The following is a 230,686-nucleotide window of genomic DNA, read 5'->3' on the forward strand; positions in this document are numbered from 1 at the left end:
CACCGGTGAAGTAGCCGAACAGCGCCAGGTTGCGGAAGAAGTCGGGGTAGTGGCGGGTTCCCCCGACCCGGTCCTGGATCCGGCTGCCGTTGCCGGAGGCGTCGACGACGAACCGGCTGCTCACCTCCCGTACGACCCCCTCGGCATCCCGGTAGCGGACACCGCCGACCCGGTTACCGTTGGTCAGCACGTCGACGGCCGAGCACTGCTCCCGAACGTCCACGCCGTGCTTGCGAGCGTTGTCCAGCAGGATCTGATCGAACTTCATCCGTTCGACCTGGTACGCAAGAGAGGTGGGGCCGGAAAAGGTGTCCGACACCGAGAACGAGAAGGTCCATGGCTCGGGGCTCCGGCCCCAGCGGAAGGTGCCACCACGCTTGGGCATGAAGTTGGCCTCGCGCAAGTCGTTGGTGACCCCGAGCAGGGCACAGATGCCGTGCACCGTGGACGGCAACAGGGATTCACCGATCTGGTAGCGGGGAAAAGCCTCCTTCTCCAGCAGCAGAACCCGGTGCCCCTGCATCGCGACGAGCGTGGATACGGTGGAACCGCCCGGCCCGCCACCAACGACGATCACATCGGAATCGAGCTCGTTTTCCATGTCACGCTCTCCTGGTCAGGTCAGGGGGAGATGTTCCCGGCTGGATCGAGGGAGAAGGAACAACCTGTGCCCGTTCAGCCGTGCCCGCTCCTCGCCCGTCTGCTCCAGACGTCGCTGGCCATTCCCAGCACCGGCGGCGCCGGCATCATGGTGCCGGCGCCACGAAACCGACGACGGTGAACAGCTCCGGTGTGAGGATGCCGAGCCGAAGGCCGGCCATCGCGACGACCAGACCCACTGCGCCCGCGCGTTTTTTCCGGCACCGAGCACGGGCCCTTCCCACCGGTTCAGCCGGCTCATCCGGGCCCCACCAGGTGGGCGCCGACGATCGCCGCGGTGGTGGCCGCCGCGGACAGCAACAACAGGATGGCCAGGGACAGCAACACCCAGCCGACGATGTCGTCGATCATGGCGGCGCGGAGAGCCGGCTGACTTGGGTCGCGGTGCAACAGGTCGAGGTCGGCCAGGGTCTTGGCGACCATCGGGATGGCGCTCGCGATGACCGTCACGATCCCCGCCCCCCGCCACCGGCGTCCTCGGCGGCACCGCGGGCCCGGCCACCGGCGCCCGTGTCACTGGGCCCGTGCAACCGCGCGCCGACATCGTCTCCCACGACGATCGGCTGCCCCTGCTCCGCTGTGGCACGTCGGGTCGCCCGGGCCGCCTGCCGGGCGAGCCGGATTCGGTCGACCTCCGAAAGCTGCGCCTCCCGGGCCGGGCCGGCCTGGCCGAGCGGCAGCGGTGCGGACCGCGGCGCGGGCCGGACCGCCAGCGCCGCCGCGAGGGTGCGCAGCGTCGGGTAGCGGAACAGCTCGACCAGTGTCAGCTCCGGGGCGACCTGGTCCGTCAGCCGGCGGTGCAGCCGCAGCAGGGCCGCCGAGGTGCCGCCGAGTTCGAAGAAGGTCCGGTCGGGGTCGAGCTCGGTCTTCCCCAGGGTGGCCCGCCAGGCATCGGTCAGGGCGGTGAGCAGCTGGCCCGCCGGCGGCGGCTCGGCCGCTGTGGAACGCTCCCCCAGCTGCCGCGTCAACGCCGGCCGGTCGACCTTCCCGTTCGGGGTGAGCGGCAGTCGGTCGACGACGACGATGTCTGTGACGAGCAGGGCTGGCGGCACCCGCTCGGCGAGGTGCCGGTGCAGCTGCCCGACCGGCACCGCGGGATCGCGGAGGCGGACCGCGGCGGTGGGCCTGCCCCGTACTGAGGTCACGCAGCAGTCGAGCACCTCAAGATGCCCGGTCAGCGCTGCCTCGATCTCCGCAGGCTCTACCCGGTGCCCGTCCACCGCGAGCTGGTCATCCAGCCGGCCCAGAAACTCCACCGAGCCGTCGGGGCGCAGGCGTCCCCAGTCACCCGTCCGGTAGAGCCGCGATCCCGACCCGGCGTTCCAGGGGTCGTCGACGAACCGCGCCGCGGTGAGTTCCTCGTCTCCGGCGTAGCCGAGGGCGAGGTACGGGCTCCGGACGTATACCTCGCCGACCTCGTTGGTCGCCGCGCGCCGCAGCGTGCCGGCGCGCAGGACGCCCAGTTCGGCGCTCGGGCTGCCCCCGCCCAGGGGAGGATGCCCCGGCGCACCTGCCGCGAACTCGACGTCGAGATCGGTCAGGCTGACGCCCTGCGGCGTCTCGGTCGTGCCGTAGAAACTGATGCGCCGAGCCCGGGGGAACAGCGCGCGGGCGGCCCGGTGGTCGGCCGCGGTCACGGCGGCGCCGCCGAGGGCGACCAGTCGGACGTCGGGTGCGGTGTGGCCGTCCGCGGCCGCGGCCAGCAGCCGCAGCATGCCCGGCGTCAGATGCACGACGGTGACCCGCTGCCGCACGAGCCACCGTAGCTGGGCCGCCGGCCCCGGCAACGTGGCGGGTGGCAGACAGGCCGTGGCCCCGAGCCAGAGCGGCAGCAGGGTCTCCCGGAGCAGCGGATCATGCGAGAGCCCGGCCAGCACCGAGAAACGGTCGGACGGGCCGAGCCCGAAGGCCGCCGAGTACCACTCGAAGAACACGACGAGCGGGGCCTCGGCGCCCACCACGTACAGCGGACGTCCGGTGCTGCCGGAGGTCTGGAGCACGTATGCGGCCTCCAGGCCGACCTGCCGGACGGGGCCGTCGAAGCCGGTCGGCGAGGGGTCGACGACCGAGCCGCCGACCGGAACACCCCCGTGCCGTCGGGGCCGGTCAATCCAGGCCGACGATGTGTCGGTGCCGCCGTCGAGGACTGCGCGGGGCCGCAGCGCGGTGATCGTGGCGTCCACCCAATGTTCCGGATGTCCGGGATCCAGCGTGGTGAAGGCAGCGCCGACAGACCGGGCGGCGACCATGCCGACCAGCAGCTCGGGGGTGCGCCCGGTGGCCAACGCCACGATGTCACCGGCGGCGACACCGTACCGGGTGAGGTGTGCCGCCGACCGCCGGGCCGCGCCCAACAGCTCGTCGTAGCTGACGACGCGACCGTCCTGTTCCACGGCGGTGCGGTGGCCGGGCTGTCCGGCCGCCCGGTCGAGCAGGCCGGCCCGGGGCGCCTCCGCCACGGCAGCCGGGCCAGGTGGGTCGACGCCGAGCGGCACATCGTCAACGGTTCGGCTCGGGTCCCGGCCAATCTGGTCGAAGACCGTGACAGTCTGCGCCAGCATGACGGCGACCCGGTCGGCCAGCAACACGTCCGGGTTGAACACGAACCGGACGTCGATCCCGTCCGGACCGTCGTCAACGTACGCGGTCAGATCGAACAGCGCCCCGGCGAGCGGAGGGGGCAGCTGCCGCACCCGGGCGGCGCCGAGGGTCAGCGGGTGGCTCTGGTACGACAGCATGTTGAACCAGACGTCGAAGAGAGGATTCTTGCCCGGCTCCCGGTCCGGCACCAGTTCCGCCACGAGCGACTCGAACGGCACGTGCCGGTGCGCTAGAGCCTCCACCACCATTCGATGCGTCCGCTTGGCCAGCGCGACGAACGACTCGTCCGGGTCCACGGCGCACGGCAGCACCATGGTGTTGTTGAAGAATCCGACGACATCCTTGGTACTGGAGTCGTCCCGGACGGCCAGCGGGGAGCCGACCGTGAACCGGCGCTGACCACCGACCCGCGACAGCATCAGCGCGAACCCGGAGAAGAGGACGCTGAACAGAGACACGCCCTGTGCCCTGGCGAGGCTACGCAACGCCGCGGTGGTTTCCGGCCGCAGTCGTATCGCGACCTCATCCGCGGTGAAGGTGGCGTGGTCCGGTCGGTCGACCCGGGTGGGCAGTTGCAACGGCATGCGGACTCCGGCGAGCTGCCCCAGCCAGAAGGACTTCTCTCGCTCCGCGCGGGCCCGGCCCTCGGCGGCGGCCTCCCATTCGGCCACGTCGGCGAACTGGAGACTGAGCTGCGGCCAGCTCGGAGCCACGCCGGCGACGTCGGCCTGGTACGCCGCGGACAGGTCGCGCTTGAGTAGTTCCATCGACCAGCCGTCGGTCACCAGGTGGTGCACGACCAGGAGGAGTGCGTGCCGTGCCGCGCCGTCGGAGTAGAGGGTCATCCGCCACAGCGGACCGGCGGTCAGGTCGATCGGCTGGCGTACCGCCTCCGCCATGCGGCGTCGCAGCGCGTCCTCGCCGTCCGTTCCGGGAGACGGGAGAGCCGCCCGTTCGATCCTGACGTCGAGCCGGGCGGAGATGCGCTGCACCGGCTCGCCGTCCACGACGGTGATGGTGGTACGCAGCGCGTCGTGCCGGGCCACCACGGCGGCCAGTGCCCGCTCCAGCGCGGGGACGTCCAGCGCGCCCGCGATCTCGAAGGCCATCGGCACGTGGTAGGCGGTGGTGCCCGGGTAAAGCTGATGGAAGATCCACAAACCGTGCTGGAACGGCGACAGCGGCGCCGAGTCCCGGCCCGGGCGGTGCCGAACCCCTTCCCCGTCCCGTACCGGGAGGCTGTCCAGCAGCGCGCCGAGGCTGCGAAGCGTGGTGTGGGCGAAGAACTTCGCCAACGACACCCGCTTGCCCAGGTCGTGGCGCAGCCGTGAGGTGAACCGCATGGCGGTGAGCGAATGGCCGCCGGCCGCGAAGAAGTCCTCATCGGAGTGCGTGGGCCCCCGGCCCAGCAGGTCCTGCCAGAGTGTCGCCAGGTACTTCTCGGTGGGCGTGAGCTCGCCGGCCTGGGTACCCGTTTCTGGTGCGCGGTCGCTCGGCTCGGGCAGGGCGGAATAGTCGACCTTGCCGTTGCGACTCAGTGGCAGCTCGTCGAGCAGCTCGACGAACGCGGGCCGCAGGTATGGCGGCAGCCGGGCGTCTACGTATGCCCGGATGTCCTCGACGCGGACGCCGTCGCTCACCACGTAGGCCACCAGTTCCGATTCGCCGTCGGCGGCCCGTCGGGCCACACAGCACACGTCGCGCACCCCGGAGAGGGTCGCCAGGACGTGTTCGACCTCGCCCGGTTCCACCCTGTGGCCGCGGATCTTGACCTGGTTGTCGACCCGACCGACGAACATCAGCGAACCGTCCGGTCGCCGGCGCACCAGGTCGCCCGTGCGGTACATCCGGTCCGCGCCGGGCGGCGGGTCGAACGGGTCCGGCAGGAAGCGTTCCGCGGTCAGCGCCGGATCGGTGTAACCGCGGGCCACGCCGGGTCCACCCACGTACAGCTCGCCCACCTCGCCGGCCGACACCGGCCGCTGCGCGGCATCGAGCACGTGGATCCGCGCCCCGGTGACCGGCAGCCCGATGGGCACCGGCCCGTCGGTGTCCGACACTAGGATCCTGCGGTGCAGGGTGGTGAAGGTGGTCGTCTCGGTCGGCCCGTAGCAGTTGCTGATGCGGGTGTCGGGCAGCAGGTCGACCGCCTGCCGAGCGTGCACTGGGGAGATCTTGTCCCCGCCGGTGAAGAGCAGGCGTATGCCGCGCAGCCCGGGCGCCCCGGCCTCCATCACCACGTTGAACAAGCCCTTGGTCAGGTGCAACACGGTCACCGCGTGCCGCTGGACCATCGTGCCGATCTGGTCGGGTCCGAGCAGGCCGGCCGGTGGCACCACCAGTCGGTGGCCGTTGCAGAGGCAGGTCCAGATCTCGAAGGTCGAGGCGTCGAAGGCCAGCGGGGCGACCAGGCAGAAGGTCAGCTCCTCGGCATGGTCGACGTGGTCACCGCTGACGAAGTGCACGACATTACCGTGCTCGGCCTGCACGCCCTTGGGGCGGCCCGTGGAGCCCGAGGTGTAGGAGATGTAGGCCAGGTCCCGCGCCCCACCGGGGACGCGTGGCGGCGTACGGGGAAAGCCCGAGAGTTCGTCGCCGACCCGGTCCAGGTCGATCACCCGCACTCCAGGCAGGTCGTCCGTCACCACGTAGTGCCCACCTGCCGTCAACAGCAACCGGACCCCGGCGTCGGCCAGCACCATCCGTTGCCGGGCCGGCGCGTCGTCGTGGTCGACGGGTACGTATGCGGCACCGGTCTGGAGGATCGCGACCAGGGCGACGATCATCCCGGGGCTCCGCGGCAGCAGCAGGCCCACCAGGCCGCCCGGTCCCGCCCCCGCCGCGGACAGCAGGTGTGCGAGCGCGGCGGCCTCGGCCACCAGCTCGGCGTACGTCAACCGGCCGGAGTCCCACTCGACCGCGATTCGGTCGGGGTGCCGGGCCGCCTGCTGGGCCACCAGTTCGTGCACTCGGGGGGTGTCGTTCAAGTTAGGTCACCGTCCTCGGATCTGTCGCCGGGCAGTGCTTGCTGGGGGCGGATCGACGGCGAGCACGCGGAGTTCGGACGTGTACGCCTGGCCGTCGGCGTCGGCAAGCCGCTCCGCGAAGGTCCGTCGGTGACAGGTGCTGCCGTCACAGAGAGCCGCCGGATGGGCAACCGCAGCAGCGTCTGCTGGCCCCCTGTTCGCTGGTCTGACAGGAAGCGCTCGTACCGGCCGCGCATGCGGCTCGATTGCCGCACTCCGGCACTCAGCCGGACTCCTTCGGCGCGGACCTGCTGGATGCGCAGGGCCGCAACATGCGACAAGAACACCCTCAGCCCGTGATCACCGCACGGCGACCCCGGCCGTGTCTCGTCGTGATGTGGATGCCGGCAGTCCGGCGCCTGACCGACGGCCGAGCCACGAGGATCGCCGTGGGGAGGCAGGGCGTGCGCGACGGGTTCGGGGTCTTTGTAGGACTCGACCTCGGTAAGGAAGGGCATCACGCGGTCGCGCCCCCAGCGGCGGTGCCGGCCCCGAGGACCAGGAGCCCCAGGGAGCCCGCCCGGACCGTGCTTCGCCGGGACAGCGACCGCTCGGGTATTTCTCCGGCATACGTCGTCGAGGAGTTGTTTGATTCCGGGTGTGCGCACGTGTTCCCGCAACGATGGCGGCAGGTCATCGGATCGCGTCCGACGCGCCGAAAGGAAAACTCACCACAGGAAGAGGAAAATGCTCCCTGGCCATGTTCTCTCCCGTCAGGGATTCGTTGAGACCATGCGAATACCGTCGGGCGGCGCAGGTCAACCGATTCGGTTGCCGCCGGCGACGACTGATCTGAAAAGAACAGCCATTTATAGGGGCGGCGCGGTTTCCGTCGCGGTGAGGACGGCGGCCAGCGGCTGCGGACCGGCAGAGGTTACAGCGCCAGGCGCCTGAGAATGGGCCTACGAGGTGCCCAGCGCCCGTTCCTGAGGCGCGATCGGTACCAGGTGACAGGACGATGGCACGATGTCCTCGTCCGATTCTTCGACTGACATGTCGCCCCCGTTTCCGCGACCCCGCAAGCAGTCGGTGCCGACCAAGTCCACTACGGACATCGGCAGTCATCATGCCCGAGGTTGGGCGACATGGCAATACCCGGCCAATGCACGCCCTTTCCCACCGACTGATGGCCCCCGGAATACGGCCTCGGTGGTAGCATTCCGCTGGGCCGGTAAGGCCAACCACCCGGTCCTCATTCGGGCAAATCGATGGATCGTCCGCCGACGACACCGCGTGCAGGAGTAGGAACTCCTGCAACGACACCCGCCGAAGGCCCTGGACTTCCCGCATGCCAGTCAGGCCCTGCAGGTCACCGCCGCGGCAACCCGACCAGCGGCCGCTGGTCCACCCTCACCGCCCACGGGACCACCAGCCTCACTGCCGCCCAGGCCAGCCCAGCAAACCTGGCCGACTGGCTACGCGGGCACCGGGCCATCGCGGCCCTGCACCACATCCGCGACACCACCCAGCACCGCCACCAGCCTGCTCCGCCTCGGCGGATATGTCCCAACCTTGGAACGCCTGCACGGACTGGTGCCGCAGCCTGCGGAAATAATTCGGGGCGGCGGCGCGATTATGCGCCGGCACCACAACAGAGATATCGGTCGCGTCAGTCCACGCACCGGTCGACGGCCCAAAGGGGCCACGCCTGGCGTGTCCACGCCGGCGAAGAAACGGCGGAGCCGGAGCCCGTCGAAAGCGATCGCGACGACCACAGGAGGCCGGGTCGCCGACACGGATGAGCTGCCATTCGATGTATGCCACGAGTCTCGCCATTCTGACGGGAACGGAATCGATCAGCGGCCGGGAACGGGACCACACCGACCACTGTTGATCGGAAACGGCCGAGCGGCGCGGGAATCGGTACTCGATCGCTCCCACAGCAGCCGAACTTCGGTCAGAACGCGCCACTCGGACATTAAGGATAGCAACTGGCCGCGTTTCCCTGCGCCCGTGGACGACGGGCTTCGTTCGTCGTGCGGCCACGAAAGAGGTGTCCGCGACCCGGACGCCGATGGCTGCGGCGACATCGGACGAAACCGCCAGGGACACCGCCGGCCGATACATAAGGAGCCGGACGGCCTAGCGCATTGATCGTCCGACAGCTATGGTCCCAGTGTGCGGTACAGGGCACACTGCCCGGCCCGGGGTTGACCTCGGACTATGTCCGAACCCACCTCCCCGCGCCGCGCTGATCCGCTGCCTTGTGCACAACGGGGATGAGGTTGGCGGCGATGGACAATCGCACTGAGATCGTTCGTGGCAACGAAATCGGCGAACCCTGCCGACGAGGGGCGGTCGATAGGTCGCCTCCCGCGAGGCCCACGCGCTCGTGGGGTTGACCCGGCACGCCACCGACGCCACCGGGCGGGTTAGGGCGCTCCGGCGCGGGCGGCTCGTTCGTCGTCACCGCCCGGCGTGCCAGAAGCCGGGCCTGACCACCGTTCCGGGTGCCCGAGCACGCCCCGGCCACAGCAGCGCCGGTCCGTCCGACGGGCGGGCCCAGTCGGCTGCCCTGCCCGGGTCATGCCCGGAGCTGCCCTTCCTGCTCCGACGGCCGACGGCACTTCCCTGCACGACGCGGGAATCCCCACCGGCTGCCGCGAGACCACGAAGAGATGGTGAGGATGGACACGAACATCGACTCCGTCGCGATCATCGGGCTGGCGGCGCGGGTGCCGGGTGCCGCCGACGCGGAGCAGTTCTGGCAGAACCTGAACGAGGGCCGCAACTGTGTCCGGATCGTCGACGAGGCCGAACTGGTCGCGGCCGGCGTCCCCCGCGAGACGCTCGCGGACCCCCGGTACGTCAGGGCGGTGGCCCAGGCCCCCGACATCGATCTGTTCGACGCCGAGTTCTTCGGCATGACTCCGCGTGAGGCGCAGGTCTGCGATCCACAGATCCGCCTGTTCCTGGAGGCGGCACACGCCGCGGTCGAGGACGCCGGATATCGCCCGAGCCAGCTCAGCGACGTGGGCGTCTTCGGGGCTGCGGGTAGCAACCGGTACCTCGATCTGTACCTACGGCCCGACGCCCGCTCCCACCGCAGCCTGACCGGCATCTCGCTGGGCACCTGGAACAATGCCGACTCGCTGGCGACGCTGGTGTCGTACAAGCTCAACTTTCGCGGGCCGAGCATGACCGTGCAGACCGCCTGTTCCAGTTCGCTCACCGCAGTGCACCAGGCCGTCAACTCGATCCGCATGGGCGAGTGCGACATGGCGCTGGCCGGTGGCGCGGAGGTGGAGCTGCCGCTCAGCCAGGGCTACTGGTGGACCCCCGACGGGCCGTTGAGCCGGGACGGGCTGTGCCGGCCGTTCGCCGCGGCGGCCACCGGTACGGTGTTCGGGAGCGGTGTGGGCGTCGTCTTCCTCAAACGGCTCTCGCAGGCCCTCGCTGACGGCGACCAGATCCGGGCGATCATCCGGGGTACCGCCGTGAACAACGACGGCGCTGGCAAGATGAGCTTCACCGCTCCCGGGGTCGACGGGCAGTCAGACGTGGTCGTCGAAGCACTCACGGTGGCCGGCGTCGAGCCGCGCGACCTTTCCCTGGTCGAGGCGCACGGCACCGGCACGGCGCTCGGCGACCCGATCGAGGTGTCGGCGCTGAAACAGGCCTTCGCCCGGCTCGGCGCCGCCCGTAGCGACGCGCCATGGTGCCGACTCGGCTCCGTGAAGGCCAACATCGGCCACCTTGGGCACGCGGCCGGCGTCGCCTCGCTCATCAAGACGGTGCTCTGCCTGGAGCACGAGCGGGTGCCGGGTCTGATCAACGTAGACCGGCCCAACCCGGAACTCGGTCTTGAGGGCTCCCCGCTGCTGATCGATCAGAACCCCGCGGAGTGGCCTCGCACGATGGGGCGCCCCCGACTGGCCGGGGTCAGCTCACTCGGCGTGGGCGGCACCAACGTGCACGTACTGGTCGAGGAGGGCCAGGTCCCGCAACCGCCGCGTATCGACGGCGACCCGAAGATCATTGTCTGGTCGGCGAGGTCCGCCGAGGCGGCGGACGCGTACCGGGGCCGGCTGGCTGAGTTCTTTGCGCGGCCCGGCGAGCCGGACCTCGCTGCCACGGCGAGCACGCTCCAACACGGCCGCACCGCCTATCCGTACCGGAGCGCAGTGGTCGCTTCCAGCTCGGCCGAGGCCGCCGCCTGCCTCACCGCCGTGGACGCCTCGGCGGTGCGCCGCGCGGCCGACCGCTCCGCGGACGTGGCGTTCCTCCTGCCTGGCCAAGGCGCCCAGCATTCGGGGATGGCTGCCGACCTCTACCCGCACGAGCCGGCCTTCGCCACTGCCCTCGACGAACTCTTCGACCTGTTCGCCGCGGAAGGCCTACCGGTGGCGGACGCCTGGCGTTCCGGCACGGATCGCGACCTCGCCGACACTCTCGTCGCGCAGCCGGTGCTGTTCGCGGTGGAGATCGCGCTGTACCGGATGTGGCAGTCCTACGGCGTCCGACCCGCGTACCTGCTGGGCCACAGTGTCGGGGAGCTGGCCGCGGCGGCCATGGCGGGGGTGTTCGATCTCCCCGACGCCGTCCGCGTCGTCGCCGCCCGCGCTCACGCGATGGCTCGTACGCCGGCAGGCGCGATGCTCGCCGTCGCCGCTCCGGCCGACGAGATCATCCCGCTGCTGCCCGACGAGTTGACCCTCGCGGTGGACAACGGCCCCCGGCAGTGCGTGGTCGCCGGAAAGCCGGAGCACGTCGATGCCTTCGCGCGCCACCAGCGGGCGCTCGGACAGCGGGTGCGACCGCTGCCCGGGCCCTACGCGTTCCACACCGCCGTCATGGAGCCGGCCGCAGCCGAGTTCGAGAAGACTCTCCGCACGGTCACCGCACGGCCACCGTCGCTGCCGCTGATCAGTGCCCGCACTGGTCGCCCGATGACCCCGGAAGAGGCCGTTGATCCGCGCTTCTGGGCGGCCCAGCTGGTGCAGCCGGTCCGCTTCGGGCCGGCGCTGGCGCACCTGCTGAGTCTGTCGCCGCGGGTACTGCTCGAGGTGGGCCCCGGCCGTACCCTGGCCTCGCTCGCCCGGTCCCGTTCGGACGGCGATCCCGACGGGTACCTGGTGCTCGGCACGCTGCCCCCGCGACGGGCGGAACCACCGGCGGACCGACGCGCGGTCCGGCACGCCGTGTCTGCCCTGTGGAGCGAAGGGCTCGACGTGAACTGGTCGGCCGTGTCTGGTGCTGGCATCCGCCGGGCCGCCGTGCCCGGTTATCCGTACCAGCGTGTCCGCCATTGGTGCGACGCGCCGACGGCCGGCCGGGACACCCCGAAGGCGCAGTCCTCGCCGGTCGGTCCCGGCTTTTCCGCGCCCGCCGTCGCCTCGACGAGCGTGGACGGCACGGTGTCGCCATTCACCACGATCGAGTGGGCCCGCGAGCCGGAGCTGCCGCCCGCGCCGACGACCGGCAGCCCCGGCCCGGTCGATGCCTTGGCGCTGCTGCCCGCCGACGACAGCCGCGCCCGTGACCTGGTGGTCGCGCTCAACCGGGCCGGGCTGCGGGTCACCGGCGTACCCCAGGGCCCGGACGACGGCGGCTTCCACCTCACGCCGGGCCGGCTGACGGACCTGGCCGAGGTTCTTCGCCGCCTCGCCGGAGAAGACCGGTACCCCCAGGTGATCGTCCACGGGTGGACCCTGGACCACGACCCGGACGATCCGGTCGCCGAGCGGGTGGAGAGCGCCTACCACAGCCTCGCGGAGGTGGTCCGCCAGGGCGTCCGTTCGGCCCCCTCCGGTCGTCCCGGGCTACTCGTGCTGACCCGGCGGTCGGTCGACGTCAGCGGCTCGGAAGCGATCGACCCGGCGACCGCGGCGCTGCATCCGCTGCTGCGGACCGTCGTGGACGAGGAGCCGGGAATGAGCGTCAGGCTCGTGGACGTCGGCGACGGCACGCCCGAGGACGCCCTCGTCGCCGAGCTGGCACGCTGGCGCGAACCGGGTTTCGTCGCGCTGCGCGGACACCGACGCTGGTGCGGCTTCGAGGCACCGTACCGGCCGGCGACGCAGGACGGCCCCGCGCTCCGGCGGGGCGGCGTCTACCTACTCACCGGCGGGACCGGCGGGCTCGGCCTCGCCGTGGCCAAGGCGATGGCCGCGACCGGCCAGCGCCCGTACCTCGCCCTGCTCAGCCGCAGCGGGACAGCCCCGGCGGCGGAGCTGGCCGCGATCCGTGCGTTGGGCGCCGACGTACGCGTCCACGCCTGCGACGTCAGCGACCGGGAGTCCCTGCGGGCCCTGGTTGACGAGATCACCGAAGAACGCGGCCCGGTGGCCGGGGTACTCCACCTCGCCGGGGTACCCGGCTCCGGTCTGGTGCAGTTCGGCAGGCCCGACCGCGTGGCCGACACCCTCCGGCCCAAGGTCCTCGGGGCGCTCGCCATCGAGGACGTCTTCCGGACCAGGCCGCCGCTGGACTTCCTCGTCTTCTTCTCCAGCCGAGCCGCCCTGGAGGGTCAGCCCGGCGGGGCGGACTATGCAGTGGCGAATGCCTTCCTGGATGCCTTCAGCCGTACGTGCGCCGTGCCGGCCGTCAGGACGCTGAGCATCAACTGGCCCGCGTGGAGCGGGGTGGGCATGGCGGTGGCGCCGGCGCTGCCGGCGGCGGCCGGCTCGATCCGCTGGCACCGGGTGGTCCGCCCACCGGACGAGCCCGTCATCGACGAGCACCGGCTGGACGACGTGCCGGTGGCCCCAGGCACCAGCCATCTCGACTTCGTTGTGACCGCGTTCCGCGAGGCGGTTCTCGACGGGGAGCGGGCCACGATCCATCTCGAGGATGTGGTGCTCCAGCAGATGATGACGCTGTCCGACGACCGTCGACTCGAGGTTCTCTTCGAGCCGGGCCGGGACGGCGGGTACCGGTTCACCGTCGCGTCCGCCCCGCTGGCCGACTCCGCCGGAACAGCGTTGCGGACCCACGCCCGTGGGCTCGTCCGTCGGGCGGCCACCCAGCCGCGATCCATCGACCTGGCAGCCCTGCGGCAACGGCTGGCGGTCGTGGTACCGGCCCCCCGTGAACCGGAGGGAACCCAGGCGTTCACACTCGGCCCACGGTTCCGGACCATCACGGCGGTGCATGGCGGCGTACCCGGCGAGAAACTCCTGACGCTGGCGCTACCGGAGTCGTACGCGCCGGAGGTGGCACGGCACAGCCTGCATCCCAGCCTCCTCGATGCTGCGACGACCTCGGCCCGGGACAGGGCCCGGGACGCCATCCATCTCCCGTTCATGTACCGGAAGATCCTGGTACACGACACGCTCCCGGCGGAACTGGTCAGCCACATCCGGCGTCGCTCCGGCAGCCCGGACACCATCGTGGCCGACCTGGACGTCGTCACACCCGACGGCCGGCTGCTGGTCGAGGTCGAGGGTTTCACCATGCGGCGCCCCCCGGAGCACCAGAGTCTTGCCAACCTCGTCCGGCCGGACGGGCGAGCACCGCTGGTGCCGCGTCCCGCCGCCGGGGGCAACGGCCTCCCGCCGAACCTCGGCGCGGATTTGTTCCTCACGCTGCTGGGCTCCCGTACCCCGCACCAGGTGGGCGTTCTCCGCTATCAAGGAGGCGGGTTCGTCGCCGGCGCAAGCAGCCCGACGGCCCAGGCGACGCTCCCGTCACCGCCGTTCGGCGCCGAGGCGCCCGTGCCGTCCCCCGGGCCCGGCGCCGGGCCGGCGGTCACCGCGTCCGCCCCGGAGGGACCGCCGAAGTCGGTGGTCGACGGGATCACCGAGCAGCTACGTGCCATGTGGGCCGACGCGCTCGGCATACCCGAGGTCGGCCTGACCGAGGACTTCTTCGAGCTCGGCGGAAACTCCCTGACCGCCATCGAGCTGATGTCGGTGATCCGTGAACGGCTCGGGGTGGACCTCAGTGTCGCGGCGGTCTTCGATCACTCCACCCTCTCCAGCCTGGCTGCCGAAGTCGAACGCCGGCTGGCCGAGACACGCGCGGGAGGATGACGTGAGCCCGACGACCGAAACCGGGCCGAGCCATCTCGTCCGACTAGGCGCGACCAGCTGGCAACTGTGGCGGGAGGCGGTGCTGCGCAGCGCCGGATTCCCCGCCGCGGGCGTACGGCTGCTCGCCGACCCGGAACTGGCGGCGGCCGCGGACCGAGCCGACCGGACGGTCGACGGTGGAGCCGCCTACCAGGACGCGTACTGCGCGGCCACCCGACGGCTGACGGCACGGATCCGCCAGATCGCGAGCGATCCCCGCTTCCGGGAGGCGGTCGCCTGGCAGAACCGCCAGCTCGTGGGCGACTGCGTGGACAAAGCGGCGGCCGGGGAACCCCGCAACGTCCGGGGGCGCAACCACGAGCTCGCGATCGCCGGGTACTGGCAGCGGTACTGCATGAAGAACGACACCATCGGCTTCTTCGGGCCGGTGGCCTGGGCGAGCTGGTCGCAGTCCCCGGAGCCGCTGCGGGTCGTGCCGGGCGCGGCCATCCTCGACCGACGCACCACCTACTTCGAGGTGTGGGCGATCGACGCACTCGGCGAGGCGTTGGCCGGCGATCCGGAGCTGCTGCCATGGTTGTCTCCCCGCCAGGCGGCCGACTGCCAACTGGACGGCGCCGTCCTGCACCGCCCGTCGCGCGGCCCGGTGCTGCTGACCGAAGCCGAGGCGGAGACGCTGCAACTCGTCGACGGCCATCGGGTGATCCGGGAGATCGGCGATGAGCTGCTCTGGAGCGGCGCTCCCGGGTTGGCCACCGAGCAGGACGTGATCGACCTGGTGCTGTCGATGCGGGACCGGGGACTGCTCCGCCTCGACCTGGAGGTCCCGGTCTCTGCCCGCCCCGAGCAGGATCTGCGGCGGATGCTGGAGCGCGTCGGCAGCCCGGAGCTGCGCCGGCGGGTCGTGGGCGCGCTCGACGAACTCGTCGCGGCACGCGACCAGGTGGCGACGGCCGCCGGGGATGTCACTCGGTTGCTGCCAGCACTGGACGCAGCCAACGAGACCTTCCGCCGGCACACCGGCCGGGCGCCGGTCCGGCGTCCCGGGGTCACGTACGGCGGCCGGACGATCCTCTACGAGGACACCACCCGAGACGTGACGGTCGAGATCGGCCGACCGCTCCTGGAAGCCCTGTCGGCGCCGCTGGGCCTGCTGCTCGACAGTGCCCGATGGTTCGTCGCCGAGGCCGCCGAGCGCTACCGGGAGGTGTTCGACGACGCCTACGCCCGCGCGAGCCGCCGTAGCGGCGAGACCCTGGTTCCCCTCGCCTCGGTCCTGGCCATCGCCACCCCCTCGCTGTTCTTCTCCCTGCGGGAGCTACCCGAACCGGTCCGGAAGACCACGGCCGAGTTGCAGCACCGGTGGGAGGAGATCCTCAAGCCGCCGGCCGAGGGGCAGCGACACCAGGTCAGCTCAGCGGAGATCGCACCCCTGGTCCGGCGGTTCTTCCCCGAGACGGCGCCCGCCTGGTCGGAGGCGATCCACCACTCGCCCGACGTCATGCTGGCCACGACCGGGCCCCAGGCGGTAGACCGCGGGGACTACCTGTTCGTGCTGGGCGAACTGCACCTCGCGTCCAACACCGTGGAGAGCCGCCTGTTCGTCGAACAGCACCCCGACCCTGACCGGCTGCGAGCGATGGACGCGGCGGATCACGGCGACCGCCGGGTGTATCTGATACCGCCGAAGCACTGGCAGGCGGTCAACTCGCGTACCTATCCGCCGTCGGCCCTGCTGTCCCCACGCTACGCGTACTGGTCTCTGCACGCCGACGCCGGCGGCGCGCCGGGACGCTCGATACCCGCCGCCGCGCTCCTGGTCGAACCGGTCGACGATCGCCTGGTCGTGCGCACCCGCGACGGCGGGCTACGGTACGACCTGCTGGAGACGACGGGCGAGCTGCTGTCCGCAGCGGTGGTGAACGGTTTCCGTCCGTTGGCTCCCCGCCGGCACCGCCCCCGGGTCACCGTCGATCGGCTGGTGATGGCTCGCGAGTCGTGGACGATACCCGCCGCAGAGGCCGAGTGGGCGAGCCTCCGGGACGAGAGCCGCAGGTTCCGGGAAGCCCGCGCCTGGCGCCGAGCGCTGCGGTTACCGGAGCGGGCCTTCTACAAGCTGCCCACCGAGGACAAGCCGGCATACGTCGACTTCTCGAGCCTGGTGCTGGTGAACATGCTGGCCAAGGGGTTCCGCAAGGCGATGGAGACCACCGGGGCCACCGTCTCCCTCACGGAGCTGCTGCCCGACCACGACTCGTTGTGGCTGCGGGACCACGCGGGTGAGCGGTACACCTCGGAGCTGAGGCTCGTCGCCGTCGACCCCTCCGGCGCGAGCACCGGTCGGCCGGCGGGAGGCGTGGGGTGACCGGCCCCCGAGGCACCACCGCCGCAGCGGGCGCGAGTGGCGCGATGGCCGTACGCCGCGGACCCGCCGGACGTGCCGCCGAAATGGTTAGGAACTGCGATGGCCGGGAGGCCCAGGATGTCCGCTGACGAGCTTCTCACCTATTTGCGCCAGTTCCTGCCGGAGTACATGGTGCCGTCCGCCGTCGTCGTACTCGACGAGCTGCCCAGGACGCCGAATCACAAGGTGGACCTCAATGCCCTGCCCGCGCCACGCCCCGCTCCCGACGGCGAGCTGGGCCCGCCGAGCGCTCCGTCCGACGAGCTGGAGCGGGCGCTGGCCGCTCACTGGGGTGAGCTGCTCCGTCGCGACCAGGTGGGAACCGACAGCGACTTCTTCCGGCTCGGTGGCAACTCACTGCTGGTGATGCGGGTTCTCGCGTTCGTGCAGAAGACTTACGGGGTGCAGGTTCCCGCCCGGCACCTCTTCGAGAACCCGACCATCTCGGCGTTGGCGTGCTACATCCGCGAACACACGGCCTGCCCGGTCGACGGGCCGAGTGCGCTTGTCGAGCCGGCTCCAGGCACCGGCGCTCGGATCTGACCGGACGGAGGGGGAGCACCGTGGAACTCAGGAATCCGCTGTCCTTCGGGCAGGAACGGATCTGGTTTCTTGAGAGGCTCATGCCGGGCCTGCCGATACACAACATCTCCATCTCGTACGAGATCACCGGTCCGCTGGATCCCGTGGCACTCGACGCGGCGTTCCGGCATGTCGTGGCGCGCCACTCGCCGTTGCGCACCAGCTTTCACGAGGCCGACGGCCGTCCGTACTGCGTGGTACACGAGGACGCGCCGGCGGTGCTCGACGTGGTCGACGTCAACGAGGCGGACCTGCTCGACCGGGTCCGCGCGGTCACCGACGGGATCTTCGACCTCAGCACGTGGCCGCTCCTGCGGGTCGAGCTCTGTCGGACGGGTGAGGACATTTGGGTGCTGACCGTCGTGGTGCACCACATCGTGGCCGACGGATGGAGCCTCTCCGTCCTCTTCGACGACCTCTGCGCGGCCTACAACGCCCTACGGGCCGATACGGCATGGCGCCCGCCGATGCTGCCCCTGACGTACGAACGACACGTGGTCCAGGAACGGCAGGCCGCCCGCAACGGCAGCTGGGACCGGGACATCGCGTACTGGCGCGGACTGCTCCGGGACGCACCTCCGCTGTTCAGCATGCCGGGAAGTCGGCCGCGGCCGACCGCGCCGACCCAGGTGGCCCACCAGACGGACGTTCTGCTGGAGCAGGCCGACGCCCTTGCCGTGCACGCTTTCGCGAAGCAGCGGCGGGCCAGCTCCGCCATGGTGTTGGCGGCGGCGTGGGCGGTCGCCCTGCACCGGCAGAGCGGCGCCACGGACATCGTGCTGGGGATGCCGGTCTCCGGTCGCGACCGGGCGGAGCTCAACGGTCTGATCGGCCTGTTCATGAACCCGGTTCCGCTCCGGGTCCGGGTGGCGCCCGGCATGTCGTTCGACGATCTTGTCGATCATGTCCGGGACCAGATGCTCGGTGCCCTGGCGCACCGGCGCCCACCCTTCGCGGCCCTCGTCGCCGAGCTGGACGTGGAACGCAGCCTGGCGTACCTGCCCATCTTCCAGGTCCTGTTCAACCACGCCACGGTGTCCCCGCAGCCCTTCGCCGCCTCGCCGGAACTGGGCTGCCGGCGGCTGCCGGCGCCACCCGGTCTGACCCAAGCCGACATCGGGCTGGTCGTGGTCGACGCGACTGACGCCGACGGGGCGCTGCGCCTGGCGGTGGAGTGCAGCGGCGACATCTACGACGATCAGACGCCGAAGCTCCTACTGGGCCACCTGGTCACGGTGCTCCGCCACGCGCTGAACAACTCGCGGGCCCCGCTTGACCTGTTCCGCACGGTCACCGCCTCCGAGCGCGACCAGCTCACCGCCTGGTGCGCGCCGCCCGAGACGCCCGTCCCGGCAGCGGCGAGCGCCCTCGAACTGGTGGTCGGCCAGATCGCCCGGACCCCCGACGCGCCAGCGGTGACCGGAGCGCTGGGCTCACTGACCTACGCCGAGCTCGGTCGGGCCGCTGCGGCGCTCGCAGAGCGGTTACGCAGACACGGCGCGGGGCGCGGAACGGTGGTGGCCGTGAACCTCGACCGGTCGGTGGAGGCCCTGACCGCGATGCTGGCGGCGTGGCACCTCGGTGCGGCGTACCTGCCGGTGGACCCCGGCTATCCGGAACAGCGCCTCAGGTTCATCCTCGACGACGCGGGTGCCGGGTTGATTGTCAGTCGGGGGGTGGTCCGGTCGACACGGTCTCCGCGTCGGGAACGCCCGTCGTCTTCGTCGACGACCCGGACGAGACAGCGGCCGACGACCCGGCCGCGCTGTCGGTGCCGCCCGGGGCCGGGCCCGCCGATCTGGCCTATCTCATCTACACCTCGGGATCGACCGGGACACCGAAGGGGGTGGAGATCCCGCATCGCGCCGTGGTGAACTTCCTGGCCGCGATGGCCCGGACGCCCGGTGTCGTGGCGACGGATGTGGTGCTGGCCCTGACCAGCCCGTCCTTCGACATCTCGGTGCTCGAACTCATCGTGCCGTTGACGGTGGGAGCCCGGACGGTCGTCGCCTCCACCACCGACGCCCGCGACCCGCAGCGGCTCATCAACCTGATCAGGAGAAACCAGGTGACGGTGGTCCAGGCGACCCCGGTGGCCTGGGGTCAGCTCGTGGACTTCGCCCCGCAGGATCTTCGGCTACGGCTCGCCCTCTCCGGGGGCGAGGCTCTCAACCGGTCGTTGGCCAACCGGTTGTGTGCCCTGGCCGACGAGGTGTGGAACATGTACGGGCCGACCGAGACGACGGTCTGGTCCCTCGCCGGCCGGGTGCGGCCGGACCAGGAGGGGGCGCCGGTGCCGATCGGGCGGCCCATCGACAACACCTCGGCCTGGGTGCTGGACCGGGCCGGTGAGGTGCTGCCGGCCGGGGTCGTCGGGGAACTCCACATCGGCGGCGCCGGGCTGGCCCTCGGCTACCGTGGCCGTCCGGAACTCACCGGACAGCGGTTCGTCCCTGGCTCCACCGCGACCGGCGGGGCACGGCTGTACCGGACGGGTGACCTGGTGCGCCTACGCGGCGACGGCGAGTTCGAATTCCACGGGCGGACGGACACCCAGATCAAGATCCGGGGCCACCGCGTCGAGCCGGACGAGGTGGCCGCGTTGCTGCGGCGGCACCCGCAGGTGCGGGACGCGGTGGTCGTGGCCCGGTGGGACGACGACCAGGAACCCCGGCTCGTCGCGTACGTGGTGCCCCGCGACGCTGAGGCCGCACCGCCCGGCTGATCGGCGGGCCGGCGGTAGGGTGGCGTCCAGCCGCGACCGGGCCTGCTGTTCGTACTCGGCGAGGCTCAGTGCGGCCACCAGTGCCCGACAGTGACCATCGTCGTTCACTGCGCGGCCAAACGGTCGTGTTCGACCGCCTCGTAGAGCGCCCGGATGTTCAAGCTGCCGAAACCGCGCGAGCCTCGGCGCTGGATGAGCTCGTAGAACAGCGTGTTCCGCTCGTGCGGCGAACGGGTGAACAGTTGCAGCAGGTATCCCCACTCGTCACGGTCGGCCAGCACATTGGTGGCGCGCAGCTGGGCGATCTCCTCGGCCATCCCGTCGAACCGGCCGGCGAGCAGTTGGTAATACGAGCTCGGGGTGCTGAGGAAACGTACACCGCGTCCGGCGTACTCCTGCACGGCCGGGACGATCTCGTCGACCAGGAATGCGAGGTGCTGCACGCCGGGTCCACCGTTGCGGCTGAGGAAGGCGTCGAGCTGGCCCGCTGCCTTCCCCGGGTCGGGAGCGACCAGGGTGAAGGTGACCTGGCCGGATTCGCTGCGTACGACGATGGAGTCCATGGCCTGGTCACCGACCGCGACGTACTCGCTGGAGTAGCGCTCGAAGCCAAGGGTGTCACGGTAGAAGTCGGCCTGCTGCTGCAACGTTCCGCCGGCGAGACAGACCGCCACGTGGTCGAGCAGCACCAGCCGGCCGGCCGCTCCGCCCGGGGCGGGCGCCGCAGGGGTCCACGGTGCGGTGCCGGGCAGCCCGGGGGTGTCCGCCCGCTGCGGCACCAGCGAGTGCGTGACGTCGCCGAACCCGGCGATCACCGGGTCCCCGCGGAACGACCGGGTCACCTCGGCGCCGGCGCCGGACGCCCGTCGCCGGGTGGCGGCGACGTCGTCGCAACTCAGTGCGATGTCGGCGATCCCGTCACCGTGGGCATCGAGGAACTTCCAGGTCGCGGGACCGGAGGTGACGACGAGCTTCACCTCGCCCTGTTGTAGCAGCACCGATCTCGTGTCGTCGATCGAGGACTCCGCCATCCGGACGAACCCGAAAGACGAGACGAAGTAATCGACCACCGCTTCTTGATCAGTTGCGTAGAGCTCGACGTACTCGATGGTACGGACAGCCACGACGGCATCCTTTCGCTGACGGATGGCGGAAGGGCGCGGAATGAGAACAGGACCCGGCATCGGCGACGCATCCCTCGATCGGTGCCCGATCACTCCGGCGCGATGACTGCTGGCCACTGCCGAGCACGAGCATCACCCTCACACCGACCACTATGGACCAGCTCGACATCGTGCATCAATGCCACTAAGGCATGAAGTTAAGGCGTTGGGGCTGCTGTCAAGGGCTGTCCGAGCATGATGGAGAGTGCTGGCAACGAGGTGACGGAATTCCGGTAGAACGGCTTGTCGACCAAGACCAGCCATCTACGAGGAAATCCCGCCGTCTGAGTATCCCGTCATACTCGCTACGCCGACAGAGCCTCGGCGTCGACCGCCGCAGCTACCTCGCCACACTTCGCTGGGGACGGCGTTGATCGATGCCGGCTGCGGTGCCACAGTCAAGGTGCCGCAACGACCGAGGGGGCGACGATGACCACGTTGCACGAGGCAGGCAGGACCGGCCGCACCGCTGCCTTGCTTCACACGGACGACCTGCACGGGAGTCTGTCCGACCCGCTGCTGGACACCATGAACTTCCTCAACGAGGTGACAGCACGCTACCCCGAGGCCATTTCCTTCGCACCAGGGCGTCCGTTCGACGGCTTGTTCGACATCGAGCAGATCTTCAGCAGCATTCGCGGATACCTCGACCACCTCGCTACCGAGGGCCGTTCCCCGGCCGAGATCAAGGACGCCGTCTTCCAGTACGGCCCGGCGGGCGGCCGCATCCGCAAGGTGATCGCGCAGTGGCTGCGGCGTGAGGTCGGCATCGACGTGGCACCGGAGTCCATCGTGGTCACGGTGGGCGCCCAGGAGGCGATCGTACTCGCGCTGCGGGCCCTGATCCGCGACAGCGGTGACGCGCTCTTCGTCTCCAGCCCATGCTACGTGGGCATCACCGGCGCCGCCCGACTGCTGGACATCGAACCGGTCCCGGTGGCAGAGCACGCTGACGGATTCCACCCCGAGGACCTGACCCGAGCGGTACGGGCGGAGCAGCGCCGAGGACGCCGTCCCCGTGCGTTCTACGTCGTACCCGACCACACCAACCCGTCAGGCGCCACTATGTCCGAGGCCGCCCGGCACGCCCTGCTCGACCTCGCCGACGAACTCGACCTGCTGGTACTCGAGGACAGCCCTTACCGTCTGGTCAGCCCGGGCCGCCAGCTACCCACTCTCAAGGCGCTCGATCGGCGACACCGCGTGGTGCACCTCGGCTCGTTCTCCAAGACGCTGTTCCCTGGCGCGCGGGTCGGGTTCGCCATCGCCGACCAGCCGGTCGCGGACACCGCGGGCCGCACCGGCTTGCTCGCCGACGAGCTGTCGAAGATCAAGAGCATGATCACGGTGAACACCTCGCCGCTGAGCCAAGCGGCGGTGGCCGGAATGCTGCTGGCCGCCGAGGAGACCGCGACACCCGCCGCCGGGGAAAGCCCCGCGCACTACGGCGCGAGCATGCGGCGCACCCTCGACCGGCTCGACGAGTTCCTGCCGGCCCGCCTGCGTGATGCCACAGGCGTGCGCTGGAACAAGCCGGCCGGAGGCTTCTTCCTTGCGATGACCGTGCCGTTCGAGGCCGGCAACGCCGCCCTGAAGCGCAGCGCCGAGGAGTACGGCGTGATCTGGACGCCGATGTCGTACTTCTATCCGGCCGGTGGCGGCGAGCACGGCATCCGGCTGTCGATCAGCTATCTGACGCCGGAGCAGATCGACGAGGGCGTGGCACGGCTCGCGCGCTTCGTCACCGCCGAGGCGTCCAAGCCATGACCTCCGCCGGGGTCGCTCCGGTCCTCCCCCGGCCGGGCGATCGTCCGCGGTCACTGTGATCCCACCCCTCGACACCTGGCGAGGGTGACGGAGGCTCTGGCTTCCGCGCGCACGATCGGCGGCATGGGATACCGGGCCGGGGAGGTTCGAACCCGTCGGATACGCACGCCGGAGGGCCCCACACCGACGAGGAGTCGTCGAGCGTGTGGGGGCGCCTTCGCCGGTGTCGCTACAGGTCGTCAGTGCGCACCACTGGGGGGCGGGACGGGATGCTCGGCGGCTCGGCTGACCTGCTCCCAGCCTGCCCAGGTGTCCATTCGCCAGCGTGCGATGTCGAACGCTAGGTCGTACACCATGCTGCCGAGCAGGAGGCGCAGCGGCGGGTCGTCGCTGTCGACCAGTTTCAGCAGCGCCTCGGCAGCCAGTCGCGGCTCACTGTCGATCGAGCCGTCCGCCCACTGCCGCTCCAGTTCAGCCCGCAGCGGGCCATAGGCCTCCATCGGCGTGGTGGTGGCCATGTTGCTGTATAGGTCGGTCCAGTAGCCGCCGGGCTGCACGATGCTGACCTTGATGCCGAAGACTGCGGCTTCCATCGCCAGGGCCTCGCTCATGCCTTCCAGTGCGAACTTGCTCGCGCTGTACATCCCGGTGCTCGGGAAGCCGCCAAGTGCGGCGACGCTGGAGATCTGCACGATGTGGCCGGCCCGCTGGGCGCGTAGGTGCGGCAGCACGGCCTGGCTGGTCCAGAGCGCGCCGAAGAGGTTGACCTCGAACTGGGACCGCGCCTCGGCCTCGGTGAACTCTTCGATCATGCCCATGGACATGGTGCCGGCGTTGTTGACGACGATGTCGAGCCGCCCGAAGTGTTCGACTGCGGTGGCCACGGCGGCGAAGACCGCCGCCCGGTCGGTCACGTCGAGTGTCAGGGTCAGCAGCCTGTCCCGGTGACGCTCGTCGAAGTCGTCGGCGACGATGGTCCGGGCGGCAGCGACCACCCGGTCGCCGCGCTCAAGCGCGGCGACCGTGAACGCGCGGCCCAGACCGCGGCTGGCGCCGGTGATGAACCAGGTACGCGGAGCGGTGCTGGATGAGGTGCGCATTGTGGATCTCCATCCTCCGGCCATGAGACGAGACGGTCCGTCTCGCTGTTCGATGACGGTAGGTCATCTCGCCTCGCCAGTCAAGACGAGACGGTCCGTCTCGCTTTCGGTATGCTGGGCACATGACGACGCAACACCGAGCCACGCCCAACGCGGCCCGCCGGAAAGAAGCCTCGCGGCGGGCAATCCTCACTGCGGCGTTCGACCTGCTGCAGGAAATCGGATACGCCAAACTCAGCATCGAGGGCATCGCCGCGCGCGCCGGCGTCGGCAAACAGACCATTTACCGCTGGTGGCCATCCAAGGGTGCGGTCATCTTCGACGCCTTCCTCATGCTCAGCGAGGGCAGCGAGGGCGAGCCTCCGGCGCTGCCCGACACCGGCGACCTGGAAGCCGACCTGACAGCGGTGCTGCGCGCCACGGTCGCGGAGTTGAACGATCCCCAGTACGACCAGCCGATGCGCGCGCTGGCCACCGAGATCGCGCACGACCCCGAGCTGGCAGCCGCCTACGTCGAACGGCTGGATGGACCGTTGAAGGAGGCCAAGCAGCGACGGTTACGCAGTGCTCAGCGGGCCGGGCAACTCGCCGAGGACCTCAACCTCGACGTGGCCGTGGAAATGATCTGGGGCCCCCTGCTCAACCGTTGGCTGCAACGCAGTGGGCCGCTCACCGCCGAGTACGCCGACGACGTCGTCACCACCGCACTCAACGGCTTGCGCCCACGCCCGTCCGGCCGTTGACCAGATACGACGCGATGGCCTCCCGCGATGCCGCCGTCCTACGCTGACCCGCATTGAGAACGCACTGACATCGGCTAGAAGCGGATGCGGATTGGCTCGCCGAAGCGAGGGCCTCCGTTACGCAGTGTGACAGTGGGGGCTGCAATCGTAGGGCCTCAGAGCAACGGCCCCCTCCGCTGTCCGCGCACTACCCGGCGTCTACCTCTCGGGTGTGGCCGTGACGGTGGCGAGCGGGTGGGTTCGCCCGTCATGGCGTGCCCCGCGGGAGCCGACGGTGTGCATCCCGTCGGCCATAATGGTGATGAGCAGCAGGCTGTCGGTAACGTCGATGTAAAGACGGTGACCGGGCGGCCAGGACAACGCCTGCAGCAGATCCCGGGCAGCGAGCGACCTCCGGGTAGGGCCACGCCAGCTCGGGGAACTCAGGCTCCAGCGGGTGCCGTTTCCATCGTTACTGCGGCTCAGTGGGTGGCGGTATCGGTCAGCCGAGCAAGTTCCGTATCGGCGATCCGGCGCACGGTCGGGTCGGCGTCGCTGGTGAACTGGTGGAGGATGTCGGGGGCGGCGTCGGGGGCGAGGCGGCGTACGGCAACGGCGACGCGCTGGCGGACCACCGGGTCTGGGTCGTTCGCCAGCCCGACCACAAGCGACGCCCAGCGCGATCGCACGCTGTCGGTGCTGACGAGTCCACTGATGGTGGCGGCGCGCACCGCCGGCTCGTCGTCTTGCGCCAACGTCGTGAGCTGCTGCGGTATGCGCGGATCCGAGTCCACCGCCCTGCCGAGCGCCCGAGCGGCCTGGGCTCGCAGCAGCGGATCCGCGTCAGCGGCGATCAGCAGCAGCACGTCGACCGCAGCCGCCCCGCCGACTGAGCCAAGGGCTTCGAGGGCGTTCTCGCGGACGTGCCGATCGGGGTCGTGTCGCAACCGAAGCAACACCGGGGTCGCCTCCGCCCTGCCCAACTGGCCGAGGGCGTACGCGACCATGGACCGTACCCGCGGCGCGGGGTCGGCGGCGAGGGCGGTCAGTGGCGCAACCGCGTCGGCCAGGCCGGTGTAGCCGAGCCTGCTGACGGCCGAGATGCGTACCTGATCGTCGAGGTCACGCAGCGCCATGACGAGCACCTGGAACGCTCGGTCATCGCCAGCAGGGTCGGGAATCGAGCCGATCGCCACGGACCTGACCCGCGGGTCGGCGTCGGTCGCGGCTGCGGCCAGCAGTTCGACATCCTGCGCTTCGACCACGAATCCCAACGCCCACAGCCCTGCCCGGCGCAGTTCGGGGATGCCACCCGTAGCCAGGTCCAGCACCGTGCGGCGCGCGACTGCCTTGTTCGTGTGCAACAGGTCGATGATCTCGCCAGTCAAGCTGTCCTGGTCGTCACCGAGATCGCGAGCCGATGCGCGCAGCAGCGCCGGGAGCGCAGCCACGCCCTGGATACCGGCCAGAATCCCGGCGATCAGGTCCCGACCGTAGAAGTTCTGCTCATCGAGGAACCGGTCGAGCGCCTCGTGTAACCGGGGCACCAAGGTGATGTCCCCGCACGCCGCCAGAGCGGTGAGGATCGGCGCGATGTCGTCGTAGTCGTCCTCAAGCTCCATAGCATGCCGGACCACGGCCTCCAACGCTGCACTGTCGATCATCCGCGTCACCATGCCACACGCCGCCGTCTATTCCAGCGCACGCTCCCCCGAGACGGCGCTGAACCCCTCGGTCGAAGCCCCCACCGCCGGCGCTGACGCACACCCTCTAAACCGTCCTAGGACATCGACTGCAGGCAGAGTAGGGCCCACTGGCGCCCGACCACGAGCGGCACCCAGCCGATCCGGGCCATCACCCGCAGGTGCGGACGGCATCAGTACGCCCGCCAGTCTTGTTGCCGTCACATCGGTACGGGCGCGGCCACGCCCGCTTCTACACTGGGGCCGGATCGCGATCAGCGGTGAATGGGCGGGGTGTATGGCGGACGTCCGCGTGCTCGGGCCGCTTCAGGCCATCGGCCCCGCCGGGTCGGCGGCACTGAGCAGTTCCCGGCAACGCGCTCTTGTCGGCCTGCTCGCCCTGACGCCGAAATATCCGATCCCAGTATCAAAGCTGGTGGACGGCATCTGGGGCGACGATGCTCCGCGAACCGCGGTTCGGACGCTGCAGAGCCACCTCACTCGGGCGAAGCAGGAGCTGGCCGCCTGTGGGCTGCCAGACCTCCTGGTCGCCACCCGGGTTGGCTACATGATGGTCGTCGATCCGCCAGCCGTTGACGCACACCGGTTCGAGGGGCAGGTACGCGCCGCTCGACGCCTGCTAGCGGAGGGTGATTCGGCGGGCGCCGAGGGTGCCCTGAGCTCGGCTCTCAAACTCTGGTACGGCGAGCCGCTGCAGGGTACAGAGCTGTACGGCTGGGGCGCGGCCGAAGTCGCCCGGTTGCAGGAGGCGCGGCTGGGCGCCGTCGAGGACCTCTGCGACACCCAGTTGCGGCTGGGCGCTTACGCGAAGGCCGCGGACGAGTTGGAGCGCCTGCTCGCGGCGTACCCGGCGCGCGAACGCCTCGTCGGCCTGCTCATGCTCGCGCGCTACCGGTCCGGGCGGCACGCGGAGGCGCTCACCTCTTACGCGCGGCTGCGCGCGCATCTGGCCGAGGCGCTCGGCGTCGACCCGGGGCCCCAGCTGCAACGGCTGCACACGGCGATGCTGCGCCGGGACCCGGCGCTGGACGTCGCCGAAGCCGCCGGGCCGGTGTCTGTCGCCGCTCCCGCAAAACGGCTGATCCCACACGAGCTTCCGTCCCCGGTCGGCCACTTCACCGGCCGGGGCGACGAGATCGCAGCGTTGGACGACCTCCTGGGCGATCCCACCGCCCCCGGCGGTTCGGCCGCTGACAAAGCACGCGTGGCACTGCTGTGCGGGCCGGCCGGGATGGGCAAGACCGCGATGGCGGTGGAGTGGGCGCACCGGGTGGCTGATCAGTTCCCGGATGGCCAGATCTTCGTCGACCTCCACGGCCACGGCCCGGCCGCCGCGGCAACCGCGCCGGACGTCGTCTGCCACACCCTGCGGGGGCTCGGCGTGCCTCCGGGCCGGGTACCGGCCGACCCGTCAGACCAGGTACGCCTGTTCCGCTCGCTGCTGCGCGACCGCCGAGTCCTGCTGGTGTGCGATAACGCCGGATCCGCCGAGCAGGTCCTGCCACTGGTACCTCCGACGTCCGGCTGCCTGTTGCTGGTGACCAGCCGCAACGCGCTGCCGGCGCTGGGCGTCCGGAACGCCCTGCGCCGGGTGGAGTTGGATGTGCTCGACCATCCCGATGCGATCAGCCTGTTGGAGCGGGTGCTCGGTGTCGAGCGGGTGCGCCAGGAGGTCGAGGCAGCCGAACAACTCGTGACGGCGTGTGGCGGGATGCCGCTGGCACTGCGGACCGCCGCGGCGAAGCTGGCGTCCCGCCCTCGGCTACGCATCGCCGATCTCGTCGCCGATCTCGCCACGGAGCATCGCCTCGATGCGCTGTCGGTGCCGGGCGACTCGCGTGGGATCCGGACCGTCTTCGCCAGCGCCTACGACACGGTCAGCGAGCTGGCGGCGACCGCCTTTCGGGCGATCGGCCTGCACCCCGGCCCGAGCTTCGCGGCCCCGCTGGTCGCCGCGGCGACCGGTACGTCGCCGGCGGTCGGGCGACAGGTCACCGACGAACTGGCCACCGTGCACCTAACCAGCGAGCAGGCCAGCGGGCGGTTCGCGTGCCACGACCTGATCCGGTTGTACGCCCGGGAGTGCGCGCTCGCCGTTGACCCACCGGATCGGCGTACCGAGACGGTCGAGCGCATCCTCGACTGGTACCTGGCCATCGCCGACGCGGCCAACACGATCCTGACCCCGGCGCGCACCCGGGCCACCGTTACGCTCCGCCACGGACCGATCGAGCTGCCGTTCGCCAGTCGGCATCGAGACGCGCTGGTGTTTTTGGACGCCGAGCGGGAGAACCTCGTGCCGGTGTCGCGGTACGCGGTCGGCCATGGGTACGACACCGCCGCGTGGCAGTTGGCGTACCTGTTGATGGGCTTTTTCAACTCGCGCGGCCACTGGGTCGACATGCTGGAGATCTGCCGAGGCGGACTGGCTGCCGCCCAGCGGCAGGGTGACCGGCATGTCGAGGCCCTGATGCGGGGCCAGTTGGGTGTCGCCTGCATCCAGGTACAGCGCTACGAGGAGGCGCTGCGCGAGCTGCGCTCGGCGCTGCCGTTGATGCAGGCGGCAGGTGACGCCTGGGGGGAGGGCAGTGTCCACAACAACACGGCGGTGGCGCTGACCATGCTCCGGCGCTTCGACGAGGCCATCGCGGAGTACGAATACGCGCTCGCTGTGCACACCGCCCGCGGCGTCAGTTCGGACGTGGCGTACGCGCTGCACAACCTGGGCGACGCCCACACCCGGTGCGGACGTCCCGACGTGGCCCTGCACCACCTCGCCCGGGCCCACGACCTGGCCGTCGCCCTCGACGACCAACGCCTGCACGCGGTGATCTGGCAGGCCTCCGGCGCGGCGCACCTGCGGCGCGGCGCGTACCAGGTGGCGCTGCAGTTGCTGCACAGCGCGCTGGCCCTGCACCGGGAGATCGGTGATCAGAGCCGTGAGCTCGACACGCTGCGGGACATCGGGTCCGCCCTGCTCGACGTGGGTTCGGTGTCGGCGGCACTGGATATCGGCGCGCACGCGCTGCGGCTGAGCCGCCAGATCGGAGATCCTCATCGGGAGGCCGTGGCGCTGCAAAGCCTCGGATTGGCGCATCTGAGGGCTGGTTCCTTCCCGGAAGCCGAACAGCATTTCCAGTTCGCGCTGGAGCTTCGATTGCGCATCCCGGATGCGTACGAGGAGGCGGAGATACACCGCGCGTTCAGCGAACTCGAAGCCCGTCGGGGCAGCCCGGCCGCGGCCCACCGCCACCACGGCACCGCCGTCGACCGGTACCGCAGCGCGAACGCGACCGTTGAGGCGCACGAGCTGGCCTCGGCGGGCTGGGCGGGGCAGCCGCACGACGGGGTAGCCGCCGCGCCCGTCCGCTCGTGACGGCACGGATGAGACGACCGGTGGTTGTCCCATCCGTGCCGAACAGTGTGGTCAGGAGTTGTATCGGAACGAGGTGATCCAGTTGGTCGTGCCGTTCGCCACGTACGGCGTGACGAACAGTGGCCGATCCGGCGGGCTGGCCACCGCGTAGTTCACCAGGGCTTGCGGCGAGGTGAACGAGTGAACCCGGCCGTCGCCGTCAAGGGCGACCGAGGCGACGTTGAACGTGCCGTCGGGGTTGGCGCTGATGTCCAGCACCGACTGCCCGTTGCAGACGTTGTTCAACGCGGCCCGGCTGATCCCCGCGTACCAGCACCAGCCGTAGCCCGGGGAGTTGTTCACGAAGATCACGACGAACCGGTTCTGCGCGTACGACACGATGTTGGTCAGCCGCATGGTGGTGCCCAGGCACGAGCCGATGCCGGCGAAATCGGTGTCGCACCAACCCCACGCCTTGGCGTTGGCGCCGATGTTGGGCACCATCACCACCGCATAGACGCTGCCGTACCGCACGGCGCTGATCAGCCGGGCGTTGTTGGTGGACAGGAGGTTGCTGACCTGCGTCATGGTGACGCCGTAGTACCACCAGTATCCGCTGGCGTAGGCGCCGGTGTTGCGGACCATCGTCACCGAGAACCGCAGCGGCGACGCGCTGAGCACCCGCAAGTCGGTCGGCCGGGCATCGTTGCTGCTGAGCAGGGCCGAGACCGTGTCCGGGTCCACGTTCTGGTACGTCCACCAGCCCGTCGGCGTCGAGTTCATCCGGTCGTCCGTGGTCGGCACCGAAGAGGACGTCCCGGTCCCGCCTCCCGTGATCGGCTCCGGGCAGCTGGCGCCCGCGCCCAGGCCCGGGTAGCGGATGAACATGCACTCGGGTCCCGCGGACGCGGCGGTGTGCGGCAGCATCATCGCGGAGACGGCCAGCAGGCACGCGGCCGCACCGGTGACGAGGCGTTGCATTGCACGTTTCATGATCCATTCCTTTGTTTGTGGTCTCCGGCACGGGCTGGTCGCCCGGCCACCGTCAGCATCCGCAGTCCCTGTTGTGCCGACGTTGTGGCGGGACGGCACGGTCGCCTGCCGTCCCGATTCGCGCAGCTCGTGCGCTTACCTCGGGGGCGGCGAGACCAGCGCGATCTTTGCCACGTTCGAGGACGCCTGGATGCTCGCCGGCGGGAGGTTGGTGTCCAGCGCGCTGATGAAGGCGACCAGGTGGTTGCCCTCCGGGCTGGTGGGCGTGTACGTGCCGGAGCAGGTTGTGCTGCTCGGGCAGGCGGCGATGCGGGTGCCGCTCTCCTGGTCGAAGATCTCAATCCAGTACGCGGTGGTGCCGACGTCGAGCGACGCGGTGGCCGTGACGATCACCGCACGGTAGGCGGTGGCCGGCGCGCTGAGGCCGAGTTGCCAGATGGTGGGGCCGGTGGTCCAGGTGACGTAGCTGGTGCCCGAGGTCGCCACCGTTCCGGACGGTGGAAAGGCGGTGCTGGAGTAGGAGACGAAGGCGCGATAGGCGTGCGTGGTCGCCACCGCCTGGCTCACCTGCACCGAGCACACGGTCCCGGACGCGCAATTCGTCAGGTAGGTCCCGGTGGTCACGTCAAAGATCTCGATCCAGTACGGCGAGGCCCAGACGTCGTCGAAGGTGGACGCGGTCAGGGTCACGGGCTTGCCCATCGTTATCGAGGTGTAGTTGGCGGTCAGGTCGATCGTGGTGGACGCGTGCCAGGTCACCTGATAGCCGAACGGACTGTCCGCGTCGGGATCGTTTGCCACCACGTCCGAACGGGTGAAGTTGGAGATTTCCGCCCGGAACGAGTCGGTCATCTCGGTGTTTTCGGTCCAGGAGAGCGAGCAGGTCGTACCGGTCGCACACGACGCGATCTGGCTGCCGTTGCGGAAGATGCGGATGTAGTAGGCCGTCGGACCGACATCAGCGCTGGCGGTGGCGGTCAGCGTGGTGGACCGGCCGACCCAGGGCCGCCGCACGGTGATCGCCAGGCTCACCGTCCACGCGGCCAGGGTGCTGGCCGTGGCCGTCTGATGGCCGGCCTTGGCCGGCAAGTCGGCGCCCAGGTGGACGTTGGGACCGACAAAGTCCTTGGCGGGCGCCGGCTTGGCGGCTGCGCTCCGCTGCGCCGCGGCGTCCGTACCATGGCCGCCTGCGGTCACGGCGTGTGCGCTCCGGGCCGTAGCCGCCTGCGTCGGCCCGGCCATGCCGAGCAGGAGCGCAATGGCAGCCACGCTGCTGGCCAGCACTCCGGTTGCGGTCGTTCGTAGCCGCATGAGTCCTCCACTGTGATCAGAGTCGGTCGGCCTCCCACGGGCCGGTCCGATGCAGCTGGGAGCGGCGCGGGTGCGCCGTCACATCCACGGTGCGAGGCTCCTGTTGTCGACCGGTTGTGGCGGCGCTGTGGGCGCGACGGCCACTGCCCAGAGGAAGCGAGAAGTGGTTTGTCGTCGGCAATCCCGGCGAGTTCGCCCGACGTCAGCGAATGCTGGGCCGCCTTCCGGCGGGCGCATCACGACCTCGGCTTCGATCCGCCCGCCAAGCCGGTCGCCGTCAGCCGGCAGCAGGGCCGACGGGGTGCTCGCCGCCGAATAACTGGTGGGCGGTGCCAACCCAGGCCCGCCGGCGTAGTGTGCGCTTCGGTGCGCCCGGGACGGCGCAGGGTTCATGGGTATCTGCGGGAGGCGCGTGAGGCGCTGCTCGGAAAGCTCGACGGGCTGTCGGAGTACGACGTACGGCGCCCGCCCGTGTGGACCGGGACGAAACTGCTCGGGCTGGTCAAGCACGTGGCCTTGGTGGCCGCCGGGTATTTCGGCGAGGTGTTCGACCGCCCCTTTCCGAACCCGTCGCAGGCCTGGACGAGCACGCCGAGTCGAACGCAAACATGTGGGCCGCAGCCGACGAGTCCCGCGACGACGTCATCGGCCTTTGGCACCGAGTCTGGGCACACGCGGACGCGACAATCGAGGCGCTCCCGATCGACGCGCCCGGCTCGGTGCGGTGGTGGCAACACACGCCGGTGACGCTGCACCTCATCCTCGTGCACGTGCCTGCTGCGTCAGTGCTGCTCATCCGCCGCACCGCAGCACCGGCGAGCCGGCCTTCTACCTGTGCTGGTCACCCCGCCCGGTGCCCCTGCACACCCTCGGCAGGGTGGCCGGATCCCGCTGGAGCATCGAGGAGTTGTTCCAGGCCGGCAAAGGCCAGGTCGGCCTGGACCTCTACCAGGTCCGCAGCTGGAGCGGCTGGCACCGCTTCGTCACCCTGGCCATGCTCGCCCTGGCCGTCCTGACCATCCTCGCCGCCCAGCAACCCGACACCGACCCGGAACTCATCGCACTGACCGTCGCCGAGATCCGCCGATTCCTCAACGCCCTCGTCCTCACCGCATCGCTACCCCCAGGGCACATCCTGCACCGGTCGATCTGGCGACGAACATCCCAAGCCCGAGCCCGCCGATCCCGCTACCAGCGCAGGCAGGCCAAGTGACGTTGGAGTGTTAGAAGCTACTGACCAACTTGACGAATGCGTCGTCGATTTTCGTCGGGTCCCGGGCGTCAAACGCCTTGCCCGCGGACGCTTTGGCGATCCGGTCCAGGGTCGCGAAATCGGACTGCTCGTCGAAGGCGATGCAAAAAATCTTGACCGGCCGTTCCGGATCCAGCGCGACATCCTGAAGTAGTCGGTCGAGCTTGTTGTCCTTGTTGTACTCGTTTTTGCCGTCTGTCAGTACGACCACCGCGTTGATTCGGGACTGGTCATAGTGGTCGAGCATGTGCCGGTGTGCCGCTCGTACGGTGGCGTACAAAGCGGTGTTGCCTCCGACATGAAGGTTGTTGATCTTGCCGGTGAGGGCCTTCTGGTCGAACGCCGACAGTCGGACCTCCTCGCTGTAGGGCGAACGCGGCCGTTGTGGCGTCTCGGAGGAAAACGACCAGAGTGCGACCTGGTCCTCGGAGTTCAACAGGCCGAAGCCTTTGGCGGCGGCCGTGGTCGCTACCTGGAACCTGCTCCGGCCACCGATCTTGGCGTTCATGGAGCCGGACGTGTCAACGGCGACGAGGATGTTCGCCTTCTTGCGCAGCGTGCCCCAGTTGGCGAGGATCGCCTTGACCACGGTCGGGTCTGGCGGGTCGAAGTAGGTGAGATCCGGGCCTGCCCCGCGCCCGCCGACGGAGGCGACCAGCGGGCCGGACGCGTTCCGCTCGTGGTCGCGGAACCCGAGCCGGCTGAAGCTCCGCTGTTGTGGCGGCTCCTGAAGGAACGCCAGAAAGTCGGCGGCGCCGGCACGTTGCTCCTGGCTGGCCGAAGGGAGGACCACGTACGGGTGGTCGAGGTTGAACGTGCCCTCCTTCGGATACACCGCGACCAGCGGGACCTTGGGCTTTTCGCCCGGGGTCGGACTCAGCTTCCCCTCGTTGTACTGGTAGACCAATTCCTCCTGTGTCACGATCGCGCTCATATCGGTCAGAACCTGCGTCCCGGCGCCGGACAGATCCGCTTCGGCGAGGTTTTTCAGCAGGTCCACCACGTCGTCGCTGTAGTGGGACACGTTGGCCTCGATGCGGCGGACGAACTGGGTCACCCTCGGATTTGCCAGGTCGCTCTCGGTGAGGTCGCTGGCCCGGTTGATGGCCGCGTAGTACGTCGCGATGATGGCCGCCAGCCCGGAGGTGGACAGATTCGGGTTGACCTTGCCGAACGCGAACCGCCCCCACTCGGGGCGACCGAAGGTGGCCCAGCCCGTCTGCCCGGACAAGCCCAGGATCTCGCCCCAGCCGAGCTGACCCTGTTGTTGGAGCAGCTCTCCCTTTGGCCGCGGCATGGCGATGACCAGCGGGCTGTTCGCCACCGACGGGTACGGGCCGGAGGTCTGCGCCGGGCGCCCCGCGGCCTCGTCCAGCAACTTCAACTGCCCGGTCCACAGGGTCGACGTCGGCATCCACACCTGCGGTCGTGGGAGATTGGGCTGCTTGGCAGTCCAATCGCCGGCCAGCGCGTCCGTCGCCGCACCGGAGGTGAGGCCGTGCACGGTCACGGCGGCGCAGCGGCCACCAAAACGCCGATTACTCTTGTTGTACCGCTCGGCCAGCTCACCAAGCAGCACGTCCTTCTCAACCGACGAGCTGACCTCCAGCGGCGTGCACCCGGCGTCTGCCGCTGGCCGGACGATCAGGTAGGCCGCCACGACGACCGCGGCTCCGGCCACGATGGCTGCGGCGTACGGCAACCACGGCCGGGCAGCGGATCGACCTGAAACCATTGGTCCTCCAGGGTATCGGCTGACGGTACCGGCATCAGCCATAGTGCAGCACCGTACCGGTGTAACTCGACTCGCTGGCACAACGCCACGAGCCTGACGATCTGCGCCCTGCATGCACGGCTGGCCGATCGGCGCCGGAGGTGACGACACATGTGCATCGCAGACGACCTGGAACGTGCCGTCGACACCTGCCTCAGCCCCGCTCGGCCGGACGGGACTGCGGCGAGGTGTGGTCTCGCCCCGTCCGGCCGACGGGATGGCTGTACCACAGCTGCCCTTGTGAATCAGGCCCGTGGGCAGTCAGAAGCTGCTGACCAGCTTCACAAACGCCTCGTCGATCCTCGCGGGATCGGTGGCGTCGAACGCCTTGCCTGAAGACGCCTTGGCAATGCGGTCCAAGGTGGCGAAGTCTGATTCCCGGTCGAAGGCGATGCAGAACACCTTGACCGGGCGCCGGGGGTCTAGCTCGACATCGGCAAGCAACCGGGCCAGGTCGTTGTCTCGGCTGTACTCGTTCTTGCCGTCGGTCAACACGACCACAGCGTTGATCCGTTGCGGGTCATACCGGTCGAGTACGTACTGATGGGCGGCCCGGACCGTCGCGTAGAGTGCGGTACCCCCTCCGGCACGCAAGGCGGCGGTTCGACTGTTGATCCGCTTCTGGTCGAAGTCGCCGAGCCGGACCTCCTCACGGTACGGGCCGGTGGGCCGCTGCGGGGTCTCCGAGGAGAACGACCAGAGCCCGACCCGGTCCTCCGCGTTGAGCAACGCGAGCCCCTTGCCCGCCGCCGCGGAGGCGACCTGGAGGCGGGTACGGTTGCCAACCGCCGCTTCCATCGAACCCGAGGTGTCCAGCACGATCAGGATGTTGGCCTTCTTGCGCAGCGTGCTCCACCCGCCGAGCATCGCCTCGACCACCTGCGGGTCCGGCGGCTCGAAGTAGGTCAGCCCACCGGTGGGCTCGGTGCCGACGCTGGCGAGCAGCTGCGCGGAGGCCCGGCGCTCGTGGTTCCGGAACCCGAGGCGGGCAAAACTCTCCTGCTGCACATCATCGGTCAGGAACGCCAGGAAGTCGGCTGCCGCCGCACGCTGACGCTCATCGGCGGACGGCAGCACCACGAACGGGTGATCCAGGTTGAAGGTGCCTTCCCTCGGGTGGACCGCGACCAGTGGCACGCTCGGCCGCCGGCCCTGCTCCTGGCCGTCCTGCCGCGGGCTCAGCCTGCCCTCGTTGTACAGGTAAACCAGTTCCTCCTGCATGACGATGGCACTCATGTCGTCCCTGCTGCTGCCCCTACCGACCAGATCGGCTTCGGCGAGGTCTCGTAACAGGTCCACCACATCGTCGCTGTAGTGCGACACGTTGGCCTCGATCCGCCGTACGAACTGGGTCACCGCCGGGTTGGCCAGGTCGGACCGTGTCAGATCGCTGGACCGGTTAACGGCGGCGTAGTAGGTGGCAATGGTCGCCGCCAGCCCGGAGGTGGACAGGTTCGGATTGTCCTTGCCGAAGGTGAAGCGGCCCCACTCCGGCTTGCCGAAGTCCGCCCAACCCGCCCGCCCTGAGAGGCCCAGGATCTCCCCCCACCCCAGCGGCCCGCGCTGGCGCACCAGGTCGCCCTTGGGCTGCGGCATCGCGATCACCAACGGGCTGTTGGCGATCGACGGGTAGCGGTCCGGGGTCTGCGGTGCCCGCCCAGCGGCCTGGTCCAGCCGCCGAAGCTGGCCGGTCCACAGGCTCGACGTCGGCAACCAGACCTGCGGCTTCGGCAGGCCGGTACCGCCCCAGCCGGCGGCCAGTTCCTCGGCTGCCTTACCCGAGGTCAGCGCGCTGACGTGCACCCGGGCGCAGCCGCCACCATCGAGCGACCTGCCACTGCCGTTATACCGCTCGGCCAGCTCGACCAGCAGCGCTGCCTTTTCCGTCGAGGAATTGACCTCCAGGCTGATGGTGCAGTCGGCGCGGGGACGGCCGCCCGCGTCCCGCTGCCGCACGAACGCGAACGTCCCGGCGATGACCAGCAGCCCGGCGGTGACGGCGGCGGTGTATGGCAACCACTGTCGGGTACGCGTTGGGGCTGGGGCCATGGGGACCTCCTCCTTGGCGATCAACTGATGGCAGTCAACCTATCGACTCAGCCCACGCGCGCGAGACCCGCGTGCGGTCGTCACGGGCGGTCGGACCGGCCGGCGAGTGCTGCCGCGACCAGCAGCCGAACCACATAGACCACGACGAAGGTGGCCGCGCCGGCCGCCGCGGCCTTACCCACCGCGCTCGACGCGACGTAGCCGGCGGCGGCGCCGACAGAGCCGAGGAAGATCGCGATCGAAATGCCTCCGGCGTCGACGGACTCGCGGCGGAGACGCCACCCCCAGCCACCATCGACCTCAGCCGATGCACCGAATGCCGACACCGAGGAGCGACCCCGCGGCACCGGTTGGATCTGGGTAGATGCCGGCCAGTTCTGCGGCAACGTCGGCGCGGGCAGCGGCTGATTCGGCGTCGGCGCGCTGGCGGTCTCATTACCCATCTTGAGCACGGTCTCCCGGCGAAGCGGGCCGGTGACTCTGGCGTCCTGCCTGAGCAGCCGCATCAGTACATGCTCGGCCTCCGGCCGGTCCGCCGGTTCCTTGGCCAGGCATTGCCGGATCAGTTCGTCGAGACCCGGAGGCAGCGGCGACAGGTCAGGCGGCTCGTTCAGCACCCGGTGCATCACCGCGAAGAGCGAGTCGTTGCCGAACGGTGGCCGACCACCGGCGGCGAAGGCGATCGTGGCGGCCCAGGCGAAGATGTCGCAGGGCGGGCCGACGGAATCGTTGCGGAACCGCTCCGGCGCCATGTACGCGGTGGTACCCATCACCCGGCTGGTCACCGTCTCGGTTACGCCCAACGCACGCGCGATGCCGAAGTCGATCACCCGCGGGCCGTCGCGGCCGAGTACCACATTGTCCGGCTTCAGGTCGCAGTGAACGACATCGGAGCGGTGGATCGCCGCGAGCGCCGTGGCGGTGCCGACGGCGAGCCGGTGCAACTCGTTGCCGGCGACCGGGCCGTGCTCGCGTACGTGCCGGTGCAAGGTCGGACCCTCGATGAACTCACTGACCACGTAGGGCCGTTCACCGTCCACCTCAGCGAAGAGCACCTGCGCAGTGCAGAAGGGGGCAACGCGCCGCGCCGCCGCGATTTCCTTCATGAACTGCGATCGTGCCCGGGGGTCACTCAGGTCGATGTTGATCATCTTGACCGCCACCCTGGTACCCTGGCCGTCATCGCCGAGGTACACCACTCCCTGGCCGCCCGCGCCCAGCCGACCGACCAGTCGATAGGGACCGGCAGTGACCGGATCGTGCGTCCACAGTGGGGTTAGCCCCGGCACTGGCGCGCCGGCCAGTCCTGTCATCCCGACTCCATCACCATCATGTCCCGGCCCACCGGGCGGCGGAGGACACCGGTCATGGTGCCATGCCCCCGCCGCCTGGACGATGGCGTCCGACCGACCGTTCCTGGTCGACCATCACAAGGGCGGCATGACCCTCGACAACAGCCGAGGGAACGGGCCATTCTCCTGAACTCGGCGGGCGCCAGGACATCCGGCGGTGAGCCACAAGAACGCGGTCTGGAAGGCCGCTTCTATTCCCTCGGCGAACTCGCGGCTGGAGTACCAATACTCCAGTCGTAGCTGGTTGATTCGGTGTCTTCGCTGGTAGTGGGCTTGTTTGGCGCGGTACTGGTGTCGGCGTCGCCATCGTGACCATCGATAGATGGCACGCCGAGTTACGCCTGGGCACCGGGGTCAGAAGCGGGCGCAAACGCGCCGCCAGGCTGATGCGCCAGGCCGGGCTGCAGGGCTTCTGCCGGCGCTGCCGTCACGACTGCAAGGTGCGCGAGTTGAATGCGTGAGTGGATGCCGAGCTTCCGGTAGACGCGGGTGAGGTTTGCTTCGACTGCTTTGACACTGATGGTGAGGGCGGTGGCGATGTCGCGGTTGCTCGCTCCGCTGGCGGCGAGCTCGGCGCAACGCTGTTCGGCGGAGGTGAGGCGGCGGAGCGTACTGCTGTGTGCGGGAACGGGCTCCAGTTGGTGGAGGGTGCGGGTGGCGGCTTCGATCCAGGGGTGTGCCTGGTGCGTGCTGAAGAGGTCGGCGGCGCTCTGCGCGGCGGTGCGGGCGCTGGCGCGTCGGCGTCCGCGTCGTTCGGTGTGGCTGAGGGCCAGCAGGGTTCGGCCGCGTTCGATGGGCAGGTGGCGGAGGCGGTCGGCTGCGGCGGTGAGGCGGTCGGCGGCCGCATCGTAGTTGCCCAGGGTGGCTTCTAGGAGTGCCTGGGAGCGGTCGAGCGCGGGGAGGACACAGCTTCTACCTAGATCAGTCGCGGTTTCACGGGTGTCGGTCAGCAGTTCGCGGGCTTGGTCGAGGTAGCCGAGGGAGATGAGGGCTTGGGCAAGGTCGGCGTGCCAGCGCAGGACGGACGGGTCGCGGACCTGCTGGCGATTTTCAAGTGCACGGACCTCTTCCAGCGCCTCCAGGGCTTCTTTCGAACGCCCGGTGACCAGGAGAAAATGTCCGAGGGCGAAGAGGTTTCGGGAGAGGAAGATTTTGTTGTCCTCCCGCCGGGAAATGTCCGCCCCGCGGCGTGCGTGAGCGAGGGCGGAGTCGGTGCACGAGGCGGTGCCCTCGACCAGGGCGGAGGTGTAGCACGCCGGGGCGGGGTCCAAGGCGGCTCTGTCGGTAAGTGACAGGGCGCGGCCGGCGTAGTCGAGGGCCAGTCCGCACCGTCCGGCGCGGATCTCAACTTCGGCGAGGCTGCGCAGGACATCCACGGTGCCTTCGGCGTCTCCGGTCCGCTCGGCTTCGACGAGCAGGGGCAGCAGTGCGCTGCGGGCTTCGTTCAGACGGTCGTCGAAGATGGCGTGCCGGGCGGAGAGCTGTTCGGGTGTGGCGTTGACGGGGATGTGAGTGCTGCGTGGCAGGGACAGGGCGTGGCCGAGCGTGGTCTCGGCTTGGGGGCGGCCGAGGATGCGTTGGATGCGGGCCTGCATCGTGAGGGCCATGGCGGTGGTGGCGGTGTCGCCAGCGTTCCGGGCGAGGCTGGCGGCCCGGGCGGCCTGGGCACATGCCCGGTCGGGATTGCCGTTGACGTTGGCCCAGATCGCCTGGCGGATGAGGATCTGCGCGGTCAGGTCCGGATGTCCGGCTGCTTCGTGCAGTGCGTCGGCGAACAGCTTGTCGCCGTTGTACAGGTGTTGTCCGCCTGAGTCGATCAGGGCGATGAGAGCGTTGACGCGGTTGGCGGGGCTGCTGTCGTGGTGCAGGACGAGGCGGACGGCAGCCTGGCCGCGGGGCAGGTCGCCGTTGTGGGCGGCGTCGCGGACGGCGGTCAGCGCCCGTTCGGTGAGCAGGTCGGCGTCGGCCTTCGGGGTGCGTTCGGCGGCGAGCAGAGAGAGCTCGGCCGCTAGTGCGGGTTCTCCGCGCAGCCGGGCGCGGGCGGCGGCACGGTCGGCGCGGTCGGCCGACTGCGGGTCGTTGGTGTCGGCCGCCAGCGTGGTGTGACGGTCGCGGCGGATGCTGTCGCGGCTGGCTTCGGCCAGGCGGGCGTGCAGGAGCCTGCGTGTGGCGACTGGCGGTCGGGCCGCGAGTTCGGCGCCGATCGCGGAGGCGGCGAACCGGATCTTCCCGTCGGCCTGCCCGATGTTGATCAGTCCGGCTGCCTCGGCCTCGGCTAGGAGGTTCTCGGCGGGCGGGCCGGCGAGGCGGCTCAGCAGTTCGCGGTCGGGTCGGTCGTCGAGTGCGGCGACCGTCAACAGTTCCTGAACTTCGGCCGACACAGTGCCCAGCCATTCGTTCACCAGTCGGCGGGCGGCCGGCGGCAGGACTAGGTCGTCTACGGCAAGGGGTCACTTGTGTGACTGCTCCGAACTCACAGCGGGCAGCGGAAGCGGCGTGTCCGCCACCGGTAACCGACGGGCGGGCATCGACGACACGTGGACCGCCCGGGAACGGCGGAGTAGACGGGTCCGACCCAGGGCTTTGAGGTGGTGATCGGTCGAGGAAGGTGAGACGAGGTCAACCCCGACGCCAACTGCCCACGCCCTACCGAGGCCGCCAGGTCAGACGGACCGAGGGGCGTGGCGACACCGCCCGACGCAGCCCGCCGGCGGGGGCACTTCCCGACCGAGCAGGCCGCGATGAAGGCCCTATACCTCGTCGTTCAGCAGAAATGCCGGGGCGGCGGGAGTATCACCGGCCGGGTCTACGGTTGGACCAAGGCCCTCAACGCCCTGATCCTCGCCTACGGCGACCGGATCACCATCTAACAACCTCGATCACACCACAGGCCCAAACACGGAAACCGACATACTCCCTCGCCCGAACCTTCTCACGCGTTGACCCAGTTACCCAACGTCGCGTCATGGATCCCCGGATCACGGGCCACGGCCGCGATCGGCTTACCAGTCTCGATCACCATCTGCACAGCCTCGACCTTGAACTGCGGGCTGAACCGACGACGCTGCTCGGGCATGGACTCATCCTCTCAACTCGGAGGACATGTCCAGGATCCTTGGTACACCTCAATCTGATCAGGACGGGTCCGGGAGGACACGTGGGGGCGGCTCTGCAATCCAGCGCGGCCGACCCGAACCCCGAGATCGACACTTCGGAAAAGTTACTTCCCGGACCCGCCAACCCCCAGCCTAGAACAACCCTCGCCGCAGCCTCTCCGCCTCCACGATTGCCACGGCCAGTCCGGCCTCGGCCAGCCGGCCCGGCCGCCACCTCGCCGCCCGGGCCGGCGCCGATCACCACCACGTCAAAATTCTGCATGCCTGGATGCTCGTCACGGCAGGCACCCGATCGCCCCGGGGTGCCCCTGGTCCTGCACCCTGGGGTGCCCGGTGAGCCCGGGCGGGGCGGCCCCGGGCGTGCGGAGGGCCGGAATGTCCTGCCCAGGGTCTCTCCCAGGGGCGGTCGGCCGGTACGGGCGATCAGAGTGACTCCGGTAGCCGGAAAGCTGAAAGAAAGTGGGCGTGCATGAAGCGGTGTGTGAATAGTTCCCAGCGAAGGAACAGGCAGGCCAGCCGAAACCGCGGCCCGGCTGCTCATCGACACCTTGTCGCGCGCGATCCAAGACCGTCAGATGTTCAGGTTTCGGCGTTGATGCATGCGCCCGTCCCTGTCGAGTTCGATGACCGTGTCGACGCCGATCCGCTCGAGGAACGCGAAGTCGTGGCTGACGATGAGGAGCGCTCCGCGGTACGCGTCGAGAGCTTCCGCGAGCTGTTCGACGCTGGCGATGTCGAGGTTGTTCGTCGGCTCGTCCAAGACCAGCAGTTGAGCCGGCGGCTCAGCCAGGAGGAGCCGTGCGAGGGAGACGCGGAACCGCTCGCCGCCGGAGAGCGTGCGAAGCGGCCGATCGACGCTGTCGCCACGTAGGAGTAGGCGGGCGAGTTGGTTGCGGATCGTACCCGCCGGTGTCCCCGGCGCTACCGCTTGCACGTTCGACATAGCGCTGGCGTCGTCATCGAGCCCGTCGAGACGCTGCGGAAGGTAGCCGACCAGCTCTGTCACCAGGCGCCCGTGCGGTCGATCGGGGGTAGGAGCCGTGCCGTGCACGAGCTGTTCGATCAGAGTCGACTTTCCGGTGCCGTTGGCGCCGACGAGCGCGACTCGCTCCGGCCCCTGGATCACGATGGTGCGGTCCTGGTCCTCCAGCTCCGCGAGGCGCCGTCCGCGCGGGACGTCGGGATCGGGCAGGACGAGATGGATGTGTTCCTCTTCGCGGACGCGGGCATCCGCAGCGTCGACGGCGGCTTGGGCCGCCTGAACCTTGTCGTCGAGCGTGGAGCGCAACGAGCCCGCCGATGCCTGAGCCTTGCTGGCGCGGTTGCCGGCCAGGATCTTCGGGATGCCACCGTCCCTCTGGGTCTTCTTCGCGGTGCGCTCCCTGCGCGCTAGTTTCGTCTCGGCCTCGACACGCTGCCGCTTTTCCACCTTGAGCGCCTGCTGAGCCGACCGCGCAGCCTGGACCGCCGCCGCTTGCTCCTGCTCCTGATGTTCCTTCCACGCGCTGTAGGGGCCGCCGAAGGTGTCGAGCGTGCCACCGTAGAGCTCGGTGGTGTTGTCCATGTGCTCCAGCAGCTCGAGGTCGTGGCTGACCACCACGAGCGTTCCGGGCCACTGGTCGACGAGCTCGGCGAGCTTGGCGCGCGTGGGCCGGTCGAGGTTGTTGGTGGGCTCGTCGAGGAGGGTGATCGGGGTACGGCGGATGCGCAAGCCGGTGATCGCGATGAGCATCGCCTCCCCGCCGGAGACCTCGGCCACGCGACGGTCGAGGTCTGCGGCGGCGAATCCGATCTGGTGGAGAGCCTCGTCGGCGCGGGATTCGATGTCCCAGGCGTCTCCGATGGTGTCGAAGTGTCGCTCGTCGACGTCGCCGGTCTCGATGGCCCTCATCGCGGCGATGATCCCGTCGATTCCGAGGAGTTCGGCGATCGTCGTCTCGTGCCGGAGCGTGAGCGTCTGCGGTAGGTATCCGACCTCACCGATGGTGTCGATCTGCCCGGCGGTCGGCCGCAGGACGCCTGCAATGAGCCGAAGCAGGGTCGACTTCCCGGCGCCGTTGCGGCCGATCAGGCTGGTACGGCCAATGTCAAACGTGCCGTTGGCGTCGGAGAGCGCAACGGCCCCGTCCGGCCATTCGAAAGTCAGATCGCGGAGTGTGATCGCGGACTTCGTAGACATGGTTGGTGTTTCTCTTCTTTCGTCCCGTCAGCTGTGGACAGGTGTGACTGGGATCAGTTCGGTGTCGATGGGAGCGGCGACCGAAGGGGTCGCGGCGAGGTACTTGCCGTGGAGCTGCCCGCAGGCAGCGTCGATGCCGGTGCCGAACTGGCGGCGCCTGGTCGCGTGCACACCCCGCACGGTGAGCCCGCGCACGAAGTCGTCCACTCGGTTGGAGGAGGGGGTGCGGTATTCCGGCGCCGCACCGACCGCCTCGTTGTAGCGGATGACGCTGACATGGAACAGCTCGGGTCGGGACCGCGCGTGGACCAGTTCGGCGAGAACGGCGAGGTGCTCGTCGCTTTCGTTGACGTCGGCGATGAGCAGATAGGCGAGGTAGACCTTTCGGCGGTTCGTGGCGGCATGCCGGTCGAGGATGTCGAGGTTCCACGTGAGCGGGAACCGTTCCTCGAGGGGAATGATGCGTGCCCGCTCCTGCGTGAACGGCGAGTGCACGGACAGGGTGATCGTCACCTGCGGGTGCTCGTCGACCAGGCGTGCCAGGTTCGGCGCGAACCCCACGGTCGACACGGTGACCCGACGTGCGGACATCCCCGCGTATCCGGCGTCGGTCAGCAGGGTGAGCGCGTCGAACACGTAGGGGTTGGCGAGCGGCTCTCCCATTCCCATGAACGCGACGCTCGCGGGCCTTGGCAGCCCTTCGCGGGTCCAGTGCGGGTGCATCACCTGCGCGACGATCTCGTCGGCGGTGAGATTGCGGACCAGGCCCACCGCGCCGGTCGCGCAGAAGGTGCAGCCCAGGCCGCACCCGGCCTGCGATGAGATGCACATGGAGTCCCATCCGGCTCGATAGTGCGAGACGACGGTCTCGATGCGGGCACCGCTGTCGGACGCGAAGAGCACCTTCTCGACCTGCTCGTCTCGCTGCACTTCCAACGGGGTCAGCGGATGCAGCCGCGGGCCAAACTGCTCTGCAAGATCGGCGCGCAGGCTGGCCGGCAGTGCGTGGACGTCGGCGAACGTCTCGGCCGTCGAGCTCTGCCACGCGGTGATGAGCTGGCGGAATCGGAACGCCGGGGCGCCGGTCTGCGCAAGATGATCGCAAATGCGCATCCAGCGGCTCCCCTTGGTGAGGACGGTGTTCACGAGTCACCGCCCTTGGGAGGAACGACCTCGCGACCCCGGTAGAAGCCGCAGTGCTGGCAGGCGCGGTGCGGCGGCGTGGGCTTGCCGCAGGCGGGATTCGTGCAGGTGGTGAGCGCCGGAGCGCTGGTCTTCCAGTGGGCGCGACGGTGGCGGGCTCGGGAACGCGACGTGCGGTGCTGCATGGCAATGGCCTTTCGTGAGTGGTTGTGGCTGCCAGCGGAGCTGGCGGGACAACCGACCACGGGCCGTGAGCCGATGCAGCGAGAGATTCGACCGGACCTGCCGAGGCGCCATCCACCTGCGGCGTCAGGCCGCTGCCCGGGTGACGGGCGATGGACGGATGAGTACGGAGGGGATCGAAGTCGCGCGTTCGCAGGCACGCACTCTGGACCGAGGTCGGTGCGGTGCGAACGTGCCGGCGAGGTTCACGCAGGGATGTCGACGCCCGGGGTGGGCGGACTCGCGCTGCGTTAGGGGAACGATCATTCACCGATGCGGAAGCTGCCCGCACGAGTGAAAGCCACCGGCAGTTCGGTGGCTAGATTCTGTCGACCTCAATCATTCCCATGTCACCCATCGTATCAGCCCATGATCGTCCGCCCAAACGCACCCGGGGGCGGGGAGGGGTTCTTCCACCCCCTCCCCGCACACGTGGGCTTACTGCGCGTCCGTCGCGCGGCGGTCGCGATTCATGAGCCCCTCCCTCAGACTCGGCTGGCCGCGTCCGTCGGGTGAGCGCTTGACCAACTCAGTGTTGAAGCAGGACGCTGCACCCACTCTGACCTGCAGATACGAGAACCCGCAGGTGGAGGCGGGTGCAGTTGAGCGCCGGTGGCGCCACACGTGCTCATCGACGCCGATCGCGTTGACGCCGTCGAGCCGGTGAGGGTCGTCGATCAAGGTCCGATTGCCTTCGGCGCAAGGACGGCGTCGTTGGCGGTGCTCCACGCCACCCCGAGTCTCTCGGCGACGCGGGCAACAGTCAGATGCTGGACCACGATCCCTTCCAGCGCCCAACGCAACCCGCGACGCGAGAGCTTCGCCCGCGGCTCGGCGGCCGTTGTGGTGTCTTGGCGCCACGCGTGCCCGCAGTCGGCACATCGGTAGCGGCGCACGACGACCTCGAGCATTGTGGGTCGCCAACCCAGCGGTTCGTGCGCCAGGCGCCGGACGACGGTGTCCCGCGGATTGCCCTCGCAGCCGCAACGTCGGCACCACTGGTCCGGTTCGACAACGCGGCAGGCAAGAACCGCGCGGTCGGGTTCGAGCCGCTGCCCGGTGACGACGAGGCCGAGCTCGTCGAGGCGGCAGAAGGGTGGTCAGATCAGCGCAGGCAGAGCCCGCAGCAAAGGTAGCGTCGTGCACGTGGTCTGCAGGTGCCTTGGAGCGTCAGCGTCCTCTGCGCATGTAGGCGCGGAGCGACAGCGGGGCGAAGATCACCAGTAGCGCGGCCGACCAGAGCAGGACGGTGGTCACCGGATGTGCGAGTGGCCAGGCTACGTTTCCGGACGGGGCGCCCGGGTTGCCGAACAGCTCCCGGGTGGCGGCGGTGAGCGCGCTGACCGGGTTCCAGTCGGCGAGGAAGCGCAGCCAGCCCGGCATGCCGTCGGTTGGGACAAACGCGTTGGACAGCATCGTGAACGGCAGGCCCAGCGGCACCATGGCGTCGGCGACCTGGTCGTTCTTCACCGCCAGGCCCACATAGACGCCCACCCAGCTCAGCGCGTACCGCAGCACGATCATCAGCAGGAACGCCTGGGCCGTGGGGATCAGGCCGCGGTGCGGCTGCCAGCCCACCAGCAGGCCCGTGCCTATCATGATGGCCAGCATCAGCAGGCCGGTCAGCAGGTCGGCGCCGGTCTGCCCGAATGGCACCGCCAAGCGCGCCATCGGCATGGAGCGGAACCGGTCCATCACACCGCGGGAGGCGTCGCTGGCCGTCCGCGTCATGACCCCCAGCCACGCGGAGAAGGTGACCATCGCGAACAGGCCTGGCATGAGGTACTCGCGGTAGTCGCCACCGGGCACCTGGATCGCGCTGCCGAAGACGTACCCGAACAGCACCACCATGATGGCCGGGAAGATCAGCGCGGCGACAATCTGCCCAGGTTCTTGCCGCAGCCGTCCCAGCTCGCGGCCGATCAGGGTCAGCCCGTCGGTGAGCGTCCAGCGCAGGCGACTCGGCGTTGAGGTGAGGGTGGTCATCGGACGGGCTCCTTGCGGTCGGTGAGGCGTAGGAACACCTCGTCGAGGGTGGGGCGGCGCAAGCTCACGTCGGCGGCGGCGACTCCGGCGTGGTCAAGCTCGCGCACGATGTCGGCAAGGCGGAGGCCGGTGGCGGGCAGGGCGACGCTGAGCCCGTCGGCGTCGGTCGTCGTGGGTTCGGTGCCGGTGAGGGTGTTCAGGACGGTCATCGCCGCAGGCAGCGCGGCGGGGTCTTCGAGGGTGACGTCGAGGCGGTCCCCGATCGTGGCCTTCAGCTCGTCGGGCGTGCCGGTGGCGATCACCCGCCCGTGGTCGATGACGGCGATGTCGTTGGCCAGGTGGTCGGCCTCGTCCAGGTATTGCGTGGTGAGCAGCACCGTGGTGCCATCGGCCACCAGCTCGCGGATGCTGTCCCAGATCTCGCCGCGGCTGCGTGGATCCAGGCCGGTGGTGGGCTCGTCCAGGAAGAGCACCTTGGGGCGCAGGATGAGGCTGGTGATCAGGTCGAGTCGACGGCGCATGCCGCCGGAGTAGCCGGCGACCGGGCGGTCGGCTGCGTCCATCAGGCCGAAGCGCTCGAGCAGCTCGTCGGCCCGCCGGTGCGCCTCGCGGCGGGGCAGGTGGTAGAGGCGCCCGAACATGCGCAGGTTGCCGCGGCCGGTGAGCTTCTCGTCCACGGCGGCGTACTGGCCGGCGAGCCCGATCCGCTCGCGCACTTTGCCGGCGTCGCGGACGACGTCGTATCCGGCGATGCGGGCGTGTCCGGCGTCGGGATCGGACAGGGTCGCCAGGATGCGCACCGCGGTCGTCTTCCCGGCGCCGTTGGGCCCGAGCACGCCGCAGACCGTTCCTCTCGGAACGCTCAGGTCCAGCCCCCGTAATGCATGAGTGTCGCCGAAGGACTTGTGTAGCCCCTCAGCGGCCACGATCGGATCCGCCATGATCCCCCCACTGGGTACGTTGTACGCGGTTATGGCGGCCAGATTAAGGGACTGGGTACTATGTACGCAACCAGGAGGGTGGAACGGTGGCCGACGCCGAGTACGTGAACATCTGGATGCGACCCGAACGCCCGGCCTACGGGCCGAAGCCGGCCTACAGCCGCGCGCAGATCACCGAGGCGGCGATCCGGATCGCCGACGCCGAAGGGATGGAGGCCGCCACCATGCGGCGGATCGCCGCCGAGATCGGCGCCGGCGCAATGTCGCTCTACCGGTACGTCCCGAGCCGCGACAACCTGGTCGAACTCATGGCCGACCGGGTGATGGGCGAGATCGACGTCACGGGCATGCCCTCGGGCGACTGGCGAGCCGACCTGACCCGCTACGCCGACGGGCTGCGGGCCATGTGGCTGAGGCACCCGTGGATCGCCACCGTGCAGCGGTCACTGCCCAGCTTCGGCCCCAACCAACTGCTCTTGATCGAACGGCTGACGGGAGTGCTCGACGCCTTTGTTTCCATCGACGAGAACCTCGGCCTCATAGCCATGCTGAACAGCTACATCGAAGGCACCGTCCGCGAGGAGATCAGCTCGGCCAAGGAATTCCGCCGCATCGGGCTCAGCGAGTCGGAGTGGATGGCGCGGAGCTACCCATACGTCGACCAGCTGGTGAAGAGCGGCAAGTACCCGATGTTCACCAAGATCGTGATGGAGGCGCGCCAGCCGCACCTGAGCCGCGACGACCAGTTCCGGAACGGGCTCCAGCGCATCCTCGACTGCATCGCCGCAGCCCTCCCATCAAACGGCCGAGTCTCCGAAGGCTCCCGCGATTGACCTCAAGTCCACCGTTGAGAAGTGACGATAGGAACGACATCGACGTTGACGGCATCGACATCGCAAGGATTTGACCGCTCTGCTCGGCGGGGCCTCCGGCGATTGAGATGCGCGGTCGACGGCGACTGACGCGCCGACCCAGCCCTACACCCTCAACTGAGAAGAGCCGTTAAGACCTTGGAGCGTCTCGTAACTTCGCTTCGAAGATTGCGGCCAACGATGCCCGAGAGAGTTCGTCTTCGTTTAGGCCTGCCCACTCACTCACCGATTTTCGAGTCAGCATCTTCGCCGGGGCCCTGACGGCGGCCCCGGTACCGCGTCGACGCCCGGGTACAGCAGGCGGTGACGGAACGTTTCGTGGACGCCGCGCTCGGCGGCGACCTGCAGGAGCTGCTGCGGATCCTCGCCCCTGACGTGACCCTGTGGACGGACGGCGGTGGCAAGGGGCCGGCGACGAGTCTTCGGCCGGTGCACGGCAGCGTCGCCGTCGCGAAACTGCTCGTGGCAGTCGCCGCGAACGTCCCCGGATCTGCCGTGGTCCGGTACCGCCGGGTCAACGGCGACCCATCCGCGCTGGTGTTCACCGGCGACTCGCCGCTGGCCGTACTGGTCCTCGACCTCACCCCGGACGGCCACCGGGTGCGCGGCGTCTACTCGGTCACCAACCCCGACAAGCTGGCGCGAATCCCACGCGACTCGGCGCTGTGACGCCTGGCCGCGAGGCCGCCCGTCTCACTTTTTCGTCGCTGAGGGCGTACAGCAATCCACATACGGGAAGGGCCGGCCAGCTTGGCCGGCCCTTCCCGTTTTTTCAGGACTCGACGTCGAGGTCGCCGCCGCCGGTGCGGATCGAGACCGACGGGGACGGGTACGAGCCCGGCGGCAGGTGCAGGGTGGTCCGGCCGCCGCCGCTGTCCACGGCCAGACTCGCCGGGGCCGTGTCCAGGCGCACCGCGACGTCGCCGCCCGCGGAGCGGATGTCGAGGCCCGCGACGGTGCCGCGGACATGCACCGCGCCGCCGTCGCTGGCCAGCCGGATCGTGAGGCCGGCCGGGATCTCGACGCGGTACGTGATGCCGCACGCGCCGTGGTGGCCGCCGCAGCCCGCCGTCGCCAGGGCGACCACGCCGTCGTGGACGTCGAGCGTGGCGTGCGGCGCCTTGCCGGTGTAGGTGGCGGTCTCGGTCACCCGCATCGCGCCCGTGGTGGGCACGAGCGTGATGTCGCCGCCGGAGCTGGTGATCTCCAGGCGGGTCGCCGGGCCGGGGATGTCGCGGGTCGTCGTGGTGGTGGAGGTGGGGCCGGAGCAGGCGGTGGTGCTCAGGGCGAGCGCGACCAGGGCGAGCGCGATCGGCGGGAACTTCCTCATGGCAGCAGCAGCCCCCAGTAGAGCGCCCACGGCAGGAAGGCCGCGGCGCCGATGTTCAGGACCGCCAGCCGGACCCGGTCGCGGTCCTGGCGCCATGCGGCCAGGGTCATGACCGCGGCGATGACGGTGACCAGCGCAGCGGCCTGTAGCGCGAGCCACACCACCGGGCGGCCGTTCACGACCGGGCCGACGTCAACACCCTTCCAGCCGGTGCTGGACTCGACGGCGAACAGGTAGGCGACGAACCCCAGCGCGGTCACCAGGCCCGCCGCGCCGAAGACGGTGGCCGGCCGGCGGGCCGCGGCCGGCCGGCGGACCAGCGCCGACACGAACGCCGCCAGCAGCACGACCAGGGCGGTGAGCTGGGCGGGCCAGCCCTCCCACCAGGCCGAGGGTTCGAGGTCGGTACTGCGCACAGCCTGCTCCGGCAGCGCATCCGAAGCGCCGGCCGGTGTCCGGCCCGACGCGACCTCGCGGACCCAGGCGCCGACCAGGTCGGCGTACCCGGGCACCAGTTCGTCGGTGTAGTCCCCGGCGGCGTCGCGCACGTGCAGCGCATGGCCGGCACCGGGCAGGATCCGCAGCGCGAACGGGCCGGGGATGTTCGCCCGCAGGACCGAAGCGCTCTCGGCCGCCGGCACTTGCTCGTCGGCACCGCCGTAGACGGCCAGGACCGGCTGATGCAACGCGCGCAGGGCGGGCACGGGGTCGTAGTACGGCTCGGCGAACAGGCCGGCGTCGGCGGAGAGCCGGTGGGCGCGGTCGGTCAGCGTGGTGGCGAACGAGCCCGTGACGCCGGCGCGAGCGACCTTGTTGCGCATGTTCCAGTTCTGCGTGCGCAGCGGGGGCAGGCCCGGCGCGGACGCGGCGACCAGGAAGGCGGCGCCGGAGCGGCCGGCGGCGATCGGCGCCACCCAGCCGCCCTCGCTGATGCCCCAGATCCCGACGTAGCGCGGATCCACCTCCGGCCGCCCGCGCAGCAGCTCGTAGCCGTGGACGGCGTCGCCGGCCAGCTGGGCGTAGTCGCGGTGGGTCTTGGTGTAGCCGCGGTACCGCTTGTCGTACGCGAGCACCGCGATACCCTGCCGCGCGAACGCCTCGGCCTCCGGCGCGACCTCGGACCGGGGCGCCTCGCCGGAGCCCGCGACGAGGACCAGCCCGGGCAGCGGGCCGGTGGCGTCGCGCGGCGTGTACAGCGTGGCGGCGAGCCGCTGGCCGTCGTCGGTGGTGAAGGAGAGCTCGGCCGTGTTCAGGTCGGTGGCCGCGGCGGCCGGGCGGATCGGGATCAGGACGGCGGCGAGGACCGCCGCCAGGGACAACAGGGCGCGTCGAAACATGCCCATAGCCTCTCGATCTTCGGCATTCGGCACATCGCCGCGCGGAGCCGACCGAGATCACCGCCGCCGGTGAGCGTCACTCACCCGGCAGGATGAGCCCCGACTCGTACGCCACGACCACCGCCTGCACGCGATCGCGCAGCTGCAGCTTGCTCAGCACGTTGCTCACGTGGGTCTTGACGGTGTGCTCGCTGAGCGTCAGCGCGACGGCGATCTCGGCGTTGGACAGCCCCCGCCCGACCAGCGCGAGGATCTCCCGCTCCCGCCCGCTGAGCTGGGCCATCGCCGGCGGTTCGATGGTGGCGGGCCGCCGGTTGCGCACCGCATCGTGGATCAGCCGCGTGGTGACCGACGGCGCGAGCAGCGATTCGCCAGCCGCGACGATGCGAACGGCCGCGAGCAGCTCCGCCCGGCGCACGTCCTTGAGCAGGAAGCCGCTGGCCCCGGCGCGCAGGGCGCCGTAGACGTACTCGTCCTGGTCGAACGTCGTGAGCACGAGCACCCGGGTGTCGGTCTCGGCGCAGACCAGGCGGGTCGCCTCGACGCCGTCCATGAGCGGCATCCGGATGTCGACGACGAGCACGTCGGGGCGGTGCCTGCGGACCGCGGCCACCGCCTCCGCGCCGTCGCCCGCCTCGCCCACCACGGTCAGGTCGTCCTCGGCGTCGATGATCGCGGCGAACGCGCCGCGGATGAGCTCCTGGTCGTCGGCGACGACGACGGTCGTGGCGCTCATCGGACGGCCGCCGGCAGGCTCGCCTCGACCCGGAACCCCTTGCCGCCCGCCCCCGCGCCCCACCGCGCCTGCCCGCCGCAGGCAGCCGCGCGCTCGGCGATGCCGGTGAGCCCGCGCCCAGCGCCGTCGGCTCCGGTCCCGGCACCGTCGCCTCTGGCGCCGACGCCGTCGTCGGTGACGCGGACGGTGAGGCCGTCGCCGGTCCAGGCGAGCGCCACGTCGACGCGCACCGCGCCGTGGTCCGGCCGGGCGTGTTTCAGCACGTTCGTGAGCCCTTCCTGCACGATCCGGTAGGCGGCGGCCTCGACGTCCGCCGGGAGCTTTCGCGGTTCGCCGGCTTCTGCCAGGTGCACCGCGATAAATCCAGGTCTTTCCACGCTATTCGTCAGGTCCGGCAGCCCCGCCAGCGTCGGCGCGGGCACCAGCTCGTTCCGGCCGTCGCCGAGCACCCCGAGGACGCGTCGCAGCTGCGCCATCGCCTCCCGCCCGGCCCCCGCGATCGCGTCGAACGACGCGGTGACCCGGGCGTCGTCCCGCCCGACGAACACCGGCCCGGCCTCCGCCTGCGCGATCATGACGCTCATCCCGTGCCCGAGGACGTCGTGCATCTCCCGCGCGATCCGTGCCCGCTCAAGCGCGGCCTCCAACTCCCGCGCCCGCTCCAGGTGCCGCGCCCGCTCCTTGAGCGCCGCGGTCTGCGCGCCACGCGCGGCCCAGGCGCGCCCGAGCGCGTAGACGGTCACCCACAGCAACACCCCGCGGGCCGCCGTGTCGAGCGCCCCGGTGAGCAGCACCGCCCCCCACCCGATGAACACGAGTGCCGTGATCCGCTGCCACCACGGCGCCTGGGCGGCGAGCGTGAACAGGGCGAGCAGCGCCCCGTACCAGATCGGCTGCGGCGCCCCTTGCGGAAAGAACGCGTACAGCCCGGCCCCGGCCTCGGTCGCGATGAGCACAGCGAACGGCGCCTTGCGCCGCCATACGACAGGCACGGTGGACAGCAGGATCGGCAGAAACATCGCCGGCTCCCACCCGTCGTGTCCCGGCGCCGGTCGGTTCGACACGAACGGCGCGAGCTGCGCCAGCAACACCGCCACCATGAGCGCGACGTCGCCCAGCACGGGCGGAACCCGCCACCTCATCACAAGACCAACGTAGGCCACTCCGCCGCCCGGCCACAAACGCTCACCTTCCGGCGGCGAACTCGCCGAGGAAGGCGAGCTCCGGGCGGGTGCCAGCGGTGATGTAGGGCACGAATCACGATCTGATCCTGAAGGCGGTCGCCCACCAGGTTGCCGGCAATCCGGGGCGGCGGTGGATTCTGCTGTATGCGCAGCGGTGGCTGGCTGCGCCGGGCTGGCGTCGATGCCCCTGCGCTGCCGCTCCGCGAAGTACCCGGCTCAGGCCGTAGTCCCAGCCGCCTTCCCTTGCCCGCCCGCATGATCCATTCTGATGTCTCCATTCATGATCATCGGGTGGACGAGCCTCGTGGCGCCGCAGCCGGAGCATCCGAGCGGCGAAGAAAAGGTAGGACGCGCCATGACCGGTCAGCTGTCCGAGAATCAGCGAAGGTACAGCCCTCTGGCGATCACGGCCTGCTGCATGGGCCTGGTTCCGCTGCTGTTCGCCAGCGCGGGCTATGCCTTGCTGATAGACCTGAACATCAGACTTCTACTCCCTGCGCTGGGGCTCGCTGTCTGCGCGGTTGCCGTAGGCGTCGCGGGACTGAAGGAGATCAAGACGACCGGGCAACGTGGTCGCGGTCTGGCGATTGCCGAGTGCGTGGCTGGCGCAGCCGTATTTGCGGTCCTGGCCTTCTCCTTCCTGTATCTGATGGTGGTGGGCCCTTCGCCTGCTGGCTGCGCCCCGCCCGCCCCCTGCTGGTGAGTCGTGAACGTCGGGGCCTTGACTTCAGCAAACGTCGATGTTGCTGATGCTGGCTCAGGGCACTCCGCCGCACGTGGTTTCGGAGCTTCTCGGGCACACGTCGATTGCGATCACGAAGGACGCGTACGGGCATTTGATGGAAGGCAACCGTCGTTCGGCTGCGGAGGCCATGTCCCGTGGTCTGTACGGGCAGTGAGGCGGCCAGTGGCTCCCAGCGTGGCTCCCACAGCCGCCCCGAACCCGCTCCGGACGGATGTGAGAAAGCCCCCGACCTCGCCATTTCGGCTGGTCGGGGGCTTCTTCCTGTGCTGTGCGCCCGAAGGGACTCGAACCCCTAACCTTCTGATCCGTAGTAAGAGGCCAGGGGCATGGCCCCCGGAATCGGCCATCGACGGCCAACCAGCACAGTCCCCGATGCCCGCACGACCACGCAGGCGCGCCACCGGGCCTGGTTCGCTGCACTTCGCCGTCATCGGCACCGACCACCACAGCCATGCGGAGCAGGACGCCGCCGGCGGCCACCTTCCGATGCCGCGCCCAGTATGCCCGACCAAACCCTCGGCCCCCAGCCCAAGATCCGCTCTGGAATTACCCGCTTTCGACACTCACGTAATTCCGTGGCAACGACCCCGTTCCGCTCTGTCCGCAAAGAACGAAGGCATCAAACCCCCAAACCCAGAAGGGGCCCGCGCGCTTAAAACACTGACATTAAAACCGGCCGGCGCCTGACAGCGCCGGCCGGTTCTCGATCTCCACCGCAATCTGGTTGAAACACGCGATCAATTGAGGAGAACCTCTTCCGTGACAACGCAGCCCGCCGCTCTACACGGCATCAACCCGCAAGGCTTTTGCCTCACCATCGTGTTCACTGGCAACCTGGGCGGCGCTCTCCGCCCTGAAATGACCTGTTCGCACGGGACATCAACACACACGCCAACGGCACCTGCCCACCGGCGTACCTGCCGCACGAGTCAACCACCGGACGGAGGCGCATGACGCAGCCGCCCGATCACCACCATCAAGGGCCTCAAGAACCCGAGCAGACGACGAACTCAGACCCACAGACGCGACTTGACCAGCGCCCCCACGGTGAGGGTCCATGGACAGTCGATGACGTCGACAGCGACAACAGAACCACCTCCACCACTGTGATCGTTCCCCACCAGCCACCCGAACTCCACCCCGATGCGGCGTTCGCGCTCCTGAAGCTGCTCCAGCGCCTGACCGACCACAACGCGAACTCCCGGAAGCAGGAACCATGACCACCACGCCACCCGCGAAACACTTCGCCTTCTACGGCCGAGTATCAACTGAAGACAACCAAGACCCCGAATCGTCCAGAGGCTGGCAACTCGCCCGCGCAACCACCCTCATCCAACCCCACAACGGCCGCATCGTTGATAACTATTTCGATGTCGGACAGAGCCGTTCACTGCCGTGGCAGCGCCGTCCACACGCCAGTCGCCTACTCGCCGCGCTGCGTGACCCGAAACGGGGATTCTCCGCAGTCGTCGTCGGCGAGCCACACCGCGCCTTCTACGGCAACCAATTCAGCCTCACCGTGCCCCTGTTCGCCCACTACGGCGTCGAGCTGTGGGTACCGGAAATCGGCGGCCCCATCGACCCGGACAACGAAGCACACGAACTCGTCATGTCCGTCTTCGGCGGCATGAGCAAGGGCGAGCGCAACCGCATCAAACTCCGCGTCCGCACCGCGATGGCCTCCCAGACACTGCTCGAAGGCCGATACCTCGGCGGACGCCCCCCATACGGATACACACTCCAAGACCTCGGCCCGCACCCCAACCCCGCGAAGGCAGCCGACGGCAAACACCTACGCGGGCTCACCCCCGACCCGCAGACCGCCCCGATCGTCCGCCGAATCTTCGAGGAGTTCCTCGCCGGCTACGGACTCTTCGCGATCGCCGAAGGCCTCACCGGCAACCACGTGCCCTGCCCATCCGCACACGACCGCGCCCGCAACCCACACCGCAGCGGAATCGCCTGGTCCAAAAGCGCCGTACGCGTCATCCTCACCAACCCCCGCTACACCGGACGGCAGGTCTGGAACAAACAACGCACCGACGAGGTGCTCGTCGACGTGGACGACGTCGCCCTGGGCCACACCGGCGTCATGCGCTGGAACCCCAACACAAATGGGTGATCTCCAAAGAGATCACCCACACCCCGATCATCGACGACAACACCTTCGAGCAAGCCCAAACCCTGCTCAACAAACGCGCACGACGCCTCGACACCCCACGACGCCGCCCCCGCACACGCAACCCCTACATCTTCCGCGGCATGCTCTACTGCGCCGCCTGCCACCGCCGGATGCAAGGCCAGTACAACCACGGCGCCGCCTACTACCGCTGCCGCTTCCCCAGGAATACGCCCTCGCCAACAACGTCGCGCACCCCCGCAACGTCTACCTCCGAGAAGACACCCTCACCGAACCCCTCGACACCTGGCTCGCCACCGCATTCGCACCCGACCGCCTCGAACAAACGATCACCGCGATGACCGACGCCCAGCCGCTCGACCCACCCAATCCACTCACCGCGACAGCCCGCGCCACCATCGACGAATGCGACACCAAACTCGAACGATACCGAGCCGCCCTCGACGCTGGCGCCGACCCGGCAGTCGTCACCACCTGGATCACCGAGACACAAGCCCAACGCGCACAGGCCGAAGCCGACCTCAAGGCCACACAGACACCAACATCACACCGACTGAACCAGACCGAGATCGCCGCCATGGTCCACGCCCTCGGCAACATCACCACCGCGCTCGGCGACGCCGACCCAGCCGACAAAGCCGCCATCTACGAGCAGCTCGGACTGCGGCTGACCTACGATCCAGAAACGCAAACGGTGCGCGCCGAAGCCAACCTCAGCGCACACCGTGGGGTTATGGGTTGTGTCCGAGGGGGGACTTGAACCCCCACGCCCTATACGGGCACTAGCACCTCAAGCTAGCGCGTCTGCCATTCCGCCACCCGGACCTACTCGTACAGCCTACCCTGTCAGCCGAGGTGATCTCGTCACCGGTTCGGCCGCCCTGGTGGGCCGCACGGGGCATTACTGTACACGGCCCAGATGGATCATGCACATCGCCGCCCGCGGGACACGTTTCCGCAGGTCAGCGCAATGAAGCGGCAGCGCGAATCGAGATCGACTCCGGGATCGGGGCGTGCCGGGTAGCGTCCGAGCGTTGATTCCGGGCAGCATTGCTCATGTGTCCCACCCCTCCCCCCTGACCGCCGCGCAACACCAGGCCCTCGCCCTGCGCGGCGCGGGTGATCTGGCCACCGCCCGCCGTCTGCTCACCGACGCGATCACCGCGGCCCGACCGGCGTACGGGGAGGACCACCCCGATGTGCTGGCCACCGGCCACCTCCTCGCCCGCCTGCACCGGGAGGCAGACGACCCGGCCTCCGCCCGGCGGGTTCTGGAGGAGGCGTACGCGGCCGGCGAGCGTCGCCGTGGCGAGGCGGATCCGCTGATGCTCGCGCTCAGTTTCGACCTGGCTCAGGTGGCGGAGGAACTCGGCAACCGACACGAGGCCCGCCGCAACTTCACCCGGGTGGCCACCGCCGGGCCCGCGGTGCTCGGCCCGGACCACCCCGCGGTACGCGCGGCCCACCAGTACCTCGGCGGCTCCGCCGCCGCTCCCGGCATGCACGTCGGCGGCCCTGCCGGCGGCCCGCCGCACGGCCCGTCGGCGTTGTCCGGGCCCACCATGTCGCTGCCCGCCGTGCCCGCTACGCACCAGCCGCCGGTCGCCTCGCCTGGGCCCGGTGTCACCGCGGCGCCCCCGCCGGCACCACCGGCTCCGCTGGCGCCGGCCCCACCGCACGCCGGTTCGGCCGGTACGCAGTGGTCTCCGCGGACCGCGTCACCGTGGGCAGCGCCAGCCACCGGGCCTGGTACGCCGCTGCCTCCACCACCGATGGTTCCCGGCCCGACGCCGCCCGGTACGGCCGCCACCACGCCGCCCCTGCCACCGGCACCGGTCATCCCTGCCCCCGCCCCGGCTCCGCCGATGTCCGGCCCGTCCACCAGTTCGGGCCCGGTCAGCGGTCCGCCGGTGTCGTCGTGGGACCGCATCGCCCCTCGGGCCGCCTCGGCTCCGCCGGCGCTCGGTCAGCCGCCTGTACCGGCCTCGGCACCGCCGGTCCCGCCCCAGCCCTTCTCCGCACCGCCCTCGGCCGCCGTGTTCCCACCCTCGGTTGTCCCGCCGCCGGTGTCCGTGCCACCCGCGCCGGGCCCGGTCCCGCCGGTCGCCGGACCATCACCTCATCTGCCGCCGGCCCCGGTCATTCCGCCCCCCAGCGGGCCGCTGTCGGCGCCGCCGGCGCCCGGCGTGGCGGCTTCGCCGACCCCACCGCCTTCCACGCCGGTGGCAGCGCCGCAGCGGATTCCGGCGCAGCGCGGTCCGGCGCCTTCCTCCGCTCCGCCGTCAGCCGGTCCGCTGCCTCCGCCACCGTCGATCCCGGTGCCCGCCGCGCCAGCGGGTCCGGAGGACGCACCGATCTCTGCACCGCCGCCCACCGCGCCCGTGTCGGCAGCCCCGTCGGCGAGTCCGGCCCGGCAGTCGGCCGGCCAGCCGGCCGTGCTCGGCCAGGACACGGCCCGGTCCGGCTCGGGCGGCGACGCGCCCGCATCGCCGGCGACGTCCGCGTCGGGCTGGGACAAGCCGACCATCCAGGTGCAGCAGATCGGGCCGCTGCTGCGGGAGGAGGCGGAACGGGCGGCGGCCGCCACCCCGGCCATCCCGCCGGTCAGCGCGCCGCCGGTAGGTGACCCACCTGCGGGCGCCGCCCCGGGCAACGCCACGCCGGTCAGCGGCCCGCCCGCCAGCGCGTCGCCGGTGAGCAGCCCGCCGTTCAGCGCGCCACCGGTCAGCGGCCCGGCCGCGGGCCCGGCGCCACTCAGCAGCCCGCCGGTGAGCGCCGCGCCCCACAGCGCGCCGCCGGCGACCGGCCCAACCCACCACGCACCGCCGGTCAGCGGCCCACCTGGCGGTAGCGCGCCCTTCCACACGCCACCGGTCAGCGGGCCTCCGTCCAGCGAAGCGCCCGCGAGCGCCCCACCCGTAAGCGCCCCACCGCTGGGCGGGCCGCCCATGAGCGCCCCACCCATCAGCGGGCCGCCCGTCAGCGCCCAGCCCATGAACGGACCACCGGTGAGCGGGCCGCCCGTCGGCCCACTGCCGGGGCCGTCTGCGCCGATGCCACCGGCCGGCGGTCCGCCGATGCCACCGGTGAGTGGTCCGCCGATGCCCGCGTACCAGGCGTACCCGCCTGTCGGGGCACCGCCGGTCGGTGGGCCGCCGGTCGCGCCGCCGCCGGTGAGCGGCCCGCCGGCCGTGGCGCCGGTCAGCGCGTCGCCGGTGCCGCCGTGGGGGATGACCGTCCCGCCGTGGAGCAGTGCGGCCCCGCCGCAGCCGCTCGACCGGCCGGCCGACCAGCAGCCGGAGCCGGAGCCGCAGGACCGCGACGAGACCGGGCCGGATCCGGCGGATCCCGTGGACCCGCCGGGGCCGGAGACCGACGACGCGAGCCCGCGGCCGTTGCCGGTCTACGACGAGTTGCTGGAGTTCCCCGAGCCGGCCCGCCCGGAGCCGTTGCCCGGCCCGGCCCCGCACCCGGAGCAGGGCGCCTGGCCGGCGGTGCCGGCGCCGTTCCACCAGCCGCCCGCGTACCCGGCGCCGGTGGAGCCTGAGCCGCGCGGCCGGAACCGGACGGTGGTGGCGGTGGTGGCCGGTGTCGCGGTGGTCGCGGTGGCGGCCGTCGTCGGGGTGGGCGTGCTGGTGTTCAGCCGCGACGAGGCCCCGCCGCCGGTGGCGGGCCCGAGTGCGGCGCAGCCGAAGGTGAGCGGCCCTCCCCCGGATGACCTGCGGTTGCAGGACGGGACCACCACGATCACGATCACCTGGAAGGATCCGACCAACGGGGGTGTGCCGTTCGTGGTGGCCGGCGGCCAGGCGGGGCAGCGGCTGGGTGTGATGGCCACGGTGGACGCCGGGGAGACCCGCTACACGGTCAACGGCCTGAGCCCCAAGCTGGACTACTGCTTCACGGTGCTGGCGGTCTACTCGACGGACACCTACGCCACCTCGGGTCAGGTCTGCACCGACCGGAAGCGTGGTACGCCGCCCGGCTGACCCGCGGCTCCACCCGCGACACGCTGGGTATCCACAGGAGGACGGCGCGGGTTCACCGCTGCCGGTGGTCGGCCCCTATGATGGCTCCCGGCTCTGGGGAGGGTCGATCACGCGCGGCCCCTCCCCCCACCGACACGGGGAGGCGGCCGGCAGTGACCACCATCGAGGACGTCACGAGCCCCGGGGCGGAACCGCCCCGACCTCGTTCCCGCAGGTTGCGGGGCGGGTTGGTGACCATCGGCACGGTGGCCGCGTTGCTGGCCGCGATGGGGTTGACCGTGCTCGGCCTGGGCGCCGCCGACAACGCGGTGGCCAACTACGACGCGTCCTCCTGGTTGTGGAGCACCACCCGCAGTGAGATGGCCCGGGTCAACGGGATCACCGCTCGGGTGGACACCCGGATGGAGGTGCCCGGGGCGCGCCGGCACCAGATGCAGGTCGCCCAGACCGACCGGCTGCTGATCCTGCGGGATCTGAACACCGGCCAGGTTTCCTCGCTGGACCTGGCCACCCTCCGGATCACCGCGACCACCCCGACCACCCCGGGTCTGGGGGTGAGCGTGGCGCTGCACAAGAACGACGCGTTCGTCATCGACGCCGTGCAGGGCATCGTCCGGCAGCTCGACCCGCGCACGCTGAGCCCGGTGGGTGAGCCGGTCCGCTACCCGCCGGGCATCGCCGGTGGGGAGTTCGACGGTGCCGGCCGGCTGTGGGTCGCGGTCCCGGGCGAGGGCACCGTCTCGGCGGTCACCGCCGCCGAGCTGCCGGACAAGCCGGGGGCGGCGCCGCCGGCGGGCCTGAGCCCGAAGCAGATCGAGACGTACGAGGTGGCGGAGCCGAGCCATGAGCTGGTGGTGTCCACCCTGGACGACGGGGTGGCGGTGCTGGACCGCACCTCCGCGTCGCTGGTGACGGTGCAGGCCGGCCGGACGCAACGGGCCGACCTGAAGGGCATGACCGCCCCGGGCAGCCTGCCGCCGCGTACCAGCGGCCCGCAGGTGCCGGTCACGGTGGCCGGTGACCGGACGGTGCTCGTGGTCCAGGACGGCGGCGAGGTGCAGCAGTTCACGGTGCCCGGCGAGGGCGACGGGCTCACCGCGGCGGTGGCGTGGGCCGGCCGGTTCTACGTCGCGGACGAGCGCACCGGCACGGTTTACTCGTTCGACAGCGACGGGCAGCTCGTGGACAGCGTCAAGGGTTCCGACCGGCCCGGGCCGATGGAGCTGGAGGTCCGCGAGGATCACCTGTTCATCAACCCGCCGAACTCGGCCAAGGCGCAGGTGGTGGACGACAAGAACCAGATCCGCGAGGTCAACAAGTACGCCAACGACGTGCTCGGTGGTGACCCGCCGCCGGCTCCCCCGCCGCCGCCCCCGCCGAAGAAGCCGAAGGTGGGTAAGCCGGGCGCGCCGCGGGCCGTCACCGCCGCCGCCGGCAACGCGTCGGCGCGGGTCAGCTGGCAGGCGGCCGCCGCCAACGGCGCCGAGATCACCAAGTACGTGGTGGAGGGCGCCGGGCAGCGTCACGAGGTGGGCGCGAACCAGCGTTCGCTGGAGATCACCGAGCTGACCAACGGCGAGACGTACACGTTCGAGGTGCACGCGGTCAACGCCAAGGGTGACGGGCCGGCGAAGCGGAGCAACCCGGTCACGCCGACCGCCGAGGTGCCGGACCCGCCGGCCAGCGTCACCGCCGAGGCGCGGCCCGACGGCACCGTGCTGGTCAAGTGGCCCGAGGCCAACGGCCAGGGCAACACCATCGCCCGGTACGCGGTGACGGCCGCCTCGGCCGGTGCCACCGCCCCGGCCGGTGACTCGACGAAGACGGAGCTGGTGATCCCGGCTGGTCAGCTGGAGTACGGCACCCAGTACGCCTTCACCGTCGTCTCGGTCAGCGACAGGGGCGCGGGTTCGAAGGCGTCCCCGGTGAGCAACACGGTGGTGCCGTTCACCGCCCCGGCCGCGCCGACGGAGCTGCACGCGTCCACGGTGGCCGACAAGCCTGGCACCATCTCGGTGCAGTGGGCGCCGGCGGTGGACAACGGCCGCCCGGTCACCAAATACCTGGTGGACGTCGGTGGGAAGACCAGCGAGGTGACCGACGTGCGGGCCACGGTCGACGGGCTGGGCAACGGGCAGAACGTCACCGTGAAGGTGAAGGCGGTCAACGAGGCCGGCCCGGGCGCGGAGGCCAGCACCACCGCGCGTACGGTCGCCGCGCCCCGGGTCACCATGACCGGCTCGTCGGCGGACGCCACCTCGGTGACGGTGTCGTTCACGGTGGACGCGGGCGGCGGTAACGCCAGTTGCACGGCCGCCACCGGTGGGCAGACCGCCAGCGGGAGCTGTTCCAGCCTGCGGGTGGCCGGTCTGACGCCGGGCACGTCGTACACGGTGATGGTGACCGCGTCCAACGCCGCCGGGCCGGGCACCGCGAAGCGGGACCAGGCGACCACGGCGGTGTACGGGCGGGCGATCTGCGTGAACAACACCTCCAGCAGCGACCCCGAGCAGCACACCTGGTGCAACAACCCGGACAACGCGATGGGCGTCTTCAGCGGCACCTCGCTGAGCACCACGCAGATCGGCCGGGCCACCCACAACGGCCGCTACAAGGCGCTCTGCAAGGCCACCGGGGAAGGTGTCAACGACTACGTCTACAACCCGGGCAAGATGGGCACCAGCCCGAGCGACCGGACCTACGACTGGATCCGGATCGAGTTCGGCGGCAAGACCGGCTTCATCTCCTTCGCCTGGTTCAACCTGGAGGGCTACGACATCAACTCGACCGGTCCCCTGCCCAACTGCTGACCGTCCTGAGGAGCACCGCGTACGTGAACACCCACGAACCGCTCACCCAGCCGGAGGTGCAGGGCTTCGCCGCCCTCGCCGCCCGGCTGGCCGAGAACATCAACGCGGTCGTGCTGGGCAAGCCGCAGGTGGTCCGGCTGGCGCTGACCGCACTGTTCGCCCAGGGGCACGTCCTGCTCGAGGACGTGCCCGGGGTCGGCAAGACCACCCTCGCCCGGGCGGTCGCGGCGACGGTGCAGGGCAAGTGGCGGCGTATCCAGTTCACCCCGGACCTGCTCCCGTCGGACGTGTCCGGGGTGACCATTTTCAACCAGGCCACCCGGGCGTTCGAGTTCCACCCCGGGCCGGTGTTCGCCAACATCGTCATCGCCGACGAGATCAACCGGGCGTCGCCGAAGACCCAGTCGGCGCTGCTGGAGGTGATGGAGGAGCGGACCGTCACCGTCGATGGCGTACGGCACCCGGTGCCGCAGCCGTTCCTGGTGGTCGCCACCCAGAACCCGGTCGAGATGGACGGCACCTACCGCCTGCCCGAGGCCCAGCTCGACCGGTTCCTGGTCAAACTCTCCGTCGGCTACCCGGACGAGTCGGTCGAGGTGGAGGTGCTGCGCGGGGCCACGGTCCGCTCCCCCGACTCGCTCACCGCGATCACCGACACCGCCACGGTCGGCGAGATGGTGCGCATGGCCCGGCGGGTGCACATCGCCGAACCGCTCTACGCGTACGCGGTGCGGCTGGCCGCGGCCACCCGAAACCACCCGCAGGTCCGGGTCGGGGTCAGCCCCCGCGGCGTGATCGCCCTGACCCGCGCGGCGTGCGCGTACGCGCTGATCGACGGCCGCGGCTGGATCATGCCGGAGGACCTGAAGACGCTCGCCGAGCCGGTCTTCGCGCACCGGCTGCTGCTCACCCCGGACGCGCAGGTACGCGGCGTCACCGCCGCCGAGGTGCTGCACCAGGCGGTCGCCTCGGTGCCGGTGCCGCTGCCGTCGGGCCAGCCCGCCCCGGCGCACGGCTGAGGCGGCGCAGCGGATCGTGGGAATCACCGCCCGCGGCGTCGGGCTGCTCGCCGCCGCCGTCGTACTGCTCGGCGTCGGCTTCCGCTACGCCTACCCGGAACTGGTCGTGCTCGGCGCGGCGGCCGCCGTGGCCGTCGGGTACGCGCTGGTCAGCGCCGCCTGGCGGCCCCGACTCACGGTCGAGCGGGTCGCCGACCCGGACCGGGTGGCGCGCGGGGAGCCGGCGGCCATGACGCTGACCGTACGCAACACCGGGCGGCTGCGGTCGGCGAACCTCGTCGCCGAGGACCGCTGCGGTGCCGCGCTGGTGCCGGTTCCGCTGCTGCGCCTGCGTCCGGGTCGCGACACCGAGGTGCGCTACGACGTGCCGACCCGCCGCCGCGGCGTGGTGCCGGTCGGCCCGCTGCGGGTGACCCGCCGTGACCCCCTCGGTCTAGTCGCGCTGGCCCGCTCCTACGGGGGCACCGTGCCGGTCTGGGTGCATCCGCGTATCCACCCCCTGACGGCGGTGCCCACCGGGGCCGGACGCAGCCTCGACGGGCGCACCGACAGCGTGCCGCACGGCTCGATCACCTTCGACTCGCTGCGGGAGTACGTGGTCGGCGACGAACTGCGCCGGGTGCACTGGCGCACCAGCGCCCGGGTGGGCGAGCTGATGGTGCGGGAGAACGTGGACACCAGCCTCCCGCGGATCGTGGTGGTGCTGGACAACCGGGCCTCCGCCCACCCGCAGCGAGTGGCCGGGGTCGCGGAGTCGTTCGAGTCGGGTTGTGAGGCCGCCGCCTCGGTGCTGGCCGCCGCTGTCGGTGAGGGTCTGCCGGTGAGCCTGCTGCTGGTCGCACCCGCCGCCGAGGAGCCGGCCGGGGTCGCCGGCCCGCTGGACCGGCTCGCCGCCGTCGAACTGGCCGCCGGCGACGACGAACCGCTGCGTACCACGATGAGCCGGCTGCGGCAGGAACGGCTCGGCGACACCCTGGTCTTCCTCACCGGGCCCGGCGCCGCCGCCGACCTCGGGCACATCGGCGCGCTGCGCGGCGCGTACCCGTCGCTGGTGGTCGGGATGTTCGGTGCGGCGGGGCCGACGCCGCCGGGCGCGGCCGGCCTGCTCGTGTTGGACGCCGCCGACGGCGCCGAGTTCGCCGCCGAGTGGGACGGGATCCGCCGATGGTGACCACGACACGGGCTCCGGCCCCGCCGACCGAGCCGGCCGCCGGGCGGCCCGGTGGGCCGCTGGCCCGGCTGCTGCGGGCCGTGCCGGTGCCGCTGGCGCTGATCGCCATGATCGCGCTGGCCGGCGTGGTGCTCGGCCGGGTGTACGCCGACCCGCTGCTGGCCCGCCTGATCCTCGGCGCGGCGATCGGCTCGGTGCTGGTCAGCGTCGCCGCCCGCCGCCTGCCGTCCTGGCTGGTCGCCCCGGTGTCCGTGGCCGGCCTGGCCGGCTGGGCGCTGCTGTCGCTGCGTCTGGCGGCCAGTCACGCCGCGCTGCCCGGCAGCCTCGCCGCGGTGGCCGTGGACGCCGCCCGAAACGCCATCCCCCGGCTCCTGACCGCGATGATCCCGGTCGAGCCGGCACCGGACACCGTGCTGGTGCCGGTGGTCGCCGCCTGGCTGACCGGGTTGGTTGCCGCCGAGGTGGCGCTGCGCACCGGCCGGGTGCTGCTCGGCTACCTGCCACCGCTGCTGCTCTACGCCGGCGCCGTCTACGTGGTCGGCCCGAACGCCGACCCGGCGATCACGCCGACGATCGTGTTCATCGCGGTCGCCGCCGCCGGCCTGGCGATCCCGTCCCACCGCAACACCTCGGCCTCCGGCGACCCGGCGGCCGGCCTGGCTCCGGCGGTACGCGCCGCGGTGCGGCTGCGCCTGCTCGCCGCGAGCGCCGCCGGCGTGGTGGTGATGGTCGCGCTGGCCGCCGGGCTCGCCCCGCTGCTGGCCGCCCGGGTCAGCGACCGCCCCGTCGACCCGCGCCGCTACGTCGAGCCGCCGCAGGTGGAGTCCCTGGACGAGAACCCGCTGATCCGTATCTCCGGCTGGGCGCTGAACCCCGACCAGAAGCTGCTGGAGGTGCGCACCGAGGCCGGTGCGAAGGCGTCGCCCCGCATCCGTCTCGCGGTGCTCAGCGACTACGACGGAGTCACCTGGCGGGTCGGGGCCACCTACCGCAACGCCGGACGCATCCTGCCTGTCACCGAACCCGCCCCGGGCGTCACCACCGACACCGTACGCCAGCAGATCACCGTCGCTGACCTGGCCGGGCGGCTGCTGCCCGCCGTACCGACCCCCCGCGAGGTCACCGGCGCTCGGGTGGCGTACGACCCGGACACCGGGACGCTGATCCGCCCGGAGGGGCTGGCCTCGGGGCTGCGCTACACCGTCACCTCGGCGCGGGAACAACCGGACGTGAACCTGCTCGCCACGGCCAACGTACCGGCCGGTGACGCGGTCGCCCGGGTGTTGCAGGTGCCCGAGGGGGCCCCGGAGCCGCTGCGCCGCCTGGCCACCCAGCTCGCCGAGGAGAACGGCGCCCCGTACGCCCGCGCCACCGCCATCCAGGAGTTCCTCGCCGAGCACTACCGGGTCACCGCCGACGCGCCGAGCGGGCACGCCTACCCCAACCTGGCGTTCTTCCTGTTCGGGCCCCGTAACGGCGGCGGACAGCGGGGCACCTCCGAACAGTTCGCGGCGTCGTTCGCGGTGCTGGGCCGGCTGGCCGGGCTGCCCACCCGGGTGGTGGTCGGCTTCGCCCCCGGCGGCGACGGCCCGGTCCGCGCCGCGGACGCGTCCGCGTGGCCGGAGGTGCTGTTCGAAGGCGTCGGCTGGGTGCCGTTCGACCCGATGCCCCGTCCCGACCAGGAGCCCCGCGAGGTGGAGGCGGACTTCCGCGCCACCCCCGACAACCCGCCCCCGTCCCAGGTGCCGGAGCCGACCGCGGAGCCCACCGCCACTCCCCCGGCGGCGGCCGCACCCGGCCCCGCCGACCGCCGAGGCGGACTGAGCACCCCGGTGCTCGTCGGCGGCGGCATCGGCACGCTCGTGCTGCTGGCCGCACTCGCCCTGCTGACCCTGGCCGTACTGCGCCGCAACCTCACCCGTGCCCGACTCCACCACGGTGATCCGGGTCGGCGCATCGCCGGCGCCTGGCGGGAGCTGACCGACGCGCTGCGGCTCGCCGGCCGGCCGGCCGGCGGCGATCTGGCCGCCGCCGAGGTCGCCGAGCGGGCCCGCCGCACCCTGGCCGAGGCTCGCGCGGCGCGGCCCGGGCCGTCCGGCGCCGAGCTGGTCGACGGCGAGCCCGACGAGTTGGCCGGGCTGCTCAATCAGGTCGCCTTCGCGCCGCACACCGCCACCCCGGCCCAGGCGGACCGGGCCGCGGACCTGGCCGGAAGGTACGCCGCGGCGCTGCGCGCGACCCGCCCGTGGTGGCGGCGGCTGCTGTGGACCGTGCACCCGGGTCCGCTGCGCTGGCGCCGCTGACCGCCGGTCGGCCCGCTGCCCCTCTGCCTGGCGGCGGGCCGACCGGCGGGGGTGTCAGCGGTCGCGCCGTAGCCGGCCCGTCTCCTTGCCCTGAGCGTCGAGGAGCACCAGCACGTCGCCGTCGATCCCCGCCCGCCAGGCCGTGGCGAGCCAGACCCCCACCTCGACGTTGTCGCAACCGATCAGCGTGCTCGCTCCGGTGGTGGCGAGGAGGGCGCCACCCGGTCCGGCGATCCATCGGCCACCCTGCCCGTTGCACCCGTCGGAGCCGCGCCATCCGCCGTCGGCGCGGAACTCGACGTACGGCGTCTTCGGCCTGCCCCGTCGACCGTCGACGGGCACCCATCGACCGAGGAGGGTTTCGCGGCTCGCCGGGGCCAGGGCCGCCGGCAGGGCGGTGGCCGGCGTGAAGGCGCGCCGAGCCTCGTCGGTGACCTCGGGCGGCTCCGCCAGGGACGCCAGCATGTCCGGCCCGGGGGTCGGCTTCGCGCCGGCCAGCAACCGGGCCACCCGCTCACCCCGCTCGTCGAGCAGGATCGGACTGCCGCCCTCCACCCGGAAGGCGGCGGCCCGGCCCAGCCAGGTGTCGGCGAACTCGGAACCGGGCCGGCATTCCCCGCCGCCGGGGCCTGACGTGCCCCAGAGGTCGGCGACGAACAGGCCGCTCGCATCGGCTCGCCACGTCCCCATCTGCACACCGCAACGGCCGAACAACCGCACCTCGCCGCCGGGGGAAGCGGCGAGCCGCAGGACGTCATCCGCGCCGCCGTCGGCCTCCGTCACCGTCCACGAACCGATCAACGCGACCGGATCCTGCGGTGGTCCGAGCGCGACGGCGGAGCCAGGATCGACCTGTTCCTGCTCCGGCGCGGACCCCTCCGATCCGACCCGCTCGCCGCAGCCCGCGAGCAGCGCCCCGACCGCCACCACGGCCAGCAGATACCTGATCCGGCTCATCCGCGCCCCCATCTCCCACCGGTGTTGACTACTGCTGAGGGTTTGGACGTGGCACAGCGGCCAACGGTTGCGTCGCGCCGAAGCCCGCGCGACGCCGCACGGCCCCCGGTGGTCTCCTCCCTGTGGCGCATACGGCGGAGACCACCGCATGCCGCACATGGAGTTGACCAAGGTCTGGCCGGAGAGGCCGAGCCGGCCACCGGCGCTAACATTCACGAGTGACTTTCTCGATCGTCGCCCGCTCCGCCGATGGCCGTCTGCACGGTGTCGCCGTGGCCAGCAAGTTCCTCGCCGCTGGGGCGCTGGTCCCGGCCGCCGAGGCCGAGGTGGGCGCGGTGGCCACCCAGGCGCACGTCAACCTGGCCTACCGGTCGCAGGGCCTGGCGCTGCTGCGCACCGGGGTGGCTCCGGCGGACGTGGTCGCCGGCCTGACCGCCGCCGACCCAGGTCGCGACGAGCGGCAGCTCGGCGTGGTCGGCTCCACCGGCGATGGGGCCACCTGGACCGGGTCGTTCTGCCACCCGTGGGCCGGCGGCCAGGCCGGGGACGGCTGGGCCGCGCAGGGCAACATCCTGGTCGGCCCGCAGGTGATCGACGCGATGCGCGACGCCTGGCTGGACGGCTCGGAGCTGCCCTTCCCGCAGCGGCTGCTGACCGCGCTGCGGGCCGGCGACCGGGCCGGTGGCGACCGGCGGGGCCGGCAGAGCGCCGGCCTGCTGGTGGTACGACGCCGCGGCGGGTACGCCGGCACCGGCGACGAACTGGTCGACCTGCGGGTCGACGACCACCCGGACCCGGTAACCGAGCTGGGGCGCCTGCTCGACACGCACACCATGCTGTTCGGCAAGCCCGACCCAGCCACCCTGTACGACCTCACCGGCCCGCTCGCCGACGAGGTGGCCGCGCTGCTGGCCGCCGCCGGGCACCCGGTCGGCGTGGCCGGCCTGGACGGCGCGCTCGCCTCCTGGGCCGGGGTGGAGAACCTGGAGGAGCGCATCGTCGCCGGCCGGCTCGACCCGATCGTGTTGGAGCACCTGCGCCGCACCGCACCGCCCGGGCGTACCGGCGACTGACCCGCCGCCGTCGGTCGGGTCGTTGTCCGCCTCGGCGGCGGCCCCGGGTCAGCCGCCGAAGGTCAGCCAGCGCAGGCCGGCCCGGTCGATCAGGGCTCGCTCCCGGTCGGTGAGCGCGGCCCGCCCGGTGGCCTTGCGCATCAGGGTCAGCCGGTCCCAGCCGAGCCCGTCGGGCACCGGCCCCGACCGGGCGTCCGACAACAGGTCGGCGATCACGTCGGTCGCCGTCGGGGTCAGCCACGGCTGCCGGTGCAGCGCGTCGGCCAGGTCCAGGCCGTGCACCCCCACCTCCACCACCCGGGTACGCAGAAACTCGGTGAGCGTCATCGCGTCGCCGTGCCGGGTGCGGACCAGCCGTCCGGGCGGTTGGGCGGCCACCGCCGCGTCGGCGGACCGCCACGCCCGGGCGAAGCCGTCGGCCACCTCGCGTACGCCGGGCATCTCGCGTGCCTCCTGCTGGGCGACGTCGATGCGGGCGCGGTCCACTTCCGGGGTGAACTTGGCCGCGCCGAAGTAGCCGGCGGCATCCACCTCGGCCCGCTGCGGGGCGGGCGCGGCGAGCATGTCCACCAGGCGTCCCGCGCCGGTGCGCACGTGCGCGAGCAGGTCGCGCACCGCCCACGGCGGGCAGGGGGTGGGCCGGTCCAGGTCCGCCTCGTCGAGGCCGTGCAGCACCTCCTCCAGCCGCTCGCACTCGTCCCGGAAGGCCACGCGTACCGTTTCCATCTCGTCCTCTTCCCGTCCGGTGTCTCCGCCCCGGCCAGCCTGCCACCGGCCGTTTCGTCGCCGGTGGGCCGGGTACGCGCCGCGGGACGAGGAGAGGAGGCGCCGCACGATGGCCGGCATCATGCTCCGCAGCACCGCCTTCAACGACCACGACATGCTCCCGGGACGCTTCTCCCGGGAGGGCGGGAACGTCTCACCGCCGCTGGAGTGGTCCCAGGTCCCCGACGCGGCCGAGGAACTGATCCTGTTCGTCGAGGACCCGGACGCCGGGAAGACTCCTTTCCTGCACTGGCTGGTGACCGGGATCTCGCCCCACTCGGACGGGGTCGCCGAGGGCGGCGTGCCGCTCGGCGGCCGGGAGTGGCCCAACGGCTTCGGCACCACCGGGTGGGGTGGCCCGCACCCGCCGCAGCACGAGGACCCGCACCGGTACTTCTTCCGCCTCTGTGCGCTGGATCGCCCGCTGGAGTTGCCGGACGCGCCGCAGGTCACCGATGTACGCCAGGCGCTGCGCGACCGGGAGATCGCCAGCGGCACGATGGTGGGGACGTTCTATCGCTGACTCAGCCCTGGTCGCGGGGCACCAGGCGGTGCACCACCGCCAGGACCAACGCGGCCACCACGGCCATCGTGCCGACGATGCCGATCGCGGCGCCCGCGTACCCGACGAAGAGCGGACGGGGGGCGAGTTCGTCGGCGGGGATGTCAGCGAGCCGGACCAGCCAGGACAGCGCGAGCCCGGACGCGACGACGGCGAGCCCGCCGCCGAGGCCGAGCACGGCGGCGGCGGCCCGGTGCGCGTCGGCCAGCGAGATCGCCGCCCGCGCCCGCTGGAAGAACAGCAGCAGGAGGCCGGCGACCGCCGTCCAGGCCCCCACGACCAGGTACGCGGCGACGGCGTCGCTGGGCCGGTGCCAGCCGGCGGAGAGGGTGGCCACTCCGGCGGCGGCCGCGTAGCCGACGCCAAGGAACGCGCCTGCCGCCCGGATCTTCGGGGGTAGCACCAGGATCAGCGCGACCGCCACCGACGCGGCGACCGTGGTGTGCCCGCTGGGCAGGCTGTTGCCGGCGGCCACGCGTTCGGGGTCGATGCCGAGGTCGGGGCGGGCCAGGTGCTGCTTGAGCAGTTGGGTGCTGAGGTTGGCGCCGGCGATCAGCAGGGTGGCGGTGACGGCGAGGGCGGTGCGGCCACGGATCAGCGCGATGAAGCCGATCACCGCGGTCGCCGCCAGCAGGGACACCACCGACATGGCGTTGAGGATGCGGTTCACCGGCCCGTCGATGTGATCCTGGCCGATCCGGTTGCCGGTCAGCGCGACCGTGTCGGCCCACTGGCCGAGTGTGGTGTGCACGGCGAAGCGCCAGAGCAGGACGAGTGCCGCCACCTGGGCCAGGGCCAGTACGACCAACCAGACCGCCGTCCCGCCCCTCGCCGTCGCGCGCACCCGGACAACTCTACGGCCGATCGGCCGGCCCGCTCGTTGGGCGGTCCCCGTGGCGCGGTTAGGTTTGGGGGCGCGAGCCGAGGAGGTGACGGGTGACCAGCACACCTGAGCGGGAGCGGCCGGCCCGCGAACGGTCGGAGTCCCTGGCGGACCTGCTCGGCGGGCGGCGCGGGGCGCTGGACGCGACGCTGCCGGCGGTGGCGTTCGCCGTCGGCTGGCTGGCCGCCGGGCTGTGGGGCGGGGTGGGCGCCGCGGTGCTGGCCGGGGCGGCGGTGGCCGGTTGGCGGCTGCGGCGCGGGGACCGTCCGCGTTCGGTGCTGATCGGTCTGCTCGCCGTCTGCGTGGCCGCGCTGGTCGCGCTGCGCACCGGTCGGGCCAGCGACTTCTTCCTGGTGCAGTTGCTGTCCAACGCGGCCAGCGCGTTGGCCTGGATGGTCAGCATCGTGGTGCGCTGGCCGCTGCTCGGGGTGGTGGTCGGCACGGTGCTGGGTCAGCGGGGCCGGTGGCGGCGCGATCCGGCGCTGCTGCGCGCGTACGCGCGGGGCAGTTGGGTGTGGGTGGCGACGTACCTGCTGCGGCTGGTGGTGTTCGTGCCGCTGTGGCTCGGCGGCCAGGTGGTCGGGCTGGTGGTGGCCCGGGTGGCGCTGACCTGGCCGCTGGTGGCGGCGGCGCTGGGCGTGAGTTGGCTGGTGATCCAGCGGTCGCTGCCGGCCGGGCATCCGGGGCTGCGGCACCCGTCACCGGTGTCAGATGTGGACGGTGGGCCGGGGAAATAGAAAGAGAGGCCGCCACGGGGGGAGCGGCCTCTCCGGTGATGTACGTTACTCCCTCCACGGCCCTGATGTGATCCCGTGGCGGCCGGTTTTTCGCGGGCGTTTTCGCGGCAAGTTCGTCTACGGACGCAAGGGTGGGCCGGCGCGTCCGCTGCGTCGGCCGGACGGCCGGCCCACCCGGCCTGACCGGAATCAGGCCGTGCGCCGACCGGGCCGCTCCGTTCCCCCTTCGGCCCGGTCGGCCTCCGCCACGGGTGGGCCTGGCCACCCGTGGCGGAGTCGTCAACTCACCCCGCGGGGAAGTAGTTGCCGTAGTCGGCGTAGGCCATGGCGACGTCCGCCTGGGCCCAGAACCGGTGGTAGTTGAACGTCGGCGCGGCCCCACCCTTGAGGTACGCGTCGACCTTCGGCCAGTCCGGGTCGTTCTTGTAGAACGACCGGATGTCCAGGAAGCTCTTGCCCGCGGCGATGGCGTCGCCGTTGGGCATCTTGCCGGTCCATCCCGACGGGATGTAGAGGCCCTGGCCGTTGCTGGCGTTGTAGACGTCGTCGAAGCGGTTGTAGTCCTCCCGCGTCTCCGGCCGCGAGACGCCCTTGGCGTCGGCGGCGGCGGAGAGCGCGTCGAGCAGCCCCTTCGCGGTGGTCTTGGCGGCGGTGTTGCCGGACTTGGCCGCGTACGCGATCAGGGTCCGGGCGTAGGCCGCGGCGACGCCGACGTCCTGGCCGCCCTTGGTCACCGTGACGTGCAGGTTGGTGTTCGGCTGCGGGTTGGTCGGGTTCCAGTTGGCCGGCTGGCCGGTCCACTGCAGATCCGACGGGATCGACCAGTTGGTGCCGAGCGTGGTGTTGGCGATGGCCCACGGCACCCACTTGTCCAGCAGCGCCTTGGCCTTGGTGTTGCCGGTCTGCAGGTACAGCTCGGCGATGCGCTGCATCGACCAGGCCTGCATGCCGAACCACTGGTTGGACGGCGGGTCCCGGTAGACCGGGGCGACGTCGTAGAACATGCCGTAGAAGGTGGCGGTGCCGGACGGCGGCTGGGAGTAGCTGCCGTCCCAGCTGTTGGTGGCACCGCCGGCGATGCCGCCCTCGGCCGACTGGAGCCAGGTGTAGAACTCCAGCTGCCGGTCGAAGCTCTTCTGCCAGTCGGAGACCGCGGTCGGCGACTGGGGCTTGAGCTCGGGGGTGTTGGTCATGGCCCAGGCCGCGAACGGGTTCTGGTAGCCGAAGTGGTTGTGGCTGGAGCCGATCCGCCACGACCAGTTCTGGCTGGTGTCGTACGCGCCACCCCAGGCGTAGTACCAGGAGAGCAGGTAGTGCGCCGAGTCGCGGCCGGAGCCGGCCGGGCAGGTGGTCGGGCCGACGCAGTTGCCGATCTTCTTGAAGTACTTGTCGAACAGCGAGTACCGCAGGTAGTCACCCATCTTGGCGGCCTTGGCCACGGTCGCCGCGACGTCGGCCTGCTTGCCCTGCGCCTTGGCCCAGGTCAGCGCCCAGTACGCGGCCTGCACGGCGCGGGCGTCGGCGTCCGGGGCGTTGGTGTACTTCCACTGCTTGGCCGGGGCGTTGGACTCCTTGACGAACAGGTCGAGGTACCCGTACTGGCCGCCGTGCTTGAAGGTGTCACAGGTCGGCTGCGGCACGGTCTCCCACACCGACTCCTGCGGGCCCCGCTGGAAGGTGTTGATGTACGCCGGGCGGGTGGTGCCGTCGCCGCAGCGGCCGTAGCCGTACTTGTTGTCGACGTCCAGCAGCCAGTGCATGCCGTAGATGTCGCCGGTGCCGTAGGTGGACTGCAGCTCGGAGCGGAGCGGGTCCTGGCCGACGGACACGTCCGGCTGCAACTGCGACGGGTACTGGCTGGGCTGGTTGTACTCGGCCGCGTACTGGGCGGTGCCCGCGGCGCCGGCAGTCGGCTGGTCGGCGTGCGACGGAATGATGTACTTCTCCATCACCGTCCAGGCGCTGTTGAACGGCGCCCAGTTCTGGGTGACGCGGCCGTACTGCGCCTCAAGCCAGATCCAGAAGCTGAACGCCTCCGAGGTGGTCTCGTGACCGTAGTCGGGGGCCTCGACGATGAGCGTCTCGATCGAGTGGTACGGCACGCCCTCCGGGCTGAAGTAGCCCGAGTTCTTGATCTTGTTGTACTGGTCGAGGAACTTCTTGATGTACTCGTTGTCCCCGCCCGGCACGTCGTTGTCGATCTCGGTGACGGTGACCGTCGCGGGACTGTAGCCGGTGGCGGAGGCGGTGATGGTCGCGGTGCCGCCGACGGTGTCGGCGTCCTCCGCCGCCGCGACGGTGACGGTGACCCCGGTGCTCCAGTTGGACGACGTCAGGGTCGTCGTGGTGGGTGAGACGGTGATGTCGGGGTCACCGCTACGCGTCAGGGTCACCGGCACGTTGGCGCTCGGTGCCGCGCTCAGCTTCAGGTTGAAGGTGGCGGTGCTGCCCTCGTTCACGCTCAGCGTGGACGGGGTGGCGACCAGGGCGGGCCCGGTGGCGGGGTTGACCGTGAAGGACTTCTCCGCCACGGCGCTGGCGTCGAGGTTGTCGTACGCCTTGGCCTGCACCGTGTAGCTGCCCGCCGGCAGGCTGTCCAGGGTGTACGCGTACGGGGCGGTGGTGTCGGTGTTGACCAGCAGGCCGTTGCGGTAGAACTCGACCTTGCTGATCGTCCCGTCCGGGTCGCTGGCGGTCGCGGTCAACGGCACGCTCGCCGGCGCCACGAACGGCCCGGCCGGCACGTCGAGGGCGACCGTCGGCGGCTTGTTGGCCGGGGTGCCGCCGTTGCAGGCGACCCCGTTGAGGGTGAACGAGGTGGGCTTCGGGTTGCTGCCGGAGTAGCTGCCGTTGAAGCCGATGTTGGTCGTGGCGCCGGTGCCGAGGCTGCCGTTCCACGACTCGTTGGTCGCGGTCACCTGGTTGCCGGACTGGCTCCACTTGGCCGACCAGCCCTGGCCCACGCGCTGGCTGCTGTTCGGGAAGGTGAACTTCAGCGTCCAGCCGTTGACCGGGTCACCCAGGTTCTTGATGTCGATGTTGGCGGTGAAGCCGTCGTTCCAGTCGTTGGTCACGTACGTCACGTCGCACGCGGGGGCGGCCTGCGCGGCGCCGGCCGGCAGGGCCACCCCGCCGATGGCGACGGCGGTGGCGGCGAACATCGCCGTGCGGCGACGTCTGGCCATAAGTCTCATGCGCGGTGTCTCCTCGGACCGGGCCGGGGCCGGTAGGGCCCCGGCGGGGCGCCTCCACGCGTCGACGGGGGGTGACACGGGGGGACGGAAGCGCCCGGGAAGGTGGTCGACCCGGTCATGCCGGGCCGCGGGCGCCGCACCGGGAGTCCCGGGTGCCCTCGGCGGCCCAACGCTCGCGCGTGCGTGGCTCCGTGTCGCGGTTGATTGGAGAGTTTGCCATGGAAGCGCTCCCACCACAACGGGCAAGACACTTAGCCACGTCCATGTTTCGATCTCGTTTAGGGGCTTTCACAAACCGGTGACGGGCGTTACAGTCGCAGCATCGCCGATGGGAGCGCTTCCATCGACGGAGATGCAAGTCCGAGATCGTCGGGAACCTCGTGTGCCCGGCGCACCAGCCCAAGAGGCTGACGACGGGCCAGCCCGGACACCGTCGTCAGCCATCACCCACCGGCATGGAGGGAGGTGGAACCAGAGCCACTCGCGTGGCCCGGCTCCCGCGCGACACGCACGTCAGGACGCCAATTCCGACTCGTGCGTGTGTGCACCATTCGTGGGGACGGGGGTTGCCCTCCCCCGTCCCCACACACTAAACCCCCATTGTTGACGGGAAAAGAGGCCGACGGGACAGGCGCGACACGCCGCCCGGTCGGCCTCCTTTCGCTATTCTGCCCGCCTCACCGCTCAGCTCCGCACCCCGAGCGACACCCACCCATCTACCACGGCCGCCCGCCCCGATCCGGCCCCGCAACCTGCCCGCGGGTCCGTCCACGGAGGGCGGCCGGCCACGCCTGACCTATGCTGGGAGCGCTCCCGGCCCCCAGGGTGGCCAGTCATACCGAGGAGAACCTCCATGTCGCTACTGACCCGACGGCGCCTGCTCCGCCGCGCCGCCCTCTCCGCGACCGCCGCCGGCGCGGCCCGTGCCGGGCTCGCCGGCGCCGCCGCGGCCGGGACCGCCGCGTCCACCACCGCCCTCGTCGCCGGCTGCGACGCCACGCCCGACACCGATGCCGCCCGGCGCGGCTCGCTGCGCTTCCCGACCGGCTTCGGCTGGGGCGCCGCCACCTCCGCGTACCAGATCGAAGGCGCGGCCAAAGAGGACGGACGTGGCGCATCCGTCTGGGACACCTTCAGCCACACCCCGGGACGCACCCGCAACGGCGACACCGGCGACGTGGCCGCCGACCACTACCACCGGTACGCCGAGGACCTCGACCTCATGCGCGACCTGGGGCTGCGCAGCTACCGGTTCTCCATCTCCTGGTCCCGCATCCAGGCCGACGGGTCCGGCCGGCCCAACCAGCGCGGCCTCGACTTCTACCGCCGCCTCGTCGCCGGCCTGCACGAGCGCGACATCGCCCCGATGGCCACCCTGTTCCACTGGGACCTCCCCCAGGCGCTCCAGGACGCCGGCGGCTGGGAGAACCGGGACACCGCCGAGCGCTTCGCCGAGTACGCCGACATCGTCTTCCGCGCCCTCGGTGACCAGGTGCCCGTCTGGCTGACCATCAACGAGCCCAAGACCGTCGTGCAGAACGGTTACATCTGGGGCCACCACGCGCCCGGAAAGCAGGACCCCGCCGCCGCCTACCTGGTCGCCCACCACCTCCAGCTCGCCCACGGCCTCGCCGTACGCGCGCTGCGCGCCACCGGCGCCAAGACCCGGATCGGCCCCGCGCTCAACCTGCACCCCTGCTACCCCGCCGACGACACCGCCGAGGCCGCCACGGCGACCCGCCTCTACGACGGCTACGAGAACCGGCTCTACCTGGACTCCATCCTCAAGGGCGCCTACCCGGAGGACGTGCTGGCCGACCTCGGCCCGGACAGCCGGATGGTCCGCGGCATCCACGACGGCGACCTGAAGATCATTTCCAGCCCGGTCGACCTGGTCGCCGTGCAGTACTACACGCCCATCTACGTCACCGGACAGGGCGACACGGTCAGCAGGTGGCCCACCTCGGAGGCGAGCTGGCAGCAGATCTACCCCGACGGGATGTACGACATCCTCACCCGGGTCACCCGCGACTACGGCCCGGTCCCGCTCACCATCACCGAGAACGGGCTGCCCTGCCCGGACACCCTCGCCGCGGACGGCACCGTCGACGACGCCGGCCGGATCGACTTCCTCCGCGACCACTTCGCCGCCGCCCACCGGGCGATCAGCGATGGCGTGCCGCTGGAGAGCTACCACGTCTGGTCGCTGCTGGACAACTTCGAGTGGGCCGAAGGGTTCGACCAGCGCTGGGGCCTGGTCTACGTGGACTACGCCACGCAGCGCCGGGTACTCAAGCGCAGCGCCCACTGGTACCGCACCGTCATCCGAGACAACGGACTGTAGGTCGTCCGCGGCCCGGCCGAGGCACCGCACGCCGACGGCCGGGCCGTCCCCGCTCAGCGGGGCAGCGCCTGCTGAAGCTCCGCCCGCAGCGCCGGGGTGAGCATCTCCCCCGCCTGCTTGGCCAGCCGCGCCATCTCGTAGCCGACCACACCGATGTCGGCGTCCATGCCGGCCAGCGTCGCCAGGATCGAACCGTCCCGGATCTGCATCACCAGGAAGTAGCCGCGGCCCATCTCCACCACGGTCTGCTTCACCACGTCCCCGTCGAACATCTGCGCCGCGCCGGCGGTGATGCTCATCAGACCCGAGGTCACCGCGGCGAGCTTGTCCGCGTGGTCCCGGGGCAGGTGCGCGGAGATCGCCACCAGCAGCCCGTCGGAGGACACCACCACCGCGTGCGCCACCCCCGGAACCCGCTCCGCGAACGCGTTCACCAGCCAGCTCAGGTCACGGGCCTCCTGGCTCAACGTCGTCGTCACTGTTGTTCTCTCCCTTCGCCGGGTACGCCGGTGGACGGCATGGTCATCCCGGTGGTCTCCTCGGCCTCAGCCTGCCGCACTCCACTGTAGAAGCGGGCGAGCATGCCGCCGACCGCGTCCGGGTCCGGGTCGTGGCGTGGGACCGGCGCGGCCGGGCGGGCCGGCTGGGTGAGCGCGGTCAGCTGGGCCATCGGCACCCGTACCGGAAGCCCCCGCTCGTTGGTTCCCGCCGTGATCGGCGTCGCGGCCGGCGGCGGGGTCACCCCGCGCGCCGCCGACGACGGGCCCTGGCGGCTGAACCAGCCCCCACCGCCGGCGGGTGCCCCGGCCGATGGCGACAGCACGTCCTCGGCGCGGACCGGCACCGAACGGGCCTGCCGCGGCACCGCGGGCGCGGGCCCGACCGCCGAGCCCGCCGCCGGCGCCTCCGGCCGACGGCCCGCCACCGGCAGTTCGCCCCCCGCCGGCGCGGGCAACCGCCCGACCAGCGGCGCTCCGGCCCCGGGCGGCGCGCTCAGCCGCCCGGCCGCCGCCGCAGCGACCTGCGAGGCCAGCAGCCGCGACGAGACCGGCGGGTCCAGTTCGACCGCCGGCGCCGCAGCCAGCAGCGCGGCGGGCAGCCGGACCCGGGCGGTCAGGCCCTCACGGCCGCCCCGCAACCGCACCTCGACCCCGTGCCGGGCACCCAGGTGGCTGACCACGAACAGGCCCATCCGCTCGGACGCCGCCACGTCGGCCGCCGGCGGCCGGGCCAGCACCGCGTTCGCCTCCGCCAATGCGTCCGGGCTCATCCCGAGCCCCTGGTCGACGATCTCCACCAGGGCGCCCGTCCCGTCGGCCCCCGCCCTGACCCGCACCACCGTGTCCGGGCGGGAGAAGGCGGTGGCGTTCTCCAACAGCTCCGCGAACAGGTGCACCAGGTCGGCTACCGCGTGCCCGACGACATGCACCTCACCGCCGGACTCGTGGCGGACCCGCTGGTACTGCTCGATCTCGGCGCTGGCCGCGAGCAGCACCGCGCCCAGGCCGACCGGCCGGTGCCACCGCCGGCTGGACTCCGTGCCGGCCAGCACCAGCAGGCTCTCGTCGTTACGCCGCATCCGGGCCGCGAGGTGATCGAGCCGGAACAGGTTCTCCAGCTGTTCCGGGTCGCTCTCCTCGCGTTCCAGCTCGTCCAGCAGCTCCAACTGCCGCTCGACCAGCACCTGGCTGCGCCGGGCCAGGTTGACGAACATGGCGTTGACGTTGCGCCGCATCAGCGCCTGCTCGACCGCGACGTCCACGGCGCTGCGGTGCACCGCCACGAACGCCTCCGCCAGCTCGCCGAGCTCGTCACGGGTCCGGACCACCGCCGGCGGCACCTCGATCGCCCCCACCGGGCGGTCCAGCACCCGCAGCCGCTCCAGGGTGTGCGGCAGGTCGACCTGCGCGATCCGCAACGCCTGGCCGCGCAGCAGCCGGATCGAACGGGCGACGGAACGGCCGACGAGCAGCGAGATCAGCACCGCGACGAGCAGCACCGCCACGATGCCGCCGACCACCAGCAGGGTGTTCCGCAGCTGTCGGGCACTGGCCTCGTCGGCCCGGCGTACGGCGTCGTCGAGCACCTCGCTCTCCAGCTGGCGCAACAGCTCGTGCCGCTGCTCGCTGGCCGCCCACCACTGCGGCGCGGGCAACACCGCCGGCTTGCCCGTGGCGGTGGGCAGCGTCCGCTCCTCCAGCGCGGCGGCCGACCCGAACGCCGGCAGCCGCGAGATCTGGTCGTAGCGGTCGACCTGACTGGCGGTCGCGGTGGCCCGGAACGCGCCCAACGCGGTGAGCTGCTGCGCCCGCAGGTCGGTCAGGGTGGCCTGGTCGTCGACCTCGTACCGGCCGGCGCGGGCCGCCGCGTACAACTCGGCCCGGATCCGGGAGGAGAACTCCTTGACCCGGGACAGGTGCACGTTCCGCAGCACCGCGTCGGTGAGGGCCCGCTGACCGTCGCCGGGTGACGGCTGGGCCAGCAGGTTGAGCAGGGTGGTGATGGCCCGGTGGTAGTTGCTCACGATGGTGTCGCTGCTGAGCACCGCCGGCGGAATCGCCGAACGGATGTAGACGACCTGCTCGTACGCCTCCAGAACCTGCGCGTACGAGACCCGCCAGGCGGCGTCGGCGTCGGCGAGCGGCTCGGCCGCCGTACGCAGCTCGGCCACCGCCTGATCGGTGGCGGCCTGCAACGGCTTCAGCGTCGCGACCGCCGCGTCGCGGTCGGCGCTGCCGCCCGACCGGCGCAGCGCGGCCAGCTCCCCGGCGGAGCGGTCCCGCTCCTGCTGCAACCGGTCCACCACCGCGGTGATCTGCCGGCCGATGCCGACCTGCCTGGCGAAGTCGTTCAACGCGTTCGTCTGCCCCACCAGCCCCCGGGCCTGCACCCCGGCCAGCACCAGGAACGCCAGCGACGGGATGACCAGCACGGTGGCGAGCTTGGTGCCCATCCGCCAGTCCCGCAGCCGCAGAACCGAGCGCCGCCGGTGCGGCACCACCCGATCGCCGGAACGGCGCGGTCGCCCGCCCGCCACGCGAGCCGGGTCGGGACCTGCCCCCACGCGAACGCCTCCTCGGTCCCTCGACTCCGCCACGGCGGTGGCGCAGTCCATCCAACCAGGCCGGTGGACGGTGTCAACGGGCCGACCGGTCGCGCGACCAGGAAGGTCAGCGCGGCCCGGCGTCGCCTACCGTTTTCGGCGCGTCCGCCTCGTCCAACCGGCCGATCCCGCCGAGCTGCGCCGCGTCGCCGACCCGGCCCAGCGCCACCAGAGCCGCACCGGTCGCGCCGACCTCCGGATTGCGCTGGTGGCGCACCACGCGCGGAGCAAGAACGCTGGCGAACGCCGTACGCCACCAGGCGGAGGCGGCGATCGCGCCGCCCCCGAGCACCACCTCGGTCGGCTGGTCGAGACCGGACTCCAGCACCGCGAGATCGTCCGCGACCTGCCGGCACAGGCTGGTCATCAGCCCGGCGAGCATGTCGACGGCCGTGGTGCCGAAGCTCAGCCCGTGCAGTTCGCCGCAGCCGGCGGGCGCGAGGCCCGGCGGCCGGTCGCCGCCGAACCGGACGTTGGCCCGCACCCGCAGGCCCTCGGCCGCCCGAGCCAGGGCCGCCTCCAACTCGGCGCCCTCGGGCAGGCGCAACTCCCGGTTGGCCCAGGCGAACAGGTTCCCCCCGCTGGAGTACGCCGCTCCGGTCACCACGTGCTCGTGGTCGACCCGGTAGCGCCACAACCGGTCGGGCAGCGGCGGCAGCGCCGCCCCGGCGGGAGCCGCCCGCAGGAGGCGCACCGCGGCGGAGGTGCCGACCGTCACCGCGGCCCGGGACGCGTCGACGCAGCCGGAACCGACGTTGGAGGCCGCACCGTCACCCACCGGGGCGGCCCAGCCGGCGTCGGCGAGCTGCGGCCAGCGCCGGGCGTGCTCACGGCGCAGCCGGCCGCGCCAGCGTGGTGGCGCCAGCACCGGCAGATCCGCGGGAAGCGCCCCGGCCAGCTCGCACGCCTCGGCGTCCCAGCTCACCTCGCACAGGTCGAGCAGCCCGGTACCCGAGGCCATCGACACCGACATCGGCGCCTCGTCGAGCAGCGCGCCGAAGACGTACTCGGCGAGCCCGACGAAGCGAACCGCGCGCCCACCGGTCCGCTCCCGCAGCCAGGGCAGCCGGACCGTCCAGAAACAACGGTGCCACCACGCACCGGTGCGCTGGTGGAACGCGTCGGGATCGGCCGGCCCCGGGGCGCCGACCGGGGGCTCCGGCCGGGTGTCCAGCCAGGTCAGCACCGGGCCCAGCGGCTCGCCGTCGCCGCCCAGCGGCAGCACCGAGTGCCACTGGGCCGACGTCGCGACCAGCTCGATGTCGCGCAGGTGGCCACCGGCGGCCAACTCGTCCAGGCACTCCATCAGGCAGGCGAGATAGCCGGCGGCCTCCAACGTGCCGGTGCCGTCGTCGCCGATGGCCGGGTGCACCCGCCGACGGGCCAGCGCGCCGGCAACCGGACCGGCGTCCGCGTCCAGCACGAGTCCCCGTACCGAGGAGGTGCCCAGGTCGAGCGCGAGAATGGCCATCGCCGTCAATCTACCCGCCGGGGGTGGCGCCGAAGCCAAGATCCGCGACCGCCGGGCACCCGTTCCGGGCGATCCGGTTCCCCGCCGCCACGCCATCGCGTACAGTGATCGCCATGCCCGCGCACCTGTCCTCCTGGTGGCCCGCCGACCCGGCGGCCCACCCCCGCGCGTAGCTTCCCCACGCGGCCGCCCGACGAGGCGGCCGCCGGTCTCTCCCCGGCACCCCGGGTCGCCCAGTCGGCGGCCACCGGCCACCGAGGAGACCCGATGACCAGCCCGCACGACCCGCTCGCCGCCGTCGCCGCCGGTGTCGACCCCGGCCCGTTCGCGCTCATCCGCCGCGAGGGCGCCGACCACCTCGACCTGCTCACCGGCACCGTACGCACCGCCGCACGGCTGGCCGACATCCCGCTGCCCGAGGGCGGTCCCGGACCCCGCACCCTGGCCCTGGTGCCGTTCCGGCAGATAGCCGAACGCGGGTTCGCCTGCGTCGACGACGGCACGCCGCTGGAGTGCCTGCTCGTCGAGGGGCACCGGCGCCTCCCCCTCGCCGAGGTGGTGGCCGCCCTGCCCGACGCGCCCGTACGCACCCGGGAGGCGGCGTTCGACATCTCCGACGCCGAGTACGCCGCGACCGTCGACCGGGTCCTCGCCGAGGAGATCAGCCGCGGCGAGGGCGCGAACTTCGTCATCCACCGCACCCTGCGGGCCACCGTGCAGGGCGACCCCCTGACGGCGGCCCTGGCCGCCCTGCGCCAGCTGCTGCTGCGCGAGCGGGGCGCGTACTGGACCTTCGTCGTGTACACCGGCAGCCGGATCCTGGTCGGGGCCAGCCCGGAACGGCACGTCAGCGTCGACGACGGGCTGGTCATGATGAACCCGATCAGCGGCACCTTCCGGCACACCGGCGCGACACCCGACCCCGACGCCCTGCTGCGCTTCCTGCACGACCCGAAGGAGGTCGAGGAGCTGTACATGGTCCTCGACGAGGAGCTGAAGATGATGGCCACCGTCGCCGAGCGCGGCGGCCAGGTCGTCGGCCCCTACCTCAAGGAGATGGCGCACCTGGCGCACACCGAGTACCTGCTCGCCGGGCGGGGCTCCCGCGACGTCCGGGAGGTGCTGCGGGAAACCATGTTCGCCCCCACCGTCACCGGAAGCCCGATGGAGAACGCCTGCCGGGTGATCGCCCGCCACGAGCGCACCGGCCGCCGCTACTACGCCGGGGTGCTCGCCCTGCTCGGCCGCGACGCCGACGGCCGGCAGACCCTCGACGCGCCGATCCTGATCCGTACCGCGGAGTTGTCCCCCACCGGCGAGCTGCGGGTCCCGGTCGGGGCGACCCTGGTCCGGCACTCGACCACCGCCGGTGAGGTGGCCGAAACCCACGCCAAGGCGGCCGGGGTGCTGGCCGCGCTCGGCCTCGGCCCGGACGCGCCCGAACCGGGCCCCACCCCCGCCGCCCGGCTCGCCGACGACCCGCGGGTACGCGCCGCGCTCGCCGCCCGCAACGCGCCGCTGGCCCGGTTCTGGCTGGACCAACGCGCCCCCGGCACCGCGGCGCTACCCGGGCTGGCCGGTCGCCGCGCCCTGATCGTCGACGGCGAGGACACCTTCACCGGAATGCTCGCCCACCAGCTCGGCGCCCTCGGCCTGGCCGTGCACCGCCGCGACTGGCGACACCCCGGCCCGGTCGACCGGCACGACCTGGTGGTGGTCGGCCCCGGCCCGGGCGACCCGAACAACCTGGCCGAGCCGAAGATGGCGGCGATGCGGGCGCTGCTGGTCGAGCTGCTGGCCGGCGGCCGGCCGACCCTCGCGGTCTGCCTCGGCCACCAACTGCTCGCCGGGCTGCTCGGGCTGCCGCTGCGCCGCCGGGACGCGCCCTACCAGGGGCTGCAACGGGACGTGCCGGTGTTCGGCGTGACCCGCCGGGTCGGCTTCTACTCCAGCTTCACCGCCCACGCCGAGGCGGACCGGGCGGCCACCCCGTACGGCCCGATCGAGCTGTCCCGGGATCCGGCCGACGGCGCGGTGCACGCGCTGCGCGGGTCCGGCTTCGCCGGCGTGCAGTTCCACCCCGAGTCGGTGCTCAGCCCCGACGGCCTGGCCGTGCTCGCGGACCTGCTCGGTCACCTGCTCGCCCACCCGGCGCTGACCAGGCAGGGACCGGCCGAGCAGGGGTAGGTCGGCCGGCGACCGGTGGTCGGGAGTTACGCCCGGCCACCGGGCCGGCTCGGCTCAGCCGGCCCGGCCCCGCCGCAGCGCGGCACCGATCTGCACCGCCCGCCTCGCGGTCAGCGCGGTGGCCCCCAGGGCCAGGTGGTCCGGGGCGATCTCCCCGTTGTTGCTGGTGTGCGAGGCACCGTACGGGTTGCCGGCGACGAACTGGCTGGGGTCGGTGTAGCCGGGGGTGACCACGATGCCGCCCCAGTGGTAGACGACCGTGAACAGCGACAACAAGGTCGCCTCCTGACCGCCGTGCGAGGTGGCCGTCGAGGTGAAGGCGCTGTAGACCTTGTCGGCCAGCGCGCCCTGGGCCCACAACGGGCCGGTGGTGTCGATGAACTGCTTGAGCTGCGCGGCGATCATGCCGTACCGGGTGGGGGAACCGAAGATCACCACGTCGGCCCAGACCAGGTCGTCCGGCTGGGCCTCCGGCACGTTCTGGGTCTCCAGGCGGTGCGCCTCCCAACCCGAGTTGGACCGGATCGCCTCGTCCGGGGCCAGCTCACGCACCTTGCGCAGGCGCACCTCGGCCCCGGCCTCCGCCGCCGCCTCACACGCCGCCTGCGCCATCTGGTACGTGATGCCGGTCGCACTGTAGTAGATCACCGCGACCTTGACCTGGCCAGCCATCAGACGTGTCCTCCTCGCGTCTCGGGTCGGCGGGGACTACCCCCTGCCCGTCGGGACAAACGCCGCAGACCCGCCGGCACAGGGCCGCGAACCGACCCCGCGCACCCCCTGCCCAGGCTCAAGGTTTACGCAAATTCCCTGCCGGTCCGCCGCACCCGACCCGGACACCGGGGATCCTGGACGCACCGGGTTCAGGCCGGCCCGCCGGCTGACACCGGAAACCTGAACGGGGGATCGCGCTCGGCCGGCAGCGCGGCTGGCGAGCGCGATCAGGGCTTTCCGCTCCTACCCCTCCTATTCGTCCGAATTTCCCGGCATGTCGACCGCCCCGGCGGGGATCCTCTCCATGACCCGTGAGAGGAAGGACGAACCATGCGACTGACCGAACAGCAGATCCGCTCGCTGTACGGGCAGGACGTCCAGGACCGTTCGGGCGCGACGATCGGCAGCGTGGGTCAGGTCTGGGCCGACGCCGCCGGCGAGCCCACCTGGGTCAGCGTGCGCACCGGAGTCCCCGGCGGTCTCGAGGCGATGGCCCCACTGCACACGGCACGGTTGCAGGCGGGCCGGGTGCAGATGCCGTACGACAGATCCACCGTCCGCACCGCCCCGGCCGTGGACAGCGGCACCGACCAGCCGCTGGGCGTGGACCAGCTCACCCAGCTCTACCGCCACTACCAGCTGCCCGCCCCGCAACCGGAACAGCCGCCGCGGACGACGGCCCCGCCGGAGCTGATCCGCTCCGAGGAACGGCTGCGCGTCGGCACCCAGAGCGAACCGGTCGGCACCGCGCGGCTACGCAAGCGGGTGGTGACCGAGAACGTGCACACCTCCGTACCGGTCGAGCACGACGAGGTGAGCGTCGTCCGGGAGCCGATCACCGCGACCGACCGGGCCGACGTCCCGCCCGGTATCGGCGAGGACGAGCGCGAACTGGTGCTGCACGCCGAACACCCGGTGGCGGTCAAGGAGCGGGTCCCGGTCGAACGGGTCCGGCTGACCAGCCACGAGGTCGTCGAGCAACGGCCGGTCAACGCGCAGGTCCAACGCGAGGTGATCGACACCGACGTGCCGGAGCAGCCGCCCCGCGCCGGCTGACCGGCGACATCCCGGGTGGGCGGGCACGACCGCCCACCCGGTCACGTCCGGCGAAAACGTCGGCGGGCGCGCCTATGCTGACCGTCCACCAACAGACGGGAGGCCGCCGTGCCCGTACGGCTCACCGACGCCGAGGCGCTGGCACTGCGGATGACCAGCCTGCTGCTGCGCCCACACCCGCACGCCCGCCCCGACAGCGTGGCCGGCATCGTCGAATGGTTCGGCGCCATGCAGGCCCAGGACGCGGCCAGCGGCCTGTGGTCGCTCGGCGTACGCCTGCCCGGACGCACCCAGACCGACGTGCAGGCCGCGCTGGAACGCCGGGAGGCACTGCGGACCTGGCCGATGCGCGGCACCATCCACCTGGTGCCGTCCCGCGACGCCCGCTGGATGCTGGCGGTGACCGGCGTACGCGTCCTCTCCGCCGCCGCCACCCGCCGCACCCAACTCGGACTCACCGAAGCCGACACGGAACGGGCCGTCGACGTGCTCGGCGACGCGCTGACCGGCGGCCGCCGCCTCACCCGCGCCCAGTGCCTGGCCACCCTCAACGCCGCCGGCATCGACACCGCCGGGCAGCGCGGCTACCACCTGCTGTCGTACGCCGCACACCGAGGCGTCATCTGCATCGCCCCCCACCTCGGCACCGAGCAGACCTTCACTCTGCTCGACGAGTGGGTGCCCGATCCGCACCGCCCCGATCGCGACGAGGCGCTCGGCCTGCTCGCGCTACGGTACGTGCGCAGCCACGGCCCGGTCACCCGGCACGACCTCGCCCGCTGGACCGGCCTGACCGTCGCCGACGCCACGCGCGGCATCACGGTGGCCGGCGACGCCCTCGCCACGGTGGAGGTCGACGGCACCACGGCGGTGGTCGACGCCGCCCTGCTCGACGCACCCCGCGAGCCGGTCGACGACGTGCACACACTGCCTGGCTTCGACGAGTACCTGCTCGGTTACAAGGACCGCACGCCGATGCTCGACCCGGCGCACGCCGCGGCCGTGGTCCCCGGCGGGAACGGCGTCTTCCAGGCGACCGTGGTCCGTGGCGGCCGGGTGGTCGGCACCTGGAAGCGGACGATCGGCAAGACCGGCGTCACGGTGACCGTGCAGCCGCTGGCGCCGTTCGACACCGCGCTGCGGGCCCGCGTCGACTCGGCCCTCGCCGACTACGCCCGCTTCCTGGGCCGGCCGCTGCGTCGGTGACCAGGGCCCCGGGGTGCCGGGGCGACACCGGCAGCGACCGCCCACGGGCTGTCGCGGGCCCGACTCCGGCTCGCGGACCTCATCGCCGAGCCGCCTGTGGAACCCCCGACGGTGGGCCGTCGTCTCACCCGCACCGACACGGGTACGTGGGCATGACGCTACGGGAAGTGGTGGGCTGCGTGGATGTCCCTGCTCTTCGGACAGTGACCCCGTCCGGCCCCGGCAGGCCCGTCGGGTCGTGTCCTTGCCGCTCGTCGTACGGGTGTGTCAGCATGCCTCGGTGCGTCCGCTGAGACTCGTCGAAACGACCCCTGGTAACTACTCCTTGCTGCTTGACGCGGGGACGACCACGGTGGACGAGGTGATCGAGGAGCTGGGGCACGAACCCAACGGATATTTCTGGGAAGGCGTGGCGCAGCTGCTGGTCAGCACCGAGGCGCCCGACCTGGCAGCCCGGTTCGACTACGACCCCGAGGGCGGGATGTTCTGCGCCTACGGCACGGACCGACCGGCGCTGGAAGAGCTGGCCGCGCGGATGGCGGCGGTCGCCACCGACGCCGACCGCGTACGCCAACTGGTGGCGACCGCCGCCGCCAACGGGTTCGAGTTCGACGACTGACCCGCCCCGATGACGTTCTGGGTCCACTACGTGTTGCCGCCCGACGCGGCCGGCAACGGAGTGGCCCTGCCCTCCGGGGACGAGGTCATCGGCTTCGCGGTGACGGTCGACGTCGACGCAGGTGATCGGACGGTCGATTTCTCCATCGCCACGGTCGGCGACGGATACCAGATCGCCACCGATATCAACTGCACCTCGGTGTTGCGCGGGCAGGCCGAGGAGGTCGCCGCCACCCGGGCCGTGGACGCGTGGGTGCTCGATTTCGCCGGCCGGGCTGTTCGGGTCCACGAGCTGCTGTTGCACCGCTGGTATGAGGTCTGTTCGGAGTCCCATCGGGCGTCGATCGAGGCGATGCAACGATGGCTGACAGCTCAGGACCCGGCACGGGATTACTGGGCGCCGCTACGGCGGGACGGCCGGTCGTAGCGCATCTGCTCGCGCTCGTCGCCATCGTGGCGCTCCGGGGAACGGAGCCGCACGATCGACCCGAGATCCTGCGGGCCCTCGCGGTATTCGCACAGGCGACCCTGCGGGGCTTCACCTCGTTGCGGCGTCGTCGTAGCGGGCAGGCTCGTGACTGAGTGTTGGCGCACGCAGGCCCGGCGGCCTTGCCGGAGGAGCCGAGCTGGCCTGGCATCCGCGACGGCCGCGCCGCGCCCGGCCGGCCGGTCACCGGCTGGCGCCACCCCCACATGCCTGACTAAAGTCAGGCATGTGGATTCGGAGCTCGTCGCCGCGGTACGGCGGTTCAACCGGACGGTCACCCAGCGGGTGGGGGCGCTCGACGACGAATACATGACCCGCGGACGCCCGCTCGCGCAGGCACGTCTGCTGTGGGAGATCGGCCCCGGCGGCGCCGAGGTCGCGGCGCTGCGGGCCCGGCTCGGGCTGGACTCGGGGTACCTGAGCCGGCTGTTGCGCACCCTGGAAGGCGACGGGCTCGTCACCGTCGGCCCGGCCGATCAGGCCGGCGGCGACGGCCGGGTACGCGTCGCGACGCTCACCGAGGCCGGGCAGGCCAAGTGGGTCGAGCTCGACAAGCGCTCCGACGAGTTCGCCTGGTCGATCCTCGAACCGCTCACCGAGCGACGCCGCGAACGGCTCGCCGCGGCGATGGCCGAGGTCGAACGGCTGCTCGTCTCGTCGATGGTCGTCATCGAACCGTGCCCACCGAGCGACCCCCGGGCCCGGGCGTGCGTGCGGGCCTACGCTCGCGATGTCACGCGACGGTTCGACGACGGGTTCGACCCGGCGCTGAGCAACCCGGTCCACGACGAGGAACTCGTTCCGCCCGCCGGCGTGTTCCTGCTCGCCACCCTCAACGCCGAACCCGTTGCCTGCGGCGCGGTCAAGCTCCACCGCGACGCGCCCGCCGAGATCAAACGGGTCTGGGTGGCGGAGACCGTACGCGGACTCGGGATCGGGCGACGGATGCTGGGCGAGCTGGAACGGTACGCCGCCGAGCGGGGCTGGACCGCCGTCCGGCTGGACACCAATCGCAACCTCACCGAGGCGGTCGCGATGTACCGCTCGGCCGGCTATCACGAGATCGAGGCGTACAACACCGAGCACTATGCCCACCACTGGTTCGAGAAGCACCTCGCGATGGAGTCAGACTGAATGGTTACGCGCAGACACGAGGACGAGAAGCTCGTCGGTGACCTCATCGAGCGATGGGCGGCCGCGATCCGTAACGGCGACCTGGTCGGCGTACTCGCCGACCACGCCGAAAACATCGTGATGTTCGACGTGCCGCCGCCGCAGGAGGGCGTGCGGGGCATCGACGCCTACCGCGAGGCGTGGCCGCCGTTCTTCCGCTGGCTAGACGGCGGGGCGGTCTTCGAGATCGTCCGGCTCGAGGTGACCGCCGGGGCCGACGTGGCGTTCGCCCACGCGCTGCTGCGCTGCGGCGAGCCGGAGCACCTCTCCCAGCACCCCGAGCACCGGCTACGGATCACCTTCGGGCTCCGCAAGGAGGGCGGACGGTGGGTGGTCGCGCACGAGCACCACTCGTTCCCGCTCCTCGATGCCGCGGGGCCGCCGGCGGTCACCTGAGTCGGTCTGTCACCGGGCCAGGTCGGCCGGGGTGTCCAGGTCGGCCGGGGACCCCTCGCAGGGCACCCGGGTGACCAGGTCGGGCCGGGCCCGCAGGAAGTCGCGGGCACCCCGGTCCCCCGTCGCGTAGGGCGGAAGCAGCGGCCAGGTGGCGCGGCCGAGCAGCACCGGGTGGCCGGGCCGGCCGGCGTACGCGGCGACCGCGACGACGGCGCCGGCCGCGTACGCCGCACGGACCCGACGCACCGCGGCGGGGGTCAGCCAGGGCTGGTCGACGAGCACCACCACGGCCGCGTCGACGCTGCTCGGCAGCGAGTCCAGGCCCCGCAGCAGCGAGCCGCCGAGGCCGTCGCGCCAGCGCGGGTTGACCACCGGAACCGCGCCGGGCAGCGTGGGAAGCCGATCGGCGCCGGCACCGACCACGGCGTGCACCGGGTCGCAGCCCCCGGCCCGCAGCAGCCGGACGGCCCGCCGGACCAGCGGCTCACCGTCCCACTCGACGAGCGCCTTCGGCCGGCCGAGCCGGCGTCCGGCTCCGGCGGCGAGCACCAGCCCGGCCACCGTCACCGCGCCGCCGCCTCGGGCACGCCGGCCGGGTGGGCGGCGTGGATGGGGCCGGTCAGCCCGGACAGCGGCCGGCCGGTGCCGCCGTGCCGCCAGGCCACCACCTCCGCGGCGATCGCCAGCGCCGTCTCGGCCGGACCGCGTCCGCCGAGGTCCAGTCCGGCCGGCGCGCGCAGCCGCGCCAGCTGCGCCTCGGGTACGCCGTCGGCGCGTAGCCGGGTCAGGCGGGCCGCGTGCGCGGCGCGGCTGCCGAGCACGGCGAGGTAGCCGGCCGGGGTGCCCAGCGCCGTACGCAGCAGCGGGAGCTCGTAGCGGGGGTCGTGGCCGAGCAGGCAGAGCACCGTGTCCGCGGCGACCGGGGTGGCGGCGAGCAGGCGGTGCGGCCAGGCTCGGTGCACCTCGTGCGCGTCGGGCATCCGCCCGACGGTGGCGAACGCGGGTCGCGGGTCGCAGACGACGACCCGGTAGCCCAGGTCGGCCCCGATTCGGGCGAGCGCCGCAGCGACGGCGGTGGCACCGAACAGGAGCATCCGCGGCGCGGCCGCCGACACCTGGAACAGCACCCGCACGCCGGGGCGTTCGCCGTACCGCAGCAGCACCGCGCCGGCCGGCAGCCCGGCCGCCCGGTCGACGGCCCAGCGGTCCAGGTCGACTGTGCCGAGCGTGCCCTCGGCCCGGTCCCGCCCGATGATCAGCTCGGCGGCGAACGGTGCCCGGCCCCCGACCACGGTCGCCACGACGGCCGGGTCGGGCCCGGCGAGCGCGGCCAGGGAGCGTGCCGCCGGTCCGTCGGCGGCCACCCGGCGCAGCAGCACCTCGACGGTCCCGGCGCAGCCGGGCCGGGCCGGCCAGGGGCCGTCTCCGCCCACCCGGTAGCGGGCCAGCCGGGCCCGGCCGGTACGCAGGGTCTCGGTTGCCGCGTCGAGCACCGCCGACTCGACGCAGCCGGCCGGTACGCCCCCGCGTACCTCGCCGGTGGGGTCGACGGCGAGCAGGTCGCCGGGACTGGTGACGGTGCCCGCGCTGCTGGCCACCACGGTCGCCAGTCCGAAGGGGATGCCGCGCCGTCGCCAGTCGCGGGCCGCGGCCAGGACCTCGCGCATGCCGCTCCACCGATCACCAGGGTCGGGCTTCTGCCCGTATTTGTCGGTATATGTCGCGGTCAACGGTAGTCTGGCGCGGTGCGCAGCGGGCGGGACAGCGGAAATCCGGCGGACGACGACTGGTCGTCCCGCGTCACCCTGACCGTCAACGGCGTCGACCACGACCTGACGCTGGACAACCGCACCACGCTGCTCGACGCCGTACGGGAGCGGCTCGGCCTGACCGGCAGCAAGAAGGGCTGCGACCACGGCCAGTGCGGCTCGTGCACCGTGCTGCTCGACGGCCGGCGGGTCAAGAGCTGCCTGGTCCTGGCCGTGACGCTGGACGGCCGCACGGTGATCACCGTGGAAGGGCTCGCCGGTCCCGAGAGCCTCGCCCCGATCCAGGCCGCCTTCGTCGCCCACGACGCCTTCCAGTGCGGCTACTGCACCCCCGGGCAGCTCTGCTCCGCCCAGGGCATGCTCGACGAGGTGGCCCGCGACTGGCCCAGCGCGGTGACCGGCGACCTGACCTCGCCCGTGGAACTCACCGACCCGGAGATCCGGGAACGGATGAGCGGAAACCTGTGCCGCTGCGCGGCGTACCCGAACATCGTGGCCGCGATCCGCGAGGCGGCGTCCCGATGAGGCCCTTCCGCTACCACCGGCCCACCGACGTGGCCGAGGCCGTCGCCCTCCTCGACGCCGAGCCGGACGGAGCGTACCTGGCCGGCGGCACCAACCTGGTGGACCTGATGAAACTCGGCGTGCAACGGCCGACCCTGCTGGTCGACGTGACCCGGCTGCCGCTGGACACCGTGGAGGCCCTGCCCGACGGCGGCGTACGGATCGGCGCGAACGTGCGCAACAGCGACCTCGCCGCCCACCCGGTCATCCGGCGCGACTACCCCGTCCTCACCCGGGCGCTGCTGGCCGCCGCCTCCGGCCAGCTGCGCAACCTGGCCACCACCGGCGGCAACCTGCTGCAACGCACCCGCTGCGCCTACTTCCAGGACACCGCCAAGGCGTGCAACAAGCGGGAACCCGGCACCGGCTGCGCGGCACGGCACGGGCAGAACCGCGACCTGGCCGTCCTCGGCTGGTCCGAGCACTGCGTGGCCACCCACCCGTCCGACATGGCGGTCGCCCTGGTCGCGCTCGACGCCGAGGTCGAGCTGCACGCACCGGACGGCCCCCGGCAGATCCCCCTCACCGACCTGCACCGGGAGCCCGGCGACCGGCCCGAGCAGGAGACCACTCTGCCCCGGGGCGCGCTGATCACCGCCGTACGCCTGCCGCCGTCGCCGATCGCCCGCCGGTCGACGTACCACAAGGCGCGCGACCGGGCGTCGTTCGCCTTCGCCATCGGCTCGGTGGCCGCCGCCCTCGACCTGGCCGGCGACGTGGTCCGCGACGTCCGGCTGGCGTACGGGGCGGTGGCGCACCGCCCGTGGCGGGCCCACCGGGCGGAGCAGACGCTGCGCGGCCGGCCGTTCACCCCGGAGCTGGCCGCCCACGCCGCCGACACCGAACTCGCCGCCGCCCGCCCGCTGGAACACAACGCCTTCAAGGTGCCGCTGATCCGCAACCTCACGGTACGCGCGCTGACCGAACTGGCGGACCGGTCGTGAGCACCGAGGTGGGCGCGGCGCACACCCGGTTGGAGGGCCGGGACAAGGTGACCGGCGCCGCCCGGTACGCCGTCGAGTTCCCGGCCGACGACGTGGCCTACGGCTGGGCGGTGCCGGCCGGGGCCGCCCGGGGCCGGATCACCCGGATCGACCCGGCCCCGGCGCTGGCCGTGCCCGGAGTGCTCGACGTGCTGTACCACGGCCACGCGCCACGGCTGGTGCCCGGCGTGGACGCCACCCTGTTCCTGCTCCAGGAGCCGGCCGTGCACTACCGGGGAGAACTGATCGCGGTCGTGGTGGCCGAGACCCTCGAAGCGGCCCGGGAGGGCGCCCGGCTGGTCCGCGTCGACTACGACACCGAACCACACAGCACCGTCCTCACCGAACACCACCCGGGCCTGTACCGGCCGGACAAGGTCAACCCCGGTTACCCGGCCGACACCGCCGACGGCGACTTCGACGCCGGATTCGCCGCCGCGCAGGTCCGCGTCGACGCCACCTACCGCACCCCGGCCTACCACAACAACCCGATGGAGCCGCACGCCACCACCGCCCACTGGCAGGACGGGCGGCTGCTGGTGCACGACTCCAACCAGGGCTCGACCGCCGTCCAGGCCAGCCTCGCCGGGCTGTTCGGGCTGCCCCACGAGGCGGTCCGGGTGATCACCGAACATGTCGGCGGCGGCTTCGGCAGCAAGGGGGACGCCAAGGCGCCCGTGGTGCTCGCCGCGCTCGCCGCCCGGCAGGTGGGCCGGCCGGTCCGGCTCGCCCTGACCCGGCAGCAGCTCTTCGGCCCGATCGGGTACCGCACCCCAACCATCCAGCGGGTACGCCTCGGCGCCGACGCCGACGGCCGGATCACCGCGGTGTGCCACGACGCGATCAGCCAGACCTCGACCATCCACGAGTTCGCCGAACAGACCGCCGTCTACACCCGCAGCATGTACGCCGGCCGCCACCGGCGTACCACGCACCGGCTGGTGCGGCTGGACGTGCCGACCCCGTTCTGGATGCGCGCGCCCGGCGAGTGTCCCGGCGCGTACGCGCTGGAGTCCGCGATGGACGAGCTGGCCATCGCCGGCGGCCTCGACCCGGTCGAGCTGCGCATCCGCAACGACCCCGCCGTCGACCCGGAGCGGGGACAGCCGTTCAGCAGCCGGAACCTGGTCGCCTGCCTGCGTGAGGGGGCCCGCCGGTTCGGCTGGGCCGACCGGGACCCGACGCCCGGCGTCCGGCGCGACGGGCGGTGGCTGGTCGGCACCGGGGTGGCCGGGTCCAGCTACCCGGCCCGGTCCCGGGCCGCCGCGGCGGCGGCCACCGCCGCACCCGACGGCACCGTCGAGGTACGGATCAACGCCACCGACATCGGCACCGGCGCCCGTACCGCCCTGTGGCAGGTGGCCGTGGACGCGCTGGCGGTGCCCGCCGACCGGGTGGCGATCCGGATCGGCGACAGCGCGCTGCCTCCGGCCGGCGTGGCCGGCGGTTCCATGGGCACCGCCTCCTGGAGCTGGGCGGTCATCCGCGCCTGCGAGGGGCTGCGCGAACGGATGCGCGAGTCGCCCGGCGGCACGGTGCCGGCCGAGGGGCTGACCGTCGAGGTGAGCACCGCCGACGAGATCCGGGCCCAGCCGGCCCGGCCCCGATACGCCTACGGCGCCCACTTCGTCGAGGTCCGGGTGGACGTCGACACCGGCGAGATCCGCGTCAGCCGGATGCTCGGCGTCTTCGCCGCCGGCCGGATCGTGAACCCGACCACCGCCCGCAGCCAGTTCATCGGCGGCATGACCATGGGCCTGTCGATGGCCCTGCACGAGGAGGGCCTGCTCGACGAGCGGTACGGCGACTGGGTCAACCACGACCTCGCCACCTACCACGTCAGCGCCTGCGCCGACGTCGAGCGGATCGAGGCGTACTGGCTGCCGGAGGAGGACACCGAGCTGAACCCGGCCGGGGTGAAGGGCATCGGCGAGATCGGCATCGTGGGCAGCGCCGCCGCCGTCACCAACGCGGTGCACCACGCCACCGGTGTCCGGATCCGTGACCTGCCGGTCCGGGCGGACAAGCTGCTGGACCGGCTACCGGCGTCGACTCCGCCCTGACTGTTGCCGGGCTGAGTTGATCAACGCTCTTTGATTGCCAAGCTAAGATCATCTTAGTATCTTTCGTGCATGGCTCCCAGTGCCGCAATGCGCGAACCGACGTACTTCCTCCTGGTCACCTTGCTCGACGGCCCGCTGCACGGGCACGGAATCATCAAACGGGCGGAGGAAATCTCCGGCGGACGTGTACGCCTGGCCGCTGGAACCCTGTACGCCGCCCTCGACCGGCTCACCCGGGAAGGGCTCGTCGAGGCAGTCCAACAGGAGACTGTCAACGGGCGCGTCCGCCGGTACTACGCGCTGACGGTCGCCGGCGGTATCGCCGTCCGCACCGAGGCCGACCGCATGGCACAGGCGGCGAGCCTGGTCGCCTCGCGTCCGTCCGGGCGTACCGTTTCCCCCGCCGTGCGGCCGGCGGTGGGGCCCGCATGAGCGCGTTGGAACGCCGGTACCGGCAACTGCTGCGGGCCTACCCCCGGGCCTATCGACGGGAGCGCGGCGAAGAACTGATCGGCACCCTGATGGAGCTGAGCCGGCCCGGCCAGCAGTGGCCGGCACCTCGGGAAGCCAGGGCGATGCTGCTGGCCGGGATACGCATCCGCGCCGGTGTTGACCAGCTCCACTCAACGGCAGCGGCCTGGCTCGACGGCGCGCGAGCAGCCCTCGTTCTAATGCTGGCCTGGCAGCTCATCATGCAGCTCTGGCTGGTGGCGTCTGCCCAGGCAGAGCTACCCCCAGGCGAGTGGGTCTCCGGGCGGCTGATCGGGGAATCCGTAGTGAAAGGCATCATCGCCGGCACCGCGGTGGCCTTGCTGTCTGCCCGCTACCGGCTGGGCTTCGCGCTGGCGCTTCTCACTCCGCTGCCGTCCGTGATTCCCCCGTTCGCCAACACCTGGGACAACCTCTACGCGTTCCAACTCGCCTCCTGGTGGCTGCCAGTGATCGGCCTGTCGGTGCCGCTACTGCGTCGACCTGCGGCGACCGGACCGTGGCGATGGCTGCTCGCGATCCCGCTGCTCGTCCTCGCCTCGACGCTGCTGCCGCTGTTCGGCCAAGGGCTCGCGGCGCTGGGCACGGCGCTCGCCATGCTCGCACTCTGCCTGGCCTGGGGGGCCGTGATCGACCCGCGACCGGCCATCGCGCTCGGCTTGCTGCTGCTCACGGTGATCCCACAGCTGGTGGTCTCCATGTCGGTGCTGGTGATCGCGGTCCCGATCTTCCTCCTCTTGGGCTCGGCGCTGCTCGCGGCCGGTGCGCTACGGGCCCAACGCCGCTTCCCGGCGTAGCGGTCCGGGTGGGTTGATCGGCCAGAACAACCCGCTCAAGCCGGAGGTGTCCAGGCCCGGCCCAGCCGCCGGGTCGCCCGGTACGGTGTCGGTCCACCCGGGGCCGGTGGCATGCCACCGGCCCTCGCGGCTCCGCGCCCCTCAGTCCGCGAGCGCGCCGGCGGCACGGCCCTCGTGCAGGGTCAGGTTCCGCCCGGTGGACGGGTCGAACAGGTGGATCTTCTCCAGGTTGAACCAGACCCGCCGGCTCTCCCCCTCCCGCACCGGCGACTCCGTCGACAGCCGGGTGACCAGGCTCGCGCCGGCGCCGGTGAAGTCGCTGGCACCCGCGTCGACGGCCAGCTCCTCCAACTCGGCCGCGCTGGCACGCTCGCCTTCGACGGTGAGGTAGACGTACTTGTCCGAACCCATCGACTCGACGATCTCGACCGGCGCCTCGAACTCCATGCCCCGGCGGCGGGTCTCGTCGTCGATCAGCGCGGCGTCCTCGAAGTGCTCCGGACGGATGCCGAGGATCAGCTCGCGCGGCGCGTCGGCCCCGGACAGTTGCCGGCGTACCCGGTCACCGATCGGCACGTCGCCGAGCGCGGTCCGCAGGCGCCCGTCCTCGACGGCGGCGGGCAGGAAGTTCATCGACGGCGAGCCGATGAAACCGGCGACGAACAGGTTGCGCGGGTGGTCGTAGAGCTCCTGCGGCGGGCCGACCTGCTGCACCGCGCCACCCCGCATGATCACCACCCGGTCGCCCAGGGTCATCGCCTCGGTCTGGTCATGGGTCACGTAGACGGTGGTGGTGCCGAGCTGCTTCTGCAGCCGGGACACCACCGTGCGCATCTGCACCCGCAGCTTGGCATCCAGGTTGGACAGCGGCTCGTCCATCAGGAACGCGTTGGGCTGCCGCACGATCGCCCGGCCCATCGCCACCCGCTGCCGCTGCCCACCGGAGAGGTTGGCCGGCTTGCGGTCCAGCAGCGGGGTCAGCTCCAGGACCTTCGCCGCCTCCTCGACCTTGGAATTGATCGTGTCCTTGTCGAGCTTCGCCAGCCGCAGCGGGAAGGCCATGTTCTCCCGCACGGTCATGTTCGGGTACAGCGCGTACGACTGGAACACCATCGCGATGTCCCGGTCCCGGGGAGCCTTGTCGTTGATCCGCTCCCCGGCGATTCGCAGCTCGCCGGAGCTGATGTCCTCCAGCCCGGCGATCATGTTGAGGGTGGTGGACTTCCCGCAGCCGGACGGACCGACCAGGATGACGAACTCGCCGTCGGCGATCTCCAGGTCGACCTCCCGCACCGCCATGGTCCCGTCCGGGAACCGCTTGCTCACCTTGTCGAGCACGATGTCAGCCACGACTACACCACCTATCCCTTGACGGCGCCGGAGGTCAGGCCGGAGACGATGCGGCGCTGGAAGAAGAGCACGAATCCGATGATCGGAATGGTGATCACCACGGCGGCGGCACAGATCGCCCCGGTGGGGTCCTCGAACTGCGACGCGCCGGTGAAGAACGACAACGCCGCCGGCACCGTACGGGACCGCTCGGTGGAGGTCAGCGAGATGGCGAACAGGAAGTCGTTCCAGCAGAAGATGAAAACCAGAATGGCCGTGGTGAACAGCCCGGGCGCAGCCAGCGGGGCGATCACCCGCCGGAACGCCTGGCCCTGGGTGGCGCCGTCCATCTTCGCCGCCTTCTCCAGGTCCCACGGGATCTGCTTGAAGAACGCCGACAGCGTGTAGATCGCCAGCGGCAGCGCGAACGTGATGTACGGCAGGATCAGCCCCGGCCAGGTGTCGAAGAGGCCGAGCTGCCGCTCGATCTCGAACAGCGGCGACACCAGCGACACCTGCGGGAACATCGCGATCAGCAGGGACACCCCGACCAGCAGCCGCTTGCCCGGAAAGGCCAGCCGGGAGATCGCGTACGCGGCCATCGCGCCCAGCACCACCGCGATCGCGGTGGCGATCAGCGCGATGCCGATCGAGTTGGCCAGGGCCCGGACGAACTGGTCGGTGGCGAAGATCGTCCGGTAGTTGTCCAACGTCCACTCCCGGGGGATGAACTTCCCGTCGGTGAGCGTGGCCGGGGTCTTGAACGACAGCGAGGCGATCCAGAGCACCGGGATCAGCGCGAAGACGACGACGATGACGTCGAGCAGACCCCAGCGCAGCTTCGCCCGCATGGTGGTTTCCGTAGCCATCTCAGCGCCTCTCCCCCTCGTCGCTGCCCGGGGCAGCGGTGCCGAACAACTTCACGAACACGAAGGCGATGACCGCCACGGTGAGGAAGATCAGCACCGACATCGTCGAGCCGACACCGAGGTTCAGACCCCGGATCAGGTTGTTGTAGGCCAGCATCGACACCGACGACGTCTCGTTGCCGCCCGCGGTCAGGATGTAGATGTTGTCGAAGACCCGGAACGCGTCCAGCGTGCGGAACAGCAGAGCGACCAGGATCGCCGGCTTCATCACCGGCAGCATCACCTTCGTGAACCGCTGCCAGCCGGTCGCGCCGTCGGTGGCTGCCGCCTTGAGCAGGTCCTCCGGCACCAACGCCAGACCGGCCATCAGCAGCAGAGCCATGAACGGCGTGGTCTTCCAGATCTCGGCCAGCATGATGATCGCCAGCGAGCTGGCCCGCTCGGTCAACGGCGCGCTGCCGTCGAAGAGGTTCGCGAGGTAGCCCGTGCCGGGCGTCCAGGCGTACCGCCAGGAGAACGCGGCGACGACCGTGACGATGCCGTACGGGATCAGCGCCGCGGTGCGCACGACGCCCCGCCCGACCAGCGTCCGATGCATGACCAGTGCCAGACCCATGCCCAGCACCAGCTCCACCGCGACGGTGACCACGGTGATCAACGCGGTGACCCCGAACGCCGTCCACCAGAACTGGTTGGTCAGCACGGTCGCGTAGTTGTCCAGCCCGACGAACTCGCGCTGGTCGGGGAAACGCAGGTCGAACCGTTGCAGGGACAGCCAGACCGAGTAGACGATCGGGTACCCGGTGACCAGCAGCATGACCAGCGCGGCCGGCGCGCAGAGCAACCAGCCCAGCCGCCGCTCGGCCCGCTTGTTCTCACTCAGCGGCGGCCTCGCCTGGCGGCGGGCCCGCTGCGCCGGCACCGCGGCATGCCGCCCGGCGGCGCGCTCCGCCTCGGCGGCGACCTCGGCCCCCGTGGGAGTCGCGTTCACGCTCATGCCGTCACCTCCGGACGTTCGACCCGGTACGGGTGGATCAGCTCGGTCACGGCAGGACCCCCTTCGACTCGAGGGCGTCGCCGATGGCCTTGCGCAGGTCGGCGGCGGTCTGCTCGGGCCGGATCGCCGACGGCGGCGACAGCATCGCCGACACGACCGTGGAGATGCTCTGATAGGCCGGGGTCAGCGGCCGGACCGCCGGCTCCTTCAGCTCCTGGAGGATGGTCTCCTTCATCGGGTACGCCTTGTCCATCTCCGGGTCGTCGTAGACCTGCTCGATGGTCGGCGGCACACCGTCGTTGACCGCGGAGAACTTCTGGTTCTTCGCGTCACGGATGCACCTGGCCGCCTCGAAGGACTCCGCCGGGTGCTTCGAGTAGCTGCTGACCGCCAGGTTGACGCCACCGATGGTGACCTTGCTCGGCGTATCCGCGTCGATCCCCGGCACCCGCGCCCACTTCACCTTCTTCGCCATCTCCGGCGCCGCCTCCTGCATCGCCGGATACACGAACGGCCAGTTGACCTCGAAGGCGCCGGCGCCGGACTGGAACTCCAGCCGGACCGGATCCTCGGTGGCGTTGCTGAACGACGGCGACGTCACGCCCGACGTGGCGAGCTTCCGCAGCTGGTCGAGAGCCTTGACGGCGCCCTCGTCCAACACGACGTTCTTGCCGTCGTCGCTGAGGATCCTGCCGCCGGCGCTCTCCGCCAGGGTGTTGTAGAGGACGACCAGCCCCTCGTACTGGGCGCCCATGGTGAGCACCTGGTACGGCTTGCCCTGCTCCTTCAGCCGCTGCGCGACGGAGATCATCTCGTCCCAGGTCCTCGGCGGTTCGGGCACCAGATCCGTGCGATACCACAGCAGCTGGACGTTGGTGTTCTTCGGCGCGGCGTAGAGCCTGCCCTCGTAGCGGGCGGTGTCCAGCGGACCGGCGAGGGTGCCCCGCTCCGCCTCGGCCCTGTCCTGACCGGTCCACTCCCGGATCCAGTGCGCGCTGGCGAACTCCTGCGTCCAGGTGACGTCGAGGCCGAGCACGTCCATCCCGCTGTCCCGCGCGGCCAGCCGGCGCACCATCTGCACCCGCTGGTCGTCGGCCTCCCGCGGCAGCACCCGGTAGACGATCCGGTAGCGCCCCTGGGCCTGGCCGTTGCAGTCGTCGACCACCTTCTGCAGGTTCTGCTCCGGCGGGTAGTACAGGTTGATCGTCGGCGTACCGCTCTCACCACCGGACCCGCAGGCCGCCAACGGGGCCACCAACGCCAACGCGGCGGCGGCCGCCGCCGCACGTCTGGCCGGCCGTCGCCGGTGCGCGGCCGCGTCGAGGTCTGTCGTCATCGCCCTCCCCCTCTCCTTCGGCGAGAGCCGGGGAGTCACCCGTGCCCCGGCGCACGGCGAGACGGTCGGGACGCAGGTTGCGGCAGGTCCGCCCCCGGCCCGGGCGTTTCGATGCGCCCAACAGTGCCCGACCTGCGCCGATACGAAACCTGACGGTGACGAGACGAGCACGACACGCCGACCCGGGCCGCGCGTGGCGGGGGCGGCCGGCATAGTGGGGCGCATGATCGCGAGCTTCAAGGACCTGTGCATGGACGCGGCCGACGCCCACCGGCTCGGCGCCTTCTGGGCCGGCATCATCGACGGAGAGCTGGTCGACACCGGCGACGGCGACACCCGGATCGACCCGCGGGCGGCCACCGGCAAGGCCGAGTCGATCTGGGTCAACACGGTGCCCGAGCCGCGTACCGGCAAGACTCGCGTCCACCTGGACCTGCGCCTGGCCGAGTCGGCGCCGGCCGCGCTGCTGGCCGCCGGCGCGCGGTTGGTCCGCGAGCCGGACGCGGAGATCGACTGGTGGGTGCTGGCCGATCCGGAGGGCAACCAGTTCTGCGCGTTCGCGTCGCACGACGGCGCCCGGCCGGGCGTGTTCGCGGTGGTCGTCGACAGCGCCGACCCGGCGGCCCAGGCGGCCTGGTGGGCCGGGGTGGTCGGCGGCCGGGTGGAGACCACCGCGGAGGGCACCGTCTCGGTGGTGGGCGCGGACGGCTACCCCTGGGAACGCTGGGTCTTCGACCCGGTGCCCGAACGCAAGCAGGTGAAGAACCGCTGGCACTGGGACGTCACCCTGACCGGCCCGGACGTCACCGCGCTGATCACCGCCGGCGCCACCCTGCTGCGCGAACCCACCGAGCGGACCCGCTGGTGGGTCATGGCCGACCCGGAGGGCAACGAGTTCTGCGCCTTCCCGCCACGTCCCAACCAGTGAGCGGCGAGGCTACCCGGCGTCGGCCGGGTCGACTACGGTTTCCGTAGCTCAGCAGCCAGCGCGTCGCCGTCGAAGTCGATACGCCTCCGGCCGACCCCAGCCCGCCCGTTCGGTTGGTTCTCGCGCGAACTCGCCTCCGCCGCACCGCCGGCTGGGCAGGATCGTCCCAACGAGGAGGTGCCGTCGTGCAGGACACCCGCGCTCTCGCCCTGACGTTCGAGGTGAGCGGCCTGCCCCCGGTCAAGACCGAGGCCCTGTCCATCTTCGCCGCCGGCCACCGGCAGGCGACGAGGGTCCGCACCCTGCTCCAGGCCGCCTGCACGGCGGCCCAGCGCACCGGGTGGACCCCGCTCGCCGGTCCGATCGAGGTGGACCTGACCCTGCGCTGCCCGCCCGGGCACCGCACCTCCGACGCCAGCACCCTGCTCGGCGGGGTCTGCGCGGTGCTTCAGGACAAGAAGCGGGTGGCGAACATCGGCCTGGCCCACCTCGGGGTGCTGGTCGACGTCTCCCTCTACAACGACGACCGGCAGATCCGCCGGCTGTCGTACGCCGAGGAGCCGGCGGAGGACGTCTCGTACCAGGTCCGGGTGGCCGCCGTACCGGCGGTGGTTTGACCGACGGCCGCGGTGGGGTACCGCGGACGCCGACGAAGGGAGCGCCAGTGTCGGAGCCACATGTCACGCTGGACCCGGGCGGGCTGGACCCGGTGCAGCGGAAGCTGCGCGGCCCGCTGGAGGATCAGCTGACTTCGGCGCTGCAGGCGGCCACCGAACGGGTCCGCGCCAGCTACGCGGGCGAACCCGTCGAGGAGGTCTGCCGCCGGCTGCTCGACGAGACCCGCGTCGGCCTGCACCCCGACATCGCCGCCGGTTTCCAGCCCGACATGGAGGAGTTCTGCCGGGTGGCCGTGGCGATCGTCCGGGGCGAGATCGCCTGAGCGGGCTGCGCTCCGCCCGCAGCCGGCCGGTTCCGGTCAGCCGCCGATGTCGACCGACCTCAGCACGACCAGCACGACGAGCAGCACCGCCAGCCCGACCGCCACCGCCGCCTGCACCAGGGTGCGCCGCTTCGCCGGCGCGTACGCCATCGCGACCGCGACGGCACCGCCGGTGAGCAGGCCGCCCAGGTGTCCCTCCCACGAGGTCCAGCCGGCGGAGAGCACCATCCAGAGCAGGAACGGGATGAGGACCCGGTTGCGGTCGATCGGATGGTGGTGCAGGCGCCGGGTGAGAACGACGTAGCAGCCGGCCAGCCCGTACACCGCGCCGGAGGCGCCGACGACCGCCTGCTGTGGGGAGATGAGGAAGGCCAGCACCGACCCGCCGAACGCGGCGAGCAGGTAGACGGTCAGGTAGCGCAGGTGGCCCAGCCGTTCCTCGACGACCCGACCGAGCAGCCAGAGCCAGTACAGATTGAAGACGATGTGCAGGATGCCGAACGTGCCCTGGGTGGGCAGCAGGTGCAGGAACGCCGAGGTGATCAGTCGGTACCACTCGCCGTGCGCGATGCCGATCGGCTCGTACCCCAGGTAGGTACCGCCGTCGTCGACGTACCGCTGGCCGGCGTCGTCGACCAGCCCGGTGCCGAGTCCGTCGAACCGGTCCATGACCGCCGGCTGGGCCAACTCGGCCAGATAGACCAGCACGATCAACCCGATCAGCAGGTACGTCACCAGCGGCCGGCTGACCGGACGGCCGCCGAACACCGTACGGGCCTGACGGACCGTGCGGTTGTCCTCGCGTACGCAGTCCGGGCAGCGGTGCCCGACCGGCGCCTCGCGCATGCAGTCCGGACAGATGTGGCGGTCGCAGCGGGTGCAGCGCAGCAGGGTCTCCCGCCGGGGGTGCCGGTAGCAGGTGGTGGCCGCCTCGTCGGCCGGCGGTTCGCCGGTGCTGATCGGTTCCATGGGATGTCCGGTCCTGGGTCTCGATGGGCTGGTGGGGCGGGGCTCCGGGCGGGCGGGACTCAGTAGCGGTCGAGGTGCTGCACGGGGGTCAGGACGACGTGCGGAGCCGCGTCCGGGTCCAGCCAGGTCAGCACCTCGACCAGGTGCTCGTGCGACAGGCTGACGCAGCCGGCCGTGGCGTTGCCGTCGGGCTCGGTGAACTCGTGCAGGAAGATGCCGCTGCCCGCGTCCGGCACCGGCGTCGCGACCGTCGGCGGCATGTTGTAGGAGATCACCGCGAAGTGGGTGTAGGCCGGGTCCTCCCGCCAGAGCGCCTCGCTGTGCCCGCCCGGGTTCGTGGCCGACCGCTGGAAGCCGTTGTAGTGCGGGGAGGAAGGGTTCGCGTTCCACCAGTCGTCGACGGCCACCCGGTGGTAGGGGTAGCGGACGCCCGGGTCCGCGGCGATGCCGTACATCGTCGGGCCGATGGCGTAGACGCCGGTGGGCGTCGTCGGCACGCCCTCGACATGGTGGTCGCTGAACCCGTCGGCGCCGATCCGCGCCGGCCGGGGCGGACCGGCCGGGTGCCAGCGGTCGTCGACCATCGCGTACGCCCGCAGGGTGGCGTGGGTGGTGCGGTAGCCGTCCCCGGTGACGACGACGGCCTGCCGCGCGTGCGGCGGCAGGGTGGTCAGCTGGATGGGGGTGGTCGGGTTCACGCGGAAGATCCTCGCATGTGGCCGGGGACCGCAGCGCGCGACGGGCGGGCGGGCCCGGACCGTCGGAGCGGGTCAGGACCGGGTCCGCAACTCCCCGGCCCTGACCCTGGTCGTCCGGTGTGGTAGCGGATTCGCCGTCGCGAGCACGGCGGGCGTGGCACGTCGCTCACGCCGAGCTCAACACGGCGAGCTGGCCCGCCTGCACTCAGCTCCACGGTGCCCAACCACCGGACTCGGCGCGTCCCCGGCTCACCCCGACGAACCGTGAACGCGGGCTCAGGTTAGGCAGCTCGCCGCAGGTCGAACAAGCTCTGCCGAGGCCGGGAGAATGTGATTGATACCAATGTCGAATTGCGGCATGTCCGCGTAACAGGGTCAGCGAGCCTGACGCTGTTTCTGCGCGAGGTGATCAACGCGGCCCGCGCCCGGCCGGGCCGGAGCCAGGCCGCCGGCCGCGGCGGCCCCGGCGATCAACGCGAGCGCCGCCAGGTGCAGCAGCCGCACCCCGGCCGGCGCCGGGACGGTGGCGGCCGGGAGGCCGGGCAGCAGCAGCGCGCCGGCCGCGGTTACCGGCAACGCCACCGCCCAGAAGACGGCGGGCCGAGCCGGCGGCGCGGGCGGCCGTACGCCGTGGAAGACCTCCCGCCGGTGGGCGGCCCGCAACGCCAGGGCGACCACGACGGCAGCGCCCACCGCGGTGCTGAGCAGATCCGAGAACAGCCACCAGTGGATCCCGGTCGCGGCGTGAAAGTCCCGGATCCCCAGCAGCCGCAGCCAGCGCTCGGTGTGCGTGACCCGGTCCCAGGCGACGTGGCTGAACGCCCCGATCAGCACCGAGCAGACCGTCACCTGCCAGGGATGGCGGACCCCGGCCAGCGCCGCGTGGTCCCGCCAGGCGAACAGGCGCTCACCGGGCAGGTGCACCGCGACCCCGGCGATCACCCGGCGGACGACCCAGGCGTACGCGAGCGCGACCGGCAGGCACCACCAGAGCAGCCCGCCGAGGGTGTGGGCGCGCGGGCCGACGTCGAACCGGGTGCCGGTGAACAGGTAGCCGACGTCCGGCGCCACCGCACCGGTGGCCAGTGCCACGCCGTCGAACCAGTGCGGTCGCCACAGCTTCAGCGGCAGCACCGGCGCCAGGTGTGACGGGAAGGTCAGCGGCACGAACCGGACGTTACCCGTTCGTCAGAAGTGCTGGAGCAGGTCGGAAAACGCGGCCAGCCGGATCACGCCGGTGTCGCCCGGGTCGAGTTCGTCGTCCTCCAGCACCCAGGTGTTCTCGTTCGGGATGAAGACCGCGTTCATCCCGGCGGCCCGGGCGGGCCGGATGTCCGACCGCGGCGAGTTGCCGATCATCCACGCGCCGGCCGGCTCGAAGCCGTGCTCGCGGGCCAGCCAGTGATAGGTGTCCACGTCCTTCTCCGGCACGATGTGCGCGGCCCGGAAGTGGTGCAGCAGCCCGCACGCGTCGAGCTTGCGCTGCTGCTCCTCCTGCTCCCCCTTGGTCAGCAGCAGCAACTCGTGCCGGGTCGCGAGGTCGTCCAGGGTCTTCGCGACCCCGGGCATCAGCTCGACCTGGTGGCCGATCAGCGCCACCGCGAGGCCCTCGATCTCCGCGCGCTCCTGCTCGGTCGCCGGGCGCCGCCGCAGCTTCTCCAGGCACTCCCCCAGGCTGCGCAGGAACACCTTGCTGCCGTAGCCGTGCGTGACGGCGTTGGCCCGCTCGATGTCGTCGAGGACGGCCCGGATCTCCGCCCGGTCCAGCGTCGGGTGCTCCAGCCAGTCGAGGAAGTCGTCGATCACCCGCTCGAAGAGAATGTTGTTCTCCCAGAGCGTGTCGTCGGCGTCGAAGACGAGCACCTCTGCCTCGCGGCGTCCCATAACCTGCCCCATCGGCTTCCTCCCCCGGTGAACCGGGACACGGTACTGCCTGCGACAGTGCGCAAGCACGTCGGTTTCGTCAACGCGCCCGGTGCGGCCGTTCGGTGCCTCTGATGCCGCGCCGAGTAGCCGCCGCTTCGCGGCGCGTCGGGGGCGCGCCGCGACGGGCTCGGTGGTTGGCGCGGAGGCCGCTGAGCGGGCGGGAGGTCAGCGGCGCAGGGTGAGGATCAGGTCGGCGACCAGCGCGGTCCACCCGGTCTGGTGCCACGCCCCGAGCCCGGCACCGTTGTCGCCGTGGAAGTACTCCGGAAAGGCGATCAGGTCCCGCCAGTCGGGGTGGGTCTGGAAGAGCTGGCAGGCGCCGTAGATGGGGCGCCGGCCCCAGCCGTCCCGGGTGAACAGCGCGATCAGCCGGGCGGAGAGGTCGTCGGCGATCTCGTCCAGGGTCCGCTTCTGACCGGAGCGGGTCGGGTACTCCACCTGGAGGTCGTCGCCGAAGAACGCCGCGTAGTCGCGCAACGCGCTGACCAGCAGGAAGTTGGTCGGCATCCAGATCGGGCCACGCCAGTTGGAGTTGCCGCCGAACAGCCCGCTGGTCGACTCGGCCGGCTCGTAGCCGACGCTGAACTCCTGCCCGCCGAGGATCACCGTGAACGGCTGGCCCAGGTGGGCGCGGGACAGCGTACGCAGGCCGTACTCGGAGAGGAACTCGTCGGTGTCGAGCATCCGGGCGAGCAGCCGGACCATCTGTTCGGGCCCCACCATGGACAGCAGCCGCTGCTGGCGGCCGTCGGGGCCGATGCGGCGGACGCCGATCACGTCGGCGTACTCGGGGCGGTTGGTGAGGAACCAGCGCAGCCGGGCGCCGAGCTCGGGCAGCCGGTGCAGGGTACGCGTGGTGAGCCGGGTGGTGGCCGCGAGCGGCAGCAGCCCCACCACCGAGCGGACCTTCAGCGGCACCCGCGTCCCGTCGGCCAGCCGCAGCACGTCGTAGAAGAAGGCGTCCTCGTCGTCCCAGAGCCCCTGGTCGTACGCGGCGGCGGCGATGTACGCGAAGTGCTCGAAGAACTTCGTGGCGATGTCCTCGTACGCCCGGTCGTGCTCGGCGAGCACGATCGCCATGTCGAGCAGGTTCAGCGCGTACATGCCCATCCAGCCGGTGCCGTCGGACTGTTCGAGCACCCCGGCGACCGGCAGGGCGGCCGAGCGGTCGAACGGGCCGACGTTGTCCAGCCCGAGGAAGCCGCCCTCGAAGACGTTGTTGCCGCCGGTGTCCTTCCGGTTGACCCACCAGGTGAAGTTCAGCAGCAGCTTGTGCATCACCCGGGCCAGGAACTCGTGGTCGCGGCTGCCGTCGATCTCGAACACCTTCAGCGCCGCCCAGGCGTGTACGGGCGGGTTGACGTCCCCGAACGCCCACTCGTACGCCGGGATCTGCCCGTTGGGGTGCAGGTACCACTCGCGCAGCAGGAGCAGCAGCTGCTCCTTGGCGAAGCCGGGATCGACCCGGGCGATGGTGACGCAGTGGAAGGCCAGGTCCCAGGCCGCGTACCAGGGATACTCCCAGGGGTCGGGCATGGAGATCACGTCGAAGCTGGTCATGTGCCACCAGTGGCTGTTGCGCCCGTGCCGGCGCCCGGCCGGCGGCGGCGCGGACCCCGGATCGCCCTCCAGCCACCGCTTGACGTCGAAGTGGTAGAACTGCTTGCCCCACATCAGCCCGGCGATGGCCTGCCGGGCCACCAGGGCCTCGTCGGCGCTGGCCCCGGCCGGGATGACACTGTCGAAGAAGCGGTTGGCCTCGGCGCGGCGCGCCCGGAGCACGCTGTCGAAGTCGTCGCCGAGCTCCGCCGGGGGCGGCGGCGCGCTCGCCGGCGGCGGGGCGGTACGGGTCAGCCGCAGCCGGATCTGCCGCTGCTCGCCGGCCGGCACGTCGAGCACGTAGTGCAGGGCGCCCTTGGTGCCCTGCCGGTCCGGGTTGACGGTGTCCGCGCCGGCCACCACGTGGTCGTTGATGCCGTCCTTCGGGTACGGCGACCGCCCGGGCAGCCCCCACAGCCGCTCGGCGTTGGAGTCGTTGTCGCACAGCAGCGGGGTCGGCTGCCCGTCGCCCTCCAGCAGGAGCTGCCCGAGCACCCAGTGCTCGCCGACCAGCCGGGCGCCGGCGGTGGACCCGGCCGCGGAGCCGGCGATCACCGGCACCCGGTCACCGCCCGGCAACCCCCACGCCCACGTGTTGCGGAACCACAGGGTCGGCAGCACGTGCAGGGTCTCGTCCCGGTCCCCCCGGTTACCGACCGTGATCAGAATACACAGGTCGGTCGGGGACGCCTTCGCGTAGTCGACCGTCACCGCCCAGTACCGGTCGTCGTCGAAGATCCCGGTGTCGACCAGCTCGTACTCGGTGTCGTCCCGGCCGCGCAGCGCGTTCACCGCGACCAGCTCATCGTAGGGGAACGCGGCCTGCGGGTAGTGGTAGCGCCAGCGCATGTACGAGTGGGTCGGGGTGGAGTCCTCGTACCACCAGTACTCCTTGACGTCCTCCCCGTGGTTGCCGCCGTCGCCGCCGAGGCCGAACATCCGCTCCTTGAGGATCGGGTCCCGCCCGTTCCACAACGCCACGGCGAAACAGAACGTCTGCCGGTCGTCGCAGACGCCGGCCATGCCGTCCTCGTTCCACCGGTACGCGCGCGAGCGCGCGTGATCGTGGGGAAAATAGTCCCAGGCCGTGCCGTGTTCGCTGTAGTCCTCCCGTACCGTCCCCCAGGCCCGCTCGGACAGATAGGGGCCCCATGCGCGCCAGTCCCGCACCCCGGCATCGGCCTCGGCGAGCCGGTGCCGTTCCGGGTCGGGACCCGCGGAGGGCGGGCGGTCAGTGATCACCTGCACATTCTCGACGCCGCCGGGGTACTTCACCACGGTGGCCATTGTCGTCGTGGCGTGCGGCACCTCGCTGCCGGTGGAGGAAAGTTGATCGACATTCGTTTCGGCCCGCAGGTCTGCGGGGAGCTGCCCGCCTCCTCGACCCGGGAGTGGTTGGTCGCCGACGGCCTGGGCGGCTACGCCATGGGCACGGTCAGCGGGCTGCGCACCCGCCGCTACCACGGGCTGCTGGTGGTGGCCGGCGAGACCACCGCGTCCCGCCGGATCGGGCTGGCCAGCCTGGACCCGACGGTGGTGCTGCCCGCCGGCGGCCGGGTGCGCCTCGGCACGCACGAGTGGGCCTCCGGGGCGGTCGACCCGCGCGGCTTCGAGCTGCTGGAACGCTTCGACCTGACCGACGGGGTGCCGCGCTGGCGGTGGCGGATCGGCGAGGTGGTCATCGAGCGGGAGATCGCCATGGCGTACGGCCGGCCCTGCGTGGCGGTCGTGCACCGGCTGGTCTCCGGCGGCCCGGTCCGGCTGGACCTGGCCGCGGCCTGCACCTGGCGCGACGCGCACGGCGAGCGCCGCGCGGACGGGCCGGCCCCGCGGCTGGAGCCGGCGGCCGGCGGGGCGGTGGTCGAGGACGCGTTCCGGCTGGCCGGGCCGGACTGGATGCCCGAGGGGCAGTGGTGGCTGGGCGCGCACCACCGCGAGGAGGCCGCGCGCGGCCTGCCCCCGGGCGAGGACCTCTGGTACGCGGGCCGCTTCTCCGGCGCGCTCGACGAGCCGGGCGCCACCGTTTCGGTGCTGGCCTGGGCGGGCGACCTGGCCGAGGAGCCGCCGCCGGCGACCGCGCTGGTCGAGGCGGCCCGGCGGCGCAACCGGGCGGTGGTGGCCGCCGCGAGACCGGACGATCCGGTCGAGGCCACCCTCGCCCTGGCCGCCGACGCGTTCGTGGTGCGCACCGGCGCCGGGCCGGACGTGGTGGCGGGGTACCCGTGGTTCGGCGCCTGGTCGCGGGACACCATGACCTCGTACGAGGGGCTGTTCCTGTGCACCAACCGCGCCGGGGAGGGGCGCGAGCTGCTGCGGGCGTACGCGGCGACGCTGTCGGAGGGGATGCTGGCGAACACCGCCGACACCGGTCGGGTGGAGTACAACACGGTCGACGCGACGCTGTGGTTCCTGCACGCGGTGACCCGGCACGTCACCGCCACCGGGGACACCGACCTCGGCGCCGAGCTGCTGCCCGCGCTGCACGCCGTCGTGGAGGCACACCTGGCCGGCACCCGCTACGGCATCCGGGTCGACCCGACGGACGGGCTGATCACCCAGGGCGGCACCCCGGGCACCGCCCTGACCTGGATGGACGCCCGGGTGCACGGGGTGCCGGTGACCCCGCGTACCGGCAAGCCGGTGGAGGTGAACGCGCTCTGGGTCAACGGGCTGGCCGGGCTCGCCGAGCTGACCGAGCTGCTCGGGCGGGACGCCACCGCCCTGTGGGGACTGCACACGAAGGCGTCCGACGCGTTCCGGACGCGGTTCCCGGCACCGGCGGGCTGGCTGTACGACGTGGTGGACGCCCCGGCCCCGACCCACCCCCTCGGCGGGACGCCGCACCACGACGACGACCTGCTGCGCCCCAACCAACTGCTCGCCTGGTCGCTGCCGTACGCCCCGCTCGAACCGGACGAGGCGACGCTGCGCCGGGTCGCCGAGGCGCTGCTGACCCCGCTCGGGCCGCGCAGCCTCGCCCCCGACCGCCCTGGCTTCGTCGGCCGGCACCGGGGCGGGCCGGCCGAGCGGGACTCCGGCTACCACCAGGGGACGGTCTGGCCGTGGCTGATCGGGCCGCTCGTCGACGCGTACCGCCGGGCCGGGCTGCCCACCGACGACCTGCTGGTGGGTCTTGCGGCGCATCTGGTGGAGTTCGGCCTGGGCTCGGTGAGCGAGACGGCTGACGGGCTCGCCCCGCACGCCGCCACCGGCTGCCCGTTCCAGGCGTGGTCGGTCGCCGAGCTGCTCCGCGTCCGCCGCAGCCGCTGACAGCCGCTGTTACACCTCGGCAATCACCACGTCTCCGCTGGTTATCGACCACTGGGCAGGATGGGCAGCGAACCGGCGCGGGCGGCGGGCACCGACACGCCGCCCGGCCGCACGCGGGACGGGAACCACAATTCAAAGGGGGCGCGCATGTCAGCGGACACGGACGTGGTCGACATCCAGCCCGCCCGGCACCAGCGGGTGCTGATGCTCTCCTGGGAATACCCACCCGTGCTCGTCGGTGGCCTCGGCCGCCACGTGCACGCCCTCTCCGTCGCCCTGGCCGCCGCCGGCCACGAGGTCACCGTCGTCACCCGCCACGCCGACGGCGCCCGCCTGGAGGAGTACGCCGACGGCGTACGGATCCTGCGCGTCCCCGAGGACCCCGTCCGTTTCCCCCTCGCCACCAACTCCCTGCTCGCCTGGACCATGGCGTTCAACCACGCCCTCACCCGCACCGCCCTGCGCGCCACCGCGTCCGGCGAGTACGACGTCGTCCACGCCCACGACTGGCTCGTCGCCCACACCGCGACGACCCTGGCCGAACATCTGGACGTGCCGCTGGTCACCACCATCCACGCCACCGAAGCCGGCCGGCACCAGGGCTGGCTGCCCGCGGAGACGAACCGCACCATCCACGGCGTCGAACACTGGCTCAGCAACGCCTCGACCCGGGTGATCGCCTGCTCCGGATACATGCGCGACCAGGTGACCCGGCTGTTCGACGTGCCCGGCGCACGCGTTGACGTGGTCCCCAACGGGGTGGACGACCGGGCCTGGCGCCCCCGTCCCCGCGCCGTCGCCGCCGCCCGCGCCCGCTTCGCCGGCGACGGCCCCCTGGTCGGGTACGCCGGCCGGCTGGTCTACGAGAAGGGCGTACAGCACCTGGTGCACGCCGTGCCGTACCTGCGCGACCGGCACCCGGGGCTACGCGTGGTGATCGCGGGCAACGGCCCGTACCAGGAGGAGCTGGTCGGCCAGGCGCGGCGACTGCGGCTCGGCGACAGCGTCCGGTTCGCCGGTTTCCTGGACGCCACGCAGCTCCCGGCGGTGCTCGCCGCCACCGACGCGACCGTCGTCCCCAGCCTCTACGAGCCGTTCGGCATGATCGCCCTGGAGGCGGCCGCCGCCGGGGCGCCGCTCGCGGTGGCGCGCACCGGCGGGCTCGCCGAGATCGTCGAGCCCGGAGTCACCGGGGTGACCTTCCCGCACAGCGACCCGGACGCCCTGGCCGGCGCGGTGGACCAACTCCTCGGCGACGAGATCTTCGCCCGCCGGGTGGCCCGCCGCGCCCGCACCATGGTCACCCAGCGGTACGGCTGGGCGAGCGTCGCCGCCCGGACCGCCGCCTGCTACGCCGTCGCCCGCCGGGAACACGACGCGTTCCAGGCCCGCCTGGCCACCACTCTCCTGACGGGTGGCCGGGCCGCCATCACCATCCCCGACGGGAACCTGCTGACCGGAACCGCGAGCTGAACCGAAAACCTCCTCAGTGGACCGTCCGGGTGATGCCCCTCGGCCCGACCGAATGACTACAGTGGCGTAGTTTGCCGATCAAGATCTTCGGGGAGGGCGAGCCGAGATGATGGGACCATCCCACGCGCTGTCCGGCGCGGCGGTGTGGCTGACCGGCTCCTGGGCGCTGGACCAGTTCGCCGACTACCACCAGACGCCGCTGGCGTTGGCGGTCGGCACCGCGGTCTGCGCGGGCGGGGCTCTCCTGCCCGACCTCGACCTCTCCGGCAAGGTCACCCGCAACCAGGGCGGCGCGACCGTGGCGCGCACCTTCGGCGTGGTCAGCCTCTTCATCGCCGAGGTGATCGAGAAGGTCTCGCTCGGCGTCTACTACGCCACCAAACTCAGCAAGGACCCGCGCCGCAACAACGGACACCGGACACTGACCCACACCCTCCCGTTCGCCGGGCTGCTCGGCTGGGGCACCACCGCGCTCTGCGCCAGCTATGGCAAGTGGGCGGTGGTCAGCATCCTCTTCTTCATGATCGGGCTGGCGCTGCGCGGGCTGTTCGACAAGTGGGCCGAGCGGGCCGGCTGGGTGGTCATCACCCTCGTCTCGGCCGCCGCCGCCTGGTTCACCTTCGCCAACCTTCCCGACGACCGGGGCTATCCGCTCATCGGCACCGCGGTCGGGGTCGGCTGCGTCGTACACGTCCTCGGCGACATGATCACCCGCGCCGGGGTGCCGATCCTCTGGCCCATCCCGATCAAGCGGCGGATGTGGACGATGATCGGGCTGCCCAACAGCATCGCGCTGCGTACCGGCAGCAAGGCCGAGGTCGTCGTGCTGCGCACCGTGATGACCGTCGTCGCCGCCCTCTCCGCGGTAGGGCTGGTCGCACCGTCCGTGTTGCAGCGGTTCAACATCAACGTCTGATCGACGCTCCGGACCAGCGGGCCGGCCGGACGCGACCGCCGGCCGGCCCTTCTGACCTGCCGGGATCCATCGCCGTCCTGGGCTATTGACGTGTGTGTAACACGTGACCTACCGTTCGTCGAAACGCTTCGTCGAAGCGTTTCGACGAACTCCCCGGCAGGGCCGGGAACCGCCGCCGGAGGAGGTGCGGGATGGCCACCATGCAGGACGTCGCCCGCCTCGCCCGGGTGTCGGTCAGCACCGTGTCGTACGTGCTCACCGGCGCCCGGCCCATCTCCCAGGCGACCCGCGAGAAGGTGCTCGCGGCCATGGCCGAGCTGGACTACCAGCCGCACGCCATGGCCCGCGGCCTGGCCAGCCGGCGCAGCCGCATCGTCGGCCTGCTGCTGCCGATGGACGAACGCGGCCTCGGCGCCACCGAGACCGCCTTCGTCACCGGCGCGGCCGCCGCGGCCAGCGCTGCCGGCTACCACCTGGTCCTGTCCCCCGTCGGCGTCAACGACCTGGACGAGCTGCGCCGGCTGGCCAGCCAGCGGATGCTCGACGGCGCGCTGCTGATGGAGGTGCAGCTCGCCGATCCCCGGGTGGCCGTCCTCCAGGAGGTCGGCGTGCCGCTGGTGCTCATCGGCCGCACCGAGGACCCGTCCGGCCTGTCGTACGTCGACATCGACTTCGACCGTACGGTGCGCGACGCCGTCGACCACCTGGTCGGCCTCGGTCACCGCCGCATCGTCTACGTGAACCACTCCGCCGCGGCCCTCACCGACGGCTACGGGCCGGCGCTGCGTACCCGGGACGCGTTCGCCGCGGCGATGGCCGGGCACGGCCTGGCACCGTTGATGATCCCCGCCGAGGACAGCGCCGCGGGCGGGCGGGCGGCGATCGCCGCCGCCTTCGCCCAGGCCCCCGACCTGACGGCGGTTCTCGCGATGAACGAGAGCGCGGTCTTCGGCATTCTCGGCGAGCTGGCCGGCCGGGGCCTGGCCGTCCCCGGGGACGTCTCGGTCGTCTCCATGGTCACCTCGCCGCAGGTGGCCGAGTTGGCGGCCCCGGCGCTGACCGCGATGACCTCGCCCGGTTCGGCGCTGGGCCGGATCGCGGTCGAGACGCTGCTGCGGCACGTCGACGCCGACAACGGCGAGATCCACCAGCAACTGCTGCCCTGCGTCCTGGAGGTCCGCGGGTCGAGCGGGCCGCCCCGTACGGCGGCCGGGACCAGCACGACCGGGGTCGGCCCTGCCAGGCCGGCACCGGACCGCACCGAGGTAACAGCCCGTCGCCGCGCTGCCACGCGACGACGGGCCTGAAGGAGCACCGGCTCGATACTCACCGAGGAGATTAGCAATGCAGCGACTCCGGAGAGTCGCCGTGGTGGCCGTGGTTGCCGCCCTCGCGGCGATCGGCGTGACCGCCTGCGGCGACGACGGCGACGACGGCAGCGGGGCGAAGGTCCTCAAACTCTGGCACTACGAGGGCGCGAACAGCGCGATGGGGGTCGCCTGGGACAGGGCGATCGAGATCTTCAAGCAGGAGCACACCGGCGTCGAGGTGCGCTTCGAGCGCAAGGCGTTCGAGCAGATCCAGCAGAACGCCGCCATGATCATCAACTCGTCCGAGGGCCCGGACGTGATGGAGTACAACAAGGGCAACGCCACGGCCGGCCTGCTCTCCTCGCAGGGCCTGCTCACCGACCTCACCGAGCAGGCCACCGAGCGCGGCTGGGACAAGGCGCTCAGCCCCAGCCTGCAGACCACCGCCCGGTACGACGACAAGGGCGTGATGGGCTCGGGCAACTGGTTCGGCGTGCCGAACTACGGCGAGTACGTGACGGTCTACTACAACAAGGACCTGTTCACGAAGTACGGCGTGCAGGTGCCCACCACGCTCGACGAGATGACCAGGGCGATGGACACCTTCGTCGGCAAGGGCGTCACACCGCTGGGCACCGCCGGCGCCGAATACCCGGCCGGCCAGCTCTTCTACCAGCTCGCCCTGGCCCGGGCCGACCGGACGTTCGTCGACAACTACCAGCTCTACAAGAATCCGGTCGACTTCCACGCCGACCCGCTCAGGTACGGCGCGGAGACCTTCGCCGACTGGGTGCGCAAGGGCTACCTGTCGAAGGACACGGCCAGCGCGAAGGCGGAGGACATGGGCACCGCGTTCATCGCCGGCAAGACACCGATGATCGTCTCCGGTAGCTGGTGGTACGGCCGGTTCAAGGACGAGATCAAGTTCGACTGGGACACCTTCCTCTTCCCCGGCAACACCCTGAACGCCGGCTCGTCGGGCAACATCTGGGTGGTCCCGGCCAGCAGCAAGGCCAAGAACCTGGCGTACGACTTCATCGACATCACCATGCGTCCGGAGATCCAGGCGCTGATCGCCAACCACGGCGGCGTACCGGTCGCCGGTGATCCCGCCAAGGTCAGCGACCCGAAGGACCGGAAGCTGATCGAGGACTTCAACAAGATCAGCGCGCAGGACGGGTTGGCGTTCTACCCCGACTGGCCGGTGCCCGGCTACTACGACGTCCTCGTCGCCGGCTTCCAGGCCCTGATCAACCAGTCCAAGTCGCCCGAGCAGGTGCTCGACGCGATCGCCAAGCCCTACCAGGACGGCGTCGCGGAGATCAAGCGCAACTGACGACGGCGGGGCAGGCGCCCGGCGTGACCGAGCGCCTGCCCACGCGGAAGGACCCCGATGGCAGTGCCCGACACCGTCGTCGCCCGCCAACGCGCGACCACGGCACCCCCGACACCGACGGGCGGAACCCCGCGCCGCCGCCCGTCCCGCCCCGACGCCGCGTACTGGCTCTACCTGGTCCCCGGCGCGCTCCTCTTCCTGCTCGTCATCGGCGGGCCCCTGGTCTACACCGGCTACCTCTCCCTGACCCGGTGGTCCGGCATCGGCGACCCCACCTTCATCGGCCTGGACAACTACCGGAACCTGCTGCACGACGACGTGTTCTGGATGTCGTTCCGCAACACGCTGGCGATGATCGTCGCGATGGTGCTGCTGCCCACCCTGATCGGGCTGGTGCTCGCCGCGGTGCTCTTCGACACCATCGGACGCCGATTCCGCCCCCGCACCGCCGCCGCGCTACGGGCCGCCTTCTATCTACCGCAGGTGCTGCCGGTGGTGGTGGCCGGCATCGTCTGGGGCTGGATCCTGCGACCCGACGGCGCGTTCAACGGGCTGCTCGACGCGGTCGGCCTCGGTTCGCTACGCCACGACTGGCTCGGCGACCCGGACACCGCGCTGCCCGTGGTGATGGCGGTGATGATCTGGGTGCAACTCGGCTACCCGGTGGTCGTCTTCATGGCGGCGCTGGAGCGGGTGGACCCGGAACTGTACGAGGCGGCGGAGATCGACGGCGCCGGTTGGTGGCGCCGGTTCCGGGCGATCACCCTGCCGCAGATCCGGCCGGAGACCTTCGTGGTCGGGCTGACCTGCACCATCGCCGCGATGAAGGTGTTCGGGCCGATCTACGCGCTGACCCGGGGCGGCCCGGAGAACGCCACCAACGTCCCGTCCTACTTCGCCTACCACACCTTCTTCAAGAAGCTGCACGTCGGCTACGGCTCGGCGATCTCGATGGCGCTCACGCTGATCATCGTGGTGGTCAGCGTGCTGTTCATCCGGGCGCAGCACCGGGCCGAGCGGCGGGACGGGGGACTCTGATGGCCGGCACGCTCACCCCGGCGGCCGGCGCCACCCGTCCCGCCCGGCGCGCCCCGGACCGGCACCACCGTGGCGCCACCCGCTGGGTCGTGCTGGTGCTGGTCACCGCCGCCGCGCTGGCGACGCTGGTGCCGTTCGCGTTCATGCTGCTCAACGCCTTCAAATCGCCCGGCGACTACTCGACGAACGGCCCACTGAGCTGGCCGTCGGAGTTCTACACCAAGGGGCTACAGACGTACTGGGAGCAGGTCGACTTCCCGCTGAAGCTGTGGAACTCGATCCTCATCTCCGGCTCCGTCGCGGTGCTCGCGGTGCTCGTCTCGCTGCTCAACGCGTACGCGCTGGGCGTCGGCCGGGTCCGCGGCCGGCTCTGGATCATCGGCCTCTTCCTGCTGGCCAACATGATCCCGCAGGAGTCGCTGATCTACCCGCTCTACCACTTCGCCAAGGGAGCCGGGCTCTACAACACCCGCCTCGCCGTCATCATCATCTTCACGGTCATCCAGAGCGCGTTCGGCACGTACCTGCTCGCCTCGGTGCTCGGCACCTTCCCCCGCACGCTGCTGGAGGCGGCGGCACTCGACGGCGCCGGGAAGTGGCGGATCCTGTGGCGGGTGGTGCTGCCCAACCTGCGACCCACCCTCTCGGTGCTGCTCGTCTTCTTCTTCATCTGGACCTGGAACGAGTTCCTCATCCCCCTGGTCATGCTCATCGACAACCAGACCCAGACCATCCCGGTCGCGCTCGCGTCGTTGCAGGGCGACCGGCTGATGGACGCCCCGACCACCAACGCCGGCGCGCTGATCAGTCTCGTCCCGGCGATCCTGTTCTTCCTCATCTTCCAGCGCACCCTGGCGCGCGGCATCACAGCGGGAGCCGAGAAGTGAAATTCACCGATGGATACTGGCAGCTGCGGCCCGGGGTCAGCGTGCTGCGCCCCGGCACGGTGGAGTCGGTGGAGCCGGACGAGCGCGGGTTCACCGTGTTCGCGCCCACCGGCCGGATCACCGGCCGCGGCGACACCCTCAACCGGCCGGTGGTCACCGTACGGTTCTTCTCCCCCGCACCGGGCGTGGTCGGGGTGACCATCGGCCACCACTCCGGCGGGCTGCCCCGCGAGCCCCGGTTCACCCTCGCCGAGCGCACCGACCATCCCGTGCACGTGGAGGTCACCGGACTCACCGCGGCGCTGACCACCGGCGAGCTGACCGCGCGGGTCGCGCTGGTCGGCACGTGGCGGGTCGACTTCCTGCGCGGGGACCGGCTGGTGACCTCCTCCACCGAGCGCAGCATCGGCATCGTCACCGACGGCGAGGGCCACAAATACGTGCACGAGCGGCTGGCCCTGGGGGTCGGCGAGACGATCCACGGCCTCGGCGAACGGTTCGGCCCGTACGTCAAGAACGGCCAGACCGTGGACATCTGGAACGCCGACGGCGGCACGGCCAGCGAGCAGGCGTACAAGAACGTGCCGTTCTATCTCAGCAGCGCCGGATACGGGGTGTTCGTGGACCACCCCGAACTGGTCTCCTTCGAGATCGGCTCCGAGGTGGTGTCACAGACCCAGTTCAGCGTGGCGGGGCAGTCGCTGACCTACCACGTGATCGACGGCCCGACCCCGAAGGACGTGCTGCGCCGGTACACGGCCCTGACCGGCCGGCCGGCGCGGGTGCCGGCGTGGTCGTACGGGCTGTGGCTGTCCACCTCGTTCACCACCTCGTACGACGAGAAGACGGTGACCGAGTTCATCGACGGGATGGCCGAGCGGGACCTGCCGCTGTCGGTGTTCCACTTCGACTGCTTCTGGATGCGCCAGTTCCACTGGGTCGACTTCGTCTGGGACCCGGAGACCTTCCCGGACCCGGAGGGCATGCTGCGCCGACTGCACGAGCGCGGCCTGAAGGTCAGCGTCTGGATCAACCCGTACATCGCCCAGCGGTCGTACCTGTTCGAGGAGGGCCGGCGGGCCGGCTACCTGGTCCGCAACCCGGACGGCTCGGTCTGGCAGTGGGACAAGTGGCAGGCCGGCATGGCGCTGGTCGACTTCACCAACCCGGACGCGGCCCGCTGGTTCGCCGGCAAACTCAAGGTGCTGCTCGACATGGGGGTCGACTGCTTCAAGACCGACTTCGGCGAGCGGATCCCGACCGACGTGGTGTGGCACGACGGCGCCGACCCGCAGCGGATGCACAACTACTACTCGTACCTGTACAACCGCACCGTCTTCGAGCTGCTGGAGGCCGAGCGCGGCGCGGGCAAGGCGGTCGTGTTCGCCCGGTCGGCGACGGCGGGCGGGCAACAGTTCCCGGTGCACTGGGGCGGCGACTGCGAGTCCACCTTCGTCGCGATGGCCGAGTCGCTGCGGGGCGGGCTGTCGCTGGCCGCGTCCGGTTTCGGCTACTGGAGCCACGACATCGGCGGCTTCGAGGGTACGCCCGACGCGGCGGTGTTCAAGCGGTGGATCGCCTTCGGCCTGCTCTCCTCGCACTCCCGGCTGCACGGCTCCGGCTCCTACCGGGTGCCGTGGGCGTACGACGACGAGGCGGTCGACGTGCTGCGCCACTTCACCCGCCTCAAGCTGCGCCTGATGCCGTACCTGGCGGCGGCGGCCGAGGAGGCGCACCGCGACGGCGTGCCGGTGCTGCGGCCGATGATCCTGGAGTTCCCGGACGACCCGACCGCCCCGCACCTGGACCGGCAGTACATGCTCGGCCCGGACGTGCTGGTGGCACCGGTGCTCAGCGCCGACGGGCAGGTGACCTACTACGTGCCGGCCGGCACCTGGACCCATCTGGTCAGCGGCGCGCGGGTGACCGGCCCGGGCTGGGTCACCGAAAAGCACGACTTCGACAGCGTGCCCGTGCTCGCCCGACCCGGCGCGGTCGTCCCCTTCGGGGCGGTTGACGACCGACCCGACTACACCTGGGCCGACGGCGTACGGCTGCGGCTCTACGCGCCGGTCGAGGGGCAACAGGTCCGGGTCCGGGTGCCGGCGCCGGACGGCGGCACCGGGGCCGAGTTCGAGGTGCGGTACGAGAACGGCAGTGCCAGCGCCGAGCTGGTGTCGGGCTCTTCGTCAGGGCATGTGGTGGAGGTAGCGGAATGAGCGGGTTCGTGTTTCCGGAGGGTTTCGTCTGGGGTTCCGCGACGGCGGCGTACCAGATCGAGGGCGCGGCCAAGGAGGACGGCCGGGGACCGTCCATCTGGGACACCTACAGCCACACGCCGGGACGGACCCGCAACGGGGACACCGGCGACGTGGCGGCCGACCACTACCACCGCTGGGCCGAGGACGTGGACCAGATCGCCGCGCTCGGGCTCGGGGCGTACCGGTTCTCGATCTCCTGGCCCCGCGTACAGCCTGGCGGCTCGGGCGGCCTCAACCGCGCCGGGGTCGACTTCTACTCCCGGCTGGTGGACCGGCTGCTGGAGCACGGCGTCCAGCCGGTGGCCACGCTCTACCACTGGGACCTGCCGCAGGAACTGGAGGACGCGGGCGGCTGGCCGGCACGGGACACCGCACACCGGTTCGTCGACTACGCCGCCGGCATCGTCGGGGCGCTCGGCGATCGGGTGCACACCTGGACCACGTTCAACGAGCCGTGGTGCTCGGCCTACCTCGGCTACGCCTCCGGGGTACACGCGCCGGGGCGTACCGAACCGGCCGCGGCGCTGGCCGCCGTACACCATCTGAACCTGGCGCACGGCCTCGCCGGCCGGGTGATCCGGGACCTCGCCCCGGCGGCCCGGCTCTCGGTCACGCTGAACCTGCACGTGATCCGCCCGGCGTCGGACTCGGCGGCCGACCAGGACGCGGTACGCCGGATCGACGCGCTCGCGAACCGGGCGTTCCTCGGGCCGATGCTGGACGGGGCGTACCCGGCGGACCTGCTCGCCGACACCGCGGCGGTCACCGACTGGTCGTTCGTACGCGACGGCGACGAGCGGGCCGCCGCGGTGCCGCTGGACGTGCTCGGCGTCAACTACTACGCGACGGCCCTGGTCCGCGCCTGGGACGGCGCGTCGGACCGGTCGGAGGCGGACGGGCACGGCGACTCGGCCCACACCCCGTGGGTCGGTGCCGGCGACGTCGAGTTCCTGCCCCAGCCCGGTCCGCACACCGCGATGGGCTGGAACATCGACCCGGGCGGCCTGACCGAGCTGCTGCTGCGGCTGCGCCGGGAGCACCCCGACCAGCCGTTGATGATCACGGAGAACGGCGCGGCGTTCGACGACGTCGTCGCGCCCGACGGCGTGGTCCACGACGACCGGCGGGTGGACTACCTGCGCCGGCACATCGCCGCGGTCGGCGAGGCGATGACGGGCGGGGCCGACGTGCGGGGGTACTTCGTCTGGTCACTGCTGGACAACTTCGAGTGGGCGTACGGGTACGACCGGCGGTTCGGCATCATCCGCGTCGACTACGACACGCAGACGCGTACGTGGAAGGACAGCGCCCACTGGTACCGCCGGCTGGCCACCACCAACCGCCTACCGGACTAAACCTCCACCCAGCCCCGCGTCTGGAGGACGAGAACCTGTCGCAAGACAGTTTGCGACACGCCGTGTGCTCGCCATCCGAGCCCGTACCCCCTGCCTGTTGCATCGCTGGGGACGGCGGGTGCTGCGCTCGCGCGACCTGCCAGACGACGTGATCGACAAGCTGGCGGCGCCCATACCGCTCACGCCGGCACCGCCGGATGGCGGCGCGGGCGGCGCTGGCGCTCGTGCGGCCTGCGCTGGACCGCCTACCCCGATCGACACACGTCGGTCACCATCGTCCGCCGCCGTGACGAGAGACTGACGGATCCCAGGGATGGCCTTGATGACGTCGAGCACCAGGGGCCGGACGGACTCTTCGCCGAAATGGCATAGGTACGCGGCGTCGAGCCCGTCAGATCACGTCACACACCTGCGTGCACCCGAGCGGTCCCGCCGTCGCGCGCCGCGTCGATACATCACGCGGCACACGACGGCCGGGTGTGTCAGATCTTCGGCGAGATGACCGAGATATCGCCCGGCACCTCGGCGGCGTTCGCCGCGGTGATCAACTGGTCGAGGGTCATGTTGTGGGTGGTCGCGTCCCACGGGTCCCAGACCTTGAAGGTGCTGGTGTACTCGCCGGTCGCGCCGGCGCTGCTGTCCACCGAGCCGTACCCGTAGATCATCACGTAGTGGCGGACCAGGCCGCTACCGCCCGGCGAGCCCCAGGGCAGCAGCTGCGGCTTGACCAGCAGGATCGATGGCTGGCCCTGGTTGATGCCGCGGCGGACCCGGTCGATGCCGTACTCCAGCGGCAGGTTGCGGTCGCCGAAGGAGTACCACCCGTAGAAGTCGTAGCCCATCCCGATCGGGGTGTGGCCCGACAGGGTGGACGCCATGTCCGACGGCAGGGTGCCGGTGGCACCGGTGTGGGACTGGCTGGCCAACTCGTTCTGGCTGGGCACGGTCGAGGCACCCATGGTCGCCGAGGCTGCCTGCAGGGTCCCCGGGCCGCAGTAGTTGCCCTTCTCCTGCGCCCAACCGCGCAGCTTCAGCATGCCAGCGTGCAGCTCGGGACGCTGGCTGCCGCCGGAGGTGACGGTCGCGTCGGCGTCCGCGCCGCCGTACTTGATCGTCTTCCAGGCGGTGGCGCATTTTCGCCAGGTGTTGGCTCTGAGCATGGTCGACTGGCAGACCACGGAGTCCCAGTCACCGGCGCCGCCGAGGTGGACGCTGGCCCGGACCACCTGGTCCTTGCGGGACCACACCGCGACCACCGAACGCATTTGGGTGCCGTTGGTCTCCTGGCACAGCTGGTAGTCGACGCCGCCGGAGGACTGATCGGCGGTGCAGGTGGAGTCGAACGTGACCGCGCCGTTCTGCCAGACGGTCGAGGAGTCGTTCACCGGGGCCACCACAGCGTAGATGTTCTCGTGGGTCGGCCCGGGGTTGACCGGGTCGTACGGGCCGACGACGCGCACCTCGTCGCCCCAGTTGCCCTCGATGGTGGTGATCCGCCCGTCCGGGTCAACGCCGGCGACCACGCCGATGTGGTTGCTCGCGCCGGAACTGCTGCCGAACAGCACCACGTCGCCGGGGCGGATGTTGCTCTTGGAACGCAGCAGGCCACGCGACTGGCCCCAGGTGTAGAAGGTGCCGCTGTAGGGGAAGAACACGTTGATGCCCGCCTGACGCCAGGTCCAGCTGGCGAACATGCTGCACCAGGCCCAGCCGCACTGGACGCCGTTTTGGCCGTACGGGTTGCAGTTGTCGCCCCACTCGTGGACGCCGACCTGGCTGAGCGCGGCGTTGACAATCTTGTCGCGGATCTGCCAGTCGGACACCGAGCCGGGCGTCGGGTCACCGGGCACCGACGGGTTACCCGGGCCACCGGTGGGCTTCGGGTCGTTGTCGCAACGGTTCAGGACGATGTCGACCGAGGCCGTGTAGACGTAGTAGTCCGGGACCCACAGTCCGTCGCTGGTCTTGTCCCAGATCGCCGAACCGCCGTAGTTGAACTCGCCGTACGCCTGGCAGACGAGCGTGATGTAGCTGCCGCCCGGATACTTGTCCTCCACCTTGGTCGAGCTGAGGCTCTTGCCCTGGTAGCCGTTGAGCGTCGTCTTCGCCAGGTAGCGGTTGCCGCTGCCGGACGGGCCGTCGTTGTCGCAGCGGTTCAGGGTGATGTCGGTGGAGCCGGTGCGGACATAGAAGTCGGCCACCCACAGCCCGTCGCTGGTCTTGTCCCAGATCGCCGAACCGCCGTAGTTGAGTTCGCCGTACGCCTGGCACATCACGGTGATGTAGGTGCCCTCGGCGTACCGGTCGACGACCTTGCTCGCGGAGAGGCTCTTGGCGTGGTAGCCGTTGAGCGTGGTCCGGGCCAGGAACTGGCGTCCGCCGCCCGGGTTTCCGCTGACGCCGGGAGAGATGCCCAGCGACGTGCACGTCGGCATGCCGGGGATCCTGCCGTCGGTGCCGGTGGTGATGTAGACGTCGGGCACCCAGTAGCCGTCGTAGGTGTAGTTCCACAGGGTGCTGCCGTTCACGGCGAGGCCGTAGTCCTGGCACTTCAGGTACAGCAGACTGCCGGCCAGGTAGGCGTCGATGCGCACCCGGTCGGCGGGGTCGGCGCTGCCTCGGCCGTCGATGTCGACCTTGGCCGAGTACGGGCCGTGGATGGTGCCCGTCGAGGAATGCCCGTCGATGCCCAGCGCCAGGCAGCGCGGCACGCCGGGCACGAACCCGCTGTAGCCGGTGGTCACGTAGGCGTCCGGAATCCAGTGACCCTCACGGGTGTAGTCCCAGATCCCGCTGCCGCCCATCGACGGGCCGGAGTCCTGACAGCGCAGGTAGATCTGCTCGCCGGGCGTGTAGAGGTCGATGGCGTCGCGGTCGTCGGGGTTCATGCTGCCACGCCCGTCGATCGCCGTCTTGGCCGGGTAAGGCCCGTACATCGGGAACGTGGGGTCTGCCTGTGCCGGCTGCGACAGCACGACAGTCGTGCCGATAGGCACGAGCACCAGCGCGAGGGCGGACAGCAGCATTCGTCTGAGGCGCAAGGAAAGCGCTCCTTCTGGGTGTACGCGATCTCCGACAGACCGCCGGATGATCATTGAGCGCAGGGGACGCTACCCCAGAGCGCAGTGGCCATCATGGACGGTGTCCACAGTTGCCGCCGGCAACCCCGGACGGCCTGAACGCGGCACAGGCCGACGGTCACGGCCGGGGCAGGTCAGCGCACAGCTTCCCCGGAAAGGCCGGTTCCACGGTGTGAACGCTTCCGCATCCGGCCTGCGTCGAGCTCGTGATCATGCGCCAGCCAGGCTGGTCGGACCAACGCAGGAAGTAGCGGCGCACGTTGGTTGACGGGTCACAGCCCGACCTGGCCTCAGCACCGCAGGGCACCGGATCGAACGGCACGGTCATCACCAGCCACGTGCCGTCGCAGCCTTCGACCGAGCCGACGGAGTGCCGGGACACGTCCAGGCCACCGACCGCGACGTCGATCCAGGCGCGATCACAGTGATCCGCCGGCATCGGGTCGCAACCGAACGTCGCGTCGCAGGGGTGGTACTCGTCGCCGTCGGGTTTCCACGGGTGTTGGTTCAGCACGACGATCCGGCCGTCGATCGGCCCGGGCGCGGTCAGCCTCACCTCACCCGGGGTGTGGGTGGGGCAGGCCCCGACCACCGCCGACAGGCGCGAGTCCTGCACCACGTTGGCGAAGATGTGGTTGTTCTCCTCCACGAAGTACTCGATGCGCGGGTCGCGCGAGCAACCGTCGGCGTCACCGAGCAGCGCCACGGTCAGCACGAGCGAGCGCGGGTCGTCGCTGACGCGTACCGCGGTGACGTCAGCCTGGTACGTGACCCAGTCGGCGTCTGCGGCGGAGCCGGCCGCCGAGGGCTCTGCGCCCGGCTGGGCGCAGCCCACGAGCACACCGAGGCACAGCAGGGCGGTGGCGATTCGACGCATGGCAACGAGTCTCCGTCCAGCCCCGACCCGTCACATCCGTACGGATACTCAGGCCCGGCGACGACCTGCTCGCATCGCGGTCACCGCAGGTTCCATCGGTCTTCTCGGCTATCCACGCCACACCCGCCAACCAGTGTGATCGGGTTCAGGGTCGTGACAGGAGTGCCTGGGAGACAACGTCGGCGACGACCTTGGCTCCGGCGTCATTGGGGTGGACGTGGTCGCCGCTGTCATGGTTGGGCAGCAGGCTGGATGGTGCCGCGGGATCGTGCAGTGCGCGGTCAAGGTCTGCGACCGTGCCGAGTTCAGGGCTCGCTCGGATCCACTGGTTGAGCTGCTGCCGTTTGTCCTCGTTTTCTGGAGTGTCGAATCCTGGGTTGATTGTGGCTGCGCCGCCGAACGGTGTCAGGGTCGCGATGATCGTCGTCAGTCCGTGCCGCTTGGCTCGTTGAGCGATCGATGTGAGTCCGGCGGCGAGTTCAGCGACCGGCACCGCCGGCAGTCCGAACATCCCGGGTATGCCGATGTTGTTGAGGCCTAGTTCCAGGACGAGGTGCGTCACCCCCGGCAGTGCGAGCACGTCCCGGTCGAACCGGGCGATCCCCCGCTCGCCGAAGACGTCGCTGAGCAGCCGGTTACCGGAAATGCCCAGGTTGACCACAGACAGGTCCGAGCCGCTGACCTGGCGGGCCAGCAGATCGGGGTATCGCAGGTTGGCGTTGGGTGTGGTGCCCACCCCGTCGGTCAACGAGTCACCGAACGCCGCGACCACGCGCCCGCCCGCCGATGTCCAGACGTCGATCCCGCTGAGGTAGAACCGAGGCTCGACCTCCTCAGGGTCGGGCAGTTTCGGGTGGGAGACGACGTCGCCACGTGCCACGTAGCCGGTCTGCAGGGCGAACGGGTGGTAGGTGGCTGGCCCGGTTTCGGACGCGTGGTAGGTGCTGACCGCCAGGTTGGTCTCGGTCGTCGTCGCAAAGCCGACCGGGTCGCTCACCGCCTCCTCGCCGACGCCGATCGTCACGTGCGGCGCCCCGCAGAAGGTGACCGCGGTGTCGGTGCTCGCGATGATCGAAGATCCGGCTTCGAGTGCAGCCGCCCGCGTACGGGCGATGGTGAGCGGCTGCTTGCCGTACAGGTTGCTGAGCCGTACTCGCAGACGCTCACCGCCACCACGCACTCGCACGACCTGACGCAGGGTTTGGTTGTGGAAGCCGCGGGACGGGTAGACGAGTGTCAGCGACTCGTATGGGCTGACCGGCGCGGACCGGAACGCCGCCGTCCACGTCATCGTCATCGGACAACCTCCAGGGTGAGCTCGTGAAGCCGGGCTGCGGCGCGTGGGTCGAAGGACGGCTGGTCCAGGCTGATCGGCTGGTCTTGCATGAAGGCGCTGAGCGGTTCGGCGGGCGGGTGATCGATGCGGGTGACGATCGGCTTGATGCCCTCCTCGACCGGCTTGCCGTACCGCCTGAGCGAGGCGACGTGGGCAGCGGTCGGCGCGTCGTACTCGCCGGCGAAGCTGGTCGACACGCCGCCAGGGTTGATCAACACATATCTGGTACGGCTGACCCGGTGTTGGGTGGCGTAGGCGACCCCGAGGAGGTCGTTTGCCTTTCCCGCCTGCATCTGGGCCGCCACCCCGTTGTAGCCGTGTTCCAGCATGAGGTCGTTCCAATGGATCGCATCCATCGGGAGGCCGGGCCCCGACACGTTGACGATGACCTGCGGGTCGGTCAGGCCGTGGCTGAGCAGGAACCGGCTCAGATACTCCAGCGCGAACGTGCCCTCGACGCCGTCCGCAGTCTCGAAGCGGGTCGAGCGAAAGTATCGGGCGCACAGCACGAGCGCGTCCACGGTGGGGAACGCGGAGTTGATCTCTTCGATCACCCGCCGGTTTTCGCTGATCAGGCTCAGGTCCGCCGGGATGAAATGGGCGTTGGGCAGCATCGCGGCCTTCTCCTTGTCCCGGCCGATGATGGCGACGGTGTCACCTCGTTCGAGATAGGTGCGGGCGAGCGCTCTGCCCATCCCGTCGGTGCCGCCAGTGATCACTATCGTTTTCATCAGGATGTCCTCCCAGACGTGGCGAGTTCCTCTTCCACGGCCGGCACCTGAGGCCGGCCGGGCAGAAGCGGGATGGCGGCCAGGACGACCACGATCATGGCGACGGCGAACCAGAAGACGCCGTGGAAGCCGGTTATCGGATCGCTGGCGGTCTGCACGATGAGCGTGACGAGCGCGACGCCGAGCGCGGCGCCGAGCTGGTTGAGCATGTAGAGCACCGAGCTGCCCTGCGCCACCATGGAGGTGGGCAGGGTGCGGTAGAGCGATCCCATCGTGGGAGCGCTGAAGCAACCCATGCCCAGACCGATGGTGAAGGCGGCCAGAACGGGCCACAGCTCAGGGGTGTCCGCCCCGATCTGGGTGAAGGCCAGCCCGCTGAGGGCGGCCACGATCGCGCCGGCGGTGGCCAGGCCTCGGGCACCGAGCCGGTCCGACAGCCTGCCGGCGAGTGGCATGGCGATGGCGCCACCGAGGCCGGCCGGTGCCATCAGTAGTCCGGCGGCGAGCACCCCGTGCCCGTGTGCCTGCTGGTAGTACAGCGGCAGCGCGAACAGGGTGGCGAAGTTGGCCAGGCCGCCGAGCCCCATGATGGTGACGCTGGCCGTGAAGCCGCGGCTGGCGAACAGGCGCAGGTCGATCAGGGGTGGTGTGCGCTGGGCGAGGAGCGCATGGATCGCGTAGCCGGTCAGCAGCACGGCGCCGGCGGCCAGCGGGATGAGCGCCTGCCAGGTAATGAACGCGGCCTGCTCGGCCGCCTGTGACATTGCCAAGACGAGAGCGGTGAAGCCCGGCCCGAGCAGGGCCAGGCCGAGGACGTCGAGCCTGACTCGTGGCTGCTGCCCGGCTGGCGGGTCCGCAGGCAGCACGCGACCGGCGAGCAGGTAGGCGATGGCTCCGACGGGCACGCTGAGCAGGAACATCCAGCGCCACGGCAGGCTGGCGAGGATGGCCCCGCCCGCGATCGGGCCGAGGACCGGGCCGAGAGAGAGCACCACCCCCATCAGGCCCATCACGCGTCCGGCGCGGTGGGGGCCGGCGGCGCGGGCCAGCAGGATCAGCACGAGCGGGTCGAGGATGCCGGCGCCGACGCCCTGAAGGGTGCGGAAGGCGATCAGGCTGCCGACGTTCCAGGCCAACCCGGCGGCGAGTGATCCGGCCAGGAATATCAGGAGGCCGATCAGCCACAGCCGCTTGCCGCCGAACCGGTCGACGGCCCAGGTGGTGAACGGGATGGTGGCCGTGACGGCCAGCAGGAAGCCGGTGGAGGTCCAGCCGACAGTGCTGAGCGAGGTGTCGAAGGCCTTGGCCAGGGTGTCGGTGGCTACGGCGGCCATGGTGCTGTTGAGGATGCCGAGCAGCCCGCCAAGCAGAATCACGGCGATCATCCGCAACAGCGGCCGACCCAGACGATCTGAACTCATGGGTTCAAGTTAGTTGCCCGGCATGTTCGCACGCAACCAGGTCGTTCATGAAGCTGAACCGGCAGGTACAATCGAGGGCATGACCGGAGCTCGAACTGTGACAGGCTCTCGTGGACGGATCGACAAGCGGCAGGCGATCCTGGAGGGCGCCTTCAGGGTGTTTGCCCGGCAGGGGTACGCCCAGGCCTGCGTGCAGGAGATCGCGGACGAGGCCGGCGTGGCCAAGCCGACGGTGTACAACCACCTCACCGACAAGGCCACCCTGTTCCGGCACACACTGGAGGCCGTGGCGCAGATTGCGCTGAACGAGCGGCTGGCCGCCCTCGATCCCCTCCACGAGCCCGGCGAGGACCTGCGCGCGACGCTGGAAGACGTGGGTCACCGCCTGCTCCGGCTCCACTGCGATGACCGTTCGTGCGCGCTGCGGCGGCTGCTCTACTCGGAGATCGACAGATTCCCCGACGCCCTCGACATCGTCCGGCAGAGTGGACCTCATCGCCTCAACGAGGCCCTGGCCGACCGGTTCGCGCGGCTCATGCTCGCCGGTCGCCTCCAGGCCGGCGACCCGGCCCAGGCGGCCGAGCAGTTCATGGCCCTGCTCATCGGCCCGTTGGAGGCCCGCTCCGAGATGGGCACCCGTCAGATCGACGATGCCGAACTGCGTCAGGTGACCATCGCCGCCGTCCGAACCTTCCTACTGGCCTTCAGCGAGCAGCGCGCCGACGGCGGCTAGAAAGCACTCAACGTCCCCGGTTACAGTAACGGCCTCAGCATCCTTATCTAGCCGCGATCCGCGCGTCTGCCGCTGCGGTCAAGCGTCGCCGTCCGGGCGGCGCGTCAGCGGGGCGCGGTGTCGAGGGCGCGGCTGAGTGTCCACCGGGAGACGCGCAGCTTGGCGGCGACGGCGGCTCGGGGTTTGCCCGGCGCCGAGCAGGATGCGGGCGTCGGTGATCTGTTCGGGGTCAGGGCGCGAGGGCGGCCGCCGACGCGGCCACGGGCCCGGGCGGCGTCGAGGCCTTCGCGGGTGCCTTTGACGATCTGCTGGCGTTGGAACTTGGCGATGGCGGCGAAAACGGTGAAGATGAGTTCGCCGCACATGTCGTCGCTGGTGTCGAGCACGATGCCGTCGAGGATGCGGAAGTGGCGGCCCTTGGCGTGCAGGTCGTCTTCGACGATCGCGAGGAGTTCGCGGGTGTCGCGGCCCAGCCGGGTCAGGTCGAGCACGACGAGGGTGTCGTCGCGGCGCATGTGATCGAGGGCGGCGGTCAAGCCGGGCCGGGTGGTGCCCTTGGCGCCGGATGCCTTGTCGAGGTAGATCCGGGCGCAGCCGGCGGTCTTGAGGGCGTCGATCTGGCGCGCGAGTTCCTGGGCGTCGGTGGACACCCGGGCGAGCCCGATGAGGTTCTCGCGGGCGGCCGGGTCGTCGTTGAGGATGACGTGCTCTTTGATGGTGGCCTCCCGCGTTGCGGGCGCAGCCATCACCGTAGCGGAAACGGTGGTTGCGAGTCTTCTGCTACATGCCGGTCTTGCTCCATGGTTCTGCTACCGGTTCCGAGGGTGGTTCGCGGGGCCGTGCGGCTGCAGACGGGTGCGGGGCGAAGAGGATCGTTATTGCCCCCACGCCTGCCAGGACGCCGACGCCCGGCCCTCACCGGAGTTGATCTTGCCTAACGGGACTTCTCCGAGCATCAGTCCTCAAGGGCCGCACAGGAGGCCTTGTGGCGGAAACCCGTAACCGCACAACGTCGGCGAGCCGTTAGGGTTCCGCCGCTCGTCCACAGGGGAGAGACTGGAGTCCGATCATCGGACGGGGGGCCAATGGCTGACGCAGGCATTCCTAACACCCCAAGCACCTCCACCGGCCTCGGTGAGGCCACTCTCAATGTCCTCCGCCGCTCTGTCGGTACGCGGACCCGCCGTTTTCTGCTCGCGGTCACCCTGCTGCTGGGGCTGCTGGCCGCCGCCGGGCTTGCTCTGGGCGGACCGCCTGGTGATCGCACTTTCGCCAATCTCTCCGATCCCGCGCAGAGCCTGATGTCCTTCGTCGTGCCGGCCTTCGGCATCCTGCTCGCCCGCGACCTGAAGCGGGCGTCCGGGGCGACTCGCCTCACGCCAACCCTGCTGGCCGCGGCGCTGTTCGCCGCCGCCGTGGCTCTGTTCGGCGTCCTGGTGTGCGCCACGGCCCTCACGGTGACCACGTCGAGCGCTCAGGACCCGTGGCGGCACGTGGGAACCGTCGCGGTCGGCAGTGTTCTGGTCCAACTGGTGGCCCAGCTTGTGGGCACGGGACTCGGCCTGCTGATGCGGCGTCCCGCCATCGCGTTCGCCGCCACCATCGTCCTGCCGCTCGGCCTGTGGTCTCTGCTGGGCGCCATCGATCTCCTCCGACCGGCTCAGGCCCTGACTCCGTATTCCTCCGCCCGGCACCTGCTCTCCGGCCAGATGAGTGCACTGAACTGGGTCTGGTGGCTCGCCGTTCTGCTCATCTGGGGCGTGGGTCTGAACGCCCTCGGCGCCGCTCGGCTCCGGCGGCGGAATCATGCCGGCAACCCCACCCCAGCGCTCGGCGAGCAGAGCCCATCGCCGAGCCGTTGAGGCTCTCCCGCCCCGAGAGACGACGGCGTCTTTGATAGCAGCACTCATGCCCGTTGACGGTATCGTTGAATCAACGATTTAAACTTATCCGCGAGACAGGCAGGTAAGTGCGGCAAAACCCTCAAGAGCGTGGGCGGCTCAGGCCGGTTGACCTGGCACGTGGGCACGGCCTGTCCACGCAGGCGATCAGGAACTACGAGGCGGCCGGGATCCTTCCGGCCACCGAACGCACCCCGCACGGCTACCGCACCTACACGCCGCTGCACGCGGAGGCGCTGCGCGCGTTCCTCGCCCTCGTGCCCGGACACGGCCACCAGACGGCCACGTCGATCATGCAGGCGATCAACCGGGGTACGACCGAGGAAGCGCTTCGGGTCATCGACGAGAGCCACGCCCAGCTTCTCGACGACCGCCGCACCCTCCAGGCCGTCGAAGCCGCGCTTCACGACCTCAGTCCCGTACCGCAGGAACGCGGCGACACGTTCGTCGGCCCCCTGGCGAGAAGGCTCGGCATCCGCCCCGCCACCCTGCGCAAGTGGGAACGCGCCGGCCTGCTCCAACCGCGTCGCGACCCGCAGACGGGCTACCGGCTCTACAGCGCGGCCGACGTGCGTGATGCCCGACTCGTCCACCAGCTCAGACGAGGCGGCTACCTACTGGAGCAGATCGCCCCACTGATCGCCCAGGTACGCTCCGCCGGAGGTGTCGCGCCCCTTGAATCGATGCTGCACGACTGGCATGCCCGCCTCTCGGCCCGCAGCCGCGCCATGCTCACCGGCGCCGCCGCACTGGACGCCTACCTCGGCTGCCGACCGGACCCCGCCCCGACACGGGCCGAGTGACCAAAGCCTCGCCGCTGGTGCGGCACCACGGCGCGCAGATTCCGTCCGGCCGATCCATGGACGAGAGCAGCCCTGCGCGTCCAGGTCACGCAGCACGAAGCGGAGGTCACGCACGTCGGCGCCGCGCCTCACCACGCCAGCCGGCGTCGACCTGAAGACGCGGACCCCGCGGCTGTCTCGGGGTCCGCGTCTGCACTGTTGACGGTCAGGGGAGGAGAAGTCCGATGCTCAGGGCGAATGGCAGGAGCATCACGCTCCCGGCGAGCAGCAGGCCGACGCGCAGTCGCTGCGGCCCGGCCAGTGCGGCGCGGCCACGCCAGGCGGACCGGGCCAGCAGCGTGGCCGAAACGAATGCGCCAACGAGGAGGAGCCGCAGCAGCAGCCAGGCCAGCGGCTGGCCGAGGAGAGCCGTGCCGGGTTGTCCCTGGGCCACGACGATGAAGACGACGTAGCCGGCGCTGCCCAGCGCGGTGACCAGCCCGATGGTCGTGAGCCAGCGAGCCGGCCTCGCCCCCGGCGGTGCGCCGCGGTGACCCCGCAGCCGCCGGATCACCGCGGCGACCGGCCAACTCAGCAACGTGGCCAGGAGCAGGCCGAAGAGACCGAAGCCGAGCCAGGTGACCGGGGTGAGGGGCAGGCTGTCGTGCCCCTGCCTGGGCGGTGTGTCGCTGTGCGACGCCGGGGCGGTGCCGGCGGTCACGGCCTCCACCCAGGCCGACATCATCCCCGCGTAGCCGGGGGTGAGCTGCCCGTCGGGGTAACCGGCGATGACCGGCCCGCCGGGGAGTTGATACCCGTCCGGCGTGACGCGCGCGCCGTGGCTGGCCCCGGGCAGCGTTCGGAGGGTCACGCTTCGGCTGGCGGTGAGTTGCTTGCTGAAGATGGCCGCGCTCTCGGCGGGCGGGACCACCACGTCCCGCTCGCCCCAGATCGCCAGGACCGGCTGCCGGACCTGGTTGAGCGCCGGGATCGGGTCGTATTCGGCTGCCGCGAAGGCACCGAGCCCCGTAACCACCTCCACGCTGCGGCTGGCGAGGGCATCCGAGGTTGCCGCGGCGATGCCGGCGCGGTTCAGCCGGCCGGCCAGGTGCCAGGCCTGCGTACGCGACGGGTTGAGCCCGGAGGCACCAACGGTGATGACGAACTTCACGTCAGCGGAACGGGATGCCGCGAGCGGCGCGATCCAGCCGCCTTCACTGAATCCCCAGAGGCCGACCTTATCGGCATCGACACCGTCGGACGAGCGGAGGACGCGAAGCCCGGCGAGCGCATCGCCGGCCATCGCCGAGAAGTCACGGTGGAATTTCGAGTAGTCGCCGCGCTTGTCGTAGATCAACGACACGATGCCCGCCTTGGCCAACGCCTCGGCCTCATGCGTCAGTTCGACGCGGTTGCCGATGCCCGATCCGTGCACCAGCACGATGCCGGGGTGGCGCACCGCGGTGTCCAGATCCGCCCGGCGCACGATCGAGCCGTGCAGTGTCGTCGGGCCGTTGGCGAAGGTGACCTCGGTGGCGGTGAGGCCCGCCGACGGCACGTAGCGGGGTGGGGCAGGGACGTTCTCGGCGGCCGCCGGCCGCGGGGTCGCGACGGCGAGCAGGAGCGTGGTGATCGTGGCGGCGCCGATGGCGAGACGCGAGGTGGCGGACTTCTTCATGCCGATGATGATCAAACCTGGCGGGCCCGGTGCCATCGCCGGCGCGAGCGATCGAGCACTCCCCCGCGCGAGGGAGAAACGGTCAGGAGCCGGGGGTGAGCATGCCCGACTCGTAGGCCGCGATGACGGCCTGGACCCGGTCGCGCAGGCCGAGCTTGCTCAGGACGTTGCTGACGTGGGTCTTCACGGTGTGCTCGCTGACGAACATCGCGGTGGCGATCTCCGGGTTGGACAGTCCCCGCCCCAGCAGTCCCAGAGTTTCGCGTTCACGGTCGGTCAGTTGATCGAGACCCGGGATCTCCCGGGGCCTGGGCCGGGGCCGCATCGCGTCCTCGATGAGTTTGCGCGTCACCGCGGGAGCGAGCATCGACTGGCCCTGGACGACGACCCGTACCGCGTGCACGAGGTCCTCTCCGCGCATGTCCTTGAGCAGAAAACCGCTGGCGCCCGCCCGGAGCGCGGCGAAGACGTACTCGTCGGAGTCGAAGGTGGTCAGGATGATCACTCGGGTGTCGCCGCGCACGCAGATGCGGCGGGCCGCTTCGACTCCGTCCAGCTTCGGCATCTGGATGTCGAGCAGAACCACGTCGGGCCGATGGGTCGCCACCGCATCGATGGCCTCCTGCCCATCGGCGGCCTGCGCGACGATCTCGATGTCGGGCTGGGTGCCGAGGATCATGACGAACCCGGTACGTACCAGCTCCTGGTCGTCGGCGATGACCACACGGATCACGTGAGCACCGCCTCGACGGCGAAACCCCGGGCACCCTTGCGGGGCCCGTAACTGACCGTCGCGCCGACCTCGGCCGCGCGTGCGATCATGCCCGCCAGGCCGGATCCCGCAGCACCGAACCGGGCACCGGGACCGGTGCCGTCGTCGATGACGCTCAGTCGTACCTCCTCCGGGTGCCACTGCACGGTCACCTCGACGTTCGTCGCACCGGAGTGCTTGATGCTGTTCGTGAGCGCCTCCTGTACCACCCGATAACCGGCCAGCTGGACCTCGGCGGGCAGGGGGCGCGGCTGACCGCGCACGGCCAGGGCCACCCGCATGCCGCTGGTCTCGGCCCGCGACACCAGATCCTGGAGATCCGCCAGGGACGGACCCCGGGTGCGCAGCGTACCGACCGTGGCGCGCAGCTGCGCCATGGCTTCCCGGCCGGTGTCGGAGATGGCCCGGAAGGCGGTCTGGGCCCGCGAATTCGGCTCCGCGGTCATCGCGCCCGCCTCGGCCTGCACCACCATGACGCTGAACGCGTGCCCGAGAATGTCGTGCAGGTCGCGTGCGATACGCGTGCGCTCCCGTTCGGCCGCGAGCTCGATGGAGTGGCGGGCACTCTCGGCCGCGAATTCCCGCCGGGTACGCATCATCACTCCGAGTGCGAATACCGCGCCCCACGTCAACGTCTCCCGCACGCCGGTGGATATCGATCCCACCGCGATGATCACGCCGATGGGGATGATCGCCACCGCGACGATCCGCTGAATACGGCCGGCGTGCGCACCGATCGTGTAGATGGCGATCAGGCCCCCGTACCAGATGGGTTGCGGCGGACCGTTCCTGCCCAGGAACGCGTATGCCTCGATACCGAACACGATGAGTATCAGGCAGGTCAGGGGTGCCCGGCGACGCCAGAGCAGTGGAAGGGCGGTGGCGGCGATCGGGGCGTACTCGGCGACGGTCCAGGCCCCGCCCGGTCGCGGGGCGGAGAAGAGGAACGGCACCGACTGCAGCAGCAGAACGAACGCAGCAAGCCCGATTTCCCTCGCCCACGATCGCCGCATGAAGATCCACTCTACGCTGCGACGCGCAGGCCAGGACACGCCGACCGGGCGAGACCGAGGCGCAGGCGGGCGGGGGTTCTGGCACCGCCGTCCGACATGATCCACAGCATGAGGGCTGGAGAACCACGATCAAAGCCTGAGCCGACCCTACCCGCCTACCGCGAGTCGACGATGAATCGCACGCCGTCGGCATCCGATATCCCGGCGAGTATCACCTTGTCGCTGGTGTGCCGGATCGGCTCGCCGATCGCCGCATGACTGGCCAGGTCCCAGAACTGGACGGCGCCCGTTTCATCAGCCGTCGCCACGATGGTTCGACCCTCAGGTGTCGAGCCAGCGGCGACCGCCTCGATTGCTCCGCCCTGCCCGGTGTTCAACGCCGCCAACAACTGCCCGCTCTCAAGGTCTCGCACGGCGAGCCTGCCCATTGAATGGCCGATGACTACCGCTGGTCGCCCCTCTGGGGTGAACAACATCGCTATCGAGCGGATTTGCTCGTCCACCTGCAGCCGGTCTGGATGCCGGCCTGCTCCGCCTTGTATGGCCCAGGTGAGGATGTTGTTTCTGTCGCTGACCGCGCCAAGAACAGCGCGTCCGTCAGGGAGTACGGCTGCGGCAATCGCTGTGACCGGCGAGGTGCTGGCTGCCGGCATCGCGACGATCCCGTTGCCCTGAGCCCAGCCCCAACAGCTGAGGGTGCCATCACTGGCGCTGGTCAGCAGCAAAGTTCGACCGTCGGCGACACCAGCCAACGCCATGGCTTCGACACGGTGGATCGGCTGTTCGCAACCGACGCCGGAGTCGGGATCGAAGCTGCGGTCGCGCAGGTCCCGGAGACGAACGGTTCGGTGATCGCCGCCGGTGGCTACGGACAATTCCTGGCCAGTTCGATTGACTGCGGCTAGATCGGTGACCGGCGCAGCGAACAGTGGAGCGGCCGTACGCGCCAACTGTAGCCGGTCATTGATCTGCCAGACGGACAGCCGGGTCGATCCTCGATCGCGCAGCAAACCGTCCAGTCGAATCTGATCGCCGTCGTTGAGGTGAGCCCTGCGTAGCCCACGCCAATGCTGCGCCTCGGCGAGTGCGGCCAACTGGGCATGGATGAATGCCATGCTCTTACCGCCGCCAGTTGCTCGCAGAACCTGGACGAGCCCGGACGAGAACGCTGAGAGATGCGGGCCCTCTTCGGCCTTGTTCGCCAAGACAAAGGTCCTGCGTCGCAACGAATCCGAACGGAGGTTGTACGGCTCTTCTGGAGACGGTCGAGCCGGCAACACCGTCGTACGTCGCTCAGAACGGTCGTCGAAGCACGCGTCGACGATGAAGACAAGTTGCTTCACCGGGCTCAATGCCAGCAGGTACCGGATGTCCCGCACGCTGATCGCGTTGACTGTGAACCCGTCGTCGGTGGTGGTGGTGTCAGCGGCCGTCAGGTACACCTCGGACGTTCTGGCATCGCGGATTCCATGGCCGGTGTAATAAATGACCAGTGTTTCCCGCGCCTGGGATGCCGCCTCCACGAATGACGACCACAGGCGTTCCCGAGTGGGATTCAACAGGAGTTCGTTGGTCGCCTGCGAAGGTCCGTCGCCGGATTCATGGAAGATGTCGGCGAGTTGCTTCGCTGGTGCCAGGTCGCGATGGACAACTGGCGTTGCGTCGGCCGTCAGGTAGCTGTCGACGCCGACAAAGAGCGCTCGCCACACGTTCAGAGGGGTATCCGGAACGGGATCGGCCGCGTCACCGTCGTCGGCGGGTGGTGCCGCCGGCTCGTCGTCGGCGGGAGGCGTACTCACTCCTCCACCAGCTGGCCCGACCGGGCCGGACGGGGTGGGCCGGGCACCGGCCGTAGGAGGCTCGAAGCCCTCCTCGCCGTCACCGTCCGTGTTGGTCGGCGGGAAGAGATCCGGCACCTGCTCCGCCATGGCAGCGCGCCACAGCGCGTCGAAGCGGTCGCACAGCGCGTCCGGATCGGCTCTCCGGTCTTGCTTGGCAAGGAACTCGACGATCTTGAACAGGCGCGGCAGGTTGGGGATCCGGGACACCGAGAAGACGTTCTTGACGAGGTTCGGACCGCAGTCGCAGGCACGCGCCATGTCACGAACCGATGGCCATCCGGCGCGGGCATGCAGGATGTGCAGCTCATCGTTGAGCTGCTTCAACGCTCCGGTCACGCCGGGAGCGCGACTCAGCCCCGCCATGCCACCCCTGAAGATCAAGGCACACCCGCCGGGCGGCAGGCGCGACCAAGCGTAGTGACCTTCGATGTGGCGGTCGAATTGAACGATCCCTCAGGGGAAGCGGTGTACTGGAATGTACCGAGGCGTGCCGGGCCGTACCCGCCAGCGGCCGAACGCACCGTTCCGGCCCGGGGCGGTCCATGTTGTCCTCCCCCGTAACGCAGCGTATCTGTGGGCCTGCTCCGGCCACGAGAATTTTCGTCAGGTCCGGAAGGGTAGAAGGAGGACGTACTGATGATCAACGAGCTTTCCGGTGCGGCGCTGAACGGCATCGTCGAGAACTTGCCGACGGCGCTGATCATGGCCGGCCTGGCGGCGGCCGCCGCCATGGTCGCCCGCCGTCGCAGCCGCCGGCGCAAGGCGGAACACAGCGGCGAAGACGCGGCGTGATCGCGGCAGGCGCTCAAGGCCGGCCCGGATCCACGGACGGCCTTGAGCACATCGCCGGCGTGAACGTCGTGGATGCCCGCGTAGGCACCGTCCATGACCGCCCAGCGATAGCAGACCCGCTCGGACGGTGGCTACCCCGCGCGGAGCGCGGCGAGGCCGACCCAGCGCCCGGCGTACGGGCCCGAGGCCAACCGGAGGTGTTCCACCCCGTTGACCACCGCCCGCCTGTCGTAGCTGACCCGCTCGCCGGCACCATGGCCGGCGACGACCGAGGTCATCGCCCCGTCCGGCCCGGTCTCGTAGGCGGTGAGCGACGGGGAGACCACGGTGGCCGTACGGGGCACCAGGTATGTCATGGCGGCTTTGACCCCGACCACGTACCGCACGCCCCGCGTCTCCGCGACGTGATAGCCCGAGAGGCTGCCCCCACTGATCAGATACCAGAAACCGGACTGGTTCGGGATCTTCTGCCGCTCCGCGAAGGGTGCACTGCCGGCGCGGGCAAGCGTCAACGTCCGGCTGTCGAGGAGTTCGCCGGTGCTGGAGAAGCGATAGCCGGTGTGGGTGCCGGCGGTCAGGCGCACCTCGCCGTGCACGCCGTGCGGGGGGAAGTCGGAGTAGAACACGTCGGCAATGCGGGCGAATTGCTCGTCGCCGGTGATGGCGTGCAGTTGCAGGTGCTGGACGCTGTGCGTGAAGTGGTACTTGTTGGAGTCCTTGGCGTGGTGGAGGCAGTACTTGCTGCGCGCGCCGGGGTTACGGATCATCGAGTAGGCGTCGCGGGTGGTGGTCAGCGCGCCCTGAAGCAGCAGCTTGGCGTACGGGTTCCGGGTCAGGACCCAGTAGTCCCACAGCCCGTAGGCGGAGAACGTGTGCCCGTTGTAGGTGCGGTCGCCCTGGAGGGTGCGCGGGTTGGGGTATTCGTCCAGCCAGAGCAGGCCGTCCTCGACATGGACGCCCCACGGCTTCCGGGCGACCGGTGGCAACCGGAACGAGGCGAACGTGGCGTCGGCGGCGGCACGCCAGGCGGGATCGTTGGTCACCTGGTGCAGCCGGCTGAAGAGGCTGAGTGCCTGGCCCTGCGACATCATCGAATACCACGGCGCCTTGTGCACCTGGTAGGCGGCGTGCACGCGGTAGTTGTACTCGTAGGGGTAGAACCAGGCGTCCTCGCGCAGCACCCGCCGGTCCACCAGCCGCTGCGCCTGCTTGATCGCCCGGTTCAGGTACTCCGCCGTGCCGGTGAGCCGGTGGCTCTCCAGCAGCGCGAGGCCGTACTGCGCCTGGCCGACCGGATGCTCGTGCTGCCGGCCGCCGGTGAACACCATCCGCACGCCCTGGGCGTCGTGTGTTCCGGTGTCGCCCAGTGGCAGCGGGGCGGTGAGGGCATACGGCCGCAGCTCGACCGGCAGCTCGCGGATCTCGAGGTCGCGGTACCGGAACTGGAACGGCAGGGCCGCGGTCGCCGCGAGGGTGTGTACGTCACCACCCAGCAGCGGGAGGGCACCGACCGCCAGACCGGTGCCGAGGAGGGCCCGGCGGGACCAGACCGACGACCTGCCAGAGGAATGCGTGGTCCGGCCGTGCGTCATATCGCTCTCCCCGTGGTGACGCTACGCTGCGGCTGGCACTGTATCCCAGATGCGGTTCCCGCGTCGGTGCCGACTCAGACGCCCACGCGCTGCTCGGGGATGGAGAGTCCATACAGGGCCATCAGCTCGGGGCTGTCGATCCGGCTGCCGTCGGCCACGGAGTCGCAGGCGATGTCCACGATCTGGTCCTTGTGCGCCAGCAGGTACGGCCGGGCGCCGACGTCGGCGCTGGCCAGGGTGGCGATGCCGGACCAGTGCCGGCGACCGAAGAGCATCGGGTAGCCGCGCAGCCCGTCGTAGGTGGCGCAGACCAGCACGTCCGGGTAGGGCAGGGCGGCCACCCGCCGGACCGCGGCGGCGGTGAGCCCGGGCATGTCGACGGGCACCACGACGACCGCCTCGATCCCCTCGTCGGTCAGCGCGGCCAGCCCGGCCCGGATCGAGGAACCGACCCCGGTCCCCCACGCGCGGTTGACCACCACGGTGGCTCTGGTCAGGTCCGTCGTCTCGCGGACCTGATCGGCTGCCGCGCCCAGCACGAGCACGATCTGCTCGCAGCCCGCCTGGCCCATTGTGTCGATCATCTGGCTGACCAGGGGCTTCTCCCCCTGGTGCAGCAACGCCTCAGGACCGCCGATCCGACGGCCCCCACCAGCGGCGATGATCATTCCTGCGATCCGGTTCAGCAGTGCCCCCTCGACCAGGGGGACGGAGCGGCGCAGCCGCGTCCGGTCCGTCCCGTCGTACGCACACCGGACCCAACGAGCGCCCCCGCGAGTGGGTAGCGGGGCAAAACGGAAAATTGTGCGGCTATGCCGCGTCGGCGTAGCAGTCCACGACGGACAGATCGAGCGGGAACCGGACCGGGGTGTCGCCGAAGAGCAGCCGGGTGGCCTGGGCACCCGCGGCGTTGACCGCCCCCGCGACCGCGTCGGCCCGACCGGCCGGGCAGTGCACGATCACCTCGTCGTGCTGGAAGAAGACCAGCTCGGCCCCGGTGCCGGCGAGGGCCGTCCGGAGCGTGGCCAGCAGGGTGGACGCCCACTCGGCGGCGGTGGCCTGGATGACGAAGTTGCGGGTGAACCGGCCACGGGAACGGGCCGCGCGAGCCCGGGGGCCCTGCGGATCCGCCCCCGAGTCCAGGTCCGGATCCTCACCATCGCCGAGGCCCACCGACCCGGGCGGACAGGTACGCCCCAGCCACGACCGCACCAGCCCGCCCGCCTCCCCGGTGCGGGCCGCCGCCTCGACGTATCCGAAGGCGGTCGGGTAGTTGCGCTTGAGCACCGCGAGGGCGGGCAGCGCGGCACCACCGGTCTGCCCGTACATGGCGCCGAGCAGGGCCACCTTGGCGCGGGCCCGGTCGCCGCCGAAGGCGTCCCGGGCCAGGGCGGCGTAGAGATCACCGGACCCACCGGCGGCGGCCAGCCGCTCGTCGCCGGAGACCGCGGCGAGCACCCGCGGTTCGAGCTGCCCCGCGTCGGCCACCACGAACGTCCAGCCGGGATCGGCCACCACCGCGCGCCGGATCACCTTCGGGATCTGCAACGCCCCACCGCCCCGGGTGGCCCACCGGCCGGAGACCACCCCGCTCGGCACGTACTCGGGCTGGAAGCGGCCGGCCGAGACCCAGGCGTCCCGCCACGCCCAGCCGTGCGCCGTCCAGATCCGGTAGAGCTCCTTGTATTCCAGGACCAGCGGCGCGGCCGGGTGCTCCACCCCGCGCAGCACCCAGGCCCGCGTGTTCGGCAGCTCCACCCCGGCCCGGGCGAACGCCTTCAGCAGCTCCGCCGGGGAGTCGGCGTGCACCTGGCGTACGCCGAAGGCCTCGGCGATCCGGGCGGCCAACTCGGCCAGACGGCGGGGCGGCCCGCCGACCGGCGACGCCTCACCGAGCAGCTCGGCGAGGATCCGGTCGTGCACGTCGGCACGCCACGGCAGGCCGGCCGCCCCCATCTCGGCGGCGACCAGCGCACCGGCCGACTCGGCGGCGACCAGCAGCCGGAACCGGCCGGGATGCGCGGTCGCCGCGATCCGGGTGAGCTGGTCGGCGTACACCCGGGTCAACGCCTCGATGCCCGGACCGGGCGGGCCGGACGGCGCGTCGAAAAGCGCGCCCTGGCCGTGGCCGGGCGGCGCCGCCGGGCGGGGCGCCGGGTCGGGCGGCACCGGCGCGCCGGTCAGCCGGGCCCACGCGGCGGCGAGCGAGCGGGGCTCGCCCCACCGGCCGGCGTGGCCGAGCAGCAGCGCCTCGGTGAGTTCGACGTCGTGGCAGCGGTCCAGCCGGACGCCGGCGCGCAGCAGCGCCGGGTAGAGCGGGACGGCGGTGGCCCAGACCCAGCGGGGCCGCTCGGCGGCCTCGCGGGCGGCCACCGCGGCGGCCAGGTCGGCCACCGGCTCGGCCGGACCGGCGGGCAGGCCGGCCGGGTCGAGGGGTTGCAGCACGCCCCCGCCCCGCTCATCCGAGACCACCGCCACCAGCACGAACGTGATTCTGCCTCGCCCGTCCGACAGTTCCGGTAAGGAAGGGTCCCCTGTTATCGCCTGGCGATAACAGGGGACCCTTCCTTACTCGTGGGCCGAGCGTCGGTTACTTCACCGCGCCGGAGGTGAGGCCGGACTGGATCTGCCGCTGGTAGATCGCGTACACGATGATCATCGGCAGGATGGAGAGGGTCAGGGCCGCGAAGAGCGCCGCCCAGTCGGCCTCGTAGCCGGCCGAGGTGGAGATGCTGGCGATGCCCTGGGTCAACACCCACTTGGCGTCGGCGCCCTCGCCCTGCATGAGCGCCACCGGCAGCAGGTACTGGTTCCACTGGCCGATGATGTTGAAGATCGTGATGCTGACCAGGCCCGGGCGGGCCATCGGCACCATGATCTGGAAGAAGAGCCGGGTGTGCGACGCGCCGTCGATCATCGCCGCCTCGGCCACCGACTGCGGCAGCGTCTTGAAGAAGGCGGCCAGGAAGAACACGGTGAACGGCAGCGAGTACGCGATGTAGACCAGGATCAGCCCGGTGTACGTGTTGAGCAGCCCCAGGTTGTTGACCACCAGGAAGAGCGGCACCAGGGCGAGGAAGACCGGGAACGCCAGACCCGAGACGAACAGGTAGTAGATCACCCGGTTGCCGGGGAACGGGTAGCGGGCCAGCACGTACGCGGCCATCGCGCCGAAGAGCATGGTGCCGGCGGTGCTCAGCGACACCACGAAGACGCTGTTGAGGAAGTAGCGCCCGACGTGTGCCTGACTCCACGCCCTCGCGAAGCTGTCGAAGCCGAACTCCTTCGGCAGCGCGAACGGGTTGCCGAGGAAGATCTCGGTGTTGCTCTTGAACGAGGCCAGGATCGTCCAGAGCAGCGGCGCGATCACCAGGACCGCCCAGACCGCCAGGGCGATGTGCCCGAGACCGTTGAGCAGGCCGATCTCCCGGCGCCGCCGGAGGGCCGGCCCGGCTTTCCCGCTGCCGGCAGTGCCGGGGCCGGCCGGGGCCGCCGGTGCGCCCGGTGCGATTTCTGTGGTCATCTGCGACCCCGCCTTAGAGCTCGATCGTGTCACGTCGGCTGACGCGCAGGGTGAGCGCCGCGAACGTGATCGTCAGGAAGAACAGCGCCACACCCATGGCCGAGGCGTAGCCGAACTGGGAGTAGCTGAACGCGTTGCGGTAGATCTCCATGCCGAGCACGGTGGTCGCGCCGTCCGGGCCACCCTGGTCGACGGAGAGCACCTGCACGATGGCGAACGCGTCGAAGGCCGCGATGCCGAGATACACCCAGGCCACCTGGAGGGTGTCCCAGAGCAGCGGGAGCGTGATCCGGAAGAACATCGCCGCCCGGCCAGCGCCGTCGATCACAGCCGCCTCGTAGATGTCCTTGGGCACCGAGGACATGCCGGCGGAGAAGAGCACCACATAGAAGCCGACCGCCTGCCAGACCAGCACCCCGACGATCGACCAGAGGGCGATCTTCGGATTGGCCATGAAGAGCACCGGATCCACGCCGAACAGGCCCAGGGCACCGTTGAGCAGTCCACTGTCGTCCGGCGCGTACACCCGGCTGAAGATCACGCCGACGATGACCACGGCCAGGATCTGGGGGAAGAAGAACACCACCCGGTAGAACTTCGACCCCCAGACCCCGGTCATGACGCCGCCCCGGCTCCCGCCGCCCACGTTGAGCATGAAGGCGAAGAAGAGCGCGATGGCGATGGTGAGGAGCGGCACGGCCAACAACAGGACCACGTGGTGCCGGATGGCCTTCCAGAAGATGTCGTCGGACAGCAGCCGCTCGAAGTTCTCCAGGCCGATGAACTTCGGGTTGGCGCTCACGCCCCGCCAGTTGGTGGTGGCGAGGTAGAACGCCTGGGCGTACGGCCCGATGACGAAGGTCACGTAGATCGCGACCGGGATCGCCAGGAAGCCGGCGATGAACGGGTACCTGCCGTGCCGCATCGTTGTCGTCTCCGCTCGTTCCTACCTGCGACTCAGCGGGTGAACTTCTCGATGGAGGAGTCCTTCTTCACCGCGTCGGCGGCCTTCTGCATACGCTCGCAGAACTTCTCGGCGGTGCCACCGTTGAACATCAGCTCGTTGGTCGCCGCCCGAGCCTCGTCGTCGAGCTTCTTGTACCAGGTGTCGAAGCGGTAGGCGAAGTAGTCGCTGCCCGCCGCGGAGAGCATCGCGTTGCCGCTGCTGAGACCGGGCGAGATCTCCAGACCGTCGACCGCCCCCTTGACCACGGTGAGCACCTTGGTCAGCTCCGTGAAGCCCTTCGCGCCCTCCTTGGAGAGCATGTGCCGCAGGTACTCCATGCCACCGCGCGGGTTCTTCCCCTTCGAGGCGACGAAGTACATCTCGCCGGCCGCCGCGTAGATGGCGGTCTGCGGCAGCTTGTCGGAGGCGGTCACGCTCGGCGTCGGCATGATCGCGTACTTGAACCCGGGCGGGGTGTCCTTGGCCTGCTCGTTCTCCAGCCACGAACCGCTGGGGTAGAACGCCACCTTGCCCTGGTTCTGCTGGAGCTGGACCTCGGTGTGCTTGAGGCCCAGGTGCGCCTTGTTGCCGTACTTGGCGCCGATCTCGGCCCAGGCCGCCGCCGCCTGCTTGACGGGCTCGGCCTGCCAGGCGCCGTCCTCCAGGTTGTCGATGTTCTTCAGCACGTCCGGGCCGCCGATCTTCGCGGCGCTGGTCAGGATGACCAGGTACTGGTAGTAGGCGGCGTTCGCCCCGGCGTAGGAGTAGGGCGTGATGCCGGCCGCCTTGATCTTGTCGCAGAGCGCGGTGAACTCGGCCCAGGTCTTCGGCGCCGCCCAGCCGTTCTTCTCGAACAGCGCCGCGTCGTACCAGAGGCCGTAGACGGTGAAGGCGTAGTTGAGCACGTACGGCTTGCCGTTGAAGGTGCCCTGCTCGACGGTGCCGGGGATGAGGCTGTCCCGGACCTTCGTGTTCGGGTCGTGCAGCGACGGGGCGTCGAACAACTCGGTGAGGTCCTGCACCTGACCGGCCTGCACCAGCGCGCCCTGGTCCATCAGCTTCGAGCCGGCGTTGTTCACCATGTCCGGCGGGGTGTTGCTGGTGAACCGGGGCTGCAGGACCGTGGCGATCTCCTCCGCCTGGGAGAACTTCACCTCCGCCTTCGGGAACTTCTTCTTGTACGACGGGATGTGCACGTCGGTGGCGTACTTGGTGCCGAGGCCGCCGTTGAAGATGACCACCTCCAGCGGCGCGTCCTCCTTGACGCCCAACGGGTTGTCGGCGGACTTCTTGCCCTCGGCCTGCTCGGTCGGCTCGTCGTCGCCACCGCTGACGCAGCCGCTCAGCAGCCCGACGGCGGGGGTGGCGATCAGACCGACGGCGGCGGCCCGCCGCAGCAGGGTCCGGCGGCTGAGGTCGCCGAGGTTCTCGGGAGTAACCGACATCTTCGTCTCTCCTTGTGGTGTCGGGTCAGGCGGTACGCCGGAGGCGCCCGGCGTACCGCGACTCGAGGGCGAGGTTGTGCTCGTCCCCACCGGGGACGTTGGCGGAGAGGTAGATAGGGGGTACCTCCCCGGCCTGGTGGAACCGTCGTACGACCTCGGCGGTCAGCAGCTGCGCCAGCAGCGCCGCGGTGACCGACGAGACCGCACAGACCGCGCCGCCGCCCTCGAGCGGCAGCAGTGCGTCGCCGTACGGCGCGCCGTTGTCCAGCACGACGTCAGCGAGGTCGGCGAGCCGGTGCCCGGACGGGTGCCGAGGAGCGACCCGGGCGGTGTGCTCGACCGAGGTGACCGCGATCAACGGGTGGCCGTGCTCCCGGACCAGCGTCGCCAGCTCGACCACCGAGCCGTTGATGCCGGACTGGGAGGCGACCACGAACACGTCCTCGCGCTGTGGCGCCGCGAGGGCGTAGAGCTGGTGCGCCACCGCCGGGTCGCGCTCCAGCTTGGGATCGGCGAGCACGTCGCGGGGCGCGTCGCCGTGCAGCACGAGATCGTGCAGGGAGAGTCGGTTGGTGGGGACCAGGCCGCCGGCGCGGGCCACCAGCTCGGCGGCGAACGCCTCGGAGTGGCCGGCGCCGAAGGCCTGGAGCACCCCGCCGGCACGCAGCCCGGCGGCGATCAGGTCGGCCGCCCGGTCCACCCCGTCCGCCTGGGTGTCGACCAGCCGGTCGAGCACCGGGCGGACGGCCTCCGCGTACCGCCGGGCACTGATCATGAGGCGGCCCCCTTCGCGGCCTTGTGCCCGTCGACGGCCTGGGCGGTACGCCGGAAGGCCGCGTGGGCGCGGTCGTGGGTGCGCTGCGCCACCGCGATGTACAGCAGGTCGAGCACGACGAGCTGGGGGTGCCGGGCGGAGAGCGCGTCGGGTCGGAAGGTGGTCGCCTGGCTGGCGGTGACCAGCACGATGTCGGCCAGTTCGGCCAGCGGCGAGCGGGGAAAGCCGGTCAGCGCGATCGTGGTGGCGCCGCGACTGTCCGCCTCGGCGAGCATCTCGATGGTCTCCCGGGTCTGCCCGGTGTGCGAGATGCCGAGCGCGACGTCGCCGGCACCGAGCAGCGCGGCGCTGGCCAGCCCCTCGTGCACGTCACTCCAGGCCCAGGCGGCCACCCCGATACGGTGCAGGCTGAACTGCATCTCCTCACCGACCAGGGCGCTGCCGCTGGCGCCGAAGATGTTCACCCGGCTGGCGCCGGCGATGGCGACGGCGGCCTTCTCCACCTCGGCGAGGTCGAGCAGCGAGGCGGTGTCGTGCATGGCCCGGGTGTCGGCGGCGATGATCTGGTTGAGGACCCGGGACAGCGGATCGCTGGGCTGGATCTCCCGGCCGATGTCGACGGTCCAGCCGGCGGAGCGCGCCCGGCCGGTCTCCGCCGCGATGCCGAGCCGCAGGTCGGCGTAGCCCTCGAAGCCCATCGCCCGGCAGAACCGGGTGATGGTCGCCGGTGAGGTGCCGCTGCGCTCGGCCAGCTCCACGATGGTGGCGCGGGCCGCCGCCTCCGGGTCGCTGAGCACGTGCTCGGCGACGCGGCGCAGCGCCCCCGTCAGCTCCCCCGCGCCGGCCCGGACCCTGGCCAGCACGCCGTCGGAGGAGACTGCCACCGCACCCCGCCGGTCGACCGCTTCGGCGTCGACCACCGCGGTCCCCGCGGAGGTGTCCACCTCGTGATCAACCATGGGACGCCTTTCGGAAAAGAGTGTTAACTGTTAGTGGTAAAAGTTCTTACTAAGAGCCCCTCCGTGTCAAGGCTGTGGGCGAAGTTTTCAAACTGTTACCTGGCGCACAGCCGGACGGCGGCCGGTGGATCTTGCATCGGACCGCCGGGCCGACCAGCATGAAGGGCCACCAAGGCCCGAGCACAGGGAGGCCCAGCGGATGTCCGACAGCGTCGTGGTCGGCCTCGACGTCGGGGGTACGTCCACCCGCGCCGCCGCACTCAGCCTCAACGGCGTACGACTCGGCACCGGCCGGGCCGGCGGCGGCAACCCGACCAGCCACGGCGCCGAGCGGGCCGCCGCCGAACTGCTCGCCGCACTGCGCGCCGCGCTCGCCGACATCGACCCGACCCGGGTACGCTCCGGCGTCATCGGGCTGGCCGGGGCCGGCCGACTCCTCGCCGACCCCCAGGGCCGGGCCGCCTTCGACCGCGCCTGGTCCGACGCCGGCCTACGCTGCCCGTACGCCGTACACGGCGACGCCCTCGTCGCGTACGCCTCGGGCACCGCGGCCCCGGACGGCACCGTGCTCATCGCCGGCACCGGCGCGATCGCCGCCCAGGTCCGCGACCTGCGCCTGGACCGTACCGCCGACGGACACGGCTGGCTGCTCGGCGACGCCGGCTCCGGATTCTGGCTGGGCCGCGAGGCGGTCCGCCGGCTACTGTCCGATCTGGACCGCGCCGACCCGCCGAGCGAACTGGCCCGCCGGGTGCTCGCCGAACTGACCGGCTCGACCGAGGTGGCCGACCGACCACGCGCGACCGCCGAGTCCGTGGTGCAGGCGGTCACCCGGCGGCCGCCGGTCGAGCTGGCCCGGCTCGCGCCGCTGGTGGTGGCCGCGGCCCGGGAGGGCGAGGCCACCGCCCAGGCACTCATCCGGGAGGCCGCGACGCTGCTCGCCGACAGCGTCACCCGGATCCGGCCGGCCGGTGTGACCGACCCGGTGGTGCTCGGCGGCGGGCTGCTCACCGGGGACACCCCGCTCGCCGCCGCGGTCCGCGCCGAACTGGCCCACCGCTGGCCGGACGCGCCACTACACACCGCCGGGGACGGTGCCGCAGCCGCGGCCTGGCTCGCCGCCCGCGACCTGCCCGAGGTGACCGAACCGGCGGCCCTGCACGCCCTCCTGGTGCCGCCGGCCGCCTGACCCCGCGCCCCGCCCCGTGCCGCGGCGCGGCGCCCCAAGATCGTGCTCGATGCAGGAACGAGTGGTATCGAAGAGTGCGCGAGACCACTACTTTCCGGATCGAGCGCGATCTTGCGAGTCACCGCCGTCCGCGCGCTGTGCGGGGACGGACGACATCTGGAGCCCCTTCGGAGCTGATGTCACGAACGAATCAGCCGCTGGGGCGGTACGCCGGCGACCGGCCCGATGAATCGGTCACGGCATCAGGTCCACGTGGGGCCGAATCGTTCGCGTCATCAGGTTCGTAGCGTGCGACAGCGGCACGCGGCCGGGCCAAGAAGCCCCGAAGAGCGGGAGGCCCGTGAGGGTGGGACGGCGCGGGGGTCAGGAACAGGCGGCAAGGGTCTCCGCCAGGCGGGGCCAGACATGGCTGCGCCAGCCGCCGTCGAGCAGGGTGAACGTACGCCACTGCACCGGATCCTCCGGGTCGAAGCCGGAGTGTTCCAGGAAGAGCCGGGTGCCCCGACCCTCGGGTACCAGGGTCCAGGTGACCACGGTGTCCAACCGGCCACCCTGCCAGGCCCACCGCAACCGACGCGGCTCGTCCAGCTCCAGCACCTCGCAGTGGACCACGCCGTCGAAACCCTGCCCCGGTCTCGGGATGGTGCGGAAGGTGAACCGGTGGCCCGGGACGGGACGAAAATCGTTGGGCATCAGCCATCGGGCCAACAGATCAGAATCGGTCAGCGCCCGCCAGACCTTGGCCGGCGAGTGGGCCAGGAACTGATCCACCGCGATGCTGGCGCGCTCACTCATCCGGCAACCCGTCCAGCACCTCACGCAGGTCGGCCAGGCGCGCCCGCCAGAACCTCTCGTACGGGCCGAGCCAGTCGGCCACCTCGCGCAACGGCTCGGGCCGCAGCGCGTAGAACCGCTGCCGGCCGACCGGCTGCTCGGTGACCAGCCCGGCGTCCTTGAGCACCCTCAGGTGCTCCGACAGGCTGGGCCGGCGCATGTCGAAGTGGTCCGCGAGCTGCTGCACCGGCTGCTCGCCCCGTTCCAGCAGCAGCCGCAGCACCTCCCGCCGGGTGGGGTTGGCCAGCGCGGCGAAGACGTCCCCCTCAGACACTGGTCGCCTGGAGCACGATGCCGTTGCCGTCCGGGTCGTCGAAGGTCGCGTACCGGCCCCATGGCGCGGCCTGGATGCCACCGTCGGCAAAGGCCACCCCGAGTTCGCGCAGCCGGGCCACGTCGCCGTCGAGGTCGTCGGTCTCCAGAACCAGGCCCTTGAGCGAGCCGGGCGACATGGTCGGGAACCAGGTGACCAGGGTCAGGGTGGTCGCCGCGCCCTTCGGGGCGACCTGGACCCAGCGACCGCCGGGTCCCATCGGGTTGTCCCGCACCAGGTCGAAGCCGAGGACGTCGACGTAGAAGTCGCGGGCCCGGTCCTGGTCGCTGACGGGTACGGAGACGATCTGCACGTGGGTCACGGTCATGCCCACCACAATAGGTAGGAGATTTCCTACCGGTCAAACCGAGGAGGGGCCGGCCGACCCGCGTCGACCGGCCCACCGTCTCGTGGCTCAAGAGGTCGGCTGACCCGGCTGCCCCTGCGGCTGGCCGTACTGGCCCTGCGGAGCCGGCTGACCGGGCTGCGCCGGGTAGCCCGGCTGCGGAGCCGGGCCGTACTGGCCCTGGCCCGGCTGGCCCGGCACGGCCTGACCCGGGTAGCCCTGCGGAGCCTGACCCGGGTAGCCCTGCGGAGCCTGACCCGGGTAGCCCTGCGGAGCCTGGCCGTAACCCGGCTGGCCCTGCGGCACTGGCTGGCCGTAGCCGAACTGGCCCGGCTGAGGCAGCCCGGCGACCTGTGCCGCGGCCTCCTCCCGGGCCTGCTTGCGTGCCTTGAACGCCCGGACGATCAGCAGGACCGGCAGAACAAAGACGTAGAAGAAGATCCGATACGAGCCACCCTCGAAGAGGAACATGAGATAGAAGCCGTAGCAGAAGAAGGCCAGGCCGATGAGGACGTTCAGAATCCGGGCGGCCTTGCCCTGCTCGGGGACCGCCAGGCCGATCACGATCATCGCGATGCCACCGAGCAGCAGCAGGAGGTCGTAGATGACGAAAAACATGTGATTCCTGTCAATCAGTTGAAGTTGCCGGCCCACGATAGGGGAACGATCACCGGCCGCGCTGCCCCGCTACCTGTGGCCAGCACCACCTCACTTGAGCTGGCCGGCGGTGAGGCCGGTCTGGATCTGCCGCTGGAACACCGCGTAGACCACCAGCACCGGCAGCGTGGCGATGGTCAGGCCGGCGAACAGGCCGCTGAAGTCCCCTTGGTACCCCTGGCTGATCGCGAGCGCGGAGAGCCCCTGGGCCAGGACCCACTTCGAGTCGTCGCCCTGCATGAGCACCTGCGGCAGGATGAACTGGTTCCACTGGCTGAGGAAGTTGAAGATCGCCACGCTGATCAATCCCGGACGCGCCATCGGCAGCATCACCCGGAAGAAGAGCCGGAAGTGGCCGCACCCGTCGATCAGGGCGGCCTCAGCGACCGCGGTCGGCAGGGTGCGGAAGAACGCGGTCAGGAAGAACACCGTGAACGGCAGCGAGTAGGCCGCGTACACCAGGATGAGACCGGTCCAGGTGCCGAGCAGACCGGAGCTACGGACCACGAAGAAGAGCGGCACGAGGGCGAGGAAGACCGGGAACATCATGCCGCCGACGAACAGGTAGTAGGCCAGCTGCCGGCCGCGGAACTCGTAGCGCGCGAAGACGTACGCCGCGGTCGCGCCGAGCAGCATCGTCAGCGTGAGCGAGCCGGCCACCACGATGGCGCTGTTGAGGAAGTACCGGCCGATGTGCGCCTCGGTCCAGGCCCGGGCCCAGTTCTCCAGGCGCAGCGCGCCGGGCAACCCCCAGGGGTCGGAGAGGATCTCGCCGTCGCTCTTGAACGAGCTGAGAAACATCCACAGCAGCGGCAGCACGGTCAGCGCGCCCCAGACCAACAGGAAGGAGTGCGACGCGACGTTCACCACGCCCAACTCGCGGCGGGGCGGCCTCGGGGCGCGACCGCTCCGGCCCGGCTCCGCGCCCGTCGCGGCCGGCCTGTCCAGCGTGGTCATGAGTATTCGATCCTCTCGCGCCGGGCGGCCCGCAGTGCCAGCACCGCCACCGTGAGGGTCAGGAAGAGCATCATCACGCCGATCGCCGAGGCGTACCCGAACTTGTTGTCGCCGAACGCCGTGTCGTACATCCGCAGCCCGATGACGTCGGAGGAGAAGTTGGGTCCGCCGTGTGGCGTCATCAGCTGGACCAGGATGAAGCCGTCCAGCGCGGCGATGGCCAGGTAGATCCAGGCGACCTGCACGGTGTCCCACAGCAGCGGCACGGTGATCCGGCGCAGCGTGACCCAACGGGACGCCCCGTCGAGCATGACCGCCTCGTAGATGTCACGCGGGATGGCGGACATCGCGGCGCCGAAGAGCACCACGTAGAAGCCGACGTTGCTCCACACCATCGCGGCGAGCACGCACCAGAAGGCGGTCTTCGGATCGCCGAGCCAGGTCGGGGTGGGCAGGCCGACGGCGCGCAGCGCGCCGTTGAGCAGGCCGTTGTTCGGGTGGTAGATCTCCTTCCACAGCAGCGCGATGATGACCACCGAGAGCACCTGCGGGAAGAAATACACCAGCCGGTAGAAGGCGGCGCCGCGGACCCCGGTCACCCCGGCGCGGCCGCTCCGGCCGCCCATCGACAGCATGGTGGCGAAGAACAGGCCGAGACCGATGGTCAGCACCGGCACCACGGCGAGCAGGATGGCGTTGTTGCCGATCGCGTTCCACACCCGGTCGTCGTGCAGCATGGTGCGGAAGTTGTCCAGGCCGACCGGGTTGGCCTCGGCCGAGTAGCCCAGCCAGTCCGTCGTCGAGATCTGGAACGCCTGCAGGTACGGCGAGATCACGAACAGGACGTAGAGCAGCAGCGGTGGCACCAGGAACGCGATGATCAGCGGGTACTTGCCGTGTCGCACGAGGCGGATCCTCCTCCTCCGAGCAGCCGGGGGTGGGGGCGGCCCACGCCGCCCCCACCAGGTGGCTACGCGGCCCGCTTGTACTTCTTGATCGAGCTGTCCTGGGCGATCGCGTCAGCGCCCTTCTGGCACTTGTCGAGGAACTCGGCCGGGCTGATCCGCCCGGCGAAGAACTCGCCGCACGCGGCGTCAACGAGCTCGCGCTCCAGCTTGCGGTAGAAGTTGTTGTAGACCCAGTTGAAGCCGTTGGAGCCGGACGCGTCCAGCGCCTTCGCCACGGTGGTCAGGCCGAACGGCAGCTCGACGCCCTCGGTGGCGCCGGCGACCACGGGCAGGCTGGAGACCTTCTTGGTGAAGTCCTGGGCGCCCTTCCTGGAGAGCATCACGCGCATGTACTCCAGGCCACCGGCGAGGTTCTTGGCCTTCGCCGGGACCATGAACGGCTCGCCCGCGGTGCCCCGGATCGCCTCGAACGGCAGCTTGTCACCGGCCCCCAGGCTGGGCGTGGGCACGACGGTCATGTTGAAGCCGGCCGGGGTGACCTTCTCCTGCTCGTTCTCCAGCCAGGAGCCGCAGGAGACGAAGGCGGCCTTGCCCTGGCACCAGGCCGTCTGCGACTGAATGTGGTCCAGGCCCGCCGAGCCGTCCAGGATGTACTTGTCCTTGACGATCTGGTGCCACGCGTCGGCGGCCATCTTCATCGCGTCGGACTTCCAGGCGTTCGGCTCCAGGTTGTCGATGGCCACGGCGACCGACGGGCCGCCGAACTTGATCGCGGTGGAGATCACCGGCCAGCTCATGTAGCGGGGGTGCACGCCGGGGTAGGTCCAGGGGGCGATGCCGGCGGCCTTGATCTGCTTGCAGAGCGCGATGTGCTCGTCCCAGGTCTTGGCGTACTGCCAACCCCGGTCCGCGAAGAGCTTGGTGGAGTACCAGATGCCGTACGCGGTGTAGGTGTAGTTGAGGACGAGGAACTTGCCGTCGTACGAGCCGACCTCGACGGTGCCGGGCAGCAGCGTGTCCCGCACCGTCTTGCCGGGAATGTCGAGGCTCGGCGCGTCGAGCAGTTCGCTCAGGTCGGCGACGGCGTTCTGGCTGACCAGGCCGTTGAAGTCGATCTGGCCGGCGCCGGAGTTGTTCACCACGTCCGGCGGGTTGCCGTCGACGAAGCGCGGCTGGAGAGTCTTGTTGATCTCCTGCGTGGCGGAGTGCTTGATCTCGGCCTTGGGGTACTTCTCCTTGTACATGGCCTCGTGGGCCTTGGCGTACTCCTCCCCGAAGCCACCGTTGAAGATCACCACATCGAGCGGCGCGTCCTCCTTGACGCCCAGCGGATTCTGCTCGCTCTTGGTGCCCTTGTAGCCGGCGTCCTTCTTGTCGTCATCGCCGCCGGAGGTGGCGCAGCCGGCGAGCAGGCCGGCGGCGGGGGTGGCCAGCAGACCGGCGGCGGCGGTGCGCCGAAGGATCTCACGCCTGTTCATCGCATCTCCTCGGTTCGGGTACGGGCGGCCCGCCGAGGGTGGGGGAACGGCGGCCGCGGCATCGAGGCACGGGTGGGGTCACGTGTTGCTTGTCTTCAGTTCTCTAGACATTGCTGAAGAATTTCTACGGCAGTGCGGCGCGGACCACAAGACCCGACAACCGAACCGTTATCACCACACCCCGGCAACGGCTGGCCTAGCCTGAGCCCATGCGCCGCCTGCGGCAGCTCGCCGAGCGCACGCCGCCCGGGCGGGACCGCTACGTCGACCTGCTCCGGGCGCTCGCCATCACCATGGTCGTCATCGGCCACTGGGCCATCACCGTGATCGGGTACGACCGCGCCGGCCGACCGACCGGGCAGTCCGCGCTGGGCTACCTGCCCTGGGCCTGGCCGGTGACCTGGGTGGCCCAGGTGATGCCGGTGTTCTTCCTCGTCGGCGGCTACGCCAACGCCGCCGCGCTGACCTCCTGGCGGTCCCGGGGTGGTAGCGCCACCGGCTGGCTGATCGACCGCAGCAGTCGGCTGATCCGCCCAACCACCGCCCTGCTGGTGGTCCTCGCGATCGGCGGGGCGATCGCCCGACTCAGCGGCGTCGACCCCACCGAGATCCGTACGGTGGTCTGGTTCGCCACCATCCCGCTCTGGTTCCTCGTCGCCTACCTGGTGATGGTCCCGCTGACCCCGGCCATGTACGCGCTGCACCGCCGTGTCGGGCTGGTCGTGCCGCTGGTGCTGGTCGGGCTGGTCGCGCTCGGCGACCTGGGCCGGATCCTCGGCCCGGCCGGCCTGGCCACCGGGAACTACCTCTTCGGCTGGCTGGCCGTGCACCAGCTCGGCTTCGCCTGGTACGACGCCCGGGGCCCGAGCCCGACGGTGCCGGGTCAGGGCGCGGACCGTCCCGGCCTGCGCCGGCGACGGCTGCCCACCGCACGGCGCGCCGGGGTGGTGCTGCTGCTCCTGGGGCTCGCCGCGCTGCTGCTGCTGACCCGCGTCGGGCCGTATCCGGTGGCGATGCTGAACGTGCCGGGCGAGCGCCTGAACAACACCGCCCCGCCCAGCGTGGCGCTGCTCGCGGCGGCCACCGGGCAGCTCGGGCTGATCCTGTTGCTACAGGATCCCGCCCGCCGGTGGCTGCGCCGCAGCGGCCCCTGGCAGTCGGTGATCGCGGTGAACGCCGTGGTGCTGACCGTCTTCCTCTGGCACCTGACCGCCGCTGTCCTGCTGGTCGGCCTGTTGGACGCCCTGGGCGTGCTGCCCACCCCGCGGGTCGGTTCGGCGGCCTGGTGGGCCTGGCGGGTGCCCTGGCTGCTCGCCCTGGCGGTGGTGCTGGCCGCGCTGGTCGCCGTGTTCGGCCCGATCGAGGCCCGCACCCGCCGGCACGGCCGGGCGTACACCAGTCGCCCGCTGCAGACCGCGCTGGTGGCGATCGGCTACACGGGCGTGGCCGCCGGGCTGCTGGTGAACAGCCTGACCCCGAAGAGCGCGGCCGAGCCGCTGGGGCTGCCCGCCCCGACGCTGGTGGCGTACCTGGTCGGGGCGGGGCTGCTGCGACTGCTCAGGTCTGGGTGGGGAAACCGAGGTTCACCCCACCGTGCCGCGGGTCGAGCCAGCGGCTGGTGACCACCTTGCCCCGGGTGAAGAACGCGACCCCCTCGGCGCCGTGCGCGTGCAGGTCACCGAAGAGCGACGCCTTCCAACCACCGAACGAGTAGTACGCCACCGGCACCGGGATCGGCACGTTGATCCCGACCATGCCGACCTCCACCTCGTGCTGGTACCGCCGGGCCGCCCCGCCGTCGTTGGTGAAGATCGCCGTGCCGTTGCCGTACGGGTTGGCGTTGACCAGCTCGACCGCCTCGTCGTACGAGCCGACCCGGAGCACGCTGAGCACCGGACCGAAGATCTCGTCGGTGTAGATCGACATCGCCGGGGTGACATGGTCGAAGAGGGTCGGGCCGAGCCAGAACCCCTCCGCCGCCCCGTCCGGGGTGACGTCCCGCCCGTCCACCACCGGCACCGCGCCGGCCGCGATCCCCGACTCGACGTAGCTGCGGACCCGTTCGGCGTGCGCGGCGGTGACCAGCGGGCCCATGTCGCAGCCCCGCCGGCCGTCCCCGGTGCGCAGCCGGGCCATCCGCTGCGCGATCTTCGCGACCAGCGCGTCGGCGACCGGCTCCACCGCGACCAACGCGGAGATCGCCATGCACCGCTCCCCCGCCGAACCGAAGCCGGCGTTGACCGCCGCGTCGGCGGCCAGGTCCAGGTCGGCGTCCGGGAGCACCACCATGTGGTTCTTCGCCCCGCCCAGCGCCTGCACCCGCTTGCCGGCCAGCGCGGCGCGCTGGTGCACGTACCGGGCAACCGGGGTGGAGCCGACGAACGACACCGCCTTCACGCCGGGATGGTCGAGCAGCGCGTCGACCGCCTCCTTGTCGCCGTTGACCACGTTCAGCACCCCGTCCGGCAGGCCCGCCTCGCTGAACCACTCGGCCAGCAGCAGCGCCGCGCTCGGGTCCTTCTCGCTGGGCTTGAGCACCACCGCGTTGCCGCAGGCGACCGCCACCGGCACGAACCACAGCGGCACCATCGCCGGGAAGTTGAACGGCGAGATCACCGCCACCACGCCGAGCGGCTGCCGCAGGCTGTACGAGTCGACCTCGGTGGAGACGTTCTCGCTGAAGCCGCCGCGCAGCGCCGACGGGATGCCGCAGGCGTACTCGATGACCTCCAGGCCGCGCTGCACCTCGCCGGCGGCGTCCGCGAGCACCTTGCCGTGCTCGGCCGTGATCGCCTCCGCGAGCCGGTCCCGCCGGGCGTTGACCAGCTCACGGAACGCGAACAACACGGCCGTCCGCTTGGCCAGGGAGACGTCCCGCCAGGACCGCACGGCCCGCTCGGCGGACTCCACCGCGCCCGCCACGTCCGCGGCGGAGGCCAGCTCGACCAGCGCGGTACGCCGGCCGGTGGCCGGGTCGAAGACGTCGCCGCGCCGCTCCGAGCCGCCGCCGACCCGCTTGCCGTCGACGAAGTGCCCGATGAGGTTCACGCCGCCGCCTCCGCCGCCGCGCCGGAGCGGATCGCGTCGACCAGGATGGCCAGACCCTCCCGGGCCTCGTCCTCGGTCAGCGTCAGCGGTGGCCCCATCCGCACCACGTTGCCGTAGAGGCCGCCCTTGCCGACCAGCAGGCCACCGGCGCGGCACGCCTCGAACACCCGGGCGGTGAGCGCCGGATCGGGTTCGGTGGTGCCCGGGCGGACGAACTCGACGCCGAGCATGAGGCCCTTGCCGCGTACCTCGGCGACGCAGTCGAGATCGGCCGTCGCGGCCCGCAGGCCGTCGCCGAGGATCGCGCCGACCCGCGCGGCGTTGGCCTGCAGATCGTGGTCGAGCAGGTAATCCAGGACGGCGTTGCCGGCGGCGGTGGAGATCGGGTTGCCGCCGAAGGTGGAGAAGCTGATCGCCGGCACCGACTCCAGCACGTCGGCCCGCCCGACGACGCCGGCCAGGGCGAACCCGTTGCCGATGCCCTTGGCGAAGGTGAGCAGGTCCGGGGTGACGCCGTGCGCCTGGTAACCCCAGAAGTGCTCACCGGTGCGGCCCCAGCCGGTCTGCACCTCGTCGCTGATCAGCAGGATGCCGTGCTCGTCGAGCACCTTCTTCCAGGCCGCGAAGAGCCCGTCCGGGCCGTGCACGAACCCGCCGACGCCCTGGATCGGCTCGGCGATCAGGCAGGCCACGTCGCCGGAGGTCTGGGTGGCCAGCACCTCGCGCAGGTCCTCCACGGCGGCGTTGATCCGGTCCTCGGAGTCGAGCCGGGCCAGCAGGCCACGCAGCCGCTCACCGGAGTGCAGCCAGGCCACCTGCAACGGGTTGAGCGCGCTGGCCGACCAGCTCCGGTTGCCGGTGACGCCCATCGCCGCGTACGACCGGCCGTGGTAGCTGTTGCGTACCGCCAGGATCTGGTGCGAACGGCGGTGGTTGGTGGCGACCAGCAGCGCGGCCTCGTTCGCCTCGGTGCCCGAGTTGGTGAAGAAGACCCGGGCGTCGGGGATGCCGGAGACCCGGGCGACCTTCTCGGCCAATTCCACCTGCTGCCGGATCAGGTAGAGCGTGGAGCTGTGCACGATGCCGGTACGCAGCTGCCGCTCGACCGCCTCCCGGATCTCCGGGATGTCGTAGCCGATCATGTTGGTCAGCACGCCGCCGAAGAAGTCCAGGTAGCTGCGTCCCTGCGCGTCGGTCACCCGGCGGCCGGAGCCGGAGACCAGCTCGATCGGTTCGGCGTAGTAGAGCGGCATCCAGGACGGGAGAACGGCCCGGTGCCGGGCCAGCAGGTCGTCGGAGGTCATCGTCGCACCCTTCAGCGGTCAGGTCCTCGCACGCTCTCACCGCCCGGAGGCCAGGGACAACTGCCACTGTGTAGCCCAGCGTCCGCCGCCACCTGACACCACGTCAACCGCCGCCGGCAACCCCGGTCCCGTGGCACCGGCCCCGGCGCCCCGACGATCCACAACGACCGGTGTCCGCGTACCGGCGAGCGGTAGCATCCGCCGGGTGCGGACGACGGAGGTGGCGCTGCCGGGCGGCGCGGCGGGGACGGCCGGCGGCCAGCTCGCCGCGGGAATACGGGGCTGGGTGGAGTCGCCGCCGCTGCGCGCCCTGGTCGAGCGGTTCGGCGGTGACTGGCCGGCCGGCGACCTGTCGGCGGTGCTGGCCGCGCTGGACGAGTTCTCCGCCCGCCACTGGGACTTCCGCGCCGGGCGGGAGCGCCCCGAGGCGCGGGAACCGGCCTTCGACCCGGCCACCGTACGGCTCGTGCTCGACTCGGCCGAGGCGCTGGGCCTGGTCCGGGCCGCCCCGCCGGCCCTGCCCCGGTACGCCCACCTGCTGGTCCTCGGCGGGCTGGCGCACGCCTGCCTGCGGCGCACCGCGTACGCGGCGCATCTGGCGCGGGCCGTCGCCGGAGTCTCCGGCGAGGTGGCCGTGCTGGGCAGTTTCCGGGCCCTCTCCCCGGCCGAGTCGGGCATGCTCGCCGATGCCGGGATGACCGACTGCGCCACCGAGGTGGACGCCCTCGACGCGGGGGTCCGCGCCGCGTTCGGGGTCACCGCCCCGGACGAGGAGATCGGCGAGGACGCGGACCACCCGCACCGGGCCTGGTCCTCGCGCACCTACCACCCGGCCGGCCTGCCCCCGGTACGCGTGCTCGCCGCCCCGTCCAGCGAGCCGGACCGGCGTCGGGCGCACACCGCCGACACCCAGCGGTTCTGGGCCGAGCACGTCCGGCTGTGCGCCGGCGACCCGGTGCTGATGGTGACCGCGCCGATCTACGTGCCGTTCCAGCACTGCGACGCGTTGCGCACCCTCGCCGTGCCGTACGGCTGCGGGATCGACACGGTCGGCGTCGACCCGGCGCTGGCCGCGCTGGCCGGGTTGCCCGAGCCGACGCTGACCCCGGGCCGGTATCTCCAGGAGATCCGCTCGGCGATCCGGTCGATGCGGAACCTGCACGGGGTGCTCGCATCGTCCTGAGCAGCCGGCCCGGGGCGAGGGGGCCAGGTCCCCGGCGGCCGTCGCCGGGCGGATCGGGTCAGGCGACGCGCCGGGCGATCGCCACCCGGGTGGCCGTCACGAAGTCCCAGAAGAGCGGCAGCGTGGTGTTCTTCCGATCGGCCCGGGTGTTGGTGCCGAACATCGCGTTCCGCAACGCGGTGGTCAACTCCAACTGGGCTCCCTTACCGATGAGGGTCCGGTTGCAGATGTTGCGCGGGTGGGAGCCGTCGATGTCCGCGCCCCCGCCCCCGGCCAGCGTGATGCCCACCCTCGCGTACTCCTGGCGGAGCAGATCCCGCAGGTTGGCGTCCAGACCGCCGACCAGGACCGCCCGGGTGCCGTCCGGCACGCCCGCGTCGGACTCCTTGCAGCCGTGCAGGGAGACCGCGTACCGGGCCCCGCCGCAGATCGACTCTGCGTACGGGTCGTCGCAGTTGACCGAGGTCACGTGTAGCTCGCCGTTGCCGCTGCCCCGCAGCCCCTCGAACATCCAGTAGTCGTGCAGCCCCCGGCCGTCGGTGGCGGTCGCCAGCGTGGCCGGGTGGTAGCCGGCGACGGCGAGGCAGAGTTCGGAGGTGCCGACCTCGATGCCGCCGCCGTGCGGCGCGACCACCGCCACCTGCGGATAGAGCGCGTTCGTCGTGAGGTCGTTGTCGAAGGCCGGCTGACGGCGGTAACGCCGGGCGTAGTCGCTCCCCTCGACCAGGCTCGGGTCGGCGTAGAGCGCGGTGTTCGAGCCGTACCTGTCGGCAGCGAGGGCCGGGGCGGGCCGGGCGGCGAGCATCGCGGGGGTGGCGACCGCCGCCGAGGCCAGGGCGGCGAGGACGGTACGACGCCGTGCGGTGGTGGGCATCATCTCTCCAATCTGGAGCGAAGGGTGGCAGCACAGGTTAGCCGTGAAACCCGGCTGCGTGCGGCGGCCCGGCCCCGGTAGCCTTCCAACACGGCGAGGACGGCTCCGGGCGCGCTTCCTTCTCATCTTTTGCAAAGAGACCTAGCGCACCCAATCTCCGTCCTCGCCGCTTCCGCTACCGAGGATGACTGGCGATGACGCGACTGACGGCTCCGACCACCACCTCCGGCGTCCACCCGGTCGCGGTGGCGCTGGCCCGCCGCGCCGGGCTGGTCGCCACCGGCCTGCTGCACGGCGGGCGCAAGGTGCGCCGCCCCGGCCGCCGGCCCGCCGGCACCGCCGAGGGGGTGACCGCGCTGGAGGCGGACGTCCTCGCGCTCGGCTGGCTGATCGGGCCCCGGCTGCGCGCCGCGCTGGCCGCGCTGCCCGCCGAGCGGCTCGCCTCGGTCGGCCACGGCCTGCTGACCACCCTGGAGACGGCGGTGGGCGCGCACGCCCCGCACGTCCCGCTGTTCAAGGACTTCCCGCGCCGGGTTCCCGCCGACACGCAGGAGCTGTACGTCCGGCGCATGTTCGCGCTGCTGCTCCAGCGCCCGGAGCAGCCCTGTGTGCTCTGCGGTCGGGTCCGCACCGTGCACCCGGTCTCGCCCTGCGCCCACCTGACCTGCGTCGCCTGCTGGGACGAGGGCTACACGGCCTGCCCGATCTGCCACCGCCGGATCACCGACGGGCCGTTCCTGCCGGTGGTCGCACCCCCGAGCGGTGGTCGTACGCTGGCGCTGCCCCGCCGGGCCGAGCTGCTGGAACTGGCCGACGACGTCGACCGCGCGGTGCACCAGGCGCTCGCCGCGCTGCTGGCCCGGCGTACCCCGCTCTCCCCCACCGACCAGCGCGACCTGCTGGCCCTGGTCGACCACGCCGGCCCGGCCGAGCCGACCTGGCTGCCCGACGAGGTGCCGGTCCGGGAGACCCGGGCGCTGCTGCTGGACCGGCTGCTCGCCGGGCCCGTCGAGCCGGCCCCGACCGCGGCCCTGCTGGACCGGTACGTCACCACCGCCACCGACGTGCTCCGGCTGCTCGCGGTCCGCGACGGCGGCGACCCGGGGCTGGTGGAGTCGCCGAAGCGGCGTGGCTCCCTCCCCCGCCCGCTGCGCCGGGCGCTGCTGGCCCGGCTGGACGCGCTGGGCCTGCCTGCCCTGCTGGCGGACCTGCCCCGACACCGGGACCGCTGGCTCGCCGCCGCCGAGAACCTGCACCCGTTCGAGCAGCCGGCCCGCCACCCGGAGGCGGCCACCGCCTTCGCGGTGCTGCGCCGCACGACGGTGACCCCGGACAGCCGCCTCGGGCGGGTGGTCGCCGAGGTGGTGGCCGCGTACGCGCCGCTGATCCGGCCCGTCGCGGGGCGGCTGCACGCCGCTTCCCCGGCCGCCCGGGTGGAGGCCGCCCTGGCCTCCGGGGACGTCGACACCGCCGTCGAACTGCTCGCCCACCGGCCGGGTGAGCTGCTGCGCCGGGCTGTCGCGCTGGCGGCCCGTGGCGGCGCCCCGGAGCGGCTCTGCGCGGCGGTGGCGGCAGCCGCCCGTACCGGGTCGCCCGGCGTGCTGATCGCCGCCCTCGGCGCGGTACGCGCGGCGACCTGGCCGGCCGGCACCCGGCTCTTCTTCCCGCGTGGCGGCCGCGCCCGGCTCTGGGCCGAGCCGGATCGCCGCCCCCGGCTGCCCGCCGTCGTCGGCGGCGAGCTGGAGGATCTGCTGGTCACGGAGCTGCGTGAGCGGGCGGCCCGGCTGCCCCGGGTCGACGTGGCGCTGCTGGACGCGGCGCTGGCCGACCTGATGGCGCCGTTCGCCGAGCGGACCGCCTCGGACGCGCTGGTCCGCCTGCCGCGCGGCAGCGCCCGACCGCTGCCGGACGGCCGCCGGGTACGGCTCTTCCTGCACTGGACCGAACCGGCCGGCACCCGCGTCGACCTGGACCTGTCGGTCGCGATGATCGCCGACGACGGTGGTTTCGTCGGCTGGTGCGACTACACCCGCCTGCGGTTCGGCGACACGGCGGCGGTGCACTCGGGAGATCTGACCTCGGCACCGGCCCCGCTGGGCGCGAGCGAGTTCGTCGACCTCGACATCCCCGCCCTGACCCGGCGCGGGATCCGATACGTGGCGATGGTGGTGTTCAGCTACAACGACGTGCCCTTCGAGGAGATGACCGACGCCTTCGCCGGGTTCATGGGCGACCCGGGGAACGGGGCGCCGTTCGAGCCGAAGGCGGTCGAGCAGCGGTTCGACCTCACCGGCCGGGTCAAGATCGCCACCCCGCTCGTGGTCGACCTGCGCTCCCGGGCGCTGCGTTGGATCGACGCCACCATGACCGGCACCGGCGGCGAGCACTCGGTGGCCCGCTACTCGCGTACCCTCGCGCGCCTCACCGTGGCCGCCGACGAGCACTTCGCCGCCGGACGGCGGGTGAGCCTGTGGGAGCTGGCCTGCTGGCACGCCGCCGGGCGGGCCGACACCGTGCTGGTCCGGGGCCGCGACGGCGGGCTCACCGGCTACCGCCGGGCGGACGGCGAGTCACCGGCCGCCTTCGCCGGCCGGCTGACCGCACGCGGCCCGGCCGACGAGGTGCCGGACGGCATCGCGGAGCCACGGTTCGCCGCGCTGGTACGCGGGGACGTCGCGCTGCCCGCCGGGGCGCAGGCGTACGCGCTGCACCGGGCCGAGCTGGACCCCGAACGGGTCACCCTGCTCGGCGCGGCCGACCTGCTCGCCGACCTCGCCCCGCGCCGTTGACCCGGGGCCGGTGCCCGGCGCACCGGCCCGCGGGGATGGCCGTCAGTTGACATAGACCGGGCTGCCGGACCGGGTGGTGTCCCGCACCGGGGAGTACCGCACGCTGAAGTACGCGGTGCCGAAGCAGAGGCTGGGCCCGGAGGACTTGGTCAGCACCTGGTTGGTGAAGATGATCGAGTTGGTGCCGTTGTCCGCGGTACCGGTGAGGGTGTTGCTGCTGGTCTGGTAGACGCAGGTGATCGTGCTCAGCAGCGTGTTCAGCACGACGGTGCTCTGGATCTGGCCGGCGGCCCCGCCGGAGATGGTCACCACGCCCGCACTGCTGACAGAGACGTCGTACGGCAGGTTGTTCACCGTCACGCTCTGCACCCCGGTGACGCCCAGCACGTTGCTGGTGCAGCTGGTGAAGCTCTGCGCGGTGAGGCGCTCGGTGGCGGTGCCCGGTGCCGGCGGGTTGGTCAGCACCGTGGCGGTGAAGCTGGAGGCGGCGCACCGGATGCCGGTGGAGGACGAGTAGAAGGTGGCGTTGGTGCCGCTGGCCAGGCTGGCCTGGATCACGTCCCCGACGGGCACGTCGGTCCCGCCGGGGGTCGGGTAGGTGAGCACGGCGCCGGCGAGTTGGGACGACGGGGAGGCGGCCGCGGGGGCGGTGCCGATCAGGCTGGTCAGCAGCGCCACGGCGGCGAGGCCCGCGCCGATTCGTCCGTACCTGGGCATGGTTCTTCCTTTCGTCGTGTAACGGGACGGACCGCGCCCGTACGGGGTCGGGGCGGTCGTCGCCCGGCCGTGCCGGCTGGGCGACGTGGTGGGAGCCGTCCCTGCGGGACGACCGGTGGTGGACGCCACCGACCGCGGCCCGTCGACGGGCCGGCCGGGCGCGCCAGGGAAGCCGCCAGGTCAGCGCGCGGGCCGGGGTGGTGCACTGCGGCGTAGCCGCGTCACCTGCGCCTTTCCAGCCTTGGGAGGGCACTCGTGGTTGGTGATAATGGCAGCCATCGCGCCCTCCTTCGACGAGCTCGTGGCGACCGTACGGGAGATCACCATTCGCGATGGGGCGTCAACTCAGAGTGAGTTATAAACCCCCGAGAGTCGTAAAGTCAATGCACCGAAGGAGGTCGATCACTTGTCCGCTCTGCGTCACCCACAACCGGCGCCGATCCCGCTGCCCGGCGCCCGCCACGGCCGCGACCCGGACCGTGCCATCAAGCGCGGGCCGCGCCGGGTCTCGGCCGAGGTGGTGGCGGCGACCCAGCGCGACCGCCTCTTCGACGGGCTGGTACGGGAGGTGGCGACAAGGGGCTACGACAACGCCCGGGTCACCGACATCTGCCGGGCCGCCGGGGTGACCCGACCGGCCTTCTACGCCCTCTTCACGGGCAAGGAGGACGCCTTCCTGGCCGCGTACCGACACGGGATCGCGGTGGTGTCGCAGCTGATGGAGAACGCCTACCGGGACGCCGGACCACACTGGCCGGACGCCGCCCGGGCCGCACTGCGCACCCTGCTCGAGGTGCTGGCCAGCGTGCCCGCCTTCGCCCGGATGGCCCTGGTCGAGGTGGACGCGGCCGGCCCGGACGCCCGCCGGGAGCGAGACGCCCTGCTGACCAGCTTCCGCCGGTTCTTCGCCGACGCCGGGCCCGGCCCGACGACCGGCGACGTCGACCGGGAGCTGCTGGTGTCCACGGTGGTCGGCGGCCTGCACGCGACCATCCGCGGCCGGGTCGCCCAAGGGGCGATCGAGGAGCTGCCGGCGCTGCTGCCCGTGCTCACCTATGCGGCCACCGCACCCTTCCTCGGCCGGGACGCGGCCAGCCGGGCGACCCGCCCGGTCAGCCCCGGCGACGGTCCGAGCACGGCGGCACCGTGCGCCCCCAGCCAGCCCCATTGATGAAAAACCGCTGCGGTTTCTGACTGTTGGCCACATTTCGCAAATGCCGCCCAACTACCCGCTACCCACCGTTGACCAATCCTTTACCCAGCGGTAACTTCGGCCTGCGCCCCGAGCGCGGAATCACGCGAAACCAATTCAGATCATCTCTTCCAGCACACCGGCGACCGGCCGTATCGCATCGTCGCCGATGAACTGATCTCGAAAAGGAGCCGCCGTGTCGAATCAGCTCGCACCGATCGAAGCCGAACCGCGCGAGAGCGGGATCCGCTGGCGCCGGTTCGCCGTCACCTTCGGCACCGTCGCGGTGGGTGCGGCCGCGATGGTCGCGCTCACCGCGCAGGGCGCGCTCGGCGTGCAGTTCGCCATCTCGGGCATGCCGTTCACCGTCACCGCCGACCGACTCGACGGCACCGGCTTCGAGCAGTTCGCCACGATCGACAACATGATCGAAAACAGCCCCAACGAGGGCGACACCGGCGGCCAGGTCCTGGTGATGGTCTCCGCGATCGACCGGGCCCAACTGACCAACCTCTGCCAGAGCATCAACCTCGGTGGCATCAACCTGCGGATCACCGCCGGCGACCGCGGCCGGCCGGTCAGCGCCCGGACCCTGGTCGTCGACGGCGACCAGGTCGCCGGCAACGCCTCGTTCAACAACATCAACGTCGGGCAGGACGCCAGCACCCTCGACCAGGTGCCCGGCGTACGCGGCAACCCGGGCGTCTTTTCCCAGCAGGCCGACAAGGTGACCATCACCAACCTGCGGCAGAACAACTACGCCACCACGGCGGCGGTGTTCACCCTGCCGAACCTGCACATGTCGTTCAGCACCGACGGGTGCTGACATGACCGCCGGCAGGCACGTCGCGGCGCCGGCAGGCCGTCCCCCGGGCGGGCGCTGGCGTCGCTGGCGTCGGGGGCGCCCGTTCACCGCCGGGGTGCTGATCGCGCTCGGCGGCGCCGAGATGCTGGTGACCCTGCGGGCACCGCTCGGCGTGCTGCTGCACGTCGGGCCGCAAGGGCTGGCCGCGTACCTGGTGCCGGCCATCCTGCTGCTCTGCGGGGTACTGCTGATCGCCACCCCGCAGCAGCGGGTCTTCTACGCGCTGCTCTCCCTGGTGCTCGGGCTGGCCTCCTGGCTGACCTCGAACCTCGGCGGCTTCCTGGTCGGGATGCTGCTCACCCTGGTCGGCGGGGCGCTCGCGTTCGCCTGGACGCCGGCCAAGCAGCGCCGGCACCCCGACACCGCGTCCGCACCGGCCCCCGCCGCACCGCCCGCGCCCCGGGCACCGGAGGAGGAGGACGTCGGCACCGCGCTGTTGCCGGGCGCGGAGCAGCCCGACCGGACCGCCGCCGACCGGGGCTGACGCAGCGGAGGCGGACCCCGGTCGGCCGCCCCGGGACACCGCCGGCCGGCGACCAACGGTGCACGGCCCGGCCCCCGGCGGGCGGAGCCGGCACAGGTGGCCGGCGCCGCTCAGCGGGCGGTGTCGGCGACCGCCTGCGCGAACACCTCCGAGCGGTGCTCGAAGTTGCGGAACCGGCCGTAGCTCGGGGCGGCCGGGGAGAGCAGCACCACCCCGCCGGCCGGGGTCAGCTTGCGGGACAGCCCGACCGCGGCGACCAGGTCCTCGGCCAGCTCGGTCCGCACCGCCGGCAGCCCGGCGAGCGCCTCGACGATCCGCGGCCCGCTGTCCGGAATGCCGATCACGGTGATCTCCCGCTCGGCCAGGTGGTCACGCAGCGGGCTGTAGTCCAGGCCCCGGTCGTTGCCACCGACGATCACGGTCAGCGGCCGTCCCTCGTACGCGTCGATCGCGTGCATCGCCGCGTACGGGCTGGTCGCCAGGGTGTCGTCGACGAACGTGACACCCGACGGGTCGGGGATCTCGGTGAGCCGGTGGGCCAACCCCTGAAACTCGGCGACCGCGATGGCGAGAGCGTCCTTGCGGCCCACCACGTCGACACCGAGCGCGTCCAGCACGGCGAGGGCCACGCAGAGGTTGCTCTCGTTGTGCCGGCCCACCAGGGGCAGCACCGCGCGCGGGAAGAGCGGAGTGTCCCGCAGGTGGAACCAGGGGGTGCCGTCCGGGCCGGAGGCGACGTGGGTGGCGCTCGGCAGGCCGGCCCGCACCGCGGCCCGGTCCCCCAACTCCACGGCGAGCCGCGGATCGGCGCCGTTGACCACCACCGTGTGCGGGCCGTGCGCGAGCAGATTGAGCTTGTCCCGGTAGTACTGCCGTTCACCGCCGTGCGCGTCGAGATGCTCGGGGAAGAGCGCGGTGACCACCGCCACCCGGGGCGATTCGGTCAGGTCGGCGCACTGGTAGCTGGACAGCTCCAGCACGTACAGCTCCGCCTCGGGCAGGTCGAGCAGCGGCACGCCGATGTTGCCACCGAAGACGTTCGGCCGGTCCATCGCGGTGAGCAGGCGGCTGATCAGGCTGGACGTGGTGCTCTTGCCCTTGCTGCCGGTGACCCCCACCGTCCGGTCGCCGTGATCGGCCATCCAGAGCGCGCTGCCCTGGGTGACCGGGACCGCGCGACGGCGCAGCTCGACCATCCACGGATGGGTGCTCGGCACCCCCGGCGACCGGACCACCACGTCGGCGGCGGCCAGCCGGTCGAAGCCCTCCTCCCCGGTCACCAGCGGCGCGGCGGCGGCGACCGGCCCCTCCCAGGGCAGGCTGAGGAAGTTCGCACTGTCGTCGACGGCGACCAGGCCGGCCGGGCCGTGCGCGGCGATCGCGGTCACCGCGGCCCGACCCTCCCGGCCGGCACCCCAGACGGCGACATGACGTCCTCGCAGATCAGACAGGCGCACAGGCACTCCTCGACAGTAGCGACGGCGGTCGGCGGACACCGTCCGGCACAGCCGGACACGGCCGGACGAACCAGGGCCTAGTATTGCGTGTGCCCAACGAGCAGCTCCGGCGGATGGACGCCTTCACCTTCCCGTCCTACTCGATCGACTTCGCCACCGGGGAGGCGTTGTTCGACTACGCGCTGACCGGCCCGGACGGCGAGCAGCGGTTCACCGAGGCGATCACCCTCCCGCTGCCGGCCGAGCCGGTGTCGGACGAGACCGCGGCCACCCTCACCCGGGTCCTGGAACTGCTGCACGTCGTCGCCGGAGTCAGCTACTACAAGGCCGCCGCACCGCGCCGGCTGGTGCTGCCCTCGCCGCTGGGCGCCGCCGCCGTCGAGCTGGTCACCGCCGTCTACACCAAGGGCCTCGGCGAGTACGCGTACCGCAACCGGCTGCCGCACGTGCTGGAGCTGCGCCCGGAGGTGCCGGCCGGCGAGGTCGCCCCACCCCGGGTGTACGACGACTCGGACCGCCGGCCGTTGTCCGCCGTCGGTGGGGGCAAGGACTCCATCGTCACGCTGGAGGCGCTGCGCCGGGCCGGCCTCGACCCGGTGCCCTTCTCGGTCAACCCCAACCACGTCATCGTCTCGGTCAACGAGGCGTCCGACCTGGTGCCGCTCGCGGCCCGGCGCCGGATCGACCCGGTGCTGTTCGACCTCAACGCGGCCGGCGCGCTCAACGGCCACATCCCGGTCACGGCGATCAACTCGCTGATCGCGGTCGCCACCGCCGTGCTGCACGGGCTCGGCCCGGTGGTGATGTCCAACGAACGCTCGGCATCCGACCCGAACCTGGTCTGGAACGGCCACGAGATCAACCACCAGTGGTCCAAGGGCGTCGAGGCGGAGGGGCTGCTGCGGGCCGCCCTGGCGGAGCACGCCGGGCTCACCGAGCCGTACTTCTCGCTCCTGCGGTCGCTGTCGGAGCTGCACATCGCCCGGCTCTTCGCCGAGATCGACCGGTACGACGCGGTGGTGACCAGCTGCAACGCCGCGTTCAAGCTGCGCGACGCGAGCGAGCGCTGGTGCCGGGACTGCCCCAAGTGCCGGTTCGTCTTCCTGGCCATGGCGCCGTTCATGACCCGGGAGCGGATCACCCGCATCTTCGGTGGCGACCTGCTCGCCGACCCCACCCAGATCGCCGGCTACCGGGAGCTGCTCGGGGTCGACGGGCACAAGCCGTTCGAGTGCGTCGGCGAGGTCGAGGAGTCGGTGGTGGCGCTGAGCCTGCTCGCCGAGCAGGAGCAGTGGCGCGACGCGCCGGTGGTCCGCGCCCTGGTGGAGGCGCTGCCGGACACCGCGTGGTCAGCCGCGGCCAGCTCCGACGTCTTCACCCCCGGCGGCCCGAACTTCGTTCCGCCCGGCTACGCCAAGGCCCTGACCGCCCTCACCTGACCGCCTCCCGCGCGGGCACCACGGGCGCTCACCGCACCGACTGGGGCGCCATTTCTCCCCGGCTGATCCGCAGAGTCAGCACGTCGGTGCGGACAGTGATGTGCCCGTGGAACAGGGGTGCGCCGCCGGCCCCGTAGCCGATCTGGGTCCCGGTGATCAACGGATGGCCGGCGGCCACCCCGAGCCGGGCGGTCGCCTCCTCGTCGGCGAGCACGGCGGCGAGGTCGATCTCCGCCCGGCGTACCGGCATTCCGGTCGCGGTGGCCAGGAACTCGAACATGTCCAGGTCGATGCTGACCAGGCCGGACGGGTCGAGGTCCCGGCCGTCGAAGCGCAGCGGCAGGTGGTCACGGATCCAGGCTGCCGCGACTCCGTCAACGGCGAACAGCCGGTCGACCCGCCACACCTCCGATTCCGGCTGAAGGCCGAACAGCTTGGCGCAGTCGGCCGGGCACTTCGCCCGGCTGACCGCGGCGTCCTGCAGGGTCGGCCGGTGGCCGGAGGCGGTGATCCGGTCCCGGAGCGCGGTGACGTCGCCGATTGACACCGGCACCCGCTCGGCGCCGTCGTGCACGAACGTGCCGATGCCCCAGGTACGGGTCACCATCCCCTCGGCGGCGAGCTGGCCGAGCACCTCACGCACCGTCGCCCGGCTGACCTCCAGCCGGTCGGCGAGTTCCCGCTCGTTGGGCAGCTTGTCGCCCGACCGGAACTCGCGGCCGATCAGCTCACGCAGCCGACCGTGCGCGGTCTGTAGCGCGGTCTCGCGCCGAGCCATCCGCTCTCACCTCTCCGTTTCTCGCCGCCGGCCGCGGCGTACGGAGTCTAGTTCCTGACTTCCCCGTACGCCGATCGACCGAAAGGCGTTACCAGACCTGTTCCAGCACCCGGAGGGTGTTGCCGCCGATCACCTTCGCGATCTCGTCGTCGGAGTAGTCGTGCTTGACCAGCCAGCCGACGATGTTCCCGAACGCCTCACCCGGGTTCTCCAGCCCGGAGACATACTCCACCCGAGGGTGCTCCGGCCGGTTTCCGGCGTCGTGGGCGTAGTTGCCCGCGTACGTGTTGTGCACGCCGACGTGGTCGCCGAACATGGTGTCCGGCCCGAAGCTGACGTGGTCGATGCCGACCAGCTCCACGCAGTAGGTGAAGTGGTCCATCACCGACTCGATCGAGTGGTGCGGGTGGTCCGCCGAGAGCGTGGTGTGCGGAGCGGCCTCGATACCGATCACGCCACCCCGCTCGGCGCAGGCCCGGATCACCTCGTCCGGCTTCATCCGAGGGGTGTTCCAGACCGAGCGGGCACCGGCGTGGGTGATGAACACCGGCACCCGACTCGCCTCGATCACGTCCAGCGAGGTCTGATCGCCGGAGTGCGAGATGTCAATGGCGATGCCGAGCTTGTTCATCCGATCCACCGCGCGCCGGCCGAAGTGGGTCAGACCGCCGTCGTGTCGCTCGGAGAGGCCACCGCCGAGCATGTTGGCCTGGCTGTACGCGATGCCGAGCTGGCGTACGCCGAAGCCGTAGAGGATGTCGATCCGGTCCAGCTCGTTCTCGATCGGGCTGCTGCACTCCAGGCCCGCGATCATCGCCAGCCGGCCGTCCCGCTTGGCGGCGTGGATGTCGGCGACGGAGGTGGCCAGAAAAACGTGGTCCTGCTTGTAGAAGTCGCTCATCCGCATCCCGAGGGCGTAGATGAGGTCATTCCACTTCCAGCCGTTCTCGCTGGTGACACAGGACGCGCCGGCCATGAAGTTGTCGACCACCGCGGTCAGCCCGGAGCGGGCCAACCCCTCGTAGCCGGTCCGCTGTCGGGCGGTGCGGTTGTAGGCGCGCAGCTCGCGTACGTCCTCGGGCAGGATCACCGGGTGCTCGTGCAGCGAGATCGCGACGTGGTCGGTGAGCAGCCGAGTCACCCGTGCCCGCTGCGCGTCGGACAGGCCGAGGTCGTGCTCCGGTACTCGACCGATCTCCTTCGCGAGGGTGAACACCCGGTAGTCCGAGTGGGGTTCCAGGTATGAGTAGGACCTGTGACCCTCGTACCGGCGGGCGGGTTGTTGCAGCAAGGCACCTTCTCCTTTGGGAAACGGCCCGCTGGCCTCAGGCGGCCAGCGGATAGTGGCAGGCAACCGGATGTTCGCCGGTGGCCAGCGGCGGCTCGGTGGTGGCGCAGGTCTCGGTCGCCTGCCAGCAGCGGGTACGGAACCGGCAGCCCGACGGCGGGTTCACCGGGCTGGGCGGGTCACCGGCGAGCAGGATCCGCCCGCGCTCGCCGCGGCCGGCCGGCTCGGGCACCGGCACCGCGGAGAGCAGGGCCCTGGTGTACGGGTGGCGGGGTGTGCCGTACAGGCTCGCCTCAGCCCCGGTCTCCACCAGCTTGCCGAGGTACATCACGGCCACCCGGTCGGAGATGTGCCGGACCACGGACAGGTCGTGGGCGATGAACACGTACGCCACGCCCAGCTCGTCCTGGAGCCTTTCCAACAGGTTGACCACCTGGGCCTGGACCGAGACGTCCAGCGCGGAGACCGGCTCGTCGCAGACGATCACGTCCGGCCGCAGGGCCAGCGCCCGGGCGATACCGATGCGTTGGCGCTGGCCACCGGAGAACTGGTGCGGGTAGCGGTCCAGGTGCAGGCTCGGGTCGAGGCCGACCAGTTCCAGCAGCTCCCGGACCCGGTCCAGCCGGCGGTGCCGGTCCAGCACGTCCGGGTGGATCTCGAACGGTTGGAGCAGGATCTCCCGGACGGTGCGGCGCGGGTTCAGTGAGGTGTACGGGTCCTGGAGCACGATCTGGATCCGCCGCCGCAGGGCGCGCAGCTCGCGCCCCCTGGCCTCGTGCACCACCGACTCGCCGAAACGCACCGCGCCGGAGGTCGGCTGCTCCAGCCCGACCAGCATCCGGGCCAGCGTGCTCTTGCCGCACCCGGACTCGCCCACCACGCCAAGGGTCTCGCCCCGGCGCAGGTCGAAGGAGACCCCGTCGACGGCCTTGACCACGCCGCCGGAGGTGAACGGCACCCGTCCCTTGATCGGAAAGTGCTTGACCAGGTTCTCGACCCGCAGCACCACGTCGTCACCGGCTGGTGGCACCGAGCACCTCCTCGTGGTGGTGGCAGGCGCTGGCCCGGTCGCCGGGCAGCGTCGTCAACGGGGGCAGGGTCGCCCGACACTCGTCGGTGACCCGGGGGCAGCGCAGGTGGAAGGGGCAGCCGATGGGCAGCCGGGCCGGGTTGGGCGGAGCACCGGGAATGGCGTACAGCACGTCGTCGCGTCGGTCCACCCGGGGCATCGAGGCGAGCAGCCCTTCCGTGTACGGGTGCGCCGGGTCGTCGAAGATCTGCTCCACCGTGCCGCGCTCGACGATCCGGCCGGCGTACATCACCGCCACGTCGTCGGCGACCTCGGCCACCACCCCCAGGTCGTGGGTGATCAGCAGCAGGCCCATCCCGCTGTCGCGCTGGATCTCCGCGAGCAACTCCATCACCTGTGCCTGCACGGTCACGTCGAGGGCGGTGGTCGGCTCGTCGGCGATCAGCAGGTCCGGCTCCAGCGCGATGGCGAGCGCGATCATGATGCGCTGCCGCATTCCGCCGGAGAACTGGTGCGGGTAGTCGCGGATCCGGTCCTTGGCGGCCGGGATGCGGACCCGGTCCACCAGCTCCACGGCGCGTCGGCGGGCGTCCGCCCGGGACATCCCCCGCCGGACTCGCAGCACCTCGATGATCTGGTGCCCGACGGTGAAGACCGGGTTGAGTGCGGCCATCGCGTCCTGGAAGACCATGCCGATCTCCTCGCCGCTGATCCGCTCGCGCTGTTTGCGGGGCAGGGTGAGCAGTTCCCGGCCGCGCAGCCGGACCGCGCCGCTGATCCGGGCCGGCGGAGTGTCCAGGATGCCCATCACCGCCTGCGCGGTGACACTCTTGCCCGAGCCGGACTCGCCGAGAATGGCCAGGGTCTTGCCGGACTCGACCTCCAGCGACACTCCGTTGACCGCCTGGACCGGTCCGCTCGGGCCGGGGAACGCGACCCGCAGGTCGGCGATTTCCAACAGCGTCATCGCAGCACTCCGGCTTCGGCCAGGAAGTCGCGCACCACCCGCTGGAACAGCTCCGGCTCCTCCAACTGCGGCGAGTGCCCGGAGTTCTCGAAGACCACCAGCCGGCTGTCCGGCACCAGGTCCGCGATCATCTGCGAGGCGGCCACCGGGGTACGCCAGTCGTGCCGGCCCACGGTGACCAGGGTCGGGCAGGTGATCGAGGGCAGCTTCGGCTTGAGGTCGTAGCGGGGCATGTTCTGCCCGAAGGCCGCGTTGTGGGTGCGGTAGTGGAACCGGGTGGTGGCCAGCCGGGCCTCGTCCTTGGCCGGGTCGTGCTGGTGGTCGTAGAGCGGCAGGATCGCCTGCCAGTACTCGCGTAGCTGCTCGTTGCTCTCGAACCGGCCGGTGCCGATCCGCTCGATCACCCACTCCGGGATCACCGACCGGTCGGTGTTGCGGGCCCGCTCGACGGCCAGGTGGTCATGCGCGGTGTCCGCCGCGGTGTCGCGCAGGATCAGCGCGGAGACCCGGTCGGGATGGGCGATGGCGTATTCCATCGCGATGAACCCGCCGTACGAGCCACCGGCCATCACGATCTTCTCGTAGCCGAAGTGCTCCCGGATGGCGTCCACGTCGGCCACCCACTGCTCGTGGGTGAACGGCTCGTCGTCGCTGGACTCCCCGGAGCCGCGGGCGTCGAAGACGATGACCCGCATCCGGTCGGAGAACGGGCCGAACGCCCGCTTCGGCTCGCTGCGCGAGCCCAGGCCGGGCGCGCCGTGGTGCACGATCATCGCCGGGCCGTCGGTCGGGCCGAACGCCTCGACGACCAGTTCCGCGCCGTTGATTTTCATCGGACCCCTTCGATGACGTTGGATGCCAGGTCGCGCGGGTAGCCGGTCAGCCGGCGGGGCCCGGACTCCTGCACCAGGACCGTGTCGGAAATGCGGTAGCCGGCGTGGCCGGGAACGTAGACACCGGGCTCGCTGGAGAGCAGCATCCCGGGGGCGAGGATGGTGGCGTCCCCGTCCTCCACCCACGGCGCCTCGTGGTTCTGCAGGCCGATGCCGTGTCCCTGGCGGTGCCGGATGTAGTCGCCCAGCCCGTGCTCACGCAGCACGTCCAGGCAGATCCGGTTGACCTCGGCGCAGCTGCGCCCGGCGATCATCGCCTGGGTGCCGACCTCCTGCGCCTCGCGGTCGGCCTCGTAGTAGCGCACCTGTTCGGCGGTGGGTTCGCCGATGACGAAGGTGCGCTCGCTCTCCACGAATCGGCTGGCCACGGCGGCGCCGAGGGAGAGGATCAGCGTGTCGCCGGGCTGGATCCGCCGCCGGGTCGGCAGGCCGTGCGGCAGCGCCGAGTTCGGGCCGGCGTAGACCAGCCCACCGGCCAGCTTGGTGGTGTAGACGACCAGGTCGTACTCGGCGTACATCCGGTCGGTGCCGTACCCGATCACGTGCCGGGCGATCTCGTCCTCGCGGGGCAGCGGGCCGCCGCCGGCCAGCGCCTCGTCGATCAGCCCCCGTCCGGCGGCCAGCATCTCGTCACAGATGCGCGCGGCGGCCTCATGGAACGGGATCTCCTCGGGGAACTTGCGCAGCCGCAGCTTCGCCACCGCGTCGGTGGTCTCCAGGGTCGCCCCGGTGACGGCCTGCGACAGCGCCTGGAACGTGCCGACCGGCACCCCGGCGCCGACCCCGATGCGGCGGGTCGGTCCGCCGCATCGGGCCAGTGCCGAGGCGAGCGTCTGCTCGGCGCTGACGACGCCGGGGTACTCGAAGTAGGTGACGGTCGGTACCCGCACGTCCTGCTGGGCGGCGTACTCCTCGTCCAGCCGGGGGATGACCAGCAGCGGCTCCCCCTCGCGCGGCATCCACAGGTAGACCGGCCGCTCGGTGGCGATGTAGAAGAAGCCGCTCAGGAAGGCGACGTCGGCCGGCGAGGTGGCCAGGAAGCCGTCCAGGCCGCGCTCGTCGAGCGCCTCGGACAGCCGGGTACGGACGGTGGTGTAGAAGCTCTCGGGCAGCCGCATGGTCAGCCTCCGTTCCGGCGCGGGTCACGGGTGTCGTTGAAGCGCATCCCGGCGACGGTCGCCGCGAGCACCAGCAGGAGGATCGCCAGGGACGGAAAGAGGGTCTGCCACCAGGCGATGGCGACGACGCCGCTGCGCTGGGCGTTGAGCAGGATTCGTCCCCAGGACCACGCGTCCGGGTCGCCGAGGCCGAGGAAGCTCAGCCCGGCCTCGGAGATCACCGCTCGGGAGGCGGTCAGCAGCACGCTGACCACCATCAGCGAGACCACCGCGGGCAGGATCTCCCGGGTGACGATCCGCCAGCCGGTGGCCCCGAGCACCCGGGCGCCGTCGATGTACGGCATCGCGCTGATCACCAGGCCCTGCGACCGGATCAACCGGGCCACCTCGGGCCAGGCGAAGAACCCGATGATCACGGTCAGCGTGACCACGCTGGGGTTGACCACCGCGGCCAGCATGATCATCAACGGCAGGGTGGGCAGGGCCAGCATCACGTCGGTGATCACCGTGGCGACCGCGTCGATCGGCCGGAAGTACGCCGAGGCCAACCCGATCGCGGTGCCCAGCACGATCGCGATCACCGAGGCGGCCAGGCCGATCACCAGGCTCGTCCGGGTCCCCCAGACCACCTGGGCGAAGATGTCCTGCCCGAGGTCGTCGGTGCCGAACCAGTGGGCACCGGACGGGGATTGCAGCACGTCCGGGCCGGCGCCGGTGGGCTCGTCGGCGATCAGCGGCGCGAAGACCGCCATCAGCACCATCACGACCAGCACCAGCATGGACAGCATCGCGGCGGGCTGAAGCAGGAAGCCGTACCTGGACCGCCGGGCGGCGGCCGGGGCGACCGGCGGCACCGCCTGCTCGGTCAGCACGGGCGCGCTCACGGCACCCTCCCTTCAAACGTGACGGTGATCGGTTCGGGGCGGCGCGCCGGACTAAGCGCGCCCGGCCGGTGATCCCGGGCGACGGGGGCGGCGCCGCGCCGCGCCGCGCGCACCCCGTTCACAGCCGGATCCTCGGGTTGAGGACCGCGTAGAGCATGTCGGTCAGCGCGTTGGCGACGACCACGGTGACAGCGAGCATGATGAATGCGCCCTGGAGCACCGGGTAGTCCTGCTGCCCGACCGCCTCGTAGATCAGCCGGCCGACGCCGGGGTAGGCGAACACGGTCTCGGTGAGCACCGCGCCGCCGACCAGGGTGCCCAGTTGCAGTCCCATCAGGGTCAGCGCCGGCAGGATCGCGTTGCGCAGGCCGTGCTTCCAGACCCGGCGGCGGGCCGACAGGCCCCGGGCCTGGGCGGCCCGGATGTAGTCCTCGCCGAGCACCTCGATCATGTTGGTGCGCAGGGTGAGCGCGTACGGGCCGAGCTGCACCAGCACCAGGGACAGCACCGGCAGCACCAGGTGGTGAGCCAGGCTCAGGTAGGCCGCCGCGCCCCGGGTGTCCGGGTCGATCGCCCCGCCGATCGGGAACCAGCCGAGCTGGGCGCCGAGGAAGACCAGCAGCAGCATGGCGACGCTGGGCACGAAGAGCGCGTGCCCGCCGATACCGAGCGCCTGGAGGGCACGGTCCAGCCACTTGCCCCGATGCACGGCGGCGGAGACGCCGATCGGGATGCCGACGGCGATGGTGATGACGAACGCGGTGCCGGCCAGCAGCAGCGTCCAGGGCAGCCGGTCGACGATGATGTCGGTGACCGGTTGGATCTGCCGGAACGAGATGCCCAGGTTGCCCTGGACCAGCTCCCGCAGGTACGAGACGTACTGCTCCCACAACGGCCGGTCCAGGCCGTACGTCTTGAGCAGTGCCGCCTGCATCTCCGGCGTCATGTCCCCCTCGACCATCAGGGTCGTGGGGTCCCCCGGCAACAGCCGGAGCAGGAAGAACGTCGAAGTGATCGCGATCCACACGGTCAGGACGGCCTTCAGTGCCCGGCTGAGCACGAAACGCGCCACGGGGGACCCCTCCTCTCCCTCGGGTTTCCGGTTACTTGACCGGGGTGACCTGTGCCAGCGAGTACGCGGTGACCATGCCGAGCAGGTCCGACGGCGACGGGGCGAAGCCGGTGAACTTGCTGGCGTTGTAGGCGAACCGGAAGTTCTCCACGTACAGCGGGGTCAGGTACGCCTGCTCGTGGACGACCTTGTCGATGTTCTTGATCTTGGTCTTGAACGCCTCGGGGTCGGTGGTGCCGGCCGCGTCGTTGATGAGCTCGTCCATCTCGGACGACTCCAGCAGGTTGTAGTTGATGCCACCCGGGTTGGTGGACAGGTAGGTGCTGCGCAGCTGGTCCATCGGGTTGTCGAAGACGCCCCACTGCGAGGCGTCGATGTCGTACTCGCCGTTCTTGGTGCGGGAGAGGAAGGTGTTCCGCTCGACGCACTCGTTCTCCAGCTTGATGCCGGCCTTGGCCGCGCTCTCGCGGAAGAGCTGCACCACCCGGGTCATGTTGGCGTTGGACTGGTCGCACGCCACGCCGAACTTCAGCTCGTCGAAGAAGCCGTCGTTGTTCGCGTCCTTGTAGCCGGCCGCGGTCAGCTTGGCCTTCGCCCCGGCCGTGTCGAACGGGTAGGGCTGGAGCTCGGTGTTGTCGTAGTCCGAGAAGATCGGCGAGATCGGCCCGGCCATCTCCTGGCCGTCGCCCTGGAGCACCGCGGAGATGATCCCCTTGGTGTCCACCGACATCGACAGCGCCTGCCGGACCGCCTGGTCGGCGAGGTACTTGTTCTTCATGTTGTAGGTCAGGTGGGCGAAGCCGAGCGCGCCGACCTTCGCCAGCTTGATCTTCGAGTCACCGTCGAAGGTCTTCGCCGCCGACACCGGGACCGGGGTGCCCATCAGGTCGATGTCGCCATTGCGCAGTGCCAGCATCATCGTGTTGACGTCCGGGTACACCCGGTACTCGACCTGGCTGACCGCGGCCTTGCCGCCCGGGGCCAGCGGGTAGTTCTCGTTGCGCTTCATCACGTAGCGCTGGCCCTTGGTCATGCTGTCCAGCACGAACGGCCCGGCGCCGACCCAGTTCGAGTCGTTGGGGAACTTGGAGAGATCCCCGGCCTTTTCGAAGACGTGCTTCGGCACGATCGACATCCAGAAGCCGACGCCCTCGGCGAACGGTGCGTACGGCTGGGACAGCTTGAACTTGACCGTGCTGGCGTCCGGCGCCTCGATCGACTCGACCCAGGTCAGCTTGGCGGCCACGTTGCCGAGCTTGTACTTCATGATCATGTCGGCGCTGAACTTGACGTCCTCAGCGACCACCGGCTTGCCGTCGGTCCACTTGAAGTCGTCCCGCAGCACGAACACGGCGGTCTTGCCGTCGTCCTCGTAGCGGTACTCCTTGGCCAACTCCGGCGCCTTCTTGGCGTTCTCGTCGATCCGCAGCAGGTGCGGATACATCGCGTTGAGGATCCACGAGTCGGTCTTGCTCAGCGACTGCAACGGGTTGAAGTTGCTCACGTCGGTGGTGGTGCCGATCCGCAGCACCGAGTTGTCACCCGAGCCGCCGGAGGACGAGGAGGAGCCCTCGTTCAGACCGCAGGCGGACAGGCTCAGGGCGGCCGCCGCGCCGAGCGCGACAGCGAGCCGCCACCGACCCTTGACTGTCATTTTCACCAAACCTCCTGAAGAACCCGGATGATGTTGCCGCCGATAACCTTGGCGATCTCGTCGTCGGAGTAACCGTGCGTGACGAGCCAGCCGACGATGTTGCTGAAGCACTCCGCCGGGTTCTCCATGCCGCTCACGTACGGGACCCGGGGGTGGTCCACCACGCCGTGGGCCTTGCCGATCGCCAGGTGCTGGGTGAAGCTGTCGTGCAGCCCGACGTGGTCACCGAAGTTGGTGTCCGGGCCGAACGCCACGTGGTCGATGCCGACCAGCTCCACGCAGTAGGTGAAGTGGTCCATCACCGACTCGATCGAGTGGTGCGGGTGGTCCGCCGAGAGCGTGGTGTGCGGAGCGGCCTCGATACCGATCACGCCACCCCGCTCGGCGCAGGCCCGGATCACCTCGTCCGGCTTCATCCGAGGGGTGTTCCAGACCGAGCGGGCACCGGCGTGGGTGATGAACACCGGCACCCGACTCGCCTCGATCACGTCCAGCGAGGTCTGATCGCCGGAGTGCGAGATGTCAATGGCGATGCCGAGCTTGTTCATCCGATCCACCGCGCGCCGCCCGAAGTGGGTCAGACCGCCGTCGCGGTCCTCGGAGAGCCCGGAGCCGAGCATGTTGGCCTGGCTGTACGCGATGCCCATCTGGCGTACGCCGAAGCCGTAGAGGATGTCGATCCGGTCCAGCTCGTTCTCGATCATCGTGGCCGCTTCCAGACCCGCCACCAGGGCGATCTGGCCGTTGCGCTTGGCCTCGAAGATCTGGTCCAAGGTGGTCGCCACCACCACGTGGTCCTGCTTGGCGATGTCGGCGAAGCGCAGGCCGATGTCGTAGATGACGTCGTCCCACTTCCAGGCGTGCTCGCTGGTCACGCAGCCGGTGCCGTTCATGAAGTTGTCGAAGACCGCGGTCATCCCGGAGCGGGCCATGCCTTCGAAGCCGAAGGCGTTCCGGCCGGTGCGGTTGTAGTCCCGCAGCTGGCTCACGTCGGCCGGCAGGATCTTCGGGTGCTCGTGCAGCGAGATGGCCATGTGCTCACGGAGCAGCCGGGCCACTCGGGCACGCTGCTCGTCGCTGAGGCCAAGGTCGTGTTCGGGCACCCGGCCGATCTCCGGCGCCAGGTCGAAGACCTTGTAGTCGACGTGCGGGGTCAAGTAGTCGAAGGACCGGTATCCGGCATAACGGGGGGCAGGTTCCTGCACTAGTCAGCTCACCTTCGTCACGCGTCAGAGGCATGAGGATGGAGGTCTGACCTCATGCCACTGGCAGATTAAGTGAGAGACGAACACCACCGGAATACCTCGTGACCCGACCGTTACCTCAAATCCGATCGCGTCTACGCAGGTCAAGCCGGTGAGCGCGGCGACAGGCCGGACGGCTGATGCGGTACCGCCCCGTAAACCCGATCTCCGCTCGAACGGAAAGCCGGGACAGTCGGTCCCTCGGTCAGGCAATCTTCGACCAGGTGGTCAGACCACCTTCCAGGTTGGTCGGGCCGTTCGGCCCTCCACTCGACGGCCCTGGGCGCACCCCGACCCACTCTCGGGCGACAGCAACGACGAGACCCCTAAACGACCAGGCCCGGGCCCGGCTCAGGAGCGGCGGACCGCGTCCAGGGCGAGCAGGGCAACGTGCAGGGAGAGGCAGGCGTCGACCGAGTCGAGGTCGACGTCGAGGATCCGGCCGATCCGGGCCAGCCGCTCGTAGAACGCCGGTCGGGACAGGTGCACCGCCGCAGCCGCCGCCGACTTGTTCCGGCCCGACTGCAGGTACTCCCGGAGGGTGCCGAGCAGCGGCTCCCGGGGATGCTGGGCGTCGTACGCCAACAGTGCGCCGAGTTCCCGCTCGACGAAGGTCTGCACCCGGGGCTCGTCGCGCAGCAGGTGCAGCAGCCCGGCGAGGCCGACATGGGGCAGCCGGAAGATCAGCAGATCGCGTCGATCCCGGCGGGCCGCCTGGGCGATCTGCCGGGCCTCCACCAGCGACCGTCCGGCCTCCCGCAGGCTGCTCACACTGGAACCGGCGGCGACGATCACCGCGGCCGGGCGGGACATGCCGCCGACAGGCGTGCGGGGCGCCGGCGGGCGGGCCGGAGCGGCGTCGAGACGTACCCGGCGCAACGCCGCCGCGAAGGCGGTCAGCACCTTCTCCTCGGCGCCCGGATCGGGCAGCGCCAGCAGCGCCCCCACCGCATGGTCGTCGACGGCACTGGTCAGGCCGGTGAGCTTGGCCTCCCGCAGCGCGTGGCCGACCGCCTCAGCGAGGTCGCGCAGCCGGGCCGGACCGGCCTCCGGCCCGTTGTCGACGCCCGGCGCCGCGCCGTCCCCGGCCGGCTCGTCGGCGCGGTAGCGGACCACCACGCCGACCAGGTGCCGGCGGTCCAGCGGCACGCCCAGCGCCTTTGCCCGCAGCGCCACCTCGTCCACCGGGCGGGAGTGGTCGAGCAGGGCGGTGAGCAGGGTGCGGTGGATCTGGCGTTCCAGCCCCTCCGCGTCGCGACGGATCAGCCGGCCCAGGGCGAGGGTGGAGGCGGCCCGCTCGACCAGAATGGTGAGCCGGGTGGGCGGACTGCCCGAGCCGGCCCCGTACGGACCGGCACCCGCCCCGTCACCGTCGGTCCGCTCGGCCGATGTGGACCACGTCGCCCCGGGTCCCACCGAGCCGCTCGGCCCCTCGGCCGGGGCAGCCGGCGGCTCGGCGCCAGGGCCGTCGACCGGCTGTGCCCGGCCGGTGGTCAGTTCCCCGCCGGCCGGCCAGCGCAGCAGCAACCGCCCCCAGTCCTGGCCGCGCGCGCCGACGGTGGTCACCAGCCACCCGCTGTCCGCGTCGTACGCGGTGCGCCCACCGGGACGGATCCGCCGCGAGTGCTGCTCCCAGCGTTCCAGCAGCAACTCGGCGCTCTCCCCCGCCGGGTCGTACGCGAGCACCTGCCGGGAGAGGTTCTCCAGCACCACCGGGCACCCGGACAACTCGGCGGCCTGCCGCACCACCTCGGCCGCGCCGGCGCCCTCCACGGACAGCTCGGTGAACCGCTGGTGGATCTCCTCGGTGGCCCGCAGCTCGGTGAGCTGCGCGTCCACGATCAGCGCGTGCACCGCCTCGGTGATCCGCACGAACGGGATGGCCCGGCGTAACTCGACCAGGGGCAGCCCGCGCCGCTCGGCGGCGGCGGCCATCACCCGCGGCACCCCGCTGACGTAGCGCCGGCCCAGCTCGACCACCAGCCCGGAGACCCCGACGTCGGCCAGGTCGCCGATGAAGGCGCGCAGCCCCGCGTCGTCCGCGGGCAGCCCGATGCCGGTGGTCAGCACCAGCTCGCCGCCGCCGAGCAGGGTGGCGATGTCCGGCACCTCGGCGGCGTGCACCCAGCGGACCGGCCGGTCCAGGCCCGCGTCACCGGCGACCAGGCGCGGGGCACCGTGGCGTACCGGCACCAGGGCCAGCACCTCGCGCACGGTCGGAAACATGCGCGTCACGCTACCGTCCGTGACCAGGAAACTCGACTATCCGGTTGGGTGGCACGCGGCGGACCAGGTCAGCCGCCGGCCACCGCACGCGGGCAGGAACCAGACGGCAGGCAACCCTGCGTCATCCGGCTCAGAGAAGCCGATCCGGCACCCCTCACCAACTCGCGGCAGCGGTGCCAGCCGCCGCCGAGCGGCTGGCACCGGCGAGCTGACCCCTCTTCCCGCGGCGTCGCTCAGTCGACGCCGAACTCCATCGCGGCACGGTCGAGTGCCTCGTCCTCGGCGGAGGAGACACCCCGGGAGGCGATGGCTTCCGCACCGCCCTGTGGCATCGCGCCGATCAGCCCGGTCGAGGCTGCCTGCGCGGCGCCGACCATCCGCTGAGGGGCCCCGCCGCCGACCATCCCGAGGGTGGCGTACTGCTCCAGCTTCGCCCGCGAGTCGGCGATGTCCAGGTTGCGCATGGTGAGCTGGCCGATCCGGTCCGACGGGCCGAACGCCGAGTCCTCGGTACGCTCCATCGACAGCTTGTCCGGGTGATAGCTGAACGCCGGGCCGGTGGTGTCCAGGATCGAGTAGTCCTCGCCCCGGCGCAGGCGCAACGTCACCTCGCCGGTGACCGCCGTGCCGACCCAGCGCTGCAACGACTCGCGCAGCATCAGCGCCTGCGGGTCCAGCCAGCGCCCCTCGTACATCAGCCGGCCCAGGCGGCGACCCTCGTTGTGGTAGTTCGCCAGGGTGTCCTCGTTGTGGATGGCGTTGACCAGCCGTTCGTACGCGGCATGCAGCAGCGCCATGCCGGGCGCCTCGTAGATGCCCCGGCTCTTGGCCTCGATGATCCGGTTCTCGATCTGGTCCGACATGCCCAGGCCGTGCCGGCCGCCGATGGCGTTGGCCTCCAGCACCAGATCGACGGGGCTGCCGAACTCCTTACCGTTGATCGTCACCGGACGACCCTGGTCAAAGCCGATCGTGACATCCTCGGTCGGGATCTCCACCGTCGGGTCCCAGAACCGGACTCCCATGATCGGATCGACCGTCTCGATGCCGGTGTCGAGGTGTTCGAGGGTCTTCGCCTCGTGCGTGGCACCCCAGATGTTGGCGTCGGTGGAGTATGCCTTCTCGGTGCTGTCCCGGTACGGCAGGCCGCGTTCGAGCAGCCACTCCGACATCTCCTTACGCCCGCCCAGTTCGGTGACGAAGTCGGTGTCGAGCCACGGCTTGTAGATGCGCAGCTGCGGGTTGGCCAGCAGGCCGTACCGGTAGAACCGCTCGATGTCGTTGCCCTTGAAGGTCGAGCCGTCGCCCCAGATCTGGACGTCGTCGGAGATCATCGCCCGCACCAGCAGCGTCCCGGTCACGGCCCGGCCCAGGGGGGTGGTGTTGAAGTACGCCCGCCCGCCCGAACGGATGTGGAAGGCCCCGCAGGTCAACGCCGCCAGGCCCTCCTCGACGAGGGCGGCGCGGCAGTCGACCAGGCGGGCGACCTCGGCGCCGTAGCTGAGCGCGCGACCGGGCACCGAGACGATGTCGGGCTCGTCGTACTGGCCGATGTCGGCGGTGTAGGCGCAGGGAACGGCGCCCTTGTCGCGCATCCACGCGACCGCGACCGAGGTGTCGAGGCCGCCGGAGAAGGCGATGCCGACACGTTCGCCGGTGGGCAGGGAGGTGAGAACCTTGGACACGAGGAAGATTATTCACCAGGGCGCATGGTCATGCAAGCGGAAGTGCTCTACGAGACCCGCAGCGGCTACCCGCTGCCGAACGGCGGATCGTCGCGACCCAGCTCCCAGCAGGCCACCGCGGTGGCGGCGGCGACGTTGAGCGAGTCCACCCCGCGCCGCATCGGGATCACCACCCGTACGTCGCTGGCGTCCATCGCCGCCCGGGTCAGGCCGGCCCCCTCGGCGCCCATCAGCAGCGCCGCCCGGGCCCGCTGGGCCGCGTCCAGCCGCTGGATCGGCACCGCGTCCGGCGCGGGCGTCATCGCCAGCACCGTGAAACCCGCCGCCCGGACCTGGGCGAGCGCGTCCGGCCAGGGCTCCAGCTTCGCGTATGGGATGGCGAAGACCTCGCCCATGCTGACCCGGACGCTGCGCCGGTAGAGCGGGTCGGCGCAGGTCGGAGAGAGCAGCACGGCGTCCACCCCGAGCGCGGCCACGGCCCGGAAGATCGCGCCGAGGTTGGTGTGGTTGTTGACGTCCTCCAGGATCACCACCCGGCGGGCGTCGGCCAGCGCCTCGGCGCCGCTCGGCAGCGGCTTGCGGTGGAACGAGCCCAGCACACCCCGGTGCACGTGGAAACCGGTGGCCCGCTGGAGCACCTCCGGGGTGGCCGCGTACACCGGGGCCTCCCCGGTCTCCAGGTCGGCGAGCTGATCCACCCGCTTGGCATCGACCAGGTACGACCGGGCCGGATAGCCGGCCCGCAGCGCCCGGCGCAGCACCAGCTCGCCCTCGGCGATGAACAGGCCGTGCGGGGGCTCCCAACGGGTCCGCAGCTCGACGTCGGTCAGCGCACGGTAGTCGGCGATCCGGTCGTCGTCGGGGTCGGTGATCTCGTGGACGGGCACCGGTCGATTCTGCCGGATGAAAGGAAGGGCCCCCCATTAACGCCTCCGGTATAGAAGGGTTCCTCTCTCACAAGGGCTCAGCGGCTCCGCTCGTAGCGCAGCAGCACCGAACGGCCGTCGAAGCCGCGCGTCTCCACCAGCCGCAGGTCGAGGCGCTCCTTGCCGGGGAAGAGCGGGATGCCGCCGCCGAGCACCACCGGGTGCACCACCACGTGGTACTCGTCGATCAGGCCCAGGTCGGCGAGCGCCGCGGCGGCCCCCGAGCCCCCGCTGAGCAGCAGGTCCTTGCCCGGCTGGGCCTTCAGCTCGGCGACCTCGGCGGCCAGGTCGCGGCCGATCACCCGGGCGCCGTACCCGGCGGTCTCCAGCGTGCGGGAGATGACGACCTTCGGGGTACGCCGCCAGACCGGGGCGAACCGCAGGTCGTGCGGATCCTGGGAGATCTGTTCCGCACGCGGCCAGTACCAGGACATCAGCCCCCACACCTTGCCGCCGTAGAGGAAGGTGTCGGCCCGGTCGCACAGCTCGAAGGAGTACGCGGACAGTTCCGGCCCCATGGCCGGCCAGTCGAACTCACCGTTCGGCCCCTCGATGAAGCCGTCGAGCGACTGGTGCACCCAGTGGACGAGCTTGCGCATGATGTTCCCCCTGCCCGGTGGCGCCCCCGGCGGGCACCCACACCGCTGGGTCGGAGCCCCTAAACGAAATCCGACACCCCCGGGAACGCATTCCTCTCACCGGGTTGCCACGCGGGCCAGGGCTGCGCGGTGAAAGGGGGCCCCTTCTCTACCGTAGGAGTTAACAGGGGCCCCTTCCTTCTACTCAGCCGCGGCTGCGGCCCTGGAGCCAGCGCAGCAGGTTCGGGGACAGTTCCTGATCCTGCTGTTGCTGCTGTCGCCGCTGCGGAGGGACCTGTGGCTCCGGGCGCTGCGGGTTGCCGGCCAGCTCGTGGCTGGGCGCGGTGAAGTCCCGGACCGGCTTGCCGTCGACCGCCGTACGGATGATCCGGGCGACGGCGTCGATCACCTTGGCCTGCACGGCCGAGCCGACCAGGTCGGTCGAGTCGTCGGGGTTGGCCGCGATGCCGGCGACGGCCACCTGCGGGGTGAAGCCGACGAAGGTCTCGGTGGCGTTCTGCTCGGAGCTGCCGGTCTTGCCGGCGACGGGCCGGCCGACGATCCGGTCGACCGAGGTGGCCGTACCGCCGTTGCACTGCCCGTACGCGGACTGCTGGCCGACCGGGCAGCGGGCCGCGTCGGTGGCGGCCCGGGCCACGTCGGGGTCCAGGACCCGCTTGCAGGAGGGCTGCCCGACATCGACCTTCTCGCCGTTGGCGGCGGTCACCGAGACCACCGGCAGCGGGGTGCAGTACGTCCCCTCGGCCGCCACCGTGGCGTACGCGTTGGCCAGGTCGAGCGGGGTGGTGGCGGCCACGCCCAGGGTGAACGCGCCCCAGTTGTCCGCGTTGTTCGCGGCGAAGGCGGCGTCGGAGGGGGCCCGGAAGGTGATGCCGAGCCGCTGTGCCATCTCCACCGCCTTCTCCGGGCCGATCTGCTCGGCCAGCCAGACGAAGTACGTGTTCACGGAGCGGCCGAAGCCGTCCCACATCATCCGGTAGCCGTCCATCCACTGCGGGTTGGCGTTGGCCGGGCACCACTTGCCGCCGCAGTTGCCCTCGGCGTCCGAGGCGTAGCGGGTGGGCAGCTTGGCCGGGGCGTCGAAGCCGGTGGCGAGCGGCTTGCCGGCCTCCAGCGCGGCGAGCATGGTGAACAGCTTGAACGTCGAGCCGGCCTGGTAGCCGCTGACGCTGGCGCCGCCGGAGATCAACGGGTTGACGGTGTTCGGGTGGTTGGCCTGTCCGGCCGGGTTGTCGGCCAGGCTGTAGTGCCGGTTGACCGCCATGGCGAGCACCCGGCCGGTGCCCGGCTCGACCGCGGCGATCGGCAGGGCGCGCTTGTTGTCGTACCCGTAGACGGCGGTGGCCTGCTGCTGCGCGGTCTGCTGGATCTTCGGGTCCAGCGAGGTGACCACCGTGTAGCCGCCACGGCGTAGCGCCTGCTCGCGCTCCTCGACCGTGTCGCCGAAGGCCGGCTGGTCCAGCCACCAGCGGCGGAGGTAGTCGCAGAAGAAGCCCCAGTCGTCGTGCCCCTGGCCGACCGCGGTGCAGCCGTTGGGCTGCGCGGTGGGATGCAGGGTGAGCCGCTCGGCCTTGGCCGCGGCGGCCTGCTGCGCGGTGATCGCGCCGGTCTCGGCCATCGCGTCGAGGACGTACGCCCGGCGGGCGAGGGCCCGGTCCTGGTCCCCGTCGATCGGGCTGTACGCGTCGGGCGACTGGACCAGTCCGGCGAGCAGGGCCGCCTCGGCCAGGGTCAGTTGGGCGGGCGGCTTGCCGAAGTAGCGCTGGCTGGCCGCGGCGACGCCGTACGCCCCGGAGCCGAAGTACGCGATGTTTAGGTAGCCGTTGAGGATCTCGTCCTTGCTGAGGGTCTTCTCCAGGGCGTTGGCGTACCGGATCTCCTGGAGCTTGCGCCCGATGGTCTGCTCGGTGGCGGCCTGCCGCTCCTCGGCGGTGCGGGTGGGGTCGGTCTTGAGCACGTTGCGGACGTACTGCATCGTCAGCGTGGAGCCGCCCTGCTCGGTGCCGCCGCCGGTGACGTTGGCGACCAGGGCACGGGCGAGGCCGCGCAGGTCGGCGCCGCCGTGGGAGTAGAAGCGGCGGTCCTCGGCGGCCACGATCGCCTGCCGCATCACGGGGGCGATCTCGGCCAGCGGCACGTCGGTGCGGTTGACGTCGTAGAACGTCGTGATCAGGGTCTTGCCGTCGTTGGCGTAGAGGTAGGAGCGCTGGGGCTGGGCGGGGGTGCGCAGCGCGTCGGGCAGCTGCGCGTACGCGCCGAGGGCCGCCTTGGCGACGAACCCGCCGAGCAGGTTGCCGGGTAGGACGGCGACCGCGAGGACGAGCCCGGCGAGGACGCCGGCGAGCAGCACGGTGAGCAGCCGCGACAGCGGCGACCGGGGAGACGGCATGGACTCCAGATTGCCGCGAAAGCCACCAACCGACCAGCCCGCCAGGCAACTGTCAGCCACTTCACGGTGACCTCCCAGCCGCCCTTCCGCAGGTCAGCTGGGCGGGCGGACCACGCTGGCGGCCATCGCGTCGCGGGCGATGGCGGCGGGCACCAGGCGCCCGGAGCGGTAGCCGATGCCGAGCCCGGCGACCAGCGCGAAGATCGCCCCGAAGGTCTGCAACGAGCCGAGCAGCGCGCCGCCGAGGCCGAGCAGCGGGGCGGCGATCATCAGCATGATCCCGTCACCCCAGGAGAAGATCCCGGACCGGGCCACCGACCATCCGGTGCACAACCATCCGATGGTGTAGCAGGTCGCGCCGGCCAGGACGAGGGTGCGCGCGGTGGTGCCGAAGACCGGCGCCTGCTCGTCCAGCCCGGCGAAGGGCAGCATCAGCACGACGCCGGCGATGCTGACCAGCAGCCCGGTCGCGGCGACCCGCCGGCTCCGGGTGGCGGCGAGCAGTCCGGTGAGCGCCAGCAGCGCGAGCAACCCGAGCCAGACCGCGGCCACCCAGCCCACCAGGTAGAGCTGGTTGCCGTCGGCCGGGTACGGGTCGTTGCCCACCCCGCCGTCGCTGGCCATCGTCACCAGGCCGTAGAGGATCGCGTACGCGGGCAGCAGCCAGACCGCGGCGCGGGCGAACCGGCGTACCGACCAGGCCCAGCTCGCGTTGGTGGCCGGGGCGGCCGGCCCCGGCTCGGAGACGAACGGCAGCACCCCGAACCCGCCCCCGGTACGCCGGGAGCCGAGCGGTCCGACGGGATCGTGCTCGCCGGGAACCGGTTCCCTGGAGAACAGTTCCTTGGAGAACAGGCTCTTCGCCGGTTCCTTCATGCGTCACCTCGCTCCGCCGTCGGGCGGCGCGGGACGCGCTCGGCGCCCCGGTCCTGGTCACCACCCGTCCTTGAGACCGATGGTGGCAGGCACCGGGGCGCCGCATGAGACTTTCTCGCATTTGCCGCCCGAGATCGGACGGCCCCGCTCAGCCCCGCTCGCGCTGGTCCGAGGGGTCGTTGAGCAGGCTCTCCGGGGAGACCGGCTCGGGCGCCGGCAGACCCTGCTGCGGGACGTTGCCGCCGCCGGTGGCCTGCGCCTCGGCGACGCGTACCTCCTCGCGGATCTCCTGGGCGGCGCTGGCGGCGGCCTGCGCCGCCTCGGCGGCCTCCCGCTCCACCTCGCCGGCACCCTTGCTGGCCTCCGGCGACGGCACGTCGCCGACCATGTTGGCCAGCCCGCCGAGCGCGCCGCCCATCCCCTCCAGGGCCTTGGTCAGCTCGGCCGGGACGATCCAGACCTTGTTCGCCGAACCGTTGGCGATCTGCGGCAGCGCCTGGAGGTACTGGTAGGCGAGCACCTTCTGGCTCGGGTTGGCCTGGTGGATCGACTCGAAGACGGTCCGGATCGCCTTGGCCTGGCCCTCCGCCTGAAGGATCCGGGCCTGCCGGTCACCGTCGGCACGCAGCACGGCGGCCTGCTTCTCACCCTCGGCGGTGAGGATCTGCGACTGCTTGAGACCCTCGGCGTTCAGGATCGCGGCACGGCGGTCCCGCTCGGCGCGCATCTGCTTCTCCATCGAGTCGCGGATGCTCGGCGGCGGCTCGATCGCCTTGATCTCGACCCGGGTGACCTTGATACCCCACCGGCCCGTGGTCTCGTCCAGCACGCCGGACAGGTGCCGGTTGATCTCCTCGCGGCTGGTCAGCGCCCGCTCCAGGTCCAGCGAGCCGATCACGTTACGCAGCGTGGTGACGGTGAGCTGCTCGATGGCCTGGAGGAAGTTGGAGATCTCGTAGGTGGCCCGTACCGAGTCGACCACCTTGAAGTAGAGCACCGTGTCGATCGAGACGACCAGGTTGTCCGAGGTGATCACCGGCTGCGGCGGGAAGCTGACCACCTGCTCCCGCATGTCGACCTTGGTACGCACCGCGTCGATGTACGGCACGAGCAGGTTCAGACCCGGGTTCAAGGTCCGCTTGTACCGCCCCAGCCGCTCGACCACGTCCTGCCGCTGCTGCGGCACGATCCGCACCGCCTTGGCCAGCGTCACCACGACGATCACGGCAATGGCGATCAACACGACCGCTGCAAACTCCATACCGTTCACCTTTTCGTCTCGGGCAGTCCGCCCGGGGTGGAAATCTCGTCCTGCCAGACCAGGGCGGTCGCGCCCTGGACCTTTATCACCTGCACCCGCTCACCCACGGCGTAGCTCCGCGTCGCGTCGTACGCCCGAGCGGTCCACAACTCTCCGTCGATCTTGATCATGCCGTGCCCGACATCGACCGGCTCCATCACCAGCGCCGACGTCCCCTCCAGCGCGTCAACGCCGAAGGACCGCTCACCGCCCTCCAGCGCCGCCTGCGCGTGCCGCCGGATGACCGGCCGGAGCAGCCCCACGCAGAGCGCGGAGACCACGGCGAAGACGAGCGCCTGGAGCGCGACCGGAGCGCCGAGCGCGGCGGCTCCGGCAGCGGCGAACGCGCCGGCCGCGAACATGATCAGGAACAGCGTCGTCGTAAAGATCTCGGCGACCGCCAACACCACACCCAGCACGATCCACAGCACCGCGTCCACCCCACGATCGTGACACGCCGAAGCGAATCCCACGAACCCGTCATGATCAGTAAGCTCGCCGTCGTGTTCCTCGGCGATGCCGAGGTGCGACGCCGACGAGGAGACGACCATGGCCCTGCTGCCCGAGACCGCCCGACGGATCGACGCGCTGGTCACCCAGGCCCAGGCCGAGGGACACGGCCCCTCGGCCGCCCTCGGGGTGATCCGCGGCGGCAGCCTCGCCCACCTCGCGCTCGCCGGCGACCACCCCACCCCCGACGCGGACCTTCAGTACCGGATCGGCTCGATCAGCAAGACCATGACCGCCGTGCTGGTGATGCAGCAGCGCGACGCCGGCCGGCTGGCCCTGGACGACCCGCTGGACAGGCACCTGCCCGGCACCCCGGTCGGCGCGCTCACCCTGCGCCAACTGCTCGGGCACGCCAGCGGCCTACAGCGCGAACCGGACGGCCGGTGGTGGGAGCGGACCGAGGGCGCCGACCTGGCCACCCTCGTCGCCGGGCTCACGCCCGACAAGATCGCCCACCCGCCGCACCACGTCTACCACTACTCCAACCTGGCGTACGGGCTGCTCGGCGGGGTGCTGGAGCGGATCACCGGGACGCCCTGGGCCGAGTTGCTCCGGGAGCGGATCCTCGAACCGCTGGGCATGCGGCGCACCACCTACCACCCCACCGAGCCGTACGCCCGGGGCTACGTGGTGCATCCGTGGCACGACACGCTGCGCGAGGAGCCGCGTACCGACACCGGGGCGATGGCGCCCGCCGGTCAGCTCTGGTCGACCGTCGCGGACCTGGCCCGCTGGGCGGCGTTCCTGGCCGACCCGGCCCCGGACGTGCTCGCCCCGGCCACGCTCACCGAGATGTGCGCGCCGGTGGTGATCAGCGACCTGGACTCGTGGACCAGCGGGCACGGCCTCGGCGTGGAGCTCTACCGGGTCGGCGACCGGGTGTACGTGGGCCACGGCGGCTCGATGCCCGGGTACGTGGCCGGTCTGGTGGTGCACCGGCCCAGCCGTACCGCGGTGGTCGACTTCGTCAACTGCTACGGGCTGCGTGCCGGGCACCACGTGGTCGAACTGGCCCGGCAGGTGCTCACCCTGGTGCTGGACGCCGAGCCGGCCCTGCCCGCCCCGTGGCGGCCGGCCGCCCCGCCGACGGCCGAAATCGCCGAGCTGACCGGCCGCTGGTGGTGGATGGGCGTGGAGTACGAGTTCCGCCCGGACCCGGCCGGTGACCTGGTGGGCGGCCCGCTCGGCCGGCCGGTGCTCCGGTTCACCCCGGAGGGCCCGGACCGGTGGCGGGGCCGCTCCGGCTCGCAGGACGGCGAGATCCTCACCGTGCTCCGGGACGAGGCCGGCCGCCCGGTGGCACTCGACCTCGCCACCTTCGTCTTCACCCGTACCCCGGACCAGGAGCCCTGACCCCGGCGCCGCAGCACCGACTACGCGGGCTCGGTCACGAAGTCGATCAAGCGCTCCATCGCGTTGATCAGCGGCGTCTCCACGTCGGCGAAGGTGTTCACCCGGGACAGGATGTGCCGCCACATGTCCGCCGGCTCGGCCACCCCGAGGGCCGCGCAGACCCCCTCCTTCCAGGGCCGCCCGGGCGGCACCACCGGCCAGGCCGGGATGCCCAGCGCCCTCGGCCTCACCGCCTGCCACACGTCCACGTACGGGTGGCCGGTGACCAGGACGTGCGGTGAGGTGACGCCCGCCACGATCCGGCTCTCCTTCGAGCCCGGCACCAGGTGGTCGACGAGCACGCCGAGCCGGCGGCCCGGACCCGGTTCGAACGCGCGCACCTCGGCCGCCAGGGCGTCGATGCCGTCCAGCGGCTCCACCACCACGCCCTCGATGCGCAGGTCGTCGCCCCAGATCCGCTCCACGAGCGCCGCGTCGTGCACGCCCTCCACCCAGATCCGGCTGGCCTTGGCGACCCGCGCCCGGACGTTGTCCACGGCGATCGAGCCGGAGGCGGTCCGCCGCCGGGCCGCCGGCACCGGGGCACGGGTCTGCCGGCGCAGGGTGACCGGCCGGCCGTCGAGCAGGAACGCGGCGGGCAACAGCGGGAAGTTGCGCCGCCGGCCGTGCCGGTCCTCCAGCACCACCGCACCGGCCTCGAAGCCCACGACCGCGCCACAGAACCCGGAGTCCGCGTCCTCGACGACCAGGTCCAGCTCGGCGTCCACCTCCGGGACTGCCTTCCGCCGCCGCCAGTCCCCCGCCAACACGTCTCCGCCATACCGCCCCGCCATGTCGATCACGCTAACCACCCACCCGCCGCACCACCCGCCGACGCGCCGCCCCATCGCGTCGATCAGGGAGTTGTGCCGCCGAACATAAGCCGCGGACAGCGCGAAGCGGGCACCCTACCGCCATGATCGGCGCGGTAGCGCAGCGGAGGAAACGGGCGAAGGGAGTAGTTGGGGGCAGGCGACACCGCGGGTGCGGCAGTCGAGACAGGGGCGGTGGAGAGCACGTACCCTTTCGGCATGTCCTCCCCCGCAGCGGGCGCGGCCACCCTGGCTCCGCGCCGGTCGAGCCGGTTCGTTGCCTGGGTACGCGCCTGGCGGGCCGGCCTGGTGCCCTTCGACGAGGTCGCTGACGAGATCGCCGGCGACGAGGAGCATCTGGTCGCGGACGCCCCCGGCGCCTGGACCGACCTGCCCCTGCGGGAGGCGCTGCCCAGCCTGGCGAAGCTCTCCCCGGACGAGATCCGCCTCGTGCTGCCCGCCCCGGGCGACCCGCGCGGGCTGCCCGGCCCCGGCGACTTCGCCGGCGCGGCGCTGCTCGCCGGAGAGGCGGTGGTGGCCAGCGGGCTCGGCCTTGTCCCGGAGGTACGCAGCCACACCTCCGGGTCGGGCATGACCTGGGAGACCGTGCTCTGGCGGGTGTACCCGCTGCCGGCCGACGCGCCCAAGGCGTCCCTCGCGGTGCCCGGCGCGGCAGAGGCGGAGGCCGAGCTGGCCGCCGTGCTCGCCGAGACGACCGCCGCGCTCACCCGGCTCGACGTGGCCCAGTGGCGGCCCGAGCTGGCCGGCGCCCTCGCCGCGCTGCGCCGCCCCGACGGCGCCACCGACCTGCCGCCCGGATTCGACCCGCGGGCGCGCCGGCTGTTCGCCCGGGCGGCCGTGCTCGACCGGGTGCTCGCCCTGGCCGGGGAGAGCGCCCCGGGCGGCGCCGTGAACACCTACGAGGCGCAGCAGCGGGACGCGGCGCTGCGCCCGCTGACCACCGCCTGCCGGCAGGCCCTGGTGGCCGCCTGCAACGCCCCGCTGCGCCCCTGAACGCGGGCCGTCGGCGCGCCGGGCCCGCCGCGGCTCAGATCTCGTCGATCAGGTCGGCCACCGAGTTGACGATCCGCGACGGCCGGTACGGGTAGCGTTCCGCCTCCACCCGGGAGCTGATCCCGGTCAGCACCAGGATCGTCTCCAGGCCCGCCTCCAGCCCGCAGAGGATGTCGGTGTCCATCCGGTCGCCGATCATCGCGGTGCTCTCCGAGTGCGCGTCGATGGTGTTCAGCGCCGAACGCATCATCATCGGGTTCGGCTTGCCGACGAAGTACGGCTCCACCCCGGTCGCCTTCGAGATCATCGCGGCCACCGAACCGGCGGCCGGCAGCGCGCCCTCGACCGACGGGCCGGTCGCGTCCGGGTTGGTGCAGATGAACCGGGCCCCGTCGTTGATCAGCCGGATCGCCTTGGTGATCGCCTCGAAGCTGTAGGTGCGGGTCTCCCCCAGCACCACGTAGTCGGGGGCGAAGTCGCTGAGCACGTACCCCACCGCGTGCAGGGCCGTGGTCAGCCCGGCCTCACCGATCGCGTACGCGGTGCCGCCCGGGCGCTGGTCGGCCAGGAACTGGGCGGTGGCCAGGGCCGACGACCAGATCGCCTCCTCCGGCACGTCCAGCCCCATCCGGGCCAGCCGGGCCTGCAGGTCACGCGGGGTGTAGATCGAGTTGTTGGTCAGCACCAGGAAGGGCTTGCCGGAGGTGCGCAGCTTCTTGATGAACTCGGGCGCGCCGGGCACCGGCTGGCCCTCGTGCACCAGCACGCCGTCCATGTCGGTGAGCCAGCTCTGCACCGGCTTGCGGTCTTGCATGTGTCGTCCCCAGGGGTGTCGGGAGATCGGTCAGGCTCCGGGCCGGCGGGCCGGGGGCACGCAGCACGCCGTCGGGCAGGTGTCCCACATCGGCAGCTCGCCGAGGCGGCGGCGCAGCCGCTCGCCGTCCGGGGTGGTGCGTTCCAGAACCAGTTCGCGCACCATCGCCACGAACCGGGAATCGGTGCCGGGGGTGCCAGCGCGGACGAAGTCCAGGCCGAGCTGCTTGGCCGTGTCGAGGGCCTCGGTGTCCAGATCCCAGACCACCTCGAGATGGTCGGAGACGAACCCGATCGGGCTGACCACCACCGCGGTCACTCCCTCCCCGGGGAGGGTGGCCAGGTGGTCGTTGATGTCCGGCTCCAGCCACGGCACCTGCGGCGGCCCGGACCGGCTCTGCCAGACCAGGTCGTACCGCAGGTCGGGCGCGGCGGCGGCGTGCACCAGCCGGGCGGTCTCGGCGAGCTGCGCGGTGTACCGGCCGCCGTGCGGGCCGGCGGTGGCGGCCATCGAGGTGGGGACGGAGTGGGCGGTGAAGACCAGCCGGGTGCTCTCCCGCCGGGCCGGGTCGAGCCGGGCCAGCGCGGCCCGCACCGCGTCGGCGTGCGGTTGGACGAAGCCGGGGTGGTCCCAGAACTGGCGCAGCTTCTCGATCACCGGGGCGTCCGGGCCGACCGCGGCCCGGGCCGCGGCGATGTCCTCCTGGTACTGCCGGCAGGAGGAGTAGCCGCCGTACGCGCTGGTGACGAAGGCGAGAGCCCGCTTGACGCCGTCGTCGCGCATCTGTGCCACGGTGTCGGCGAGCATCGGATCCCAGTTCCGGTTGCCCCAGTAGACCGGCAGGTCGACACCGTTCTCGGCGAAGTCCGCACGGATCGCCGCGAGCAACTCCCGGCACTGCTGGTTGATCGGGGACACCCCGCCGAAGTGCAGGTAGTGCTGGACCACCTCTTCGAGCCGCGCCGGGGGCACGCCCCGGCCCCGGGTCACGTTCTGCAGGAAGGGCCGCACGTCCTCCGGCCGCTCCGGTCCGCCGAAGGAGACCAGCACCAACGCGTCGTACGCCATGCTTCCATTCTCCCCCGACGGCCGTGACGACCCCGCGACGCCCCCGGGTCGGGTGTTAACAGGGGGCCCCTCCTATACCGCAGACGTTAAGAAGGGGCCCCTCCTTACGCCTCAGGCGCCGATCGCGTGGTAGCCGCCGTCGACGTGGACGATCTCGCCGGTGGTGGCCGGGAACCAGTCGGACATCAGCGCCAGGCAGGCCCGGGCGGCCGGCTCCTGGTCGGTGAGGTTCCAGCCGAGCGGGGCCCGCTCGGCCCAGGCGTCCTCGAACTGCTCGAAGCCGGGAATGGACTTGGCCGCGATGGTGCGCAGCGGCCCGGCGGCGACCAGGTTGCTGCGGATGCCCCGCTTGCCCAGGTGCAGCGCCAGGTAGCGGGAGGCCGACTCCAGCCCGGCCTTGGCCACGCCCATCCAGTCGTACACCGGCCAGGCCTTGGTGGCGTCGAAGGTGAGGCCGACGACCGCACCGCCCGCCGACATCAGCGGCAGCGCCGCCATGGCCAGCGACTTGTACGAGTACGTCGAGACGTGCACCGCGGTGGCCACGTCCTCCCACGGCGCGTCCAGGAAACCGCCGCCGAGGCAGCTCTGCGGGGCGAACCCGATCGAGTGCACCACCCCGTCCAGGCCGTCGACGTGCTCGCGGACCCGGTCGGCCAGGCCGGCCAGGTGCTCCTGGTTCGTGACGTCCAGCTCGATCACCGGGGCCGGCTCGGGCAGCCGCTTGGCGATCCGCTCCACCAGGGAGAGCCGGCCGTAGCCGGTGAGCACGACCTGGGCGCCGTTCTCCTGGGCGAGCTTCGCCACGGAGAAGGCGATCGAGGCGTCGGTGATGACGCCGGTGACCAGCAGCCGCTTACCGGCCAGCAGTCCGGACATTACGCAGTTCCTCCGTGTTTCTCAGTGACCCATGCCCAGGCCGCCGTCGACCGGGATGACGGCGCCGGAGATGTACCCGGCCGCGTCCGAGGCCAGCCAGGCGACCACGCCGGCGACCTCCTCCGGCTCGGCGAACCGGCCGGCCGGGATCGCCTTGCGGTATTCGGTGCGCCGCTCCTCGGGCAGCGCGGCCGTCATGTCGGTGTCGATGAAGCCGGGCGCGACCACGTTCGCGGTGATGTTGCGGCTGCCCAGCTCGCGGGTGATCGAGCGGGCCACGCCCACCAGGCCGGCCTTGCTGGCCGCGTAGTTGACCTGGCCGACGCCGCCGTAGAGGCCGACCACCGAGGAGATGAAGATCATGCGACCCCACCGGGCCCGGAGCATCTTCGTCGAGGCCCGCTTGGCGCAGCGGAACGCGCCGGTCAGGTTGGTGTCGAGCACCCGGGTGAACTGCTCCTCGGACATCCGCATCAGCAGCGTGTCGTCGGTGATGCCGGCGTTGGCCACCAGCACCTCGACCGGGCCCAGCTCGGCCTCGATCGCGGTGAACGCGGCGTCGACCGACTCGGCGTCGGTCACGTCACACTTCACCCCGAACAGCCCCTCCGGGGCGTCGCCGCTGCGATGGGTCACCGCCACCCGGTCGCCCTGCTTGGCGAAGGCCTGCGCGATGGCCAGGCCGATCCCCCGGTTTCCGCCGGTCACCAGCACGGTACGGGCCACGGTTCCCCCTCTGCTCAGCTGATCTCGCCGGTCGGAGCCTAGGCGTTACCGGCAGGTAAGCGCTAACGCGAGCAGGTCACACCGGGGTACGACACCGGACCTCACCCTGTGGCGGGACGACGTCGACGCCACCGGCCCGTACGCTACCGCCGGTGGAGCAATCATGGGCCCGCACCTGGTGGCCGGCACTGCGGCGGGTTGTCGCCGGCCCCGACGTCCCACCCGTCCGGCCGCCGCTGGACCGTTGGCCCCGGCCGGTCCGGTACGCGAGCCTGCTCGCGGTGGTCGGATTGTTCGCCGCCACGCTGGCCGAGGAGACCGACCGGCATCTGCCCCAGGCCGTCGCGATCCTCTTCGCCACGATGACCGTCGCGCCGCTGTTCACGCTGCCCTGGCGTCCGCTGCTGGCCTGGCGACTCACCGTCGTGGCCCTGTGCACCTGCACGTTCAACGCGCCACCCACCCAGGCCTGGCCGTGGAACCCGGTCCTGGTGGTCGGGTCGCTGCTGGTGCTGCTGGTGGTGGCGGCCCGGGTGGACCGGCCGCTGCTGGTCTGGGTGGGCCTGATCACCATGGTGCCGGTGGTCGCCCTGGTCCGGCCCAGCAACCTGGCCCCCGTCGTACTGCTGCTCGTAGCGTTGCTGGTGCTCGGCGACCTGGTCCGTGGCAACCGCGCCGGCCGCCGGGCACTGGCCGAGCAGACCGAACTCAGCGAGCGGGAACAGGAGCGCCGGGCGGTGCTGGAGGAACGCGCCCGGATCGCCCGCGAGCTGCACGACGTGGTCGCCCACCACATGTCGATGATCGCGGTGCAGGCGGAGACCGCGCCGTACCGCCTCGCCGACGTGCCGGACGGCGCCCGCGCCGAGTTCACCGCCATCGCCGGCTCGGCCCGGGAGGCGCTGACCGACATGCGCCGCCTGCTCGGCGTGCTGCGCAGCGAGTCGACCGGTCCGCAGACCGCCCCGCAGCCCGGCCTGGCCGACATACCGGCGATGGTGGACGCCGCCCACCGGGCCGGTCTCCCGGTCACCCTGGACGCCCCCGCTCCGGCCGCCGGGATGCCCGCGCCGGTCGGGCTGGCCGCGTACCGGATCGCGCAGGAGGGGTTGGCGAACGCCGCCCGGCACGCGCCCGGGGCCGCGGTGCGCGTCAGTGTCCGCGCCGGACCGCGCGTCCTGACGGTCCGGGTCGAGAACACCGCCGGCCCGGCCGGCCCGGCCGGCACCGATCGGGGCGCCGGGCACGGCCTGACCGGGATGCGTGAACGAGCCCTCGCACTGGGCGGTACGTTCGCCGCCGGGCCACTCGACGGCGGCGGGTACGCGGTCGACGCGGCGCTGCCGTACGACGGGGAGGGCGGGGACGGATGATCCGGGTGCTGATCGCCGACGACCAGGCGATGGTCCGGCAGGGTTTCGGGGCGCTGCTGGCCGCCCAACCGGACCTGGTGGTGGTCGGGGACGCCGCCGACGGCGCGGCGGCGGTCGAGGCGGCCCGCCGACTGGACCCGGACGTGGTGCTGATGGACGTGCGGATGCCGGTGCTGGACGGGCTGGCCGCCACCCGCCAACTCCTCGGCGACCGGCGCGCGGACCGCCCCCGGGTGCTCATCCTGACCACCTTCGACCTGGACGACTACGTCTACGAGGCGCTGCGCGCCGGCGCGAGCGGGTTCCTGCTCAAGGACGCCCCCGCCGCCGACCTGGTGCACGCGGTCCGCGTGGTGGCGGCCGGCGACGCGCTGCTCGCGCCGACCGTGACCCGCCGCCTGATCGCCGAGTTCGCCGCCCGACCCGGGCACCGCCGGCCCCGCCCGGCCGACCTGGCCGGCCTGACTCCCCGGGAGACCGACGTGCTGCGGCTGATCGCCCGGGGCCGGTCCAACGCGGAGATCGCCGCCGACCTGGTGGTCGCCGAGCAGACGGTCAAGACCCATGTCGGGCGGATCCTGGCCAAACTCCAGCTCCGCGACCGCGCCCAGGCCGTGGTCGTCGCGTACGAGACGGGTCTGGTGGCCGCGGGCGAGTAGTCCCCGCGTAGCACGCCGGGAACCACTCCCCGGGGTGACGATCTTCGCCCCGTCCACGCCGCACGCTCCTGCCGGAGGAACATCCGGAGGGAGACGACGATGCACTGGACGCGACCCGCCCGAGCGGCACTGGCCGTGCTGCTCGGCCTCGGCCTGCTGCTGCCGGACCGGCCCGCCGCGCCGGCACCGGCCGCGTACGTCGAGGCGTATCCGCTGGTCGCGGCGAGGCTGCGGGCGGCCGGGCCGCCGTACGAGGGCTGGGCCGCGACCGGCCGACGGTTCCTGGTCTTCGAGCCGCACGGCGATGGCCTCGCGGTGGAGGTGCTCGGCGACCTGGCCACCGCCGACCGGATCGCGGTGCTGGTGCCCGGGGTGGGCACCAGGCTGCGCGACTTCGACCGAGGGCTGGGCGGCGTGGCGCGGCGCGCGCCGGCCCGGCAGGGGGCCGAACTGTACGAGGCGCTGCGCGTCCGGTCACCCGGTGCCCGGGTGGCGGTGCTGGTCTGGCTCGGCTACCACCCGCCTGGCGGGGTGCCCGCGGCGGTCGGCCCGGCCGCGGCCCGCCGGGGAGCCGACGCCCTGCTGGCTCAGCTACGGGTGCTCGCCGCCCGCCGCCCGGACGCCACGGTGACGCTGGTCGGGCACAGCTACGGGGCGCTGGTCGTCGGGCTCGCCGCCCGCCGGTCGCCGGCCGAGGTAACCGACGTGGTGACGCTCGGTGGGGTGGGCGTCGGCGTGGACCGGGCCGACGAGCTGGCCCGGGTACGCATCTGGGCCGCGGAGGCGCCCACCGACTGGATCCGCCGGGTGCCGGAGGTACGGCTGCCCGGGCTCGGCCACGGCGTCCGCCCGGGCGACCCGGCGTTCGGCGCGCGCCCACTGCCCACCGCCGGGGTGACCGGCCACGACGGTTACCTGGCCCCCGGCAGCGCCACGACGGCCGCGGTGGCGTCGGTCGTGCTCGTCGGAATCGGCACCGGCCCGGTGGCACCGTGAGCGCGAGGAGCGAGCCGGTCCTGCGAGCCCCGCAGCCGCGAACAAACGACGACACCGTGAGCGCGAGGAGCGAGCCGGGCCTGCGAGCCCCGCAGCCGCCGCCCGCGGGGCGGGACCGGGTGATCGACGCGCTGCGGGCGTATGCGATCGGCGGGGTGGTGCTCGGGCACTGGCTGGTCACGGCGCTCGTGCTGACCGCCGACGGGACGCTGCGCACGGCCAGCCCGCTGACCGCGCTGCCGGCCCTGGCCCCGGCCACCTGGCTGTTGCAGACCCTCGGCCTGTTCTTCTTCACCGCCGGGTACGCGGCCACCCGGTCGCTGGCCGGGTACCCGCACGGTGCCGGGCGCTGGCTGGCCCGCCGGCTGGGCCGGCTGCTCCGCCCGGCGCTGGCGCTGCTCGGCGTCGGGTCCGGGCTGCTGCTGGCCGCGATCGTGCTGGGCACCCCGGACGACACCCTCGCCGTGGCGGTCACGCTGGCGGTCAGTCCACTGTGGTTCCTGCTGCCGCTGGTGGCGCTCTCCGTGCTGACCGGGCCGCTGCTGGCGGCCGTACGCCGTTGGGGTCCGCTGCGCTGCGCCGCCCCGGCGGTGGCCGTGGTGGCCGCCGCCGACCTGGCCGCCCGGATGCTGCCGGCGGCCCCCGGGCGGCTGCCGGTCGCCCTGCTGGCCGCGTGGGCGGTGCCGTGGCTGCTCGGGGTCGCGCACGCCGACGGGCGGCTGACCGGTTCCCGCCCGGCTGCCGGGCTCGCGGCGGCTGGCGGCGGGGCGCTCGTCGCGCTGGTCGCGCTCGGCTACCCGGCCAGCGCGGTGGGGGTGCCCGGCGCGGGGATGTCGAACCTGTACCCGCCGTCGCTGTTCGCCGTCGCGCTGGCGGCCTGCCAGATCGGCCTCGCGCTGCTGGCCCGACCCGCGCTGGCCCGGGTGCTGTACCGGGCCCGGCCGGCGCGGCCAGGGCCGGTGGCCCTGGTGGCCACGGTCAACCGGGAGGCGATCGGGATCTATCTCTGGCACCAGCCGGTGTTGGTCGCGGTGACCGCGCTCACCGCGCGCCTCGGCCGCCCCCTGCCGGGACTGCACACCGCACCGGCCGGCCTCGGCTGGGTGGCCGCCCGGCTGTGCTGGCTGCCGCTGTTCGCCCTGGTCCTGGCCGCGCTGTTGGCACCGCGCCGTGGGCCGTCGGGGCGGCACCCCGGCCCGGTCGTGCCCGGGCCGCCGTCGGAGGGTGCGGCCGTTGACCGCGCGCAGGCCCCGGCCCGCCCGCCGGGGAGCGCCGGGGACGGCCCGACGGCCACGCCCCGGTGAGATCGGCCGCCGCACAGCGCCGGACGGACCGGCCCGCCGGTGGGGCGGCGGCCGGGCCGGGCGCCGGCACCCGGTCGCCCGAGTGTCGGGCGATGGTACGGCGGGTGTACGCTGATCCCCGTTCGCGGGCCGCGTTTCGCCCGCCTTCCGGAGCCCCGCCGACCGCAGGAGGTGATCGCTGTGCGAGATGGCGATCCTTCCAGTCGTGGCCGGGCCCAACGTCAGCCCCGCTGAGCCATGACTCAGTCGCCGAGCTGACCCAGCTTCCCGCGCCTCCACACCGCCCTTCTCCCCCACCGAACGACCGGGGGTGATCGTGCCGCGCGGCCCGACGGGCCGCCCGTGGAGGAGCACCCCGGTCACGACTCTCGTGTGCGTACGCCCCGATCCACCCTGCGGTCCGGCCGCCGAGCCCGGACCGCCGTCGCCACGGAGCACTCCCATGAGCCGTTACGTCGCCCCGCTGGGCTTCACTCTCGCCGCCGTCTGGGTGGCCGTCCTCTTCATCCTCGCCGGCGCTCGCTGACCTGCGCCGGCCGGACGTACCGACCGGCCGGTACCCGAGGTCGCCGACCAGCCGGCCCCGGCCGTCCCGCCTCAGATCAGGCGGGACGACCAGAGCAGGCTCAGCCCACCGGCGCAGAGCGCGAAGAGCAGCGCGATCCCCGCGTACCACTGGGTGATCTCGCGCGGTTCGGTCCGGAACCCGATCGAGCTGCCCATGTCCTGGTAGACCTGCTTCAGCTCGGTCACCGAGGCAGCCTCGTAGAAGTAGCCCCGGGTGGTCTCCGCCAGTTGCGACAGCGCCGTACGGTCCACCGGCACCCGCTGGAGCTGGCCGCCGATGTCCACCTGGCCCGAGTCAGTGCCGAACGCGATGGTGGAGACCGGCACGTTCGCCGCCTGCGCGGCGGCCGCCGCCTCCTCCACCGACCGCCCCGCGGTGCGGTAGCCGTCGGAGAGCAGCACGATCCGGGCCGGCGGGATGCCCGCCGCGCCGTCCGCGGGCACCGTACGGATCGCCTCCAGACAGGTGAAGACCGCCTCGCCGGTGGCGGTCGCCTCGGCCAGGACGAGACCGTCGATGGCGCTGGTCACCGCGGCCCGGTCCTTGGTCGGCGGAACCAGCACGTTCGCCGCCTTGGCGAAGGAGACCAGCCCGAGGTTGTAGGTCTCCGGCAACTCCCCGACGAACTGCTTCGCCGCCTCCTGGGCGGCCTCCAGCCGGTTCGGTGCGACGTCGTCGGCCTGCATCGACAGCGACACGTCGATGGCGAGCATCACCGTGGCCCGCTCCAGGGGCTCCCGGGTGTCCACCGCCGGCCGGGCCAGCGCGGTGGCCAGCACCAGCAGGCAGAGCAGGAACGCGGTGGCCGCCGCGTGCCGCCGCCAGCCCAGGCCCTTGGGCGCGAGGGTACGCAGCAGGTCGACGTTGGTGAACCGCATCGCGTACGCCCGCCGGTGCAGCTGCCGCCAGACGTACGCGGCGGCCAGGGCGAGCACCGGCAGCACGGCCAGCAGCCACCACGGTTGCAGAAAACGGATCATCGGGTCGTCCCTCGGGTCCGGGCGTGCCGCTGCGCGGCGACGAACCGCACCATGTCCAGCAGCCAGTCTCGATCGGTACGCAGCCGCAGGTGGGCCGCGCCGGCGGCACGCAGTGCGGTGGCGATCGCCGCACGCTGGGCGGCCGCCGCCTCGGCGTACCGGCGGCGCAGGCCCGGATCGGCGGTCTGCACCTCGTGCAACTCCCCCGACTCCGGATCCACCACCGGCAGCACCCCCACGTCGGGCAGTTCCAGCTCGCGCGGGTCGACCACCTCGATCGCCAGCACGTCGTGCCGGACCCGCAGCTTACGGATCGGCCGGCTCCACTGCTGCGGCGGCGCGAGGAAGTCGGAGATGACCACCGCCACGCCGCGCCGGCGCGGCGGCCGGTTGAGCGTGTCGACCAGCGCCCCGAGGTCGCTGCGCCCGGGGCGGATCTCGGTGCCGGCGATCGTCCGGAGCAGCCCCTGCGCCTCCTTCCGGCCGGACCGGGCGGGCAACCGCAGCAGCGTACCGGGGCCGGTCGCCGGTGGGTCGCCCCGCCACCGGCCGGTCCGCGCCGGCACGGCCGACCCGGTTCCCGACCCCGGCCCGTTCCCCGCGCTCGCGGAGGCGCCGGTGCCGATCACCGCGCCGATCCGGTTGCCGCCCCGGACGGTCAGGTGGGCCAGCGCGGCTGCGGCGGCGACCACCACGTCCCGCTTGAGCCACCGCCCGGTGCCGAAGTCCAGGCTGGCCGAGAGGTCCACCGCCAGCCAGGTCTCCAACTCCCGGTCGGCCACGGTCCGCCGGACGTGCGGCAGGGTCGTCCGCGCGGTGACCGGCCAGTCCATCCGGCGTACGTCGTCGCCGGGGCGGTACTCGCGGGACTCCCCCGCCTCGCTGCCCGGCCCGGGCAGCAGCCCGGCGTAGTCGCCCTGGAGCAGGCCGTCGAGCTTGCGGGTGACCATCAGCTGCAACCGGTCGAGGACGGCGCCGGAGCGGTCGCCGGTGGCCGGCAGCCGGGTGGGTGGGGTCACGGTCGCTGCCCGGGCCAGCCGGCCCCCTGCGGGACGGCCGGCGGCGGCGTGGCCTGTTGCCGGGGCGCGACCGCCGGCAACGGGATCGTCGACATCACCCGGTGCACGACGTGGTCGGCCGGTACGTCATCGGCGAGCGCGTCGTAGCTGAGCACCAGCCGGTGGCGCAGGATGTCCGGGGCGATGTCCTGTACGTCCTGCGGCAGCGCGTAGTCCCGGCCGCGCAGCAGCGCCAGCGCCCGGGTGGCCCGGACCAGGCCGAGCGAGGCACGTGGGCTGGCGCCGTACTGGATGAGCTGTGCCACGTCCGGCATGCCGTGCTCGGCGGGGGCGCGGGTGGCGAGCACCAGCCGGACCGCGTAGTCGACCAGGGCGTTGTGCACGAAGACCTGGTCGGCCTTGTGCTGCAGGGCGATCAGGTCCGGCGTGTCGAAGACCCGGGCCGGCTCGGGCGGCGCGACACCCATCCGGTAGACGATCTCCCGCTCCTCCGCGTCGGTCGGGTAGCCCACCACGATCTTCATCAGGAAGCGGTCCCGCTGTGCCTCCGGCAGCGGGTAGACCCCCTCCTGCTCGATCGGGTTCTGGGTCGCCATCACCAGGAACGGGTCCGGCACCCGGTGGGACTCCCCGCCGATCGACACCTGGCGCTCGCTCATCACCTCCAGCAGCGCCGACTGCACCTTCGCCGGTGCCCGGTTGATCTCGTCGGCGAGCAGGAAGTTCACGAATACCGGGCCCAGCTCGACGTCGAACTTCTCGCTGGACTGCCGGTAGATCCGGGTGCCCATGATGTCGGCCGGTACCAGGTCCGGAGTGAACTGCACCCGGGCGAACGAACCGCCGACCACCTTCGCGAGGGTCTCCACCGCGAGGGTCTTGGCGACGCCGGGCACCCCTTCCAGCAGGCAGTGCCCCCGGGCGAGCAGGGCGACGAACATCCGCTCGACCATCCGGTCCTGGCCGACGATCACCCGCTTGATCTCGAACAGCGCCCGCTCCAGCAGCGTGGCGTCCTGAGCCGGGGTGGTGGTCGGCGGCGCGCCCGGCGCAGCCTCGGTCGGAATCGGGGCGTCGGGCGTGGTCGGCTGGGCCACCGGTCCTCCACAGCTTGGTCGTCGTCGCGGCGTCGTGTGTATCAAGACTGTCATGCCCGGCTGAGAGCCGAGGGTGGGAGAGGGACGATTTTCGCCGCGCCGTCCCACCCCACGGAAAACGGTGAACACGGGTGGACAACCAGTGGTCCGGCGTGTGTACGATTCACCCGTCGCCGGGCGGCTCCCCCCGTGGCCGCCCGGCGCTAAACGTCCCGGGCACAGGCCCTAGAATCGCCCCGGTGACCACTCCCGCCCCCACCGACGAGACGCTGATCTGTTCGGCGCGGGGGTGTGGCGTCCCCGCCGTCTGGGCGTTGCGCTGGAACAATCCCCGCCTGCACGCCGCCGAGCGGCGCAAGACCTGGCTGGCCTGCGCCGACCACCGCGAATCACTCAGCGCCTTCCTCGACGCGCGCGGCTTCCTGCGCGAGGTGGTGGCGGTGCCGCAATCGCCTACGCTCGAACCGTGAGCGAGCGGAGCGAACCATTCGGCTCAGCAGCGCGGCGCCTCGCGCCGGCGTCGAGCGAAGCGGACCATCCCGGTGAACGGTGACGACCTGGCCGGCCACCCGCTGGCGCCGGCCGGCCCCCTGGAGCCCTGGCCGGCCACCGTCCGATGGCAGCCGATCTCCCGCGACCTTATCTGGGTGGAGCTGATCCGGCTCGGCATCCTGCTCGCCGTGGTGCTGGCGGCGCTCGCTGTGGCCTGGGCTGTCACCGGTCACTGGCTGCTCGGCGCCGCCCTCGGCGTGGTGCTGCTGCTGGCGGCCTGGCGCACCGTCACCATCGTCCGCGCCGTGCACGCCTGGGGGTACGCCGAACGCGAGGACGACCTGCTGGTCCGGCACGGTCTGCTGGTGCGGCGGCTGTCCATCGTGCCGTACTCCCGGATGCAGTTCGTCGACGTCACCGCCGGGCCGCTGGAGCGCGCGTTCGACCTGGCCACCGTGCAGTTGCACACGGCCGCGGCGGCGAGCGACGCCCGGGTGCCCGGACTGCGCCCCGCCGAGGCGTCCCGGCTGCGGGACCGGTTGACCGCGCTGGGCGAGGACCGGGCGGAGGGATTGTGAGCCACGGCCCGGCCGACCCGGGGCCCGGCACCCCACCGCCGTACCCGGGCGACGACGACCAGCGCCCGCCGCCGTCGTGGCCGCCGGCACCGGAGAACGCCGGCCCCGCCCCGACCACGAACGGCCAGCCCGGCCCGTACCAGCCCGGCCCGTACCCGCCCGGACCGGTCCCGCCCGGCGCCGGGCAACCCGGGCCAGTCCCACCCGGCCACGCGCCATACCCACCCGGGCCGGTCCCACCCGGCCACGCGCCATACCCACCCGGACCGGTCCCACCCGGCCACCCATACCCGACCGGACCGTACCCGCCCGGCCCCGGCCCGTGGCCGGCCTCCGGGCCGGGGCCCGGCTGGCCGGCGTACCCGGCGCCGCCGGCACCGGGCGGGGAGGAACCGCGGCAACGGCTGCACCCGCTCAGCCCGGCGCTGCACGGCGCCAAGTCGCTGGTCGTGGTGATCGCCGGCCTCTCCTGGTCGACCCTGTCCCGGGTCGGGTTCGGCTGGTTCGCCGCGCTGGTCACCGTCTTCGCCCTCGCCGCCACCGTGCTGGCGGTGGTCAGCTGGTGGAACACCGGCTACCACCTGGTGGGCCGCGAGCTGCGGGTGCACGAGGGGCTGATCTGGCGGCGTACCCGGGCGATCCCGCTGGAGCGGTTGCAGGCGGTGGAGGTGGTCCGGCCGCTGCTGGCACAGCTCACCGGGCTGGCCGAGCTGCGGCTGGAGGTGGTCGGCGGGGGCAAGACCGAAGCACCGCTGGCGTATCTGAGCGTGGCCGAGGCCACCGCGCTGCGCCAGCGGTTGCTGGCGGTGGCCGGCCACGCCCGCGAGGCCGCCCCGCCCGCCGCCGGCGAGCCGCCGGCACCCGCCCCGGCCGGGCACCGGCTGCACACCGTACGCAACGAGGACCTGCTGGTCAGCCAGCTGCTCACCCCGCAGGCGTTCCTGCTCCCGTTCGGCGTGGCCTTCGTGGTGACGCAGTTCCTCTCCGAGGGGTCCTGGTCGTTCATCGCGGTCGCCAGCACGCTGACCGCGATGGCCGGCGTGCTGCTGCAACCGGTCCGCCGGGTGCTCGACGACTGGAGTTTCCGGCTCGACCGGGACGCCGACACGCTGCGGGTCCGCAACGGCCTGCTGGAGACCCGGGTGCAGACCGTGCCGCTGCGCCGGGTGCAGACCGTCGGCGTCACCTGGCCCCTGCTGTGGCGGATGAAGGGCTGGCTGCGGCTGCGGCTCGAGGTGGCCGGCTACTCGGCCGGCGAGCCGGACGACCGGAACCGGCCGGACCGGCTGCTGCCGGTCGGCGACGCGTACGCCGGTGAGCTGATCGTCGCGGAGGTGCTGCCCGGCGTACGGCTGGGTGCGCTGCCCACCACGCCACCGCCCCCGCGGGCGCGCTGGTTGCGCCCGGTGACCCGTACGGCGGTCGGCGCCGGCCTGGACACGCAGGTCTTCGTCGCCCGGTCCGGGCTGCTGACCCGCCGGATGACGCTGGTGCCGTACGCCCGGATCCAGAGCGTGCGGGTCACCCAGGGCCCGGCACAGCGGTGGCTCCGGCTGGCCACGGTGCACGCGGACACCGCCGGCGGGTCGGGCGCGGCCGCGCCCGACCGCGACCTTGCCGAGGCGTGGGAGCTGGCGGCTGAGCTGGCCGCGCGGGCGGAGGTAGCCCGCCGGGCCGATCGCACCCGACGCCGCTGAGCCACCCGCCGCGCTGATACGCGGAAGGAGTGGCCACTCCGCGAGGGGATGGCCACTCCTTCCGCGAACGAGGGTGGATCTTGGGCGGACCGGCTCAGCGCTCGGCCGGGACCCTGGCGGCGGGGGCCGGAGCCTCCACCGGGGTCCCCGCGGCGGACGGGTCGACAACGGCCGGCGACGGCCGCTCCTCGACGGGCGCCGCCGCCGCGCGCCGGGCCCGCCAGGCCGCCCACCAGCGCTCGGCGAGGCCGACGACCAGGAAGGTCAGCCCGACGTACGCCCAGCCGACCAGCACGTCGATCAGGTAGTGCTCGCCGCTGTAGATCAGGGTGAAGGTCATCGCCAGCGGGTACGCCAGCAGCAGCGGCCACCAGCGCTTCCGCAGCGAGCGCAGGAAGAAGAGCACCACGAACAGGGCGAACGCGGTGTGCAGCGAGGGCATGGCGGCGACCGGGTTGGAGGCGATCTGCCCGGCGTTGAGCAGGTTGCCCGCGCCGTGCATGCCCATCTCCTTCCAGCCTCGGGTGGAGATGCGAGCGACGTCGGTGAGCAGACCGTTCTGCGCGGCCCACCACGGCGGGGCGGCCGGGTAGAGGAAGTAGGTGGCCAGCCCGGCCGCGCAGAGGAAGCCCCAGCGCCGCATGTACGCCGCCCAGCGCGAACGGTCACGCAGCCAGAGCACCGCCGCGGCGGCCAGCGTCGCCACGAAGTGCGAGAAGTAGACCCAGCTGACCAGCACGTCCCACCAGCGCACCTCGGGACGGTAGAGGTGCTGCTGGAGCCAGATCGTGGGCACCTCGCCGCCGGTGGCCCAGCCCAACAGGAACCGGTCGGCGACGATCATCTCCATGGCGTGCGGCGTCGCGCCGTTGTCGGCGAACCCGCGGGAGAGGTTGTACGCGGCCAGCAGCAGCACCACCGGAACCCAGTCGCGGGCGAAGCGCAGGTGGCTGCGCCACGGCCGGGCGGAGTGCCAGGCGATGGTGCCCGCCCAGATCCAGAAGAAGGCGTACGCGGGGTCGGTCGGCAGCCCGATGCCGAGCCAGGCGGCCACGAAGGCGACCCCCCAGATCGTCATCGCCACCGCCCGACGGCGTCCGCCGTCGGGTGAGGTGGGGGCACCGGTCGGGGCGGGGGGCTGGGGGTCAGTCACGACGGCCATCGGGGTCAAGGTTAACGGCGCGCCAGATATCGACGGACGCCCACCACCCGTCGGTGGTCCGCGGCCCGCCGCACCGGGCCGCTCGTCTAGGCTCGAAGCATGCAGGAGCAGCCGGAGCAGTCGCCCTTCACGCCGGGCCTGACCGCCCGGGTCGAGCTGTCCGTCACCGACGCCGACACCGCGCAGGCGGTGGGCTCCGGTGACGTGCCGGTGCTCGGCACGCCCCGCGTGCTCGCCCTGGCCGAGGCGGCGACGGTGGCGGCCACCGCGATCCGGATGCCACCCGACTCGACGACCGTCGGCGTCCGGGTCGAGCTGGAGCACCGCGCCGCCACGCCGGTCGGGCGGACGGTGGTCGCCGGGGCCCGGCTCGCCAAGGTCGACGGCCGGCGGCTGCTGTTCGAGGTGACCGTCACCGACGGCGACGAGGTCGTCGCCGAGGGCCGGATCGAGCGCGTGCTGGTCGACCGGCGGCGCTTCGTCGAGCGTGCCTCGCGGTCCTCATGACCGCCCGGTTCATCGAGGTCGCCGACCGCGTACACGTGCTGCGCGAGCCGCTGTTGCAGGTCAACGTGAGCCTGGTGGTGGGCGACGGCGCGGCGCTACTGGTGGACACCCTCTCCACCGCCGGGCAGGCCCGGGAGTTGGCCGAGGCCGCCCGGGCGGTCACCCCGCACCCGTGGACCATCGTCAACACCCACCACCACTTCGACCACTGCTTCGGCAACGCCACCCTGGCCGCCGATCCGCCCCGCCCGGTATACGCGCACGCGCTGGCCGCCGCCGCGTTGCGCGACCGCCCCGACGAGCTGCGCCGGGCGGCGTACGAGGAGATGCGCGACGAGCAGCCGGCGCTGGCCGCCGAACTGGCCCGGGCCGAGCTGCTGGCCCCGACGCACGCGGTACGCGTCGAGACGGTGCTCGACATCGGCGGCCGGCGGGTGGTGCTGCGCCATCCCGGTCACGGGCACACCGACGCCGACCTCGTGGTGCACGTGCCGGACGCGGACGTGCTGGTCGCCGGCGACCTGGTGGAGCAGAGCGGGCCACCGGCCTTCGAGGAGTCGTACCCGATCCAGTGGCCGGACGCGCTGGCCGACCTGCTCCGCCTCACCACGCCCGACACGGTGGTGGTGCCGGGGCACGGCACCCCGGTCGACGCGGACTTCGTCCGGGCCCAGCACGCCCAGCTGGCCCAGCAGGCCTGGCTGATCCGGGCCGGTCACACCGGCAGTGCACCACCGGAGCGGGTGGCCGCCGAGTCGCCGTTCGGCGCCCGGCCCGGCCTGATCGCCGCCCGCCGCGGCTACGCCGAACTCGACGGCACCGCCTGATCCTCCCCTCGCGCCTCGGGCGGCTGATCGCCCACACGGGGCTGGCCTCCACGCCCGGGACCCGGCAGCCAGCTGCTTGACGCCGCAACAATTACGCTTGGCTGAAGATCCACCACCCCGGGAGACACTCGTGAGCCAAACCGCACGGACGACCGCGCGCCCGTCCGTCGACGGAGCGGCCCGGCGTGGCGGCGGGGCCGGCCTGCTGGTGCTGCTCGGCACACTCACCGCGCTCGGCCCGCTCTCGCTGGACATGTACCTGCCGGCGTTCCCGGCGATGACCCGCGACCTCCACGCCGACCAGGCCCAGATCCAGCTCTCGCTGACCACCTGCCTGGTCGGTTTCGCGCTCGGCCAGCTCGTCACCGGCCCGCTCAGCGACCGCTGGGGGCGGCGCCGGCCGGTGCTGGTCGGTGTCACCGCGTACGCCCTGCTGGCCCTGGCCTGCGCCGCCGCGCCGACCGCCCCCGTGCTGGCCGCCGCCCGCTTCGTCCAGGGGTTCGCCGGTGGCATGGGGGTGGTGGTCGCCCGGGCGGTGGTCCGCGACCTCTACTCCGGCCGCGCCGCCGCCCGGTACTTCTCCCGCCTCACCCTGGTCTTCGGGGTCGCGCCGGTGGCCGCGCCGGGCGTCGGCAGCCTGGTGCTGCGGTTCGGCTCCTGGCGGTCGGTCTTCCTCACCCTCGCCGCGATCGGGCTGCTGCTCGCCGTCGCCGTCGCCCTGCGGCTGCCGGAGACCCTGCCCGCCGAGCGGCGCAGCACCGGCGGCCTGGCCGCCACCGCCCGCACCATGCGCACCCTGGCCGCCGACCGGGTCTACCTCGGCTACGCGCTGACGCAGGGCTTCGCGTTCGCCGGACTGTTCGCGTACATCTCCGGGTCGTCCTTCGTGTTCCAGGATGTCTTCGGCGTCTCGGCGGCGGCGTTCAGCCTGGTCTTCGGGCTCAACGCGCTGGCCCTGGTCGCCACCGGGCAGGCCAACGCCCGGCTGCTCGACCGGTTCAGCCCACGCCGGATGCTGCTCGGCGCCCTGCTGGTCGGCGCCATGGCCGCCCTCGGCGTGCTGGCCGGGGCGCTCGCCGGCAGCCTGGTGCTGGTCGCGGTGGCCCTCCTGGTCTTCGTCGGATCGCTGGGCATGGTGACGCCGAACAGCACCGCCCTGGCGCTGGACTCGCACGCCCGGCACGCCGGCACCGCCGCCGCGTTGATGGGTGGCGTCCAGTCGGTGGTCGGTGCGCTCGCCGCACCCGTGGTCGGGCTGGGCGGCGAGGGCAGCGCGGTGCCGATGGCCGCCGTCCTGGCCACCGCCGCCGCCCTCTCCCTGGCCGCCGTCCACACCCTCACCCGCCCCCGCTAGGCCCTACCTTCCCGGTTCTGGCCAGCGGACGGCGATCATGCGGGCGTTGCCCGCGCGCATCGGCGTGCCACGGCGACAACCTCATGATCAGCAGCGTGAGCGGGCTGTGTCACGAGGGGAAGCGGGCGGAGACGGCGGCGCGGGTGGGCATCGAGGTGGCGCCGCCCGGGGACTCGCAGACCAGGCCGCCGACGCGCAGGGCGAAGGCGACCCGGTCCCGCCAGCCGATCGGGTCCACCGGCTCGCCGGCCGCGAGCAGTTCGGCGATGAGCGCGCCCATCACCGAGTCACCGGCGCCGGTCGCGTCCACCGCGCCGACCTTGGGGGCGGGCACGCGTACCACGTCGTCGGCGGCCGCCACCAGGGCGCCGTCCGCACCGAGGGTGACCACCACGGTCCCGGCACCCAGCTCCCGCAGGTACGCGGCGACCCCCTCCACCGGCTCGCCGGGATAGAGCACGGCCGCGTCGGCGGTGCTCAACTTCACCAGGTGGGCGCTCGCGGCGAACTCCGCGACCACCTCGCGCAGCGCGGCCAGGGCGCTGGGCCCGTCCAGCAGCCGGGTACGCACGTTCGGGTCGAACACCCGCAGCGCCCCGGCGATCGACCAGGCCCGCCGGGCGGCGGCCAGCACCGGCGGGCAGAGCAGCACGATCGAGCCACAGTAGAGCACCTGCGCGCCCTCGACCAGGGGCACGCTCAGGTCCTCGGCGGTGAGCAGAGCGTACGACCGGGGTTCGCCGTAGAAGCGGAAATCCGGTTCGGGGCCGACGAAGGTGGCCACCGCCAGCGCGGTCGGGGCCGGTACGGTGACCGCCCCGGCCAGTCCGACGCCCGCCTCGGCCAGGAACGCCCGGATCCGCTCCGCGAGCGCGTCATCGCCCAGCGACCCGACGAACTGCACGTCGCCGCCGAGCCGGGCCACCGCCACGGCCACGTTGAGCGGTCCGCCGCCGATCGCCTGCCGGTAGACGGGCTGCCCGTCGCACTCGGCGTCGAGCAGGTCGACCAGCGCCTCGCCGAGCACCACCGCGTACCCCATCCTGGCTCCCTCCGTCCGTGACACCCCCGATCCTGACGTATCGCGGGGGTGCCGCGCGCGGGGACGACCGGACGCCGCGCGACGAGACCCGAATCATCGACGTACGACTATTGCGCACAGCGCGGAGACGTGATGGGATTGCGCCTGCCGGAGTGGTGCGGGGGGCTGCCGCGCCGCCGGCAGCCGGGTCAAGCTGACGCGAGGGCACACCGGTCCGTGACACGGACCGCGATGGTGCACGCCCAGCCGGCCCCGGCCACACTCCGACCGCCGGGCGTGGCACCGCGACAGTCGCATCCGCTCATCGCAGCGGGGCGGACCGGTGCGGTCACGCCCCGCGAGTCAGGAGAAGTCGTGCACCGATCCCGTATGGCCGCGTTGCTCACCGCGGCCGTCACCACCCTGGCCGCAGGCGTCATCGCCGTGGTCACCACCTCCGGCCCGGCCGCCGCCCACGGCGCGGCGATGAAGCCGGGCGCCCGGACCTACCTGTGCTGGAAGGACGGCCTCACCCCGCAGGGTGACATCCGGCCCAACAACCCCGCCTGCGCGGCGGCGGTCGCGCAGAGCGGAACGAACTCGCTGTACAACTGGTTCAGCGTGCTGCGCTCCGACGCGGGCGGCCGGACCGTCGGCTTCATCCCCGACGGCCAGCTGTGCAGCGGCGGCAACCCGAACTTCACCGGGTACGACCTGGCCCGCAACGACTGGCCGATCACCCACCTGACCGCCGGGCGGACCATGGAGTTCAACTACAGCAACTGGGCCCACCACCCGGGCACCTTCTACTTCTACGTCACCAAGAACACCTGGAGCCCGACCCGGCCGCTCGCCTGGAGCGACCTGGAGGACCAGCCGTTCCTGACGGTGACCAACCCGCCGCAGAGCGGCGCGGTGGGCACCAACGACGGGCACTACTACTTCAACGGCACCCTGCCGTCGAACAAGAGCGGCCGGCACATCATCTACTCCCGCTGGGTCCGCTCGGACAGCCAGGAGAACTTCTTCGGCTGCTCCGACGTGACCTTCGACGGCGGCAACGGTGAGGTGACCGGGATCGGCCCGGGCGGCAGCACGCCGCCGACCACGCCGCCGGCCACCACCAACCCGACCACGCCGCCGGCCACCACGAACCCGACCACGCCGCCGGCCGGTGGCAGCTGCATGGCGGTCTACGCGGTGACCAACTCGTGGCAGGGCGGCTTCCAGGCCGAGGTCACGATCATGAACCACAGCTCCCAGACGTACGGCGGCTGGACGGCGAACTGGACCCTGCCCAGCGGGCAGAGCATCAGCCAGCTGTGGAACGGCAACCTGACCACGAGCGGGTCGTCGGTGACGGTCACCAACGCCTCCTTCAACGGCACGATCGCGCCGAACGGCACCACCACATTCGGCTTCCTGGCCAGCACCTCGGGCACGAACGGCCTGCCGACGGTCACCTGCACCGGCCGGTGATTCGAGGCGCGCCCGCACCGTGAATGAAGAGGGCCCCCGGGTGAGACCGGGGGCCCTCGTTCACTGCCGCGTCAGCGGACCATGCTGCCGACGACGGGCTTGGTCAGCAGGGCCGACTGGTTGCGCTGGATGCCCGGGTCGAGGGTCTTTGCCACGAAGATGGCGTGCCAGATGCAGAAGATCAGTACGGTCCACACCTTGCGGGAGTGATCCGCCTCCTCCCGCTTGTGCTCGTCCAGCAGCCGCATCGCGTACGACAGGTCGATCAGGTCGCCGGCGCCGGAGGTGGCCAGCACGTGTCGGGCCCACTCGTACATCTCGCCGCGCAGCCAGACCCGGGTCGGGGTGGGGAAGCCGAGCTTCTTGCGGTTCACGATGGCCGGCGGCACGACGCCCTGCAACGCCTGGCGCATGGCGTACTTGGTGGCCTCGGAGCGCGGCGGCAGCTTCAGGTCGACCGGGATGCCGGCCGCCACGTTGAACACCTCCCGGTCCAGGAACGGCACCCGCACCTCCAGCGAGTGCGCCATCGAGATCCGGTCGGCCTTGACCAGGATGTCGCCACGCAGCCAGGTGTAGAGGTCGACGTACTGCATCTTGGTGACGTCGTCCAGTTCGGTGCACTCGGCGTAGATCGGCGCGGTGACGTCGGTGTAGCGGACCGAGGGGTCGTAGCGGCGCAGCAGGTGCTGCTTCTCCTCCTCGGTGAACATCCGAGCGTTGCCGTAGTAGCGCTGCTCGATCGGGGTGGTGCCGCGTTCCAGGAAGCTCTTGCCCTTGACCCCCTGCGGGATGGCCTTCGACACCGCCCGCAGGCCCTTCTGCACGCCGCCCGGCAGGCCGTTGACGGTGCTGAGCGACAGCGGCTCCCGGTAGATCGTGTAGCCGCCGAAGAACTCGTCCGCGCCCTCGCCGGAGAGCACCACGGTGACGTGCTCGGCGGCCTTCTTCGCGACGAAGTAGAGCGGGACCAGGGCCGGGTCGGCGACCGGATCGTCCAGGTGCCAGACGATCTTCGGCAGCGCCTCCATCATGTCCTGCGGCCCGATCTTCGTCGGGATGGTGGTCACGTCGAGGTGCCGGGCCGAGTCCTGGGCGACGTCGATCTCGGAGTAGCCGGGCACGTCGTACCCGACGGTGAAGGTCAGAATGTTCGGATTGAACTCCCGGGCCAGCGCGACGACCGCGGTGGAGTCGATGCCGCTGGAGAGAAACGAGCCGACCGGAACGTCCGAGCGCATGTGCATCCGGACGCTCTCCCGCAGCGTCTCCCGGATGTCGTGGTAGAGCCGCTGCTCGTCGGCCACCGGCGCCGGCCGGAACACCGGGCGGTACCACCGGCGCACCTCGATCCGGCCGCCCGGGCTCCAGGTCAGGTACTCCCCCGACCCGATCCGGCTGATCCCCCTGTGCAGGGTGCCCGGCTCCGGGACGTACTGCAGGGTCAGGTAGTGGCTCAGGTTGGCCGTGTCGATCCCGGCGTCGCCCTGGTACGCCGACTGCGCGAACGGCAGCAGCGCCTTCTTCTCCGAGGCGAGGTAGAGTCCGTCCGACGTCTCCAGATAGTGCAACGGCTTGATGCCGAAGTAGTCGCGGGCGCCGAAGGCCCGCCGCTCCTGCCGGTCCCAGATCACGAAGGCGAACATGCCGCGCAGCCTGGTGAGCACCTGCTCACCCCAGTAGTGGTAGCCGGCGACGATCACCTCGCCGTCCCCGTTCGTGGCGAACTGGGCGCCGAAGTCCCGGATCAGCTCGTCCCGCAGCTCGATGTAGTTGTAGATCTCGCCGTTGAAGGTGAGCAGGTAGCGGCCGTTCGCGTACGGCAGCGGCTCGTGGCTGAGCGCCACGTCGATGATCGCCAGCCGCTTGTGCGCGAACACGCCGTCCGCGTACTGCCCGGTGGCGTCGCCGACCACCTCGACCCCGGTCTCGTCCGGGCCGCGGTGGTGCAGGCACTCCAGTGCGCTTGCGATGTGGTCGCGGTGGGCGGCGGCGTCACCGCGCGCGCTGAAAAAGGCCAGGAGTCCGCACATGATGGCCATCTTTCCACGCGGCCGGAGCGGCCGTCGCGGCACCGCAGGCTCTCCCCGCTCCCGTGCGCGCGGTACCGTCTGGACCAGCGACGAGGCTCAGGGAGGGCGGATCATGGCCGAGGAGCGGACGCAGCAGGGCAAGCCGGCGGACGGCACCGAATCGCACGACCCGGACTTTCCGGAGGCGTTCCTGACGTTCATGCGGCAGGGCTGGCAGGACACTGAGTTGCCGGTGGGCCCCCGCCCGGAGGTGCCCAACCACGCCAAGCGACGCGCCGCGCTCGCCGCGGCCTTCCCCGGGGAGACGCTGGTCATCCCGACCGGCAACGAGAAGGTACGCGCCAACGACACCGACCACCCGTTCCGGGCGGGCAGCGACTTCGCGTACCTGACCGGCGACCTCGAACCGGACAGCGTGCTGGTGCTGCACCCCAACGGCGACGCCGTGCTCTACATGCGGCCCCGGTCGTCGCGGGAGAACGACGAGTTCTTCCGCAGCCGCAACGGCGAGCTGTGGGTGGGCCGGCGGCCCACGCTGCGCGAGAAGTCGACCGAGCTGGGTCTGCCCACCGCCGACCTGACCGAGCTGGACGCGGCCCTGGCCGATCTGGCGCCGGGGCGGACGAGGGTGTTGCGCGGCTTCGACGCGCGGGTGGACGCGGCGGTGCGGCCGCACGACGGCGCCCGCCTCGACGGGCAGCCGGGCCGGGACCGGGAGCTGGCGATCGCCATCTCGGAGCTGAAGCTGGTCAAGGACGAGTGGGAGATCGCGCAGCTCCAGGAGGCGTGCGACGCCACCGTCCGCGGTTTCGAGGACGTGGCCCGGGCCCTGCCGGCCGACCGCGGCGTCTCGGAGCGCCTGCTGGAGGGGATCTTCGCGCTGCGCGCCCGGCACGACGGCAACGACGTCGGCTACGGCTCGATCGTCGGCGCGGGCGAGCACGCCACGATCCTGCACTGGGTGCACAACCACGGCGCCACCCGCCCGGGTGAGCTGCTGCTGATGGACATGGGGGTGGAGAACCGCAACCTCTACACCGCGGACGTCACCCGGGTGCTGCCGGTCAACGGACGCTTCACCCCGCTGCAGCGCCAGGTGTACGACGCCGTGTACGCCGCCCAGCAGGCCGGCATCGACGTGATCAAGCCGGGCGTGGCGTTCCGGGAGGTGCACCTGACCGCCATGCGGGTCCTCGCCCAGGCGCTGAAGGACCTCGACCTGCTGCCGGTCAGCGTCGACGAGGCGATGGACCCCTCCTCGACCGTCTACCGCCGCTGGACGCTGCACGGCACCAGCCACATGCTCGGCATCGACGTGCACGACTGCGCCAACGCCCGTAAGGAGACCTACCGGGACGGGCCGCTCGGTGAGGGCTACGTGCTCACCGTCGAGCCGGGGCTGTACTTCCAGCCGGAGGACGAGCTGGTCCCGGAGGAGTTGCGCGGCATCGGCGTCCGGATCGAGGACGACATCCTGGTCACCGCCGACGGCGCGGTGAACCTCTCGGCCGGCCTGCCGCGCCGCTCCGACGAGGTGGAGACGTGGCTGGCCGAGCAGCGCGAGGCGGGTCCGCGCCTGCCTGGCTGATTCCGACCCGTACGCCCCGGCGGGCCCCACCGCCCGGCAGCCTGCGACGTTTCCGTCGTTGTGCCGCCGGTGGTGGGGCCCGCCGCCGTTTGTGCCGCTCGGCCCCCTCGTCACCGGCGCGTTCGGAAGGGCGCGACCCGCCTGATGTGAGGCAAATGCGGGGTTTTTTCGGATACGTCCGCCTCGTGAGGATCCTTCTCATACGGTGTGGATCAGAGGCTACAACCGGTTTGTAGCTGGTCGCTCTGCCAGGGGCGGTGCGACCCCTTTGTGTAACCGAAAGGGCGGAAGGCTCTGATGTCCAACGACGTAACCACTTCCGACGGCGGGGCCCCGATGACCCCGCCGACGAGCAGGCGGCGGGCGCTCTGGGTCGCCACCGGCGTGGCCGGGCTGACCGGCGTCGTCGGTCTGGCGGCGCTCGGTGGCCTCGCCGCTCGTGACGACAAGTCCGGCGACCCGCAGCGCGTCGCGGAGAACCACGCGGCCGCACCTCAGAACGCGAGCGACACGGGCAAGGACGGCGACGGCCGGAACGCCGAGGAGAACCGGCGGGATGAGGAGGGTCGGGACGGCAAGGACCGGGACAGGCGTGGTGAGGAGGGGAACAAGCGCGAGGAGCGGGACGAGCACGGGCGGGTGCGGGAGGTTCCCTGTAACGACGACAAGCTGATCGAGGCCATCGACCTGGCCAACCGGGACCACGGTGGCACGTTGAAGCTGTCCCCGCACTGCGTCTACGAGCTGGACTTCGCCGACAAGAAGTCCGGCACCGCTCTGCCGACGATCCGGCAGGAGATCACGATCAAGGGCAACGACGCCACGATCAAGCGGGACTCCGAGGATGCCTTCCGGCTCTTCCGGGTCGCTGACGGCGGTGACCTGACCCTGACCGACCTCACCCTCAAGGACGGCAACGCCGCCGAGTTCAAGTACGGCCAGGCACCGTCCGGCCCGCCGTCCGGGCCGCAGTCGGGCCCGCCGTCCGGGCCGCCGTCCGGGCCCTCGGGCCCGTCGAAGGAGAAGAAGGAAGGCGAGGCCGACGGCGGTGCCCTCCTGGTCGAACGCGGCGGCAGCGCCCACCTGAAGAAGGTCGACCTGACCCGCAACAACGCCGAAGGCAACGGCGGCGCCATCGCCAACTTCGGCCGTGTCGACCTCGAACTCAGCAACGTCGAGAACAACCACGCCCAGCGCAACGGCGGCGGCATCTTCAACGTCGGCGTCCTGCGGATCAAGGAATCCCGCATCAAGAACAACACCGCCGGCAAGAACGGCGGCGGCATCGCCAACGGCGAGGGCAACGAGAAGGACAAGGACAAGGGCAAGGAAGTCTGGGTCAAGGGCCGCGACGAGGCCGGCACCGTGGAGATCCTCGGCCGCCTCGAAGGCAAGGAAGTCGGCAAGACCGAGATCGAGAACAACCGCGCCGGCGAGAACGGCGGCGGCCTGTTCAGCTCCGGCGGCTTCGTCCGGATCTTCCTGACCTCCATCAAGAACAACACCGCCTGCGAGAACGGCGGCGGCATCTACGCCCGCAACACCGACCTCGACCTCAAGAAGGTCATCATCGCCAACAACCACGCCGACCGCGACGGCGGCGGCGTCTACAACACCGGCGGCGAGAAGAAGAAGGAAGCCCTCTACGGCGACCAGAAGGACCAGAAGGAAGAGAACAAGCGGGAAGCCACCGCCACCATCGCCGACAGCACCATCGTCGACAACAGCGCCGGACGCTTCGGCGGCGGCATCTTCAACGGCGACCCCGACGTCAAGATCAAGGAAGGCTACCTGGAGTCCGACGACAAGGACAACAGGGAGAAGAAGGATGAGGAGGAGAAGGCCGTCCTCACCATCCGAGACACCGAAATCAAGAACAACACCGCCCAGAACGGCGGCGGCATCTTCAACAACGAGGGCGGCAAGACCACCCTGACCAAGAGCCGCGTCACCAAGAACACCGCCACCGACTCATCCAAGACCCACCGAGTCGCCGGCGGCATCTTCAACAACGGCGACAAGGACGACGTCCGGCTCGACGAAAAGACCACCGTCACCGACAACGACCCCACCAACTGCGCCGGCACCGTCAAAGACTGCTTCAACTGAACCACCACATAACCGCGGAGTCCCTTTCCGCCGCCCGGCGGCGGAAAGGGACTCCTCTTCCCTCCACGTCGTGCGCGGGTGGGTTTCGGCGGGTCACCGCCGTGCGGCACGGTCGGGACCTGCTGCCCGCTTTCCGCCCTCCGCCACGTTCTTCGCCGCCCTCGGCACGCTCCTGCATCGCGGTCCGCCATGCCGCCGCTCGCACCACCCCGCACCCAATGCGGGTTTTTTTCGCATACGCCCGCTGAGTGAAGAAGATTCTCATACGGTGGTCTTCAGCAGCTACAACCGATTTGTAGCGGAGGCCGCCTCGCCGTGGCGAAGCGACCTTGTCGGGTACAAGGAGAGGGCAGAGAACTCCGATGTCCAACTACCTTCGCAATAACGATGACGCCAGCCGCCAGACGATCTCCCCGATCCGTCGTCGCCGGGTCTGGCTCGCCACCGGCGTCGTGGGCCTGACGGGAGCGGTCAGCCTCGCGGGAGTGGCGTACGCGACCACCGGCGCCGTGGGTCCCCACCGGCTCACCGACGTGAAGTGGTCGACCACCCAGCAGCTCAGCGACGACGGTGTCAAGGGCGACGAGAAGGACCGGCGGGATGAGGAGGGTCGGGACGGCAAGGACCGGGACAGGCGTGGTGAGGAGGGGAACAAGCGCGAGGAGCGGGACGAGCACGGGCGGGTGCGGGAGGTTCCCTGTAACGACGACAAGCTGATCGAGGCCATCGACCTGGCCAACCGGGACCACGGTGGCACGTTGAAGCTGTCCCCGCACTGCGTCTACGAGCTGGACTTCGCCGACAAGAAGTCCGGCACCGCTCTGCCGACGATCCGGCAGGAGATCACGATCAAGGGCAACGACGCCACGATCAAGCGGGACTCCGAGGATGCCTTCCGGCTCTTCCGGGTCGCTGACGGCGGTGACCTGACCCTGACCGACCTCACCCTCAAGGACGGCAACGCCGCCGAGTTCAAGTACGGCCAGGCACCGTCCGGCCCGCCGTCCGGGCCGCAGTCGGGCCCGCCGTCCGGGCCGCCGTCCGGGCCCTCGGGCCCGTCGAAGGAGAAGAAGGAAGGCGAGGCCGACGGCGGTGCCCTCCTGGTCGAACGCGGCGGCAGCGCCCACCTGAAGAAGGTCGACCTGACCCGCAACAACGCCGAAGGCAACGGCGGCGCCATCGCCAACTTCGGCCGTGTCGACCTCGAACTCAGCAACGTCGAGAACAACCACGCCCAGCGCAACGGCGGCGGCATCTTCAACGTCGGCGTCCTGCGGATCAAGGAATCCCGCATCAAGAACAACACCGCCGGCAAGAACGGCGGCGGCATCGCCAACGGCGAGGGCAACGAGAAGGACAAGGACAAGGGCAAGGAAGTCTGGGTCAAGGGCCGCGACGAGGCCGGCACCGTGGAGATCCTCGGCCGCCTCGAAGGCAAGGAAGTCGGCAAGACCGAGATCGAGAACAACCGCGCCGGCGAGAACGGCGGCGGCCTGTTCAGCTCCGGCGGCTTCGTCCGGATCTTCCTGACCTCCATCAAGAACAACACCGCCTGCGAGAACGGCGGCGGCATCTACGCCCGCAACACCGACCTCGACCTCAAGAAGGTCATCATCGCCAACAACCACGCCGACCGCGACGGCGGCGGCGTCTACAACACCGGCGGCGAGAAGAAGAAGGAAGCCCTCTACGGCGACCAGAAGGACCAGAAGGAAGAGAACAAGCGGGAAGCCACCGCCACCATCGCCGACAGCACCATCGTCGACAACAGCGCCGGACGCTTCGGCGGCGGCATCTTCAACGGCGACCCCGACGTCAAGATCAAGGAAGGCTACCTGGAGTCCGACGACAAGGACAACAGGGAGAAGAAGGATGAGGAGGAGAAGGCCGTCCTCACCATCCGAGACACCGAAATCAAGAACAACACCGCCCAGAACGGCGGCGGCATCTTCAACAACGAGGGCGGCAAGACCACCCTGACCAAGAGCCGCGTCACCAAGAACACCGCCACCGACTCATCCAAGACCCACCGAGTCGCCGGCGGCATCTTCAACAACGGCGACAAGGACGACGTCCGGCTCGACGAAAAGACCACCGTCACCGACAACGACCCCACCAACTGCGCCGGCACCGTCAAAGACTGCTTCAACTGACCTCCGGTCAGTGGTACGGATCCACGCAGAAATCCGGCCCCCTGCCAGAAAGTCGGCAGGGGGCCGGAGCGTCGTCGGGTCAGCTCTGGACGAAGACCGCCACGCTGCGCGCCGGCACGGTGAACGTGCCGGTGGCCCGGTCGAACGAGGACGTCCGCAGCACCGGGTCGGCGGAGGCCCGCAGCACCGGGTGCAGCGCCACGTCCGCCCCACGCAGGCCGGCCACCGTCTGCGTCGCCGCCTCCGGCGTGGCGTTGAAGACCACCGTGACCGACTTCCACGATCCACCCAGGCCGCGGGCGTCCAACGTCATGGTGACCACGCCCGGAGTCTCCTGGGCACCGGAGAGCGGGAAGGCGACCCGCTGCTGCACCTGGCCGGCGGTGGCCAGCCCGAAGACCGGTGAGGACCGCCGGATCGTCAGCAGCTCCGCGTACCGGGCGTCGGCCAGGTTGATCGCCGCACAGTCGGGCACCAGCTTCGGGTCGGCCAGCAGCGGCCGGGCGTACGACCACTTGCTCTGGTTGTCCGCCGCCGGCGGCAGTCCCGCGCCGAACCCGTTGCCCTGGGCACAGTCCCACCGGATCTGGTTGAACCAGTCCCCCGAGTTGTACGAGTTACGGTCCAACGACTTCGACCGCAGCCGCTCCGAGCCGGCCGTCACGAAACCGGCCCCCTGCCCCATCACCACCGTGCCGAGGGCCAGCACCTGCATCCGGGCCCGGTCCGTCGCCGAGGTCCCCTGCGGCAGCTTGTACGCCAGCGCGTCGTACAGGATCTCGTTGTCGTGCGCGTCGACGTAGGTGACCGCCTCGCCGGGCGCGGCGGTGTAACCGGCCGGCGAGCCGTTGTAGTCGACCTGGGCGCCGGTGACCTGCCGGCCGGACGAGTCGGTGAACCGGTAGTCGCGGAGGTTGCCGGCGAGACCCACCTTGATCAGGTCCTGCTGGTGCAGCAGCCGGGCCTTCTGCTCCGCCGCCGACCCGTTGACGTCGTCACCGTTCGGGTCGCTCCACAGGCCGGACGCGAAGCCCTGGACCCGCGGGTTGTCGTCGAACGGTCCACCGCCGCGTACCGCGTCGCGGAGCCGGTCGTTGAAGGTGCCGATCCCGGTGCCCGCCATGTTGGCCTGGGTGGCCTGCACGAACCGGGCGTCGCCCGCGACCTCGCCGAAGTCCCAGCCCTCGCCGTAGAGCAGGATCTTCTTCCCGTCCACGCCGTCCTTCGCGACGGTGAGCTGGTCCAGCGCGGCGCGTACGGCCAGGATGTTCGCCTTCGGGTGGTGGCCCATCAGGTCGAACCGGAAGCCGTCCACCTTGTACTGCCGGGCCCAGGTGACCAGGGAGTCCACCACCAGCTTGCCCATCATGGCGTGCTCGGGCGCGGTGTTGGCGCAGCAGGTCGAGTTGGCGACCGTACCGTCGTCCAGCAGCCGGTGGTAGTAGCCCGGCACCACCTGGTCGAGCACCGACTTCGGGTCGGTGCCCGCGGCCGAGGTGTGGTTGTAGACGACGTCCATCACCACCCGCAGGCCGGCCTGGTTGATCCCGGCGACCATCTGCCGGAACTCGGTGGTCCGTCGCGCTCCCGCCGGGTCGACGGCGTAGCCGCCCTCCGGCACGGTGTAGTGCAGCGGGTCGTACCCCCAGTTGTAGCCGTCGGTGTCGGCCACCGCCGCGACGCACTTCTGCTGCTCCTCGGAGTCCGGCGGCAGCGCGGCCAGGTCGCAGGCGGGCTGCCGCTGGTCGGCCCGCTTCTCGGGGATCGTGGCGAAGTCGAACGCCGGCAGCAGGTGCAGGTAGTTGACCCCCGCCTCGCCGAGCGCCGCGAGGTGCTTCATGCCCGCCGTGTCCGGGTCGGTGAAGGCGAGGTAGGTGCCCCGCCGCTCGGCGGGCACGGTGGCGTCGGCGATGGAGAAGTCCCGGACGGACAACTCCTGGATCTGCGCCTGCGACGAGGGCACCGCCGCCGGCTTGCGTAGCTTGGCCCAGCCGGCCGGGGCCAGCGCCGGATCGTCCAGGTCGACGATCTGGCTGTGCGTCGAGTCCGGCGCGAGGGCCACCGAGTACGGGTCGGTCACCGACGCGGTGATCATCTTCTGGGCCGCCGGCTGCCAGGCCTCGACCTGGTAGCGGTAGTACTTCCCGGTCCACGCCTTCGTGCCGCGCACCGACCAGACGCCGGTGCGGTCGTCCCGGCTCATCGACACGGACTGCGGCCGCGCCGCCGGTGAGTCGAAGAGCTGGAGCGACACGGTGCGGGCGGTCGGCGCCCAGACGGCCAGGGTGGGCACCTTGCCGGCGAACGCCGGCCCGAGCTTCGCGGTGGTGGCGGCCCGGTAGACGTCGTCGAGCACGCCCGGGATCTGCACCCCCGTCGCGCCGAGCAGGTGCCCCTGCGCGTCCCGCTCGGTCACCACGAGCTGCCCGCGCAGCGCCGCCGGCACCCGGGTCAGGTCGGCCCGGTCGAGGGTGAACGCGTGGTAGTCCCACAGGTGCGGCCAGCCCGCCCGCTGCGCCTCGGTGAGCCCGTTGCGCTCGGCCCGCAGCGGCAGCGTGGTGTACGACCCGGTCAGCTCGCCGTCGGTGATGCTCAGCCCGCCGGTAGGGGCGGCGACCAGGGCGTACCGCCTGCCGTCGGTCGGCCCGGTCCGCCAGGCCACCGTGGACCGGTCGAGCCACTGCGCTTTCTGCTTCGTGATGTCGAGGTCCCTGGCGACCCCGGAGGAGGTCGACGGCAGCAGCCGGCCGTTGACCCCGGCCAGCAGCCAGACCTCGCGCCCGGCGGTGGCGAAGTCGAGCCGCTGGTCCTCCGGGTGGTCCTTCTCGTCGCCGCGGTGCACGATGTAGCTCAGCCCGGTGGCCCCGGCGGCCAGCGGCACCCGGAACACCGCGCCGAAGGCGTCGACCTTCTCCGGCTTGAGCGGGCTGCCCCAGTCGGTCGGGTTGGCCGCGCCGTCCCACAGGTGCAGGCCCCAGCCGTCGTAGCCGCCGTCCGCCTTGCGCCAGTGCAGGACCGCCGTGTTCGGGTCGGCCGGCGGGTCGGGCTCGCCGGTGGCGGCCTGCCGGGTCGGGTACACCGTCGGGTCGCCCTGCTTGACCCAGACCTCGCCGGTCTGCGTCACGTCGATCGTGCGGTCGTTCTCCACGTCCTTGGTGCCGTTCCCGTCGACCACGAGGAAACCGACCGACCTGGCCCCCGGATTCAGCTTGACCCAGGCGAACCGGCCGAACGAGTCCTCGCCGGCGAACGGCTGCCCCTTGGGCCAGTCGGTCTGGTACGCCGGGTCGATGTCACCCCAGGTGTAGAGGCCCCAGTCGGCGTACCCGCCGGCCGGGCGCTGGTAGTGCACGATCGCCCAGTCCCGCGACGCGCTCTGCGCCGGCGTACCGACCACGCCGGTGGCCCGGGTGCTGGCGACGCGGCCCTTCCCGTCGCGGACGACGGCCTTGTACTCGACCCTCGTCCCGCCGGCCAGACCGGTCAGGTCGTGGTGGACGGTGTACGGGGCCCGGTGCGCGCTGCCCAGCAGCGTCCACTTTCCGCCGGGCACCCGGGCGGCGAAGGTGACGGTCGCGAGGGGGTCACCGGTGGCCTGCGCGGTGACGGCGGCCCGGGTGGCGACCGGGGTGTCGCCGGGCTCGGTGAGGGTGACCTTCGGGGCGGCGCCGGCCTGCGGGATCGCCCGGTCGGCCCGGAGCACCACGGCCGACATCGCCGGCACCGTCACGCTCAGCCTGCCATCGGCGCCGGCCGTCGAGGTGCCGGCACCGCCGTAGACGCCGGTGAAGGTGGCACCGGCCGACCAGGTGTCCACGGTGACAGTCTGCGCGGTGCCGGCGTTGTTCACCGCGGCCACGTACTCGACGCGGTCGGCGGGCCGGATCCGGGAGAAGGCGAATACGCCGGGGCCGTCGGCCGCGTACCGGGTGACCTGGATGCCGTCGCGCAGCGCCGGGTGGGCCTGCCGCAGCCGGCCCAGCTCCGCGATGGTCCGGTAGAGCGGGTGGGTGGTGTCGTACTGGTCGCTGGCGTGGGTACGGGTGGTGCCGATCAGGTCGTCGTCGAGATAGTCGGGCGTGCGGCTGGCGAACATGTCCTGCCGGGCGTCCTTGTCCCCGCCCGGGCCGGTGAAGCCCTGCTCGTCGCCGGAGTACACGACGGGCTGGCCACGGGTGAGGAACATCAGCTGGTGGGCGAGCTGGTCGCGGCGCAACTGGGTGGCGTCGTCCCCACCGGCGGCGGCGATGAACGAACCGATCCGGCCCATGTCGTGATTGCCGAGGAAGGTGGGCAGCCGGTTAGCGTCGGTGTCCCGGGCGGCGTAGAGGTCATCCCGGGCGTACACGTCGGCGAGCGCCTTGGCCGAACCGCCGGCGGTGGTGTAGCCCCGCGCGGCCTCCTGGAAAGAGAAGTCCAGCGTGGCGGGCAGGCCGCCCTGCCGCACGTACGTCGACTCGATCTCCTGGTCGGCGCTGTAGACCTCGCCGAACATGAAGAAGTCCGGCTTGCCGGCCCGCTGCGCGGCGGCGTTGACGCCCCGGACGAACTGCGGCCAGAAGTCGAGGTTGGTGTGCTTGACGGTGTCGAGGCGGAACCCGTCGACTCCGGCCCGCGTGATCCACTGCGCGTAGATGTCGGTCATCCCGCGCACCACCTCGGGCCGCTCGGTCCACAGGTCGTCGAGGCCGAAGAAGTCGCCGTACTCGCTGTTCTCGCCGGCGAAGGTGGAGTCGCCCCGGTTGTGGTACATGGTCGGGTCGTTCAGCCAGGCCGGGACCTTGACCTTCGCGTCGGCCGCGCTGGCGAAGGTCGGGGTGTACGGGAACGACCTCTCGTTGACCGGCGGGAAGTCCCGCGTGCCGTCCGCGTAGTTGCGGTCCTCGAAGGGCCGGCCCTGCGCGTCCCGGTACGGCGCGGTCTTCTTGTCGACGTAGCCGTACCGGTCCTCGGCGTACCGGATGACGTCCGCCGTGTGGTTGACGATGATGTCGAGATAGACCTTGATGCCCCGCTGGTGGGCGAGGCTGACCAGCCGCTTCAGCTCCTCGTTCGTCCCGAAGTGCGGGTCGACCTGGGTGAAGTCGGTGATCCAGTAGCCGTGGTATCCGGCGGAGACGTCCGCGCCGCTGCCCTGCACGGGGCGGTTCTTGAAGATCGGGGCCATCCAGATCGCCGTGGTGCCCAGGCCCTGGATGTAGTCCAGCTTGTCGATGAGACCCTTGAGGTCTCCGCCGTGGTAGAAGCCCTTGTCCGTCGGGTCCAGGCCGGTGGTGAGCCGATCACCGGTCAGGCCGCCGGTGTCGTTGCGCCGGTCGCCGTTGGCGAAGCGGTCCGGCAGGACGAAGTAGAACTGCTCGGCCCGGGCGGCGTTGGTGCCGGCCTTGAGCAGCGCCTCGGCGGACGGCTCCTTGCTCCACTGGGGCGCGCCGGCGGCCGCGAGGGCGTCCGAGGTCACGACGCCGCCGTCGGCGCGGGCGGCCACCTGGGGTACGGCGACGAGGGTGAGCACGACGGAGGAGATCAGGGCGAGCAGGGCCTTGGCAGATATCGGCGGGGGTTTCATCGACGGCCTTTCTCTGGTCGCTGATTCGCCCGCACGCTAGCCCTTGCCGAAACATTCTGCAATAGTTTGCAAACCGAGTCGCAACAGAGCAGCTTGCTTGCAAACTGATGCGCTGGGCCCCCCGGCCTGCCGCGACGCGGACCTCAGCGGCCAGCACACTCCGTGGCCCCGACCAGGCAGCTCGTCGGCCCGCTGTTGCCGGACCTCTCGACATGGAACCGCAGCGCCACCGACGCCCCCGGCGCCAGGTCCACCCCACTGCGGTACGTGAAGACCCCGTCGGCGAAACTCGCGGTGCCCTGCTCCGCGCTCTCCACCCAGGACGACGTGACGCGTCCCCGCTCGAAGTTCAGCGTCACCGTCCAGCCACTGGGCCGGTCACCGCGGTTCACCAGCAACACCTCACCGATGAAGCCACCGTGGAAGGCTTCCACCTCCCGGTACCGGCCGGTGACTGGCGACGGTGCGGACGGGGCCACCAGCACCGCCGGCGGCGGGGCCGAGGAGGAGGCCGGTCGACTGCCCGTGGTGGCACCTGCCGACCGGCTCGGCGTGGACCGGGTCGGCAGCACGACGGTCGACTCGGGCAACGGCACGGGCGGCACCGGCGTGGTGCCCGAGCTGGGCGGCGCCGACGTGGCCGCCACCGGCAACTCCGGCAGCGACATCGCCGGCTCCGGCGGCGCGCCGTCGGTGTACGTCCGCCGGGCCCGTGCCGAGCCGAGCGCTACGACCAGCAGCACCACCATGACGATCACGCCGATCGAGACGACGATCCAGGGCGAGGAGGTGATGGCGGCGCCGGGTGACGGGCGTGCGCGACGTGTGCCGGACATGGCCCCTCCCCTGTTGATGCCGTCGGGTGAGCGTAACGACCGACGGCAACTCCACAAGTACGCGAGCCGGCCCCCCGGCGGGTTCGGCCCGGCAGACCCGGTCAGCGTGCCGGGATGCGCACCTCGATCTCCGCCCCGAGCTGGGCGCCA

General features: G+C 71.5%; 180 protein-coding genes, 1 tRNA gene and 7 pseudogenes (2 of these 188 cut by a window edge). 82 read left to right on the plus strand and 106 right to left on the minus strand.

Translation table 11 applies throughout. From position 1 onward, the window contains the following. The 3 genes from GA0070604_RS20965 to GA0070604_RS20975 form a co-directional block, all read right to left on the minus strand. On the minus strand, positions 1 to 601 hold the 5' portion of the coding sequence (locus GA0070604_RS20965) for a tryptophan 7-halogenase (RefSeq protein WP_091121085.1). It extends 875 nt beyond the left edge of the window; the window shows 601 of its 1,476 coding nt (coding positions 1-601); it begins with the start codon at positions 599 to 601; its stop codon lies off the left edge, out of view. A gap of 296 nt (positions 602 to 897) precedes the next feature. Beyond that, complete coding sequence (locus tag GA0070604_RS20970) at positions 898 to 1,110, minus strand: hypothetical protein (RefSeq protein WP_091121089.1); 213 nt, start codon at positions 1,108 to 1,110, stop codon at positions 898 to 900. Further along, on the minus strand, positions 1,107 to 6,248 hold the full coding sequence (locus GA0070604_RS20975) for a non-ribosomal peptide synthetase (RefSeq protein WP_091121093.1): 5,142 nt from the start codon (positions 6,246 to 6,248) through the stop codon (positions 1,107 to 1,109). The genes GA0070604_RS20970 and GA0070604_RS20975 overlap by 4 nt, the downstream gene beginning before the upstream one ends. 2,666 nt (positions 6,249 to 8,914) lie before the next feature. Between GA0070604_RS20975 and GA0070604_RS20980 the strand changes: the two genes are divergently transcribed. The 5 genes from GA0070604_RS20980 to GA0070604_RS33185 all read left to right on the plus strand — a co-directional run bounded on the left by GA0070604_RS20980 (position 8,915) and on the right by GA0070604_RS33185 (position 19,971). After that, positions 8,915 to 14,260 (plus strand): type I polyketide synthase, encoded by a 5,346-nt coding sequence (locus GA0070604_RS20980; protein WP_167363546.1) that lies wholly within the window; start codon positions 8,915 to 8,917, stop codon positions 14,258 to 14,260. A 1-nt stretch (position 14,261) separates the two neighbouring features. Next, positions 14,262 to 16,625, plus strand: a complete 2,364-nt coding sequence (locus GA0070604_RS20985) for a lantibiotic dehydratase (RefSeq protein ID WP_167363547.1) — start codon at positions 14,262 to 14,264, stop codon at positions 16,623 to 16,625. A gap of 117 nt (positions 16,626 to 16,742) precedes the next feature. Further along, the gene (locus tag GA0070604_RS20990) at positions 16,743 to 17,207 is read left to right on the plus strand and encodes a phosphopantetheine-binding protein (RefSeq protein ID WP_141721368.1); all 465 of its coding nucleotides are present in this window, start codon (positions 16,743 to 16,745) and stop codon (positions 17,205 to 17,207) included. A 20-nt stretch (positions 17,208 to 17,227) separates the two neighbouring features. Beyond that, positions 17,228 to 19,120, plus strand: a complete 1,893-nt coding sequence (locus GA0070604_RS33180) for a condensation domain-containing protein (protein ID WP_208602142.1) — start codon at positions 17,228 to 17,230, stop codon at positions 19,118 to 19,120. Further along, positions 19,018 to 19,971: an amino acid adenylation domain-containing protein gene (locus tag GA0070604_RS33185; protein ID WP_244162033.1), complete on the plus strand. Its 954-nt coding sequence runs from the start codon at positions 19,018 to 19,020 to the stop codon at positions 19,969 to 19,971. The genes GA0070604_RS33180 and GA0070604_RS33185 overlap by 103 nt, the downstream gene beginning before the upstream one ends. A gap of 104 nt (positions 19,972 to 20,075) precedes the next feature. Here the strand turns inward: GA0070604_RS33185 and hppD are convergent, their stop codons facing one another. Next, the gene (gene hppD, locus GA0070604_RS21000; protein WP_244162034.1) at positions 20,076 to 21,095 is read right to left on the minus strand and encodes a 4-hydroxyphenylpyruvate dioxygenase; all 1,020 of its coding nucleotides are present in this window, start codon (positions 21,093 to 21,095) and stop codon (positions 20,076 to 20,078) included. A 468-nt stretch (positions 21,096 to 21,563) separates the two neighbouring features. Here hppD and GA0070604_RS21005 point away from each other — a divergent pair, with 468 nt between their 5' ends. Beyond that, on the plus strand, positions 21,564 to 22,901 hold the full coding sequence (locus GA0070604_RS21005; RefSeq protein WP_091121109.1) for an aminotransferase-like domain-containing protein: 1,338 nt from the start codon (positions 21,564 to 21,566) through the stop codon (positions 22,899 to 22,901). Positions 22,902 to 23,140: 239 nt separating this feature from the next. Here the strand turns inward: GA0070604_RS21005 and GA0070604_RS21010 are convergent, their stop codons facing one another. Further along, a complete protein-coding gene (locus GA0070604_RS21010) occupies positions 23,141 to 24,001 on the minus strand; it encodes an SDR family oxidoreductase (protein WP_091121113.1) in 861 nt (286 codons plus the stop codon). A gap of 122 nt (positions 24,002 to 24,123) precedes the next feature. Between GA0070604_RS21010 and GA0070604_RS21015 the strand changes: the two genes are divergently transcribed. Then, the gene (locus GA0070604_RS21015; protein ID WP_091121117.1) at positions 24,124 to 24,744 is read left to right on the plus strand and encodes a TetR/AcrR family transcriptional regulator; all 621 of its coding nucleotides are present in this window, start codon (positions 24,124 to 24,126) and stop codon (positions 24,742 to 24,744) included. 461 nt (positions 24,745 to 25,205) lie between these two features. Here the strand turns inward: GA0070604_RS21015 and GA0070604_RS21020 are convergent, their stop codons facing one another. Further along, positions 25,206 to 26,387 (minus strand): HEAT repeat domain-containing protein, encoded by a 1,182-nt coding sequence (locus GA0070604_RS21020; protein WP_167363548.1) that lies wholly within the window; start codon positions 26,385 to 26,387, stop codon positions 25,206 to 25,208. A gap of 316 nt (positions 26,388 to 26,703) precedes the next feature. Here GA0070604_RS21020 and GA0070604_RS21025 point away from each other — a divergent pair, with 316 nt between their 5' ends. Next, entirely contained in the window at positions 26,704 to 29,802 is a 3,099-nt protein-coding gene (locus GA0070604_RS21025; RefSeq protein ID WP_167363549.1) for an AfsR/SARP family transcriptional regulator, read from the plus strand. A gap of 51 nt (positions 29,803 to 29,853) precedes the next feature. Here GA0070604_RS21025 and GA0070604_RS21030 read toward each other — a convergent pair whose 3' ends face one another. Beyond that, positions 29,854 to 30,774 carry a hypothetical protein gene (locus tag GA0070604_RS21030; protein ID WP_141721369.1) on the minus strand — a complete coding sequence of 307 codons (921 nt, stop codon included), beginning with the start codon at positions 30,772 to 30,774 and terminating at the stop codon, positions 29,854 to 29,856. Positions 30,775 to 30,909: 135 nt separating this feature from the next. Then, a complete protein-coding gene (locus GA0070604_RS21035) occupies positions 30,910 to 32,085 on the minus strand; it encodes a hypothetical protein (RefSeq protein ID WP_141721370.1) in 1,176 nt (391 codons plus the stop codon). 366 nt (positions 32,086 to 32,451) lie between these two features. On the opposite strand from GA0070604_RS21035, the pseudogene GA0070604_RS34360 reads away from it, so the two are divergent. The 3 pseudogenes from GA0070604_RS34360 to GA0070604_RS34370 form a co-directional block, all read left to right on the plus strand. Next, a pseudogene (locus GA0070604_RS34360) lies at positions 32,452 to 32,595 on the plus strand (mycothiol transferase); the annotation flags it as partial. 98 nt (positions 32,596 to 32,693) lie between these two features. After that, positions 32,694 to 32,798 (plus strand): annotated as a pseudogene (locus GA0070604_RS34365) (hypothetical protein); the annotation flags it as partial. Positions 32,799 to 32,887: 89 nt separating this feature from the next. Then, a pseudogene (locus GA0070604_RS34370) lies at positions 32,888 to 33,298 on the plus strand (IS701 family transposase); the annotation flags it as partial. A 10-nt stretch (positions 33,299 to 33,308) separates the two neighbouring features. On the opposite strand, the gene GA0070604_RS21050 reads toward GA0070604_RS34370, so the two are convergent. The 3 genes from GA0070604_RS21050 to GA0070604_RS21060 all read right to left on the minus strand — a co-directional run bounded on the left by GA0070604_RS21050 (position 33,309) and on the right by GA0070604_RS21060 (position 38,473). Next, a complete protein-coding gene (locus tag GA0070604_RS21050) occupies positions 33,309 to 35,072 on the minus strand; it encodes a vWA domain-containing protein (RefSeq protein ID WP_244162035.1) in 1,764 nt (587 codons plus the stop codon). Positions 35,073 to 35,372: 300 nt separating this feature from the next. Further along, the gene (locus GA0070604_RS21055; RefSeq protein ID WP_091127302.1) at positions 35,373 to 37,160 is read right to left on the minus strand and encodes a vWA domain-containing protein; all 1,788 of its coding nucleotides are present in this window, start codon (positions 37,158 to 37,160) and stop codon (positions 35,373 to 35,375) included. A gap of 80 nt (positions 37,161 to 37,240) precedes the next feature. Beyond that, a complete protein-coding gene (locus GA0070604_RS21060) occupies positions 37,241 to 38,473 on the minus strand; it encodes a serine/threonine-protein kinase (RefSeq protein WP_091121139.1) in 1,233 nt (410 codons plus the stop codon). A 347-nt stretch (positions 38,474 to 38,820) separates the two neighbouring features. Here GA0070604_RS21060 and GA0070604_RS34375 point away from each other — a divergent pair, with 347 nt between their 5' ends. Then, positions 38,821 to 38,973, plus strand: coding sequence for an IS3 family transposase (locus tag GA0070604_RS34375; RefSeq protein WP_377593274.1), 153 nt, complete (start codon positions 38,821 to 38,823; stop codon positions 38,971 to 38,973). On the opposite strand, the pseudogene GA0070604_RS34380 reads toward GA0070604_RS34375, so the two are convergent. Then, positions 38,959 to 40,119: pseudogene (locus tag GA0070604_RS34380) on the minus strand (helix-turn-helix transcriptional regulator); the annotation flags it as partial. The gene GA0070604_RS34375 and the pseudogene GA0070604_RS34380 overlap by 15 nt on opposite strands. 1,074 nt (positions 40,120 to 41,193) lie before the next feature. On the opposite strand from GA0070604_RS34380, the gene GA0070604_RS21070 reads away from it, so the two are divergent. Beyond that, complete coding sequence (locus tag GA0070604_RS21070; RefSeq protein WP_091121147.1) at positions 41,194 to 41,382, plus strand: hypothetical protein; 189 nt, start codon at positions 41,194 to 41,196, stop codon at positions 41,380 to 41,382. A gap of 62 nt (positions 41,383 to 41,444) precedes the next feature. On the opposite strand, the gene GA0070604_RS21075 is transcribed toward GA0070604_RS21070, so the two are convergent. The 7 genes and pseudogenes from GA0070604_RS21075 to GA0070604_RS21105 form a co-directional block, all read right to left on the minus strand. Next, entirely contained in the window at positions 41,445 to 41,588 is a 144-nt protein-coding gene (locus GA0070604_RS21075; protein ID WP_091121150.1) for a transposase, read from the minus strand. A gap of 611 nt (positions 41,589 to 42,199) precedes the next feature. Further along, entirely contained in the window at positions 42,200 to 43,807 is a 1,608-nt protein-coding gene (locus GA0070604_RS21080; protein ID WP_091121153.1) for an ABC-F family ATP-binding cassette domain-containing protein, read from the minus strand. A 27-nt stretch (positions 43,808 to 43,834) separates the two neighbouring features. Further along, positions 43,835 to 44,953, minus strand: coding sequence for a radical SAM protein (locus tag GA0070604_RS21085; RefSeq protein ID WP_208602144.1), 1,119 nt, complete (start codon positions 44,951 to 44,953; stop codon positions 43,835 to 43,837). Further along, positions 44,950 to 45,135 (minus strand): 50S ribosomal protein L32, encoded by a 186-nt coding sequence (gene rpmF, locus GA0070604_RS21090; protein ID WP_091121157.1) that lies wholly within the window; start codon positions 45,133 to 45,135, stop codon positions 44,950 to 44,952. Before rpmF ends, GA0070604_RS21085 begins: the two co-directional genes overlap by 4 nt. 642 nt (positions 45,136 to 45,777) lie before the next feature. Next, positions 45,778 to 46,318 (minus strand): annotated as a pseudogene (locus tag GA0070604_RS21095) (transposase); the annotation flags it as partial. Between the two features lie 24 nt (positions 46,319 to 46,342). Further along, a complete protein-coding gene (locus tag GA0070604_RS21100; RefSeq protein WP_091121161.1) occupies positions 46,343 to 47,158 on the minus strand; it encodes an ABC transporter permease in 816 nt (271 codons plus the stop codon). Further along, positions 47,155 to 48,099 carry an ATP-binding cassette domain-containing protein gene (locus tag GA0070604_RS21105; RefSeq protein ID WP_091121165.1) on the minus strand — a complete coding sequence of 315 codons (945 nt, stop codon included), beginning with the start codon at positions 48,097 to 48,099 and terminating at the stop codon, positions 47,155 to 47,157. The genes GA0070604_RS21100 and GA0070604_RS21105 overlap by 4 nt, the downstream gene beginning before the upstream one ends. Positions 48,100 to 48,185: 86 nt before the next feature. Here GA0070604_RS21105 and GA0070604_RS21110 point away from each other — a divergent pair, with 86 nt between their 5' ends. Together GA0070604_RS21110 and GA0070604_RS21115 are read left to right on the plus strand one after the other, a co-directional pair. After that, positions 48,186 to 48,932 carry a TetR/AcrR family transcriptional regulator gene (locus GA0070604_RS21110; RefSeq protein ID WP_091121168.1) on the plus strand — a complete coding sequence of 249 codons (747 nt, stop codon included), beginning with the start codon at positions 48,186 to 48,188 and terminating at the stop codon, positions 48,930 to 48,932. A gap of 342 nt (positions 48,933 to 49,274) precedes the next feature. Continuing rightward, positions 49,275 to 49,640 (plus strand): sigma-70 family RNA polymerase sigma factor family protein, encoded by a 366-nt coding sequence (locus GA0070604_RS21115; protein WP_091121171.1) that lies wholly within the window; start codon positions 49,275 to 49,277, stop codon positions 49,638 to 49,640. Positions 49,641 to 49,743: 103 nt separating this feature from the next. Here GA0070604_RS21115 and GA0070604_RS21120 read toward each other — a convergent pair whose 3' ends face one another. The 4 genes from GA0070604_RS21120 to GA0070604_RS21135 all read right to left on the minus strand — a co-directional run bounded on the left by GA0070604_RS21120 (position 49,744) and on the right by GA0070604_RS21135 (position 53,516). Next, positions 49,744 to 50,301, minus strand: coding sequence for a hypothetical protein (locus GA0070604_RS21120; RefSeq protein ID WP_091121175.1), 558 nt, complete (start codon positions 50,299 to 50,301; stop codon positions 49,744 to 49,746). Then, positions 50,298 to 51,638 (minus strand): alpha/beta hydrolase family protein, encoded by a 1,341-nt coding sequence (locus GA0070604_RS21125; RefSeq protein WP_167363550.1) that lies wholly within the window; start codon positions 51,636 to 51,638, stop codon positions 50,298 to 50,300. Before GA0070604_RS21125 ends, GA0070604_RS21120 begins: the two co-directional genes overlap by 4 nt. 76 nt (positions 51,639 to 51,714) lie before the next feature. Further along, positions 51,715 to 52,374, minus strand: coding sequence for a response regulator (locus GA0070604_RS21130; RefSeq protein WP_091121180.1), 660 nt, complete (start codon positions 52,372 to 52,374; stop codon positions 51,715 to 51,717). Beyond that, a complete protein-coding gene (locus GA0070604_RS21135; protein ID WP_091121184.1) occupies positions 52,371 to 53,516 on the minus strand; it encodes a sensor histidine kinase in 1,146 nt (381 codons plus the stop codon). The genes GA0070604_RS21130 and GA0070604_RS21135 overlap by 4 nt, the downstream gene beginning before the upstream one ends. Before the next feature lie 310 nt (positions 53,517 to 53,826). On the opposite strand from GA0070604_RS21135, the gene GA0070604_RS21140 reads away from it, so the two are divergent. The 5 genes from GA0070604_RS21140 to GA0070604_RS33200 all read left to right on the plus strand — a co-directional run bounded on the left by GA0070604_RS21140 (position 53,827) and on the right by GA0070604_RS33200 (position 57,203). Next, complete coding sequence (locus GA0070604_RS21140) at positions 53,827 to 54,261, plus strand: hypothetical protein (RefSeq protein ID WP_091121188.1); 435 nt, start codon at positions 53,827 to 53,829, stop codon at positions 54,259 to 54,261. 37 nt (positions 54,262 to 54,298) lie between these two features. Then, the gene (locus GA0070604_RS32700) at positions 54,299 to 54,457 is read left to right on the plus strand and encodes a site-specific integrase (protein ID WP_167363551.1); all 159 of its coding nucleotides are present in this window, start codon (positions 54,299 to 54,301) and stop codon (positions 54,455 to 54,457) included. Between the two features lie 1,062 nt (positions 54,458 to 55,519). Beyond that, entirely contained in the window at positions 55,520 to 56,425 is a 906-nt protein-coding gene (locus GA0070604_RS33190; RefSeq protein WP_208602145.1) for a recombinase family protein, read from the plus strand. Continuing rightward, on the plus strand, positions 56,422 to 56,784 hold the full coding sequence (locus GA0070604_RS33195) for a recombinase zinc ribbon domain-containing protein (protein WP_208602146.1): 363 nt from the start codon (positions 56,422 to 56,424) through the stop codon (positions 56,782 to 56,784). The genes GA0070604_RS33190 and GA0070604_RS33195 overlap by 4 nt, the downstream gene beginning before the upstream one ends. After that, on the plus strand, positions 56,781 to 57,203 hold the full coding sequence (locus tag GA0070604_RS33200) for a hypothetical protein (protein WP_208602147.1): 423 nt from the start codon (positions 56,781 to 56,783) through the stop codon (positions 57,201 to 57,203). The genes GA0070604_RS33195 and GA0070604_RS33200 overlap by 4 nt, the downstream gene beginning before the upstream one ends. Here the strand turns inward: GA0070604_RS33200 and GA0070604_RS21155 are convergent. Then, positions 57,185 to 57,268 (minus strand) — tRNA-Leu (locus tag GA0070604_RS21155). The genes GA0070604_RS33200 and GA0070604_RS21155 overlap by 19 nt on opposite strands. A 233-nt stretch (positions 57,269 to 57,501) precedes the next feature. Between GA0070604_RS21155 and GA0070604_RS34385 the strand changes: the two are divergent. Then, positions 57,502 to 57,675, plus strand: a pseudogene (locus tag GA0070604_RS34385) (hypothetical protein); the annotation flags it as partial. Positions 57,676 to 58,562: 887 nt separating this feature from the next. On the opposite strand, the gene GA0070604_RS32705 reads toward GA0070604_RS34385, so the two are convergent. Then, positions 58,563 to 59,438: a hypothetical protein gene (locus GA0070604_RS32705; RefSeq protein ID WP_167363372.1), complete on the minus strand. Its 876-nt coding sequence runs from the start codon at positions 59,436 to 59,438 to the stop codon at positions 58,563 to 58,565. 106 nt (positions 59,439 to 59,544) lie between these two features. On the opposite strand from GA0070604_RS32705, the gene GA0070604_RS21165 reads away from it, so the two are divergent. From GA0070604_RS21165 to GA0070604_RS21185, 5 genes are all read left to right on the plus strand, one after another. Continuing rightward, positions 59,545 to 60,432 (plus strand): fibronectin type III domain-containing protein, encoded by an 888-nt coding sequence (locus tag GA0070604_RS21165; protein WP_244162228.1) that lies wholly within the window; start codon positions 59,545 to 59,547, stop codon positions 60,430 to 60,432. Between the two features lie 152 nt (positions 60,433 to 60,584). After that, positions 60,585 to 63,242 carry a fibronectin type III domain-containing protein gene (locus GA0070604_RS21170; protein ID WP_091121196.1) on the plus strand — a complete coding sequence of 886 codons (2,658 nt, stop codon included), beginning with the start codon at positions 60,585 to 60,587 and terminating at the stop codon, positions 63,240 to 63,242. Between the two features lie 23 nt (positions 63,243 to 63,265). Continuing rightward, positions 63,266 to 64,261, plus strand: coding sequence for an AAA family ATPase (locus tag GA0070604_RS21175; RefSeq protein ID WP_091121201.1), 996 nt, complete (start codon positions 63,266 to 63,268; stop codon positions 64,259 to 64,261). Between the two features lie 16 nt (positions 64,262 to 64,277). Next, positions 64,278 to 65,432 (plus strand): DUF58 domain-containing protein, encoded by a 1,155-nt coding sequence (locus GA0070604_RS21180; protein WP_091121205.1) that lies wholly within the window; start codon positions 64,278 to 64,280, stop codon positions 65,430 to 65,432. Beyond that, a complete protein-coding gene (locus GA0070604_RS21185; RefSeq protein ID WP_091127305.1) occupies positions 65,426 to 67,735 on the plus strand; it encodes a transglutaminase TgpA family protein in 2,310 nt (769 codons plus the stop codon). Before GA0070604_RS21180 ends, GA0070604_RS21185 begins: the two co-directional genes overlap by 7 nt. Positions 67,736 to 67,789: 54 nt before the next feature. On the opposite strand, the gene GA0070604_RS21190 is transcribed toward GA0070604_RS21185, so the two are convergent. After that, positions 67,790 to 68,692: an META domain-containing protein gene (locus GA0070604_RS21190; protein WP_091121208.1), complete on the minus strand. Its 903-nt coding sequence runs from the start codon at positions 68,690 to 68,692 to the stop codon at positions 67,790 to 67,792. A 218-nt stretch (positions 68,693 to 68,910) separates the two neighbouring features. On the opposite strand from GA0070604_RS21190, the gene GA0070604_RS21195 reads away from it, so the two are divergent. Next, positions 68,911 to 69,765, plus strand: a complete 855-nt coding sequence (locus tag GA0070604_RS21195; RefSeq protein WP_091121212.1) for a DUF1028 domain-containing protein — start codon at positions 68,911 to 68,913, stop codon at positions 69,763 to 69,765. 48 nt (positions 69,766 to 69,813) lie between these two features. Here GA0070604_RS21195 and GA0070604_RS21200 read toward each other — a convergent pair whose 3' ends face one another. Then, positions 69,814 to 70,491, minus strand: a complete 678-nt coding sequence (locus tag GA0070604_RS21200; protein WP_091127306.1) for a maleylpyruvate isomerase N-terminal domain-containing protein — start codon at positions 70,489 to 70,491, stop codon at positions 69,814 to 69,816. Positions 70,492 to 70,600: 109 nt separating this feature from the next. Between GA0070604_RS21200 and GA0070604_RS21205 the strand changes: the two genes are divergently transcribed. Further along, positions 70,601 to 71,053, plus strand: coding sequence for a YbhB/YbcL family Raf kinase inhibitor-like protein (locus GA0070604_RS21205; protein WP_091121215.1), 453 nt, complete (start codon positions 70,601 to 70,603; stop codon positions 71,051 to 71,053). 1 nt (position 71,054) lies between these two features. On the opposite strand, the gene GA0070604_RS21210 is transcribed toward GA0070604_RS21205, so the two are convergent. Next, positions 71,055 to 71,936 (minus strand): phosphatase PAP2 family protein, encoded by an 882-nt coding sequence (locus GA0070604_RS21210; protein WP_091121218.1) that lies wholly within the window; start codon positions 71,934 to 71,936, stop codon positions 71,055 to 71,057. A gap of 92 nt (positions 71,937 to 72,028) precedes the next feature. On the opposite strand from GA0070604_RS21210, the gene GA0070604_RS21215 reads away from it, so the two are divergent. Then, the gene (locus tag GA0070604_RS21215) at positions 72,029 to 72,712 is read left to right on the plus strand and encodes a DUF3159 domain-containing protein (RefSeq protein ID WP_091121221.1); all 684 of its coding nucleotides are present in this window, start codon (positions 72,029 to 72,031) and stop codon (positions 72,710 to 72,712) included. Between the two features lie 284 nt (positions 72,713 to 72,996). On the opposite strand, the gene GA0070604_RS21220 is transcribed toward GA0070604_RS21215, so the two are convergent. Beyond that, positions 72,997 to 75,897 carry a glycoside hydrolase family 48 protein gene (locus tag GA0070604_RS21220; protein WP_208602325.1) on the minus strand — a complete coding sequence of 967 codons (2,901 nt, stop codon included), beginning with the start codon at positions 75,895 to 75,897 and terminating at the stop codon, positions 72,997 to 72,999. 862 nt (positions 75,898 to 76,759) lie between these two features. Here GA0070604_RS21220 and GA0070604_RS21225 point away from each other — a divergent pair. Beyond that, positions 76,760 to 78,250: a GH1 family beta-glucosidase gene (locus GA0070604_RS21225; protein ID WP_091121227.1), complete on the plus strand. Its 1,491-nt coding sequence runs from the start codon at positions 76,760 to 76,762 to the stop codon at positions 78,248 to 78,250. Between the two features lie 53 nt (positions 78,251 to 78,303). Here the strand turns inward: GA0070604_RS21225 and GA0070604_RS21230 are convergent, their stop codons facing one another. The 3 genes from GA0070604_RS21230 to GA0070604_RS21240 all read right to left on the minus strand — a co-directional run bounded on the left by GA0070604_RS21230 (position 78,304) and on the right by GA0070604_RS21240 (position 82,824). Then, positions 78,304 to 78,729: a roadblock/LC7 domain-containing protein gene (locus tag GA0070604_RS21230; RefSeq protein ID WP_091121231.1), complete on the minus strand. Its 426-nt coding sequence runs from the start codon at positions 78,727 to 78,729 to the stop codon at positions 78,304 to 78,306. Then, positions 78,726 to 81,314 carry a sensor histidine kinase gene (locus tag GA0070604_RS21235; RefSeq protein WP_091121235.1) on the minus strand — a complete coding sequence of 863 codons (2,589 nt, stop codon included), beginning with the start codon at positions 81,312 to 81,314 and terminating at the stop codon, positions 78,726 to 78,728. The genes GA0070604_RS21230 and GA0070604_RS21235 overlap by 4 nt, the downstream gene beginning before the upstream one ends. Positions 81,315 to 81,420: 106 nt before the next feature. Then, on the minus strand, positions 81,421 to 82,824 hold the full coding sequence (locus tag GA0070604_RS21240) for an FGGY family carbohydrate kinase (RefSeq protein WP_091121239.1): 1,404 nt from the start codon (positions 82,822 to 82,824) through the stop codon (positions 81,421 to 81,423). A gap of 267 nt (positions 82,825 to 83,091) precedes the next feature. Here GA0070604_RS21240 and GA0070604_RS21245 point away from each other — a divergent pair, with 267 nt between their 5' ends. Next, entirely contained in the window at positions 83,092 to 85,011 is a 1,920-nt protein-coding gene (locus GA0070604_RS21245; protein WP_091121243.1) for a chorismate-binding protein, read from the plus strand. 54 nt (positions 85,012 to 85,065) lie between these two features. On the opposite strand, the gene wrbA is transcribed toward GA0070604_RS21245, so the two are convergent. Next, positions 85,066 to 85,683, minus strand: coding sequence for an NAD(P)H:quinone oxidoreductase (gene wrbA, locus GA0070604_RS21250; RefSeq protein ID WP_091121247.1), 618 nt, complete (start codon positions 85,681 to 85,683; stop codon positions 85,066 to 85,068). A 372-nt stretch (positions 85,684 to 86,055) separates the two neighbouring features. Between wrbA and GA0070604_RS21255 the strand changes: the two genes are divergently transcribed. The 6 genes and pseudogenes from GA0070604_RS21255 to GA0070604_RS21280 form a co-directional block, all read left to right on the plus strand. Beyond that, positions 86,056 to 86,781: a YsnF/AvaK domain-containing protein gene (locus GA0070604_RS21255; protein WP_091121249.1), complete on the plus strand. Its 726-nt coding sequence runs from the start codon at positions 86,056 to 86,058 to the stop codon at positions 86,779 to 86,781. Between the two features lie 108 nt (positions 86,782 to 86,889). Next, complete coding sequence (locus GA0070604_RS21260) at positions 86,890 to 87,987, plus strand: winged helix DNA-binding domain-containing protein (RefSeq protein WP_091121253.1); 1,098 nt, start codon at positions 86,890 to 86,892, stop codon at positions 87,985 to 87,987. Between the two features lie 280 nt (positions 87,988 to 88,267). Further along, positions 88,268 to 88,606, plus strand: coding sequence for an Imm51 family immunity protein (locus tag GA0070604_RS21265; RefSeq protein ID WP_091127307.1), 339 nt, complete (start codon positions 88,268 to 88,270; stop codon positions 88,604 to 88,606). 9 nt (positions 88,607 to 88,615) lie between these two features. Beyond that, a complete protein-coding gene (locus GA0070604_RS21270; protein ID WP_091121256.1) occupies positions 88,616 to 89,032 on the plus strand; it encodes a hypothetical protein in 417 nt (138 codons plus the stop codon). A 288-nt stretch (positions 89,033 to 89,320) separates the two neighbouring features. Continuing rightward, the gene (locus GA0070604_RS21275; RefSeq protein ID WP_091121260.1) at positions 89,321 to 90,226 is read left to right on the plus strand and encodes a bifunctional helix-turn-helix transcriptional regulator/GNAT family N-acetyltransferase; all 906 of its coding nucleotides are present in this window, start codon (positions 89,321 to 89,323) and stop codon (positions 90,224 to 90,226) included. Further along, positions 90,227 to 90,628, plus strand: a pseudogene (locus GA0070604_RS21280) (YybH family protein); the annotation flags it as partial. Between the two features lie 42 nt (positions 90,629 to 90,670). Here GA0070604_RS21280 and GA0070604_RS21285 read toward each other — a convergent pair. After that, positions 90,671 to 91,228 (minus strand): nucleotidyltransferase family protein, encoded by a 558-nt coding sequence (locus GA0070604_RS21285; RefSeq protein WP_091121267.1) that lies wholly within the window; start codon positions 91,226 to 91,228, stop codon positions 90,671 to 90,673. Beyond that, positions 91,225 to 92,328, minus strand: coding sequence for an XdhC family protein (locus GA0070604_RS21290; RefSeq protein ID WP_091121269.1), 1,104 nt, complete (start codon positions 92,326 to 92,328; stop codon positions 91,225 to 91,227). The genes GA0070604_RS21285 and GA0070604_RS21290 overlap by 4 nt, the downstream gene beginning before the upstream one ends. A 78-nt stretch (positions 92,329 to 92,406) precedes the next feature. Between GA0070604_RS21290 and GA0070604_RS21295 the strand changes: the two genes are divergently transcribed. From GA0070604_RS21295 to GA0070604_RS21315, 5 genes are all read left to right on the plus strand, one after another. Continuing rightward, entirely contained in the window at positions 92,407 to 92,955 is a 549-nt protein-coding gene (locus GA0070604_RS21295) for a 2Fe-2S iron-sulfur cluster-binding protein (RefSeq protein WP_091121274.1), read from the plus strand. After that, a complete protein-coding gene (locus tag GA0070604_RS21300) occupies positions 92,952 to 93,938 on the plus strand; it encodes an FAD binding domain-containing protein (RefSeq protein ID WP_091121278.1) in 987 nt (328 codons plus the stop codon). The genes GA0070604_RS21295 and GA0070604_RS21300 overlap by 4 nt, the downstream gene beginning before the upstream one ends. Further along, a complete protein-coding gene (locus GA0070604_RS21305; protein WP_091121281.1) occupies positions 93,935 to 96,040 on the plus strand; it encodes a xanthine dehydrogenase family protein molybdopterin-binding subunit in 2,106 nt (701 codons plus the stop codon). Before GA0070604_RS21300 ends, GA0070604_RS21305 begins: the two co-directional genes overlap by 4 nt. A 69-nt stretch (positions 96,041 to 96,109) precedes the next feature. After that, positions 96,110 to 96,472, plus strand: a complete 363-nt coding sequence (locus tag GA0070604_RS21310; protein WP_244162036.1) for a PadR family transcriptional regulator — start codon at positions 96,110 to 96,112, stop codon at positions 96,470 to 96,472. Further along, positions 96,469 to 97,326, plus strand: a complete 858-nt coding sequence (locus GA0070604_RS21315) for a hypothetical protein (RefSeq protein WP_091121287.1) — start codon at positions 96,469 to 96,471, stop codon at positions 97,324 to 97,326. The genes GA0070604_RS21310 and GA0070604_RS21315 overlap by 4 nt, the downstream gene beginning before the upstream one ends. A 141-nt stretch (positions 97,327 to 97,467) precedes the next feature. Here the strand turns inward: GA0070604_RS21315 and GA0070604_RS21320 are convergent, their stop codons facing one another. From GA0070604_RS21320 to GA0070604_RS21335, 4 genes are read right to left on the minus strand one after another with little or no spacing between them, the layout of a single operon-like run. Continuing rightward, positions 97,468 to 98,676, minus strand: coding sequence for an ABC transporter ATP-binding protein (locus tag GA0070604_RS21320; RefSeq protein ID WP_091121290.1), 1,209 nt, complete (start codon positions 98,674 to 98,676; stop codon positions 97,468 to 97,470). Positions 98,677 to 98,687: 11 nt separating this feature from the next. Next, on the minus strand, positions 98,688 to 99,524 hold the full coding sequence (locus tag GA0070604_RS21325; protein ID WP_091121293.1) for a carbohydrate ABC transporter permease: 837 nt from the start codon (positions 99,522 to 99,524) through the stop codon (positions 98,688 to 98,690). Between the two features lies 1 nt (position 99,525). After that, complete coding sequence (locus GA0070604_RS21330) at positions 99,526 to 100,521, minus strand: carbohydrate ABC transporter permease (RefSeq protein ID WP_091121296.1); 996 nt, start codon at positions 100,519 to 100,521, stop codon at positions 99,526 to 99,528. Positions 100,522 to 100,567: 46 nt separating this feature from the next. Then, positions 100,568 to 101,857, minus strand: coding sequence for an ABC transporter substrate-binding protein (locus tag GA0070604_RS21335; RefSeq protein WP_091121303.1), 1,290 nt, complete (start codon positions 101,855 to 101,857; stop codon positions 100,568 to 100,570). A gap of 223 nt (positions 101,858 to 102,080) precedes the next feature. Here GA0070604_RS21335 and GA0070604_RS21340 point away from each other — a divergent pair, with 223 nt between their 5' ends. The 3 genes from GA0070604_RS21340 (at position 102,081) to GA0070604_RS21350 (ending at position 103,725) form a co-directional block, all read left to right on the plus strand. Next, entirely contained in the window at positions 102,081 to 102,785 is a 705-nt protein-coding gene (locus tag GA0070604_RS21340) for a VOC family protein (protein WP_091121308.1), read from the plus strand. A gap of 185 nt (positions 102,786 to 102,970) precedes the next feature. Continuing rightward, the gene (locus GA0070604_RS21345) at positions 102,971 to 103,402 is read left to right on the plus strand and encodes a RusA family crossover junction endodeoxyribonuclease (RefSeq protein ID WP_091121312.1); all 432 of its coding nucleotides are present in this window, start codon (positions 102,971 to 102,973) and stop codon (positions 103,400 to 103,402) included. A gap of 47 nt (positions 103,403 to 103,449) precedes the next feature. Beyond that, positions 103,450 to 103,725, plus strand: coding sequence for a flagellar motor switch protein FliG (locus tag GA0070604_RS21350; RefSeq protein WP_091121316.1), 276 nt, complete (start codon positions 103,450 to 103,452; stop codon positions 103,723 to 103,725). A gap of 36 nt (positions 103,726 to 103,761) precedes the next feature. Here GA0070604_RS21350 and GA0070604_RS21355 read toward each other — a convergent pair whose 3' ends face one another. From GA0070604_RS21355 to GA0070604_RS21375, 5 genes are all read right to left on the minus strand, one after another. Further along, on the minus strand, positions 103,762 to 104,694 hold the full coding sequence (locus tag GA0070604_RS21355; RefSeq protein WP_091121319.1) for a rhomboid family intramembrane serine protease: 933 nt from the start codon (positions 104,692 to 104,694) through the stop codon (positions 103,762 to 103,764). 59 nt (positions 104,695 to 104,753) lie between these two features. After that, the gene (locus GA0070604_RS21360; protein ID WP_091121323.1) at positions 104,754 to 105,392 is read right to left on the minus strand and encodes a L,D-transpeptidase family protein; all 639 of its coding nucleotides are present in this window, start codon (positions 105,390 to 105,392) and stop codon (positions 104,754 to 104,756) included. 375 nt (positions 105,393 to 105,767) lie between these two features. Further along, positions 105,768 to 106,559, minus strand: a complete 792-nt coding sequence (locus GA0070604_RS21365) for a DUF4184 family protein (RefSeq protein WP_091121327.1) — start codon at positions 106,557 to 106,559, stop codon at positions 105,768 to 105,770. Between the two features lie 21 nt (positions 106,560 to 106,580). Further along, a complete protein-coding gene (locus GA0070604_RS21370) occupies positions 106,581 to 107,288 on the minus strand; it encodes an HAD family hydrolase (RefSeq protein ID WP_091121331.1) in 708 nt (235 codons plus the stop codon). Between the two features lie 195 nt (positions 107,289 to 107,483). Beyond that, complete coding sequence (locus GA0070604_RS21375; protein ID WP_091121335.1) at positions 107,484 to 110,204, minus strand: MGH1-like glycoside hydrolase domain-containing protein; 2,721 nt, start codon at positions 110,202 to 110,204, stop codon at positions 107,484 to 107,486. A 42-nt stretch (positions 110,205 to 110,246) separates the two neighbouring features. Here GA0070604_RS21375 and GA0070604_RS21380 point away from each other — a divergent pair, with 42 nt between their 5' ends. From GA0070604_RS21380 to GA0070604_RS21420, 9 genes are all read left to right on the plus strand, one after another. Next, positions 110,247 to 112,187 (plus strand): amylo-alpha-1,6-glucosidase, encoded by a 1,941-nt coding sequence (locus GA0070604_RS21380; protein WP_091121338.1) that lies wholly within the window; start codon positions 110,247 to 110,249, stop codon positions 112,185 to 112,187. A gap of 147 nt (positions 112,188 to 112,334) precedes the next feature. Beyond that, the gene (locus GA0070604_RS21385) at positions 112,335 to 113,660 is read left to right on the plus strand and encodes a glycosyltransferase family 4 protein (RefSeq protein WP_091121341.1); all 1,326 of its coding nucleotides are present in this window, start codon (positions 112,335 to 112,337) and stop codon (positions 113,658 to 113,660) included. A 106-nt stretch (positions 113,661 to 113,766) separates the two neighbouring features. Continuing rightward, positions 113,767 to 114,576, plus strand: a complete 810-nt coding sequence (locus GA0070604_RS21390; RefSeq protein WP_091121344.1) for a metal-dependent hydrolase — start codon at positions 113,767 to 113,769, stop codon at positions 114,574 to 114,576. A 191-nt stretch (positions 114,577 to 114,767) separates the two neighbouring features. After that, on the plus strand, positions 114,768 to 115,883 hold the full coding sequence (locus GA0070604_RS21395) for a LacI family DNA-binding transcriptional regulator (protein WP_091121347.1): 1,116 nt from the start codon (positions 114,768 to 114,770) through the stop codon (positions 115,881 to 115,883). A gap of 37 nt (positions 115,884 to 115,920) precedes the next feature. After that, positions 115,921 to 117,222, plus strand: coding sequence for an ABC transporter substrate-binding protein (locus GA0070604_RS21400; RefSeq protein WP_091121351.1), 1,302 nt, complete (start codon positions 115,921 to 115,923; stop codon positions 117,220 to 117,222). Positions 117,223 to 117,279: 57 nt separating this feature from the next. Next, entirely contained in the window at positions 117,280 to 118,260 is a 981-nt protein-coding gene (locus GA0070604_RS21405) for a carbohydrate ABC transporter permease (protein WP_091121353.1), read from the plus strand. Beyond that, on the plus strand, positions 118,260 to 119,147 hold the full coding sequence (locus GA0070604_RS21410) for a carbohydrate ABC transporter permease (RefSeq protein WP_091121357.1): 888 nt from the start codon (positions 118,260 to 118,262) through the stop codon (positions 119,145 to 119,147). Before GA0070604_RS21405 ends, GA0070604_RS21410 begins: the two co-directional genes overlap by 1 nt. Continuing rightward, positions 119,144 to 121,366, plus strand: a complete 2,223-nt coding sequence (gene yicI / locus GA0070604_RS21415) for an alpha-xylosidase (protein ID WP_091121361.1) — start codon at positions 119,144 to 119,146, stop codon at positions 121,364 to 121,366. Before GA0070604_RS21410 ends, yicI begins: the two co-directional genes overlap by 4 nt. Continuing rightward, positions 121,363 to 122,763 carry a GH1 family beta-glucosidase gene (locus GA0070604_RS21420; RefSeq protein WP_091121365.1) on the plus strand — a complete coding sequence of 467 codons (1,401 nt, stop codon included), beginning with the start codon at positions 121,363 to 121,365 and terminating at the stop codon, positions 122,761 to 122,763. Before yicI ends, GA0070604_RS21420 begins: the two co-directional genes overlap by 4 nt. Positions 122,764 to 123,245: 482 nt before the next feature. Here the strand turns inward: GA0070604_RS21420 and GA0070604_RS21425 are convergent, their stop codons facing one another. The 5 genes from GA0070604_RS21425 to GA0070604_RS21445 all read right to left on the minus strand — a co-directional run bounded on the left by GA0070604_RS21425 (position 123,246) and on the right by GA0070604_RS21445 (position 130,208). Beyond that, on the minus strand, positions 123,246 to 125,804 hold the full coding sequence (locus tag GA0070604_RS21425; RefSeq protein ID WP_141721371.1) for a CHAP domain-containing protein: 2,559 nt from the start codon (positions 125,802 to 125,804) through the stop codon (positions 123,246 to 123,248). 157 nt (positions 125,805 to 125,961) lie between these two features. Beyond that, the gene (locus GA0070604_RS21430; RefSeq protein ID WP_091121372.1) at positions 125,962 to 126,720 is read right to left on the minus strand and encodes a hypothetical protein; all 759 of its coding nucleotides are present in this window, start codon (positions 126,718 to 126,720) and stop codon (positions 125,962 to 125,964) included. 145 nt (positions 126,721 to 126,865) lie between these two features. Then, on the minus strand, positions 126,866 to 127,744 hold the full coding sequence (locus GA0070604_RS21435) for an SGNH/GDSL hydrolase family protein (RefSeq protein WP_167363553.1): 879 nt from the start codon (positions 127,742 to 127,744) through the stop codon (positions 126,866 to 126,868). A 269-nt stretch (positions 127,745 to 128,013) separates the two neighbouring features. Next, positions 128,014 to 128,787: an SDR family NAD(P)-dependent oxidoreductase gene (locus GA0070604_RS21440; RefSeq protein ID WP_091121379.1), complete on the minus strand. Its 774-nt coding sequence runs from the start codon at positions 128,785 to 128,787 to the stop codon at positions 128,014 to 128,016. Next, complete coding sequence (locus GA0070604_RS21445) at positions 128,787 to 130,208, minus strand: DHA2 family efflux MFS transporter permease subunit (RefSeq protein ID WP_091121383.1); 1,422 nt, start codon at positions 130,206 to 130,208, stop codon at positions 128,787 to 128,789. The genes GA0070604_RS21440 and GA0070604_RS21445 overlap by 1 nt, the downstream gene beginning before the upstream one ends. Before the next feature lie 22 nt (positions 130,209 to 130,230). Here GA0070604_RS21445 and GA0070604_RS21450 point away from each other — a divergent pair, with 22 nt between their 5' ends. Then, a complete protein-coding gene (locus GA0070604_RS21450) occupies positions 130,231 to 130,941 on the plus strand; it encodes a TetR/AcrR family transcriptional regulator (RefSeq protein WP_208602148.1) in 711 nt (236 codons plus the stop codon). A gap of 104 nt (positions 130,942 to 131,045) precedes the next feature. Here the strand turns inward: GA0070604_RS21450 and GA0070604_RS21455 are convergent, their stop codons facing one another. Next, entirely contained in the window at positions 131,046 to 131,687 is a 642-nt protein-coding gene (locus GA0070604_RS21455; protein ID WP_091121390.1) for a recombinase family protein, read from the minus strand. Between the two features lie 339 nt (positions 131,688 to 132,026). On the opposite strand from GA0070604_RS21455, the gene GA0070604_RS21460 reads away from it, so the two are divergent. Beyond that, positions 132,027 to 132,803 (plus strand): hypothetical protein, encoded by a 777-nt coding sequence (locus GA0070604_RS21460; RefSeq protein WP_141721372.1) that lies wholly within the window; start codon positions 132,027 to 132,029, stop codon positions 132,801 to 132,803. Between the two features lie 107 nt (positions 132,804 to 132,910). Then, positions 132,911 to 133,645 (plus strand): TioE family transcriptional regulator, encoded by a 735-nt coding sequence (locus tag GA0070604_RS21465; protein ID WP_091121400.1) that lies wholly within the window; start codon positions 132,911 to 132,913, stop codon positions 133,643 to 133,645. 205 nt (positions 133,646 to 133,850) lie between these two features. On the opposite strand, the gene GA0070604_RS21470 is transcribed toward GA0070604_RS21465, so the two are convergent. From GA0070604_RS21470 to GA0070604_RS21485, 4 genes are all read right to left on the minus strand, one after another. Beyond that, positions 133,851 to 135,302, minus strand: coding sequence for an alpha/beta hydrolase family protein (locus GA0070604_RS21470; protein WP_167363554.1), 1,452 nt, complete (start codon positions 135,300 to 135,302; stop codon positions 133,851 to 133,853). 82 nt (positions 135,303 to 135,384) lie between these two features. Then, complete coding sequence (locus GA0070604_RS21475) at positions 135,385 to 136,035, minus strand: response regulator (protein ID WP_091121408.1); 651 nt, start codon at positions 136,033 to 136,035, stop codon at positions 135,385 to 135,387. Beyond that, positions 136,032 to 137,087, minus strand: coding sequence for a sensor histidine kinase (locus GA0070604_RS21480; protein WP_091121413.1), 1,056 nt, complete (start codon positions 137,085 to 137,087; stop codon positions 136,032 to 136,034). The genes GA0070604_RS21475 and GA0070604_RS21480 overlap by 4 nt, the downstream gene beginning before the upstream one ends. 155 nt (positions 137,088 to 137,242) lie before the next feature. Next, positions 137,243 to 139,264, minus strand: a complete 2,022-nt coding sequence (locus GA0070604_RS21485; protein ID WP_167363555.1) for a WD40 repeat domain-containing protein — start codon at positions 139,262 to 139,264, stop codon at positions 137,243 to 137,245. 300 nt (positions 139,265 to 139,564) lie between these two features. Here GA0070604_RS21485 and GA0070604_RS32710 point away from each other — a divergent pair, with 300 nt between their 5' ends. Next, positions 139,565 to 139,720: a hypothetical protein gene (locus tag GA0070604_RS32710; protein WP_167363556.1), complete on the plus strand. Its 156-nt coding sequence runs from the start codon at positions 139,565 to 139,567 to the stop codon at positions 139,718 to 139,720. Between the two features lie 131 nt (positions 139,721 to 139,851). Here the strand turns inward: GA0070604_RS32710 and GA0070604_RS21490 are convergent, their stop codons facing one another. From GA0070604_RS21490 to GA0070604_RS21525, 8 genes are all read right to left on the minus strand, one after another. Then, a complete protein-coding gene (locus GA0070604_RS21490) occupies positions 139,852 to 141,312 on the minus strand; it encodes a D-glucuronyl C5-epimerase family protein (protein ID WP_091121421.1) in 1,461 nt (486 codons plus the stop codon). A gap of 74 nt (positions 141,313 to 141,386) precedes the next feature. Further along, positions 141,387 to 141,980 carry a nucleotidyltransferase family protein gene (locus GA0070604_RS21495; protein ID WP_091121424.1) on the minus strand — a complete coding sequence of 198 codons (594 nt, stop codon included), beginning with the start codon at positions 141,978 to 141,980 and terminating at the stop codon, positions 141,387 to 141,389. A 142-nt stretch (positions 141,981 to 142,122) separates the two neighbouring features. Continuing rightward, positions 142,123 to 143,796 (minus strand): bifunctional 3'-5' exonuclease/DNA polymerase, encoded by a 1,674-nt coding sequence (locus GA0070604_RS21500; protein ID WP_377593308.1) that lies wholly within the window; start codon positions 143,794 to 143,796, stop codon positions 142,123 to 142,125. 106 nt (positions 143,797 to 143,902) lie between these two features. Continuing rightward, on the minus strand, positions 143,903 to 144,835 hold the full coding sequence (locus GA0070604_RS21505; RefSeq protein ID WP_091121430.1) for a carbohydrate ABC transporter permease: 933 nt from the start codon (positions 144,833 to 144,835) through the stop codon (positions 143,903 to 143,905). Positions 144,836 to 144,848: 13 nt separating this feature from the next. After that, complete coding sequence (locus GA0070604_RS21510; RefSeq protein ID WP_091121433.1) at positions 144,849 to 145,760, minus strand: carbohydrate ABC transporter permease; 912 nt, start codon at positions 145,758 to 145,760, stop codon at positions 144,849 to 144,851. A gap of 32 nt (positions 145,761 to 145,792) precedes the next feature. Further along, entirely contained in the window at positions 145,793 to 147,226 is a 1,434-nt protein-coding gene (ngcE, locus tag GA0070604_RS21515) for an N-acetylglucosamine/diacetylchitobiose ABC transporter substrate-binding protein (protein ID WP_091121437.1), read from the minus strand. Between the two features lie 25 nt (positions 147,227 to 147,251). Next, positions 147,252 to 148,001, minus strand: a complete 750-nt coding sequence (locus GA0070604_RS21520; protein WP_091121441.1) for an SIS domain-containing protein — start codon at positions 147,999 to 148,001, stop codon at positions 147,252 to 147,254. Further along, positions 147,998 to 148,960, minus strand: a complete 963-nt coding sequence (locus GA0070604_RS21525; protein WP_091121445.1) for a MurR/RpiR family transcriptional regulator — start codon at positions 148,958 to 148,960, stop codon at positions 147,998 to 148,000. The genes GA0070604_RS21520 and GA0070604_RS21525 overlap by 4 nt, the downstream gene beginning before the upstream one ends. A gap of 199 nt (positions 148,961 to 149,159) precedes the next feature. Here GA0070604_RS21525 and GA0070604_RS21530 point away from each other — a divergent pair, with 199 nt between their 5' ends. Continuing rightward, positions 149,160 to 150,149 carry an N-acetylglucosamine kinase gene (locus GA0070604_RS21530; RefSeq protein WP_091121448.1) on the plus strand — a complete coding sequence of 330 codons (990 nt, stop codon included), beginning with the start codon at positions 149,160 to 149,162 and terminating at the stop codon, positions 150,147 to 150,149. Positions 150,150 to 150,512: 363 nt separating this feature from the next. Here the strand turns inward: GA0070604_RS21530 and GA0070604_RS21535 are convergent, their stop codons facing one another. From GA0070604_RS21535 to ngcE (GA0070604_RS21565), 7 genes are all read right to left on the minus strand, one after another. Next, positions 150,513 to 150,944 carry an SRPBCC family protein gene (locus tag GA0070604_RS21535; protein WP_091121452.1) on the minus strand — a complete coding sequence of 144 codons (432 nt, stop codon included), beginning with the start codon at positions 150,942 to 150,944 and terminating at the stop codon, positions 150,513 to 150,515. Continuing rightward, positions 150,937 to 151,257, minus strand: a complete 321-nt coding sequence (locus GA0070604_RS21540; RefSeq protein ID WP_091121455.1) for an ArsR/SmtB family transcription factor — start codon at positions 151,255 to 151,257, stop codon at positions 150,937 to 150,939. Before GA0070604_RS21540 ends, GA0070604_RS21535 begins: the two co-directional genes overlap by 8 nt. Next, a complete protein-coding gene (locus tag GA0070604_RS21545) occupies positions 151,250 to 151,624 on the minus strand; it encodes a VOC family protein (protein WP_091121457.1) in 375 nt (124 codons plus the stop codon). Before GA0070604_RS21545 ends, GA0070604_RS21540 begins: the two co-directional genes overlap by 8 nt. 87 nt (positions 151,625 to 151,711) lie before the next feature. Next, on the minus strand, positions 151,712 to 152,260 hold the full coding sequence (locus tag GA0070604_RS34015) for a hypothetical protein (RefSeq protein ID WP_091121461.1): 549 nt from the start codon (positions 152,258 to 152,260) through the stop codon (positions 151,712 to 151,714). Between the two features lie 90 nt (positions 152,261 to 152,350). Next, the gene (locus GA0070604_RS21555; RefSeq protein WP_091121466.1) at positions 152,351 to 153,256 is read right to left on the minus strand and encodes a carbohydrate ABC transporter permease; all 906 of its coding nucleotides are present in this window, start codon (positions 153,254 to 153,256) and stop codon (positions 152,351 to 152,353) included. Further along, positions 153,253 to 154,161 carry a carbohydrate ABC transporter permease gene (locus tag GA0070604_RS21560; RefSeq protein WP_091121470.1) on the minus strand — a complete coding sequence of 303 codons (909 nt, stop codon included), beginning with the start codon at positions 154,159 to 154,161 and terminating at the stop codon, positions 153,253 to 153,255. The genes GA0070604_RS21555 and GA0070604_RS21560 overlap by 4 nt, the downstream gene beginning before the upstream one ends. Before the next feature lie 65 nt (positions 154,162 to 154,226). Beyond that, positions 154,227 to 155,642 (minus strand): N-acetylglucosamine/diacetylchitobiose ABC transporter substrate-binding protein, encoded by a 1,416-nt coding sequence (gene ngcE / locus GA0070604_RS21565; protein WP_091121473.1) that lies wholly within the window; start codon positions 155,640 to 155,642, stop codon positions 154,227 to 154,229. A gap of 209 nt (positions 155,643 to 155,851) precedes the next feature. Here ngcE (GA0070604_RS21565) and GA0070604_RS21570 point away from each other — a divergent pair, with 209 nt between their 5' ends. Next, on the plus strand, positions 155,852 to 157,264 hold the full coding sequence (locus GA0070604_RS21570) for an acyltransferase family protein (protein ID WP_091121477.1): 1,413 nt from the start codon (positions 155,852 to 155,854) through the stop codon (positions 157,262 to 157,264). Here GA0070604_RS21570 and GA0070604_RS21575 read toward each other — a convergent pair. After that, on the minus strand, positions 157,200 to 158,690 hold the full coding sequence (locus GA0070604_RS21575; RefSeq protein WP_091121483.1) for a CoA-acylating methylmalonate-semialdehyde dehydrogenase: 1,491 nt from the start codon (positions 158,688 to 158,690) through the stop codon (positions 157,200 to 157,202). The two genes, GA0070604_RS21570 and GA0070604_RS21575, sit on opposite strands and share 65 nt — an antisense overlap. Next, positions 158,687 to 159,994 (minus strand): aspartate aminotransferase family protein, encoded by a 1,308-nt coding sequence (locus GA0070604_RS21580; protein ID WP_091121487.1) that lies wholly within the window; start codon positions 159,992 to 159,994, stop codon positions 158,687 to 158,689. The genes GA0070604_RS21575 and GA0070604_RS21580 overlap by 4 nt, the downstream gene beginning before the upstream one ends. Before the next feature lie 205 nt (positions 159,995 to 160,199). On the opposite strand from GA0070604_RS21580, the gene GA0070604_RS21585 reads away from it, so the two are divergent. Then, a complete protein-coding gene (locus GA0070604_RS21585) occupies positions 160,200 to 161,177 on the plus strand; it encodes a hypothetical protein (RefSeq protein ID WP_244162037.1) in 978 nt (325 codons plus the stop codon). A 58-nt stretch (positions 161,178 to 161,235) separates the two neighbouring features. Here GA0070604_RS21585 and GA0070604_RS21590 read toward each other — a convergent pair whose 3' ends face one another. Further along, positions 161,236 to 162,051: a poly-gamma-glutamate hydrolase family protein gene (locus GA0070604_RS21590; RefSeq protein ID WP_091127308.1), complete on the minus strand. Its 816-nt coding sequence runs from the start codon at positions 162,049 to 162,051 to the stop codon at positions 161,236 to 161,238. Between the two features lie 194 nt (positions 162,052 to 162,245). Here GA0070604_RS21590 and GA0070604_RS21595 point away from each other — a divergent pair, with 194 nt between their 5' ends. Beyond that, entirely contained in the window at positions 162,246 to 164,840 is a 2,595-nt protein-coding gene (locus GA0070604_RS21595) for an MXAN_6230/SCO0854 family RING domain-containing protein (protein WP_091121495.1), read from the plus strand. A 42-nt stretch (positions 164,841 to 164,882) separates the two neighbouring features. On the opposite strand, the gene GA0070604_RS21600 is transcribed toward GA0070604_RS21595, so the two are convergent. Continuing rightward, complete coding sequence (locus tag GA0070604_RS21600; RefSeq protein WP_091121498.1) at positions 164,883 to 165,557, minus strand: Tat pathway signal sequence domain protein; 675 nt, start codon at positions 165,555 to 165,557, stop codon at positions 164,883 to 164,885. A gap of 406 nt (positions 165,558 to 165,963) precedes the next feature. On the opposite strand from GA0070604_RS21600, the gene GA0070604_RS21605 reads away from it, so the two are divergent. From GA0070604_RS21605 to GA0070604_RS21615, 3 genes are all read left to right on the plus strand, one after another. After that, complete coding sequence (locus GA0070604_RS21605) at positions 165,964 to 166,728, plus strand: TetR/AcrR family transcriptional regulator (protein ID WP_091121501.1); 765 nt, start codon at positions 165,964 to 165,966, stop codon at positions 166,726 to 166,728. A 217-nt stretch (positions 166,729 to 166,945) separates the two neighbouring features. Continuing rightward, complete coding sequence (locus tag GA0070604_RS21610; RefSeq protein ID WP_091121505.1) at positions 166,946 to 167,575, plus strand: DUF6230 family protein; 630 nt, start codon at positions 166,946 to 166,948, stop codon at positions 167,573 to 167,575. A gap of 1 nt (position 167,576) precedes the next feature. Then, positions 167,577 to 168,098, plus strand: a complete 522-nt coding sequence (locus GA0070604_RS21615) for a DUF6114 domain-containing protein (RefSeq protein ID WP_244162038.1) — start codon at positions 167,577 to 167,579, stop codon at positions 168,096 to 168,098. Between the two features lie 110 nt (positions 168,099 to 168,208). Here the strand turns inward: GA0070604_RS21615 and murD are convergent, their stop codons facing one another. Beyond that, positions 168,209 to 169,555, minus strand: coding sequence for a UDP-N-acetylmuramoyl-L-alanine--D-glutamate ligase (gene murD, locus GA0070604_RS21620; RefSeq protein ID WP_091121507.1), 1,347 nt, complete (start codon positions 169,553 to 169,555; stop codon positions 168,209 to 168,211). A gap of 89 nt (positions 169,556 to 169,644) precedes the next feature. Between murD and GA0070604_RS21625 the strand changes: the two genes are divergently transcribed. Then, on the plus strand, positions 169,645 to 170,994 hold the full coding sequence (locus tag GA0070604_RS21625; protein WP_091121510.1) for a MurL-like N-terminal domain-containing: 1,350 nt from the start codon (positions 169,645 to 169,647) through the stop codon (positions 170,992 to 170,994). 28 nt (positions 170,995 to 171,022) lie between these two features. Here the strand turns inward: GA0070604_RS21625 and GA0070604_RS21630 are convergent, their stop codons facing one another. The 18 genes from GA0070604_RS21630 to GA0070604_RS21715 form a co-directional block, all read right to left on the minus strand. Further along, the gene (locus GA0070604_RS21630; RefSeq protein ID WP_091121513.1) at positions 171,023 to 171,772 is read right to left on the minus strand and encodes a GntR family transcriptional regulator; all 750 of its coding nucleotides are present in this window, start codon (positions 171,770 to 171,772) and stop codon (positions 171,023 to 171,025) included. An 88-nt stretch (positions 171,773 to 171,860) separates the two neighbouring features. Further along, entirely contained in the window at positions 171,861 to 173,063 is a 1,203-nt protein-coding gene (locus tag GA0070604_RS21635; RefSeq protein WP_208602149.1) for a dipeptidase, read from the minus strand. Between the two features lie 34 nt (positions 173,064 to 173,097). Then, positions 173,098 to 174,090 carry an ABC transporter ATP-binding protein gene (locus tag GA0070604_RS21640; protein WP_091121516.1) on the minus strand — a complete coding sequence of 331 codons (993 nt, stop codon included), beginning with the start codon at positions 174,088 to 174,090 and terminating at the stop codon, positions 173,098 to 173,100. Further along, a complete protein-coding gene (locus GA0070604_RS21645; protein WP_091121520.1) occupies positions 174,074 to 175,057 on the minus strand; it encodes an ABC transporter ATP-binding protein in 984 nt (327 codons plus the stop codon). Before GA0070604_RS21645 ends, GA0070604_RS21640 begins: the two co-directional genes overlap by 17 nt. Next, entirely contained in the window at positions 175,054 to 175,890 is an 837-nt protein-coding gene (locus GA0070604_RS21650) for an alpha/beta fold hydrolase (protein WP_091121525.1), read from the minus strand. The genes GA0070604_RS21645 and GA0070604_RS21650 overlap by 4 nt, the downstream gene beginning before the upstream one ends. Continuing rightward, on the minus strand, positions 175,887 to 177,068 hold the full coding sequence (locus tag GA0070604_RS21655; protein WP_091121527.1) for a M24 family metallopeptidase: 1,182 nt from the start codon (positions 177,066 to 177,068) through the stop codon (positions 175,887 to 175,889). The genes GA0070604_RS21650 and GA0070604_RS21655 overlap by 4 nt, the downstream gene beginning before the upstream one ends. 2 nt (positions 177,069 to 177,070) lie before the next feature. Further along, a complete protein-coding gene (locus tag GA0070604_RS21660) occupies positions 177,071 to 177,952 on the minus strand; it encodes an ABC transporter permease (RefSeq protein ID WP_244162039.1) in 882 nt (293 codons plus the stop codon). A gap of 118 nt (positions 177,953 to 178,070) precedes the next feature. Next, the gene (locus tag GA0070604_RS21665) at positions 178,071 to 179,024 is read right to left on the minus strand and encodes an ABC transporter permease (protein ID WP_091121530.1); all 954 of its coding nucleotides are present in this window, start codon (positions 179,022 to 179,024) and stop codon (positions 178,071 to 178,073) included. 31 nt (positions 179,025 to 179,055) lie between these two features. After that, positions 179,056 to 180,678 (minus strand): ABC transporter substrate-binding protein, encoded by a 1,623-nt coding sequence (locus GA0070604_RS21670; RefSeq protein ID WP_091121534.1) that lies wholly within the window; start codon positions 180,676 to 180,678, stop codon positions 179,056 to 179,058. 2 nt (positions 180,679 to 180,680) lie between these two features. Further along, a complete protein-coding gene (locus GA0070604_RS21675; RefSeq protein ID WP_091121538.1) occupies positions 180,681 to 181,883 on the minus strand; it encodes a dipeptidase in 1,203 nt (400 codons plus the stop codon). A gap of 390 nt (positions 181,884 to 182,273) precedes the next feature. Continuing rightward, positions 182,274 to 184,148 (minus strand): PucR family transcriptional regulator, encoded by a 1,875-nt coding sequence (locus GA0070604_RS34475; RefSeq protein ID WP_091121541.1) that lies wholly within the window; start codon positions 184,146 to 184,148, stop codon positions 182,274 to 182,276. 233 nt (positions 184,149 to 184,381) lie between these two features. Further along, positions 184,382 to 185,833, minus strand: a complete 1,452-nt coding sequence (gene argG, locus GA0070604_RS21685; RefSeq protein ID WP_091121542.1) for an argininosuccinate synthase — start codon at positions 185,831 to 185,833, stop codon at positions 184,382 to 184,384. 65 nt (positions 185,834 to 185,898) lie between these two features. Continuing rightward, positions 185,899 to 186,738: a TrmH family RNA methyltransferase gene (locus GA0070604_RS21690; RefSeq protein WP_091121546.1), complete on the minus strand. Its 840-nt coding sequence runs from the start codon at positions 186,736 to 186,738 to the stop codon at positions 185,899 to 185,901. A 59-nt stretch (positions 186,739 to 186,797) separates the two neighbouring features. Beyond that, entirely contained in the window at positions 186,798 to 187,358 is a 561-nt protein-coding gene (locus GA0070604_RS21695; protein WP_091121549.1) for a dihydrofolate reductase family protein, read from the minus strand. Positions 187,359 to 187,542: 184 nt separating this feature from the next. Further along, positions 187,543 to 189,747, minus strand: coding sequence for a transglycosylase domain-containing protein (locus GA0070604_RS21700; protein WP_091121553.1), 2,205 nt, complete (start codon positions 189,745 to 189,747; stop codon positions 187,543 to 187,545). A gap of 93 nt (positions 189,748 to 189,840) precedes the next feature. Then, positions 189,841 to 190,623 carry a hypothetical protein gene (locus GA0070604_RS21705; RefSeq protein WP_091121557.1) on the minus strand — a complete coding sequence of 261 codons (783 nt, stop codon included), beginning with the start codon at positions 190,621 to 190,623 and terminating at the stop codon, positions 189,841 to 189,843. A 148-nt stretch (positions 190,624 to 190,771) separates the two neighbouring features. Then, positions 190,772 to 191,884: an SPFH domain-containing protein gene (locus GA0070604_RS21710; protein WP_091121562.1), complete on the minus strand. Its 1,113-nt coding sequence runs from the start codon at positions 191,882 to 191,884 to the stop codon at positions 190,772 to 190,774. Positions 191,885 to 191,889: 5 nt separating this feature from the next. After that, the gene (locus GA0070604_RS21715; protein WP_091127311.1) at positions 191,890 to 192,363 is read right to left on the minus strand and encodes an NfeD family protein; all 474 of its coding nucleotides are present in this window, start codon (positions 192,361 to 192,363) and stop codon (positions 191,890 to 191,892) included. Positions 192,364 to 192,472: 109 nt separating this feature from the next. Between GA0070604_RS21715 and GA0070604_RS21720 the strand changes: the two genes are divergently transcribed. Continuing rightward, positions 192,473 to 193,786 (plus strand): serine hydrolase domain-containing protein, encoded by a 1,314-nt coding sequence (locus GA0070604_RS21720; protein ID WP_091121566.1) that lies wholly within the window; start codon positions 192,473 to 192,475, stop codon positions 193,784 to 193,786. A 20-nt stretch (positions 193,787 to 193,806) separates the two neighbouring features. Here the strand turns inward: GA0070604_RS21720 and GA0070604_RS21725 are convergent, their stop codons facing one another. Further along, positions 193,807 to 194,619, minus strand: a complete 813-nt coding sequence (locus GA0070604_RS21725) for a DUF3097 domain-containing protein (RefSeq protein ID WP_091127312.1) — start codon at positions 194,617 to 194,619, stop codon at positions 193,807 to 193,809. Positions 194,620 to 194,856: 237 nt separating this feature from the next. Between GA0070604_RS21725 and GA0070604_RS21730 the strand changes: the two genes are divergently transcribed. Beyond that, positions 194,857 to 195,651 (plus strand): hypothetical protein, encoded by a 795-nt coding sequence (locus tag GA0070604_RS21730; protein ID WP_091121569.1) that lies wholly within the window; start codon positions 194,857 to 194,859, stop codon positions 195,649 to 195,651. A gap of 34 nt (positions 195,652 to 195,685) precedes the next feature. Here GA0070604_RS21730 and GA0070604_RS21735 read toward each other — a convergent pair whose 3' ends face one another. From GA0070604_RS21735 to fabG, 4 genes are all read right to left on the minus strand, one after another. Beyond that, complete coding sequence (locus tag GA0070604_RS21735) at positions 195,686 to 196,465, minus strand: HAD-IIA family hydrolase (protein WP_091121573.1); 780 nt, start codon at positions 196,463 to 196,465, stop codon at positions 195,686 to 195,688. A 30-nt stretch (positions 196,466 to 196,495) separates the two neighbouring features. Further along, positions 196,496 to 197,533 carry a ferrochelatase gene (locus tag GA0070604_RS21740; RefSeq protein ID WP_091121582.1) on the minus strand — a complete coding sequence of 346 codons (1,038 nt, stop codon included), beginning with the start codon at positions 197,531 to 197,533 and terminating at the stop codon, positions 196,496 to 196,498. A gap of 111 nt (positions 197,534 to 197,644) precedes the next feature. Further along, a complete protein-coding gene (gene fabI / locus GA0070604_RS21745) occupies positions 197,645 to 198,412 on the minus strand; it encodes an enoyl-ACP reductase FabI (protein WP_091121586.1) in 768 nt (255 codons plus the stop codon). Between the two features lie 21 nt (positions 198,413 to 198,433). Beyond that, entirely contained in the window at positions 198,434 to 199,138 is a 705-nt protein-coding gene (gene fabG, locus GA0070604_RS21750; protein WP_091121592.1) for a beta-ketoacyl-ACP reductase, read from the minus strand. 152 nt (positions 199,139 to 199,290) lie between these two features. Here fabG and GA0070604_RS21755 point away from each other — a divergent pair, with 152 nt between their 5' ends. The 4 genes from GA0070604_RS21755 to GA0070604_RS21770 all read left to right on the plus strand — a co-directional run bounded on the left by GA0070604_RS21755 (position 199,291) and on the right by GA0070604_RS21770 (position 203,470). Then, a complete protein-coding gene (locus GA0070604_RS21755; RefSeq protein ID WP_091121595.1) occupies positions 199,291 to 200,511 on the plus strand; it encodes a sensor histidine kinase in 1,221 nt (406 codons plus the stop codon). Continuing rightward, complete coding sequence (locus tag GA0070604_RS21760; RefSeq protein ID WP_091121598.1) at positions 200,508 to 201,170, plus strand: response regulator; 663 nt, start codon at positions 200,508 to 200,510, stop codon at positions 201,168 to 201,170. The genes GA0070604_RS21755 and GA0070604_RS21760 overlap by 4 nt, the downstream gene beginning before the upstream one ends. Positions 201,171 to 201,269: 99 nt before the next feature. After that, a complete protein-coding gene (locus GA0070604_RS21765; protein ID WP_091121601.1) occupies positions 201,270 to 202,166 on the plus strand; it encodes an alpha/beta hydrolase in 897 nt (298 codons plus the stop codon). Between the two features lie 56 nt (positions 202,167 to 202,222). Then, positions 202,223 to 203,470 (plus strand): acyltransferase family protein, encoded by a 1,248-nt coding sequence (locus GA0070604_RS21770; RefSeq protein ID WP_244162040.1) that lies wholly within the window; start codon positions 202,223 to 202,225, stop codon positions 203,468 to 203,470. A 597-nt stretch (positions 203,471 to 204,067) separates the two neighbouring features. Here GA0070604_RS21770 and GA0070604_RS21775 read toward each other — a convergent pair. From GA0070604_RS21775 to GA0070604_RS21785, 3 genes are read right to left on the minus strand one after another with little or no spacing between them, the layout of a single operon-like run. Continuing rightward, entirely contained in the window at positions 204,068 to 205,018 is a 951-nt protein-coding gene (locus GA0070604_RS21775) for a VWA domain-containing protein (protein ID WP_091121603.1), read from the minus strand. Beyond that, positions 205,015 to 206,055 carry a DUF58 domain-containing protein gene (locus tag GA0070604_RS21780; RefSeq protein ID WP_167363630.1) on the minus strand — a complete coding sequence of 347 codons (1,041 nt, stop codon included), beginning with the start codon at positions 206,053 to 206,055 and terminating at the stop codon, positions 205,015 to 205,017. Before GA0070604_RS21780 ends, GA0070604_RS21775 begins: the two co-directional genes overlap by 4 nt. Next, on the minus strand, positions 206,034 to 207,134 hold the full coding sequence (locus GA0070604_RS21785) for an AAA family ATPase (protein ID WP_091121612.1): 1,101 nt from the start codon (positions 207,132 to 207,134) through the stop codon (positions 206,034 to 206,036). The genes GA0070604_RS21780 and GA0070604_RS21785 overlap by 22 nt, the downstream gene beginning before the upstream one ends. 239 nt (positions 207,135 to 207,373) lie before the next feature. Between GA0070604_RS21785 and GA0070604_RS21790 the strand changes: the two genes are divergently transcribed. The 3 genes from GA0070604_RS21790 (at position 207,374) to GA0070604_RS21800 (ending at position 209,901) form a co-directional block, all read left to right on the plus strand. Continuing rightward, positions 207,374 to 207,604: a hypothetical protein gene (locus GA0070604_RS21790; RefSeq protein WP_091121615.1), complete on the plus strand. Its 231-nt coding sequence runs from the start codon at positions 207,374 to 207,376 to the stop codon at positions 207,602 to 207,604. Between the two features lie 72 nt (positions 207,605 to 207,676). Next, positions 207,677 to 208,204, plus strand: coding sequence for a PH domain-containing protein (locus GA0070604_RS21795; RefSeq protein WP_091121619.1), 528 nt, complete (start codon positions 207,677 to 207,679; stop codon positions 208,202 to 208,204). Positions 208,205 to 208,608: 404 nt separating this feature from the next. Continuing rightward, complete coding sequence (locus GA0070604_RS21800; RefSeq protein WP_091127314.1) at positions 208,609 to 209,901, plus strand: PH domain-containing protein; 1,293 nt, start codon at positions 208,609 to 208,611, stop codon at positions 209,899 to 209,901. Positions 209,902 to 209,995: 94 nt separating this feature from the next. On the opposite strand, the gene GA0070604_RS21805 is transcribed toward GA0070604_RS21800, so the two are convergent. Then, positions 209,996 to 211,063 carry a phosphatase PAP2 family protein gene (locus tag GA0070604_RS21805; RefSeq protein WP_091121623.1) on the minus strand — a complete coding sequence of 356 codons (1,068 nt, stop codon included), beginning with the start codon at positions 211,061 to 211,063 and terminating at the stop codon, positions 209,996 to 209,998. A 99-nt stretch (positions 211,064 to 211,162) separates the two neighbouring features. Here GA0070604_RS21805 and GA0070604_RS21810 point away from each other — a divergent pair, with 99 nt between their 5' ends. From GA0070604_RS21810 to GA0070604_RS21820, 3 genes are all read left to right on the plus strand, one after another. Then, a complete protein-coding gene (locus GA0070604_RS21810; RefSeq protein ID WP_091121627.1) occupies positions 211,163 to 211,570 on the plus strand; it encodes a thioesterase family protein in 408 nt (135 codons plus the stop codon). Beyond that, on the plus strand, positions 211,567 to 212,397 hold the full coding sequence (locus GA0070604_RS21815) for an MBL fold metallo-hydrolase (RefSeq protein ID WP_091121628.1): 831 nt from the start codon (positions 211,567 to 211,569) through the stop codon (positions 212,395 to 212,397). Before GA0070604_RS21810 ends, GA0070604_RS21815 begins: the two co-directional genes overlap by 4 nt. A 130-nt stretch (positions 212,398 to 212,527) precedes the next feature. Next, entirely contained in the window at positions 212,528 to 213,751 is a 1,224-nt protein-coding gene (locus GA0070604_RS21820) for a multidrug effflux MFS transporter (RefSeq protein WP_091121631.1), read from the plus strand. A gap of 109 nt (positions 213,752 to 213,860) precedes the next feature. Here the strand turns inward: GA0070604_RS21820 and GA0070604_RS21825 are convergent, their stop codons facing one another. Further along, the gene (locus GA0070604_RS21825) at positions 213,861 to 214,793 is read right to left on the minus strand and encodes a carbohydrate kinase family protein (protein ID WP_091121635.1); all 933 of its coding nucleotides are present in this window, start codon (positions 214,791 to 214,793) and stop codon (positions 213,861 to 213,863) included. 369 nt (positions 214,794 to 215,162) lie between these two features. Between GA0070604_RS21825 and GA0070604_RS21830 the strand changes: the two genes are divergently transcribed. Continuing rightward, entirely contained in the window at positions 215,163 to 216,251 is a 1,089-nt protein-coding gene (locus GA0070604_RS21830; RefSeq protein ID WP_091121639.1) for a lytic polysaccharide monooxygenase, read from the plus strand. 71 nt (positions 216,252 to 216,322) lie between these two features. Here the strand turns inward: GA0070604_RS21830 and asnB are convergent, their stop codons facing one another. Then, positions 216,323 to 218,284, minus strand: a complete 1,962-nt coding sequence (gene asnB / locus GA0070604_RS21835) for an asparagine synthase (glutamine-hydrolyzing) (protein ID WP_091127315.1) — start codon at positions 218,282 to 218,284, stop codon at positions 216,323 to 216,325. Between the two features lie 112 nt (positions 218,285 to 218,396). Here asnB and GA0070604_RS21840 point away from each other — a divergent pair, with 112 nt between their 5' ends. From GA0070604_RS21840 to GA0070604_RS21850, 3 genes are all read left to right on the plus strand, one after another. Then, positions 218,397 to 219,872 (plus strand): aminopeptidase P family protein, encoded by a 1,476-nt coding sequence (locus tag GA0070604_RS21840; RefSeq protein ID WP_091121643.1) that lies wholly within the window; start codon positions 218,397 to 218,399, stop codon positions 219,870 to 219,872. Positions 219,873 to 220,169: 297 nt separating this feature from the next. Next, entirely contained in the window at positions 220,170 to 221,981 is a 1,812-nt protein-coding gene (locus tag GA0070604_RS21845; RefSeq protein WP_091121647.1) for a hypothetical protein, read from the plus strand. A 362-nt stretch (positions 221,982 to 222,343) separates the two neighbouring features. Continuing rightward, complete coding sequence (locus tag GA0070604_RS21850) at positions 222,344 to 224,134, plus strand: hypothetical protein (protein WP_091121651.1); 1,791 nt, start codon at positions 222,344 to 222,346, stop codon at positions 224,132 to 224,134. A 79-nt stretch (positions 224,135 to 224,213) separates the two neighbouring features. On the opposite strand, the gene pulA is transcribed toward GA0070604_RS21850, so the two are convergent. From pulA to GA0070604_RS21865, 3 genes are all read right to left on the minus strand, one after another. Then, positions 224,214 to 229,700 (minus strand): pullulanase-type alpha-1,6-glucosidase, encoded by a 5,487-nt coding sequence (gene pulA, locus GA0070604_RS21855; RefSeq protein ID WP_091121654.1) that lies wholly within the window; start codon positions 229,698 to 229,700, stop codon positions 224,214 to 224,216. Between the two features lie 143 nt (positions 229,701 to 229,843). Continuing rightward, a complete protein-coding gene (locus GA0070604_RS21860; RefSeq protein WP_091121657.1) occupies positions 229,844 to 230,536 on the minus strand; it encodes a cellulose binding domain-containing protein in 693 nt (230 codons plus the stop codon). 101 nt (positions 230,537 to 230,637) lie between these two features. Beyond that, positions 230,638 to 230,686, minus strand: the 3' portion of a protein-coding gene (locus GA0070604_RS21865; protein ID WP_091121661.1) for a hypothetical protein. Its footprint extends 599 nt past the window's final position; 49 of the gene's 648 nt are visible here — the last part of the coding sequence; its start codon lies off the right edge, out of view; it ends in the stop codon at positions 230,638 to 230,640.

This window comes from Micromonospora eburnea (assembly GCF_900090225.1).
Taxonomy (GTDB): Bacteria; Actinomycetota; Actinomycetes; order Mycobacteriales; family Micromonosporaceae; genus Micromonospora; species Micromonospora eburnea.

Bases quoted from the DNA above. Each gene is read 5' to 3' on its own strand.
- GA0070604_RS20980 (WP_167363546.1), top strand. From the start codon at position 8,915: ATGGACACGAACATCGACTCCGTCGCGATCATCGGGCTGGCGGCGCGG.
- GA0070604_RS20990 (WP_141721368.1), top strand. From the start codon at position 16,743: ATGTCCGCTGACGAGCTTCTCACCTATTTGCGCCAGTTCCTGCCGGAG.
- GA0070604_RS21005 (WP_091121109.1), top strand. From the start codon at position 21,564: ATGACCACGTTGCACGAGGCAGGCAGGACCGGCCGCACCGCTGCCTTG.
- GA0070604_RS21010 (WP_091121113.1), bottom strand. From the start codon at position 24,001: ATGCGCACCTCATCCAGCACCGCTCCGCGTACCTGGTTCATCACCGGC.
- GA0070604_RS21015 (WP_091121117.1), top strand. From the start codon at position 24,124: ATGACGACGCAACACCGAGCCACGCCCAACGCGGCCCGCCGGAAAGAA.
- GA0070604_RS21020 (WP_167363548.1), bottom strand. From the start codon at position 26,387: ATGATCGACAGTGCAGCGTTGGAGGCCGTGGTCCGGCATGCTATGGAG.
- GA0070604_RS21025 (WP_167363549.1), top strand. From the start codon at position 26,704: ATGGCGGACGTCCGCGTGCTCGGGCCGCTTCAGGCCATCGGCCCCGCC.
- GA0070604_RS21030 (WP_141721369.1), bottom strand. From the start codon at position 30,774: ATGAAACGTGCAATGCAACGCCTCGTCACCGGTGCGGCCGCGTGCCTG.
- GA0070604_RS21035 (WP_141721370.1), bottom strand. From the start codon at position 32,085: ATGCGGCTACGAACGACCGCAACCGGAGTGCTGGCCAGCAGCGTGGCT.
- GA0070604_RS21050 (WP_244162035.1), bottom strand. From the start codon at position 35,072: ATGGTTTCAGGTCGATCCGCTGCCCGGCCGTGGTTGCCGTACGCCGCA.
- GA0070604_RS21055 (WP_091127302.1), bottom strand. From the start codon at position 37,160: ATGGCCCCAGCCCCAACGCGTACCCGACAGTGGTTGCCATACACCGCC.
- GA0070604_RS21060 (WP_091121139.1), bottom strand. From the start codon at position 38,473: ATGACAGGACTGGCCGGCGCGCCAGTGCCGGGGCTAACCCCACTGTGG.
- GA0070604_RS21075 (WP_091121150.1), bottom strand. From the start codon at position 41,588: ATGCCCGAGCAGCGTCGTCGGTTCAGCCCGCAGTTCAAGGTCGAGGCT.
- GA0070604_RS21080 (WP_091121153.1), bottom strand. From the start codon at position 43,807: ATGTCTACGAAGTCCGCGATCACACTCCGCGATCTGACTTTCGAATGG.
- rpmF (WP_091121157.1), bottom strand. From the start codon at position 45,135: ATGCAGCACCGCACGTCGCGTTCCCGAGCCCGCCACCGTCGCGCCCAC.
- GA0070604_RS21100 (WP_091121161.1), bottom strand. From the start codon at position 47,158: ATGACCACCCTCACCTCAACGCCGAGTCGCCTGCGCTGGACGCTCACC.
- GA0070604_RS21105 (WP_091121165.1), bottom strand. From the start codon at position 48,099: ATGGCGGATCCGATCGTGGCCGCTGAGGGGCTACACAAGTCCTTCGGC.
- GA0070604_RS21120 (WP_091121175.1), bottom strand. From the start codon at position 50,301: ATGAGGAAGTTCCCGCCGATCGCGCTCGCCCTGGTCGCGCTCGCCCTG.
- GA0070604_RS21125 (WP_167363550.1), bottom strand. From the start codon at position 51,638: ATGTTTCGACGCGCCCTGTTGTCCCTGGCGGCGGTCCTCGCCGCCGTC.
- GA0070604_RS21130 (WP_091121180.1), bottom strand. From the start codon at position 52,374: ATGAGCGCCACGACCGTCGTCGTCGCCGACGACCAGGAGCTCATCCGC.
- GA0070604_RS21135 (WP_091121184.1), bottom strand. From the start codon at position 53,516: ATGAGGTGGCGGGTTCCGCCCGTGCTGGGCGACGTCGCGCTCATGGTG.
- GA0070604_RS21140 (WP_091121188.1), top strand. From the start codon at position 53,827: ATGTCTCCATTCATGATCATCGGGTGGACGAGCCTCGTGGCGCCGCAG.
- GA0070604_RS32700 (WP_167363551.1), top strand. From the start codon at position 54,299: ATGTTGCTGATGCTGGCTCAGGGCACTCCGCCGCACGTGGTTTCGGAG.
- GA0070604_RS33190 (WP_208602145.1), top strand. From the start codon at position 55,520: ATGACCACCACGCCACCCGCGAAACACTTCGCCTTCTACGGCCGAGTA.
- GA0070604_RS33200 (WP_208602147.1), top strand. From the start codon at position 56,781: ATGACCGACGCCCAGCCGCTCGACCCACCCAATCCACTCACCGCGACA.
- GA0070604_RS32705 (WP_167363372.1), bottom strand. From the start codon at position 59,438: ATGGGCTGGGCGCTGACGGGCGGCCCGCTGATGGGTGGGGCGCTCATG.
- GA0070604_RS21165 (WP_244162228.1), top strand. From the start codon at position 59,545: ATGCCCGCGTACCAGGCGTACCCGCCTGTCGGGGCACCGCCGGTCGGT.
- GA0070604_RS21185 (WP_091127305.1), top strand. From the start codon at position 65,426: ATGGTGACCACGACACGGGCTCCGGCCCCGCCGACCGAGCCGGCCGCC.
- GA0070604_RS21190 (WP_091121208.1), bottom strand. From the start codon at position 68,692: ATGAGCCGGATCAGGTATCTGCTGGCCGTGGTGGCGGTCGGGGCGCTG.
- GA0070604_RS21200 (WP_091127306.1), bottom strand. From the start codon at position 70,491: ATGGAAACGGTACGCGTGGCCTTCCGGGACGAGTGCGAGCGGCTGGAG.
- GA0070604_RS21205 (WP_091121215.1), top strand. From the start codon at position 70,601: ATGGCCGGCATCATGCTCCGCAGCACCGCCTTCAACGACCACGACATG.
- GA0070604_RS21220 (WP_208602325.1), bottom strand. From the start codon at position 75,897: ATGGCCAGACGTCGCCGCACGGCGATGTTCGCCGCCACCGCCGTCGCC.
- GA0070604_RS21225 (WP_091121227.1), top strand. From the start codon at position 76,760: ATGTCGCTACTGACCCGACGGCGCCTGCTCCGCCGCGCCGCCCTCTCC.
- GA0070604_RS21240 (WP_091121239.1), bottom strand. From the start codon at position 82,824: ATGGCCATTCTCGCGCTCGACCTGGGCACCTCCTCGGTACGGGGACTC.
- GA0070604_RS21245 (WP_091121243.1), top strand. From the start codon at position 83,092: ATGACCAGCCCGCACGACCCGCTCGCCGCCGTCGCCGCCGGTGTCGAC.
- wrbA (WP_091121247.1), bottom strand. From the start codon at position 85,683: ATGGCTGGCCAGGTCAAGGTCGCGGTGATCTACTACAGTGCGACCGGC.
- GA0070604_RS21255 (WP_091121249.1), top strand. From the start codon at position 86,056: ATGCGACTGACCGAACAGCAGATCCGCTCGCTGTACGGGCAGGACGTC.
- GA0070604_RS21270 (WP_091121256.1), top strand. From the start codon at position 88,616: ATGACGTTCTGGGTCCACTACGTGTTGCCGCCCGACGCGGCCGGCAAC.
- GA0070604_RS21290 (WP_091121269.1), bottom strand. From the start codon at position 92,328: ATGCGCGAGGTCCTGGCCGCGGCCCGCGACTGGCGACGGCGCGGCATC.
- GA0070604_RS21300 (WP_091121278.1), top strand. From the start codon at position 92,952: ATGAGGCCCTTCCGCTACCACCGGCCCACCGACGTGGCCGAGGCCGTC.
- GA0070604_RS21310 (WP_244162036.1), top strand. From the start codon at position 96,110: ATGGCTCCCAGTGCCGCAATGCGCGAACCGACGTACTTCCTCCTGGTC.
- GA0070604_RS21315 (WP_091121287.1), top strand. From the start codon at position 96,469: ATGAGCGCGTTGGAACGCCGGTACCGGCAACTGCTGCGGGCCTACCCC.
- GA0070604_RS21325 (WP_091121293.1), bottom strand. From the start codon at position 99,524: ATGGCTACGGAAACCACCATGCGGGCGAAGCTGCGCTGGGGTCTGCTC.
- GA0070604_RS21330 (WP_091121296.1), bottom strand. From the start codon at position 100,521: ATGAGCGTGAACGCGACTCCCACGGGGGCCGAGGTCGCCGCCGAGGCG.
- GA0070604_RS21335 (WP_091121303.1), bottom strand. From the start codon at position 101,857: ATGACGACAGACCTCGACGCGGCCGCGCACCGGCGACGGCCGGCCAGA.
- GA0070604_RS21340 (WP_091121308.1), top strand. From the start codon at position 102,081: ATGATCGCGAGCTTCAAGGACCTGTGCATGGACGCGGCCGACGCCCAC.
- GA0070604_RS21355 (WP_091121319.1), bottom strand. From the start codon at position 104,694: ATGGAACCGATCAGCACCGGCGAACCGCCGGCCGACGAGGCGGCCACC.
- GA0070604_RS21370 (WP_091121331.1), bottom strand. From the start codon at position 107,288: ATGGGGCAGGTTATGGGACGCCGCGAGGCAGAGGTGCTCGTCTTCGAC.
- GA0070604_RS21375 (WP_091121335.1), bottom strand. From the start codon at position 110,204: ATGGCCACCGTGGTGAAGTACCCCGGCGGCGTCGAGAATGTGCAGGTG.
- GA0070604_RS21385 (WP_091121341.1), top strand. From the start codon at position 112,335: ATGTCAGCGGACACGGACGTGGTCGACATCCAGCCCGCCCGGCACCAG.
- GA0070604_RS21390 (WP_091121344.1), top strand. From the start codon at position 113,767: ATGATGGGACCATCCCACGCGCTGTCCGGCGCGGCGGTGTGGCTGACC.
- GA0070604_RS21395 (WP_091121347.1), top strand. From the start codon at position 114,768: ATGGCCACCATGCAGGACGTCGCCCGCCTCGCCCGGGTGTCGGTCAGC.
- GA0070604_RS21400 (WP_091121351.1), top strand. From the start codon at position 115,921: ATGCAGCGACTCCGGAGAGTCGCCGTGGTGGCCGTGGTTGCCGCCCTC.
- GA0070604_RS21405 (WP_091121353.1), top strand. From the start codon at position 117,280: ATGGCAGTGCCCGACACCGTCGTCGCCCGCCAACGCGCGACCACGGCA.
- GA0070604_RS21410 (WP_091121357.1), top strand. From the start codon at position 118,260: ATGGCCGGCACGCTCACCCCGGCGGCCGGCGCCACCCGTCCCGCCCGG.
- GA0070604_RS21420 (WP_091121365.1), top strand. From the start codon at position 121,363: ATGAGCGGGTTCGTGTTTCCGGAGGGTTTCGTCTGGGGTTCCGCGACG.
- GA0070604_RS21430 (WP_091121372.1), bottom strand. From the start codon at position 126,720: ATGCGTCGAATCGCCACCGCCCTGCTGTGCCTCGGTGTGCTCGTGGGC.
- GA0070604_RS21440 (WP_091121379.1), bottom strand. From the start codon at position 128,787: ATGAAAACGATAGTGATCACTGGCGGCACCGACGGGATGGGCAGAGCG.
- GA0070604_RS21445 (WP_091121383.1), bottom strand. From the start codon at position 130,208: ATGAGTTCAGATCGTCTGGGTCGGCCGCTGTTGCGGATGATCGCCGTG.
- GA0070604_RS21450 (WP_208602148.1), top strand. From the start codon at position 130,231: ATGTTCGCACGCAACCAGGTCGTTCATGAAGCTGAACCGGCAGGTACA.
- GA0070604_RS21455 (WP_091121390.1), bottom strand. From the start codon at position 131,687: ATGGCTGCGCCCGCAACGCGGGAGGCCACCATCAAAGAGCACGTCATC.
- GA0070604_RS21460 (WP_141721372.1), top strand. From the start codon at position 132,027: ATGGCTGACGCAGGCATTCCTAACACCCCAAGCACCTCCACCGGCCTC.
- GA0070604_RS21470 (WP_167363554.1), bottom strand. From the start codon at position 135,302: ATGAAGAAGTCCGCCACCTCGCGTCTCGCCATCGGCGCCGCCACGATC.
- GA0070604_RS21480 (WP_091121413.1), bottom strand. From the start codon at position 137,087: ATGCGGCGATCGTGGGCGAGGGAAATCGGGCTTGCTGCGTTCGTTCTG.
- GA0070604_RS32710 (WP_167363556.1), top strand. From the start codon at position 139,565: ATGATCAACGAGCTTTCCGGTGCGGCGCTGAACGGCATCGTCGAGAAC.
- GA0070604_RS21490 (WP_091121421.1), bottom strand. From the start codon at position 141,312: ATGACGCACGGCCGGACCACGCATTCCTCTGGCAGGTCGTCGGTCTGG.
- GA0070604_RS21495 (WP_091121424.1), bottom strand. From the start codon at position 141,980: ATGATCATCGCCGCTGGTGGGGGCCGTCGGATCGGCGGTCCTGAGGCG.
- GA0070604_RS21505 (WP_091121430.1), bottom strand. From the start codon at position 144,835: ATGACCACAGAAATCGCACCGGGCGCACCGGCGGCCCCGGCCGGCCCC.
- GA0070604_RS21510 (WP_091121433.1), bottom strand. From the start codon at position 145,760: ATGCGGCACGGCAGGTACCCGTTCATCGCCGGCTTCCTGGCGATCCCG.
- ngcE (WP_091121437.1), bottom strand. From the start codon at position 147,226: ATGTCGGTTACTCCCGAGAACCTCGGCGACCTCAGCCGCCGGACCCTG.
- GA0070604_RS21520 (WP_091121441.1), bottom strand. From the start codon at position 148,001: ATGATCAGTGCCCGGCGGTACGCGGAGGCCGTCCGCCCGGTGCTCGAC.
- GA0070604_RS21525 (WP_091121445.1), bottom strand. From the start codon at position 148,960: ATGGTTGATCACGAGGTGGACACCTCCGCGGGGACCGCGGTGGTCGAC.
- GA0070604_RS21530 (WP_091121448.1), top strand. From the start codon at position 149,160: ATGTCCGACAGCGTCGTGGTCGGCCTCGACGTCGGGGGTACGTCCACC.
- GA0070604_RS21535 (WP_091121452.1), bottom strand. From the start codon at position 150,944: ATGAGTGAGCGCGCCAGCATCGCGGTGGATCAGTTCCTGGCCCACTCG.
- GA0070604_RS21545 (WP_091121457.1), bottom strand. From the start codon at position 151,624: ATGACCGTGACCCACGTGCAGATCGTCTCCGTACCCGTCAGCGACCAG.
- GA0070604_RS34015 (WP_091121461.1), bottom strand. From the start codon at position 152,260: ATGTTTTTCGTCATCTACGACCTCCTGCTGCTGCTCGGTGGCATCGCG.
- GA0070604_RS21555 (WP_091121466.1), bottom strand. From the start codon at position 153,256: ATGACCACGCTGGACAGGCCGGCCGCGACGGGCGCGGAGCCGGGCCGG.
- ngcE (WP_091121473.1), bottom strand. From the start codon at position 155,642: ATGAACAGGCGTGAGATCCTTCGGCGCACCGCCGCCGCCGGTCTGCTG.
- GA0070604_RS21570 (WP_091121477.1), top strand. From the start codon at position 155,852: ATGCGCCGCCTGCGGCAGCTCGCCGAGCGCACGCCGCCCGGGCGGGAC.
- GA0070604_RS21580 (WP_091121487.1), bottom strand. From the start codon at position 159,994: ATGACCTCCGACGACCTGCTGGCCCGGCACCGGGCCGTTCTCCCGTCC.
- GA0070604_RS21590 (WP_091127308.1), bottom strand. From the start codon at position 162,051: ATGCCCACCACCGCACGGCGTCGTACCGTCCTCGCCGCCCTGGCCTCG.
- GA0070604_RS21595 (WP_091121495.1), top strand. From the start codon at position 162,246: ATGACGCGACTGACGGCTCCGACCACCACCTCCGGCGTCCACCCGGTC.
- GA0070604_RS21600 (WP_091121498.1), bottom strand. From the start codon at position 165,557: ATGCCCAGGTACGGACGAATCGGCGCGGGCCTCGCCGCCGTGGCGCTG.
- GA0070604_RS21615 (WP_244162038.1), top strand. From the start codon at position 167,577: ATGACCGCCGGCAGGCACGTCGCGGCGCCGGCAGGCCGTCCCCCGGGC.
- GA0070604_RS21630 (WP_091121513.1), bottom strand. From the start codon at position 171,772: ATGGCTCGGCGCGAGACCGCGCTACAGACCGCGCACGGTCGGCTGCGT.
- GA0070604_RS21645 (WP_091121520.1), bottom strand. From the start codon at position 175,057: ATGACGCTGTTGGAAATCGCCGACCTGCGGGTCGCGTTCCCCGGCCCG.
- GA0070604_RS21650 (WP_091121525.1), bottom strand. From the start codon at position 175,890: ATGAAAATCAACGGCGCGGAACTGGTCGTCGAGGCGTTCGGCCCGACC.
- GA0070604_RS21655 (WP_091121527.1), bottom strand. From the start codon at position 177,068: ATGCGGCTGCCCGAGAGCTTCTACACCACCGTCCGTACCCGGCTGTCC.
- GA0070604_RS21670 (WP_091121534.1), bottom strand. From the start codon at position 180,678: ATGACAGTCAAGGGTCGGTGGCGGCTCGCTGTCGCGCTCGGCGCGGCG.
- GA0070604_RS34475 (WP_091121541.1), bottom strand. From the start codon at position 184,148: ATGTTTCCGACCGTGCGCGAGGTGCTGGCCCTGGTGCCGGTACGCCAC.
- GA0070604_RS21695 (WP_091121549.1), bottom strand. From the start codon at position 187,358: ATGCGCAAGCTCGTCCACTGGGTGCACCAGTCGCTCGACGGCTTCATC.
- GA0070604_RS21700 (WP_091121553.1), bottom strand. From the start codon at position 189,747: ATGCCGTCTCCCCGGTCGCCGCTGTCGCGGCTGCTCACCGTGCTGCTC.
- GA0070604_RS21705 (WP_091121557.1), bottom strand. From the start codon at position 190,623: ATGAAGGAACCGGCGAAGAGCCTGTTCTCCAAGGAACTGTTCTCCAGG.
- GA0070604_RS21710 (WP_091121562.1), bottom strand. From the start codon at position 191,884: ATGGAGTTTGCAGCGGTCGTGTTGATCGCCATTGCCGTGATCGTCGTG.
- GA0070604_RS21720 (WP_091121566.1), top strand. From the start codon at position 192,473: ATGGCCCTGCTGCCCGAGACCGCCCGACGGATCGACGCGCTGGTCACC.
- GA0070604_RS21725 (WP_091127312.1), bottom strand. From the start codon at position 194,619: ATGGCGGGGCGGTATGGCGGAGACGTGTTGGCGGGGGACTGGCGGCGG.
- GA0070604_RS21730 (WP_091121569.1), top strand. From the start codon at position 194,857: ATGTCCTCCCCCGCAGCGGGCGCGGCCACCCTGGCTCCGCGCCGGTCG.
- GA0070604_RS21735 (WP_091121573.1), bottom strand. From the start codon at position 196,465: ATGCAAGACCGCAAGCCGGTGCAGAGCTGGCTCACCGACATGGACGGC.
- GA0070604_RS21740 (WP_091121582.1), bottom strand. From the start codon at position 197,533: ATGGCGTACGACGCGTTGGTGCTGGTCTCCTTCGGCGGACCGGAGCGG.
- fabI (WP_091121586.1), bottom strand. From the start codon at position 198,412: ATGTCCGGACTGCTGGCCGGTAAGCGGCTGCTGGTCACCGGCGTCATC.
- GA0070604_RS21760 (WP_091121598.1), top strand. From the start codon at position 200,508: ATGATCCGGGTGCTGATCGCCGACGACCAGGCGATGGTCCGGCAGGGT.
- GA0070604_RS21765 (WP_091121601.1), top strand. From the start codon at position 201,270: ATGCACTGGACGCGACCCGCCCGAGCGGCACTGGCCGTGCTGCTCGGC.
- GA0070604_RS21775 (WP_091121603.1), bottom strand. From the start codon at position 205,018: ATGATCCGTTTTCTGCAACCGTGGTGGCTGCTGGCCGTGCTGCCGGTG.
- GA0070604_RS21805 (WP_091121623.1), bottom strand. From the start codon at position 211,063: ATGGCCGTCGTGACTGACCCCCAGCCCCCCGCCCCGACCGGTGCCCCC.
- GA0070604_RS21810 (WP_091121627.1), top strand. From the start codon at position 211,163: ATGCAGGAGCAGCCGGAGCAGTCGCCCTTCACGCCGGGCCTGACCGCC.
- GA0070604_RS21815 (WP_091121628.1), top strand. From the start codon at position 211,567: ATGACCGCCCGGTTCATCGAGGTCGCCGACCGCGTACACGTGCTGCGC.
- GA0070604_RS21825 (WP_091121635.1), bottom strand. From the start codon at position 214,793: ATGGGGTACGCGGTGGTGCTCGGCGAGGCGCTGGTCGACCTGCTCGAC.
- GA0070604_RS21830 (WP_091121639.1), top strand. From the start codon at position 215,163: ATGGCCGCGTTGCTCACCGCGGCCGTCACCACCCTGGCCGCAGGCGTC.
- asnB (WP_091127315.1), bottom strand. From the start codon at position 218,284: ATGTGCGGACTCCTGGCCTTTTTCAGCGCGCGCGGTGACGCCGCCGCC.
- GA0070604_RS21840 (WP_091121643.1), top strand. From the start codon at position 218,397: ATGGCCGAGGAGCGGACGCAGCAGGGCAAGCCGGCGGACGGCACCGAA.
- GA0070604_RS21845 (WP_091121647.1), top strand. From the start codon at position 220,170: ATGTCCAACGACGTAACCACTTCCGACGGCGGGGCCCCGATGACCCCG.
- GA0070604_RS21850 (WP_091121651.1), top strand. From the start codon at position 222,344: ATGTCCAACTACCTTCGCAATAACGATGACGCCAGCCGCCAGACGATC.
- pulA (WP_091121654.1), bottom strand. From the start codon at position 229,700: ATGAAACCCCCGCCGATATCTGCCAAGGCCCTGCTCGCCCTGATCTCC.
- GA0070604_RS21860 (WP_091121657.1), bottom strand. From the start codon at position 230,536: ATGTCCGGCACACGTCGCGCACGCCCGTCACCCGGCGCCGCCATCACC.